This is a genomic window from Ruegeria sp. YTSC004, assembly GCF_059609805.1.
The window spans coordinates 1-225,143 of the sequence record NZ_JBXWMJ010000004.1; the positions used below are offsets into that span (position 1 = coordinate 1).

The following is a 225,143-nucleotide window of genomic DNA, read 5'->3' on the forward strand; positions in this document are numbered from 1 at the left end:
TGTCTCGTCCGGGCAAACCAAGCTGGGCACTGACCAAATAGACCAATAGCGCTGAACCAAAGACTGCTTTGCCGCGCATGAGTGTTATGCCCAAGGCATTAAGCAGCTTGCTCATTCGGCACATGTTTGCATCGCGGTTCGGGAAGCTGGCCCATAGTGTTGGAAACTCCCCGGTCGACCGTGAGTTGTTTCCGATTTTCTTTCCAACGGGGAAGGCGGCGCATTGGGAATGCCAGCAACTGACGGAGATTGGGCAACCCTTGGATTTGAATGGCCGCCTAAAGAGCGATTTTGTCTAAAGCATCGCGACGACCTACGAGGCCGCCGCCATCTCCATAAACAGGACGATGATACTTGTGTCCAAGGATGTCGGCGCGTATCCGGTCGTCTACGCCTGCGTGTAAAAGCGCATCTTCAACGTAGTGTCTTAAACTATAAGCAGTGTGGCGCGGCGTTTCCTTCAAGCCATTGTTCCCCATGTATTTGTTGACTAACGCTGACCAACCCGAAGCTTTGCGGACGTATTTCTGGATGCCGCCACGCGCTACTAATCGTCGCGCGGCCTCTAGGGACGCGCCCAGTAGCGGAATTTCGCGCCGTGTATGTGCAACTTTCAACTCGCGCCCATTGGGGGCAATTCTGATAAAAGGTATGTTTTCTTGAATACAGAAGTCCTCAAGGGGTGCGTCCGTGACCTCGGAGGGCCTTAGGCCAGTGTTGATCATGACCAGCAGGATATCGGCTGCCTCTGAATTTAAACCGTCAAACGCTCCTTTCGCCAATAGTCGGTCCTGAAGCCATTCTCGGCTGAAAGATGGGCGTTGTATCTCCTTTGCGCCGTCCAGAGCCAACTTGGAAAACGGGTTTTCAAGATGGGTCGCGGTTAGCTCACACCAGGTTCCCCAAATCTCTGCCAAGTGCCCAAAGTCCTTGTTAGCAGTTTGTGCTGCCAGGCCATCAGTCTCGATGCGTTTCGACCACCAATTCCGAAACTTCAACGCATCTGAGCGTGTGATTTGATCAATCGGCGGTGAATGGGATGGGAACACGACCGAGACGAAGTTCCTGACTGCCCGCTCTTTGGACAATTTCCAACGGCGCTTTTGCGCGTCTGATTTACTCAAGTGACGGGTTTTAGTTAGGTCGATGTACTCATTGAGGACACTCTCGAGATCAGGGCGAGTGACCGGCACAGTCCCAAGAACGGCTCGGACTACTTCGGGTGTTTCAAGCTTTTTAGGTGTGCCAAGGGAATTTAGTCGACCAACGATTTCTTCAATTGGCGAACTAAGTAGGGTGTTCAGTGCGCGATATTGAAAACCTCGCACTCCAGCAAGTTTCTTTGCCGACTCGTAGTGCGCGCGGGCCGTGCCGCTATCACCAGCGGCCAGAGCTTCCCATTCCGCCATTCGTGCGACCTCAATTTGGGCAGCTTTAGCCAATGCCTCAGCTTTGCTGTCTGTATGAAGGGCTTGTCGCACCTGGGTGATCGGTTGTCCATCTTGGCCGCGAACAAGTCCTTTGAAACGCTTGGGAACGCGCTTCACCCAATAGTAACGCCCTCGGGCATTGACGATCCCCATTGCAATCCTCTCGCGCGCTCCGTTAAACGGTTCGATTTAGTCTCTGTTGCGGGATTTCTGACGACAGTCAATTGAATTTTTGAGTAACTAACTGGAAAAAATAAGTAAATTTTTCGAGCGAGCTTTGTTTCGGTCCGATTTTGGAGGCGAGTACCGGAATCGAACCGGTGTACACGGATTTGCAATCCAGAAAAAGAGACAGCGAAAACAACAGGTTAAGGGTGCAAAACACCCCCTGACAAAAAGTGAACAAAAAGCGAAAGTTTCAAAGCCAATTTCGCCGGTTCAAAACGAAAAAGGCCCCGTCACAGCGGCAACTGTGAACCGGGGCCAAATAGAAAAAGCCTGTCAGCTTTCAAAGCATATTAGCATGAGCCAGTGCTGCACCGCAAACGCTCAGTCCGCTATTTCATGGCCTCTAACTGGCGAGGTGGTTCAATGAGCTGGCGCATCGCAAATGAATGCGCCGAGCGCCGCTTTGGCAGCGCCGCGCGCAAGCAGATCATCATGTTCCTGGCCGACAAGGCGAGCGATGATGGCTCGGGCATCTGGTGTTCCAAGGGGACGATCCAGCGCCACACAGAGCTTAGCGAAAGCACGGTGAAGCGCACCATCATCGACTTCCTGCGCGAAGGCATTCTGATCGAGACGGGGCGGCGGCACTGCAAGAACGGCTACACCGTCATTTACCGCATTGTTCTGGAGCGCGTGGCCGCGCTCGAACCCACGGCTGAGCCCGATATTGAGACGGGGGTCACTGTGAACCCCGTCCAGCCTGAACCCGGTACGGGGTCCACGGTGAACGGGGTACGGGGTTCACGGTGGACCCCAAACCATCCTAAAACCATCCATAAACCACCTACGCGCAGGCGCGAGGCGGCGGTGGAGGTTGAAGATCTTGAATCTGAGAAGATCTTGGCGGCCTATCCCGAAGACAGGATCCGAGACCGGCGGACCAGTCTGCGTTTGATCGCAGCAGCCGTGAAGGCCGGGGTGAAGCCCGAGGATCTGAAGCAGGCGGTCAAAGCCTATGCCAAGGAAAGCGAGGGCTACACGCGCAGCAAGGTCTGTTTCTCAGACAACTGGTTCAAGATGCGCCGGTGGGAGAAGGGACTGGCCCAGATCCAGGCCGACCGCGAGAAGGCTCGAGAGGCCGAAGCCAAAGTCCGTGCGAGCCTTGCCGAGTGGATTCACGAGCGTCATCCTCTGTGCCGCCACATCACCAACCGGCAGATCGAGGATTTGATCGTGTCAAAACTGGTGACGCCCGAACAGGTCCGCGCTGCGGGGCTGCAGGCATGATCCTACGACCATTTCTCGCCGCCCATAAAATCAGTTTTGCGACTGTATCTCCGATTTCCTCACGGATGGGGGCGGCTTCAATTATCTCTTTCTTATGCCTGGCGACATTCAGTTGCGAGGTGGAAAATCGATCAACGAAAAGGAAAAAGATATGGCAAACCCACGCCCTACGAATGGCCCGTCTACCACCGGAAACAAATCTGGTTCTGGCCGCGGAAACAATCCTCCTAAGGGAAAGTAAGGAACCTGTAGTCAGCTGTGCGCAGCATGCCGAAAGGCTGCAGCAAAAGGCATAGCCACGACAGCTAGTGAATAACTGATTGGGATGGTGGTTGTACTGCCATCCCGTTATCGAGGTGCAAAGTGTATTATTCAAAAGACAAAGAGTTGAACAAAGTGATTGCAGAGGAAGTGAAGTCCGGGGCGCGATATGTCGCCGGAAAGAAGCATGCTAAGCTTTTCTTGGCCGGTGGTGGGTTGCTGGTATTCTCCCGAACGCCGAGTGATCGACGGGCGTTTCGGAACGTGAAGGCTGAACTATCCAGGCTACATCGCCAACGAGCCGAGGTGTGACCGTGTCCGACACTCAGCCGATAGCTCAACTCCCGACGTCACACTCCGCACTCCTCTACGCTGTGTCATTGTTTTGCGCGCCCGATTGGCAGCACTCAGAACGCCGCCGCTACGCACGCTCGGAGATGCGTTTGGAGGGAGGGACGGACCGAACGCTTGAGTTATTTGACCTGCTTCGTCAGTCTTGGGGGCTCGAAGCTTCATCACGCCTTTGGGGCGATGCATTTGAACAGGTCTACAAGCAGATGGAGTGTCTGGATGCGCTCGAACTTCACACGCGGACATATTCGGCAACTCCGCAGCAGGCGCTTTGGGTGCTTCTTGCGTTTGACCTTATGCCCGCCCTTGGAAGAACGTGGGGTTTTTGGTGTCAGGATGAGCCGCTCTTGCCTCAGATGCCCGAAGACGACCTTTGGTTTTTGCCGCATCAAGATCCTGCAAACCCAAATCGTTTAATTTTGCCGGTCGAGGCAACGCTGTCGTGGTGGTTAGATAAAATTGAAGGCCCTTTGGTTAAGGTTTTTTCCAAGGAGGTTGATGAAGCTGGAAGCGAAAACAGCGACAATGCTGCAGGTGATGAAGCGAGTGCAAAACCTGACAGATGGATACGCAATGTGAGGAACTGGAAGTCAGGCCGGACGACACCAGCTATTTCTAAGATCATGGAATGGTTCGGTGACGATTATCAATTTTCATACAAGAACTCTGACGAAGTTCATTTGTCGACATCGCAGCTTCGCTCATTGTTGCTTTGGGCGCGTGCGATCGAGCAAAGCTACAAAGATCTTGTTGGTTTTTTGACGCCTGGTGTTGAGCCGAATGACGCGGATCCTATGCGCAACAAGGCGTTGCAATTGATCGAGCTCTTCAGGTGGAGCCACGAGGCCACTTTGGAAAGCCACGACCCTTCGGTAGAGCGAGAGAGAAGGAGTTTCTCTGAATCTTTCCCAAAATGGGCAAAGAATAGTGTGTTCTCCGCTATCACAAATGACAACAAAGGAAATTTGCCCGCGCCAGAAACTGTGGCGAAATTTTTATCCCTGCTTTTCAACAGTCTACCGGATGGCAATTTGTCGCCCGACATTTTTGACGACTTGAATGCCAGAACACACAAAATGTGGCAGCCCGACACAGAGGGGATGCAAGAGCGAAAGATCATTCAAGACATAATCGATGAGGTTATGGAAGACTGGGACTCCGACTGCTCGGATCGACAGTTCCTTGTGGCACGAGGAATTGCAAATTTACGAAACCAATCGCGTATTGCCGAATTTGAATCGGACCTCCTCTATCTATGTGCCCTTAACGCAATCTCGTCTGGCAATTTCGACGAAGCGCGCGAACATGCAAAAGCGGCCCTGGACCTGTGCATGACGCGATCTATCGGACCGCTAAAGCTGGAAATTGCAAAGCTCAACTTCTCACTCTCTGTTGCTCAGGATTCTTTCAACAGAAAAAGCGCAGAGCGCAGTTTCCGACTTCTTTGCAAGTCAGTCGAGCCTGAAGTAGTTGCTCGCTGGAAACTTGGTGAAGGCCCGATCGATTATTCAATGCGGTTGGCTGCCGCCGATCATGCCGCCTGGTTCTGGGGCTACATTGTTCGCCCATATGAAGGGGTGGAAGTCGAAGCGCCGCTTCAACAAGAATCCGAGATCATTCGCGCATACTCAGAGTTGCTTTGGTCGGGCGCTTCAGAGGATGAGGTGCGCGGGTTCATCAAGCAGTTTCGCGGCGAGCTCAAGCGCAAGTTGCGAGATGTGCGCGGCGACACGTTCTTCACTGTGACATCAAAGATGGTGCCGGATCTTGTGCGGAGGATGCGGCAAATGCCGACCTATTCCGGGATCCCCAAAGAACCCTCTGAACTGGCCAACTCGATGGCCGCAACGCATTTGAAGCTGGTCAGATTGCTACCCACAGACGTTTTGGATGCGCGAGACTATTTGAAACAGACTGCGCTGATGCTGGCGGCCGAGCGAAAAGATGTGGAGATGATCAAAGCACTCGTTGACCGTCATGTAGACATCGATGCGCAAGACGCGCTTGGTCGGACGGCATTGCATTCAGCAGCCAAGGTTGGAGCTGATCGATGTTTTGAAATTCTCCTTGCTGCGGGCGCGAACCCGACGCTCCAGACTTTCTCTGGAAAGACACCGGCCATTTTTGCCGCAGAATTTGGGCGGGCTACGATCTTTGAGATGAGATTGGCATGTACGGGATATCAAATGGGCAGTAGCGAGCTTGAGGAAGCGCACAAGCTGGCGCAGGAATCTGCGGAGGATTTCAAGGCAAAGCGCAAGGCATATGCCATTCAGGGATACGAGATCGCTGGACGGAAGGGCTTTCAGAGAATTGCTGCTTTGGCATTTGAGATGCTGGATGAGTGAGCTCCGCCTGTGTTTGTTTGGGGTATGGGGATTTTTTCCAAGTCATCCATTGGCAGATTTAGGGTTTGGTCACATCAAAGCTGGTGACGCCGGAGCAAGTGCCCGTTGCGGGGCGGCATACGTGAGTGTTGCTCAAGTATTACGCTACGGCGTAAATTGAGCATATTTACGTTGTAGCGTAATTATTTTTGATTTACGCTACGCCGTAAAAGGAGCCGCATCATGGACCTCACAGCACGAACGGCCGAGCAGATCGGCGAGGCACTCCGCCGGACGCGCAAAGCGCGCGGCTGGACCCAAAGCGATATCAGCGCGCGCACGAATTTGCGCGTCGCGACGATTTCGTCGCTCGAGAATGGCGACGCGGGAACCAAGCTCGCCACGGTGCTCGCTGTCATGGCGGCTCTTGGGCTTGAGTTCCGATTGGTGGAGCGCGGTGGCTCGCTTGAGATTGAGGATATCTTCTGATGGCCAAACGCGGGCGTAGCGGCACGATGCAGGTGCTTCTGAATGGAAGGCTGGTGGGGGCTTTGCGTCTCGCAGGCTCGGGCGCAATTAACTTCACCTATGATCCGGACTGGCTGTCGTGGGAACACGCCATGCCCATTTCGCTTTCGCTGCCTTTGCGTGAAGAGGCGCACCAAGGTGGCCCTGTTATCGCCTACTTGGAAAACCTGTTGCCCGACAATCAGGCGATACGAGAGCGCGTAGCCGCTCGGGTGCGTGCAGGCGGTACGGACGCCTGGCACATGCTGGAGAAAATCGGGCGCGATTGCGTAGGGGCCTTGCAGTTCGTCTCTGGTGAGGTCCCAGAGGACGGCACACTCGAGGGGGAGCCCGTGTCTGAGGCGCAGATTGCCGATATGCTGCGCAATCTCGCGAGCGCTCCGCTCGGCTTGGACGAGGAAGACGACTTCCGCATTTCTATCGCAGGGGCGCAGGAGAAAACGGCGCTGCTGCGCCACGAAGGCGCGTGGATCCGTCCATCGGGGCTCACCCCAACGACACATATCCTCAAGACGCAGCTTGGCGTTCTGCCCGCAGGGATTGATCTATCCGACAGCGTCGAAAACGAGTATTTCTGCATGAACTTTTGCCGCGCCATGGGCATGGATGTGGCGGAGGTCGAGATTGCCGACTTCGAAGACGTGCGAAGCCTTGTCGTGACGCGGTTCGATCGGCGCTGGACTAAGGATGGCCGATTGATCCGCCTGCCGCAGGAAGATTTTTGCCAAGCGCTGACTGTCCCACCCAGCCAGAAGTATCAAATGGACGGCGGGCCAGGGATCACCGAAGGGATCGGATTACTGACTGGAAGTGATGCCCCCGAGGCAGATCAACGCGCGTTCTTTCGCGCGCAGGTGCTGTTCTGGCTCTTGGGCGCGACGGACGGGCATGCGAAGAATTTCAGCATCGCATTGCTCCCTGGTGGTTTCCTTATGACCCCGCTTTATGACGTGCTGAGCGCGCAAAAAGCCGTGGATGACGGTCAAACCCGCCAGAACCGGATGCGCCTCGCGATGGCGGTCGACGGGCACTATCGGATCAATGAGGTGGTGCCTCGCCATTTCCTACAGGCTGCGAAGGCGGCAGGCTTTGGTGTGGCGCTGGCGGAAGAGGTCTTGTCGGACGTCGCGATAGGGCTTGAATCCGTCTTGGACAAAACACTAGCCGACCTGCCGGATGGGTTTCCACTGCCATTGGCGGAAGCCATTGTTGCTGGAGTACGGCGTCGGGCGGCTGCCTTCGATGCCGTATGATCCGCAGATCATATTTCCGCTTTATGATCTGTGGGTCATATTGAATGCAGAGCAATCTGCAAGCCCAGTACAGTAGTTGCAGCGTTCCAGGCCAGCTTTGACGGGCCAGCCCAGAGATTGATGACCAAACTCAATTCCTCAGTGCCGTGTTTCCGACTGCTGAACATAAGCGGGCAGCCGTGCTGGACGCGGTTCAAGCCCCGCTTCAACAAGAAAATTCCCCTGCGCCCGCGCATTCCTCGCGAGGCAAGTTTCTCGCTGACAGCCCCTTGGTGCCAGCTTTGGTCATGTTCATCGAAACACTCAAAGTGAGGATCAAAAAATGGCTACTCAAACTCTGAAACTGAACGTCAAATCCGGCGAAAAAGACGGCAAGAACTTCTGGGACCGCTGCGGCGCGCTCTTCGTCAACACGGACGACAGCGGCAACATCACGTCGATCAACGTCAAACACAGCATGTTTCCCTTGCCTTCAAGCATTTCCGCGATGTCATCAACAAGATCCCACTCATCGGAAGGTGGCAAGACCAAGGGTTGGTCCCCCCGCAAGAACTGCCCTGATGCGAGACGCTTTAGATCATCGATTTCCAAGGGCTCGAATTCCTTGGCCAAGTAAGCCAGCTTTTCGGCCATCGGTGTGTCGGCGGCAACATCCAGATAGCCGCTTGGCAAACCAAGGCTATGGGCAATGTCATCCAAGTCATAGCCCAAGACCTGCATCCCCTCGATGCTAAGGGCCGTCGCCGGACAACAGTCGTAAGGGAACCGCGCATGGCATTCCAGAAGCAACGTTCCGAGCTTTGCGAGATGTTCTGCGCAGGCAGACACCACGTCTTTTCCGACGAGTTCGCGGGGTACTGATACCGAGTTCCCGGCGAAACGGTGGGTCCACCCGTGCAAGGCAGAACCACCAACAACCGAAACGGGACCCTCCTTTTGCGAGATGTTCCTGAGTTCGAGAAAAAATCCCATCGCCGCATCCGACCTCATCGTCGACTGTTGTCCTTCGTACCACTCGGGGAAACCCCGAACGCGCTTCATGCTCTTCTGCAGCACGAAGGTGACGCTACGACCTGCGCTCAAGAATGCGTTGAGATGGAATTGAAACTCCGAACCGTCCTTGGTCGAAAGCTGTGCGAGGAAATACTCGGCCTCCTGGAGCCTTAGGAGCGGGTACCTAAGGGAAGTGAATTCATGGGGCATACCTAGCGCGCCTTTCACAATTACTGGACGGCCATCGTGTTGTGATTGGATTACCGGCAACCAGCGGAAATTGATCGATATCATATCGATGGCCGCGACCACCAATTACGCTCCGACACAATCCATGTAAGTGGTTTACAATTCGAACCTCTAAACCCTAGGGTTGCAAGAAAGAATTTTCATCTCTCGCGACGCCGACCAAGAAACGAGGCGCGCTTTTCGCAAAGATCACGAATGGAAGACCAAGAATACAATTCCGTAAATAGTGCTTTAAATGACTTTTTCCTCCAGGGGCGTTTCGAAATGCTCCCGGTCTACCTCGATCTCGAGGGCGATGCCGAGGAGCTGGTCGCCGAGGCCTTGGGCGTTGATGCGGACGAGCTTTGCGATTTCATTGGCCTGACCGCCGCACGATCCCTGAGGTTTGACAAGCGCGACCCTTACGTCGACCAGGCGAGGTGGTTGTTGGAATGGAGCCTTGAAGGCCGTCGAGACCCACCACCGTTCACGGCGCTGCTCTGCGCGCTTTCGATCGCGGCGGAGAGAATGGGAACCGACGAGAATTTTTCACCGAACAACTACTCGGAACGATTGTTCGAACTTCTCGGGGTCAAGGACGCGACATTCCAGCAAAAGCTTCGGCAATATGCCAAGTCCACGCGCCAGTTTTGGCGTGCCTTGAACATGTGGCTTGCGGAGAACGACTTCCAGCTCGGCAGGCCGACCGCGCGCGCGGTCATCGGCCATTGGAAATACGCGAGTTTCGGCCTGTCGCAAGCGCTCGTTCGGGACGCGGACAGGAAACGCCTCTCAGGGCTGTTCGAGAAATACGACCTCGAGCCGGGCGAACCGGTGCCGGATGCAGAAATGGCGTTGCTCGTGCACGATTGGATGTCTTCGCACGGGGCCACCGGCCCAACTCCTTGGCTTCGCAAGCTTTGGCAATCCAGCGACCTGAGGCCACGGGTTGTTTCCGCCGCACTAGATGCCTTCGAGACCTGGGAAAGGACGGCGGGCGTAACTGGAGCCGGTCCCCGCAAGGCGCGCCTGCAGTGGCAGGTTGGTTTCACCGGGTTCCCCAAGAAACGTGCAAGACTGTCCTTGGCCGTGTTCAGGGGTGGTGAGGCCGAGGCTCTGGAAGAAACCGGCGCTGGCACGGAGACAGGGGATCAACTCTTCCTTGAGGATGGATTGGAGCAGGGAACACGGTTCTTAGGGCCGGTTGGGTCTATCAACCTCGACATGCTCTTGTTGAAATCCCGGTCGTTCACGGGTGTTACTAGCGGCGTCAACTACGGCTACATCGCCAAGCCCATCGTGGCCCTTGCCCGGGCCCCGGACGGTCCCGTATACCGGGAGGTATCCCGGGTCAGCCTTTTCGAGGAACACGCGATCCTGTGCCACGAGGCCTGGCTGGACAAGGTAGAAGGACACCTATCCAAGTGCGCAAGACCGGGGCATTCAGTTCTTCGAACAAATGACATGGCCGGCATTCCGGAGGGTTGGTGCATCCTGCGCGGTGTCGAGGTCGTCCGGGCGGTCGACAATGCCCATGACAATTTCCACGCATTGAGTCCCATTGCCAGCGCCGCGGCAATTGCCTGCGTGGATGGCTTGAAGCTTGGGCATGGGACCTGGCACGTTGCCGCCCCACCCCACGTGGAGGCAACATCGGAAAAACTAGGATCGACGATCGAGGTCATTCGCGAACAATTCGGTAAGAAAGACGAGGTGATAGCGAAGGAAGGCGCCGTTGGTGACTTCATGGAAGCAAGCCTTGACGCTTCTTGCGTTGAAGCTGGAACGAACCTTCGGGCGGTCGTCAAACACAAGTCGACGGAACTTGCGGAGACGTCCTTTTCCCTTCGGTCCGCCGATATTCCACGACCGCTTGGGAGCAAGCGGCTTTACCACGCGCATCTTGGCAACGGGTTTGCATTGGATCCCGCGATCGAATTCGAAAGGGCGCCGGAAAACCTCGAGGGCTGTGTTCTGAACGGCGCGCTGGATGATGTTCCCGTTGGGGTCATCCATCACGGGGTAGGGACCGCTGGTGAAGTTCCCGAGGGAACATTGGAAGAGGCAAGCGACCTGGAATGGTGCCACTCGAGCGATGCGGCCGTGGTGGCAAGCGAAAGCTGCGTCATCCGGGGATACCATTACTGGGTCTACGAGGCTTTTGAGAAAGGGGACGACCGCTACGACGCCAAGATGGCAGAGTGCAAGGATTGCCAGGTTAAGGCGCTTTCGCGTACCCGGGAAGTTGCGAAGGGCAATGCCAAGAAAATGGCGCAGCACCAGGTTTTCGCCCCGGCGCGTCGCTCGGCGAAACGCGGGGAAGACACCGCGCAAGTCTCCGAAACGGGTCACGAGGGAGTTTCGGCGGACGCGGTACTCGATGGGCTTTGCTACCTGGGTCACGGCTCTTGGCCTGCGTTCCAACGACTCGCGACGGCGATATCGCCGGAACCGTGGTTTGCCCATTCCCTTGCAAGCGATCTTTTTTCCCTTGGGCATGTCGAGATGCGAGGACGCCTAAACGCGACAGGTGGCGATTGGTCAGTGGCGCCACCCGCCCTGGTCATAGGCATGGATGGCAATGGTTACCTTGCCGGGTTCCAGTCGGGCAATCTCGTTGAAGCGATGAGTTCTGCATTGTCGTCCGGGGGGGCGGTTCATGCACCTTGTAAGGACCCAAACCAGGTGACGGTGCACCGTTGGACGGGCCTTGGAGGGATGGACCTTGAGGCCTTGCTGGAGACCGTGGAAGACGCCCACGGGCGCAAGGTCGGAGTCGCACGCAACCTTGCCGCGTCGATCGCCCGAGGACTACCGTCGTTCATGGACGTGTTCGAACAAGCAACCCCGGTCCACGTTGAGCAAGCCGATGGGCTTGCCAAGTACGACACGGTGAAGGCTCGCTGGCGCAGGGTCGAACAACTGGACGGGCAGGGGGCCTACAGGATTGGGCTGCACGGAACGCGTTACGTTTTCCGGGACCGGGATGGAATGACAAGGCAAGTTGGCCATCAGGTCGCCAAGACATTCGCGGCGCGAGAAGAGGGGCGCTGGTTGCACGGGTACGACATGTCCACGGGCAGGTTCACAGCGGCCCTCGGAGTTGAACCCCCATGGCTATTCGCGCGGGCGCTCGTCGTTTCGGGCGGGTCCCTGCCGAGAAGGGACGGTGGGCGGGTTGTCTACGAGCGCGTCGACCCGCGGGTTGGCGCAGCCATCTTGGACAAGATGTATGGAAAGGACGATAGCATTGGGTAAAGCAACGCCGGGAGAGGTTCTCGACTACATCCAGGAAGCCTACCACAAGTATTACGACAGCGCGTTCTGGCTGCGTGACGAGTACCTCATGCGTGAACGGCGCGACTTGCTCGACGAACCCGGTTTGACCGCGCAGGAGATCCTGCTGGAAGCGGTGTTGGCCTACCCGTCCGAGGTGCCGGTTGCCGAGGCCTGCGCTGCAGCGGGCCTGTCGCCGGCGGTCGCGGAGCACCTAGGCAAGATCGTCTTTGGCGCCAACTACGATTTGCGCAAGCACCAGGCGCAGTCACTCGAAACATCGCTGGCCTCGAACTCGGCCACCAAGCGGAACGTTGTCGTGACCTCGGGCACGGGTTCGGGCAAGACCGAGAGCTTCCTGGTTCCCGTGATCGCGCGGCTTCTCAGGGAACGGTTGAGTGGCGTTGGCCAGGGCGGGTTGCACGAATGGTGGAACGAGAACTGGGGCAGCACGAGCACGTGGCGGGGAAGTCGATCGAGGATCAAGAACGGTCCCCAACCGGCACTTCGCGCGCTGTTACTTTACCCAACGAATGCCCTCGTGGAAGACCAGGTCTCCCGCTTGCGACGGGCGGCGACGCGTGCGCGGGACATTCACGGGGCGCCCATGTTCTTCTTTGGGCGATACACGGGCGCGACGCCGGGCGGTACGTTTGACCCGGGTGGACACCTGGACGCCAAAGGTCGCCGCATCGTCAAGGAAGTTGCCCGCGACATCAAGCAAATCGAGACCGAGGCAGCACGGCTTGCAGATCGAGACGAGGAGATTCGCGGCCAGTTTCAAGACCCTTCCTGCGGGGAGATGCTGACCCGGTGGGACATGATCGATGCGCCGCCCGACATCATGATCACCAACGTCTCGATGTTGAACGTGATGCTGATGCGCGAGCACGAGGCACGCTTGTTCCAACAGACCCGTGACTGGCTCGCGGCGTCGGCGGACAACCATTTCTCCCTGGTGGTCGACGAGTTGCACGGTTACCGGGGCACCGCGGGAACGGAAGTTGCACTCGTCATCCGCAACTTGTTGATGCGACTTGGGCTGGAACCGGGATCGCCACAGTTGCGCTGCCTTGGTACGAGCGCGTCGCTTGATGGCGAGGAGGGCAAGGAATACCTCGAGCAATTCTTCGGCGTGGACCGAAATACGTTCGAGGTTTTTCCCGGCGAGCCGCGCATTCCGGAAGCGACATTGCCGATCGACTCGAGTAAAATTGCTCCCCTGGCCGATGAGGCGATCGCGGGAGACGAGGACGCGCTCGACGAGATCATCGGCATTGCCTCGCCCCGGCAGGCGCTCGGGGCCGCGTGTCGCGCAGCCGGCAGACGGGAAGAAGACGACGCGATCGTGCCGGCGAGGCTTGGCGCGATTAAGCAAAGCCTGCTCGGTGAACATGGAAACGATACCGTCTTCCAGGCCGTCCTTCACGCGGCCGCGCGAGAAGACTCCCCGTCGTTCAAGGAGCCACATCCCTCGTTTCGTTCCCACATGTTCTTGCGTCAAATTCAGGGAATGTGGGCTTGTTCGAACCCCGACTGCGACCAGGTCGAAGACGCTTTCCGTGACCCGGAGCGCAAGATTGGCAAACTGTTCAAGCACCCGGCCATCAAGTGCGGCTGCGGCGGGCAAGTCCTTGAACTGCTGTATTGCTACGACTGCGGTGAAGCATATCTCGGTGGCTACGTGACGCCTCGGGCGGAGGGAGCCGAGGACGGGCAAGTCTTCTTGGAATCCGGTCCGACGGATCTTTCGAGCACCGTACCCGGGTTGGTCAACGAGCGGCCGCATTTCAAGTTCCGATGGTACTGGCCGGGCAAACAGGTGGATGCCGGGGTCACCCCAACCTGGCAGCACTCGGAGCCTAGCACGAAGAAACAAAAAACTTTTGGATACGCCGCCGCCAATTACGATCCGCTCTACGGGCTCCTGGAGAAAGCCCAGCGCGGAGACACGCCGACAGGTACCTTGTTTACCTGCCCGGGGGACGTGAACGCGCCCGCCCTTCCGGAGAAGTGCCCGGCCTGCGAGTCCAAGAAAAGTCAGCAAAGGATCCTCAAGGCCTTTTTCTCAGGGAGCCGTGTGAACAGCCCTATAAGAGGCCTTCGAACGGGTTTGAACGTCACGACCCAGGTAATTGCCGACCGTGCGTCAACCAAGCTTGGCACGCCCGAACGTACCGCACAGATGATCGCGTTCACGGACAGCCGAGACGATGCCGCGGATGTTGCCGCGGGGCTCGAACTCAACCACTTCCGGTCACTCTTAAGGCAACTTGTCTTCCGGGCCCTGAAACCGGGTGCCAACTTCACCGTCGACGACGCGAGATCAACAGCCGCGAAGATCCAAAAAGGTGAAGTCCTCGACAAGCGGGGGGGGGAAATAGCAACGGCAATCAAGGCGCAGGGGCCTGAGCTTCAGACCGCTTTGCTCATGCAATCGATGTCCATGTCGAACGCGGACCAGGACGCGCTCGTCAGAACCTTCGAGGAAAACGTCGTCAATGCCCGGGGTATATCTTGGAGTGCTCTTGTTTCCGGGGTCATGAACGATCTCCTGGCACTTGGCGAGAACCCCGCGGGCACCGACGCCTCCAAGCAAGAGATCGGTAACGAGCCATGGTGGCGTTACTTTGATCAAACCCGACCGGCTCCCGTGACCCGGCTTGACCCTTCTGTGGAAAACGAGGGCAGGCAGCAAATCAGGGAAACCTTGTCCTCGCTCATTGCCGCGGCCCTTTTCGATGCCGGTGGACGCGACCTGGAATCCCTTGGACTCGCCTTTGCCTGCCCGGTAGGAGACCACTCGACGAGGCTGGGAATGGCGGCCAACGATGCCAGGGACTTGCTGGCAAACGTGATCCGCTTGCTAGGCCAAGCGAGGCTCTACCAGGGTGGTGGCAGCAGCCAATCTTCGACCAACATCCCAACAGGGGTTCGGCGTTACGTCGAAAAGGTTGCCCCCTCCCTTAACCGTGACGCGTCCGATCTTGGCGAGATCATCGGAGCGTTGTTGCGCGACGAGGGTATCGTGAACGAGAACTGGGTCATCCAGGTCGGTCGCTACTCGAGCCTGAAACTGGAGCTTGTGCCCATTCTCGACGGCTTGCACCGGTGCAACAGGTGCTCACGGGTTTCGGCCAACGTCGCGCTCAAGGCGTGTACCTCGGTGAACTGCACGACCACGGGGTTCGAGCCAATCTCGGGGCCCGAAGACGACTACTACCGTTGGCTGTCGGAAGAACCAGCGCACCGGCTCAACGTCGAGGAGTTGACGGGCCAGACGAAACCGCTTTCCGTGCAGCGACGACGCCAACGCCTTTTCAAGAAGGCCTTCCTTGAAGACGAGATTGAACCCGTGCACGGGATCGACACCTTGAGCGTCACGACGACGATGGAGGTCGGCGTCGACATCGGTTCCTTGGAGCTGGTGATGATGGCCAACATGCCGCCGCAGAGGTTTAATTACCAGCAAAGGGTTGGTCGGGCCGGGCGCATGGGACAGAGTTTTTCCTACGCGCTCACCATTTGTCGTGGTGGCTCGCACGACGACTTCTACTACGGCAACCCGGAACGGATCACGGGCGATACCCCGCCGCAGCCTTACCTTGACCTTTCGAGGCCGGAGATCGTGAAGCGCGTCGCGGCAGCAGAGTGTCTTCGACGCGCGTTCTCGTCACTGGATGAACCGCCCGTTGGCTCGGCCAGCACGCATGGCGCCTTTGGCAAGGCCGCGGAATGGGAAACGGTCTACAAGGCGGATATCTCTGCATGGCTTACGGTCGACCACGGCGTCGACGAGGTGGTGGAGGCACTCTGTTACCTCGCGCCACTCGCGGAAGACCAACCTGCCAAGATAGAGAGCTATTGCCGGGCTGAGTTGGCGGATCACGTCTCCAGCGTTGTTTCCGACGGCCGTTACATCCAGGTTGAACTTAGCGAGCGCCTCGCGACGGCTGGGGTGCTTCCAATGTTTGGGTTCCCGACGCAAAGCCGGAACCTTTTCAAGTACAAGCGCGACGCACGTCTTGACGACATGGTGTTGAGTGACCGGGCACTGGACCATGCGGTTTGGGCCTTCTCACCCGGTTCCGAGATACCCAAGGACAAGCAAATCCACACGGCCTGTGGGTTCGAGTTGCTTCGGGAAATCCGTGGCCGGGTGGAAAGCGACCCCGATCCGCTTGGTCCGAGCCTCGAGTTTTCGAAGTGCAGCGATCCCGATTGCGGCCACATCATGCAAGGCGTCGAGGAGACCTGCGAGGTTTGCGGTCAGTTCGCGATGAAATTCGACCTCTACCAGCCGAAAGGTTTCATAACGACCCCGGGGCAGCCGCGTGACTACGATGGCCAGCGCCAACGTGGTCCCTCGCTCTCACCCCCGGTACTTGCCTTCAAGCCGAAGTACGATGACGGTTTCTCCCTTGGCCCGGCCCGCGTGGCGCTTGCATCGGACGAACCGATCGCACTGGTCAATGACAACGGTGGAGAATTCTACAAGTTCCGCCGGAAGTACAACGCGATGATCGTGAACGACGAGCACCTCTACCGCGATCGCCAACCTTATCCCGAGCTCGACGGTGATCCGGAAGCGGAAGGTGCCATTGGCGCCGTGTTCAAGACGGACGTCATGACGATGCTTCTCGAGAACTTGCCGGGCGTGGGCTACAATGGCGTTTTGGACGTCGAGGGCCAAAAAGCGGCCGGCGCGGCCATTACGTCTTTCGGTGAATTCCTGAAGGTCGCAGCGGCCCGGGAACTCGACGTGGACCCTGCAGAGCTTAGGGTTGGTACGCAGAAATGGCGCATGGATAGCTGCGTCACGCGGCAGCTCTACGTTGCAGATGCCCTTGAAAACGGGGCCGGTTACAGCCGGCACATTTGTGATCCAAACCGGCTTCGCGGGTTAATCGCGACCCACTACGAGGATGTTAAGAAAAACTGGCACGACCCTTCGCACGCCGATTGTGATCGCTCGTGCCCTGATTGTCTTCGTAACTACAATAACCGCTTTCTTCATGCTTCGCTTGATTGGCGTTTAGCGTTGGACGTGGCCGAGCTGGTCTTGGGCGGGCCCCTGGACACGACGCGTTGGCTCGAGGACGCCCGGGGCATCGGTCAAAGGTTTGCCGACTTGTGCAACCACCACGAGGGCAGCGTGCAAGTTGAGCAAGCCGATGGTCTCGTCGCGGTTACGGGCGGCAACAAGCTGTCGCTCGTGCTATCGCACCCGCTGTGGCACATGCGGGAGGGGTTGGCGCAAGATATCCAGAAGAACGCGAAACTCTTACTGGAAGCCAACCATGGCATGGGCCTCAAGGTCGAGTTCGTGGATATTCGAGACTTTGCACACCACCCGCAGACCTACATCGTCAAGATGCTGGAGGCCCAATGATCACGATCACCGGCGCTGAGGGGTCAAGCGAGTACCAGGCCGCGATCCTGGTAAAGAATGCGCTAGAGGCGTCTTGGCCGGGCGTGACGACGACGCCCAGGGAGGTTGACGACATCCGGATCGCGGTCAGCACGAAGCTCTCGGGCTACCAGGTACAAGACATCGATGTTGTCTTGGCTGGTCGGTTATCCAAGCCGCGCATGTTTAAGCCCCTGCGCGTTATCCGGGGATCCTCGGGGAACAAGCTAAACGCGCGCCCGATCATGGTCGAAAGCTTCGTGGTCGCGATCGAGGTCAAGGATCATGACGATCGTGGTGTTCGCATCATGGATGACCAGGTCGAGGTTAGGTACTCGCGTGGCGGTCCATTGCAATGGAAGAGCGCGACAGACCAAAACGTTAAGCAAATGCACGCCCTTAAGACATACCTTTCGGACATGCATGTCGATGTCTTCGCGCGCCGTTGCATGGTTTTCCCCAGTCTCGGCTCGATATCTGCGCCAAGCGCTGTCGCGGGTGCTTTCAATGGTCACCAGCTGATGAGTGCGATCGCGGCGTCCTCACCGCTCCTGGAACGCCGAGGACAGGGGCTTCTTTCGGCAGGTGACAAGGAAACGATCGAGAAAGCTCTAGCGGCGCCGATATTCAAGAAAGCGATCCCAACGCGCCTTGACCGCGAACGCATGGATCGCTTGGCGGCGAAGAACCCCGCGATCGACGGCATCATCGATACCCTGGGAGACGGTACGGTGTTCCTGCGTGGCTTCGCGGGAACCGGGAAGACGGCTCTGCTTCTCCAGGCGGCATGGAAACTCTTTCGCGCGGAAGGCAAGCGGACGTTGGTCTTGACCTACAACCACGCTCTGGCCGCGGACATGCGTCGCCTGATGTCCCTGGCAAGCATCCCGTCATCGGTGGAAGCGGGTGGCATTCGCGTCGGTACCGTGATGTCTTTCCTCTACACCTGGTTTTCGAAGCTTGGATTGCTCGGCGATGGACCCTTGGATTTCTCGCGGTACCCCGGGCTTTGCGCAGAGGCGCTCGATCTCATCAAGGCAGGGGCCGTTACACGGGAGGACATCGAGGCAATCATCTACGAAGATCCCGATTTCTTCGATTTCGATCAGGTGTTCGTTGACGAGGGGCAAGATTGGCCAAGCGGGGAAACCGCCTTGTTGAAAGCCCTTTACAACCCGACCCGGCTATGCGTTGCCGATGGCGTGGACCAGCTTGTCAGGGGCGCACGTGCTAACTGGCGTGCGGGTCTGCCCCGCGACAAGAGAAGCACCTTGCCATTGGGAAAGTGCTTGCGCCTCAAGCGTAACTTGTCGCTCTTCGTATCCGAGATCGCACGGGAAACGGGAAGCGCCTGGGAGGCAGAGCCTAACCCGGCCGCCGGTGGTGGTCGGATTATCATCCTGTCCAAGCCCTACGCGCAGGCAGCCGAGTTACACGAGAGACTCGTCGAGGACCTAAGGTCCGACGGCAATGACTGTGTCGATATGCTGGTCTGCGTTCCACCGGATGGTGTCATCGATGAAGGCCTTAGACAGATGAGCCTGGTCGGTCGCATAATGGAAACCCGGGGCCAGGAAATCTGGGATGGTGTTGATCCAACGGCAAGGTCGGATTTTCCTCGCGGCCCAGGCCAAGTGAGGATCGTTCAATACGCTTCTTGCCGAGGCTTGGAAGGGTGGACCGTTGTTCTCGACGGGTTTGATCGATTCCTCGAAGAGATGTTTGAAGCCAAGATCTCATCTGGTCTCGATGCATCCGAGGAGGAGGGATTCGTTGACCTGGAAAAGGCAGCGCACGGCGAGGCGTGGCGTTGGGGATTAATCGCACTGACACGTCCCATCGATACGTTAGTGATCCAGCTCGACGACCCCGGCGGACGGTTCGGCACCCAAGTCCTTGAAGCGGCGAGAAAGTTCCCAGATTTCGTTGAAATCTTGGGCGACTAGGCCAGCTTACGCGCGGTAAAGCAGGTGACGAAACGCCCGAATTGCCCCCAACATGTAGTAACTGCCTGGACAGCCCACTCCAGATATGCTAGCTATTTTCGAAAACCATGAAACTTGGCCGGACGATAGATGCTTCAGGAAACCCTTGCGAGAGACGTAAACGAAAACCCTACCCAGGCGGGAGTCCCCCGAGGTGAGGCGGCGCTTCGCCAGTACAACATGATCGATCTCTTCGCCGGTTGCGGCGGCCTGTCGCTTGGATTCGAAAACGCGGGGTTCACACCGGTATTCGTCAACGAGCTAAACGAGGATGCCCAGGCCACTTACCTCATGAACCGCCACCATTCACTTGGTGGGATGAAATTCTCGGATAACGACGCTCTACACTGCAACGACGCGCACGAGTTGCAGGGAAAGCGGCTGGAACAGTTGGTCAGCGACCTATCCCAGATTCCCGATGTTGAATTGGCTTTCGATACCGCGTCAAAGAAGAGCGGGGGCGGTAGCAATCTCGATGTCTTGACCGGCGGCCCGCCTTGCCAAGGCTATTCCGGCATTGGCATCCGCCGTTCGTATTCCGTTGACAAGAAGGACCTGCCGTCGAACCAGCTTTATCAGCGGATGGCCAGCGTAATTCGCCGGATGCGGCCCCGTGTTTTTCTTTTCGAGAACGTGCGCGGCCTGCTGACCTCCAAGTGGACTCGGGATGGCGACGAGCGCATTTTCCCGGATGTCCGGGACGAGTTTCGGGCCATTCCTGGCTACGAAGTGCGCTGGTCTTTGGTCTATGCCAAGGACTACGGCGTGCCCCAGAACCGGCCGCGGGTCTTGCTTGTTGGCGTGCGTCGCGACGTGTTGGAAGCCTGCGACTTTCTCGATCCCAAAGCCGATCCGGAAGACGCGGTCGCCTGCGGGTTCCTGCCGGCGGGAAGCCCGGGCGAGTTTCCCGACCTGAAAGACCTTCTCGGCGATCTCGTAGATGACACGGTGGCCGAGGTTCTGCGCAGTCGAAACTTCGAGCGCGGCACCTTTGAAACAACGGCTTATCCGCGACCCGCGCGCACCGCGATCCAGAAGTCCCTACGCACCGCGCCTTCTTGGTACGAGGGCCGGGGCATTCGCTTGACCGAGCAGGAGTATTCAAAGCACAAGCCGTCCGTGGTCGAGAAGTTTGACCACATGATCAGGAACGCGGGCGAAATTCCCGAAGAGTGGCGCACCAAGAAGTTTTCCCAACGCCTATTGAAACCGAGCTGGGGAAACCTGGAGCCAAATATCACGGCCACGTCTCTACCCGATGATTACGTTCATTACTCGCAGCCGCGTATCTTGACCGTGAGGGAGTGGGCACGCCTACAACTCTTCCCGGATTGGTACCGTTTCGCTGGTAAGCGGACCACCGGTGGAATTCGACGTGCGGGCAATCCGCGCGAGGGTATATTCGACCGCGAGGTCCCCAAGTACACCCAGATCGGCAATGCCGTGCCGGTTGGTCTGGCGGAACGCGTGGGGTCTCATTTTAAGAGAATCTTGGACGAAGCTATAGGGTAATGCTCGAAAAATCGGACACGAGCGTTGGAGAAGTATTAACCCTCTTCAACGAAACCGGCTTGGACGTGGGCCTGCTTGTCCCGACGCCGACTGGCTTGAAAAAATCGATCATGGATGCCACAGCAACGTTTCGGGATTTCCTGCTCGATGCAAAGATCCACGACTTTTCGACCCAAGCCCAAGGTCAAGAACACAAGGTCGTTGTCCCGGCGAGGATGGTTTTCGCCAAGGGATCGAAGCCGACGAAAGTGTCCCTTTACCGGCCCACCACTAAGAAGGGCGACCCACGTATCTGCGTTTACGGCCTCAAGGCGCACGCGGTTCCTTTCAACTTGCTAGCTCTGTTTAGCTGGGACGGCTTGTTGCACGTCGTAAATTGCAGCGATCCGGAAATTCTACGATCGATAAAGGACCCGGGTTCGCCGCTTGGGTCAATCGCGCAAGCCGCGCGACCGGGACTATCAGCCGAGGCAGGAGAATTGCTCGACCTGCTACGAGAAATTGGCGCCCGCGGTTGGATTCCGACCATGCGACCTGGCGATACGGGTATCGGGATGACGCTGGAGACTCTGTTGGGGATCGAGGCCAATTCGAGCAAGCTTCCCGATTTTAAAGGAATCGAGATCAAGGCAAAGAGGGCAGGCCGCAAGCGCAAGAACCGCGTGAACTTGTTTAGCCAAGTACCTAACTGGAAGCTTTCTCCGCTTGGGTCGAACAAGGCCCTGCTTGACGCCCATGGCTACGAGGTCGATGGCCGCAGGCAACTATACTGCACGATCTCTGGGAAGATGGCGAACCCAAATGGGTTCGTGTTGTCGATCGACGGCGAAAAGGATTGGTTGCGGCAGAACCACGTGGTGGCCGAGAGGATCACGCGCATGGCGGTTTGGGAGCTTGCCAAGCTAAGGGATAGGTTGACATCCAAGCATCGCCAAACGTTCTGGGTTTCCGCAGAGACGAGGGGTAAGGGGGCCAGCGAGGAGTTTCACTACGTTCAAGTCGAACACACCCGCGCACCCCGGGTGCGTAATTTCGAAGCCCTAGTGGAGGCTGGCGTGATAACCTTGGACTACACGTTATACCAAAGGGAAAAGGGTGGATCGGTTGGCGACCATGGTTACCTGTTTAAGGTGAACCCGAAGGACTTCAATGCGTTGTTCCCACCCTCTGAATACCATGGGCTCGTTGCCTGACATTCCAACCCGGGGTGAAAAGCGGAAGATTACGAACCTTGGCCGCTTCTTACGCGCGTGGTTCAAGGACAACGCTCGGGAATTTCCGTGGCGTGAGCCAGGTACGGGAACCTATGAAAGGATTTGCGTCGAGGTTTTGCTTCAGCGCACGAGGGCCCAGACGGTAGCCGCCGTCTATGATGAATTCTTTGCACGATTTTCTGACTGGGAAGAAATCTCCCTAGCTGACGAAAGTGCGCTAGGTGAATTTTTGAAGCCACTTGGGCTTTGGCGCAGGCGCACAAGTAGCTTAAAGCAACTGGCCAGTTACGCTGCCGATCGGGGCGGGGCTTTTCCTGATGCCACGGAGGAACTCTTCAGCATCCCTGCAGTTGGTCAATATGTGGCCAATGCCATACTTCTCTTCCAGCATGGTCAGAGGAAACCGCTCTTGGACGTCAACATGGCCCGGCTGCTGGAGCGGTACGTTCGCCCGCGCAAGCTAGTGGACATCCGGCATGATCCATGGCTGCAAGCCGCGGCCCACTGGCTTGTACGGGAGGGAAATGCAGTTGAAACAAATTGGGCCTGTTTAGATTATGCCGCGCAAATTTGTTCACCTGCTCGACCGCATTGTCTTGAATGTCACATCAAGCATCGTTGCCCTTACGATTGACTGTTTCTAGGTCAAGTACAGAAGCATTCATCATGTACGGTTGAGTTTGCTTCCTAGTGTTTCGGGTGCTTTTTGTGATATGTTGAATCGCGGCTGAACGAGCCAACGGCGCATTCAACCGCGATTGAGGCATCCTTCTTGGTTTGGTCCGCCCAACATCCCTGACCGTGGCGGTCAACCTTAGTCCATCCCCAAAATCAGCCACCAATTTCCCCTGTCTCGCATGCGAGCCATTCCTCGCGGGGCAAATTGGCGTCTGATTTTGGCGCAGACATTTTCTTCGCAAATGTGGCCGATTGACAGCCCCGTTCAGGGCCGTGGGTCGGGCTTTGCCCTCTCCCACTCTGTTCCGCCGAATACATGCGTATTCGGTCAGATCAGGTGGCCGAGGCGCAGCCCATCGGCGGAAGGGGGCGCGATGCCTCACCCGCGTCACTTTGATTGAGGAGGCCACAAATGGCACCGAAGTTTGATGTTTATGCCCATGTCACCGACAGCATTATTGCAGAGATCGAGGCGGGCACGACGCCTTGGCGCAAGCCGTGGACAGGGAGCGCGTCGGGCATTGCCCTGCCAACCCGACACAATGGCGAGGAGTATCGCGGGATTAATATCCTGATGCTCTGGGTCATGGCAGCAAAGCATGGCTATGTGTCCAGCCGCTGGATGACCTACAAGCAGGCGCAAGAGCTGGGCGGCCAAGTCCGCAAAGGCGAAACGTCGTCGACCGTGGTCAAATACGGGACGTTCACCCGAGAGAACGAACAGGGCATTGGGGAAGAACTGCCCTATGCGCGCGCATACCGCGTCTTCAATGCCGATCAGATCGAAGGTTTGCCGGAGGACTACTACATCCGACCCGAGGCCCCGCGCGATCTTGGCACGGCCGAAGATCCTGAGCTTGAGGCGTTTTTCAGCCGAACAGGGGCAGCGATCCTCACCAGCGACGACCCGCGCGCCTACTACAGCCCCGCCAAAGATCACATCCACATGCCGCCGATTGCCACGTTTCACGATGCGGCAGGCTATTATGGGACATTGGCCCATGAGCTTATCCATTGGACCGGCAGCGAAAAGCGGCTTGAGCGGATCAAGAAATTTGCGAACCGCGAAGCCTATGCCTTTGAAGAGCTGGTGGCGGAAGTCGGCGCTTGTTTCCTTGGGGCCCAGATTGGTGTCGCGCCGGAATTCGACCAAAGCGCCGCTTATGTTGAAGGGTGGTTGAAAGCTCTCAAAGAGGACAAGCGGGCGATTTTTCGCGCGGCGTCCGAGGCACAGAAGGCAGCCGATTTTATTTTAGCAGCCGCAGGTCAATCGAAAGCGGCCGCAGCGTGAGCGGCCCCGCAATCCTGCCCCCTATGGCGTGCCGCAAATGCGGTGCGTCAAACCCAGTGATCTTTCTCGCGCCGGTCATCGTCAAAGGCAGTTGCACCTGTATTTGTTTGGATTGCGCCGAGGCCCGTTCGTGGCTGGACCCGGACGGCAACTTGAAGCCTGGTGTTGAGTTTTGAGCACCTGCGCCCCGCCAGGAGTGGCGGGGCGCAGGCCTTGGGGGATGAGATGAGAAATTGTGGCCCGTGCTGCTGCGCACGGGCCGCCCTGAGAAACGGACTGTGCGGAGGATCGACCGGCTTTCAGCCCGCTCACCTCCTTCAGGCTTCTTTCAATTTGATTGGTCCGCCCAACATCCCTGTCGCGTCCCGTCAATGGGCAAGCGCCGCGCGTGCGCGTCGTCAAATCCTGCACCCGTGTCCTCGCGCGGGGCGCGCTGCGGGCCGCACCAGTTGCTGGCTTTGACCCATTGACTGGCCGCTCCTGGGTCGTGGGTCGGGCTGTGCCCCCACCCACTCTGTTCCACCGAATACATGCGTATTCGGTCAGATCAGATTGGCCGGAGTGCAGCCCATCGGCGGAGTGGGGAGGGAACCGGAAAGGCTCCGGGGGAGCGTTTCCCCGAGCCACGAGCCAAGCCCCTACCGCAGCACCCAAGAGGAGGCCACAAATGGCTCACAAATATCAGCCCCCGAAATTCTGGACCTGCGACTGTGATCGCACGACCGGCGGTCACATCATCGACGGGCTCTATAGCACCTGCGTCTATTGCGGGAAGCATCGGCACGAGCTGAAAGAGATCGTTGTTCCGTCGGGTTTGGGCGGCGTGTTCTGTGTCGAGATCCTCAGCGTTGAGGATGATTGCGCCAAGGTGAAGGTGGTCAAAAGATTGAACGGCTTTGACGCGCTGCCGCCCTTCACTGTGCCGCTCCAAGACATCGCCCCGCGTTGGAAGCAAAAAGCGGGAGAAATCCGATGACCCCAGACTATCACAGCGATGATTTCGCGACCGCGCGTCTAGAGGATACCGTCAGTTTGCGAAGCGCCGCCCGAGAGGCGCGCGCCACGCTTTACGCGGTGTTGAACCGGCTGGAGCTGAACGATCTGGACGGCGAAGAACAGCCCTATATCGACGATTGCCTTGGGGCTCTCGCAATCCTTGAGGAGGCGTTGCGATGACGTTGGAAGGCATCAAGGCAGCAGTGGACGCGGGCAACCGCGTTCACTGGGTCAACAGGGGGTATGCGGTGACGCGTGATGACCTCGGGCAATACCTCATCACTTTCACGCGAAACGGGTCGGCTATCGGCTTGACCGGTCGGGATGGCACCCGCCTGAACGGCGAGCCTGACGAATTTTTCATCGAGGAAAATGCCGAGGATCGCCATGAAGTATTCTGACATCAGGCAAGCGGCCCGGGAGGGCCGCGCCAGCGTGCATCTGCATGGGTTCTGCAATCTGCCCGATGGCGGGCAGGAGTATTGTGATGATCCCGCGCTGATCGATGGCTGGGCGATCTACGTGCGAGTTGAGACCCCGGACGACCCGCAACAGCCCTTTGATCTACACGAGTTGCCGGATCATCAAACCTATGCCAGCGCCGAAGACGCGGCCCGCGCAATAGCGCTGCAATTGCTTGGCGATGCTGAGGCGTGGAACCACGACTAGTGGTGCCATGCCTTGCGCATGTGGCCGGGCTTTGCCCGGCGGTCGCAGCCTATGGCTGCTCCAAACGGAATACAGGCAGTTGATTCAATATTATAATATTGAATCAATTATGGCGAAATGCCATAACAGGGCTGCCTGTATGATGTTGGCAAGAAATAGGGGTGATTACTTCACATGGGCCGACCGCGCGCATCACGGCACAAGCGACTGACGCAAAACCAGCGATTTGCCATCGTGCGCAAGCGTGCTGAGGGGGTGGCGATTGAGGACCTGGCCCGCGAATTCGGCGTCACGACCCGCAGCATCTTCTACACATTAAAGGCCGATCAAAGCCGCAAGCTTGATGCGCGCGTGCGCTCCGAGTTGGTGAATGTCAGGCTCACGCCCAAGGAGCTGGCGGGCTTTGATGCGGTCTTGACGCGGCATGATATCGCCAGCCGCGCGGAGGGGTTGCGGCGGTTGATCCATGCCTCAAACGATCTCTTCGTTCCCGACGATGAACTGGCGAACCAAATGCAGGGGCTGTCGGCCTCGCTCAATCGCACCGGCAACAATATCAATCAAATTGCGCAGCGCCTGAACGATGCAAAGCGCCAGGGTAAGACGCCGCCCTATGGCAATTCTGCCCATGGCCAAGTCCGTGCCTTGGCCGGGCTGATCTTCGACATCGCTGACCAGGTGCAGGACATGGCGCAGCGCCGACGAAGCGCGCTGTCCGGCGAGGTTGCCCGCGTTCTGGGAGGTTTTGCCGATGGCCCGGAATAGCGCCGTTGCCGCCGCGCAGGAGGCTTTCTTTGATCGCGACTGGAGCCGCATTCGCGGCAGCGTCCCGCGCGCCCGTGCCAAGCAGATGGCCCGCGCGGCCATGGGACATTCACCCGCAATCTTCAAAGCCATTCGCGACGGCGGCACACACACAAAACCGCAGCTGCGCAACCAGCTGGAATACCTGACCACCAAGTCGAGCTTCATCATCGATAGCCGTGGCACCTATGACGGCCAAAGCGTTCTGTCAGCCAAAGAGATTGAACAAGTCACGCGCCGGTTTTCCGCGCAGTGGAATGAGGGGTTCCACCCGAAGCTGGGACATACCTCACATCTCTTGATGGCCTTTCCGATTGGCACGCGTGGCGAGGATGTCGCGGAGATCACCCGCGAGATTTGCGAAAGGTTCTTTCAGGGTGAAGGCAGCCACTTTGATTACATCGCCGCCGTGCATGAGGACCGGGACCACCCACACGCCCATATCGTCCTGAACCGGCGCAGCAAGGACGGTGAATTCTTCTTTCTGAAAGAAGGGCACCATTTCAACTACGACAGTTTTCGCGAGGCGATGGTCGATGTGTCGGAACGGTATGGGCTGCGCCTTGAGGCGACCCGAAAGCTCGAGCGTGGGATCACGACGAAGAGGCCAAGCGATGTTGACCAGCGTCGCGCAGAAGTCACGGGGCAGAAGCTGATCGAGCGTGAGCGCGTGGGGCCGGAGCTTGACCGTGCCTTGGCTGACGTGGCGCAGAACGCGCGGCTTTATCGCGGATTGGCGGCCGAAGCCTCGCGCGAGAACCAGCATGACATTGCAGCAGCCTTGGGCAAGGCCGCGACGCTCTTGGCGCAGGGTAAACCGATTGAAGCAGATGGAAAGGTATATGGTATGGCCGAAGAACAGCACTCGTTTGATGAGGTCGTGGATGCCTTTCACGACAAGATCAACCAAGCTGAACGCATCGTAGCGAACGCCCCGGCGGAGCGGCGCGCGGCGCTCGAGTATGAGCTGAACGACATCTATCGCTCTTTGTCACATCTGAGCCCATTGGGAACGCAGTCCCACACATTGCTCGAAGACGCGTCCCAAAGTGGGATCTATTCGGCTGCGAATATACGGGCCCAGGCCCAAGGCGCTTTGCAGGATTCGGCGCTTGCCGAACGCCTCGAACAGGCTTTGAAAGGCACCGGCATTGACGCGCGGGAGGTGACACGTCGTGTCGAAATCGGCGCGGGTAATGCCGCGCTCGAGCGGCAATGGCTTGGACAGGATCTGAATGCGATTGCCCAGAAGGACGGCTTTGATCTGTCACGCGCTGATGAACTCGAGAAAGCGATCGACCGCCTTGACCAGGTGCACAGTGATCTGGGCCGCTTGTTGGCCGACGCTGAGGTTCTCAAAGACAGCGGGATGGTGGAGATTAACCGGCAGGAAAGCATGGTCGACAGGTTGCCGCCGACCACTGCTGATATCCTGAGCCGAATGAGGGGCGACCCAACTGCAGATCCTTTCCGCAGCGATCTGGAACGCGAGACCTTGCGCTCCGAGATGGAGGAACTGGTCGGTGAAGAAAGCACCCCGGACTTGGCGATTGGCGATGAGACAACGCTGGAGGAGCATATCGAAGATCGCCTGGACCGGCTCTATGCGGCCAAGGCCTATCTTCAGAGCGATGCCGCTCTGGCGAACAGTGTGGCGATGGAGCATGTCCTAGACGAAATCGCCAATGAAGAAATTGATGGTCAACGCGAGCGGGACGTCGATGCCGATAGCGAAAAGGGCATGACACATGGGTAAGACGCGGATCGCTATTGGCGTCATGAGCTTTGCTCTTCTGGGAGCGGTGTTGGGCTATGTCCTGGCGTCGGCCTTTCTGACATTCCGCTGGTTCGGGGTCGGGGCGGACATCGATTTTCTGATGTTGGCACGCAGCTATGGGGTTCTCCGAACGACCCATCCGACCGATATGCAGATTGTTCACCTGATCGTGGGGATCAGCACCGGTGCCGGTGTTTTGCTCAGTGCGGTCTTGATGAACGATGCGCTGACCAAATTTGGGGAAACCCACTGGCAGCAAATGTCCGAGATGAAGCGCAGCGGTTTCTTCGGCAAGCCTGGCCGCGGCTTTGTTCTCGGTAAAGTGGGTAAACCCAGGAGCCGCAAACCCTTCGTGATGTCCAAGGTGTTCCCCCATGCCCTGATCGTCGCCCCGACCGGACGCGGCAAAACGACGGGTTTCGTCATCCCGAACCTTCTGACCTACCAGGGCAGTGCCGTGGTGCTGGACGTGAAGGGCGAAAATTTCGAAGCCACCGCGCGCCACAGGGCCACGCAGGGCGACAAAGTGTTCCGGTTCGCGCCCACTGATTGGAAAGACGGCCGCTCGCACCGCTACAATCCTTTGCTGCGCATATCGGCGCTCGAAAATGTCGACCGCCAGCAGATGGAGCTGCAACTCCTGGCCTCGCTGTTCCTTCAGGCTGATAACGACCGGGTTCAAGGACTTCTTGATGGGGGCATTGATCTATTCGTGGCGGCGGGCCTTTTGGCGTTCGAGCGTAAGCGGCCGACCTTGGGCGAAATCTACCGCATCACCGCGTCTGGCGGGGACAAGCAGAAGGAATATCGCCGCCGTGCAGATGAGGTGGTCAATCCAGCTGCCAAGCTGATCTTCATGCGCATGGCCTCGACCAACAACGACACGCTGACGTCTTACCTTTCGCTCTTGATGACATCTGGCCTCAAACAATGGTCCAACCCCGCCATCGATCGCGCAACCGCGACCTCAAACTTCGATTTCCGCGATATCCGCAAGACGCCGTTTTCGGTCTATCTTGTGGTCGAACCGCTGATGGTGAAACCCCTCGCACCGCTGATCCGCCTGTTCTTCTCGGACTTGCTGGCATCGCTACAAGACCATGAACCTGGCAAGGATGAGCCTTGGCCGGTGATGATTATGCTCGATGAGTTCAACCGCCTCGGCAAAATGCCGATCGTTCTGGACAGCATTGAAACACTGCGATCTTACCGGGCGAATCTCGCGATCGTCACACAGACGATCCCAGCTTTGGATGAGATCTACGGCGAAAATGCCCGGCGTGCCCTGCAGGGCAACGCGGGCATCAAGCTCTATCTCACGCCCTCAGATGAGAAGACCATTGAAGAGCTCAGCAAAGCCGTCGGCAAAACCACCAAACGGGTTGTGACCCGCTCGCGCTCGGTCGGCCGCAACCCATTTACCGGGCGCAGCATGTCTGAACGAACGGAAGAAACCGCGTTGCTGCCAGAGGATGAGGCGCGGCGCATGGATCTTGATGATATCGTTCTGGTGGTCGACGCGCAGATGCCCGTGCGAGCCAAGCGGATCAAATACTATGAGGATCGGTTTTTTAAGCAGATCTTCGACAAGCAGACCGGCGATCTGCCGTACCCGTCCGCCGGGGACCAAATGCGTGGTCTGCAAGGGCAAATTAAAGCGCTGGAGGAGAAGATTGGGGCGCTTGAGGTGCCGAAGGTGATGCCTGCTGAGGGATCTGAAAGTAGCGGGAAGCGACGTGAAGAGATCGATGATTTGGCCAGAGAAGAGCGGGAGGTGACGTCAGGCAACAAGCCTAGTCGGGGCGAATATCAGGCGGGAACAGATCGGGTGGAGAGGTTCATTGCGGGGGCGGCTGACCGATGAGTGTAGGCGGCAGAAGCATCCTCTCTTGGTGCATATTCCAATCAGAATTCGCCGTAATAGATGCACATCGCGCAGGCCCTAAAGCGGCATCTTAGGCTTTTTCTTAAGGTTCAGGTTAACAGAGTTGCATGAACACCGAAGCCCTTCTGGTGCAGTGCCTTTGGGAGTAATATACAGCCATGATCCGCAGTCATCGCATTGTGCGCATGCCAGCAGATCCTTGAACGCCTTAACAATAGGCATAAAGTCGTTGGGACTAAAGTTGGCCCACTCGTTGAAATGTACGGCCTTATTGACGGTCCAGTCTTCCTCGCCCTTGTGAGTATTGGCTGCCTTGAGACGTTGCTTGCGAGCCTGCGCTTTGGACTTTTGGTCCTCGTTGCCCCAGGATTGCGCCGAGTCGACGGCTTTTCCTAGGAGATCTGACAGTCTAGAAAAAGCGCTCGGTAATAGCCCCCCTAGATCGTAGCTGTTGTCTGCTCTGAAGACCGTTTGCGCCCCCAGTTGATCCGCAAGGAGTCGGGCTACAAACTCCATGTGACGCCGCAAAATCGGAGCGGCAACTTCGACCTTACCCTTAGCCAAAGCTGTATCGATTTCCGCCCAAATTTCTGGGTTCGATTCCACCAACGGACCGGTGTCCACAGACCAACTATCAAAGGCCATAGATGTTTTTCGGGTCACCAGCTTTGCCGAACGCATCTGCTCTGCCCAAACTTTGTCATGGGTGGCAATCACGAATTGCGTGTTTGCGAATTCTGCCATCAAAAGTTTGCAAAATTGGTAACGATGGTCTGCATCGACAGACATCACAACATCATCGAGCAGCGCGACGGTAAAACGGTCACCCAAGAGCCGCTTCATCAATGCAAGGTATAGGCATACACCCATGCCATCTTGGTGACCTTCGCTATGAAAAGCACCTGGTGGGAAAAGTCCCCGCTCGTAGAAATTCACATCAAAATCGAGACGCCCTTCAGTTGCTTTAAAGCGTGCGACAAATTTTTGCTCATCGCCGTCATTTAAGAGGCGATAAAACTTGCTGAAATCATCTTCGACGGCCTCGTATAGCTCGTCGAGTTCCGACTCCATCGCTGCGCACCAAGCGTCATATGCGACTTTGCTGGCGTCTCGTGCCTTTTTGGAAGCTGTCTCGGTGAGACGTGCTGCTTTGTAGTCCTTGAACCGCTGTTCAGCATTGATCAGAAAACTCTGTGCGGCCAACGAAGCAGATTGATCAGGCTTCGCGCGAATAGTGCTCATAAAGTCCGCCAGTTTGGCCCCAAAGCCTTCCGGAATGGCTGGCCATCCACTGGACAAACGATCCTTCAACTCCAAGATTGTTGCGAAAGACTTTAGTTGTTCCTGAAAAAACGCCAAGTCTTTGCCCCATGCGACGACGCTGGACAGCATTTCAACTGCGCTCTCAATCTTGGCAATACGGTGAGTTTCGAGCAGCAGCGCTTTCAAGTTTCCCACTTCCGTCGAAAGTGATGATGCATGCTCAATGAGCTTTTGCTTCAGCTCTCCTGCCGCTTGCGATTTCTGTTGCTTGGCATGTAGGTGCGAAAGAAGATGTGCTTCATCGGGCCATTCATGATCGCACATCGGACATGACGGGCCGTCCACCAGCTTCAAGCCACTCTCCACCAACTCCCGTTGTTGCAACGAAACGAGGAGCCGTGCGTCTTTTTCGAGTTGCTCGATCTGATCGATAAGAGCTTCAGCATTCGGAGACGGAGATTGCCCAAGCTCGACGATCTTCTTGTTAAGCTTGTCCAGTTCGATCAGTGCTGCGGATTTATTGAGCGATTGTTCACCGGTAGGTTCCGCCAAGCCCTGGTCGATGATTGTATCAGCCGTCATTGCGTCGTGGATTTCCAGTCCTAGCAGCTTGCGCTTTGCATTGACCGCTTCCAGCATTTCAGCTGCAGACAAAGACGTGATGCCTAGGTGCTGCAACAGCGTATCTCTTTTGTCCTGCGTATCCTTTTCCGCTGCAATCGCTGCCCGGTTGAGCTTGCCGTATGCTGTGTTCAGTGCCGAACGGGTCTGACCCAACTCATCGATCTTTAGAATCTCTTGAATCTGTGCCGATCGCTTCGTTGGTTCAACCAAGATGAATTTCAGAATTTCTCTTCTCGCCAAAGTGATTTCGGGATGCTGAGAAACTTCGTCCAAAATTTCCACGATGTCCGGATCGTTCGGTTCGATACTTGGCTTCTTGGGGGCAGAAACCTTGCGAGTGAGCTTGGCTTTTTTGCCAAGTGTCGGGAAGGATACCTCCAGCTCTACAAATGCAGCATCTGGGAATTTGATATGGTCTACATGAGGACCATGATCTGCTAGTGACAGCCCTTTGGTTCCGGTTCCGGTCAATCTGCCAATCTGACCAGTTAGCGCAAATTCGATGGCGTCAATGACCCCACTTTTTCCCGAGCCGTTCGGGCCGGATATCGCGAAGGTCTTCTCAGCCAAGTTGATGTCCAACTTACGAATTCCACGAAATTCTTCGATGTGTGCTGAAACGATCTTGATCACAGAACTTCCCCTCCGTCTGGAAGAGTGAAAATCGCGGCCAGATCGTCGGCCTTAATTTTTCGACCTTCTTTCAGGAGCGCTTCAAGCTTCGTTGTTTTGGATGAGTCAAAATTTTCATCATTTGAAAGTGTTTCGAGAAATTTGTTTGCAACTGAATCCTGAAGCGACGCCATTTTACACCAAGCTTGTTTAACCTGATTTACTATAGGTTGAGTGCCAGTTTCTCGTAAGGGGTCTTGTTTGGAAAAGTTTGAAATCTGACACCATCCGAAAGCTTTGACTGATGCATGGCGCTTATTGCAAGACGCTGTCTTGGCAGGCTTTCTAGCAATAACTTTCTAACTTGAAGCAGCTTGAAAAGGACCAATTCACTCCAGCCGCTTCGCCCGTTCTGCTACCCGCTGAACCATCGAAACGGTCGCACCACCTGCCTGACGTATTCCAGCCCCAGCGATCTCAGCATTTGACCTGGTCCCAAACCGTGCCCGCGCCCGTGACCCTTTGGTGCCAATTAAGCCCTTTGCGAACCCGCCGGGACCGGGAATGCTCGGCGGTCCAGCCATCATAAAATTGCCTGAGATTGAGCGCACGATCAGTGGGGTAGCGATTATCATGCCGCCTGCGAGGAACATCATCATGAAGAAGGGCACCAGCGCGCCAATGTTGCTTGCGCCGGAGGGGTCTCCGAGTTCGGTCATGAGTGAGCGCGACATCCCGACGACGGTGGAAAACACCCCTGCAATCACGAGTGGGTAGAGCGCATAGGATACCGTGCTGGACAGCCAGCGATGGAAATAGTCCTTGCTGACGTCGAAAAGCGAAAGCGCGATCATGATTGGGGCGATGCCAATCATGAAGGCCAGCATGATCTTCGCGAAGATCAAGACAAGGCCGCAGAGCGCGCCGATGACACCCAGAAGGAATGCACCAATTGCGCCGATCAGGGCTCCGGCCATCCAATGCATGTTGTCACCGGCCGCGTTCAGGTAGTCGCCAAATTCCTCGATGAGTTCGTCGAAGGCCTCAGCAAAGTAAGATGCGCCTGCACCGCCACCGCCAAGCCCGGCCACCATGCCGCCTGCGAGCTGGTCGAGCCCGTTAATGAGAGCGCTGGCGACCGCGTTGAATTGGACCCAGTTCATCGCAAAGAGGGAGATCAGCATGAGCTTGAGGGCGAACCAGAAGGCGGTCCGCCCATCCATGGATTTGTACTGAAACACCATATTGAGGAAGACGCCGATCACGGCGAGCGTTGAGGCTACGGCAATGACGCCGCCTAGCTGACCGGCGACGTTGCCAAATGTGGTTTGGGCCGCATCGTCCAGAAAGTTGTCGGTTGTCTCTACCATCCAGGTGACGACGCCCATCGTGTCCTCCTCGGGTTGGCTTTAGGCGCTCGCGCCCGTGCGCCGCTTCAGGAAGGCCTTCAGTATGTGTTCGCCGTCAAAATCCGGCACGACCGAGACCAACTCCTAGCCATCCTGACCAAGGGCGCTCAGCTGCGCTTCGATCTTCGGGGGCTTAGTTTTGGCGGTGTTGATCAGTTCAATCTTGTATTCAAACATGGGCTGTTTCCTTTGAATGAGCCGGATCAATCGGCAGGTAGAATTCCGTGATGCCGCGCGCGCCTTCATGGCGACCGGCCTGGATAATCACATCGATCGAGCGGGTTATGTAATCGTTCATATCCTGGTAGGTCATGGGTACGTCGGTTTTCAGGGCGGCGATGGCGAGGCGTTGAACCGTCAGTTGCGGTGTTTCAGCGTGCAGCGTGGTAAGAGAGCCACCATGGCCGGTATTGATCGCTTCAAGAAATGTCATGGCCTCTTTGCCGCGCACTTCGCCCAAGACGATGCGGTCCGGCCGCATGCGCAGGGTGGAAGTCAGCAGGACATCAGCGCTGCGCGTGGCTTCATCGCGATCAGACATTAGCGTGACGGTATTGGGTTGCGTCGGACGCAACTCAGCGGCCTCTTCGATGGTAACGATGCGCTCGTCGGCAGGCACGAAGGAGAGGATCTTGCGCGCCGTGACGGTCTTGCCGGTCGAGGTCCCGCCGGAAACGATCATGTTGAGCTTGTGAGTGACGCAGAACTTGATCGCGGCGTCGATGTCGCCGGTGGCCACGACATCTCGCAGCTCGGCATTGCGTTGTCGCCTTGCGCTCTCATTGCTGCGCTCTTTTCCGAACAGGTAGGACAGCTTGATCTGATCCAATGGCAGGTCCGCAAAGAACCGCAGCGAAATCGCGTAACCGCCATCGACAGCGGGGGGCTGGATGACTTGCGCGCGGATCGGGCGGTCGCGATAGGTGATGCTGACCGAGACGATAGGCTTGGTCCGGCTGAGCGTGGTGTTCGCGGCGGACGCAATCTGATTACCCAAGTCCTTGATCTCGTTCTGCGAGAGCTGTCGACTGACGCGCCGCATAAAGTGATCCCCCTGAAACTCGGCCCAAAGCGTGCCGTCAGGGTTGATACAAAGCTCGATCAGCTTTGGATCGCGCGATTCGAGGATCTTGTCCATCGAGCTTTGCAGATAGCTGGCCGCCATGGTCAGAAAATCTCCAAATCGCGGTCGACCATCACGGTGACGCGGGCACCCTGATCCACATAGATCACGGGCGAGACGGAGAGATATTCGCCAATCACGCTTTGAGCGCTGTCTTGCAGGTCTTCGCCAATACCCTCTAGCACATCTGAGGTGATCTCATCTTCGGTGTTCTGGGCTGCCACGGCGGGCAAGGCTCCGATCAGCGATATTAGGGCGGCTGACCCGAACCGCGTGCCAAAGCGGCTGTCGACGAAACCAGTTGTGCCGGAGCGCCCCAGTTCGTCGCCACCAAAAGCACTGATTTCAACGGTCTGGTTGCTGGGCAGAATGATCCGGTCCCAGGCGATGTTCACACGTTGCTGGGCGATATCGAGACCGGATTGATACCGCCCGATCAGACGTGCGCCGCGTGGGATCAGGATCCGCGAGCCGTCATAGGCGTGGACATCTTCCGATACCATCGCGCGGACCTGACCGGCGAGCGAGCTGTCGATTGCGGTTTCAAGCACCGCCTGGATCATCGTGCCCTGAACTACTGTGTTTGACGGATTCACGATCAACCGGGCTTGCGTCACCTCGGCGGGTTCAGCGCCATTGCGGACAAAGTCTGTGTCGCCATCAAGGCGCCGCTGCTGCGCGGCGGTTTCATTGTTGCCGCCTCCGGTGCCGCCAAAGGCGATGATTGGGCTGGCGATACGGGCTTGCAGTTCCTCTAGTTCGGCTTGTCGCCGCCGCTCGAGCTCTTGAAGGCGCAGCTCTTCGGCCGTAGGGCCGGTTGGTACGGGCGTGCGCGGGGTTTCCAGGCGCGCAAGTTCCAGATCGTTCTGCAGTCGCTGGATTTGCCGCGCGCGCTCCTCCAACTCTTCGCGCATGGCGGCTTGCGTGGCTGCTGCCTCGCTGCGCAGGGCATCGATTTCTGCGCTCAGGCCATCGAGCGCTTCTGTGTCGATGGAAGGAGCCTCAGGTGCAGGTGCGTTTCGCAGGGCTTCGAGCTCAGACCGCATGGCGTCCAATTGCGCGCGCAGCTCTTCTGTTTCGTTGGCTGGCTCTGACACCGCTGGCGGCGGAGAAGTGTCAATTGGCGCAGGGGTTGGCTCGAGCGTACCAAACCCCGGACCCGCCGCTTGGAATTCATCCGGCGAGGCCGTTTCCAGGCTGTCGGGTACAGAACCGCCAGAGAACAACAGCAAGAGGCCGCCAAGAGCGGCGATTGCCGAGATGCCCAACGCAACAGCGACAAATGACGGTCGTGCCTTTGAGTTTTGTGGTTTGCCTTCAAGCGCTTCGAGGCGCTTCTTAAGCTCAGCTGTTTCACTCATCGTGGTTTGCCTCGCTCATCTCTTGGACGCAGATCTCGTCCTCGCCGAGCCTGAGAACCCATCGATTGCTGACACCTGACACGCGGATCACGCCATCTGGCCGCGCCAGCGCATTTACGCTGCGCTCATTGCCAGCCGACCAGCGAAAGATTGCGGGTAATGGCGCGTTCGCGGCAAAGCGGAAATAGGTGAACGTGCCGTCGTCCCAGATTTCTCGTGGGGTGATCTCGGATCGTTCGCTGACGCCATAGGCGTGGTTTGCAGGCTGGCTTGCGGCCACGCGGGATTGCCGAGGGGCCGCATCGGGATAGGTGAAGCGGATGACATAGAATGTCGGTGAACTCGCCTCGGTCACGTTGAAATAGTAACTGCGTCGGTTGGTGTAGACGGTGATGTTGGTATGCGCTCCGCGCGTGACGGGCTTGATCGCAAAAACTTGGCCACCTGGCACGCCGTCCAGAAGGAAGCCCTCGGTATCGCCAGCAATGATTGAGCGGATGGTCTCGCCTTGGCCAAACTCGATGCTGGTGACATGGGTCAGGCTGGTGCGGATGCGGTAGACCTGCCCATCCTGATATGTGGCGAGCCGGACACGGGCATCATAGGGGCCTTGGCGCGGCTGGGTTTCTGCATAGGCGATGCCAGCAAACGGAACAAAGAAGACGAGGATCAGGAACAGGCGACGCATTGGTTACTCCAAACGATCCGAGCGGATCGCATATTCAGTGACGGTGAAGCCGAAAGGGTTCTGCCAGACATCGTCGATCGACCGGCTATTCTCGGGTTGAAACTCAAACATCAGCGTTGCGGTGAAGAGCCCGTTTTGACTGCCACGCGGCGAGTTGAGCCGCTTGCGCAGGCGCACCTGAGCGCGGTTGGCGCTGATATGGGTGATCGACAGAACCTCGACATCCAGACGGGCATCTGTGCCATAGCTGTCGGGGGGATAGGCGTCGTGGCCGCTGGTCCAAAGCGCGCGCAGTCCTGCGGCCGCAGCTCCGTCCGACTGGTCCAGGACCCGCCGCACGCGCACGTCATTGTCGAGCTGATTGTATGTCTCGCGGTCAATGACATAGCGGTAGACCTGTGCCTCAATGATAGCAGGGCGTTCCGTGAGTGAGACCGCTTTAACCACGGCATTGGGGAGGGCCATGCCGGTTTCGCTATCAAAGGGCACGATCATGGGCGGCGGGTCCACGTCGAACAGGGCAACGAGGGCAGCGGCGAGGCAGCCTGCCATGCCAAACGCCATGCCTGTCAGCCCCAGTTTCTGCCACATGAGCTCGCGTCGTCGTGCGCCATAGACGAGCTCTTCTTCGATGATTTCTGCCTCGCTGTTCATGGGATCAGTCCGCGCGCAGGTCTGGAAGGGTAAAGTCCATGTAGCGGCGTTCTTCGGCTAGCGTCGCGGCATCCACCACACCGGACTGGCCCGCGCCGACGGTTTGAATGGCTTCGAGTTCCCACATGCGCGTCATGGCTATCGCCAGCTCTGCCGTGACGCGAGTGTTGTGATCGACGGCTTCCTTGAGCGTTTCCATGTCCGGGATCAGCGAGACCAGCTGTTCGACCCGTTCCAGGGACTGCGCGGCCTCTTCATAGCTGTTCTCGGCTGCCGCTGACATAACGGCCCCAGTACCCGCCTGACTGGCAATGCGCTCCGCCCCTGGATTGCCGCTGCTGGCCATGTCGGACAGGCTGTCTTGGTCAAAGCCTGCATCCTCCAGTGCTTGTGTCATGCGTCCTTCCATTTGAGGGGCGGCATTGCCGATCAGGCCGCTGAAATCGCCGCTCTGGATTTGCCTGATGGTGCCCAGAAGATCGCCGAACTCCTGATCGAGAAGCCCGTCGAGATCACCGCCCATGGCCATCTCGATGATATCCGTCGCGCCGGTCAGGGCTGCGTAGGTCTCGTTAAGCGTGTCGAGTTGCTGCTGCACCAGGTCGAGCTGTTCGAGAAGCGTGTCGAGCTGGTCGGTCTGGATCCCGAAATCCTCCAGCATCTGCTGCAGTTGACGAATTTCCTGCGTGATGTTGCGTGTGTCGACCGTCGGCACGCCTTGGGCAGACAGGGGTGAGGAAGCCAGCAACGCGCATGTGACAACAGTAGAAAGAAAGCGGATCATCGGAGGGCCTCCAGATCGAATTGCATGAAGTCTTGTTCGCGGGCCTGCGCGGTCGCCATGGCCAGCTCTGCGGCGCTGAGCGGGCGAGTATGGGCGGCCTTGAGGCGCGTGCGGATCGCGATCAGGCGAGCGAGTTCGGCCCGCGCATAGGTGTTGAGCGACATTGCCGCGTGAATGTCATCTGTCTCGCCAATGCGGGTGATGATGTCCTGCACGCGCAGCGCGGCCGCTTGCACCGAGACCAAGGAGTAGTCGCCATAGACGCCTGCGCCGAACGAGGTCAGGCTCATCGTGGAGTTGGCGAGCAAAACTGGATCAATGGTGCCAAGCGCGTCGACGCCGCCCACGCGGGCAAGGTAGAGATTATAACGCTCAGGTATCACCTGAACGTAGTGCTGGGTTTCGGCAAAGGGCGGCACGCCGCCGTAGCGCTGCACATTGCCGGGACCTGCATTGTAGGCGGCCAGCCCGTGAATGATGTTGCCATCAAACATGGCCAGCATCTGCGCCAGATAGCGCGCGCCGCCCGTGACCTGGATATAGGGATTTTCGTAATAGGCCGGGTAAATCCCCAGATCCTGCGCCGTGCCGGGCATGATCTGGGTCAGGCCAAACGCACCAGCCGGTGAACGCGCGCCGATGGTGAAGCGGCTTTCTTGCCAGATCAGCGCCTGCAACAGACAGCGCCACTGTTTGGGCGATAGACCCGCTGCGCGCACGCCAGACATGTGGTGCGTTTCCCGAGCCGCGCGAATGATCAGCTCTTCAATCGATCCTGAGGCTTCGCCGAACATCTGGCCCGCGCCGGGGTTCGGGTCGACCGAACCATAGAGCGTGTCTGCGGCGCTTTCAGGCGATGAACCCGCTTCCAAGCTTGCGACCAGTGCGCCTGAGTTCCCGCTGGCCAACGTCGTGGCATTGAGGATGTCTTCCAGCGCCTGGAGTTGTTCTTGCTCAAGCTCTTCAAGCTCTTCCTCTTTGGTTAACCGATCCCGTTGCAGCGCCAGATCTTGTTCGCTTTGCTGCAACACGCGCTCGCGCTGCAGGAACATGCCCGCATCAAAGGTCGGCACGCCTTGGGCATAGGCCATTGGCGCGGCGAACCACACCAAGCCCGCAAAGATATGCAGGCGGTGCCTACTCACCGAGACCACCAATCGGCCCAAGCAGTTCAAAATTGCAGTTGCTGCGGCTGACCTCGGCAAAGGAGCTGAAGCATTCGGCTTCAGACGGCCGATATTCCGCGCAGGCTGTCAGGGTCAAAAGGGTGAGGGTCAGCACGCAAAGTCTACGCATCAATCTGTCTCCAAAAATCGAGGTTCTGGCGGTAATCCGCGCCCACCAGCGCTTCGCCTTTTTCCATGCCGCCAAGGATCGTGAGGTAGGGGCCGAGCGCGCTGAGATCAGCGTCGATCACCACCGATCCTTGATCATCACGCACCAGCGCCAGACGGGAATTGCTGCCTGTGCTGAGCAGAACGCTGAGCTCTTTTTCAGTGAGGCCCAGCATAGTGTAATCGCTGGCCGAGGCGCGGATGTTGGGTAGCAGAAGCTGCGTCGGCACAGCCTCGACGATCGTTTTGCCGGTGCGGGTTTTCTCAAGCTGGCTTGCGTATTGGGTCATCATCACGACAACCGCGTTCTGTTTGCGCGCCGTGACCAGCCAGTTGCTGAGCCGATCTGCGAAATACGGGTTGTCGAGCGCTTTCCAGGCCTCATCGATGATGATCAATGTCGGCTTGCGGTCCTCGATGACGCGTTCCACCCGCCGAAACAGGTAGGACAGGACAGCCATGCGTTCCTTTTCGCTTTCGCTGTCGAGAATGCCGGTAAGGTCGAAGCCCACGACATCACCATCGAGCGAGAAGGTATCCTCAGCACTTTGCCCGAAGATCCAGCCATATCGACCGTCTGCGGTCCATTCCTGTATCCGCTCAAACAGGTCCCCTTCATCTGCCCCCGCCACAAAGAGGGAGGCCAGATCCTGCCAGTTGCGCAGGGCGGCATCGCTCGCCCCGGCGTTCTGGCGCACTACTTCTTGGATGCGATTGATCTGAACAGGGCTCAGGGGCTTGTCAGCGCGATGTAGCAGCGTGGCCAGCCAATCAGAAAGCCAGGCTTGCCCACGCCCATCGATTTCAGTGCGCAGCGGGTTGAGACCGGTTGCTTCACCCGCCTTAATGGCGCTGTAGCGCCCGCCATTGGCCCGCACGGCCATTTCCATACCCGCGCGATAGTCGAAGACGAAGACGCGCGCGTCGCAGCGACGCGCTTGGGTCATGAGGAAGGCCGACAGCACTGACTTGCCAGAGCCAGGTCGGCCGAGGATCAAGGTATGCCCGCCGGTCGGTTCTTTGTCCGGCTGACCCGTCTCATGATAGTTGAACAGGAAGCCTGAGCGTTCAGGCGTCGGGAAGAGAGTAATCGGCTTGCCCCAAGGCACTTGGTGGCCAGGTTTGCCCAGTTGACCGCGATGCAGCGCGGCGAGATCGGCAAAGTTCGTGTTCGTGATGGCGGCCTTGCGGCTGCGCATCTGTCCGTTGCCCGGATGCTGCGCGAAATAATGGGTCCGAGCCGCAAAGCTCTCATTCACCAGATTGACGCCTTCACTGGCCGCGATGTTGCGCACCTCGGCAGCGATGGCTTCCAGCTTTTCTTCGGTCTCGGCGAAAACCGTGACCGTCATGTGATGATCGCCGAAGCTGAGACGCTTGGATTCCAAATCATCCAGCGCGTCGACCAGTTCTTCGGCGAGGGAAATCGCGCCATCATCGCTGGCCTTCATCAGGCGCTGTTGGCGCTTGATCCGACTGGCCATGATATTGCTGTTGATCGGCGTGAAAGAATGCGTGACCACCATGTCGACGGGCAGGTTCAGCTCATCGAACATGCTGCAGTTGGTTTTGGCCGGATAGGTCTTGATGGCAAAGCTCGTTCCAAACCGCTTGCCCGCCGTCCCATCGTCGAGCGTGAAGCCTCGCCCCTGAAACGTGACGCGGGTGTTTGCCACATCCTCGGCAATGATGCCAAAGCGGGATTTTGCGCAAAGCGTCCGTTCCTGGCCAATATTGAGCGCGCCTAGGAAACCCAGCAGTTCGCCACTTTCAGCTCCAAGCAAGCGCGGGTTCATCTCCGCAAAGGAGGATCGTAGAAACCCAACGACCTCCTCGAGCTTGCGCAGCTGCTTGGCTGTTTGGTCTTTCAGCTGTGCGATTGAATCTGCACGTTTTAGGCGCAGCCGTGCACCGAGAGGAGGACGTTTTAGCACCGTGAGCGTGAGCGTTTTGTCCCGCAGGCCCGCCCGCGCCATGGCCGTTTGCCAGCGGATGTCCAGCGCTTGTGCAAACCCTTCCTCGGGCACCGGTGGCAAGGCGGTCTCGATCTCTTTTGAAACCTTGTGAACGTAGAAACTGTACTCCGGCCCTATCTGCGCGATGATCGCCGCGAAGAGCGCGCGGACCTTCTCCAAATGCGGGTCATCGCTTGTCATGCTGTTGACGCCACCAAGGCGGATGCACTGGAACGAAGCATTGCCGCGCGTGCGGATCGTCACATCATTTACCAGGCTTACATAGGGCAGCATGCTGGCCATAGGCCGCTCTTTGTGCGCCCAGTCCGGCAGTACGGCAAGATCATCCGAAGGGTCATGGAGCATAGCTGTCCCCCGAATGGATCTTGCGGTTCGGGGTGGGCGGCGTCTCCTGCAGCGCTGTGACCATCACCTCGAGAAAGGCCGGATCCCAATCGGCCGCTTTCCACAGCGCAGGGTAGGCCAGAGCGGCGATGATGATCACCGGCCAGCTCTGCACCCAGAGAAACAGCAACACAAACCCGAAGAGCCAGACCATGGCGTACATAATCGGCAAGCCGATGAGCTTTGGCGGCCGGATCAGACCGAGGAAGAGGCGGGTTTGCGTTGCCATGTCGATTTTACGCGCCCCAGATGGCGGTCACGATGGTCGGTGCAGCTGCGATGCCTGCAATCGCAACAAGCACCCAAAGAGCTTGGCGGAAATCCAGAATGCCAAACAGCCAGGAGAGAAACACGCCGATCAAAGCCAAGGTGCCGATGACTATGCCCAAAGGGCCGGTGATCGTGTCGACGATACCTTGCAACAGGTTCTGCACCGGCGAGAGGTCGATGCTCTGCGCCAAGGCGGGATTGGCAATCATCAAACTGGCCAGAGCCAGCGACAGGATCGTGCGGAATTGAATGTGCATCAAGAGGCTCCAGTCAGTCGGTCACGCACGGCCATGACGCGGCGCACGTGATTTTGGGTTTCTCGGTAGGGAGGAATGCCGCCATAGCGCGCGACCGCGTCGGGCCCCGCGTTATAGGCGGCAAGCGCGAGTTCGGGCGTGCCGAACTGCGCCAACATCATCAGAAGGTAGCGGGCAGAGCCATCGAGGTTTGCCTGCCAGTCATGCGGATCCACGCCGAGCTGCGCGGCCGTCGCTGGCATCAACTGTCCGAGGCCGATCGCACCTGCCGAACTGCGCGCAGTCGGGCGATAGGCGCTTTCAATCTCAATATTGGCTTGAAAGAGCGCCTGCCACTCCGTCACCGAGAGACCGGCGCGGCGCAGTGCAGGGTGCCCGCCATAACGATGCGCGGTGCTTTCAAGTGCGGCGAGAATTTCGGGGCGGGGAACAGCGCGGGCGGGTGCAGATGAAGTCGCTTCAGGTTCAGGCGCTGTGAAAACGATCAGCTCTGGTGGGGTTGCGCCAATCCCGTCGACATAGCTCTGTGCAAAACCTGATTGGGGTGCTTTGGTTTCCAGCTGGCCATCGGCCCGCATGGAAAGAACGAAGCCTTCAGAATAGGCGGGTGCAGCAAGGAATGCCGCCAAGACGGCAAGTGGCTTAGCCCGCGTCGTCCAGCTTGTGTGAGGCAACCTTTCCTTCGAGCATCGGGATCGAGACGATCGAAACACCAAGCCCGGCGAGGAAGCTGGATAAGCCGTTGATTGTTTTGAACTCTCGGGCAGCCATGTTGTTACGCGCAGTGACGAGCAGGCGACGCGTCTCGCCATCTGGCGAGACGCAATGCACGGTCCAAACTCCGGACCACTGAGCACCTGTACGTTTGGGCGTAACCCGGCACACAACATCCGCCGAATGGCCCTCGGCAAGCAGCGTGCGCAGCCCGTCTTCACTGACAACATTTGGGGCGTCTTGCATCAAATTCATAGGATCGAGCCTTGCAGAATTGTGCATTAGCCCGGCAGTCCCTCATGGACTACCGAACCGATACAATATTATAATCTTGCAATCAATAGGTGCAATTTGAGTTGTTGCGCCCTTCATGCGTTGAAACAAATTTACTGCAACGGAGTGGCTGAGCCAAGAGAATATGGCGCTTTTGAAACAAACGTAAGAGGCGGCTGCGGCCCACCGTGTTTTCAGCTTGACGGTTTGAAGTTCCACGGGAGCAGGTCGTCGATCTGGTTTTTGGGGTGCCCGGCTGCGATGGCTTCGAGTGTGGCCTTGAGATAGGCGAAGGGTTCGACGCCGTTGATTTTGGCGGTTTCGATCAGTGAGGCGATGCGCCCCCAGGCTTTGCCACCTTCGTCGTGGCCTGCGAACAGTGCGTTTTTCCGATTCAGGGCAATCGGGCGGATTAGATTTTCGACCTGGTTGCTGTCGATCTCGACGCGTCCGTCGTTGAGGAAGGTTTGCAAGCCGCCCCAATGGCGGTGGATATATGCCAGTTTTTCTCCGAGGCGGGACTTGGCCGAGACACGGGCGCGCTGAGCTTTCAACCAGTCGCCAAAGGCTGCGACCAATGGCGCGGATCGGGTTTTGCGGGCCGATAGGCGCTGGCCGGGGGATGTGCCTCGGATATCCTTTTCGATGGCATAGATTTCGGCGATCTGGCGCAGGCCCTCTGCCGCGATCTCGGATTTGTCGCGGTCGTGGATTTCCTTGAGCTTGCGGCGGGCGTGCGCCCAGCAATGGGCAACGACAATGGGCTCGCCGCCCGTTCGCGTGGCGCGGGTCAGGCGATTGTATCCGGGGTAGCCGTCGATCTGGAGGATGCCATCGAAGCCGGTGAGGAACTTTTCCGCATTCTCGCCTCGTCGGTCGGGGGCATAGAAGAACACGACGCCCGGCGGGTCATCGCCGCCCCAATTCCGGTCATCGCGCGCCAGTGCCCAGAGGTATCCGGTTTTGGTCTTCTTGCGGCCGGGATCGAGGACCGGCGCGGTTGTCTCATCCATGAAAAGCTTCGTGGATGTCTTCAGGTGTTCGGCCAACCGGTCCACGACCGGGCCCAGATGGAAGGCCGCTTTGCCGACCCAATCCGCCAAAGTGGATCGGTGAATGTCGATGCCTGCACGAGCCAGGATTTGGGATTGCCTGTAAAGCGGGCAGTGATCCGCATACTTCGAGACCAGCACATGCGCGATGGTGCCCTCTGTTGGCAGTGCCCTTTCGATCAGGCGCGCTGGCACCGGGGCCTGGGTCACGCCATCAGTGCACTGGCGGCAGGCGTATTTTGGGCGCACGGTGATGATTACGCGCAGCTTGGCTGGCACGATGTCCAGACGTTCGGATCGGTCCTCGCCGATCCTGTGCATCTCCCCGCACCCGCAGGGGCAAATCAAGCTGCCGGGCTCGACAACCTGTTCGATGCGCTCCAGATGCTCGGGCAGATTGCCCAGATTGCGTCGCGCCACCTGTTTGCGTTTTGGCCCATCTTCGCTGGGGACTTGTGTATCCTTGCGTTCCTGCACCTCGGCGACAGCAACTTCGAGTTCTTCGAACAAGAGCTGGCGTTCGCCCTCATCCAGCTTCTCGGACTTCTTGCCATGCACCGCATGGTTCAGTTCCGCCACCAGATGTTCGAGCCGTTTGTTGATCTCTTCAAGCTCGGCTGCCCGTGCGGCCTGAACCTGCAACGCTTCAAAAGCCGCACGATAGGCAGGCGGCAGCAGGCTCAAATCAAGGTCGTTAGCAGCGTCGGACATGGTCGCCGCATAGCACGAAAGCCCAGGTTTGACGCGGCACAATTGAGCCCCTGATTCATTCGGCCGCAGCCGGAGGGCGGCTTTCCAAAGCCTTCACCTTGCGCCAGTCCAGCCCCGCAAAAAGCGCCTCGAACTGGGCGTGGTTCAGCGTCATCGCACCGTCCCGAATGGCGGGCCAGGTGAAGCGCGTGTCTTCCAGCCGCTTGTACGCCATCACGAGGCCGGTCCCATCCCAGTAAAGCAGCTTGAGCCGGTCAGCGCGTTTGGAACGGAACACAAAGACCGTCCCTGTGAAGGGATCCTTGCGCAAAACCGATTGCACCAGGGCTGACAGCCCGTCGTGGCCTTTCCGAAAATCCACCGGATTGGTCGCCACCAGGATCCGCACCCGGTTCGAGGGGAAGATCATGACCCAACGCCAAGGGCCCGGACAATCTCAGCCACCCGCGCCGCCGGAGTGGCCCCATCCAGCTTGATCAGGATGTCTCCAGCCGCAATCTCGATGGGCTGCGTAGAAAGCGCGACATCCGGGACCGGTGGCGAAGGTGGATCTTCAAAAACCACCAGCGGCGCAAACGCGGCTTCCTCCTCCAAAACCGGAAGAACAAGATCACCATCCTTGGCCATCCGCCGCCACGACGAGACATGGTTCGGCTTCAAGCCATATTTGGCGGCAACATCATTCACTGTCGCACCCGGCAGCAGCGTCTCCGCCACAATCCGCGCCTTCAAATCATCCGGCCAACGCCGCCTCCCATCGGGTGAGAAAATAACGCCAAGCCCGATGAGAAACTCTCTTGTACTCTCCATGGAGAAACTCACCTCGAAAATCACTCCAAGGTGGAATCTCAGATCAGGCACAGGGCTGGAAGGTGACCTTCACGCAACGCTTGCAAACAAACATGGGCGGTTATGGCCGTTCTGAGTTGGGGGTCCGCCGCGATCGCAGGCAGTTGCCTACTGCCTGCGCCGCCTTGGATGCCGACCAAGGCCCACTACGTGCGGGCCTATGCGGACCTGTTGAGGCGCGATGAGGATGAGTATTTTTCCGACGTTGAGCGGTACTTCCGTTGTCTGGATGAGAAGCGTCGTGAGGTCTTCGAGCAAGCGCGCGTCGCCAGCGAAGACTACGCGCGCGTTTTGGAAGTTCTGGAAGGTGTGAGGAAATGACGCCCGTCATTAGCCAGAGATAGCTGTTATCTAACAGTGGGGTCCCACCGCAGAGCAATGCTGCCACAGGATGCGGCTATAGCAATGACCGCTCCCAGTGTAACTTGGCAAACAGGAAAAGACTTCAGAGGGTTTAAGTAACTCATACTACATTTTTCTTCCGAAAAAACGAGCTCCGACATCGTAAATTGACGCTAAACCTGTCGCAACTGGGAACCCCCCAAATAACGCTGCATCCACGGCATAAGTCCCTATCGCCTTGCTGGTTATGATGCCTATGTCTTTATTTCTCGCTTCTAGATCACGGGATGCTGCGATAATGCCGGTAATGTGTTCTATTCTATCTTTCTGATCCAGATAGAAGGCCACTTGAGAGATATCTACTGGCTCAGGGCATGAAAAGATAGATTTTGAAATCTCAATTGCATCCTGAATGGAATATTTCTCACGCTCTTCTGGTTGCTCGGTTGCTGTTAAAATGCGTCTTTTGCGTTCATAGTATGTGTAATTGTGAGTTGAGACATTGTCGCGAAAATTTGGGTGGCTAATGAATGGCTCAACATTTTCCTCTTGGGCAGCCGCCAAGATTAATCCTAAGCCATGGCCTATGCCATAGGGCTCCAATCGCCAAGCGTATTCAGGGCCAAGTGTTTTCCTGCCTGTACGCCCTAGGTATTCTTCGGTTCGCTCCTTGCCCGCTCGAATGTCATACTCGGCTGGGGCTCCAAGCATAATCGCTTCAGAGAGACCGCCAATCCTATGTTCGCGTTCTAAGCTGATGGCTAGTTCGTCGTATCGATATAGATCCTTGGGGACAACCATTCCCTTGCTGAGTGCCCAGCGAAGGATTTTCGGGCCCGTCATATAAAAATTGGGGTCCAACTTTTCGTTGGCCGTAGGTACTTCTAGAGGGTCTGCTTTAAATTTTCCCGACAGATCTGGGAGAAGTGCAAATTTGCTTTCCGTGCCAAACCCGGTAAGAAAATCTTTCTCTTTGATATGATCATATCGTTGGGAAACCCAAACCTCTGAATGCCTGATATCGACGGATGCCAAAACCGCAATCAACCTTGCAGGATCAAAAATAGTTGCTGCATCAATAATTATCGGATTCATACTTGGTATCTTCTTCATAAATTCGCGAAGGGCGTCACAACTATTCATGCAATGGCATGTAAACGCTCATATAAATTAGCTTTTCGACCAAGTCTTGGAAGGTCAAATGTAAGGGGCACGGAAGTGCGGGCGATGGTTCAGGCAGAACTAGCGAAGTCATGGCTGCGATGCAAATGCGTATCGCTTGATGAAGCTTTTTGCCGTTCACGCCTCGTGCAGGACTGAACTAAGCGGCTCCACTCAGGCAGCTAGCCGTGTTTCGCGCTAGCATCCGGTTCTGCGGAGTTCATTGTTGAGAGGGCGCTCTTATCGAACAACGCGGCCTGCGTCTCGCCGTTGTCCCACTGGTACAGCAGGCCGATTTCTTTGCCTGTTTTGATGCACGTAATGCGACCGATCGCTTCGGCCGTCGTGCGAGCACTTTCAAGTTTGGGCAAAACTAGCCCCTCTCGTTAAACAATTCCTTGGGATCGACCTCGAGGGCATCCGCGATCCGCTCCAGAACATCGATTGATGCTGAATTTTTGGCGAGTTCAATCTCGCTGATATAGCTGCGATCGATGTTCGCGGCCAAAGCTAGCTGTTCTTGGCTCAATCCTCTGGAACTTCTTAGATTCCGGACATTTAACCCTACTCGTTCCCGTAATTTCATGGCCCCTATTCGGCCAGATCACAAGAACCGCTCTACGGAATATATTCCACAAAACGCGCGCGAACATCATAAACGCTATGCTCGCATATGGTGTGAAGGTCGGGGTTGGATGTAGTGTATCAATAATGCAGTAATGTTATCATGAGGCATTTATTGATATGTGGTTCAGACTTATCAGAAATTGGGCCGCTGGAGCTGTAGTGGCTCTGCTTTCAACCGTGGCCCCGCAGGCGGCAAAGGCCTATCAGGTTGACTGCGCAATTCTGCTTTGCCTAGCTGGTGGGTGGCCCGCGTCAGCAGAATGTGCCCATGCCCGCGCCGTGTTTATCCGCCGGATCACGCCCTGGCCGATTGAGCCGCCGTTGCAAATCTGGCGTTGCCCTATGGGCGTTTCTGTGCGCGCGCCTTTGCAAAGCACGGTCCCGAAGATCTGGGAGGCCAGCAATCACAATGGTCAGGCACTCGCCCAAGTTATTCAGGCTCAGGTAGCTGAAGGCGGTGCAGATATCGACATCAGCGGTCTGGAATTCGATTTTGTCCGCTCGATCCGCGTCTGGGATATGCGGTACTACAGCCATCGCGAGCGCGGTCGCGACGATGATTGCTCTGAGAGCTACAATATGCGCCTCGGGACCTACGGTACGCAGGGCGAGTTCAGCTGGCAACGCACGACACCAGCCGCCGCCCCACAATGGGTCCTACCGTCACGGCGCTGTTCGTCATCAAATTGGCGGCGCGGGGTCGGTGTCGAATGGGAAGATCACGAAGGCAACCATGGATTTGAGTGGGTGGCCTACTAGTGCCCAGTGCCCCTTTTTCCGATCCCGTTTTGCCGTTTGGTGACTTGTGCTGTTGTTCGACAACGAGGGAAGGAAGAGCACCCAAGGAACGGTTTGTCGTCTGGCCCCATTCGGAGAACCATGGTGCCTTGATTGCATGTTGGACATTTCGCCCCTTCAGCTATGGGGTCTTTTAGTCGAATGGATTTCGCCGCAGAAGCGCCGCCTCTACCAACCGAAAGTAGTCGCTTGGTATAATCACATTCTGGATGCGCGCTGCACGCTTCAAACGGTCCAAATCGTCCGGTCTTTTGGCTGAGTGTGCCAGCCCCGCATTTTGGGCAGACCTTCAAAGTAGCCTTTTCGCTTTTGATCTCGGTGTGCCCGTCTTTGGCGAGCTCGACGACAAACCGCGAAGGCTTGTCCTGCAATGTATAGATACGCGTTTGTCGGCGGGCGCGTGTCAGGGCAACATAGAAAAGGCGGCGCTCCTCAGCCAGTGGGAAGTCATCAGGCTCTGGCATCGCGAGCTGCAATGCAGGGTCGTCAACTATTTGGCTTGGAAAACCCATCAAGCCCTCGGTGACATTGAGAAGCATCACATAGTCAGCCTCGAGGCCTTTTGCGGCATGGGCAGTAGAATAACGGAGCTCAAGTTGATCGCCATAGGCGCGCTTCCAGCTGTTGAAGCTGGCGGGCTTATCCTTGTGATAACGGCCCAAGAGCATGATGGTGATTTTGTTGCCGTCGGGCACGTCAAGCTGGCCATTTTTGGCGGCACCATGCAGCTGCCTAAGATCTTTCTCAATGCGCTCAAGAGCGCCACTCATCGTCTCAGCTGCAAATGTATGAAGTCCGGCTCTTTCATAAGTGTTGGTGGTTTCAACGGTCTTTTTTATTTGGATCGGATTCTTCTGGATGAAGTCGCTGGATGCTTCGCACAAAACCTTAGGGCATCGGAACGTTTTGCTTAGTGTGAGCTGCGTGGCGTTCGGGAATGTTCGGTCGAAACCGGTCATGACAGAAATATCGGCACCAGCGAAACGGTTGATCCCTTGCCAGTCGTCGCCAACAACGCACAAGCTTGCGGAAGCCCCTGCGCTTTCCTTTAGGGCTTTGAGTAAACGTAACTTCGCCTGAGAAACATCCTGAAACTCGTCCGCAAGAACCATGTTGAAGGGGCTTTGATATGTCCCTTCATTCAGGTGCTTGATCGCATCGAGCAACATGTCATCGAAATCGATGCAGTTTTCGACAGAAAGACGCCGCTGCCATTCCTCTGCGATTCTTTCGTAGAGTTTAACGAAACGCGTTAGCCGGTTACGGTGGCCACGCTCATGATCAGCAATCTTCTGGTGCAAGTCCCTCGGGCTCAGTCCATTGCTTTTGACATGCTGCTGGAAAGCACGGATCGTCGAGGCTAGTTGCTTGGTTGGAATTGGCTCTTGGCCGGTGGATTTGCGGTTTTCGTCGAACTCCAGAACTTCGCCGTGTTTCTCCAGTTCGGATTTCAGCCGATCTAGGTCGTTACCGTTTCGCAAGCCATGCGAGGTGGTTTCGAATAGCTGGGTTCCTTTTTCGTCGTGTAACTCCCTTTTCCAGAGGACACCCGAAACATAACCGCCGGAAAAATGGGCCGGTGCCTTGCCATCCTCGTCTAGCGCAAAATGCTCGTGGTAGAGGTGCAAGCGGGGGTAATAAAAGTCAGGATGGTATTGGGAGTGCTCTTCTGTGGCAGTGTCGTGTTCGTATGCTCGTTCGTACTCATATGGCACGCCGTGGTAGAAGAGAAAATCGCAGATCATGCGCTCTTCTTGGCTCTTAACTAGTTTCCCGTCTGCGGTTGGAACGCTGCCTTTACCTATCACATCGGTTTGCGGTTGTTTGATGCTATCCCACTCATCGATGCCGCGACCGTAGACCGTTCTGAACAAGTCCCAGTCAAGCCGGAAGCGGGGATCGCGTTGGCGAAGGTCTTCTACAATTTCTGAGATGGCCTGGACGTCTTTGCCAGGTTCAACCCAGTCAGCCAACCTCGGCTTTCGCCCGGTGCTCTTTCCGATTACCTCCAGGCCGAATGCATTGAATGTCTTTACATTAATGCGTTGGACGTTGGGAAAATCACCAAGGCGTTCTTTGATGCGAGTTTCCAGTTCGTCCTTTACGGATCGGTTGAACGCCAAAATCAAAATCTCCTCAGGTGGGACTAGGCCTTCTTTTAGCGCATACCCGACACGTGCAACGATAGTTGATGTTTTACCGGATCCTGCAGCGGCAACGATTTGAAGCGCGTTGTCCATGCAGATACAGCAATCCATTTGCTCATCGGTGAGCGGGTTCCGCTCGATTGACGAAAAAAAATCGCTCAACCGTTCTTTCTGTTTTTTGCCAAAAGCGGAGTTGGCCGCATCAAACTCCTTTGCAAGAGCCTTCTGAAAATGCGGATACTGCGAAGTGGGTTCAGCTTCTTCGCTCCCGTTCTTAAATGGTGGAAAGCGTCGGACAATGTTCTCGGCTTCACCTTTGGGTATCCATCTGTTCGGTTCAATGGATGTTGACCAAGCGCTGCGCCAATCTGAATACTCTGAACTGGGCCCAATTGCTGGGACTCTCTTTGGAACGACCCTCGTTGAAGGGGGGGATCGCTCCACTTCTTGGTCGCCACCGCCCCAGCCATTGATTTTGTTGAACCAGCTACCCAACGCCACTGTGATAGCAAGAACATGCGGCATAGCCGCGATCAAACAAATTGGATTGAGGCAAAAGCCGAAGAATAGAAGTTGATTGAGGACCATCACAACTATGAAGGTCCAAGTATATGTTGAGGCAACGTGTTTCGTGCGCTGCCAAAGTGTTTTGGACATTTTTCTCTCGGCAGATTCTAGAGGTTAAACGTTCAATTCGCTAACCATTGCCGCCTTTCTGATTGCTCTGATTAATCGCCTCCATCCGAGCGGTAATGTCGCTCGCGATGCTCTCGTACAGCGCCGCTTGGCGCTCTCTCGCTGATCCCGGTTTAGGCGTTCTGCGTCGTATTCTTTTGGCAAGCCAGAAAAGAAGCCTTGCAGCAGGATCGGTGACGTTTTCCGGTACAGGGGCCGGATAGTTTTCTTCGAGGAGGGCAACGACCTCAGCATTCATGCTGCGATGGTTAGCCTCAGCCGCGAGGCGTATTCGATCGCGCAGGCCGTCTGGCAAACGCACGATGAATTTATCCTGATTTTGAGAGCTTTGTTCTGGCATAGTGGCACTGTGCCATAAAAGGCAATTGACGCAATAGTGGCTAAGTGCCACTAACAGGTTGTGGTTTCAACCTGGAGGCGTTTCATGAAAAGTCGTAAACCAATGCAGCTTCGGCTTCCGCAAGAGCTCAAAGAGTGGATCAAGGCGGAGTCAGATCGCAATGGAAACTCCCAAAATTCAGAAGTGATCCGCGCCATTCGCGCGGCGAAAGACAGGCGGTCCACACTCGGATCAGTTGGAAATATCAATATGGATCAGGGTGATAGTGCGCGTTGTTAACGATTAAGAGAGGTGTCGATCAGATGACCAAAGCAAGTGTGCAGACAAAGGCGAGACAGGCTGCCTCGGCCTTCATCCGCGAGGCGCGGGAGGCAGGTTGGCAGCGGGCAAAATTTGAGATCAAGCCTGATGGCAGTGTCATCGTCGATGCCAACATGGTCGCGCCAGAGGCGGCAGACGACTTTCTCAACAGTGACCTGAGAATGGGCGAATGACTCGCAAGAGCTTGCCCAAATACGTCTACAATGACCGGGGGTATCTCCGGTTCATCCGGCGTTCGCGCGGTATCTCGGTCATGATGCACGAGGAAGCGGGCACGCCGGAATTTTGGGATCATTACAATCGCCTGCTGAAAGGAAAACCAGCGCCTGCGCCGGTCAAACGCAATTTTGAGGCGTTGATCCTTAGCTACTACGAGAGCGACGCCTACAAGAAGCTGAAGCCCCGGACGAGATCCGACTATCGGCGGTACATCAGCCACATTCGTGAGATCTGGGCCGACAAAGACCCGGCCAGGATCGAAACCCATCACATTTATGAATTGCACCGGGCCAATGCGGATCATTGGCGGCAAGCCAACTATCTTGTCCAGGTCATGGTCGTCCTGATGAATCACGCCCGGTTGATCGGCTTCATCAAGAAAGAGCACGGCAATCCGGCGAAGGGTATTCCGCTTTTCAAGCAGCAGAGCGACGGCTGGGAGCCTTGGCCAGATGATGTTCGGGCCGAGTTCGAAGCGCTGGCTTCAAAGAGGGCGCGGCTGGTTTACGAGCTTTGCGTTGGAACAGGCCAGCGTATTGGCGATGTCGTGAAGATGAAATGGGAGCACTTCTCCGATGAAGGATTCGATTTCACGCAGGGCAAAACCGACAAGCCTCTTTGGATCCCGCTCACCGACCGCCTGAAAGCCCATCTCGACGGGCTCGCACGAACGGACGGCACTGTTGTGACCGACGCGAAAGGTCGACCAGTGAGCTACCGTATCGTTGCCGAGGAAATGCGTGCCATCAAAAAGAAGATGAAGCACGAGAAGGCGAGCTACTACAAAACGCACGGGCTCAGGAAAAATGCGACGATTGAGCTGTATCTGGCTGGATGTGATGACGAGATGGTCAAAGCCGTCACCGGTCACTCAGGCGTTGAGATGCTGAAAAAGTACGGTGGGCCAATCCGGCAAAGAGAGCTCGCGAAGCGCGCTCAAGAGGCAAGAAATCAAATGGAACGAAGCAAGACCGAAACGTGAAAGTTTCAACGGTTGTTTCAAAAATGGCGGTGAAGGAGAAGAAGGATGACGCAAGTCATTGATTTTATTGGAGGCGAGTACCGGAATCGAACCGGTGTACACGGATTTGCAATCCGCTGCGTCACCACTCCGCCAACTCGCCTTTTCAAGTAAAATCAAATACTTGCCGTGGTGTGACCGGCGTTTTAGCAGCTTTCGACAGGAGCGTCCAGAGGGGGGAGCGCAAATTTCAGGGTCGGGTGCAAACTTAGTCTTCCGTTGCGACGTTGTATCTTGTGAAGATTGGAAAGTTTCCGTGTCTGGGCCGTTGCTGGTTTTTCAAGGATGTGGCAGAACTCAATCACCCAAGGGAACAAGATGAGCGATCCAATGACAGATTTCGCAGCCCGCCGCCGAACGATGGTCGATACCCAGATACGTCCTTCTGATGTTACGAAGTTTCCCATCATAGACGCGATGCTTACCGTCAAGCGCGAGAATTTCGTGCCGGATGCACAGCGCGAGGCCGCCTATGTCGAGGGATTGATCGAGCTGGGTGACGGGCGCTGCATGCTGGAGCCGCGGACCCTGGCTAAGATGCTGGACATATTGAACATTTCCACCGACGAGTCGGTTTTGGATATTGCTCCGGCCTTGGGGTATTCGACCGCTGTGGCTGCGCGCATGGCACAGCTGGTTGTCGCCGTAGAGGAAGACGAGAGCCTTGCGGCCGAATCCCAGTCCATTCTGATGGAGGCGGAGGCAGACAATGCGATTGTCCATGTCGGTCCGCTTGGGCTGGGTGCCCCTGAACATGGACCCTATGACGTGATCATGATCCAAGGCGGCGTTGAACAGGTTCCCGATGCTTTGATCGCACAGCTTAAGGATCATGGGCGAATTGCCTGCCTTTTTGTCCAGGGTGCGCTGGGGGTCGTCCGTATCGGCCATAAATCAGGGGGTCGTGTGACCTGGCGGGATGCGTTTAACGCCAATGCACCGATTTTGCAGACATTTTCCAAAAATCGTGTATTTTCGCTATAGTTTGACAGCTGATTTTTCTGCCGCCTTGATTAGTTTAACGCAAACGCGCAAACTATAGGCAGAGCAGGGTAAATTCGATTTGAGAGGATTTCGTTATGGGTTCTATGGCGGGAGGGAAGCTGGTCAAAGCGCTGGCGCTGACTGCAGGGGTCGCACTTAGCTTTGTGCCGGGACGGGCCGTTTGGGCCGACAATATAACTGACGCATTCATTGGCGCTTACAATACCAGCGGTTTGTTGGAACAAAACCGCGCCTTGTTGCGTGCAGCAGACGAAGACGTGGCAATCGCGTTGTCGGCGCTTCGACCGATCATCAACTGGACGGTTGCAATTAGCCACGACTACACGCGTCGCGAAGTCAACAATGTGGTGACAAGACCCGACCCGAACAACTTCTTCACGGGGCTGACCCTCAGCCAGTTGCTCTACGATGGTGGGGCTGCTGTTCTGGGCAAGCAATCGGCGCAAGAAACGGTGCTGTCCACTAGGCAGACCCTTATTGATATCGAACAACAGGTTCTGTTCCGCGGAGCCAATGCTTATCTCGAAGTTCTTTTGCAGGAAGAAACCGTACAGATTCGCCTGAACAACGTCGACGTATCGGCCGAAGAACTGCGCGCATCGCAGGACCGGTTCGATGTAGGCGAGGTCACGCGTACGGACGTTGCGCTGTCACAAGCCCAGCTTGCAAGCTCGCAAGCTGATCTGGCTGTTGCGCGCGGTAACCTCGATACGGCACAGGCGGAATATGTGAATGCCGTTGGCAAATCGCCCGGACGCACGGCCGGTCAACCGAGCCTGCCAAACCTGCCAAACTCGGAACCGCAGGCCGTCAGCCTTGCGCAGCGTAATCACCCGGCCATTCTTTCGGCTCAGCACCAGGTGCGTGCCTTCGATCTGATCGTGGCGCAGCAGCGCGCCAACCTGGGTCCGAATGTCAGCCTGAATGCCGATGCCGGTATCACCGAGAGCTATGACAACGACGACAACACCAGAGACGGCACGGTTTCGTTGAATTTCAACCAGCCGATTTATGCTGGTGGCCGTTTGGCCGCAAGCGTGCGCCGCGCCATGGCCACACGGGATGCATCGCGTGCCAACCTGTTGAATGTGCAAAAAGATATCACTCAGGGTGTGACCGAAGCCTATGCCCGTTTCCAGGCGGCATCTGCAAGCCTGCGGGCATCAAGCGAACGGGTGCGCGCATCGAAGGTGGCGTTTGACGGTATTCGCGAAGAGGCCACTTTGGGTGCACGGACCACGCTGGATGTTTTGAACGCCCAGCAGGATCTGCTGGATGCGCAGCTGGCCGAAGTCGCGTCGCGGATCGAGCGTTCGCGCGCCGCCTACCAGCTGTTGCAGGCACAGGGTCTGCTGACTGCAGAACGTCTGGGGCTGGCGGTGCAGATCTATGATCCGACGCTGTATTATAACCTGGTCAAGAAAGCGCCGGCTCAGGTCAGCAGACAAAGCAAGGACCTGGATCGCGTTCTCAAAGCACTGCGCCGCGACTAAGAGCCAATACTATCTGTTGTGACGCCCGGCTTGTTTGGCTACACTCAATCCTGAGGATAGAGCGGTAGAGAACAATGACGGAAAAAGTCGTGAACGGCAGAGTAGAGGACGTGCTGTCCTCGATCAAACGGCTGGTCGGTGAAAGAGGTGAGCAAACCTCTGAACCCACGCCTTCAATCGCCCGCAAGCCCGGGCGATTGGTGCTTACCGATGCATTGCGAGTCGGCGGAACGTCCAGCATTCAAGACAGCCCGGAGATTGAAGCCGAAGCCAAAGCAGGCTACACGGCCGACGCGTCGGTCAAGCCGATGCTTTTGCGCGCGTGCGACATCGTAAATCGTGAAGATCCCGCCAACAAAGAACAAGCCGCGCCAGAGCCGCCCAAAAACCCGACCAACAGCCTGAGCGCAAAGATCGAAGCCCTAGAGGCGGCGATTGCACGCACTGAGGACCAGTGGGAGCCGGACGGCGACAGCGAAGACGAGTACTCCGGTACTCCGGCGAAAGCCCTTGAATTCAGCGCACGCAAAGAATTTTCGGATACCGGGGGAAAGAAAGCCGAACCCACTCAGGCAAAGGCTAAAGAAGCTGTGGCAACGACCAAGGCAACTTTCATTCGCGACCCCGAGGTGATCACCGCACCACCTGCTCACCCTGTCGAAGCAGCAGCGGAAGATTCTGCGATAGCTGGCATAAGCGAAGACGCATTGCGCAAAATGATCGCCGAAGTTGTTCGTGAAGAATTGCAGGGTGTTTTGGGCGAACGCATCACCCGCAACGTCCGCAAGATGGTTCGGCGCGAAATCTACAAGGCCCTGGCCGAGCAGGACCTCTAGTAGCGCTCAGGCCCTTTGGGGCGCTTCTGCAAGCGCCAGCAGGCGGTCCAGATCCATATTCCGTTCAAGGTGATCCGCCAGCGCGTCCAGCGTCTCTTCGACTCCGTCTTCATAGGCCAAGTCCGAGGTCACGCCCAACTGCGACAGGTAAGACGCGCGGAATGCATCCGAGCTGAAGATTCCATGCAGGTAACTGCCACGGATACGACCAGAGGCGTTTGCGGCACCTTCTGGCCGCCCCTCGACCTCCAGCCAAGCGCGGGCGCAATCAGGGCCTTCGGTACGGCCCATGTGGATTTCGTAGCCTGAAACCGGTTCTCCTCCGTCTAGGGCGAGGGCTGATGTGAGTGTTACCTGTTTCTTCCCTGCCATCACGGTCTCAACATCCAGCAGGCCCAACCCTTCGACAGCCCCCGGTTGCCCGTCGACGCCATCCGGATCAGCGATCGTCTTGCCCAGCATTTGATAGCCGCCGCACAGGCCCAGAACATGGCCGCCCCGGCGGACATGGGCATATAGGTCGATGTCCCAGCCCTGCGCCCGGAAGTAAGCCAGATCACCGATGGTGGACTTGCTGCCGGGCAGCAGTACCAAATCGGCATCACCGGGAAGGGGGCGTCCTGCTGGCACGATTTCGACCGAGACACCGGGTTCGGCCGACAGCGGATCGAGGTCGTCAAAATTGGCCATGCGTTCCAACTGCGGAACAACGACCTTGCAGGCCCCGCCAGAGTGGGACCGGATATCCATCATATCCTCGGCCGGTAGTTTCCACGCATCATGGAACCAGGAAACGACGCCGAGACAGGGCCATCCGGTACGTGCTGCGATTTCATCGCGACCTTCGTCGAAAAGGGATACGTCGCCCTTGAACCGATTGACGGCAAAACCCCGGATCATCTCAAGATCGCCTGCATCCAATACCGCCTGGGTGCCCACGATCTGGGCAATGACCCCCCCGCGGTGAATATCACCTACCAGAATAACCGGTACGCCTGCAGCGCGCGCAAATCCCATATTGGCGATGTCACCCTTGCGCAGGTTGGTTTCGGCCGGGCTGCCCGCACCTTCGATCAGGACAAGATCCGCGTCACTGCACAAGCGGTCAAAGCTTTCAAGTGCCGCGCCCAGCAGTTTGGATTTATCCTTGCGGTAATCGCCCGCTTTCATCGTGCCCGCGCGTTGGCCTTGTACGATGATCTGAGCGCCAGTGTCGGTTTCCGGTTTCAGCAGAATCGGGTTCATGTCCGTATGCGTCGCACGCCGCGCCGCCAACGCTTGCAAAGCCTGTGCGCGCCCGATCTCTCCGCCATTTTCGGTGACGGCGGCATTGTTCGACATGTTCTGCGGTTTGAACGGTGCAACGCGCAACCCGCGCCGGGTAAAAGCCCGCGCCAGACCGGCCACTAGAACCGATTTCCCAACATTGCTGCCGGTGCCCTGAATCATGATGGACCGAACCATGGCCTGTCTCCTATGTTGACGCGCAGATGACCTGATTTGCAGGCAAAGGAAAAGCCAAAGTTGAATACGCCAGCGCATCTTTTGATCGGAGCTGCCGCCTTTGCCCGCCCCGCCCACGGACGAATCCTGTGGGCAGCGCTGCTTGGATCGTTATTGCCGGATCTTTCCCTTTATGTGATGGCGGGCACGTCCCTCTTCCTGCTTGGGATACCGCCAAATGTGGTCTTCGATCAGCTTTACTTTTCCGACGGCTGGCAGACCGTGTTTGCGATCGACAATTCATTTGTCCTTTGGGGGTCTGCTTTGATTGTTGGGGTCTGGGCACATCGGGCGGCCTTGACCGTCGGCGCATCTGCCGGACTGTTGCATCTTGCGATGGATTTTCTGCTGCATGCAGGGGACGGGCGGCCTCAGTTCTGGCCGTTCAGCGATTGGGTGTTTCACAGCCCGGTCAGTTATTGGGACAGTTCACATCACGCCGTGTGGGTCGCTCCCCTTTCCGCCGTGCTTTGTGTCGCGTGTTATACCGTTTTGTGGCGTCGCGGTATGTCAGTCTGGGCGAAAATATTCTTCGCGGTGCTGTTAGTGGCCGAGCTATGGGTTGCACGGCAGTGGTTGTTATTCTTTTGACAGTTGGCATAAGAAAAGCGCGCTCCCAAGTTGGGAGCGCGCTTTTTCATGCGATAGTCGCCCTGGATCAGGCGGCTTCTGCTTGCTGGGCGGCGTTGCGGCGCTCGCTTTCTTCACGCGACAGTGCAACCGAAGTGCGCACACCGCGTCCAACGAACTCCATCAGTCCGCCAACAACGCGCTCATTCGGGTCGATGCCCGCGCACGACAGTACTTCGCGACCATCGCGAGAACGTGCCCAACGGGCGATTTGTTCCGGGCCATTGCCATACTTCTTGTCGTCGGCAATAGCGTCATCCAGCGCAGCCAGTACGACGGCCGCGAAAAGTTTGCGTGCACGATTGCCTTGCTCGTTGTTAAAGGCAGTGCCGTCAACGAAATCTCTCATCTCGTCTTCCTTGTTGTTCTTGCTCTTGCATTTTCGGCGTGACGGTTCTTATGACCGATTAAGTGCGATTCGGATACACTTAAAATGCATAGTTGCGTTGCGTCATTTGCATAGCTTGCTGCAAGTGCAGCACTAGGTCTCGTCATCTTGTCAGGTGTGTTCCCGCCAGATATAGGAGCGGGAACTGACGCATCAACCGTTTGTGAAGGATTTAAGTCATGCCCAAGATAAATGGGAACGAAATTCGCCCCGGAAATGTGCTTGAGCATAACGGCGGGCTGTGGGCCGCAGTCAAAGTTGACCACGTAAAGCCCGGTAAAGGCGGCGCTTTTGCGCAGGTCGAACTGCGCAATCTGCGCAATGGCTCGAAGTTGAACGAGCGGTTCCGCTCGGCGGACAAAGTGGAACGCGTGCGTCTTGAACAGAAAGATCAGCAGTTCCTGTACGAATCTGACGGCATGCTGGTCTTCATGGATTCCGAGACCTACGAGCAGATCGAACTGCCCGCGGAACTGCTGGGTGAACGCCGCCCGTTTCTGCAGGACGGCATGACAATTGTCGTCGAATTTTATGAAAGCGAGGCTCTGAACGCCACGGTGCCTCAGAAAGTGACCTGCAAGATCGTAGAGACCGAGCCTGTGGTCAAAGGTCAGACCGCCGCGAATTCGTTCAAGCCAGCCATTCTGGACAACGGTGTCAAAGTCATGGTGCCGCCATTTGTTGGTCAGGATGAGATGATCGTGGTGAACACCGAAACCATGGAATACTCCGAACGCGCGTAACCACGCGTTTACCAGAGTAAAGAAAAACCGCGTGGACTGGTGCCACGCGGTTTTTCTTTATCAACTGCCCCGTCTGATTTGGCGATACCGTTCGGGGTTGGGGCCAAACAGTTCAAGCATCAGTTCATACTTGATGCGATTGGCGCTGACCTGCCGGTAAAAGGCGATCAGGAATGCTGTGGGCCCCTGAATGCGGCTGAGGCCGCTTGTGGCGGCGACAACAGTGCCGACATCCGTTTTCCCGTTCAGAACCAAATAGCCACCCAGCATCAGCACGCCAACGGTTCCCGCTCCATTTATGACGCTCAGTAGAAACTTGGCAGAAAGCTTCCAGATGAACATCCTGCGCCGCGTTTCGTAGATATCGTCGAACTGCGCCTCAACCTCGCGCGCGACTTCGTTGATCCGCTCGACATTCAGCTTATCGTTGGCTCCGCGTAGTATCCGGACACGTTCGGCGACAAACACGTTCACCTTGCGTTGGGATACCAGCACGATGATGATCTGCGGCACGATCATCGAAAAGGCGATCATGCCCAGCCCCGGTTGCGTTGACGAGATATAGCCGATCACACTGATCAACGTGCCGATCTGAACGACCGGGTCCGAGAAAGCGCCGCCCGCGAATTTCCCCAGCTCTTCTGCCTCGGCTGAAATCGCCGTGGTCATCGTGCCCTTGCGCATCGTTTCGCCCGAGACATTGATATCTGAGGCGCGCAGTAGCAGCCTTTGGCGGATCATGCGGATCAGGTCTTCGCCCAACGTTCCTGCGCGATAGCTCAAAAGCCACTTTAGGGCGAGGCTGAGTAAGATGACCGACATCATTCCGGCACCCAGGTAGATCAGCTTGTCCGTAGTTACGTCGGCTGAGGTCAGGTGGTTGATGATGTCGCGCTGAAACTCCAGCGGAACTGCAGCCAGACCCGCGATCGCGATGGACAGAACGATGAGGATGATCTGCCGTCCGGCGCTGGCGCGCCAGATTGCCCTGTATAGCTGGAACATACGTGCATCCGGATTGCTGAATTCAAACCAGTGTGACAGCGCACTTGGCTATGTTCAAACCACGCCAATTCAGTCAGCTGGTCAGCCGTGCCGGTTCGGCAACACGTTAAGTGTCCAACTGTATGGTGGCGTCACCAGCCTGCATGTCGTCACCTACGCGGTCCAATCGCAAATAGGCGATCCCGCGGCCATTGGATTGGGTGAACAATGTACCGGCCGGTTTTCCGCCAGAAGTAATTGCAGTTCCAACTGGTGCTGAACCACTGACGCTGACGCCACGCAAGCCTTTGCGCAGCTCGGTCTTGTGTTTCATCCTCGCGGTGACTTCTTGCCCGACATAGCAGCCTTTCTTGAAGTCCACGCCGTTTAGCGTCTCGAACCCGGCCTCAAGGATATAGCTGTCGGGGGTCAGTTCGATGCCGGTTTCCGGAATGCAGTGTCGCACGCGAATTGCATCCCAATCTGTATCGTCGTCGTTTTCCGCACCCGCAGTATAGGCCCGCCACCCCATGTCTGGATGGCGCGGGTCGGGTAGGGCACCTTCGGGGGCAGGGCCAGTACCGCGCTGCAGGTTCAGGCCACTGTCTTCGATGCTGACATCTGCACGCAGTTTGTACATGCCCAACCGTTTGGCAAATCCATCGGCAAGGATTTCGGCAACATCCAGTAAAACCGCGTCGCCCTCGCGCTTCAGGAAGAAGTCCGCCAAGTATTTGCCTTGTGGGGTCAGCAGAGCGGCGTAGACCAGCCCATTGTCTAATCCTGCGATGTCGTTGGTGATCAACCCTTGAAGAAAGCTGTCGGTGTCCGAGCCGCTCAGGCGCAATATACGGCGGTTGGGCATCTGGGTTGTCCTCGTCTTTTCCTCGGACCTCGTGATATAGGGGTTTCCGCTGCCATGACCAGAGGGTTTCCGCCGTGCCTGCGCCGATTAGCATCGTTATCCCGACCCTGAATTCGGAAGGAACCCTTCCCGCGACCCTTGCGGCCTTGATGGAAGGCCTGCATGCGGGGCTGATCCGCGAATTGATCGTCTCGGACGGTGGGTCGACTGATCTGACTTTAAAGATTGCGGATGAGGCCGGTGCTGAGATCGTGACCGGGCCACCTTCGCGCGGGGGGCAATTGGCCAGAGGATGCGCAGCAACCAAAGGGGACTGGCTGCTTGTTTTGCATGCCGACACAGTTTTGCAAGCAGGGTGGGTTAAGGTTGTAGTCGACCATCTTTTCACCGGAACCCCGGCTGCTTTTCGCTTGGCGTTTCGGGCGTCAGGCTTTGCGCCGGCATGGGTGGCGGGTTGGGCCAATCTGCGCAGTCGCCTGTTTGGCCTGCCATATGGCGATCAGGGCCTGTTGGTCCCGAGTGAGATGTATCGAAAGGCGGGGGGCTTTCCCGATCAACCCTTGATGGAGGACGTCGCTTTGGTCCGCAGCTTGCGCGGCATCACCTTGCTGCCCAGCCGGGCAGTTACGAGCGCGGATCGCTATGAGCGTGCGGGCTGGTTGCGTCGGGGAGGGCGGAACCTGTGGACTCTGACGCGGTATTTTCTGGGGGCAGATCCTGCGAAGCTGGCGCAGGACTATCGGCGCTGAGCGACGCGCGCAGCTCGACCACGGACTTGCCCAGCCGGAACGGCGCTGCGAAACTGACCAGACATAACGCGATGATCTGCAGCACAAGTATGTGCGCATTGTCTTGCAGGTATTCCCATTCGTCCTTCAACTTGCCGACCTGTTCCACCAGATCATCATAGCTTTGCGCCAGGATCAGATAGTCACCGGCAATCGCGGGAACCTTGCGGCGCATGTTGTCGATCGCGGCCTGTGTTATGTCGTCCAGAGTGGTAAAGACTAGGAACTGATCGATGTTGAACGCATCAGCCTTGTCGGCCATTGCGCGCATTTCGTCCTGTTCGTCTTTTGCCTGACTGCCAAACAAAAAATGCAGCCCCTGCAGTGGCGCGACCTCATTTGTGACTGCGATGAACAATGGCAGGTCGGCATTGCTGGCGGTTGAGGCCGACAGGAATTCAACCTTTTCGCACAGAATAGCAGTATCCGGGTCAAAGGCCGGGTCGCAGAACCGCAGGCGGAACCGCGCGGCATCGCGGTCAAAGGCCAGCCCGGCGGCGTAAGCCACGTCTATCTGGCGGTCCAGTCGCGAGCTATCCGAAGTGTAAAGCCCGGCCAAAACCGCGACCAGCGCGCCAACGCCACCCAGTACAACCCAGACGAGGTCCGCGAGTTTCCAGGCGCGATGCCCGGCGGGTTTACGGAAAAGAAAGGCGGTGCCAATCAATCCAATCAGAAAGAACAGGATCAAAAGCGGTAGTTGGTTTTGGGTCACGAAACTCATGCCTTCAAAGTGACGGCCTGCTATGCGGCTGGCAACACTCCTCACGCTCAGTTGTTCCGTTTGGGTGGTAAAAAGCCGTTATGAGCCCGAGCTTTGGCCGAATTTCCGGAACAGTTTGGTGCGGTCAAAGGCCTGTTCCAGCTCATCTGTGCGCTCTTTAACCGAATCCCACAGCCTTTCCTGTACTTCGGCGATGACGCATTCCATCAAAACCAGAATGGCTGCCATTGAATCCCACGCCGACGGCACGGCAATACGCGCCGCAAAGGTGTGTTTGGCCAGCCGATGAATGGGTGAGCGCCACTGATCGGTGAACAGAACAATTTCAGCCTCGCGTTCATGGCACAGCTGGCCGATCAGTAGGGACGCGTTTTCATATCGGCGAACATCCAGTGCGACCAGCACATCGTCTTTGCGTACGTCCAGCAAATCGTGTGTCCACGATGCCGCAACGGGAAGCAGCCGCACGTCGGGGCGGATCATCTGCAGGTGCAGGTACAGGTATTGGGCCAACGTGCCGGTAATGCGTCCACCGGTGATAAAGATGCGCCGGTTGGGGTCACATAACAAGTTGCAGAAACTGTCGAATTCGTCTGGATCAACCTCATCAATCGTGCGTTTTTGATTGGCGAGTGTCTGTTGGGAATACCGGTTCAGGATATGCTCTTCAGGCAGATCGTTTTGCCACAAGTCACGTTTGGCGACCGGCCCCGAGATCATTTCTTTCACTTCGCCCCGCAGGGCGGCCTGAAACTGCGGGTAACCTTGAAACCCGGTCTTTTGCAGCATCCGCGCGACTGTCGTGGTGGACACCGAGGCCGCGCTGGCCAGTTCGGTGATGCTGCCGAGACCGGCCATAGGGTAGTCGTCCAGCAATACACTTACCAGTTGACGCTCGGATGGGGTCATCTTGTCTTTGTGGGCCAGCAGCCTGTCCGTCACCCGCACGCGGCGTTCCTCCTGCATCTTTTCGATCTTAGTGTGAATAATTTTTCAGCAATATCAAGAGTGGTGAAATTTATACAGGAAAAATATTGACAGGTTAAGGTCTCTTGTGGAAATTTTTCCACACGCATCTTAATTGGAATCGCAAGGCGGTATTTTGGACTTCGGAACAGTCGTTCACACGGACACAGTGGATGGTCCCCTTTCGGTAATGCTGGTCTGCGAACACGCGTCCAGCCGCATTCCCGCGTTTTTGGGGGATATGGGTTTGCCTGTGGGCGCGCTGCAAAGCCACATCGCGTGGGATCCCGGGGCATTGGCTGTGGCCAAGCTGATGGCGGCACGCCTGTCGGCACCTCTGGTGTATGGCGGGGTGTCCCGGCTGGTCTATGACTGCAATCGCCCGCCTGAAGCCGCAGGGGCCATGCCGGCGCGCAGCGAGGACTATCAAATCCCAGCGAATGTCGATCTGTCCGAGGAAGAGCGTGAAGGCAGGATTGAGAGCATCTACCAGCCCTTCAGCAAGGCACTGTCTGACCTGATCTCCCAAAATGGGGATACGCTTGAACTTATGGTGACGGTCCACAGCTTTACACCAGTCTACCATGGTCAGACGCGTGAGGTGGAACTGGGCATATTACACGGGGTGGATGACCGGTTCGCCCGGGCAATGATGACGACAGCACCCGCCGACCAAACCTATGAGACTCGCTTGAATGAGCCGTATTCGGCGGCGGACGGGGTTGCCCATACACTTGACGCGCAGGCGCTGCCGAACGGGCTATTGAACGTCATGATCGAGATCCGCAATGACCTGATACAAACGCCCGAGCAGCAGGAGGCTATGGCCGATTGCCTGGTTTCCTGGATCGCGCGGACCCTTGCAGATTTTCAGAAAGGGGGCGCGGCGTGATCAAAGCGATGGCGTCATATGTGCGGGTCGTCGATGCGGTGAATTACCGGATCGGGCGGGTCATGATGTGGGGCCTGTTTGTCATGATGGGCATCCTGCTGTGGTCCTCGATCTCAAAAACGTTTTTCGTGCCATCGCATTGGACGCTGGAAATGGCGCAGTTTGCGATGGTGACCTATTACATTATGGGCGGACCGTATTCGATCCAGCTGGGATCGAACGTCCGAATGGACCTGTTTTATCACAACTGGAGCCCGCACCGGAAAGCCTGGTTCGATGCCTTCACCGTTCTGCTGCTGATCTTCTACCTGGGGGTATTGTTTTATGGCGGGCTTGGGTCGACGGCCTACAGCCTTGGCTATTGGGGCGATGAACCGGTCTCCTACTTTTTTGGACTGTTGACAGGCAGTGAGGAAATTGGCCGGCTTGAACGCTCATCAACAGCGTGGCGGCCGTATATCTGGCCAGTAAAAACCATCATGGTGTTCGGCTTCTTCCTGATGCTGCTGCAGGCGATATCGGAATTCTTCAAAGACATAGCCCGGATCAACGGGCAGGAAATCGGGGTCGTGCGGGCATGAGCCAGGAATATATCGCCATCTTCATGTTCGCATTGATGATGCTGATGCTGTTCACAGGTCAGCGGGTCTTTGGCGCGATTGGCGCGGTGGCTACCATTGCCGCGCTGGCGCTTTGGGGCACAGGCGGGCAGGACATCACGTTCTCGGCCGCGATGAAGCTGATGAAATGGTATCCGCTGCTGACACTGCCGATGTTCATTTTCATGGGCTATGTGCTCAGCGAAAGCCGGCTGGCGGATGACCTGTACAAGATGTTCCACGTCTGGATGGGGCCCATCAATGGTGGTCTGGCCATCGGCACTATCGGGTTGATGGTGCTGGTCTCGGCCATGAACGGCCTCAGCGTTGCGGGTATGGCCATTGGTGCGACCATTGCGCTGCCGGAACTGCTTCGGCGCGGCTACGACAAGACGATGGTGACCGGGGTCATTCAGGCGGGTTCTAGTCTTGGTATTCTGGTTCCACCCTCGGTGGTTCTGGTCCTCTATGCGATGATCGCGCGGCAACCTGTCGGGCAACTGTGGCTGGCGGGGATTATCCCGGGTCTTCTGATGGCCGCGATGTTCATTCTGTACATCTGGATTCGCTGCCGCATTCAGCCCGAGCTGGGACCCGCAATGGAAGACGCGCATGAGGTGCCATGGGCCGAAAAAATCAGGCTGTTGGGAGCAGGGGCGCTGCCGCTGATAATCTTCGCGGCGATGATGGTACCGTTTGTGAATGGTTGGACCTCGCTGGTGGAAAGCTCGGCGATCGGAGCGCTGACCGCTCTGGCTGTGTCCGTCATCAAGCGCCGCATGACTTGGAAGATTTTCGAAGACTGCACCAAGCAGACGTTGGCCATTTCCTGCATGTTCATGTGGATTATTCTGGCCGCGCTGGGCTTTGGGGCCGTATTTGACGGTCTCGGCGCGGTGAAAGCCATCGACAACCTATTCACAGACCAGCTGGGCCTGTCACCCTGGATGATCCTGATCCTGATGCAGCTAAGCTTTATCGTCATGGGCACGTTCCTGGACGATACAGCAATGCTGGTCATCGTGGCACCGCTGTATGTCCCGCTGGTCGGCGAGTTGGGCTTTGATCTGATCTGGTACGGGGTGCTTTATACGATCACGACGCAGATCGCTTATATGACGCCGCCCTTTGGCTATAACCTGTTCCTGATGCGCGCGATGGCCCCGCCAGAGATCACCCTGCGGGACATCTATGGTTCGATCTTTCCTTTTGTCGCGGTGATGGTGCTGGCGCTGACAATCATCATGATTTTCCCGGAAATCGCTCTGTGGTTGCCCGGGTATGTCTATGGAAACTAATAAGAATGCTCGGTGAACGGGCACAGAAACTTTAACGGAGAGGAATTGACATGACGACAAGACGTAAGTTTCTGAAAACCGCTGGGGTTGGCGTTGCTGCCGCACCACTGGCGACGCCTGCCTTGGCGCAGAACACGATCACATGGCGGATGCAGACCTATGCAGGTCCTGCGCTGGCTGAGCATGTGATTGATCCTGCGATCAAGATGTTCAACCAGATCGCCGGTGACCGGATGCAGATCGAGCTGTTCTATGCTGATCAGCTGGTTCCCACGGGAGAGCTGTTCCGGGCGATGCAGAAAGGCACCATCGACGCGGTTCAGTCGGACGATGACTCGATGGCATCACCTACCGAAGTAACTGTGTTCGGTGGCTATTTCCCGTTCGCTTCGCGCTATTCTCTGGACGTGCCTGTGCTGTTCAACCAGTGGGGCCTGAACGAGATCTGGGACGAGGAATACTCCAAGGTCGGCGTCAAACACATCAGCGCTGGCGCATGGGACCCGTGCCACTTTGCGACCAAGGACCCGATCAACTCCCTGGCGGATATGAAGGGCAAACGCATCTTCACCTTCCCGACGGCGGGGCGCTTCCTGTCTCAGTTCGGCGTCGTGCCGGTAACCCTGCCGTGGGAAGACATCGAGGTTGCGGTTCAAACGGGCGAACTGGACGGTATCGCTTGGTCGGGCATCACCGAAGACTACACCGTCGGCTGGGCCGATGTGACCAACTATTTCCTGACCAACAACGTGTCGGGCGCATGGGCGGGTCACTTCTTTGCCAACATGGACCGCTGGAACGAACTACCCGAAGATCTGCAGACCCTGTTCAAGGTTTGCTGTGATCAGTCACATTACTACCGTCAGTGGTGGTATTGGGGTGGTGAGGCCAACCTGCGCGTCAACGGCACCAAGATGCAATTGACCTCTATCCCGGACGAAGAATGGGTAACCGTTGAGGAAGCCGCCGTGAAGTTCTGGGACGAAGTGGCAGCCGAGTCCGAGACCAAAGCGAAAGTTGTCGACATCTTCAAGCGTTACAACGCCGAGATGCTAAAGGCTGGTCGGCCCTATCGTTACACCTAAGAAACCCTTCTTCCCGACGCGTGGGGCACCCCGTGCGTCGGGATTGGACATCAATAAGCGACATCATTTATGCTCTCGTCTGTTCCAAGAATAGAAAAACAAAACCGGAAGCACATTTGTGCGCACCGGTCAGACGAGGTGTGAACATATGGCTATCGCGAGCTTTTTGATTGAGATTTTTGCCGCAACCATGTTGCTGCTATTCGCCGTACGCTTGGTTCGTACCGGTATCGAACGGCGCTTTGGTGCGCTGTTTCAGTCGATCCTGACACGCCACTCCAACAGCTTCGTTGCAGGGGGGGCTGGCATGGTTCTGGCCACGATCCTGCAAAGCTCGGCCGCCGTTACGGTTTTGCTGACCGGTTTCGCTGCGGCGGGGATGGTGACGTTTGGGATGGCGCTGGCGGGTGTTCTGGGCGCGGATTTGGGCGCCGCTTTAGTCATTCAGGTTCTGTCCTATGATCTGGGCTGGCTTCAACCCGCATTGTTGGCGTTGGGCGGTTGGCTGTACCTGAAATCCGAACGGTCGAATGTACGGCTTATGGGCCGGATCGTTCTGGGCGTCGCCTTTATCCTGATCTCGCTTCAATTCCTGCGCGAAGCAGTTGAGCCGATCCGCGAAAGCGCGTTTTTGCCCGCAATCGCAGGGTATCTTGAGACCGATTATTTCAGCGCCTTTATCGTTGGTGCGGTGCTGGCCTTTGTCATGCACAGCTCGGTCGCGACGATCCTGATGTGCGTGGCCTTGGTTCAGATCGGTGCAATTCCCTTTGCCGCCGGTTTGTCGCTGGTGCTGGGAGCAAATCTGGGTTCGGCCTTTATTCCAATGTGGCTGACGCGCGATATGACCGTCTCAGCCCGGCGTATCCCTCTGGCCAACCTCTTATTGCGGGGAAGCGCGGCGCTGGTAATGCTGATCGTCGTGAATGTTGGCGGTTTGCACGAGGCGCTATTGGTGACGAGCCCGGCGCAGTCTCTGATTTTTGCACATATCGGATTCAATTTGGCTGTATTCCTTCTGGCCACGGGTTTCGTGAACCAGTTGGAACAGCCGATGGCCGTTCTGGTGGCGGAGCCCAAAGCCGAGGCCAATGCGCTGGATCAGTTTTCGGATGCGCTGACACCGCTGGGGGACCCCAGCGGCGAAAGGGCCAGCGTTGCGATGTCCTCGGTGCGTCACGAACTGTTGCAGATGATCACGCAGGTCGAGCGTATGTTCCGCCCCGTTTTGGATATCTACGAACAGGATGACAGCGACGCGATTTCCGCGCTTTGGCAGCAGGATGAGCGGGTCAATACGCAACTGACCGAGATCCGCCGTTTCGTTGCGCGCATGCCGCGGCAGAATATGAGCAAAGGGCAGATCAAAGCCGCACGAGGGTTGGTCGAATATGCCATCCGTCTTGAAGCTGCGGGCGATGTCGTCTCCAACCGGATGACCCGGACGGCGCAGATCAAGCATACTGAACGTTCGGAGTTCTCGGCGCAGGGCTGGAAAGAGCTGAAGGATTTGCACGCGGCCATTCTGGAAAGCTTCTCGCTGGCGCGTCACGTGCTGTTGGTGGACGACATGGATTGTGCCCGCCGGCTGGTGTTGGACAAGGCCGAGGTCAAGCGGATGTCCCGCAATAGCCGCAAGGCGCACCTGAAACGGTTGGAGCGCGGTCAGACCGAGAGTTTTCAGTCCAGCGACCTGCATTTGGAAACCCTGCGGTCCATGCGCGACTTGCACGGGCACATCGCCGCCGTCGCCTATCCGATCCTCTACAAAAGCGGTCAGGTTCTGGAAACGCGCCTGGTGATGGAAATGGAAAAAGAAGCCAACGATGACTGAAGGCAGGTAATCGAAACCGAGGTCTTTCTGAGTGACAAAGGAAACCAATGATGGGCAATGAAGCGATTTTGGCCGATCTGAAAGCCAAATTCGAAACGGGCGAGGTCGACACCGTACTGGTTTGCATGGTGGACATGCAGGGCCGGCTGATGGGCAAGCGGTTTCACGCAGGTCATTTCGTAGCAGGTGCGTGGGAAGAAACCCATTGTTGCAATTATCTGCTGGCCACGGATCTGGAGATGGGCACGCCGGACGGCTATGCCTCGACCAGTTGGGAGCGGGGTTATGGCGATTATGTCATGAAGCCGGACTTGAGCACGCTGCGCCCGGTGCCGTGGCTGGAAGGCACGGCGATGGTGATGTGCGATGTGCTGGATCACCACACGCATGAGGAAGTGCCGCATGCGCCGCGCTCGATCCTGAAGAAACAGGTCAATCGCCTCAAAGCCATGGGTTATGACGCGATGTGCGCCACCGAACTGGAGTTTTTCCTGTTCGAAAAAAGCTTTGACCAGATCCGCAAGGAAGGCTTCCGCGATCTGGAGCCGATCTCGGGCTATAACGAAGATTATCACATCCTGCAGACCACCAAGGAAGAGCATGTGATGCGCCCAATCCGCAACCATTTGTGGAACGCGGGGATACCGGTTGAGAACTCGAAGGGTGAGGCCGAGACCGGGCAGGAAGAGCTGAACATCAAATACGCCCCGGCGATGGACACGGCCGAATACCACTCGATCGCCAAGAACGCGGTGAAAGAGATCGCCTGGCAACACGGGCACGCGGCGACATTCCTGCCGAAGTGGCACCATGACAAGGTGGGCAGCTCGTCCCACGTGCATCAGTCGCTTTGGGCGGATGGCAAGCCAGCGTTTTATGATGCGGATGACGCGTTGGGTATGTCGGCGCTGATGAAAAGCTATATGGCGGGCCTGCTGAAATATGCCGCTGACTATACCTATTTCATGGCCCCCTACATCAACAGCTACAAGCGGTTCATGAAGGGTACCTTTGCGCCGACACGGATTATCTGGTCGGTAGACAACCGTACGGCTGGCTTCCGTCTGTGCGGCGATGGGACGAAAGCCGTGCGGGTTGAGTGTCGTATTCCGGGATCAGATATGAACCCGTATCTGGCGATGGCTGGCATGTTGGCCGCCGGGATCGCCGGTATTGAAGAAGGCCTGGAACTGCAATCGCCCACCACCGGTGATGTCTATCAGGGTGACACCGGCATGATCCCCGGCAATCTGCGCGCAGCACGGGATGCTTTGCACGGGTCATCGATGCTGCGGGCTGCCATGGGCGAAGAGGTGGTCGATCACTATACCCGCGCGGCGGAAGTCGAGATCGAGGAATTCGAGCGAGTTGTGACGGATTGGGAAATTGCCCGGGGGTTTGAGCGGGCTTGAGATTGGGTCCGGCTGGGGGCTTTGCCCGCCGCCATTGGCGCTCGAACCAATGGCGTATCAATGGCAGCCCCCAGGAAATTTGTGGCTAGATGAAGCAGGGATCCTGTTTTTTTGGAAATGGAGTTGTTATGGGGCAGATGTTGAAATGTGTCTCGCCGATTGATGGATCGGTTTTTGCTGAACGTGAGGTGTTGTCACGGGATGCGGCGTTTGAAGCGGCAGCGCGATCGCGGGCGGCACAGGCAGAATGGGCGGCGCGACCGTTGCAGGAACGTATTGATCTTGTCATGGCCGGTGTGGCTGCGGTTGGGGCAGTGAATGACGAGATTGTGCCCGAGTTGGCGCATATGATGGGGCGTCCGGTACGTTATGGCGGTGAGTTCGGCGGCTTTAACGAACGTGCGAGCCATATGGCTCAGATTGCCGAGGCGTCTCTGGCTGATATCGCAGTGGGCGAGGACGAAGCCTTCAAACGCTATATCAAGCGCATTCCGCATGGCGTGGTCTTTGTGGTGGCGCCCTGGAACTATCCCTACATGACCGCAATCAACACTGTGGCCCCGGCGCTGATCGCGGGGAACACTGTGATCCTGAAACATGCCACGCAGACGCTGCTGGTGGGCGAGCGCATGGCGCAAGCGTTTCATTCCGTGGGTATACCCGAAGATGTGTTTCAGAATGTCTTCCTGAGCCATGACGTGACTAATGACCTGATCGCAGGCAATGCGTTCGACTTTGTGAACTTCACCGGGTCAGTCGGTGGTGGCCAAGCGATGGAGCGCGCGGCTGCTGGGACATTCACCGGTGTTGGCACCGAGCTGGGTGGCAAGGATCCGGGCTATGTCATGGATGACGCTGATCTGGATGCAGCGGTCGAAACGCTGATCGACGGTGCCATGTTCAACTCGGGCCAGTGCTGTTGTGGGATTGAGCGGATTTACGTTCACGAAAGCCTTTATGACGACTTCGTCGCCAAGGCAGTCGATGTAGTGAAAGGCTATAAGCTGGGCAATCCTCTGGACAGCGATACAACGATTGGTCCGATGGCCAATGTGCGCTTTGCCAAAGAGGTGCGCGCGCAGATCGCCGAGGCTGTTGCGGCCGGGGCGGTGGCTCATATCGACACGTTCCCCGAGGACGATGGTGGAGCCTATCTGACACCGCAGATCCTGACCAACGTCACCCATGACATGCGGGTGATGCAGGACGAGAGTTTCGGCCCCGTGGTCGGCATTATGAAAGTGTCCTCGGACGACGAAGCCATCGCTTTGATGAATGACAGTGAATTTGGTCTGACCGCCAGCCTGTGGACCCGCGATGTAGACCGGGCCGAACGCGTGGGCGATGCGATCGAAACCGGAACCGTGTTCATGAACCGCGCCGATTATCTGGATCCGGGTCTTTGTTGGACTGGCTGCAAGAATACCGGCCGCGGCGGCGGTTTGTCCGTCATTGGCTATCACAACCTGACACGTCCTAAATCCTACCACCTGAAAAAGGTCACGGGCTAAGGGCATCGGCCTGGCCGGTACTGACCCCCCTCGGCCGGGCAGGTCTCAAATCACAAAGGAAACCTGACATGTCACTTGTTGGAAACTGGTCGTATCCGACCGCTATCAAATTCGGCGCAGGCCGCATCAAGGAACTGCCCGAGGCATGTGCTGCCGCTGGTATGAAAAGGCCGTTGTTGGTCACCGACAAAGGGTTGGCCGATCTGCCGATCACCGCGGCAACGCTGGATATCATGGAGGCCGCAGAGCTGGGGCGCGGGCTATTCAGCGACGTGGATCCTAACCCGAACGAAAAAAATCTTGAGGCAGGGGTCGCGGCCTACAATGCGGGCGGCCATGATGGTGTGATCGCTTTTGGCGGCGGTTCCGGGTTGGATCTGGGCAAGATGGTTGCCTTTATGGCAGGGCAGACGCGCCCGGTTTGGGATTTCGAGGATATCGGCGATTGGTGGACACGCGCGGATTCGGATGTCATTGCACCGATTATCGCTGTGCCGACCACAGCCGGGACCGGGTCCGAGGTCGGGCGCGCCAGTGTCATCACGAATTCCGAAACCCATGCGAAAAAGATCATATTCCATCCCAAGGTTCTGCCGACCGTGGTGATCTGCGACCCCGAGCTAACAGTTGGCATGCCCAAATTCATCACGGCGGGCACCGGTCTTGATGCATTTGCGCATTGTGTCGAGGCGTATTCCAGCCCGCATTATCATCCGATGAGCCACGGCATTGCGCTGGAAGGTATGCGGCTGGTCAAGGAGTACCTGCCACGCGCCTATGCAGATGGCACGGATATTGAGGCCCGCGCGCAGATGATGAGCGCGGCAGCGATGGGGGCGACCGCCTTCCAGAAAGGCCTAGGCGCGATCCACGCCATGAGCCACCCGATTGGCGCTGTTTTCAACACTCACCACGGCACCACCAACGCGGTTTGCATGCCCACAGTGCTGGAATTCAATGCCCCAGCTATCGCTGACCGGTTTCAGTCAGCGGCGGCCTATCTGGGAATTGATGGCGGCTTTGACGGCGTCCGCGGCTTTGTGCAGGAGTTCAACGACGCGCTGGGTATCCCAACCAGACTGTCCGAACTGGGTGTGACCGAAGCTGCAATCCCGAAACTGGTGCAAGGCGCGATCATCGATCCGTCTTGTGGTGGTAACCCAATCGAATTGACAGAGGACAATCTGACCGCTCTGTTTAAGGCTGCATTGTGATCGGTCTTGCTCTGTGCAAGTAACGAAACCGGCCCGTTTCTTGGGCCGGTTCTCTCTGCGCGAAAGGTTCGGACGTGACTCTGTTTGTCATCGCCATCATTTTGACGGCTGCGTTGCTGCATGCGGTGTGGAACGCCATCGTCAAAACAGCCGCCGACCGAACGACTACATTGGGCCTTGTCGCATTTGGGCATGTTATCCCTGCAACGGCCATGGTCCTGCTGCTGCCTTTGCCCAGCGCTGAGAGCTTTCCCTATATCCTGATCTCGACCGTCGTGCATTTTGGGTACTACTACATGCTCGGCAAAGCCTATCAGCATGGGGATCTGAGCGTCGTCTATCCGATCGCCCGCGGTATCGTGCCTGCGTTGGTCTCGCTCTGGGCGATGATCCTGGTGGGCGAGGTTCTTCCGCTGCAGGCATGGGGCGGGATTGCGCTGATCGCACTTGGTATTCAGCTCAGCAGTTGGAGTGCCTTGCGGTCCGGCGTCGGGCGCTGGGCGCTGTGGTTTGCACTGGGTACCGGGTTTTGCATCTCGATTTATTCGGTCGTGGACGGCATCGGCGTGCGGTTGTCGGGCAATACGCTTAGCTACTGGGCCTGGGGCGCGTTCCTGCACCTGTTCATTGCCGGGTTTGTTGGCATCAAAAAGCGGGATACGTTGGCACAGCTTCCGATCAAGGTCTGGATGATCGGAATCCTGGGCGGGCTGGTGTCGATGACGGCCTATGGTCTGGTGCTTTACGCCAAGAATTTCGCACCACTGGGTGCGGTTTCAGCACTGCGCGAGACTTCGGTGATCTTCGCTGCGTTGATCGGGTTTATCTTCCTGCATGAGGGCAACTGGATGCGTCGCCTTGGTGCGGCCTTACTGATGGCCGTTGGCGTAGCCCTGATCGGTATGTCGGTCTGATCCCGGCGGCCTTGCCGCGCGCGCCTGTCGTCTCGCATAGTGGGGGCAAGTGACGAGAGGGCGTTTTGATGACCAAAGAGATTGTTCTGATCCACGGGGCCTTTGCCGGACCTTGGTGCATGGCGGACTACGCGGGTTTCTTCCGCGCGCGCGGCTGGACGGTGCACACCCCTGCACTGCGCTTTCATGGCGGGGACCCCAAGGCCGAACCTGACCCCGGGCTTACGGATACCAGTGTCGCGGATTATACCAATGATATTGCCGAGTTCGTACAGGGCTTGGACAGCAAGCCTGTCATCCTCGGCCATGCCATCGCGGGCGTGGTGGCGCAGCAGGTGGCCGAGCGTGGGTTGGCCAGTGCCATTGTCTTGATCAACCCGAACGCGCCGTGGGGCACCTTGCCCGAAACCGACGATGAGCGCGCCATCCCGCGCGCGCTGATGGAGGGCGGGGCGTTCTGGAAACAGCCCATGCATGTCGAGTTCGACCTGATGGCCCCTTTTGCGCTGAACAAGATGCCCGAGGCGCAGCAGCGTGAAGTGTTCGACCAGCTGGGTGCAGAAAGCGGGCGGGTGATGTTCGAGATGTTCTTTTGGATGTTCGACGATCACCACGCGATGAAGGTCGATATCGACAAGGTCGATTGCCCGGTGCTGATCGTCTCGGGAACCGAGGACCGCGCCGTCAACCCCGACACCTGCCGTGCTCTGGCCAATCTGTACGGGGATCGCGCGACGTTTATGCCAGTGGAAAACCACGCGCATTTCCTGTTCATGGAACCCGGCTGGGAACACCCCGCCGGCCAGATCGCGGACTGGCTGGAGGGGAAGGTGGGCTAGAAGGCCCGACCTTTCAATTCAGCGATTGATCTGAATACCGCTCTCTGGTTTCCACTTCATGACGCCGTCGCCGCCTTTGATACAACGCAGAAGGTGTTCTTCGCGCGCACTGGACGTTTCGGTCACGGTGTTGTTGCCAGAGATCACAACATAGGCGTCCACCGAATAAGCGAGGCCGTTGTAATAGCAGAACCGTAACTCTGCCCCGACCGGAATAGGTGATGCGCCGATCAGCGACTGCTGCGCGCCTGCCTGACTGGCCAGCAAAGCACAGGCCAGCCCGAGGGTTAGTGATTTCATGTCGTCCTCCCGTTCGAAAATTTGTTCGTTCAAATTGGGTCTTGGACGCTCGGATCCTCAGAATTTGTTCTTGGATGACAATTGCGCGCAAGTGTGAACGGGATCAACGGGTTAGGCAAGGGGGGTGATTAGGGTGCATATGTGGGGGCGCCTCGCGTTATCCATCCAATACTTGATGCGAGGCATCAACAATGCGTCCGACCTGCGCTCAAGGGCGGGCGCGTTCCGAACCGACCTAAGGGCCGGGCACGAGGGTTGTATGGGGCTAGAATGGGCAAAATGGCCTAACTTGTTAGAGCATGGTCAAAAAAACGTCTTAGACGGCTTAACGGCAGAAAATGAAACTGATCCTTGGAAGCCTCGGTAACGATACCCGCCATGAAAAACTTTAAATGTAAGTCAGACAAATGTACACCAAAAACAGGGCTTCCGCTCATTCCCTTAGGTTCGTACTCAAGTGAGTTTATTGGTTTGAAGCTGAGCCTATCACCGATACATGGCAGAGTCTCTGTGCCAATGACCTCATTTGGACCGATAGAAAACTGGAAGCTGCCGTAGTCAATCTCGTTGCGGCAACCAGGGTAGCCAATTGCGAATACTGCAATGGCCGACCTAGTACTCGCAAATGACAGATCGTATTCTGCATCGTACCAACCATTCCGAGATAGGTTACCCTTCAATACCGGATCGGTGAATTCGCAAAGCACACAGTCGATGCAGTCGGCGCTTTCATTTGATTGAATAGGAAACACGGCTTTTTGCGCCGTTACCATTGTATTTGTCACGTAATTGAAAAGACTAATTTGCTCCAAGTCGAACTGACCTTTCTTGACTTGATGCAAAGACAATAGGGCGAAATATCTATCGCCAATTTTCACTTTGGCCATGCTGCCGCCAAGGCCCATGTTGTATTCGCCACAATCATCTGCAGCAAATACAGCTGGTTCCGAGTAGGATTTCAAATGCTCGCTTAGGCTGTTTGCAGGAATAAAAAGTCCATTGATGTCAGCGCTTGTAGCAATCCTTGAACCGAGGATTGTCTTCAGCGAACTCAAACATCCAACTCCTCCACAAACCGCGCGTTTTCCTGAATGTATTGGAACCGCAGTTCGGGTTTTTTGCCCATCAGGCGCTCGACCAGATCGCCGGTTTCGCCGGGTTCATCCTCGTCGATGGTGACCCGGATCAATTTCCGGGACGCGGGGTCCATCGTGGTCTCTTTCAGGTCCTTGGCGTCCATCTCACCCAGACCTTTGAAGCGGGAAACGTCGATCTTGCCCTTGCCGCCCAGACCTTTCTCAAGCCACTCATCCCGCTCGGCCTCGTCCAGACAGTAGACGCGTTTAGCGCCTTGGGTCAGGCGATACAGGGGCGGACAGGCCAGATACAGGTGGCCCGTGTCGATCATCGGCCGCATCTGGGTAAAGAAGAACGTCATCAGCAGCGCCGCGATATGCGCCCCGTCCACATCCGCGTCGGTCATGATGATGATTTTGTCATAACGCAGGTCGTCGACGTTGAACTTGGTGCCAAGTCCCACACCCAGCGCTTGGGTCAGATCGTTGATCTCGGCATTGGTGCCCAGTTTCGAACTGGCCGCGCCCAGCACGTTCAGGATCTTGCCGCGCAGGGGCAAAAGGGCCTGCGTTTTGCGGTTTCGGCCCATTTTTGCAGAACCGCCCGCAGAATCTCCTTCGACGATGAATAATTCTGTTCCGTCGCGTGTTGAACTAGAACAGTCCACCAACTTGCCGGGAAGACGAAGTTTTTTAGTGGCGGACTTACGTTGTGTTTCTTTCTCGGCGCGTCGGCGCAGACGTTCTTCGGACCTCAGAATGAGGAAATCGAGAATAGCACCGGCGGATTTCGTGTCCGCGGCCAGCCAGTTATCGAAATGGTCGCGGACCGAATTTTCCACCAGCCGTTGTGCCTCGACCGTGGCCAGACGGTCTTTGGTCTGGCCCACGAATTCCGGTTCACTGATGAAGCAAGACACCAGCGCGCAGCCGCCGGTGATCAGGTCGTCGCGGGTGATCTGGGCGGCCTTCTTGTTGTTGATCAGCTCGCCGTAAGCCTTGATCCCTTTCAGGACCGCAGCCCAGAAACCTGCCACATGGGTACCGCCTTCGGGGGTGGGGACAGTGTTACAGTAGGACTGGATGAACCCGTCGCGCGAGGGCGTCCAGTTGATCGCCCATTCGACCTTGCCGGGGGTGCCGAACTTTTCCCGAAAGTCCACGGTGCCTGCAAAAGGTTGCTCGGCATAGGTGGACGAGCCGTTCATCGTTTCCTTCAGGTAGTCCGATAGACCGCCGGGAAAGTGGAAGCTGGCCTCGGTTGGCGTTTCGCCGTCGTCGATATGGGATTTCCAGCGAATTTCGACGCCCGAGAACAGGTAGGCCTTGGAGCGGATGGATTTGAACAGCCGCGCCGGTTTGAACTTGTGGTGGCCAAAGATCTCTTCATCTGCGTGGAATGTCACAGTGGTGCCGCGCCGGTTGGGCGCCGCGCCGACTTTTTCGACAGGGCCCAAAGGGATGCCGCGTGAAAAGCGCTGTTCGAACAGCTGTTTGTCACGCGCCACCTGAACGACCATAGAATCCGACAAGGCGTTCACAACCGACGCACCCACACCGTGCAGACCGCCCGAGGTCTGATAGGCCTTGCCCGAGAACTTACCACCCGCGTGTAGGGTGCAGAGGATCACCTCTAGCGCTGATTTGTCGGGAAATTTCGGATGCGGATCGATCGGAATGCCGCGCCCGTTGTCGCGCACGGTCAGGGCGTAATCTGCGTGCAGCTCAACCTCGATCCGGTTGGCGTGGCCCGCGACCGCTTCGTCCATCGAGTTGTCGAGGATTTCGGCCACCATATGGTGCAAAGCACGTTCATCGGTGCCGCCAATATACATGCCGGGGCGTTTGCGGACCGGTTCCAGACCTTCAAGCACCTCGATTGAGGAGGCGTCATAGGTATTGGTCGCTTCTGGCGTCAACAGATCGTCGGGCATGGGTGCTGCTCTTGTTTTTGGGTTTGGTCCCATTATGGCAGGTGATGTGGTCCGGGGGAAGGGGCGCGCGAAGTGTTGTGTGCGGTTTGTCGGCTGTGGTGCGCCGTGATTGGGAGCTGAGGTTGAAACGCTACATGTTTGACCAAGCTGGAACCATGGTCACAACGCCAGCCAGAGAGCCCCATTCCGATAGCCACCCTGCACAAGCTCTTTGGCCTGCAGCACATCCGGATAATCGTCAACCCAATCGCGAAAACGGTCATTTGTGACAATGGTAGCCCCTAGGTCGCGAGCGACCTGTAGAACAAGCGGGTCGGCTGGCGTTCCCTTGGGTGCGACCATAACGCGGTCTACGGACAACCCAAGCAGTGAGGCAAGGGTTTTGTCGTTCATGTAGCGATCCGAGATTTTGTAGCCGACATTTGCATCGAACACGACGCCGGGAGTCAGGCCCGAGGCGATCAAAGCGTCGACAACTTCGCGCACGGTGGCAATATCCGGAATGCCCTCTCGCCAGTGCAAAATATTTGATCCATCAACTACGGCCCAGTTCTTCGGGGCTTTCGATCTGCGCAACCATTTTCCAAGCAGCAATATCGCGCTTGCGATGGTGCAAGGCCCCGCGACCATTGCCCAATCAGAAAGAGCAGGGTGGAACAGTGCCGCAAACAGGCCGCAGATTGACAGGACAAACAAGAACAGAGGAAGGCGCATCGCTGAAAAATCAAAATTGTGAAACGGGGGGTCGGCAGTTCTTTATCAGGTGGCGGTGGAGAATGCCCAGAGCGATCTCATTGCAGTCAGGTGAAATGTTCCAGGTAGACGTTGCCGCCAAGGCCTCGCACTTTTCCTGCATTCTGTTTAGGTTTGGCTGCAAAAGCAAATGGATACCGGAGGCAAAGAGATGAGCTGGATCAGAACCATCCCTTTTGATGAAGCAACAGGAAAACTCAGGAAACTGTACGACCGTGTTACGGGCCCCGGCAACAACGTCGACAACATCATGATGGTGCATTCCTTGCGGCCACATTCGATGGAAGGTCACATGGCCATGTACAAGAACGTGCTGCACCATTCGGCCAACACGATCCCGAAGTGGTTTCTTGAGGTGCTGGGCGTGTGGGTCAGCGCGTTGAACAAATGCAGTTATTGTGTTGAGCACCATTACAGCGGTCTGCAGCGCTTGTTGGGCGATCCGGAGCGTAGTCAGGCAATTCGTGCGGCGATTGAGGCTGGCACGCCAGAGGAGGCCCCGTTGGATGCGGCCCAAATTGAGGCCATGCGTTACGCGCGCAAACTGACCGAGACCCCGGCGGAGTTAAAACGGCAAGACGTGGAAGCCCTGCGCACGGCCGGATGGGACGATGGCGAGATCCTCGAAATCAATCAGGTCTGCGCGTATTTCTCTTATGCGAACCGGACCGTTTTGGGGCTGGGGTGTTCCACAGATGGTGACATATTGGGCCTGTCACCCAACAACTCGGATGACCCGGCGGATTGGGGGCACCGGTAAACGAATTTAGCGCGCCATCCAGCCCATGATTGCCTGTGCCACAGCTTCGGGCTGTTGGTGATGCAGCCAGTGATCAGCGTTCGGAATGTCGATGCGCGTCAAGTCGGGCGCGTAGTCTTCCAGACCCTCAGTGGATTCTGGCAGCAACGCCTTGTCTTCACGCCCCCACAGCAACAGGTGGGGGCAGCGAACCATCAACCGGTCCTTCGGCAGCTCTGGCAGATCCGTGCGCGGTTCGCCGGGTTTCGCAACCACCAGCGGTGACGCCCGATACCAGTTCAACATGGCTTCCAGCCGCCTGGGCCGCGCCCATTCCGAACGATAGACCTGCATTTGCTGGTCCGTCAGCCAGTTTGTGCCCATCCCGAAACGAAAGAACTGTTCGAGCTTGGAGAAATTGTCCGCCGACAAACGCTCTGCCGCGTCAGGTGCGCGCAGGGCATTGATGTATTGCGAAGCCTCGGATTGCGCGCCTCCTGCTGCCATGGCCCGTTGGAAGGGCGCCGGGTGAACGCCGTTGGCGATGATCAACCGGTCCACCAGATCAGGGCGGAACATGGCCAAACCATAGGCCACGGACGCTCCCCAATCGTGGCCAAGAACACAAATCGGACGGTCGAACCCCTTAATCAGCGTCACCATGTCCGAGACCAGTCGCGACAGGGCATAATGGCCGACGCCCTCCGGTGCCCAGCTTTGCCCGTAACCGCGTTGATCGGGGGCGATGCAATGAAAGTCGGAGGACAAATGCGGGGCCAGGTCTTGCCACGCGCCGCTATATTCGGGAAACCCGTGAAGCATCAACAGGGGCGGAAGGTCGGGGTCCCCCCAGCTGCGCAGTAGGAACCTCTGGCCGTTAAGATCAATGAACTTGTTTTCCATAGCCGAAGCCCTTTGTTGTACCTGAAGCACACGCCCAGAAAGATGTAGAAATTTGACACCAATCAAAGCGTGTTTTTCACCCGACTGCTAGGCGTTTTCCCGGACAGTGAGACAAGGAGAACCTGAATGGAAGTAGTGACGCAGATCGAGAATGTGCAAAACCCTGCCAACCTGTCGGCGATAGCCAAAACCTCACCGACCGAGCCTAGCCCAGAGAAAATTCGTCAGGCCTTTGAAAGCGGCAAATATCCTTACGATCGCAAGATGGCGCGCAAAGCCTATGAGGCGGAGAAGGCGCAACTGCAGGCAGAATTGCTAAAAGTACAACATTGGGCACAGGAAACCGGCCAGCGGTTTGTGTTGTTGTTTGAGGGCAGGGATGCCGCAGGCAAAGGTGGAACGATCAAACGATTCATGGAGCACCTGAACCCACGCCAAGCGCGTGTAGTTGCGCTGAATAAACCCACCTGGGAAGAGAAGGGACAGTGGTACTATCAGCGCTATGTTCAGGAATTGCCCACGGTCGGCGAAATGGTTTTCTACGACCGGTCCTGGTACAACCGCGCCGGGGTTGAACGGGTCATGGGTTTTTGTTCGCCCAACGAGTATCTCGAGTTCATGCGTCAAACACCCGAACTGGAGCGGATGCTGGTGCGCTCGGGTATCCAGCTCTACAAATACTGGTTCTCGGTTACGCAGCCTGAACAGCAACGCCGGTTTAAAAGCCGCGAAACCGATCCTCTGAAACAGTGGAAACTGTCACCGATCGACAAGGCCAGCCTTGATAAATGGGACGATTATACCGAGGCCAAGGAGGCGATGTTCTTCTATACCGATACCGCCGACGCCCCGTGGACCATCGTGAAATCGAACGACAAAAAGCGCGCGCGCCTGAATTGCATGCGCCACTTCCTGTCTACGCTGGACTATCCGGACAAGAACCATGAAATCGTCGACAGCCCCGATCCTTTGATCGTCGGCCAGGCGCATCACGTGATTCAGCACTCGGAACATATTCTGGGTAATTCACTGCATCCTGAAACCGTGTGACAGGAGTCCTCTCAGGTAACATTTGAACCTGCGGGTGTAGTCTCAAGGTGAAATTTCGTCCTTCGCCTCTTGTCCCGGCCTCGGGCCGGGCATAAGGCTGTTCGGATGAGTAAGGTGATGACATATCGTGGCCACTTCCGGGCCATTTCTGTGCTGGGCCTGCCGCTGATCGGCGGGCACTTGGCCCAATTTGCTATTGGGCTGACGGATACGGTCATGCTGGGTTGGTACGGTGTCGAGGCGCTGGCCGCCGTGACCTTGGCCAGCAGCTATTTCTTTGTGCTGTTCCTGTTTGGGGCCGGATTCGGTTTGGCCGTCATGCCGATGGTGGCGACAGCTGCGGCCGAAGAAGACGAAACAAGTATTCGCCGTACAACGCGCATGGGGTTGTGGTTGTCGCTTATCTATGCGGCCGTCATGATGCCAATGCTGTGGTGGTCTTACCCTATTTTCCTTGCGTTGAAGCAGGACCCGCAAGTCGCTGAAACTGCGTCCCAGTACCTCAGGGTTGCTGGGTGGGGCCTAATTCCGGCGCTTTTGGTGATGGTGCTGAAATCCTATCTGGCCGCGTTGGAGCGCACCCAGATCGTTTTGTGGATCACCGTGGCCGCGGCAGTGGTCAATGCGATTACCAACTATGCCCTGATCTTCGGCAATTGGGGAGCCCCTGAGCTGGGTGTGATGGGTGCCGCCATCGCGTCGGTTGTCACTCAGATCGTATCGTTGGTCTGCGTGGTGATCTACGCCATGCGCGTTTTGCCCGAACATAGCCTGTTCCAAAGGTTCTGGCGCCCGGATTGGGAGATGTTTCTAAGCGTTCTCCGCCTTGGCGTGCCGATTGGCCTGACGACCCTGTCCGAAGTCAGCCTGTTCGCAATGTCGGCGATCATGATGGGCTGGCTGGGTCAGGTTCCGCTGGCGGCACATGGCATTGCACTTAATTTGGCATCCGCGACGTTCATGGTGCATCTGGGGCTGTCAAACGCTGCGACGATCCGGGCAGGGAATGCGTTGGGCCGGAAAGATAGGCCACATCTGGAACGCGGCGCGATTGCGGTGACGGGGATGTCTTTGGTGATCTCGGTCGTGACTGTTATCCTGTTCCTTGCCTATGCTGAGCCTTTGATTTCCCTGTTCATGGAACCGGATGACCCGCAGCGTCCGGAAATTCTGATGATCGGTACAGGCCTGCTGGCCATGGCGGCTTTGTTCCAATTGGTGGACGGGGCACAGGTCATTGCGCTTGGCCTCCTGCGTGGGTTGCAGGATGCAAAGGTCCCGATGGTCATGGCCGCACTCAGCTATTGGGGCGTGGGGATCACGTCGTCGTATTACTTCGGCTTCGTCTTGGGCATGGATGGAATCGGAGTCTGGCTGGGCCTTGTTCTGGGCCTGGCCTGCGCAGCGGTTATGCTGATGGCGCGGTTCTGGATGCGGTCCGTCCGCGAGGTCGGTGTGCCCGCCGAGTAAGATTCGGCGGGTCAGTCTTTGCTGAAGCGGTCTGCCTTTTTTCGCACCAGGACAGAACGTAGATCGTGCATGGCCAGCAGCAACCGGTCGGTTACATCCTCAAGCTGCTCTGGTGTCGCCTTGGATTGCGCCCATTGCGTGGTGAGGTTCAGGTAATCAACCGCGCGGTGAATGTCGTCGATGTCGCGCTGGGCGAGCAATGCTTTGCGCGCCTCCATCCAACGGGCAATCTCGGCCTTGTCGGCGTCGGACAACGTGCGTTGGCCTTGCGGTTTCACCTCGCCATTGCGGATGTTGATGACCGCGATCTGATCCATCTCGATCCGGCGCTGGCGGTTTTCAGTGTCGACCCTGAAAACCGCCGCACCATTCTCGCGAACGCGGAAATAATATTCGGGCAGTTCCGACGTCATTTGCGCTTACTCAAATCAATGATGCGCAAAAGCGCTGGATGCGGGTGCAGGCTTCGGTCAGCGCCTCGTCCGAGGTCGCATAGCTGACGCGAAAGTTTGGCGACAGGCCAAAGGCCGCACCGAACACGACGGCCACGTCCACCTCTTCCAGCAAAGCGGTGGCAAACGCCTCATCCGAGTCGATCACAGTGCCTGCAGGGGTGGTTTTGCCAATCAACCCGGCAATGGACGGATAGACATAGAACGCGCCTTCGGGTGTCGGGCAGCTGATGCCGTCGATATCGTTCAACATGCGCACAACAAGATCACGGCGGCGTTTGAACGTTTCGTTGTTGGGGGCCAGGAAGGACTGAGTGCCGTTCAGTGCCTCCACCGCCGCCCATTGGCTGACCGAGCAGGGGTTCGAGGTCGATTGCGATTGAATCTTGCGCATGGCGGCGATGACCTCGACCGGTCCTGCCGCGTAACCTATGCGCCACCCAGTCATGGCGTAGGCCTTGGAGACACCGTTGCAGGTCAGCGTCCGGTCATAAAGGCGGGGCTCGACTTCGGCCGGGGTGCAAAATTCGAACCCGTCATAGGCCAGATGTTCATACATGTCGTCGGACATGACCCAGACATGCGGATGACGCATCAGAACATCGGTCAGTTCTTTCAGCTCTTCACGGCTATAGCCTGCACCAGTGGGGTTCGACGGTGAGTTGAAGATAAGCCATTTGGTCTTTGGCGTGATCGCAGCCTCAAGCTGATCTGCAGTGAGTTTGAAGTTGGTCTGGATCGAAGTTTCCGCGATTACCGGAGTGCCCCCGGCCAAAAGCACCATGTCGGGATAGCTAACCCAATAGGGTGCAGGGATCACAACTTCATCGCCCTCATTCATCGTAGCCATCAGGGCATTGTACAAAGTTTGCTTGCCGCCGGTGCCGACCGAAATCTGCGCGGGCGTGTAATCCAACCCGTGGTCACGCTTCATCTTGGCGCAGGCGGCTTGCTTCAATTCTGGGATGCCGTCAGGCGCAGTATATTTGGTTTTACCGGCCGCGATGGCCGCAACTGCTGCGTCCTTGATGTTCTGCGGAGTGTCGAAATCGGGCTCGCCCGCGCTTAGGCCGATGACATCGCGCCCGGCAGCTTTCAACTCGGCCGCTTTAGCGGTTATCGCAATGGTGGGCGATGGCTTCACGCGTGACAGTGTCGCAGAAAGGAAACTCATGGTCGGCCTCGATTTGTATGTTCAGCTTGACTGTCATAGGGTGCGCCGGAATGACGATCAAGCGATATGAATTATGGAATTGGAGAGCCCGATGAACGACGAGAATGACTGGTACGGACCGGACTCTGCGACATTCGGGGACAGGCTGGCAGGGGCACGCGAAGCGGCTGGTATGACCCAGGCCCAGATGGCCCGCAGGCTTGGCGTGAAAAAGACAACAATTGCAGCTTGGGAAAACGATCTGTCCGAACCGCGGGCGAACCGTCTTTCCATGATGGCAGGCATGGTCAACGTGTCGATCATGTGGTTGCTGACCGGTGAAGGCGAAGGCATGGATGCCCCCGTCGAAGCGGAAGAGGGCGCACCCGAGCTTGCGGATGTCGTGGCTGAGCTGCGTTCCATTCGCGGCGAGATGCGCGCCAGTGCCGAGCGGGCAGCGAAACTGGAAAAACGGCTGCGTCTGATGCTGGAGCAAGGTCGGTGAACGAACCTCGGGACGTTAGAATTAAGCGGCTGAAGATGCGATCCATGCGACGTGGGATCAAGGAAATGGATCTGATCCTGTCGGCCTATGCTGACCGAAACCTGACGGCCATGGAGCCGTCGGATCTGGATAACTATGATGCGTTGCTGCACGAAAACGACCAGGATCTTTATCAGTGGGTCACAGGGCAGGTGCAGCCGCCCGAAACCTATTCCGAATTGATATCGGACATCGCTCAGACCTTTCAAAAATAAAAGAAAACCCGGCTTAACCGATTTTTCGGGATTTCCATTCATCCTGCCTGAAACAGCGCGACTGAATCGGAGGATCGGATGAGTATGGAAATGCAGGTCTCCGCGCCGGGAACCAAAGGGTTCATGACCAGCTATCTTGAGGCACTTGCCTTGGTGGAACGGCTGCACCGGTTGCTATTGGACGTCATCAAGGACGAGTTTGAGCGTGTTGGCGTATTGGAGATCAACGCTGTGCAGGCCTTGCTTTTGTTCAATATCGGCGACCATGAAGTCACCGCGGGTGAACTGAAAAGTCGCGGGTATTATCAGGGCAGCAACGTCAGCTACAACCTGAAGAAACTGGTCGAAATGGGGTACATGCACCATCAAAGATGCGAGATCGACCGCCGATCCGTAAGGGTTCGATTGACCCCACGCGGTCGTGAGATACGCGATGTCGTATCTGAGCTGTTTTCGCGCCACGCTGAGGGGCTGCAAAATCGCGGCGTGTTGGGGCTGGAAGGCATCGATGATATCACCACATCCCTGCGGCGGGTCGAGCGGTATTGGACGGACCAAATCCGGTACATCTATTGATCAGGGGCGCAGGGTATCTGTGGCATCGGACAGGGTGAGCCCATCTAGCTCGCGTATCAGTTTTCGGGTCATTGCGTCCTCATAGGCCTCAAAGCCCAAAGCGACTTCGACGAATGCTCCGGGCCCCAGTATAACCCATGTGTTGTAATAGGCGGAAAGCTCACCGACTTGGACATAGCGTTTGTCGCCATGACTGGGATCGTCGGCTCCGATCACCAGCCCATTGATCGTGATGCCGGTGTTTTCCAGTTCGGCTTTCACGCTGCGTGGATGAGGGCCCAGATTGTGCTTGCCGTCCCCTGACAGATCCAATGTGCGTTTCCAGCAATTCGGTTGCTGCGACAGTAGATTGGCTCCGAACCGCATTGCTGACCCAACAGCCGTGCCCTGTGGTGCGTTACCCCGCGCGACGGTCTTCAATTGGTCGCTGATCAGTGCAAGATCTTGTGCCGTGCGGATCTCAGTCCAGTTTACCAACATGCGTTGATGGCGGGTCTCGCTCCATTCGTAGATAGCCAATCGCACAGGCGCGCCGATGTCGGACAGTATCAGTTGAACAACTTCAGGGCGTTGCAAGGCTGCCGCCAGACCTCCGGTTTGCATCCTATACTCGGTGCTGTCGACCGAACCGGACACGTCCAGCCCCAACGCCAGTGCTTGCCTGCATTCCGACGCGGCGGCGCTGGCGAACATGGCAAATATCGCGGCCAGGAGGCGGATCATTGATGTGCACCCTCCTTCAACGCACCGATCTGCAATCCTTTCAGCTCACGTTCCAGCTTGCGACGCATCGCGCGTTCAAAATCCTCGAATCCTTGTGCGATTTCAAGAAACGCGCCAGGACCATGCAGAACGTTGTTTTCGAAAAACGGGATGAGGAACAGCTCTCCTTCAAAATCAGCAGCGTTGATCACCAGTCCGTTGACCACGACGTTTTGAAAAGGAAAGTGCCGGTATGCCGAGTCCGGCCCATAGCCGTCATTGTTTGAGCCATCGCCGGACAAATCGATGGTGTTAAAAAGGCAGGGTGGCGCTTGCTGCATCAAAGTCGCGCCAAACGCCAAGGCATAACCCATTGCCGTGGCCGAGGCGCTGTCCGAGCGAACCGATTGCTGCACCGTTGAGGCGGCAACCAGCAGGTCGGCTTCGGTGTTGATCATGGTCCAGTTCAGAACAACGCGTTGTGTGGTGCGACCACTCCACTCATACACGGCCAGCGCCACGGGTGCGGGCGAGGAAAAAAACGCCTCGACCACTTCTGGTGCGATCAATGCAGCCGCAAGACCCTGCCGTTGCAAAACGTCTTCGTTCTCGTCCACGGAAGTCGAGATATCCATGGCGAGCGCCAGCGCAAGGCGACAGGTCTCGGCCCGAACGGGGCTGGCCAGAACGGCCAGACCCAATGCTATCAGCCAGCGGATCACCAGTGACCGGCACTTTCCATGCTGGCCCAGGGCTCGGCCGGTTCCAGCGCGTCACCATTTTGCAGCAGCTCGACCGAGATATTGTCGGGTGAGCGCACAAACGCCATACGCCCGTCACGCGGTGGGCGATTGATCACGACGCCGTTGTCCTTCAGGTGCTGGCAAACCTCATAGATGTTGTCGACCCCATAAGCGAGATGCCCGAAATGACGGCTGTCGCTGGGCAGGGTGTCATCCCCATCCCAGTTATGCGTCAGCTCGATCGGCCGATCCTCTTGTCCCGGGGGGGCCATGAAGATCAGTGAAAATCGGCCCGCTTCGCTGTCATAACGGCGGGTTTCCTTCAGGCCCAGCAGTTCATAGAACGCCATCGACTTCTCCAGATCCTTCACGCGGACCATGGTGTGAAGATATGTCAGCCCCATTGTGGCTTCCTTTCTATTCAGGTGATGGGCTGCAGCTTAGCGCGCGGGCCAAGCGTGTCGAGGGGCAGGGTGGACACAATTTGGAAATTGCGACGCTTGGTGCACATGTCGCGGTTCCTGTCTGTGAATTGCCGATATATAGTGGTGAGCGACTCATTGCTGGAAAGGAACATTCATGCCGCTGTCCTCTGACCAACTGGCCGAGATCGAAGCGCAACGGGCGCAATCGCATCCAACACGCCGCGTTGTGGCTGAGGGGATGGAAGACCACCTCTATACCGCGCATCAAGTACTGGACCACGGATTTGTGCGCGTCATTGACTACATGGGGGATGACGCAGCAATTTGTCAGGCGGCACGTGTATCTTACGGCAAGGGCACCAAATCGGTGCAGAACGATGAGGGTCTGATCCGCTATCTGATGCGGCACTGGCACTCGACCCCGTTCGAGATGTGCGAAATCAAGCTGCACGTCAAACTGCCGGTCTTTGTGGCCCGTCAGTGGATTCGTCACCGCACCGCCAACGTGAACGAATACTCAGCCCGCTATTCGATTCTGGACCGCGAGTTCTATATCCCCGCACCGGACCACGTGGCCGCGCAGTCCGAAGTGAACAATCAGGGCCGCGGCGACGCCCTGCAAGGCGAAGAGGCAGCCCGCGTTCTGGAAATGCTCAAGGCCGACAGCGCGCGGTGCTATGACAATTACGAAGCCATGATCAACCAGGATGGTCAGCAGGGGCTGGCGCGAGAATTGGCGCGCATGAACCTGCCTGCGAATATCTACACGCAGTGGTACTGGAAGGTGGATCTGCACAACCTGTTCCATTTCCTGCGCCTGCGGGCCGATCCACATGCTCAGTACGAAATCCGAGTTTACGCCGACATGATGTGCAAGATCGTCGCCGACTGGGTGCCCTTCGCGTATAGAGCGTTCGAAGATTACCGTTTGGGTGCGGTCAACCTTTCGGCGCAGATGGTTGATAGCCTGCGACGCATGTTGGCCGGTGAAACTGTGACGCAGGAAAACTCGGGCATGACGGCACGGGAATGGCGCGAGTTCGAGGCTGTCATTCGCGAGGGTTAAAGCCGACAGAACTCTTTCTTCTGATGTCATGACGCCTTTTCGAGTGGTTCATGACATCAGTCATCAGTGTGATGTGAGAACGCTCGGAAATCGTGGTGTTCGGCTAAAACGAAAGCACTCATGCCGATACCAAACCGACGCGAGGGTAAGGTTTCAAACCCTTGAGAATGGACAACGGCCGGAAATTGGCCGTTGGCCTGCTTTTAGTACCCGCAGATGACGGGGTGTTTTATAACGGCTTCAAATCAGAGGCCATTTGTCGGCCGTCGCGTCCGTCTTCCAACTCATACGAGACTTTCTGATTGTCAGCGAGTCCGGTCAGACCGGACCGTTCTACGGCCGAGATATGAACAAAAACGTCCTTGCCACCTTCGTCAGGGGCAATAAACCCATAGCCTTTCGTGGTATTAAACCATTTCACGGTGCCAGTTGGCATTTCCCGTGTCTCCTTCTACTTACACGTTGTCCCACAAATTGGTGGGGGCAGTGGTTGACGCAACCACAACGCATCACCGCTTCGCCCACACGACGCAGCCCGAATTGTGTGTTTCGTCTTTTTCAACATTGCACGGTGAAGTAAAAAATCAAGAATAACTGGATGTAGCAGGCAAAAATGCCAAAAATTCATACAAGTACAGGAACGGTCCCAAAATGCGTCTTTATGGCCTGAAAAACTGTGATACTTGCCGTAAGGCACTGAAAGAAATTGAAAATATTGAATTTGTAGACGTTCGCGCGCAAGGAGTTCCCGATTCTGTCCTGACAGAGGCGTTTGATACCTTCGGCGAAGCTTTGCTCAATACCCGGTCGACAACTTGGCGTGGATTGGACGCGGAACAACGCACGCGACCACCGCTGGAGTTGCTGAAGGAACACCCGACTTTGATGAAGCGCCCCTTGATCGAAGATGACGGTACGTTGTTGTTGGGCTGGACCGCGAAAACCAAAGCAAGCCTTGGCGTTGCCTGATCGGGCGCTTATGTGTCTGACGTAAATATGAGGGTTTAAATGCGCAACGCATCAATGATTTTGGGCGTCATTGCCGGTTTGATCGGAATGATTGTTGGCTTTTTTGGCTATGGCTATATCGAATTCATAAACCACTACGGCGAGATCGAAGGCCTTGCTGAGCAAGTGGACAACGTACAGTTCATCCAGACCGCTTCCATTATTGCGCCTTTGCTGGCCATCGCGGGGGGCGCAATGGCCCATGCGCGGGCTCTGATCGGTGGAATATTGCTGCTGATCTCAGCCGTCGGGATGTATTTCGCGTTTGGATTCAACGTCTTTACGATGTTCCCGGTGGCCTTTGCCGCCGTGGCGGGCATCCTTGGGCTGGCCGCGGGAAAGCCGGACGAGCCCAAGGCACATTTCTAGTTCACTTAATGCGCAGGATTCGGTCGGCCGAGAGCGGACCTGCGCCATTAATGACGATGACGAGGAACAGGAAAGTCCACATCATGCGTTGGTCTATCAATGAGATCGCATTGTCGAACAGGCTGCCAAGTTTCACTCCGTGCCCGGTAACGTCAGTGGCGGTCTGAACCCAGATAAAACCGATCATGCCCAATGCTGCCAGGCGTGTAAGTAGGCCAACCAGCAGCAGCGCGGGCAGAACGAACTCTGCAACGGTACCTAGGAAAATCACGATACGCTGGACAATGGTCAGCTGAGAAATATCGTACAAGGCGGCTTCGGCCGCTTTTGGAAAGATCTGACCAAACGCGCCTGCAGACGGCGAGAATATCGAACCGTCGATTTTTGTCATTGCTGAATTCCAGAAATAGAACAGCAGAACCGCGATGAACACGACCCGCGCCAGGGTCGGCGTCAACCAGCCAGAGGTCAATTCCAACCTTCCCAGGGTATTGTTGTGCAATGAGATCAGGGCAGTCATGTTGCCAGCCTTTCGATAGTCACAGAGGTTATTGCGCCGCCCTGCAAAAGCAGCGCCAGAGTGGCCCCAAGGTCAAATTCGGGGAATTCGGCAGAGGTTTGTTCAAATGCCTCGCCAATGGTAAGTCCGGCCTGAACGTGCGCGATCCAGTCCGCTCCGCCTTTGGGCAGAAAATGCGGGGCCGGGTCGAATTCGGGCCGGGTGATCAGGATATCTTCGGATCCGGGGGCAGGTTTTGGTGCACCGTCTTCTGAATTGAAGCGCCAGATCGAAAACAGCGGCCAATCTGACCGAAGAACCTTCATGGATGGCGCAAATTCCAGCTTTGCCAGAACGATCTCTTCCGGTGGGATGGCCAGCGCATCAGGCGGTGCAGGTTGGCTGTCAGCAGAGTGGTAGGACCGGCGCAGCGCCAGTTCCAGACGCGCGACGTCGGCAAGGTAGCCAAGGTGTGACAGCTGCTCCATCCCGGCAAGGAACTCCGGAAATTCCTCACCGTAGAACATCATCAGCGGTGAAGACGGGGGATGTTTGCGCAGGAAAAGCCCGGCAAGCCCATCCATGTTCTGAGATCCCAACAGCCGTGAGATCACCGGAAAGGCCTGATGCATCGCTTCGGTCAGCGAAACAGCCACGTTGTTGCGGTAAACGCTGAACCGTCGCCCGGCGGGGCGTTCTGCGGCATCCCACAAACCGTCCGGAACGGCCGCCGACGGGTCAAGCAGGGCTGCGCGGAACGTGGTTTGCGAAACGCTCATGCTGGGATGCGGTCCAGTGCCGCCTGCGCCCGATCTGCTTCAGCCCGAAGAACGGACCAGTCGGGTACGTCCGTATCCCATTCGATCAGTACGGGTTTCGGGCCGGAACGGTCCAACACGTAATCCAGCAACGTCCACACGGGATCAACGACTTCGCGACCGTGGCTGTCGATCAGCAAGGGACGACCATGGTCGTCTTCGTCTTCGTCATGACCGCCAAGGTGGATCTCGTGGACGTTGTCCAGCGGGTAGGCGTCGATGTAGCTCTGCGGCGAGAAGTCCAGATTGGTGGCCGACACAAAGACGTTGTTCACGTCCAGTAAAAGACCACATCCTGTCCGACGTGCGATTTCCCGCAGGAAGTCAGGCTCGGACCATGTACTTTCTTCAAAAGCCAAATAGCTGGATGGGTTTTCCAACAGCATTTGCCGCCCCACGGTTTCCTGAACCTGATCTATATGGGCACAGATACGCTCCAGCGTTTCGTCCGTGTAGGGCAGGGGCAGAAGATCGTTCAGGAAATGACTGTCATGGGTCGACCAGGCCAGATGCTCGGAAAAGCTGGCCGGATTCAGCCACCCCACCAAGTGTTTCAGGCGCGCCAGGTGATCGGGGTCCAAGGGGCCTTCTCCACCGATCGAGAGGCCGACGCCGTGGACGGAAATGGGGAATTTTTTAGAGAGGTGGCGCAATTGAGCCAGCGGCCTGCCGCCATCACCCATGTAGTTTTCGGCATGGATCTCAAGCCAGCTGACCGGATGCGCATGGTCCAGAATCTGGTCGTAATGCTGGGGTTTATACCCGACGCCCGGTGCCGCGGGCAGTCTGTTCGATCGAAGTGAACTATCCAGCATGTGCAAATCCTCCGGTCACGAAAAGAGGCGGGCGATAGGGCCCGCCCCTCCGATTCTCAGATGCTTGGGCTTATGCCGGCAGGTCGCGCTCCAGCGGTTCCAGCGAACCTTCGCGCGCTGCACCATCTGCCGACTTGGGCAGTTCGATATCGGCGCAGGTTCCAGCGTCGACCAAGGTCCAGGCATTGCCCTGATAGTCAACGGTCGAGGTGCCCGCGCAGGTGGTGCCGGGGCCAGCGGCACAGTCGTTCTGACCGGCCAGCGAAACGCCATAGCATTTTTCTTTGGCTTGTGCGGAGGCGGTTGTGGCGACGCCAGATACGGCTGCTGCAACTGCGCTTGCGATAACCAGGGTTTTTGCGGTGTTCGACATCTCGGTAATCCCTTTTGATGACTGCGTATGTCTTCTTGTGACAATGACAAAGGTAGTAGCTAAATCGGGGCAGGTGAATTCACGAGCCCGTGTCTCACAACCCCGTCAAAGAGCGTAATGCCCTCTTGAAGGTTAACAAACTGTTTTTGAAATGAAAAATTGAAAATGTTTCAATCCAGCCTCTAATTCGAGGCCGGATTTCGTGCAAATTATCGCCGAATGTTACAGAAGGTCGGGCGGGGTAGCCGCCAAAGACAACTCTTTTGTTACAGCCTCAAGCGATTGAACCTGTGTCTGTTTTTCGCCAAGGCGGCGCACACTTACCGTACGCTCGTCAACTTCGCGGTGACCGACGGCCAGAATGATCGGCACCTTGCCGACCGAGTGCTCCCGGACCTTGTAGTTGATCTTTTCGTTGCGAATATCCGCCTCGGCACGCACGCCCGCGGCCTTCAGCGTTTCGACAACTTCCAATACATAGTCATCCGCCTCTGACGTAATCGAGGCGACCACGACCTGTCGCGGGGCCAACCAGAACGGCAACTTGCCAGCGTGCTCTTCGATCAGGATTCCTATGAAGCGTTCGAACGAGCCCAGTGTCGCCCGGTGCAGCATGAACGGACGATGCTTTGCGCCATCGGCTCCGATAAAGTTTGCATCCAGACGTTCGGGCAAGTTGGGATCAACTTGCAGGGTGCCGCACTGCCATGTCCGGCCGATCGCGTCGGTCAGAGTGAATTCCAGCTTGGGGCCATAAAACGCGCCTTCGCCTTCCAGAACCTCATAGTCATAGCCCGCTGCCTTACAGGCATCCCCCAGCGCCTTTTCGACCAGATCCCAGCTTTCGTCCGATCCGATCCGTTTTTCCGGTCGAGTCGACAGTTTAATAGTCCAGTCATGGAACCCGAGGTCAGCATAGACCTTGGACAGGAACGCGATGAACTTGGCGGTCTCAGATTCGATCTGTTCCTCGGCGCAGAAGATATGGCCATCGTCCTGCGTGAAACCACGGACCCGCATGATCCCATGCAAAGCGCCCGAGGGTTCGTACCGGGCGCACGATCCAAACTCCGCCATACGCAGGGGCAGGTCGCGATAGGACTTCAGGCCTTGATTGAACACTTGCACGTGGCACGGGCAGTTCATCGGTTTCAGCGCATTGATCGCCTTTTCGCGGGCATGCTCTTCGTCCACTTCGACGATGAACATGTTCTCCTGATACTTGTCCCAGTGGCCAGACGCTTCCCACAGTTTGCGGTCTACGACCTGCGGCGTGTTCACCTCGACGTAACCGTCGCGTTCCTGCATCCGGCGCATATAGTCCTGCAGAGTGGTATAGATTTTCCAGCCATTCGGGTGCCAGAAAATCTGACCCGGTGCCTCTTCCTGCATGTGGAACAGGTTCATCTCGCGGCCCAGCTTGCGGTGGTCACGTTTGGCGGCCTCTTCCAGCATGTGCAGGTGCGCTTTCAGCTTTTCCTTGCCGGTGAAGGCCACGCCATAAATACGCTGCAGCATCGCACGCGAACTGTCGCCACGCCAATAGGCGCCAGCAATGCTCATCAGCTTGAAGGCGTCGCCCGGCAGTTGGCCGGTGTGCTGCAAGTGCGGGCCACGGCAGAGGTCCTGCCAGTGGCCGTGCCAGTACATGCGAAGCGGTTCGTCACCCGGAATGGCTTCGATCAGCTCGACTTTATAAGGCTCGTTATTGGCCTTGTAGAATTCGATTGCGCGCTGACGGTCCCAGATTTCGGTGGTGACGGGATCGCGCTTATTGATGATCTCCTTCATCTTTTTCTCGATGAGGCCGAGATCTTCGGGCGTGAACGGTTCTTCCCGGTCGAAATCATAGTACCAACCGTTGTCAATCACGGGGCCGATGGTGACCTTGGTTGCAGGCCAGATTTCCTGCACTGCACGCGCCATCACGTGCGCCAGATCGTGACGGATCAGCTCGTTGGCCTGTTCCTCATCTTTCATGGTGTGGATGGCGATCTGCGCGTCAGATTTGATGGGCCACTGCAGGTCCCAGTGCTGGCCGTTCACGGTGGCCGAGATGGCCTTTTTGGCCAATGAGTTCGAGATATCAGCAGCGACCTGAGCTGGCGTGACGCCTGCGTCATAGGATCGTGCATTGCCATCGGGAAAAGTAAGGGAGACTGGCTGTGAGTCTAGGGCCATATCGGCTCTCCTCGTCGGTTTGGCGCCCACTGAACGCCCGGTTGCGGGTTATGTGTGTTCGATCCATTTGGCAGTTGCAGCATGACCTGTCAAGCACCCAACCGCGCTGTGGTTGACGCGGCGGGAGGTTCGAATTCGGGAATTGCAGCCACCGGGCAGCCGTGCATGATGAACCCCAAAAGGAAAGAGGGCGACATGGCAGCGACGGATTTTCTGGAAACGGCGCAAGGGCGGCGGCTGGCTTATCGCAAAAGCGATGGGGCAGGGCCGACGGTTGTGTTTTTGGGCGGGCTGAAGTCTGACATGGAGGGCACCAAGGCGGTGCATCTTGAGGCTTGGGCCAAGGCGCGCGGTCAGGCATTCCTGCGGTTTGATTATTCTGGTCACGGTGAAAGTTCGGACAAGTTTGAGGACGGCTGTATCGGGGACTGGCACGATGACACTCTGGCCGCCGTGACTGAGCTGACAGTTGGGCCTTTGATTATTGTTGGGTCGTCAATGGGCGGCTGGCAGGCGCTTTTACTGGCCAAAGCGATACCGGACCGGATTGCCGGTATGGTCACAATTGCCGCGGCCCCGGATTTTACCGAGGACGGGTATTGGGCATCGTTTTCTGACACGCAAAAACAGGTGTTGGAGACCGAAGGGTATGTCGAACTGCCCTCGGACTATATGGAGCCCTACATCATCACGAAGCGTATGATCGAAGATGGAAGACAACGGCTGGTTTTGCGGGATGGAATGAACCTTCCTTTTCCGGTTCGTTTTCTGCAGGGGACTGCAGATACGGCGGTTTCCAGTGCAACCGCAATGCGTCTATTGGACCACGCCACGGGACCTGACATGCGTCTGCTGTTGGTCAAGGACGCTGACCACAGATTCTCGGACGGGCCATGCCTTGAGATCATCGAAAACGCCGTGCTTGAAGTGATGGGCGTGCAATGATCCGGGCATTCGGCAAAATTATAGGTCGTTTTCTTCTAGTGCTGGTTGCGGCTGGCGCTTTGATCTATTGGTTCGGCCCCCGCGAAGAGGTGAACCTGAATCCGACATTTGAACCCCGCAAGTTTGGCGAAGGGGTGCAGGTCTATTTCGAAAGCGTCGAGTCCACTTTCGATGACATTACTCCGGGTGTTGAGAAACGGGTTATCTGGCGAGACGGGTTCAAAGAACAGCGCACGCCGGTTTCCATCCTGTATGTGCACGGGTTTTCCGCCTCGTCCGAAGAAATTCGCCCGGTCCCCGATATGGTCGCAGAGGCTTTGGGGGCCAATCTGGTCTACACCCGCTTGCAGGGCCACGGGCGCGGTGGGGATGCAATGGCCGAAGGCACCGCCTCGGGCTGGATGCAGGATATGGCCGAAGGGTTGGCTGCCGCTCGGGCGGTGGGCGATCAGGTTGTCGTGATTTCGACCTCGACCGGCGGAACGCTGGCTGCGGCTACGGCATTGGACGACGCGCTTATAGAAAACGTAGCCGGTTTGGTCTTTGTCTCTCCGAATTTCGGAGTGAACACGCCCGGTGCCTGGATACCCGGCCTTCCATGGGCGCGCAGCTGGCTGCCATTGATCATGGGGGAAGAACGGGACGTCTCTGGCCCGGACCCGGAAAAGAACAAGTACTGGTCGTCGGTTTATCCGTGGGAGGCAGTTGTGCCTATGACCGCCTTGGTTGAGACTGTTTATGCATTGGACTTCTCGCAGGCGCGTGTCCCAGCGCTGTTCTGGTTCTCTGACGATGATCAGGTTGTGCGTCCGGACTTGACCCACAAGGTGGCCGATGCCTGGGGCGGGCCTGCAAGTGTTCAGACGGTAACGATGGGGCCGGGTGATGACCCGTCATCCCATGTGATCGCCGGACGCTTGATGTCTCCGGGGCAGACGGATGCCGCGGTCGCTGGTATTCTGGCATGGCTGAAAGAGCAGGGGATCGAATGATGGAACAGCGCGTCAGCTTAATAACGGTTGGGGTCGAGGACCCGGAAGCCGCGGCCGTGTTCTATGAAAAGATTGGCTGGAAACGTGTCGACAGCCCGGATGGTGTGATTGCCTTTGATCTGATCGGGCAGACGCTGGGGCTGTATCCTCTGCCGGCATTGGCCGATGAGATTGGTGTTGACGTGGGCACCTTGGGCCGTGGGGCGCTGACGCTTAGCTATAACTGCCGGTCAAAGGAAGATGTCGCGCAGGTTTTAAGCAAGGTTCAGGCCGCTGGCGCCGAGGTTCTTAAACCGGCCTCGGATGTGTTCTGGGGCGGGCATCACGGTTACTTCCGCGCGCCCGAGGGGACGATATGGGAGGTCGCTTTCAACCCGTTCTCACCTCTGGCCCCTGATGGGGCGTTTCGTTGGAACGGGTACGGGTAATGCGCAAGCCGGGCAGCATGTGGAGCCTTGAAACTCTTGGCCGCGTGCGCCTGTCCCGGCATTTTTTCATGCGGGATTTCCTGTATTCAGAGATTGGAAATTTCCATGAAAAACAGAACCTTCCCGACAACCCTGATCTTGCCATCGAAACTGGTCGGGCCTTTTGCCAGACGTTGCTCGACCCGTTAGAGGAAACGTTCGGACGTGTTGCCGTGCGCTCGGGCTACCGGTCGCCGTCTCTAAACCAATTTGGCAATGAAAACCGGCTGAACTGTGCCCGAAATGATAATCCGCTGGAGTGCCATATCTGGGATTGGGGCACCGGCGATTATCGGGTTGCTGGGGCGTCGATTGTCATTCCGTGGTTCGCGGATCGTTATGCGGAAGGCCGGGATTGGCGCGATCTTGCGTGGTGGATGCACGACCATCTGGAGTATTCCGAGATTTGGTTCTTTCCAAAACTTTGTGCCTTCAATCTGGTGTGGCGACCAATTCCCCTCAAGCGTATCGACAGCTACATCGCCCCGCGCGGCTGCCTGTTGCGTGCGGGCGAAAATCCGGGCGAAGACCTGAAGACTCGTCAAAGGCGCTACGCGGATTTTCCCACGTTTCGCGGTATTGCCTATCCGTGAAGTTTGACTTGCTCAGACTTATAAAACCTCTCATCTTGTTAAAAAACAAAGCCGCTCAAGAGGCTGAGACGAAGGAGGCCGCGATTGATCGAGCCGTTGGTTCTATTGCCCGGATTGATGTGCGATTCTAGGGTGTTCGCCCCTCAGATCGCCCACTTTTCTCGTCAACGCGCGGTCACGGTTGCACCAGTTTCGTTGGGCGAGCGGATTGAAGAGATCGCATCGGGCCTTTTGGATCAACTGCCCCATCGTTTCGCGCTGGCCGGGTTGAACATGGGCGGCGCCGTGGCCTTGGAACTTGTTCGCCGTGCACCCGACCGAATCTCGCGCCTGTGTCTGATGGCGACGGATGCGCAGGCCGACACGCCCCAGATCGCAGCAACGCGAGAAGAGCATATGGTCGGCGCGAAGGCCGGACGGCTTGAAGAGGTGATGCGAAAAATCATTGGGTCAGACACACTGGCCCCAGGGCCAAGACGCGTTCCTATCCAAAATGACGTGATAACAATGGCTCTGGACCAGGGGCCGGATGTCTTTGACCGGCAGATGCGCGCTTTGCAGCGGCGCGCTGATCAGCAAGGGGCGCTGAGGACGATCAAGTGCCCCACGCTGGTGCTGTGTGGGGCGCGTGACCTGCTGTCACCTGTGCGCAAACACGCCTTTATGGCGGAATTGATCCCGGATGCCGAACTGAAAGTGGTTGAGGACGCGGGACATTTGCCAACCCTCGAGACCCCTCAGGTCGTCAATGAAGCGCTTGAGAACTGGTTAAGCACACCTGCGCGAACCACCTACGGATAAAGGGCTGCGCGTTCGGATTTGCTGAGGATCACAGGCTCGGCAACCGGGTCAAAAGTGCCTGGGTCGAAGAAGGGTGTGTTCTTCCAACTGCCTGACACCCGCGATTTCGCGACACGGGTCACTAGCCCATATACGGCTGACCCAATCTTTTCATGGGTCTGTTTGCCGTGTCCTGTGGGGATAAACCCGCGCGTGGTGATCGGCCCCAACCCACTTGGGTCGGGGATACGTTTGACGATAAAACCCGCGAATGGGAACTTCGGCGTTGTTGGTGTGGTCGCCAGTGGCGCATTGCAGCAACTGGCATACCAGCGCATCATCCCTTTGGGGCTTAGTTGCATCAGCGCGAGATGCTCTGCGCCACCGTCGAAATGGATCTCTTCCGGAAGCATCTGCAGGATTTCAACAGGACCGGGGGCAGGATCGGGTTGCCCAAAGTACAATTGCGCCGCGCGGCAATCGTGACAGTAGCACACGACATGTGTGCCGTGTTTCACGCCTGCGGCGCTGATCCGTCCATGTAGGGAACCGCAAGAGCAGGAAAACGGGGTATCTTTCACCGTCTTCCTGCTCATCGTTTTCAGGCCACTTTGTTTTTGTTTGCCGCGCGACGCTGTGGTTTGCGCGTGTTGGCGTTCATGAAGTCGATCACAAGCGGCCGGATATTGTCGCGCCAGCTGCGCCCCGCGAAGATGCCGTAATGGCCGGCGCCGGGTTCGACATGACTTGCCTTTTTGTTGGCCGGCAAGCCGGTGCACAACTCAAGAGCGGCGATACACTGACCTGGGGCCGAGATGTCATCGTTTGCGCCTTCGACCGATTTGACCGCAACATCAGTGATTTTGCCGATATCGACTTTGTGCCCCGCAACAATGAACTCGTTGCGCGCGATTTCGCGGTTTTTGAAAACGCGCTCGACTGTGGACAGGTAAAACTCGGCTGGCATATCCATAACGGCCAGATATTCATCGTAGAACCTGTTATGGGCATCGTGATCCGATGCTTCACCCCGCATCACGCGCTGGATCTGATCTGTAAACGCCTTGGAGTGGCGGTCTGCATTCATTGACATGAAAGAGGCAAGCTGCAGTAGTCCGGGATAGACCATGCGCCCAACGCCTTTATATTTGAAGCCCACGCGTTGGATCATGGTTTCTTCCAACTGTCCCATGGTGACGCGGCGGCCGAAATCTGTCACGTCGGTCGGAGTGGCGTCAGGGTCAACCGGCCCACCGATCAGGGTCAGTGTGCTTGGCTGGGCTTTGGGTTCAACCTCGGCCAGATATGCGGTCGCGGCCAGGGTCAGCGGAGCGGGTTGGCAAACGGCGACGACATGTGTGTCCGGGCCCAGTTCCTTCATAAAATCGACAAGGTAGAGCGTGTAATCCTCGACATCGAACTTGCCTTCGGAAACGGGAATATCACGCGCATTATGCCAATCAGTTACGTAAACCTCGCAATTGACCAGCAGGCTCTTGACTGTCGAGCGCAACAAAGTCGCGTAGTGCCCCGACATAGGTGCAACCAACAGTACCTTACGGGGTTGTTCTTCCCGTCCGTTGACGCGAATATGGATCAGGTCGCCAAATGGGCGCTCCATTACGGGAACAATATCAACAAGGTGGTCTTTGCCATCCTCACACGTGAACGTTCGAATACCCCAGTCCGGCTTTGCGATCATGCGCTGAAACGTGCGCTCGGTCACTTCGCCCCATGCGGCCATCATGCTGAACGCTGGGTTGGGGATCATGGAGAACAGTGGGTAAGACGCCATAGCACTGGCCGTTGCCCCCATCCATTGGTTCGTGTTGCGCATGGTTTCCATAAGGTCGTAGGTCATCATGTAGCGCATATAGGGGGCCTCCTGGCTGCCGGTGTGAGTGTCGGACCATTCGTCGCTTTGTTCCCCAAGCCCACGACGATTATTCTGCATAGCAGCGAGGTTAAGGGGGAATTGTTAAAATGACAACAAGTGAACACCAGACACAGGAGCTATCCCCGGAACACCTTGAGAGGCTTAAAGAAAATATGGACAAGGTGGAGGAGCTTTCGAAGCGGCTTGTTGATGCGATGTCGGGAAAGAAGGGTCATAACCCTGCGTTAGACGGTCCGAATCAAGAGCTTTATGCAAAGGCAGCATCGGCGTATTGGGCTGAGGCGATGCAGAACCCGGCCAAGCTGTTGGAGCAGCAGATCGAGTTCTGGGGCCAGTCTGTTCTGAACTTTGCCGAGGCGCAGCAGGCGCTGGTGAGCGGCGAGGAGGCGGAAGAGGCCGCCTCCGCCCCCCGGGACAAGCGGTTTTCCAACCCTCTGTGGGAGACAAACCCGTATTTCAAATTCATCCGCCAGCAATATCAGACCAATGCCGAAGCCATCGCGCAAGCAGTGGCTTCGGTCGAGGATCTGGATGTGCAGGACAAGCAGCGGCTGGCGTTCTTCTCGCAGCAGATCATCGACATGATGTCTCCGACGAACTTTCTGGCGACCAACCCGGATGCGCTGGAAAAGGCGGTTGAGACGGAAGGCCAGTCACTGATCCAGGGGCTGGAAAACCTCGTGGCCGATCTCGAGGCTAATGACGGTGAGATGGTGGTGAAGCTGGCCGATGACAGCGCCTTTGAGGTTGGCGGCAATATCGCGACAACGCCCGGCGATGTGATCTATCGCAACCGGCTGATGGAGCTGATCCAGTACAAACCGGCGACCGAGACGGTGCACGAAACACCGCTGGTGCTGTTCCCGCCCTGGATCAACAAGTTCTACATTCTGGACCTCAAGGCGCAGAACAGCCTGATCAAATGGGTGACCGAGCAGGGCTATACCCTGTTTGTGGTCAGCTGGGTGAACGCCAATGAATCCCACGCCGATATTGGCATGGAGGATTATATCCAGGAGGGATTCCTGACCGCGATCGAAGAGGTCAAATCGATCTGCAAGGTCAAACAGGTCAACGCTGTCGGTTACTGCATCGCGGGCACCACGCTCAGCCTGACGCTGTCGCTGCTCAAGCAACGCGGCGACAAGTCGATTAAGTCGGCCACGTTCTTCACGGCCCTGACCGACTTTGGAGACCAGGGAGAGTTCACGCCCTTCCTGCAGAACGACTTTGTGGACGGGATCGAGGATCAGATCTCGGAGGACGGTGTACTAAAAGCGTGGATCATCGGGCGCACGATGTCATTTCTGCGCTCAAAGGACCTGATCTATGGGCCTGCGATCCGCAGTTATATGATGGGTGAGACACCGCCCGCGTTTGATCTGCTGTTCTGGAACGGGGACGGGGCCAATCTGCCCGGCCGCATGGCGGTTCAGTACCTGCGCGGCCTATGTCAGCGCAATGACTTCGTCACCGACGGGTTCGAATTGCTGGGGCACAAGCTGCATGTTCGCGACGTGGACGTGCCGCTGATGGCGATCACCTGCGAGACCGATCACATCGCGGCGTGGAAGGCGTGTTATCGCGGAGTGCAGCAGATGGGGTCGCAGTCAAAGACCTTCATCGTCTCGGAATCGGGGCATATCGCCGGAATCGTGAACCCGCCCAGCAAGAAGAAATACGGGCATTACACCAACACCGATTTGAAGGCAGACCCCGAAACCTGGCTAAAAGAGGCCACGTATCACGAAGGGTCCTGGTGGCCCCGGTGGGAGGCTTGGTTGAAGAAGCGGTCAGGCAAACAGGTGCCAGCGCCCACGCCCGGCGATTCGGGCCACCCCAGCTTGGCGCCGGCGCCGGGGACCTATGTACGGGTCAAGGCAAGCGGTTGATTTTAAATTATTTCGTGGAAAAATTCTGCAATGCAGCAAGAAAAATCTTGCAATGCTGCGGTGCGGCATCCATATTGTCCTCAAGCTGATGAAAACCGGGGTGGGCCCGGTTCGGCAAAAGGATTTAGGACAATGGCAAAGACGCAAGATTTCACCGCGACCCTGAAAGACGTTATGGGCGCGTTCCCCGTTGACACCACCGCTCTGGAAGGAGCTTTCAAATCGACCGCGACGCTGAACGAAAAGCTGTCGGGTGTTGCACTGGAAGCGGCTGAAAAGTCGGCTGAGATCTCGAACAAATGGACCAAGGACACCCTGGCCAAGCTGACCGAGATGTCGAAAGCCAAGGCAGAGCCTGCAGACTACGCCAAAGCGGCCACCGACTTCGCCAGCGCATCGGCTGAAGTTGCAGCTGAAAACATGGCAGCCTTCGCAGAGATCGCGAAAAAAGTTCAGTCCGAAACCGTTGAGCTGCTGATGGCAGCTGGCAAAGACGTAGCCGAAGACACAACCGCGGCTGTCAAAAAAGCCACCAACGACGTGACCGCAGCTGCCAAGAAAGCAACTGCTGCCAAGTAAGCAAACGCCGCGAGGCGCACCCACTCCTCCCAATCGGTGCTATCGCGCAGGGCAGGTCGAAAGACCTGCCCTTTCTTTTTGTGCTGCGCTCGCATAATCTCTGCTGCAATGCATCATCCTTGGGGAGGGTAAACGGTGTCGGAACAAGAAAAACCACTGTTGATCAAACGTTACGCCAGCCGTCGGCTGTATAACACCGAGACCAGCGACTACGTCACGCTTGAAGACATTGCGTCGTTTATTCGGGACGGGCGCGAAGTACAGATCATAGACCTGAAGTCAGGTGATGATCTGACGCGGCAATATCTGCTGCAAATCATTGCTGAACACGAAAGCCGCGGCGAAAATGTGCTGCCGGTCAATGTGCTGAACGATCTTGTGCGCAGCTACATGCTGCCGGGTGGCGGTGTGATGCCGCAATTCCTACAAAGCTCATTCGAGATGCTGCGGGAAAACCAGAGCAAGATGATGGAAAACATGAGCGCGATGAATCCGATGTCTCAGATGCCGGGATTCGATGCAATTCAGGCGCAGCAGCAAGCATTCCTGAAAGCCATGACAGGTGGTCTGTCCGGCGGATGGTCCGGTCCGGACAAAGACGATGACGCCAAATCCGAGCCCAAGGAAGATTTGGACGACATCAAAAAACAGTTGGCGGAACTGCAGCAAAAGCTGTCCAAGCTTAACTGACGTGGCCCAAGATGCGCTGGTTGATCCTGAGTATCACGCTACTTTGGATGCAACCCGCGTCGTCGCAAGGTGTTTTCTCGGACCAGTGGACCCAAGTTTGTACATTGGGGACACGGGCCGAAGCCGGATGTGATGCGATTCGTGCACGCGAAATTCTTGCGGCCGATCAGCCCCCGTGGCGGGCGATTGGACGTGTTAATTTTGCCAGTCGGGATCAGAAGTCTCACTGCACCGGTGTTCTTGTTTCGGACAATCTTGTCCTGACCGCCGCGCATTGCCTGTACAACACACCGCGTCAGCGGTGGATTCCACCCTCAAGCATCCGTTTCGCCGCCGGTTATCAGCGCGGAGAAGCTGCTGCGGTTTCAGGCGTGAAAGGGTATCGGCTCCATCCCGAACAGGGCGTTGAAGGTCGGTTTGATGACAGAGCAGACCTGGATTGGGCGGTTCTGGAACTCAGCGCGCCGATTGGGCAGCAAGTCGGCTATCTGCCGCTGGGGGATGATAGCGCCACTAGCACGTTTGTTGCGGGGTATCCCGGTATCCGGCCCCATGTGCTGAGCAAAACAAAAACCTGCCAACCGCACCGCCATTCAAGCGGGGTTTTGCTGGCGACATGTCCGGTCATGATGGGCGATTCTGGTGCGCCTTTGTTGGTTAGGACGGAAACCGAATTGCAGGTTGTCGGAATCCTATCCCGCGTGGCTGAAACCCCCAAGGGGATCACAGCACTGTTTTTGCCGGTCGATCTGTTTGACCTTGGACCTTAGTCGTCGTCAGGTTCCGTAGACAGGAACCGGGCCTGTAACCTCGCCCACAGACGCCAGCAGGATATCCGAAATCACGTCCAGCTCTTCGCGCGTCAGGCGGACAGGCAGCCGTACGTCGCAGGCTTTCATAAGCATTGTGCGGGTTTGCGGTAGCTCGAACTTTTCCGGCAGGAATTTCCAGTTCCAGAATGCGCGTGCGTTGTCCTGGCTCAGGCCAAAGACCTGAACTTTGACGCCCCGCGCCTCAGCTGCCGCAGCAAAGGCGCGGATTTCGTTGTCGTCCATGTCCACAAGGTTGAACTGAATAGAATCCGGTGCCCGGCGTTCAGGCGCTAGTGGGGCGGGGACATCGATATGGGGCGATGTATTCAGCCGGTCTGCTACATAGTCGTGGTTGGACAGGCCATCACGCACACGACGCGCAAGTTCCGGGATTTGGGGCCGGATCACCGCAGCGCTCAGATTGCTCATCCGCAAATTATAGAGCGGCAATTGGTTCTGCCAGCGAGCAAATGCCTGCTCCAACTCGGGCGAGTTGTCGCCTTGCGGTCCCTTATGCTTCTTCCAGTTATGTTCATACGCGCCCGACATGATCACGGCTTGCGCCACCAGATCGGCGTCGTCGGTGATCAGAATACCGCCTTCGCCCGCGTTGATCATCTTGTAGGACTGAAATGAGAAGCAGCCGATCTTGCCAATCGTTCCGATATTGCGCCCATGCCAGGTTGTGCCCAGCGAGTGCGCCGCGTCCTCGATCACAGGGATGCCGCGCGCGTCACACAGCGCCATGATGGCGTCCATGTCTGAAGTGTGGCCGCGCATGTGGCTGATGATCACGGCCTGAACTCCGTCCAGCTTGGCCTCGAAATCCGACATGTCGATGCGGTAATTCTCACCCACTTCGCACAGCACAGGAATGCAGTCCGCATGCACGACCGAGGACGGAACGGCGGCGAAGGTGAAACCGGGGATCAAAACCCGCGCATCCCGCGGGAGGCCGAGCGCCTTGAGCGACAGGAACAGGGCAGCCGAGCAGGACGAAACGGCCAGCGCGTATTTACTGCCCAGCAGCTTGGCAAACTCGGCCTCAAGCAAGGCAACCGGCGCGTCCTGCGGTGCGGTATAGCGAAACAGATCGCCTGACTGCATCAGGGCGTCGATGGCTTCTTTTGCTGCTGGGGGGATTGGTTCGGCGGCATGAACGTTTGGCGGAAGCGTCATATTTGATTTTCCCAAATTCTATCTTTGGGAAAGTTAAAGCTAAACGAAATGCAAGCCAAGCCCTCATTCGCCCCTAAGGCGAAATTTCACCGATATGCCAAAATTCCTAAAGGTCAGAAACCCAACCGGTCCCGCAGCGCGAACCATGTCATCGCCAGCACCAGCAGAGGGCTGCGCAGGGCAGGGCCTCCTGGAAAGGGCATGGCGGGGACGCGGGCCATCGTGTCGAACCCTTCGGCTTGCCCCCGGATGGCCAGTGCCATCAGTTGGCCCGCATGCGTGGCCGTGCCGACCCCGTGCCCGGAATAACCCGACGCGGAAAGGATATTGGGCGCGATCCGCGTCAGATACGGCATCCGACGCATTGTGATGGCCAGAGTGCCGCCCCAAGCGTAGTCGATCTTTACATCCCTCAAGTGCGGGAAAATCTCGGTCATCGGTTTGCGCACTGTTGCCGTGATGTCACTGGGAAAACGGTAGCCGTAGCTTTCGCCGCCGCCGAACAGCAGGCGGCCATCGGCGCTAAGGCGGAAGTAATTCACCACGAACTTGGTGTCGGCGACAGCTACGTCTTTTGTCAGAACGCGGGCGGCATCCGCGCCCAAAGGCTCGGTCGCGGCGATGAAGTTGTTGATGGGCATGACCTTGGTGGCCACCTTGCGGTTCAGATCGCCGAGATATCCGTTGCAGGCCAGAATGACGTGGTCTGCCGTCACATTGCCCTGCGCGGATTTCACAACGGCTGGGGTGGTTTCTTCGACGCCAAGAACCTCGGTGCTTTCATAGATGCGTACGCCTGCTTTTGCCGCTGCCTGAGCCAGCCCCAACGCAAAATTCAGCGGATGCAGATGCGCCGCGCCCATATCCAGATAGCCGCCCCGATAAGAGGGCGAAGGACACAATGCCTGACCTGCGCCTTCGTCCAGAACCTCCATCTGGTCATAACCATAGCGGTCGGACAGATGTGCCGCGTGATCGTGAAGCTCTTGCTGTTCACCATTGCTGAGGCCCAGAACGGCTACGCCGGGTTTCAGATCACAGTCGATCTGGTGCTTCGCGATCAGGGACTTGACCAGATCTTTTGCGTCTTCGGCTAGGTCCCACAGCTTGGCGGCGTCATCATCGCCGACCAGCCGCTCGAGGTCTTCCTGATCCATCCGCTGTGCGCTGCCCAATTGCCCGCCATTGCGGCCCGAGGCCCCAAAGCCAACGCGGTGCGCCTCAAGCAGAACAACATCGAACCCTGCTTCGGCCAGATGCAATGCGGCGGACAGGCCGGTATACCCGCCGCCGACAATGCAAACATCAGCCTTCACATCGCCGGACAGCGCGGGGAAGCGATCCACCGGATTGGCCGTCGCAGCGTACCAGCTGGCCGGGTACTCGGCCTTGCGGTCATTGGAATAAAGCAGGTTCATCGGGTGCCTCAGACATTCATCAGCAGATGCTCGCGCTCCCACGGAGAGATGACCTGCAGGAATTCCTCGTATTCGGCCCGTTTGACGATGCCATAGACGCGGGCGAACTCAGGGCCCAGAACTTCGTGCAAGGCAGTGGCCTCATCAAACAGGTCCAAAGCGTTGCCCATAACCTGCGGGATATCACCTTCGCCCTCATAGGCGTCACCATAGAATTGGCGGCGCGGGCGCTCTTGCTGGGTCAGGCCCAGATAACCACAGGCCAGAGACAACGCGATGCCCAGATAGGGGTTGCAATCCATGCCGGCGATCCGGTTTTCCACGCGGCGGGCCTCGGGGCCGGACAGGGGTACGCGAATGCCGGTGGTACGGTTGTCGCGCGCCCATTCCAGATTGATCGGCGCGGCGTGGTCTTTCACATAACGGCGGTAGGAATTCACGTATGGGGCCATCACGGCCAGACCAGCTGGCAGGTGGTTCTGCAACCCGGCAATGAAGTTGTAGAACGCATCCGTTTCACCGCCTTGAGGACCGGAAAAGATGTTCTGGCCTGTTTCCATGTCGATAATCGAGTGGTGGATGTGCATGGCCGAGCCCGGCTCATCCTCGATCGGTTTCGCCATGAAGGTAGCAAAGCAGTTGTGGCGCAGCGCGGCCTCGCGGATCAGACGTTTGAAGTAGAACACTTCGTCAGCCAGCTTGACCGGGTCGCCATGGCGCAGGTTAATCTCCAACTGACCCGCGCCGCCTTCCTGCGTGATGCCGTCAATCTCGAACCCTTGATGTTCAGCAAAATCATAGATGTCGTCGATCACAGGTCCGAACTCGTCCACCGCGGTCATCGAATAGGCCTGCCGCGCGGCTGCCGGACGACCCGAACGGCCCATCATCGGTTTGATGCCCTGTGCCGGGTCGACATTGGGGGCGACCAGAAAGAACTCCATTTCCGGTGCTACGACCGGTTTCCATCCCTTGTCATGATACAGCTGCACGACGCGTTTCAGAACATTTCGCGGGCTGAAAGGGATCGGCTTATCGTCCCGATCGTAGGCGTCGTGAATAACCTGCAATGTCCAGTCACCCGTCCACGGCGCGGCAGATACGGTCGAGAAATCAGGTTTCAAGATCATGTCCCGCTCGATAAAGCCGTCTTCACCCGCTGCTTCGCCCCAATCGCCGGTGATGGTTTGATAAAAGATGCTGTCGGGCAGGTGGAAATAAGTCTGCCGCGCGAACTTGCTGGCAGGTACGGCCTTGCCGCGCGCAATGCCCGGCAAGTCCGAGATGATGCATTCGACCTCATCCAGCCGGTGGCCGGAGATATAGGTTCTTGCTGCTTCTGGCAGCTGGTCTGTCCAGTCGGCCATCAGGCCCTCTCTTTCTTCAGAAATTCTGCCATGTGCCGTCCGATGGTCGCGTTGTCGTCGGGGCCGGGCAGCCGGTTAGCGGCAGCTTCCATCAACGGGTCGGGAACCACACCCTTGCCGCGCGTTTCCATCAGGCCCTGGATAAAGGCATCGCCGTATTCCGGGTGGGCCTGCACGGTCCAGATGTTGTCGCCATAACTTACCATCGCATTGCGGCAAAAGTCGTTGGTGCCGATCACACGCGCGCCTTCGGGCAGCTCAACCACCTGATCCTGATGCCAGGCATTCAGGGTGACGGATTGGCCTTCCAAGTCATATTCGGTGCGCCCCACGGCCCAGCCGCCGGTGAACTTTTCGACTTTGCCGCCAAGCGCCTGCGCGATGATCTGGTGGCCAAAGCACACACCGATCAGCGGACGACCGCTGCGTTGAATGGCGCGGATCAGATCCTCAAGCGGTGGTATCCACGCATGATCTTCATACGCGCCATGGCGCGAGCCGGTGATAATCCAGCCATCAGCCTGAAACGCGTCCTTGGGGAATTGGCCGTCTACAACGGCGAAGGTTTCGTAGGTAAAACCATTGCCGTCCAACAGCGCGGCAAACATCGCGTCATATTCGCTGAATTTGTCCTGCAGTTCATCAGGTGGATGGCCGGTCAGTAGGATGCCGATTTTCATGGGTCACCAAATTTGATCAAATTTATTCTAGCCCAGCGGATGCGGGCGGGCAAGGGGGCTCATACGGCTTCGACATAACTCAGCCAATGGTTTTCGGATGGACGCTCGGCGAACCGCTTGATTTCCTGTCGCTTGGTCATGGCGAAATAGCGGATCAGGTCGGCCGGAAAGATGCGCGCGACATTGGGGTCTGTTTCGAATGCTGCAATGGCTTGGGTCCAGTCGGCAGCCAATTGCGGCAGCCCGTCGATCTCATAGGCATTGCCCGAAATCGGGGCAGGCGGTTCCGACTGATCTTCGATGCCGTTCATAGCGGCCCCCAGAACAGCGGCCAACATCAGATAGGGGTTGATGTCCCCACCGGCGACGCGGTGTTCGATCCGCCGCGCAGCTGATGCACCACCGGGAATGCGCACAGCGGCAGTGCGGTTTTCATAGGCCCAGCACGCACCGGTCGGGGCGTGCGCGCCCGGGACCAGGCGCGTGTATGAATTCCCGTGCGGCGCAAAGACAAGCGTACATCCGGGCATCGCGGTCAGGCATCCCGCCACGGCCCAACGCAGTAGATCGGTGCCTTCGGGGCCGCCATTATCGAAAACGTTTCGGCCGTGTTGGTCCACGACCGAGAAATGGACATGCATCCCGTTACCAGCGTCATCGGCGTAGGGTTTCGCCATGAAGGTTGCGGTGAACCCGTGTTTGCGGGCAAGGCCACGCGCCAAGGCCTTGAAAAGCCATGTATCATCGGCACAGCGCATGGCGTTTTGGTGATTCAGGTTGATTTCGAACTGGCCGATACCGCTTTCCGAGATGGCGGTTTGCGCGGGAATATCCATCGCAGCGCACCCGTCATAAAGGTCGGTGAAGAACGCATCGAAGGCATCCATTTCGGCCATCGACAGGACTGCTTCATCCTTCAGTCGTCGCTGGGTCACAGGATTGACCGGCGGCTGCGGGTGCGCACCCGAGGCGTCGAGCAAGGTGAACTCCAGCTCTGTCGCCGCAATGACCGACCAACCGCGCTGTGCATAGCGATCAAGAACAGAGGCAAGTGCATGCCTGGGGTCGCCAGCAAACGGGGTGCCATCGTCGTCATACAGGCACATGGGGACAAGAGCGGTTTCCGTTTCCAGCCAAGGCACAGGCACAGGACCGCGCTCGGTCGGAAGCAAGACACCATCTGCGTCACCGGATTCGAATACCAGCGGGCTGCCGTCGATATCCGCGCCCCACAGGTCGACATTCAACGCTGAAAACGGCATGCGCAGCGTGCCTTTGTCCAGCTTGTCGGCGTAAGAGGGCGGCACACGCTTGCCTCGCATCTGACCATTCAGGTCACATGCGGCAACGCGAAAACTGTGCAGGGCGCTCAGATCCATCACTGACTCCATTACTTGGCTACCCGAGGTGTAATAGAGGAGTGACCTGTTGTCACGAAATTTGATCAAATTTTCTTTGGCTGAGAAAAACCCCGCGCACGTCCAGTGGGACAGGCGCGGGGTTGGCCGTCAGACGAAGCTGACGCCGTTTTCCACCATCGGCAGAGTGGTGACTTTCACGCCGGATAGCGCCCGGATCGCATTGGCCAGCGCGGGGGCCGAAGGCGGTGTGCCGGGTTCTCCAACACCAGTGGGGGCTTCGGCGGAAGGCACGATATGAACGTCAATCTCGGCAATATCGCCGATGCGCAGCGGTTCATAATCAGGGAAGTTGTACTGATCCACCGCGCCTTGGGTCAGCGTGATCTGATCACGCATGACGTGGCCGATACCATATCCGATACCGCCTTCCATCTGCGCGCGCACCACGTCGGGGTTCACAGCAATCCCGCAATCCACGGCGCATGTGACCTTCTCGATCTTGATGCCGTTTTCCGGATCACCGGACAGCTCAACAACCTGTGCGGCATAGGACCCAAAGGACTTATGCACCGCGATACCTTGTGCGCGACCCGCAGAAGCATTGCCCCAACCGGCCTTCTCAACAGCCAGCTTCAGAACTTCTGCTTTGCGTTGCTGATCCGCGTTGTTGGTGTCCGACAGATGGGACAGACGGAACTCTACCGGGTCACGACCTGCGGCCTCGGCAACGGTATCCATCATCGTCTCCATGACATATCCGGTGTGCGTGTGCCCCACCGAGCGCCACCATAGAACCGTTGTTGCCTTGGGGGTGTCGGTTAGGCCCAACGCCATTCCGGGGATGTCATACGGGCTGTCTGCAATGCCCTCGACAGAGCTGTGATCGACGCCGTCATGTACCGCGACGGCCTCAAACGGTGTGCCCTTGATGACCGACTGACCGGCGACCTGATGCTGCCAGCCGACGATTTTGCCATCGGCGTCCAGGCCAACGCGCACCCTGTGGCCGAAGGCGGGGCGGTAGTAACCGCTGCGGATATCATCTTCGCGGGTCCACACCAGTTTGACCGGGCGCGAGCGGTCGGTGACCACAAAGGCCAGCGCAGCCTCAACCTGATAATCCGCATCTGGCGTCGCCCGTCGTCCAAAGGATCCACCGGCCAGCATTGTCTTGATGTGAATCTTTTCTGGTGGCAGTTGGAAGATCTGCTGATAGGCCATATGCGGGCCGGTCGGCATCTGTGCACCATCGTGCAGGACAATGTCACCTTCGGCAGTTTGCTCGATGGTGCAGTTCAACGGTTCCATCGGGGCATGTGCCAGCAGCGGGAAATAGAAGGTCTTTTCAACAACCTTGTCCGCGCCATCAATGGCCGCCGACACCGCTGCGACATCCGCTTTGTTCACGTTATACGTCGCTTCGGCGTCCAGAGCGGCCATGATTTCGGCCTTGATCTGGTCCGAGTCGCGGGTCTCAGATCCGGACATGTCCCAGTCTACCTCAAGCGCGTCGCGCGCCTGAATGGCGGCCCAGGTGTTTTCGGCATAAACCGCGACGCCTGCCTGATTTGGAAGAACCGCCGCGCTGATAAATCCTTTGACCTCTTTTGACGCGCTGTCGTCAAATCCGTTGGCAATACCGCCTTTCGATTCAGGGCGCTTGATCATGGCGACCATCTGGTTCGGCAGATGGACGTCCATCGCGTACATTGCCTGACCGTTGCCCTTGATGGCCGAATCCTTGCGGCGCACCGTTTCGTTTCCGATCAGACGGAACTCTGACGGGTCTTTCAGGCGCGGCTCGGCCGGGGCCTCCAGTTGAGAGGCCGCGGCCACGAATTCAGCGATTGGGGCCGATTTGTCGCCTGCCTTGACGATACCTTCCTCAATGGTGATGCCGGATGCGTCCAGGCCCCAGCTTTGCGCGGCGGCATTGATCAGCATCTCACGCGCCGCCGCACCTGCCTGACGGTATTGCATCCACGAATTCGCCATTGCGGTTGATCCGCCAGTGCCCTGGAAGGGACCGAACAGCAGGTTGTTATAGACCTGCGGGTTGGATGGCGCGAATTCGTATTCGATCTGGTCCATGGTCAGGCCGATTTCCTCTGCGATCAGCGTCGGCAGCCCGGTTGCCGGACCTTGGCCCTTTTCAAAGTGTTTTACGATGGCTGTAACAGTGCCGTCGGCATCGATCTTCACGAATGGGTTGAATTGAGCGGCCTCTGACGAAGCAGCCGCCAGCGCCCCATCAGGGTGAGCGCCAACCAGCAGTACGGCACCGGCAGCAGCGGCACCTTTCAGAAATCCACGGCGGGAGGTGTTGATGGTCATGGATCAGGCCTCCAGAATTTCAGATGCGCGCTGGATGCCGGCGCGAATGCGTTGATAGGTGGCGCAACGGCAGGCGTTGCCATGCATGTAATCGTCAATCTCTTCGACGCTGGGTTTGGGGTTTTCGGACAATAGTCCAACCGCCGACATCACCTGACCCGACTGGCAATAGCCGCACTGGACCACGTCCAGCTCGACCCAAGCTTGTTGAATGGCCGCGCCGATTTTTTCGTCTCCAACCGCCTCGATTGTAGTGATCTCGGCATCTTCGACATCTTCGATATAAGTCTGGCACGAGCGCACAGGCTCGCCGTTCAGGTGCACGGTGCACGCTCCGCAAGATGCGACACCGCAGCCGAATTTGGTTCCGGTCAGCTTAAGCTCGTCCCGGATCACCCATAGCAGGGGCGTGCCGGGTTCGGCGTCGACCGAGTGGGTTTCGCCGTTCAGTTTTAATGTCAGTGCCATGAGGGGGCTCTCCGTGTTGGGCTGGTTACCTGAGTCGGTAAACTGGCGGGTTTACACTAGGCCAGAAATCCGCGCGTGTAAACTGGAGAGTTTACGTAGTGTTTGACCTTGATCTGTCAATGGGTCTATAGCTTTAAAATATGAACGAATGCACAGCGCCGAATGCGTCCAAACATGCCCAGATCATCGAAGCGGCCGTAGCGGAATTCCAAGAAAAGGGGTTCGCCGCTGCCAGCATGGATCGCATTTCTGCGCAGGCCGAAGTGTCCAAGCGCACGCTGTACAAGTACTTTGAAAGCAAGGAAAACCTGTTTAGATCCATCGTGTTGGAACTGTCTAACCGGTTCGCGGCCGTTCGGGACATCCGCTATGAAAAAGGGCGCGACATTCGTAAACAGCTGACCGATCTGGCCTGGGCCGAGGGGCGCATTCTGATGCTGCCCGAAGTGATGGCGATGGCGCGGATGGTGATCAGCGAAACCCTGCGCAACCCTGATCTTGCTGCCGCTGCGCAAGGCAAACTGGACAAAACAGCGATCTTTATCGAGATGCTGAGGGATGCAGCCGAAGACGGGCAGTTGCGGATCGAAAACCCCGAACAGGCGGGACAGGAATTCATCGGCCTGATTAAGTCCAGAGCTTTCTGGCCCATGGTTTTCACTGGTAATGTTCTGAATGAAGCCGAGATGACCGCGACCATAGAAAGCAGCGTCGCCATGATCCTCAGTCGCTATGGCGTCTAGGTTCAATGCAACGACGGGGCGCGCATCTAAGTCTAAAGAAAATGCCCGCCACAGTATTGTTCTTAAGCCGTCATGGCCTGCGGTAGAATGAACGGAACTTGAGCCTTAGGAAGGGTGCTGACCGGCAAGTCGATACCATAAACCTGCTGCATAGTCTGGTCGTTCAGGATCGCAGTTGGTGTGCCTGAGCCCCAAACAGATCCTTCCGATATGACGTACACATAGTCGGCAAACAGCGCCGTCAGGTTCAGGTCGTGCATAACCACAACAACGCCGCCGCCTTGTGTGGCGAAGTTTCTTGCGACGCCCAGCACAGTGAACTGATGCGCAATGTCCAGGCTTGCAACGGGTTCGTCCAGCAACAGCCATCTGGGTTGATCGTGGTATGTCGCGTCCCAGACTTGGGTCAGAACGCGGGCAAGCTGAACCCGTTGCTGCTCACCCCCCGAAAGGTTCTGATAAGACCGGTGCTCAAACCCAGCGAGGTCGACATAGGCCAGGGCCTGCGCTGGCAGACTGTCATCCGCCGCTGCTAGCCCGTTTGCTAGGCCCAGCCGGACGATCTCGAGCACGGTGAAGGGAAATGCAACGGTTGACGATTGCGGGAGAACCCCGCGCATTGCAGCCAATTGCCAAGGCTTCAGCTCGGACATGCTGTGCCCGTTCAGAGAAATCGCTCCATAAGATTCAAGTTCGCCTGATAAGGCTTTGAGTAACGTAGATTTTCCCGAGCCATTCGGGCCGATGATGGCTGTAACTTTTCCGGGTTCTGCGTCAAAGTCCACGCCGTGGAGAATCTCCTTACGGCCGAGTTTGACGTGTATGTTTTCGCCCTTCATCACTTACATTCCCATTGTTCCGTGACGCCGCAGCAGAATCCACAGGAAGACCGGTGCGCCTAAGATTGCAGTTACGATGCCAATCGGCAGTTCGGCCGGTGCCACGATCAGGCGACTGATCATGTCTGCACACAGCAGTAAGCTAGCCCCTAACAGGGCCGAGTTCATCAACAGGCGGTGGTGGTCCGGTCCGGTCGCCGACCGCAGCAGATGCGGCACAACGATACCGATGAAGCTAATGCCTCCGGAGACTGCGACGGCGGCTCCGGTCGCGCCGGCCACGGCCAGAATGGCGATGTTTTTGCTGCGCTGAACCGGGATTCCCATGTGGTGCGCCACGGCTTCGCCCATCGCCATGCCGTTCAGCGCACGGGCAAGGAACTGGGCCGTGAACACGGAAATCAAGATGATCGGAGCGGCCGTGGCTGCTTTGGTCCATGTTGCGCCGGCCAGCGAGCCCATGCCCCAGAACGTCAGGTCGCGCAGCTGTTGGTCATCGGCCATGTAGACCAGAACCCCGGACACAGCGCCCGACAGCGCACCCAACGCGATCCCTGCCAACAGCATGGTTGCAACCGATGTTTGCCCGCCTCGTGTTGAAACGCGATAGAGCAGCAAGACGGACGTCCACCCGCCCAGAAATGCCGCCACGGCGACCAAGCTATTACCGACCCAGGCCAGAATGGAGGCGGGCAGGTACGCACCGAGGATGATCGCGGAAATCGCGCCCAGACCGGCACCTGCGCTGACGCCCACAATTCCGGGGTCAGCCAAAGGGTTGCGAAACAGGCCCTGCATCACCACGCCGGAAACCGCCAAAGCGGCGCCGACAAGAACTCCCATCGCCAGCCGGGGCAGTCGGATATCCCACAGGACGATCCGGTCGAGGTCCGACATGTCCCGCCCTGCAATCAGGTCCGTGAATGCTGCGCGAACGGATGCGTCCGACGCGCCGACCGAGATGCTGCAGATGCTGGTGAAGACCAACAGCGCCATAAGGGCCAGAGTGACTCGGCGCGCCGTCACCCGCCGGTCGCGCCCGGCCACGTTCAGGCCATCGTGATCCATTGCAAGGGTCATGAGCCGCTTTTTCTCTGCAATTCCGCCGACAGATCAGCAATCGCCTCGGCCGTTCGGGGGCCAAAGCCCAGCAGATAGGCCCCCTGCATGCGGATTAGACGTTTTTTCTGTCCAGCGGGCGTTAGCTTGATGGCTGGCATGGCAAACAGGTCTTCATTGGCGGTGATGTGGTTGCCTTGTCGATCCATCATCAGAATCACGTCCGGCGCGGTTGTGGCGATCGCTTCGGGTGTCATGGGTTTAAAACCCGATACGTTCCCAGCCGCGTTCACGCCGCCAGCCAGACGGATGATACTGTCCGCCTGTGTGTCCGCGCCGCCAACCATGATGCGATTATCCCGAGCCGACAGGATAAACAGAACCCGGAGTGTGCCGCCCACCGAAGCATCAACTGCATTCGAATGGGCCCCGTCAATCTTGGCACCGGTCTGAGTGGCAAGTTCTTCGGCGGCATCTTCGACACCCAGGGCGGCCCCGACAGCCCGGATTTTTTCCACCACGCCGTCGCGTGAATAGTCCTCACTGATCGAAACGAACGGCACGCCAGCCTCTTTCAGAACCTCTACCGCTTCGGGCGGACCGGATCCTTCCAGCGCCACGATCAGATCGGGTTTCACCGACAAGACCCCTTCGGGGGACAGCGCACGAATATAGCCGACATCGGGCAGGTCCAACACATCAACCGGGTAGGTCGAGGTCCGGTCCCGCCCAACAAGGCGGTCCTGCTGACCCAGGGCATAGACGATCTCTGTCACGGAACTGCCGATGGCGATGATGCGGTTGGGTTCTGGCTCATCTGCTGCGATGGCTGATGTTCCGATCAGCGCGCCGGCTAGCGCGACGACCGACGAAAACCTGCAAAGGGGGCTCATCACGCCACCTCGGTTTCTTTTTTGGATTGCAGGCCTGCCACCAGTTGGTCCCAGGCCGGGCGGTGATCGTTTTCGCCTGAACGGCGACCAAATATCTGCAGAATAAGACCACCTTCGGCATCGAACGCCTCAACTGACACGGCGGGACCGCGTTGGGTGGGTTTGGTCACGGCCCAAACCTCGGCAATATGGTCTGAGCGCAGGTGCAAATTGAAGCGCGGATCAAGCACGTTGAACCACGGACCCATCTGTTTAAGCGTCTCAACCGACCCACCGTGAATTTCGATGCACCCCCGGTTGCCGACGAAGACCATAACCTCAAGCCCTTGGTCTCGGACTTGTTCGAACATTTGGGAAACCGTTGCCGGTTCTAGCGCGCGAACCAGCGGTTCACCAGCGACGCGGTAGGCGCCCAATCGGTTCATCTTGAGCTTTGAGGTCAGACGCAGGAACTGGTGTGTATCCGTCATCTTGGCCCATTCCGATCGCAGAAGTTCGACCTTGTCGGTGTTCACTTTGGCGGCCCCGGTTGGCTTTCGCGGCTCGACACTCAGAGTCTGGGACTGGTCATTCGCCTTCAATTTGCTGACAAGTTCGTCCCAGTGGTTCAGGTCAGAGCCATCGCGCAGAAAGATCTTGTGCACCGCATCTCCGGCGGCATCAAAAACCTGAAGGGATCGCTTTGTCCCTTTGTCCGTTTCACGTTCGATGGCAAAGGCGTGGACCCATTGGCCGGGGAACATGCGCAGGTCAATCTCTTCGGTCAGAACCATCGAAGCATGCGCACCGGAGTGGTAGTTGTCGTATTGCCCGACCTTTTCAATGACGCAAGAGAGGTTGCGCGTCAGCGCCATGACCTCACCCAGCCCGTTGAGCATCGGGAAGATGTCATCAAGGCTTGCCGAAAGCCGCGTTACGTCGATACCCGCAAACGCCGCAACGAGTTGACCTTCGGTTATTCCAAGTGATTCCGCCAAATCGCGGTCACGTTTTCCGGTGTTTTTAGCATAGGCTGCACGAATTTGATCCGGGGCCAGAAGCACCTGTTCCGTCATGGGTTTTTCCATCTTCGATTGTCATGGGTGTCGGGCTGGCACGGCCACCGTTGAACGCGGTGTACTGCTGGCGGCGGTCGTACGGACGACTAGGAATTTATGTTGACTGTTTTAGTCAGCTTTATTAACGAGCACAAGTCGCCAAAAAAGGCGATTCCAAAAATCATAAAAGACTGACCAAGCCAGCGCGGAGCAAGCATTTCCGGTCCTCTTAAAATTTCGAAGGGACAGAAATGCGTTCGCGTATTCAAAAGATGGGGTTGCTTGGTACGGTGTCGTGCCTGAGCATGGTAGCGGCTGGTGCTTCGGCGCAGGAACAGGATGAAGGCTTCCTGGGCACGCTGGAACTGGGTGAAAGCAAACGGGAAATCCAAACGGATACCGCCGTGCCGGTCACCAATATCGATCAGGAAGAGATCAACGACCGTCAGGCCAACACCGTCGCAGAACTGATTGACACGGTGCCCGGTGTGACGCTGGTCAATGGCTCGACACCGCAAGGGTCGGGGATCAATATCCGTGGGTTCGGTGCCAACGGCACCTTTGGGACCGACCAGAAAGTGCTGATCCTTGTCGATGGGGCAACAACCGGCGCGGAAGAGCTGTATCGGATCGGCAATCAGTTGTTCACTGATCCGCAGCTATACAAAAGCGTTTCAGTCATTCGCGGCACTGTGGGGTCGTTCGAATACGGTTCGGGTGTCGTAGGCGGCGTGGTTCAGTTGGAAACCAAAGACGCGTCAGATTTCACCGGTGGTGAGCCGGGCTTCCGGTTCCGTCAAACGCTGGAAGGGTATTCCAATGGGAATGGCTTTGCCTCGTCGTCCATCCTGGCCTGGCAGCCAAACCGCCAGACGGAATTCCTGTTCAACTATACCTATCGTGATCAGAACGATCAGGAGGACGGTAATGGCGATACGATCGGTAACAGTGCCTTTACGCTACCGTCGCTTCTGGCAAAGGGTAAATACAGCTTTGGTGACGACCTCGAACACTCGATCACCGCGTCCTATAATCAGTCGACGTCGGAAGAACGCGATGTTCCGTATGACTCGTTCGGCACGACATCGGATTCATTTGGCAACGTAGACCGCGATATCGAAACGAAAATCGGCATTCTGCGGTATCAATACCGCCCGGCTGGCAATGACCTGATCGATCTGGACGTAAACCTTAGCTACTCGGAGCAAGAGATTGACAGCTCTTACGTGCCCGGGTCCTCAAGCCTGGAAGGAACGCCATTCTTCCCAAGCATTCGTGGGCTGGCTGACGCGACGCACAACTATGAAACCACGAAGCTGACGATCAAGAATACGTCGTACTTCCAAACCGGCGTCGCCTCGCACGACCTGCGCGCCGGGATCGAATTCATCAATCGCGAGCGTCTGGACGCGCCCTCGGCCCCCGGTGGTACCGATCGTCGTGTCGCAATGTTTGCCGTGGACGATATTCAGATCGGCGATCAGCTGACCATCACTCCGGCGATCCGGTACGAGACGCAGGACATCAAAGGCGACGGTGATGCACCGGCTCCGCGCAATGAAAGCTATGACAACAACGCGCTGATGGGCGGTTTGTCTGCAAGGTACGAATTTGCCAGCGGCTTTGCCGTGTTCGGCAGCGGTGCATACACGGAAAACCTGCCAATCATCGACGATCTTGGCACACCAGCATACATGACGCAGCCTGAAAAGTCGCGCACATGGGAAGCGGGCTTCTCGTATAACCGTGGCGATGTTTTTGCTGCGGGTGATGTGGTACGTGCCAAGGTCAATTTCTATAAGACAGATCTTTGGGACATCACGTCTTACGTATCTGGCCGGCCTTCGCGCCCGCTGCAGGAAGTTGAAACCAAAGGCGTTGAAATCGAGGCGTCGTATGCCAGCGCGGCTGGGTACTATGTCGACTTCAATGCAAACATCGTCAAAGGGACTGAAACCAGCTCGCTTGGCGTGGACTCACCATGGCGGAACGAGCCGACAGACTCAGCGCGGGTAACAGTCGGCAAACGCTTTGGCGAAACTCTGGACGTCAGCTGGGAGCTGTTCGGCGCCAAATCCGGCACCGACTCCAGTGGAGATCCGGTTGCTGGCTACGGCGTGAACACCCTGCGCGCGACCTATCTGCCGCAGGAAGGCGCATTTCAAGGTTTCGAAGTTCGCGCAGGCGTCGAGAACATCTTTGACAAGAACTATCTGCCGAACCTTTCGACCCGCAACTCACCGGGTAGGAACTTCAAGCTTACCTTGGCTAAAACCTTCTGATCCATACGAAAGGACCAGTCATGCAGACAACAATCAAAAGAAATGCTCGGGTGGTCCTGCTGACCCTGCTCCCAATTTTGGGGGCAGGGATTGCCAGCGCAGAGGAAACGCAAAAGCCCGACGGCGTATCAATCGAACTCAGCAGCGCCGAGGTAAAGGGCGAAAGCTGTTTGCTGAGTTTTGTCGCTGAAAACACCCATGACATCGATATCGACGGCGCAGTTTACGAGACCGTTCTTTTCGATGCTGAAGGTCAGGTGGCCCTGCTGACACTGTTGGACTTCGCCAAGCTGCCTTCGGGCAAGCCCCGTGTGCGGCAGTTTCAGTTCAACGACATGGCTTGCGATCAGATCAGCCGAATACTGATCAACGGTGCACAGGAATGTGTGACACAATCTGACATGGCCGATGCCTGCATGTCCGGGCTCACGCTCACCAGCCGCCTTAAAACGGAAGTGATTGGGTGAGGTTATGGGCGCAGTTATAAGTAAAATAATGGAAATTCTGGAATTGGGCGGGCCGGTTGTTGCCATCCTGATCGTGACCTCAATCGCAACACTTTCGTTGGTTCTGTACAAGCTGTGGCAGTTTCGCGTCGCAGGTGTCGGTCGTCATATTGAGCTTTCGCGGGCCATTCAGGCATGGGATCGTCAGGACCTTCCTGAGACAAGGGCGCATCTGGGCAAAAGTCGCAGCTACCTTGCCCCGATAATCGCGATGGCCTTGTCTGGTGGGGATCGCACCCTGTCCGAACGTACCGACGCCGAGGCCGAAGCGCGGTTTGCCCAACTTGAGCAAGGGTTCAAAGTCTTGGATATGGTCGCCCAACTTGCGCCGCTTCTGGGGCTTTTCGGGACCGTATTGGGCATGATCGAGGCGTTCCAAACCCTACAGGGCGCGGGCAATTCTGTTGATCCATCGCTGCTTGCCGGTGGCATTTGGGTGGCCTTGTTGACGACCGCCGCCGGCCTTGCGGTCGCTATGCCGACTTCGATGGTCCTGACGTGGTTCGAGGCACGCATGAACCGAGAGCGTACCTTTGCCAACCGCGCTTTGAGAACCGTGTTTGCACCGGGCTATGCTGAGGACGCGCCGGTGGCTGATCAAACCCCGCAACAGGTTTTCGCCCATGGCACTTAACGTCCGCAGAAGACGGCGCAGGCGCTTGTCGATGACGTCCTTGATTGACGTCATCTTTCTGCTGTTGCTGTTCTTCATGCTGACGTCGACGTTCTCCAAATATGGCGAAATCGAATTTGCCACTGCCGCTGCCGGAGGAGCGGAAACTGACCGGGTAATCCGCTTTGTCAAACTTGAGGCCGACCGTATGTTGGTTGATGGCACGCTTGCCGCGTTCGAAGACATGGCCATGGTGATGGCGACCGATAAGCCTCAGACCGCGTTGATCAGTCTTGGACAGAACGCGACTTCGCAACAGCTGATTGATTTGCTTTCGGTGCTGAAAGGCATCGACCATTTGCGCGCACAGGTGATCGGATGATTCAACTCAAACGCAAGGCAAAACAGGGTCGAGAGCCAACGATCGCACTGATCAATGTCGTCTTTCTGATACTCATCTTTTTCATGATTGCAGGCACGCTTGCACCGCCGCTGAGTAAATCGGTGAAGCTGGTGGAAACCAGTGATCTGGACGGTCGCGAGCCACCCGATGCTTTGGTCATTCGTAGCGATGGTTCACTGGAATACCGGGGCGCCGAACTGACTGGAGTTGAGGCGTATGTGGAACGCGCGTCGATCAACCTGCCGCTGGATGATGTTCGCGTCGTGCCGGACCGGGCTTTGCCTGCTGTTCGGCTGAAAGAGGTCAGTGATGCCTTGCGCGCGCTGGGTGCAAAAAGGGTGTACGTGGTCACAGAAAGGGGTTTGCAATGATACCCAGATCGCGTGGCATAGCTGTTGCCGCTTTGGCGCTGGCCGCAGCCACCCATGTTTTTGCCCTGCATGACTTTTCTGCAGGTGAACAGGTGCTTGTCGAAGGTGGCGGGTCGGGCGAAGTTGCTGCGCTGGGGGATGCTTTCAAGGACTATGTGACCGGGGCCACCGCCTCGGCACCCGCTACTGCACATCAACCGACCGTCGCACCGACACAGCGACAAACTGCGGTCAGCCCAACCTCTCAGGCCCGGGCGTCAGTTCCCGGGGCGATAAAGCATACTGTCGCCGACACCAAAGCCGCCGTCGCGGTGACCCATCGACAAGCATCCGCTGAAGCGCAAGAAGCAGCGCCGTCAGAGACGGAAGCCGTCGCGAAAACCCCAGCCGTGAAACCGGCGGACCCGACCAAACAAAAGGTCGATCAGGTTGCGTCGCAGGCAGGAAATTCTGAAAAGAGCGCCAGAAAAGGCAATGCATCGGGAAAAACCAGCAAAGGCGCTGCGACGGCCAAAAAGACAAGTTCCATAGCGGCCGGGCAGGGTAACGCTGAGGTCAGCAATTACAGAGGGCACGTAATGCGCAAGATCACCCGTGCCCGTCGTAAGAACGTCAATATTCGTGGTGCGGTGTTGGTGAGTTTTCGGATTGGCGACAATGGGGCGCTTGTAAGTGTCACCGTCAAGCGCAGCTCGGGGTCGAAACGACTGGATCTGGTGGCACTTGCGCAGGTACGCGCGGCAGCGCCGTTTCAGCCACCACCTGCCGCAGCCCGTCGTGATTACATGATTGAGATCGTTGGAAAGTAAGAACGAACTGCGCTGCCCGATCAGAGTTTTGAATCGGACAGAAGGCGGCGCTTTTCGGCCATTGCCTCACGGCGGCGTCTTTCAATGCCAAGCTTGAAGGACTCTTCAACAAAGTCGATATGGTCATACGCAGCTTTTTCCGCGCGTGCTTCGTCGCCTGCGATGACCGCCATTCCCAGTTCGCGATGCTGCTCCATCAACAGCTTGCCCGTGCCGTCGATGGTCTTCAGAAAATCACGATTGTAGAATACACCTTGCCGTGTGAGCTCGTAGATTGACGCCATCATGTGGATGAGCGTCGCGTTTTGGCTGGCGTCCACAATTGCGGCGTGCAGCGCAAAATCAGCTTCGCGTGAGGCCAATGCATCCTTCTCGTGCCAGGCGCGTTCATCCTCGGCCAGGATATCCGTGATCCGTTCCTTATCCGCTTTGGTCGCCCGTCGCGCGGCGAGTTTGGCGGCAAAGCCTTCCTGTTCGCGGCGGTACTCGAGATAATCAAAAAACGCTGGCTCATGGCGTTCATACAGCGCCAACAGGGCAGGGAGCATGGCGCTGCCCGTCAGTGCGGCTACAAATGTGCCTTCACCATGCTGTGTCGTCACCAGGCCGCGTTCTTCCAGAACGGCCAGCGCCTCACGCAGTTTGGGGCGGGAGACGCGAAGGGTTTCCGCCAGATCGCGTTCCGATGGCAGCTTGCGACCCTGCTTGAGAATGCCCGAAGCAATCAGATCTTCAATCTGAGACACCACTGCATCCGAAAGTGATTCGTGCCCGATCGGTTCGAAAATCGCTGTCGTGTTCATCGTGGTTTACCCTTCTGAAAAAGATTCAGAACCCCTTTGGTAAATAAAAGTAACCTTTGAGTGTATGTTTTTCAATGCCTGATTTAGCGGAGAAATCTCTCGGATTGTTTGAATTGCAACTGGTTACCAGTAAACAAAAAAAGCCGCAACACGCGCCCAGACTCCGTCGGCGGCGGCTTTCTTAAGTCTAGGCGGTCTGGGTCGTCTTCAGGCAATTAACAATCGAACCATTGGTAAATAAAGTTGTTGACTGAAATGTTTGGTCAACTTTATTTACCAGTGTGGCGGGGAAAGATCTCGCGTCAAAATTCATCGGACGCCAAGTCCGACCGACCCTGGAGGAGATTTCATGAAAAAGACCCTGACGAGCCTTGCCGTGGCTGCCAGCCTGATGGCGGCCCCTGCGGTTGCTGCTGACAAACTGCTGCTGAAAACCCCGATTGCTTTCTCGACCGAGCTTCCAGGGCTGGGTTCCCCGATCCCTCGTGTTGCCGAGCAGCTTGACCTGATGTCTGGCGGCACACTGAAGATGAAGGTTTACGAGCCGGGCAAACTGGTCCCTCCGTTCGAAATTCTGGATGCCGTGTCGACCGGCAAGATTAACTCGGGCTACACCACTGCTGGTTACTGGGCAGGTAAAATCCCGGCTGCGCCGCTGTTCTCGGCGGTTCCGTTTGGCCCTGAGGCGGGCGAATACATGGCGTGGCTGTATTACGGCAACGGAATGTCGCTGTATCAAGAGATGTATGATCAGGCGGGATACAACGTCCACGTCATCCCCTGCGCGGTTATTGCTCCGGAAACCTCGGGCTGGTTCGCAACCGAGATCAACTCTCCTGACGATCTGAACGGCCTGAAGATGCGCTTCTTCGGACTGGGCGGCAAAGTCATGCAGAAACTGGGCGTGGCGACCTCGCTGCTGCCGGGTGGTGAAATCTTCCCCGCGCTGGAAAAAGGCGCCATTGATGCGACTGAATTCTCGATGCCTGCCATCGACGCGCGTCTTGGCTTTCACAAACTGGTCAAGTTCAACTATTTCCCCGGTTGGCACCAGCAGGCGACCGTGTTCGAGTTGATGATCAACAAGGACGTCTGGAACGAAACCAGCGAGCAGCACAAGGCGATCATCGAAAACGCCTGTAAGGCATCGATGGCTGACAGCTTTGCCGAAGGTGAGGCCATTCAGCACGCAGCCCTGATCGACAACGTTGAAAACAACGGCGTCACCATCAAGCAGTGGTCGCCCGAGATGCTGGATACTTTCCAAGCGACCTGGGAAGACGTTGCTGCCGAAGAGGCCGCCAACGATGCCTTCTTTGCCAAGGTTCTGGCCGATCTGAACGAATTCCGCGACGGTTACGACCTGTGGAAAACCAATGCGTTCCTCCCCCGTCAGTAATCTGACTTACTGACGCGTCCGGGGCGGCGGGCTCCTCCGCCTCGGACATTATCAGGATTTCAAACCTGCATTCCCTTGACCGCGCTCGCGCCGGTCAACTGAGCGAGGATTACCCATGGCCACGCAAAAGACCCTAAGTGATCCAGTCGAAGCCTATGAAGGCATCCTGGAACATCCCGACACCGACCGTCAGAAGATCGCCGTTGTTATTGATACAGGTGTCAAAGCCGTCGGGCACGTAGTGATGTGGGCCAATGTCCTGTTGATGGCCGCGATCTTCAGTCAGGTCTCGCTGCGCTATCTGTTCAGCCAGAACTATCCCAAACTGGACGAGATCCAGTGGCACTTTTACGGCGTCGTCACGATGATCGGCATATCCTATGCCTTGATCACAGACAGCCATGTGCGCGTTGACGTTTTGCACATGCAACTGTCCCGTCGCGCGCAGCGAGTGATAGAAGTGACCGGCATCCTGACCCTGCTGACTCCGTTCATCTATCTGATGATCGATCAGGGGTACGACTATTTTTACGAAAGCTTCCGCGTTAGCGAGCGCTCGGACAGCCCCACTGGTCTGCCTGCGCGCTGGGCCTTCAAGGCGGTCATTCCGATCAGTTTTGTTCTGCTGGGCTTGGCTGCGATGGCGCGGCTGATCCATGATGGGCACGCATTGATGTACGGACCGGCATCAGAGCGCGATGGCGCATCGCTGCGTCGCATTCTGCTGGTCCTTGCTGTATTCGCAGCTGTCTGCGTTGGCCTGACTTTTCTGGTCGAAACGACCGAGGAAAAACTGGTCATCGCAATGTTCCTGACATTCATTGCGCTGCTATTTACAGGATATCCTGTGGCCTGGGTGTTGGCCGGAGTCGGCGTTGCATATTGCGGGCTGGCCTATCTTTTTGACAACGACCTGATGCTGTGGACGGGGCTTGAGAGCACCTTTACCGGACTCGACTATCTGACTCTTGGCGCGGTGGTGAACCGTGTCTATGCGACCATGTCCAACGCAGTTCTGGTGGCCCTGCCGATGTTCATCTTCATGGGCCTGATGCTGGACGAAAGCGGCGTAGCCGAACGTCTGATGTCTTCGATGCAGCGCCTGTTTGGCACCGTGCGTGGCGGTCTGGCGATCACGGTCACGCTAATCGGGATCATTCTGGCAGCCTCTACGGGCATCATCGGTGCTTCCGTTGTGCTGCTGGGCGTTCTGTCACTGCCGTCAATGATGCAGCAGAAGTATCAGCCCACCTTGGCCGCTGGGGTGGTTTCAGCCTCTGGCACGCTGGGCATCCTGATCCCGCCGTCAATCATGCTGGTGATCATGGCAGACCAGATGGCTTTGTCTGTGGGCGATCTGTTCATGGCTGCGGTCTTCCCAGGCGTCATCATCGGTGGCCTGTACCTGACTTACATCTTCATCCTGGCATTGGTGAACCGCGATGCGGCTCCTGTGCCCGAGGGCGCAACGGCCCCAGACTGGGCCGCCGTGAAGGACGTTCTGATCGCAGTCATACCGACGCTATTGCTGATCCTTGCGGTTCTGGGTTCAATCTTTGCCGGTATGACCACACCTACCGAAGCCTCGGGGATCGGTGCGCTGGGCGCGACGCTGTTGGCGCTGGGGTATCGAAAATTGACGTTCTCCAAGCTTTGGAACGTACTGGTATCGACTTTCAACACCACCGCCTACATCTTTGCGATCTTCCTGGGAGCGACCGTATTCTCTTATGTCCTGCGGGAACTCGGTGGGGATGAGTTGATTGAACATGTCGTGCAGTCCACCGGTTTTGGGGCCAATGGCACGATCCTTTTCATCCTGTTCATCGTCTTCCTGCTGGGCTTTGTACTGGACTGGATCGAGATCACGCTGATCGTGCTGCCCCTGATGCGCCCCATCGTAAATGGGCTGGGCATCGACATCCCAGGTTTCGGTGTTCTGGATGAACCAGCCTTGGTGTGGTTCGTCATTCTGGTGGCAGTGACGCTGCAGACCAGCTTCCTGACGCCGCCTGTGGGTTTCGCGTTGTTCTATCTCAATGGCGTCTGCCCGCCCGAGATAAAGCTGACCCATATCTACAAGGGCATCATTCCGTTTGTCTTACTGCAATTGACCGGGCTGGCGCTTGTCTTCCTGTGGCCCACGCTTGCCACCTGGCTGCCATCAGTCGCCTACTAAGGAGCCTCAGCGATGCGACTGAGCCATTGTCACAACTTCCACGACTTCCGGCGGCTGGCCAAACAGCGCCTGCCGGGGCCGATCTTCAACTATATCGACGGTGGCGCGGATGATGAGGTGACGTATCGCGAAAACACTCGCGCCTTTGACCGCTGCGATCTGCTGCCCTCGGTCCTGCGCGGGGTGAAGGACGTGGATATGTCCGTCACCGTTATGGGGCAAAAGTTGGACATGCCGGTCTATTGCTCACCCACCGCGTTGCAGCGCCTGTTCCACCATCAGGGGGAGCGTGCTGTGGCAGCGGCGGCCGAAAAATACGGGACCATGTTCGGTGTGTCGTCGCTGGGCACTGTTTCGCTAGAAGAATTGCGCCAGAAGCATAAGAACCCACAGGTCTATCAATTCTACTTCCACAAGGATCGCGGCCTGAACTCTGCCATGATGCAGCGCGCCAAAGAGGCGGGCGTCGAGGTGATGATGCTGACCGTCGACAGCATTACCGGCGGCAATCGTGAACGTGACTTGCGAACGGGATTCTCGATCCCATTCCGCCTGACTCTGGGTGGGATGATCCAATTCGCAGTCAAACCGATGTGGGGCATCAATTATGTCACGCATGAAAAGTTCCGCCTGCCGCAACTGGATGAACATGTGGATATGGGTGGCGGTGCCAGCTCGATCGGTGGCTACTTCACTGACATGTTGGACCCGTCGATGGACTGGGATGATGTGGCCAAGATGGTGCGAGAGTGGGATGGCCAGTTCTGCCTTAAAGGTATCATGACAGTCGAGGACGCACGCCGTGCGGCTGAGATCGGGTGTACCGGCATCATCCTGTCGAACCACGGCGGTCGCCAGTTGGACGGCTCGCGTACGCCGTTTGATCAGTTGGCCGAGATTGTGGATGCCGTCGGCGACAAGCTGGACGTGATGATGGACAGCGGAATTCAGCGCGGAACCCATGTGCTCAAGGCGTTATCGCTTGGGGCCAAGGCGGTCGGGGTAGGGCGGCACTATCTGTATCCATTGGCTGCCGCTGGTCAGCCGGGCGTCGAACGGGCGCTGGGATTGATGCGGGCTGAGATCGAGCGCGACATGAAGCTGATGGGCGTAACGCGGATCGACCAACTGTCGCGCACCAACCTGTGCTTCCGGGACACAGCGACCAGTCCTGGCGATGCGCATCGGAACGCGGCATGATCAACGAAGCCCTCATAACCAAATTTCGCGCCATCGTTGGCCCGCGCTATGTCTCAACAGACGCAGGCGCGACCGAACCGTTCCGCCAAGGATTCACAACGGTTGAGGGTTAGGCGCTGAGCATTGTTCTACCCGGTACCCTGCTGGAGCAGTGGAATGTACTGCAGGCCTGTGTCGCCACCGAACAACGGGTGCCAAATCGTCAGCCTCCAGGATGATACGTTGTTTGTATTGGGAAAGCTGGCTGATCCAGTGGGAAACATACCACAGTCTGTGATGATGCTCGTGGGTTGGGGATTGCAACAATTTTTGGTTGCTCGTTGGTTGATCTTATGCCGGCTTGTACCTCCGTTCAGCTATACCCGTCCGGTGATCTCAAACTTACGCATTTGGTACAGCCGGTCTTTTTGCCAGCGGCGATTGGTTCCGGGGGCCGTTGTGGCCATTTTCTGAAGATCATCTGGTGAGATATCAGCTAGGGTCCTTGCTCTCTAAGCGGCTGGAGAAAGGCCGATTTATGTGGCCCGTAGCGAAGGATGGCAAGATCAGCGTGACGCTTGCGCACTTGTCGATGTTGCTGGAGGGCATCGACCGGCGGCTGCCGCAATAGACCTGACCGCGGCTCAACACGGAATAGATCAATAAACATGGGTCTTTTGTCCCTTTCAGGATCCACCTGGCTTCGTCGATCCAATACAAGATCAGCGATGCCGAACGACCTAGACATTGGATCCGATGACCCTGCCGAACCAAAGTGCTGCTGGCGGCCAAGGTCAACTCTCAGGCGTTGGCGATAGAGAAGCTCCAGCAACAACTGACTGGCCATAACCGGCATCGCTACGGGTCAATTTGGAGAATCTGATTCAGCGATAACTGTCGTTCGAAGAAGATAAACGGATTTCAACGTGAGCCAAGGTACAGGCTGATCTCACGCCTACTGTTGAAGAAAGCAAGCCCACCCGGCAACACAGCCGCAAACCGTTTCCTGAGCATCTAGATCGGCAGCAGTAGATCCTTTCGCTAGGGAAGGAATGCACGCATTGTGGCCGAATACTGAAGTCTCTGGGCGAAGATGTGACCGAAGAACTGGAATATGTTTCGGGCCGGTTTGTCGTGAACTGTAGCGTCTGGCCCGGCAAGGCTTGTCTGGATTGTGAGGCTTTTATTCAATCCGCACCTCACTCGCACCCGATAGAACGCTAGCGATCAGGGCCAGGCTTGTCGGCCCATATACTGGCCTCAAAGTATGCGGACTACCTTCCACTCTACCCAGAATTAATACCACGATGGTATCGATCTGGAACGCTCGATCCTGACCGACTGGGTGGGCCAGTCCATTGCCGTGCTGGAACCACTGGCAGATGCCATACGAGCCTATAGTGTCACAGGGTGAGGCTGTTTTTGCTGATGATATGGTGGTGAAGACGCGGGCGCTTGGTCAGAAAAAGACCAGAACCGCGCTAGTCTAAACCTAGGTTCGGGATGAACGACCGTAGCTGGGCCTGTGCGCCAAAGGTGCACAATTTGACCACCTGTCCAGCTTTGCTAGACGGGCTCCACCATGTTCTTGGTATCAGTTTGCTGTCGACTGGAAGGGGGAGAATTCCATTAGTCATCTATCCGGATACAAGGGTTGGATTCACTCCAAGTCTATTCGGGCTTCAATGGGTTGTTCGAAGAAAATACTGCCCGCGAGGTGACCTGATTGGCGCACGTCCGGCACAAGTTCATCGGATTTATGCTGCACAGGGTTCGGCAATTGCCAGGAAAGCCATCCGCCGTATTGCGAAGCACTACGTCATGAAAAAAGAGGCGCGGGTCGGATCGCTTAAGTAACCATTCGGTGTTTGTTTGTGCATCATTGCAGCCTGTTTTGCTTTCAAAGCATACGCGTTGTCCTTGCGGCATGGATACATCCTATGCTCAAACCATGATGATCATAGAGATAACCGCACCCAGATCGGCCGCGTTGTGGCCAACAATCGCAGTTTCGTTCCCAACGAAATCCATTTGGGCGGATCAGGCGAACAAGAGGTGAACTCCACAATGACAATGGTCGGTCCGTACCATCTCCGTAAAACATCAATGTGAGCCAGATCGCTCGACGCTATTTCGATTGAGGCTGAGGGTGCTGAAATTAAGAAAACGCAACACGCATCTTGGACCAGGAGAACTTGGCCCTGCGTACTCTGACTGAACCCGGCTTGTGTTGGGAATACCATTTTTAGGGTGAAATTAACTTTGGTGTTACCACGGATGGCTTCAACCCGGTTCCTCATCTCAATTCATTCTTTAGGATCATAAGCAGGACGACAGGCAAACCAACCTCCTCAAATTCGTCATGAGGTGGCTAGCGCCCAACCGAAAAACCAGGTGTTGCCGTAGTCCCGTGTGCCGCGTTCCTAAAATGTAATAGAACGGTTGGGCTCACAGGGCGGACACGTTTAGCCGGCGTCGGTGACCTATGTGCAGGTTAATGTAAGCGGTTGATTTTAAGGTCTTTCGTGGAAGAATTCCGCAATGCAGCAAGAAAAATCTTGCAATGCTGCGGTGCGGCATCCATATTGTCCTCAAGCTGATGAAAACCGGGGTGGGCCTGGTTCGGCAAAAGGATTTTAGACATGGCAAAGACGCAAGATTTCACCGCGACCCTGAAAGACGTTATGGGCGCGTTCCCCGTTGACACCACCGCTCTTGAAGGTGCTTTCAAATCGACCGCGACGCTGAACGAAAAGCTGTCGGGTGTTGCACTGGAAGCGGCTGAAAAGTCGGCCGAGATCTCGAACAAATGGACCAAGGACACCCTGGCCAAGTTGACCGAGATCTCAAAAGCCAAGGCAGAGCCTGCAGATTACGCCAAAGCGGCCACCGACTTCGCCAGCGCATCGGCTGAAGTTGCAGCTGAAAACATGGCAGCCTTCGCAGAGATCGCGAAAAAAGTTCAGTCCGAAACCGTTGAGCTGCTGATGGCAGCTGGCAAAGACGTCGCCGAAGACACAACCGCGGCCGTCAAAAAAGCCACCAACGACGTGACTGCAGCTGCCAAGAAAGCCGCTGCTGCCAAGTAAGCAAACGCCGCGAGGCGCACCCACTCCTCCCAATCGGTGCAATCGCGCAGGGCAGGTCGAAAGACCTGCCCTTTCTTTTTGTGCTGGAGTGCCTTTTAGGTACGCGTCTTGACCACAGCGCCCTTGGTTGCGAAACGCCGTCCGGTACAGTAAGCCACCTATTCAGTGTACACCGAGACCCAACCATGACCGCATCGTCACACCCTGTTTCACAGCGCCAACCGGCTTCAAATGTCCTTGTCGCCAAGGCGGCGAGATTGTCGGTCGCACCAATGATGGATTGGACAGACCGGCATTGCCGATTTGTGCACCGACTGCTCAGTCAGCAGACACTTCTTTACACGGAAATGGTAACCGCCCCGGCGTTGGTGCGAGGTGGCGCATTGCATTTGTTGGACTTCAGTTCGCAGGAACACCCCGTCGCGCTGCAATTGGGCGGTTCAGACCCAGAGGAAGTGTCGCAGGCGGCCCGGTTGGGCGCGCAAGCGGGGTATGATGAGATCAACCTGAATTGTGGTTGCCCCTCGGATCGGGTGCAATCGGGCACTTTCGGGGCCGTGTTGATGAAGGACCCCGTCCGTGTTGCCGACTGCGTTGCCGCGATGCGCGATGCGGTTGATGTTGAAGTCACTGTCAAATGCCGTATTGGGGTTGATGATCAGGATCAGGAACAGGCCCTGCCTGAGTTTCTGCAGGCCATTCATGCGGCCGGATGCCAACGTGTGACAATCCACGCGCGCAAGGCTTGGCTGCAAGGGCTTAGCCCTAAGGAAAATAGGGATATCCCGCCCTTGGACTATGATCTTGTGCACCGGATGAAGGGGGCGTTCCCGGACCTGCATATCTCAATCAATGGCGGTATCACGTCTTTGAATCAGGCGAAGGCGCAACTGGATGCCGGATTGGACGGGGTTATGATCGGCCGCGCGGCCTATCATCAACCCACGGATATTCTGGCCGAGGCGGATGCCTTGATTTTTGGCGGCGGTCAGGTGGCTGATCCGATTGATGTCGTTCACAAAATGGTGCCCTATGTCGAAAACCACCTTGCCGGGGGCGGGCGTTTGCACCAGATCACGCGTCACATGCTGGGCCTGTTTGCCGGACGTCCCGGCGCGCGCGCGTGGCGTCGAGCCCTTTCCGAGGGCGCGGTCCACGACGGGGCAGGCCCCGAAGTGATGCTGCAAGCTCTGGACAGTATCGCGCCTTTGGCAGAGGTTTGACGAGAACGGAATACGGCCAAATGGCCGGTTTGGGGGGATGATGCCCGAGACGATGTTACTGGCCCAGATGTTGGGCCTTTTGCTTGTAATCGGGGCGCTGGCCGGTGTCTTGGCTGGCTTGCTGGGTGTCGGCGGCGGCATCGTTTTGGTGCCCGCGTTTTTCTATGCGTTCCAAACACTTGGATATGGCGGCCCACAGTTGATGCAGCTGTGTCTTGCGACCTCGCTGGCAACCATCATCGTCACATCACTACGATCCGTCCTGGCGCATAACAAGAAAGGCGCGGTGGACTGGGATATCCTGCGCGGTTGGGGGCCGGGAATTGCAGTGGGTGCCATTGTCGGTGTGCTGGTCGCTTCGGCACTGCGAACCGAGGCGTTGCAGGCGTTGTTCGGCGTGTTGGGTATGGTCATTGGCGCATATCTGGGTTTGGGCAAATCAGAATGGCGGCTTGGCGATGCGATGCCAAAAGGCGTAAAGCGGGCCGTTTTGTCGCCCTCGGTCGGGTTTTTATCCGTTCTTATGGGCATCGGCGGCGGCAGCTTTGGCGTACCGTTGATGAGCCTGTTCAACACGCCCATTCATCGGGCGGTTGCAACGGCGGCCGGGTTTGGCGTGATCATCGCGGTGCCTTCGGTTTTGGGCTTCCTGTTCCTGGACATCGCGCCTGAACACCGCCCTCCGTACACAATCGGCGCGGTCAACCTGATCGCTTTTGCAATTGTTGTAGCCATGACGATGATCACTGCGCCCTGGGGCGTAAAGCTGGCGCATGCGATGGATCCCAAGCCGTTGAAGCGTGTGTTCGCGGTTTTTCTGACGCTGGTCGCCCTGAATATGCTGCGTAAGGCGCTGGGGCTGTGACCGATTTTTGGAACAAAGGTTGGATCAGGTTTCCGCACGACCCGACGCTGGCCCAATGGGTTGAACATGCTTTGCCGCGGGCGCGGGCCTCGATTACCGATCCGGCCTTTGCGGAATGGTTGGATTGCGAAGGCACGTGGTTCATCGGCGTGGACGCACTGGACAACGATCCAGAGGGCAGGGTGGCGCGATCGGACGTTTTGTCGGGTCAGGCCATGGACTTTATCTCTGAACACTATGGGCGGTTGCCGCTGCACAAGGGGCAGGTCTCGGTCGTTTATCCCGGTTATCCCCGTCCGCGTCGCGGCGAAGGTGAAGCGGCTACCAGATACCGGCGGAACCGTGATGCGGCGCATGTGGACGGATTGCGCCCCATGGGGCCGGATCGTCGACGCCGGGTAGATGAACCGCACGCATGGATTCTTGGCATCCCGCTGACCGAGGCCAGCGCGGATGCCGCGCCGATGGTTCTGTGGGAAGGCAGCCACAAGATGCTGGGGGCTGCATTCGCACAAGCGATGAAAGGCCAACCCAAGGACAGCCTACACTTGATCGACGTAACCGAAATATATCAGGCGGCCCGTCGCGAGGTGTTTGAGACCTGCCCCCGGATCGAGCTGCCAGCAAAACCGGGTGAGGCCTATCTGCTGCATCGCCACTGCCTGCACGGCGTTGCGCCTTGGGCCGAGGCGGCAACCGCTGGCCCGGATGGACGGATGATCGCCTATTTTCGCCCCGAATGCGCCGGGGGAGTAGCCGAGTGGATCGAATCCCCCTAACCTGTTGCCATTATTCAGGTTTGGAGATTTTCGATGATTACGGTTCACACGGATTCTGATGGGGCCCAGATCGAGGTCGAGCTGTCCGGCGAAGTGACAAGCAAAGACTACAGCGAGACATTGGTCCCCGCGATCGAAGCGGCGCTTGAGGCGCATGATGCGGTGCGTCTGCTGGCAATCGTGCAGCCAGAGTTCAAAGGCTATGATCTTGGGGCCGCGTGGTCCGATACCAAGCTGGGTCTCAGCCACTGGCGCGGGTTTGACCGTATCGCAGTTGCGGCTGATCAGGGCTGGGTACAGACAAGCATCCGTCTGGCCGCGCCGATCCTGCCATGCCCCGTTCATGTGTTTGAACTTTCGGAACTTGAGGCCGCGCGCCGTTGGATGCGCGAGTCTCTGGGGGCCATCCATGTGACCGATTTGGGCGGACCCTGCGTGCAGATCAGCCTGATGGGCAAACTGGACCCCGAAGAATACCAACAGGCTGAGCGTGATCTGGATACCTTGCTGAGTTCAAAGAACGGGTTCCGTCTGTTGATCGACCTGCGCGAGTTTGACGGCTGGCAGGGGCTGACCGCACTGGCCGCACATTTCCGCTTGGCCCGAGGGCATGTGGGAATGCTGGATCGCGCCGCCATAGTGGGGGACAAAGCGTGGCAACATATGGCGCAGCGTGTCGCCAGTCACGTTCTGGGTGCCCGCACGCAGTTCTTCCCTTCTGAGGATTTCGAAAACGCAAAATCCTGGCTTGCAGCGGGGTAGGGCGATGCTGATCACGGCGCCAGTTCTCGCCTGACTTTACCATTACGTAAGGTTAATTTACCGACCGTTCAATTTTTCTTGATCGGTCGGTCAAAAAACGCTTAAACCTGAATTGTTCTTCCGCCCGACCACTTCGGAAGACCATTTTGCTGAAAGGCGCTGCTGTGGGTTGCCACTCACTTACGCATGTCTTCGAACTTGATCCCCCCTCGGAGTTCAGACCAACCCGCAGCAGCGCGAATTCAGCTTAAAAGCCAGAAGTGGATATCAGGATTTGTTCACGCGCGCCGCGCGTCCGCCGCGCCGTTTGGCGAGGCGTGGCTTGCGCGCGGGCAGATCTTCCATGATCTCAGCACGTTCATCGCTGCCCATTTTCGACCAGCGTGTGATCTCATCAATGGTGCGATAGCAACCAGTACAGATGCGCTCGGTCGGGTGCACGACGCATATCTGGATGCAAGGGCTTTCGACCTCGTTCCTTTTCCAGACCATGTTTGTCATCGGTGTACCCCGTCGCCCTTAAAGAAAGCGCAGCCTATCCAGCGCTCCTTGCAGAATATAGCCCGCCGCGACGTGATCGATAACCTGTCCGCGACGTTTTCGTGTCGTATCCGCCTCAAGCAGTGCCTTTTCTGCCGCTACCGTGCTGAGCCGTTCATCCCAGAATCCGATCGAAACTTCGGTCAGACGTGACAGATTTCGGGCAAAAGCGCGGGTCGATTGGCACCGGGGGCCTTCGGTTCCGTCCATGTTTTTGGGCAGGCCAAGCACAACACCACCAATCTCGCGATCCGCGATGATTTCCAGCAATCGGGCCGAATCCAGGGTAAATTTCTTGCGCCGTACGGTCTCAAGCGGGCTGGCCACGCCGCGCATCCGGTCGGACACAGCCACGCCGATGGTTTTTTCGCCCAGATCCAACCCCATCAGGGCAGTCATGGGTGACAATGCAGCGGCGAAGTCTTCGAATTCGTCATAAATCATTGTGCGATACCTGCTTGAAGCGCAGCGGCGTCGATGATTGCAAGGGCATCGGCATTGTCGGCAAAGACTGCCATGGCTTCGTTCCTGATGTCGATGGCGCGCTGTCCTTCGCCCAGAACGCCCAGTGCTGCGATCAGACGGGCCCAATCCTCGGGCGCTCCTCCTTCGGTGGCCAGCCGGTCTGAAAGCTGGTTGACCATGCCTCGGATCATCTCTTGTCGTTCGTCCGGGGTCAGCGCAGCGGCAGCCTCGACGTCATCCTGGCTTGGGCCGGGTCCGGTAGGGGCCGTAACTTCGGGCGCGTTGAACACGCCGGCGCGGAAAGCCAATTCTTCCAGTTGCGCCAGAATTGCGTCGACCCACGGCGCGCCGGCCGGTGCGTTGCGCAAGGCGTCGGTCCAGATGCGATACCCGATGTCGGGGCGCCCGACCTGCACCATCATCTGGCCAAGGTAATACAGCGCCGGACCGTGTCGCGGATCACGTGTTAACGCTTCGCGCAATGCAGCTTCGGCCTCGGGGGATACATATCCACCCGCCGAGAGGATCATCATTTCTGCCAGATGCGAATAAGCATCTGCTGGGACAGCGTCACCGGACAAGTCGATCACGCGCTGCTGCGCCTTGTATGCGGCCGGAAAGTTGCCTGCGTTCGCCTCGTGTTGCGCCAATAGGATATGGCCTTGCAGGTCATCGGGGCGCGCTTCGACGGTTTCACGCAACTGCTCTAAAAGCGCCGCGTAGCTCTCTTCCAGCTGCGGCATGGGGGCTGGTGTTGTGGTGGCTTCGAATTCAGCCTGGCTGGGGCGTTCCGCGCGCAAGGTTTCCGCTCGATCAATGCGCAGCGACAGAGGTTGGTCCGGTAGCCCCGCCGCACCCATCCGGTCGTACATCCAGGCCGCACCGCCGACCAGGATAAGACCCACGGCTGCGATCGCGGTGGCCGAGGCCCAAAGTGGCGGTCCCGGTCGGGTCGACCGTGCCTGCATCTGGGCGTCTGCGGCCAGAATACGGCGCGAAATCTCGGTGCGAACACGCTCGGCATCGGCTTCGCCGATGACACCTCGGGCCAGATCCTTATCGACGCTCGCCAGCTGTTCGCGATAGACACGCAGATCATACGCCGCTGCGGGTTCGCGTGTGTCGCGCGTTCGCAGGATGGAATAGCCCAGGAGCACTGCAGTCACGGCAGCTGTTAAGATGATCAGGACCCAGAACGACATGGCTTCTCCGAAGTGGCTGCCCTGACTTAGACCTCTCGGCGGGCCGACAAAAGGGACAAATGGCCGCTGGCCGACTTCGTGTCGCAATAATGGGGCCTATGTCGCAATAGTGCGATATTACGGCGTTGAACGGCAGGGGCGCGCTGGTGTTACGCGGCATATCTTCGCGCAATCACCGAACCGGATGGATTCGCCTATGAAACACTATTCAGCCTTTGCTGTAGCGCGCGAAGCGCTGCGCTGTCACACCGGATGGGAACGCGCCTGGCGTTCGCCCGAACCCAAGAAGAAATACGACGTGATCATTGTCGGTGCGGGCGGTCATGGTCTGGCCACGGCCTATTATCTGGGTAAGAACTACGGCATCCAGAATGTCGCCGTGATCGAAAAAGGCTGGCTGGGCGGTGGTAACACCGGTCGTAACACGACTATCATCCGCTCGAACTACCTGCAGGACCCTTCGGCAGCGATCTACGAAAAAGCGCGTAGCCTGTACGAGGATCTGAGCCAGGAACTGAACTATAACGTTATGTTCAGCCCCCGTGGCGTTATGATGCTGGCCCAGACCCATCACGAAATTCGCGGATACCAGCGCACGGCTCATGCCAACGCGTTGCAAGGTGTTCAGACCGAGTGGATCACCCCTGAGCGCGTTAAGGAACTGGTACCGATCATCAATATCGACGGTCCGCGCTATCCGGTTCTGGGCGCATTGTGGCAGGAACGCGGAGGTACCGCGCGTCACGACGCCGTGGCGTGGGGCTATGCCCGCGCCTGTTCCGCGATGGGCATGGACATCATCCAGCAATGCGAGGTCAAAGGCGTTCGGTCCGAAAACGGCCGCGTTGTTGGCGTCGATACCACCAAAGGTTCGATCGACTGTGACAAGCTGGGCATGGTGGTTGCGGGCCATTCAGGACAGTTGGCCGAAATGGCGGGCTTCCGTCTGCCGCTGGAGGCGATCGCGCTGCAGGCATTGGTGTCCGAGCCGATCAAACCCTGCATGGACGTGGTGGTGATGGCCAACACCGTGCATGGCTATATGTCTCAGTCCGACAAGGGTGAGATGGTGATCGGCGGCGGCACTGATGCTTTCAACAACTACACCCAGCGCGGCAGCTTCCATCATATCGAGGAAACCGTTCGCGCACTTGTCGAGACCTTCCCGATGATCTCGCGCCTGAAGATGCTGCGCCAGTGGGGCGGGATCGTGGACATGACCGGCGACCGATCTCCGATTCTGTCAAAAACGCCACTGGGCGGCTGCTTTATCAACTGTGGCTGGGGCACGGGTGGCTTTAAGTCGATCCCGGGATCGGGATGGGGCATGGCGCAACTGATGGCCACAGGTCACTCACCGCTGACCGAAGCCTTTACGCTGGACCGCTTCAAAGAGGGCCGCTTCATCGACGAAAGCGTCGCCGCCGGGGTGGCGCACTGATGCGAGGACTAGTGTTCATCCCTGCACAAGATGGTTGCGTTGCGATGCCGTCGGGTCGCGCTTGTGGCTTCGTTCGTTTGGCGCAAGGAGCAAGCCTGTGAACCTGAACGACCTACCGACTTCCGTGCCGGGGCGACCCCGCAAATCCAAACTTGCCATGCGGGACTTCCTGCTTGCCTGTTTGGATGCACGGGCCGAGCACGTGCACGTTGTCCAGGTCGGTGCAAATGACGGTAAGCTGGAAGACCCGCTTTTTCGCTATTGGTCAAAAGACACTTGGTCAGGTGTGCTTATTGAACCGCATCCGGTGTACTTCCAGGAACTTGAGGGCTTGCATGGAAATAATCCAAACGTTGTCTTGGTGAACGCTGCGGTTTCTGAGACACCGGGCACGATGGCATTGTATCATATGGATGAACGCCTGAAGAGCAGCTGCCCGGGATGGTTGCGTGGATGTGCCTCCGTCGAAAAAGGTAGAATGGAAAGCGCTGTGCAACGTGCCAATCGCAAACAGGGATTAACCATTCCGGAAAGCGCGGTTGTCAGCACAGAAGTGCGTACCAGACGTTTGGATGATATTCTGACTGAGCATGGAACTCGCAAAGCTGATGTACTTGTGGTGGACGTTGAGGGACACGAAGTCACTGTCCTAAACAGCGTCGACTTTTCCAGCCTCGAAACCAAGGTTGCCTTGATCGAATGCAATGTTGGCAATCGTGAAGCCAAGGGATCGATCGTTTCCACATTGAATGCTGCTGGAATGATTGCGTATCAGATTGCGGATGACATTGTCGGAGTGCGCCCGAACGCCATCACTATCCCCATCGAAGCCATGTTCCACTTTGAAAACATGGTTCCATTGGCTGTCGAAGAACAGCCCGTACCTACTCAATGAAAATAGGTGTGATGAACAAATGCTGATCCTGAACTGCCCGTATTGCGGCGTCGACGCCGAAGAATCTGAACTGTCCGCCGGAGGCGAGGCGCATCTGAAACGCTTCGGTCCCGGCTCGTCGGATGGCGAATTCCACGACTACCTGTTCATGCGTGAGAACCCCAAAGGCGTTCATTTCGAACGCTGGCGCCACAGCAACGGCTGCGGTAAGTGGTTCCACGCCGCTCGCTGCACACAAACGCTCGAAGTGTTCGGGACTTATACCGCCCAGACCACCGAGCCGCCGAAAGAACTCAAGGACGCGATCACTGCAAAGCGCCCTGGCTGGACGTGGAGAGAGTACGAATGATCCGCGCCGCCATCCCTAATTCCGCCTGCGAAAGGTCCGCAACATGAGCACCCGTCTCGCAAAACAAGGCCGGCTGATTGACCGGTCGAAACAGGTCACATTCACCTTCAACGGCACTTCGATGCAGGGGTACGAAGGCGACACGCTTGCCTCGGCCCTGCTGGCCAATGATCAGATGATGATGGGCCGGTCGTTCAAATACCACCGCCCGCGTGGTGTTGTGGCCAGCGGCGCGGAAGAGCCGAACGCGCTGGTCGGCCTGGGGCAGGGTAACCGGTTCGAGCCGAACCAGCGCGCCACCACGACCGAGCTGTTCAACGGTCTGACCTCAATTTCACAGAACCACTGGCCGAACCTGGAATTCGACATCGGTGCCGTGAACACAGCGCTGGCGCGGTTCCTGCCAGCGGGCTTCTACTACAAGACGTTCATCCACCCCAAGCCATTCTGGAAACACGTCTATGAGCCGATCATCCGGCGGTCGGCCGGTCTGGGTAAAGCACCCGACAAAGACAACCGCGACGCAGACACCTACGAGCACTTCTACGCCTTCACCGACGTTCTGGTGATCGGTGGCGGTGTCGCCGGGTTGCAAGCGGCCAAGGCGGCGGCCGAGACCGGTGCGAAGGTTCTGCTGATCGAGCAAACCGCGCATTGGGGTGGGCGCGCTCCGGTCGATGGCGGGACCATCAATGATGAGCCTGTGGATAAGTTCGTGGAACAATTGGTTTCCAAATTGGAAACAATGGACAACGTTATCATGCGCAACCGCTGCATGGGCGCGGGTGTCTATGACCATGGTTATGTGCTGGGGTATGAGCGTCTGAACGATCATAAACCGGGCACACAAGGTCCCCGTCATCGCCTGTGGCGTATTCGGGCCAAGCAGGTCGTCACTGCGACAGGCGCCATCGAACGCCCGCTGTCATTTGCGGGCAACGATGTTCCGGGCGTCATGCTGGCTTCGGCCATGCGCGACTATGTGGTGAATTGGGGCGTCACCCCGGGCGAGCGTGTGATCGTCGCGACCAACAATGACGACGCATATCGCACAGCGATCATCCTCAAACAGGCAGGTGTCGATGTTCTGCGTGTTATTGATGCGCGCGCTGCAGCCGGACCGCTGGCCGAAGAGGCGCGACAGCTTGGCATCCGGGTCGACCCCGGCAAGGCCATTGCCAAAGTCAAAGGCGGCAAGCGCGTCAAAAAGGTCGAAATCTGCAATCAGGAAGGTATCGGTGGCGCTCGCGAAGAAGTTGAGTGCGACGCGGTTGCCATGTCTGGCGGCTGGTCCCCGGTTGTTCATATGTGGTCGCATTGCGGCGGCAAGCTGATTTGGGACGAGGCACACGCGCATTTCCGCCCCGATCCGGCACGGCCACCACTGGGCGCGAACGGCGAGGGATTTGTTGTGGCTGCTGGTGCGTCTAATGGCCCTCTGGCATTGGGCGATGTTCTGACGGACGCGCACGCTGCGGGCAAAGCGGCCGCCAAAGCTGCTGGCTTCAAGCCAAAGAACACCAAAGCTCCGGCTGGTGAGGCCACGCAAGAGGCCGCTATGCAAGCGGTCTGGCTGATGCCCGCCAATGCCGAAGTGCAGTTACGCATGAAATCCTGGCTGGACTTCCAGAACGACGTCAAAGTCTCTGACGTGCAACTGGCCGCGCGCGAGGGCTATGAAAGCGTCGAGCATACTAAGCGGTACACTACACTGGGTATGGCGACAGATCAGGGTAAGTTGAGCAATATCAACGGACTGGCGATTCTTGCTGATGCGCTGGAATCGGAAATTCCAAAGGTAGGCACCACCACGTTCCGTCCGCCATACACGCCCATTTCGATGGGTGCGATTGGCGGCGAAGCGCGGGGCGACGTGTTCCAACCGATCCGTCAAACGCCGATGCATGACTGGCACGACAAGAACGGCGCGGATTGGGAGCCGGTCGGCCACTGGCGCCGGACCTACGCTTATGTACGTCCTAGTGAATCTGTGCACGACGCAGTAAACCGCGAGGTCAAGAATACCCGCGAAAACCTTGGTCTGCTGGACGCGTCGACACTGGGTAAACTGATCGTCAAAGGCCCGGACGCCGGCAAGTTCCTCGACATGATGTACACCAACATGATGTCCACGCTGAAGGTCGGCAAATGCCGCTATGGCCTGATGTGCTCGGAAAACGGTTTCCTGATCGACGACGGTGTTGTTGCTCGTATCGACGAGAACACTTGGCTGTGCCACACAACCACCGGCGGAGCCGAACGCATCCATGCCCATATGGAAGAATGGCTGCAGACCGAGTGGTGGGACTGGAAAGTCTACGTCGCCAACGTGACCGAGCAATACGCTCAGGTCGCGGTTGTTGGCCCCAACGCCCGCAAGGTGTTGGAGAAATTGGGCGGTATGGATGTTTCGAAAGAAGCGCTGCCCTTCATGGAATGGCGTGATGGCAAGATCGGAGATTTCGATTGCCGGGCCTACCGCATCTCGTTCTCAGGTGAACTGTCGTATGAGATTGCAGTGCCCGCCAGCCAGGGTCAGGCATTCTGGGATGCATTGATGGACGCAGGTAAAGAGTTCGGCGTCATGCCATACGGCACTGAATGTCTGCACATCCTGCGGGCCGAGAAGGGCTTTATCATGATCGGGGACGAGACCGACGGCACCGTGATCCCGCAGGATCTGGGGCTGAACTGGGCGCTTTCGAAAAAGAAAGAGGACTACCTCGGAAAACGTGCCCATTCACGCAGCCACATGGCCGATCCGGACCGCTGGAAACTGGTTGGTCTAGAGACTGTGGATGGTTCGGTTATCCCTGACGGAGCTTACGCAGTCGGCGAGGGCGTCAACGCCAACGGGCAGCGCAATATGATCGGACGGGTGACCTCGACCTATTACTCGGCCAATCTGGGCAAGGGCATCGCTATGGGTCTGATCAAGCACGGTCCCGACCGCATGGGCGAGATCGTCGAGTTCCCGGGTACCGATGGCAAAACCTACAAAGCTAAGATCGTGGACCCGATCTTCTTCGATAAGGACGGGGAGAAGCAGAATGTCTGAACCCATCAGCGCACTGAACCATGCAAGGTATGATGGCATCGCCAAGGTCCGGGAATGTGGCCTGCAGGGTATGATTACCTTGCGCGGCGACCTGTCCGACAAGGTGTTGGCCAAGGCCGTCAAGGACGCAACGGGTCAGAAGATGCCCGATCAGCGCGAAGCCTTGGTCGACGGTGAGTCCGGCGTCTGCTGGATGTCCACCGATGAATTGTTGGTGCTTGTTCCTTACGCCGAGGTTGAGGCCAAACTGGCGGCGTTGACCAACGCGCTGAGCGGTACACACGCGTTGGCGGTCAACGTCTCGGACGCCCGCGCGGTTTTCCGTATCTCGGGCAGCAATGCGCGTGAGGTGCTGGGCAAACTTGCCCCGGTCGAGCTGTCGGCTGAGGTATTTCAACCGGGTCAGATCCGCCGCTCGCGCTTGGCGCAGGTGGCAGGGGCGTTCTGGATGGATGACGCCGATACCTTCCGTGTTGTCTGTTTCCGGTCGGCCGCAGACTACGTGTTCAAGCTGCTTAAAGTTGCGGCGCAGCCCGGCAGCGAAGTCGGGGTTTACTGAACCGAAGTGAAGTGAAAAGCCCCGGCCACACCGAGGCTTTCTTTACCCGGTGGTTACGCTGCAAACTCCCGAACCATATGGTTTGTTGGCAGCGCTTGTATGCGCAAAACTGGCGCGATTCAGCCATGGCCGTCCGACTTCGTGATTTCACATTTGTATTCGACAGTATCCGCCAGAACTGATTGTGCGGAAAAGATCGTCTCAGCAATCCCCGTAGGCGATGCTGTCATTTTGCTTTCTCAAAAACTCTTCCGTGGGTGCTATTCAACGAGCACCCGCCAGATTGGTAAGTGAGGAAACAACTACTTAGACAGGGCTAGCGGCCGCATTACTAGATAGAAAAAAGTACCGTGCGGTACCGCGTTATTTCCGTTGGGCTGAGCGCTTTTTGCACATCCAGCGGGCTTCCGGTTTCGTCGCTTACTTCAGAATAAAAGGAGAGGCTTTCCAGCAGGTCCGATGTCCGCTGGTACCTGTCTTCTTCGGGCAAAAGCGGTGAGTGGAGTGAGAGGTACAGAGTAGGTCGCGTCCGTTTCAACCAGGGCAGGATCGTTGGCAGCACAAAAAACTCAGCCCCCTCAATATCCATCTTGACCAGAGATACACCCGACAGGTCATTCGCGGCCTCGAACTGGTCCCATGCGATCGTCAAGGCGTCGTTGCCGTGTGTTCCGTCATGCAAAAGTGAGCTGGTGGAATCGCCCGGCTCGCCGCGTACCGACGCCATGCGTGCCACTCCGAACTGATCCGACAACGCCACGCCAAAGGCCGAAACATTGCGGATGTCGTTCAGGTCGAGGTTCCAGGCCAAATGCCGAAAAGCCGTCGGATCCGGTTCGAAACACCAGACGTGCCGCGCTTGGCGGGCACCGTACAGAACCGTGGGGCCAATCCACGCACCGATGTCCAGATAATCCCGATCTGCCGACAGATACTTGTCGAGCACCGCGAAAGTTTCAGGCTCCCACTTGCCATCAGACGCCTTGCGCCAAAATTTCGAATGATAAGGGTCCAGACGAAACGGCTCGCCATTCAGCTGGCCCGCATAGTATCCGCGGGCGCGGTAAAACATCTTGCGCGCCTGTGTAAGCATCGCCTGCCTCCGGGTTTTCTTGTCTCGGCTCTTGACCTGCGGCGGCTGCCAAAGCATTTAACCTTGGGAACCGCAACTTACATTTTTAACAGGGGGCCGATATGGCTTTTGAACTTCCTGATCTTCCTTATGCACATGACGCGCTGGCAGCCAAGGGTATGTCCGCGGAAACACTGGAATATCACCACGACCTGCACCACAAGGCCTATGTCGACAACGGCAACAAGCTGATCGCTGGTACCGAGTGGGACGGCAAGTCGCTGGAAGAGATCATCGTTGGCACCTACGACGCAAACGCCGTCGCGCAAAACGGCATCTTCAACAACATCAGCCAGCTGTGGAACCACAACCAGTTCTGGGAAATGATGGGGCCCGGCGGCAACGCAATGCCCGGTGAGCTTGAAAAAGCACTGACTGAAAGCTTTGGCTCGGTTGACGAGTTCAAGTCGCAGTTCAGCGCTGCTGGTGCCGGTCAGTTCGGCTCGGGCTGGGCGTGGCTGGTCAAGAACGCAGACGGTTCGTTGGCTGTGACCAAGACTGAAAACGGCGTGAACCCGCTGTGCTTTGGTCAAACCGCGTTGCTGGGTTGCGACGTGTGGGAGCACTCCTACTACATCGATTTCCGCAACAAGCGTCCGGCTTACCTGTCGAACTTCCTCGACAATCTGGTGAACTGGGAAAACGTTGCATCGCGGATGTGATTGTTAACCCAATAAGGGTTTTTCAAGGGCCTGTTGGCGGTGACGCTGGCAGGTCCTTTCTTGTTTAGATAGCTGTTTTTGATGGTGATGCTGCGTTTTGCAATCCGCATCGATTGACTGCTTCGAGCCCGAAGCAACTGATGCTTCAGGTCGTACGATTGTCGGCAATTAGAAAACCGTTTTTTTCGTTTGTCAGCGCCTCAGTTCTGCACGAGTAGGTTTTGCCTGATCGCCTCCACCTCCTTATCACTGATGCCAAGAATATCGCGGCGATAAGTGTCAAAAGAGCCATGAGCATCCTTGACCGCCTGAAGAGAGGCTGTGATTTGTTCCGGATGCGCACCGAAGGCCGGGCGCAGCGAGTGGGGGCCCTTGCCAACCAGTTGCTCGAGCTCGTCGTAGGTGAAGGCATTGGTGGTCAGGTAATCGCGCACGACATCCTCTTCGGAATAGCCTAACGTCAACATGGTGACGGCCGCCATGTATCCTGTGCGGTCCTTTCCGCCTGCGCAGTGAAATAGCATCGGAAAGTTGTTCGCATCGGTGAGCAGATGCAGGAACCGGGACACCTGCGGATCAAACTTGGTCGCAAAGTCCCGGTAGCGGTCAATCCTGATCTGGCGCAGGTCGACATCGTGATCCGCAAGCATCTGGTCGATCTCATCGAACTTGCCGTCAAACCACATTGGGCGGATTTGAGACGCGATCTCGATGGGCATGATCTTGGCGATGTCGGCTGGATCCGAGCCAATGGGCAGATTGGCGTTGAAATCCACCGAAGGAATCTGCGCGTTTGGGTGCGTTTCCAGTTCTTCCGGGGTACGCAAATCAACGATGGTCTCGATAGCGAGGCCATTCAGCTCGGCAATGGCGGCATCGGAAAGGCCATCCAACTGATCCGAGCGAAAGAGCACACCGGGCCTGATCCCCGCATCAGGAGTTGTGAGTTCGCGAAAATTCTCAAGCCCATGGACCGGATGGGTAACTTTCACGTCTTCGCACTCCGATGGCAGATCAATGTCCAAAGCAGTATTGCAGGCTGTTGTTTGCGCGGTCGCTGCTCCGCCAGTGAATGTGCACGCAATTACCGCTGCCAAGCTCAATGGGGAGTGCGCTTTCATACCGTTTGTCCTCAATGCAAAAAATCTCTTGATCAGATGCTCTTTAATCAGAGGAAGGATAGATATAGAAAGTTAAAGTCCATAGGATTTTTAGATGGAGTTACGAATGCCCGAAATCGAGCAGTTACGCGCTTTTGTCACTGCTGTTGAGTGTGGTTCGTTCTCGGCCGCTGCGCGAAAGCTGGGCAAAGCTCAATCTGCCATTAGCGCGACGATCTCCAATCTGGAAATCGATCTGGATCTGTCGTTATTCCACAGAGATGGTTATCGCCCCGTGTTAACGGAAGCCGGTGAGTCACTGCTAAAGCACGCAAGGTCGGTATTGAGCAGCATGGACATGCTTCGGGGGCAAGCCGAGGCGTTAAGCGGATCTGTTGAGCCAAGGTTTTCCTTCTTTGTCGAAGATGGGTTGTTGGTGGATCGTGTTCGAAGTTTGTTAACAGGCACAGCCGATAGGTTCCCAAGCCTGGAACTCCGGGTGGAGCAGCTTTCGAGGCCTTCTGTTCTAAAGGCAGTTCAATCAGGTGATGCAGACGCTGCTTTCGTATGTGAGGCGCCCAAGGAGGCGCAAAGCTACAGATGCCTGGGCGTCGGGTTTCAGAGGGTGGTGCCCGTGTGTCACGCTGACCACCCGCTGGCTAAACTGGCGACCGTGGGGCGGAAAGACCTGTCCCAATACCGTCAAGCGGTGGAACCGAGTTCAGAAGCCTCAGTCGCTGGAGACCGCATATTCAGCCCGGACGTTTGGATCTCAAGTACTTCGATCACCAGAAAGGCGCTTGTGATAGGTGGCTTGGGCTGGGCAGAGTTGCCGGTCGTTTCGGTGGAGCGAGAAATCTTAGGCGGCGAGTTGAGGGTTCTGGAGTACGAATTCGCGCAGAACGCGATCCTGAGGACGGTGGATTTCCTCACAACAAACGCGACCAACCAAGGGCCTGTGATGAGGTGGCTGACGAGTGAAATCACAACTTGGGATCAGCGCGCCTGGATTGGCGATCATCAGGTTGGCAGGCGATAGCAATGCCGACATTCAAGCAAATTCAGCGAATTCACTGTTTGTCTGCAAAGCTGAATTGAATCGGCAGAAAACCTGCCATTTCAACTTTCTGTACTGCCGCAAGTCCGGTCTGAGCCTAATTTGCACAATGCTGCGCTAAACACCTATGACTGCTTTGCGCGGCGAATGAGCTTCGCAGGGGCTAGTGCTTCCTTTCAAAAGGCCAACTACAATTGCATTTCGTTTAAAGGTTTTCAGCACTCGGCAGCGCATCAAGGCAAAACCTTAAGGGAGTGCTTTTGGGCAGCGCACAGTAACCTTTTGACGGCAAGATGTCCGAAGGTGAGCTTCCGCCTCCGATCAATATAAGGAGGAAATCCTCCAAAGGCGGCAAAAGCTCACGTGAGTTTGCTGCCGTCTGCTCCAATGACAGTGATTGAAAAGCGCTAAAAAGCGGAATTTCGATAGTGCCGTCAGTACCCTCGGGATATTCGTGCAGGTATTGTCGCGCACCCCAGACAGGCTCAGTAAAAAAATCGCGATAGTAAGCCCGGTCCAACCGACTGAACTGAATCCCCAAACCTTCTTGTTCAATTTTCCCGCTGCGGACACTCTGGTAAATGTCCGTTATTCTCTCATAGACTTCGGGCCACTTCACGGCCTCAACTGTGGCGCTTAGCGAGATAATCGCCTTTTTCTTACCCATGACAACGAAGTCTGAGCGTGGATCGTAAGCCGCGCGCAATTCCTGGCGGATAATACGAAACATCTCGGATCCTTGACTGGCACCGATGTAATCCACCAAGACATTTGTCCCAACCTGGTCAATCTCATCTTCAAACTCTTCAGCTTTGACAAAAAGGATCAGCATCTCGGTAGAGTCAGGATCGGCAAAGTGAATGACACCCGTCGGAAGGCTGAAATCTTCCTCATTCGTGCCAATCAACGCTTCAGCCCATTTTGCGAAAGGCAAATTCCACTTTCCCTTCAGGCGCGGAAGCTTGCTGACCAATCGAAGAGTGCGGCGTTCTACTTCTTGGTCTCCGGATTATAGGATTGCCTGAATGGGTTGACCAAAACGAAATTCGCCACCCCCAACCTCAGCATCTGCGTCGCCAGGTTCGTACTCCAGGAAATGCGCCACTTCCTTCAGAACATCTTCTGGCCTCCTGGTTCTGGTAGACTTGGTAGAGTTGGAATACTGCAGCTCTCTTGCATACCAGTCGTCCGAGTATTCCGCCTCAAGCAAGAGGTTTTCGAGGTGAACGATGGTCTCTGGAAAGACTTCGTTTGGCGCCGAGACCGTGAGCATCAGACTACGGCGACTTGTTTCGACGTAATGCTTGATCCCTTTCAACTGCTTGTACTCAGCAATTTTGTAGGAAGAACGGCTTGATGTTCCTCCAGAAATTACACTTGAGAGACCTGCACGCAATGCGGCCACCCGGTCTATCGTCGGTCGATCTATCGGCCAAACCAAGGTGAGCTCAGAAATGCCGTTTTCCAGAGGCATCAGATAGGCAAAATTTGCATCACCGGTCGTTGCGATCAGCTCCGCACGGACCTGCTGCGCTGACAGCAGGCTGAGAACCAATAAGAGAGAGGAAATGAACCGGCTTTTTAATGTCTGCATGTTACTCTGCTTTTTCGGCCAACACGACCGAAGTGGCTGATGGCTTGATGACCTTTTCGGCAAAATCAATAACGTCCTGATCTGTCGTATCGTTCAAGATGTCGACAAATACAGTCGGTGTGAGAGGGGGGAAACCATCAGAAGCCACATTCGACAGGAATGATAGAAACTCTGTGGGCCGGCGCGCGGCATTTCTGGATCCAACGACCTGCATCCGGCGCGCTTGATTGATTTCATCCCTTGTGATCGGTTCGTTCAACAAATTGGCCAGAGTTTCTGTCAGATGGTTATGCGCCGCGTCCAAGCTGAAGCCGGGCATTAGGTGCAAATCTATGGTAAGTTCCAGATCAGCATTTTTGGCAAAAAACCAGTCAGCGTCGACGCTGAAAACGCGCTCGTCTTGATAGTACAGGGCCTTGTAAAGCCTTTCGTTCAAAACATCGGTGGCGATAAAAAATGCGCCCTGCATATCGATGCTGGTTGATCGATCTTCGAAGTCCACGCATTTCGCAAACTGGATTGTGTCATGCGCCAACTTGTCCGACCGAATGCGTTCAACAAACCGAACCTCAGGGTCTGGTTTGTCGTCTAACCAGCGTTTTTGAGGGGCCTCAGAAGGTTCGGTGTCCTCAAATATACGAGCAACGAGTTCTTCAGCTTTACTAGGTTCAATTTGTCCCGACACGATTAACGTCACATTGGACGGCGTATAGTGAGTTTTGTGAAACTGATAGGCCTTCTCAAGGTTCAATTGCGGAAGATCTTCAATGGTGTTGTCTGCACGGCCGCGCAAAGTGCCGTAGAGGTTTTGAAGTGCAATTCTTCTGAGCCAACGAAGCGGAGACTGCCTTTCACGAAGAAATGTTTCACGCTGCACGATATCAATTTCGCTTTCCGCAAATCCTTCTGGCAGCGATGGCGTGTCAAGGACTGCCCGAGACAGCTGCAGCAACATTTCTATGTCAGAAGGTACGCCGGAATTCGTGTACACCGTTGATACGTTATGCGTTGTCGCGTAGATATCGCGCCCTCGGGGCTTTCTAAGTATTGTGGCGTCCGCTGAAAACGCGGCCAGATGCTCAGCTAGATGAGCTGTACCGGATGGTTCTGGATCATCATACGCCCCCGATAGAACAATTAGCTGCACGTCCACACGGTCGAAGTCATCCCTCGGAACCACATAGGCTGCGTATAATCCGCCTTTCTCAGAAAGAGGGGTGACGCCTTGAGCATGAGCAGTTCCAGCAAACACCAAGAGGACAAGCGAAAAAAACAATACGACTGTGCGCATCATAATCCTTTAAATTATGTCACTTAGTCCAAAAAAAAATCCGTCATCAGGCGTTTAACGAATGCGACAGTGATTTACTAAATGCTTGTGGGATACGAGCTGCTATTTCAAGCCGCCAATTGAAAACTTGCCGAAATGTGTTCGACACGAGACTAAATACGCGCGGAACTCGCACCTCAGCTCTCTATGGAGAGATCACCCAAAAGTAATACATCGTAGAGCAGCAGCGAGTGACAGTTATCCTCCAGAGATCAAGAGGGAAGCGTCTGCTTTGCCCGGCGATCCAGCTCTCAGTAGGTTCTGTACAGCATCACGCGTGCATCTAGGAGCGGCAGAAGCGCACGCGCGAGATCTGGATGCCTCGATCAATGGTATGACCCGTTCGTCGAAAGACCCCTGATCAACATGCGACGGCAATTGCTGGCCGAAGACCCTGAACAAGCCGCGGACTTCGTTGGTCAAATCGATGCATTTCCTTTGAACAGCCGTGCGGCTTCTCAGTAGTGTTCTTAGCGCGTGTGCCTTGCGGCTCTTGATGAAAAATTTACAGAATCAATTAGATCGCAACACCTGTGCAATCCCTCGCGCATCCGTTTTGTCGGTCTTGTTACGTATCGCCGAACGAGTCGCGTTCACTTGCCGTGCTTCCATCCAGACCACATCAAGACCAGCGGCCCGAAGCCCATGACACAGGTGCCGGCTCATTGAAGCAAAACCAAATTCAATCCGACACTGACTGGCAGACCCATCAATTTGGTTAGCCCAAATACCCATGCTTCGTCCCGCAAGCTGACATTAGCCAAAAAGCTATTCGACAGTGCCGGCGTGACCCTGCAACTCCGCCGCAGGAGAAAACCTGCCTATACGTCAACTTTCGAATTGAGACCTATTGTACGCCGCCCCGCAATACCTAGCTAAAGTATGCGGAGGGAGAGAGCTGCAAACCACTAAGAAAACGGTCAGGCACCGCGCTGAATGACTTTGGCGCGTCTCGGGTAAGCTGTGCCTGACGCATGAGGGATGGCCAAAAAAACGCCATTACAGGAGAACACAATGGTCGAACTTGCACAGGGAACATGGGTTGTCATCGCCGACGGGGAAAAGGCGCTGTTCATGGAGAATATCACCGACGCTGAAGATCCCAATCTGGTTGTCGTATCCGTAGAAGAAAGCGACGGACCAAGGACCAAGCCCTCGGACCGGGCCGGTCGTCGTTTTGACACGGCGCCACATCAGAAATCGGCCGTGGAAGAGAGCAAATGGAAAACCCATGCGAAATCCCTGTTCGTGCAGGATGTCGCCAACCTGTTAAACCGTAAGGGTTTAAAAGGGGCCTATAAACGATTGGTCCTGGTAGCCAGCCCGCATGTTCTGGGGTTGTTGCGTCGGCGGTTGCACAGCGAAGTGCTGGGTAAAGTGGTTGCCGAGGTCGATAAAACTCTGACCAATCATCCGATGCATAAGGTCGAACAGGTGCTGCGACAGCGCCTTGCTCCGGCGACTTGAATTTGGCGATGGCAAACGGGCGGTTCTGGCCGCCCGTACATCTGTCAGCCTAAGTCAGAACTTTCCTGAGCGTTGACATTGCAGCCTTCGGGCCATCGACCCAAGTGATGAAATCCGACAGCGATGCGTCTGCAAAGCCTTGGCCGATGACCTGTTGCAACAGCTCGTGCAGCGTATCCCAATAGCCATCCACATTCATGACCAGAATGGGCTTTTCGTGCAGGCCCAGCTGCCGCCAGGTGAGCGCCTCGAACAACTCATCCAGCGACCCCGGGCCGCCGGGCAGGACAATAACCGCATCGGCGTTCATGATCATGACCTTCTTGCGCTCGTGCATCGTCTCGGTGACCACGAAACGGGTCAGGTCCGTCTTGCCGACTTCGCGTTGCAGAAGGTGCACGGGGATGACGCCGAACGTGTCACCACCAGCGGCTTGCGCAGCTCGCGCGACCTCGCCCATTAGCCCCACATCCCCGGCCCCGTAGACCAGCCGCCAGCCTTCTTTGGCCAAAAGGGTTCCAAAGTGTTGCGCCGCGTCGGAATAGGCCGGATTCGCGCCATTTCGTGACCCGCAATACACACAGACAGATTTCTGAGACATGGGTTGGCTTCTCCGGGCTTGTATATGGTGTTTTGACCCGTGATAGCGGGATTGATAGATTGGCTCAACCGTTAGGCAGAATGTGTTTTGCTCAAAGCACTTGCGCTGCGGAGCGAAAGGAAAAGAATGAACTCCAAGTCGGGAAGCGAAAGCTCCGGTACTTTCATCTGGGGGGTGATAGCCGGCATCGTTGCATTAGTCGGGGCGGGCGGGTTGTACCTGTCCGGCGTCTTCGGGACGGGTCCTCAGGAAGCTTCACCGCAGCAAGACACCTCTGTCCAAACCACGGAAGAGGCCAGTTCGGTTTCCACACCGTCCGAGGATCAGAGCACAGCAATTGAGGAACCGGAAACCGCTGATCCGTCTGAATCCGCGACCGCACCGGCGACGGAAACGGCTGAGGCTGACCCGGGTGTCGCGCCACCGACTCTGGACCAGATCTTTGTTGAGCCGGACGGCAATACCGTTCTTTCTGGCAATGCAGAGCCAGGCACGGATGTTCGTGTCCTGCTGGATGGTGAGCAAGTGCACAGCTTTACCGTCGATAACACCGGTCAGTTTGCCGAGTTCCTTTCGATTCCATTTTCAGACGATGCGCGCGGGCTTACGTTGGAAACTGCGGGCCAGGATCAACCCGTTCGTTCGGACGACTATTTGATTGCAGCCTTGCCTGAACCTGAACCTGAACCTGAACCGACGACCGAGCAGGTCGCCGCTGCCGAAACGGGTGACGCTGCGCCCTCCGGCGACGAAACAGCAGGGGCACAAGACACACCCTCGTCAGAGCCAACAGATGAAACGACGACCGGGGATGTCGAAACGGCGGATGCGCCCGCAGAACCGTCTGCGGATCAACCCCAGGAGACGGCACAAGAAACCGCTGAAGAAGGCGATGAAAATCAACAAGTTGCCATTCTGCGTTCCGGCGAGGACGGGGTTGAGTTGGTTCAGTCTCCAACCGCCGAACCCGACGCCTCGGACGAGGTGGCTTTGGACACGATCGGCTATTCCGACGTTGGCGACGTAGAGCTTACCGGCCGGGTCCCGGACGGGTCTGCGGTGCGACTGTATCTGGATAACCAGCTTGTTGATGATCTGTCGCCGGTTGATGATGGTAAATGGCGCAGCGAACTCGAGGGAATTGATCCCGGTATATATACATTGCGCGTCGATGAAATCGCCTCGGATGGTACAGTGGTCAGCCGCCTGGAAACCCCGTTCAAGCGCGAACCGCTAGAGGTGCTGCGCGCGGCAGAGGCCAGTGATGAGCCCGAGGGCGAACCAGATACGCCCCCGATCCGCGCGGTCACCGTGCAGGAAGGCGACACGCTTTGGGCCATTTCGCGCGACCGGTTCGGTGATGGTATCCTGTACGTGAAACTGTTCGAGGCCAACCGCGGCGCGATCCGCGATCCTGACCTGATTTATCCCGGTCAGATATTCACCATCCCGGAATAAACTATTGCCGCTGGCCCTCGGTGGGCCGGCGGTCTATCTCTGACCGCAGATCAGGTACGTGATGAGACGAGCAGCGCCAATGACATCAGCCGATACGCCCACGTCCGACGAACGCAGCTCTGGCTGGCGCACGATCCGGAAAGTTGCGCCCTATATGTGGCCCGAGGACGAGCCTTGGGTAAAACGACGCGTCGTTCTGGCCATGGGCATGCTTGTTTTGGCCAAGCTTATCGCGGTCTATACTCCGATCCTTTACAAGGGCGCAGTTGATAGTTTGGCGGGTGAGGGCGTACCGCCGCTTGCGTTGGGTGCTATTGGTCTGACGGTGGCTTATGGCGTCGCGCGGATGATGACCGTCGGCTTCCAGCAGCTTCGCGATGCGGCCTTTGCTCCGGTGGGGCAGCGGGCCTTGCGCGCGCTGGCGTTGGAGACGTTCCAGCATATCCACCAACTATCCATGCGTTACCACGTGACGCGTCGCACCGGAGGGCTTAGCCGGATTATCGAGCGTGGTGTGAAAGGCGTGGAATTCCTGTTGCGCTTTTTGCTGTTTTCGATTGGTCCGCTGATCCTGGAACTGCTGTTGGTCGCGATCATCCTGATGTGGCTGTTCGACGTCTGGTATCTGGTTGTCGTTGCTGTCACCATCGCGCTGTACATCTGGTTCACCTTTGCGGTGACGGAATGGCGCGTGAAGTTGCGCCGCGAAATGAACGATCAGGATACTGAGGCCAATCAACGTGCCATCGACAGCCTGCTGAACTTTGAAACCGTCAAGTATTTCAATGCTGAATCGCGCGAGGCGGCACGGTATGATGTGTCGATGAAGGCCTATGCCGGGGCTGCGCTTAAAACGGCGTATTCGCTGGCCTTCCTGAATTTCGGTCAGTCCCTTCTGATCACTTGCGGGCTGATCGGCGTGATGGTTCTGGCGGCCATGGGGGTGCAACAGGGAACGCTGACCGTCGGCGATTTCGTCATGGTCAACGCCTATATGATCCAGATCACCGTGCCGCTGAACTTTCTGGGCACTGTCTACCGGGAAATCCGCCAATCGCTGGTGGATATGGGGCAGATGTTCGACTTGCTGGAACAACCGACCGAGGTGCAGGACAAGCCCGGCGCGCCAGATCTGGTGGTCAGTGGTGGTGAGGTGGCATTGGACAATGTGCGCTTTGGTTATGATGCGGACCGCGAGATCCTCAAAGGTGTGTCGCTGACGGTACCTGCTGGCCAGACTGTTGCAATTGTCGGTGCCACAGGTTCGGGTAAGTCGACGATAGGCCGCTTGCTGTTCCGGTTCTACGATGTCACCGGGGGCGCGTTGAAGATCGACGGGCAGGACGTGCGCGACGTGACCCTGAACAGCCTGCACGCAGCCATCGGCGTCGTGCCGCAGGACACAGTGCTGTTTAATGATACCATCCGCTACAACATCGCTTATGGCCGGGACGGGGCCACTCAGGAAGATGTCGAAGCTGCTGCCAAAGCTGCGCAGATCCACGACTTTATCGTGACCTTGCCAGAAGGCTATGACACCAAGGTTGGAGAGCGGGGTCTGAAGCTGTCGGGTGGCGAGAAACAACGGGTGGGCATTGCGCGTACCCTGCTGAAGAACCCGCCGATCCTGCTGTTGGATGAGGCGACCTCGGCGCTGGACACAGATACCGAACAGGACATCAAGGACGCATTGGCGCGGGCTGGTGAGGGACGGACCGTGCTGACGATCGCGCACCGCCTGAGCACCATTGCCGAAGCGGACCGCATTGTTGTTCTGGAACGCGGAGAAATCCTTGAACAAGGCACCCATGACCAGCTTTTGCAGCGCGAGGGCCGTTACGCGCAGCTCTGGAGTCGCCAGCAAGCGGACGCGGCCTGATCCGGTCACAGGGGTATTTCAGGAGACCAGGCAGAACAGCGCAGCAAAAATGCGTTCATTCCTCCAAGTTTAATTTGACGTTCATTTTCCTTGGTGACAAATCACCTAAAGACACGGTGCCAGGTTCTTTGGCCGGACCTTAACTAAAGGAATATCTAATGAAAATGCGTGCAGCAGCAGCCTTGGCCGCAACTGTTCTTACGGCGACTTCGGCATTTGCCGAGGATCTTGAATTTCTGGTTGTGAATGAATCCAGCGCGGATCTGGTCGAGTTCAATGTCTCGCCTGGGTCTTCCGGCAGCTGGGAGGGAAACCTGCTGAGCGGTGGCTATGTCGCGCCCGATTATGAAATCGATGTTGTCATCGCGGATGGCCTGACCACATGTGTCTACGATATTCGGGGGGCGTTCGACGATGGGTCGTCGGCTGAAGACTTCGGTCTAAACCTGTGTGATTTGGGTGAATATGTATTCACCGACTAAGTCTTAGAGACTAAGTCCTGGCGAAGAAAAATGGCGAACCTTGCGGTTCGCCATTTGCATTACTCGGCCGCCTTTAGGGGTGACGTTGGCGGGTGATCGGGACGCTCATCCTTGTCTGCATCCGGTGCGGGCGCGGTCGGCGTCTCATCCCCCCAGACAACCTCGGTGGCCTGTACCTGACGGGCAGCATGACCAACCGCCATATCCTGAGCGATTTGGCTGGAACGACCTGCAGTGGCCCGTGCCAGCGCCTTGGCCAGCCATACCGCATAGGTGGTGACCCACACCCGCAGCGCCAGGAACGATGGCGTCACGATCAGGGTCAGCACCGTTGCAATACCCAGCCCGAACACAACCGCCGTAGCCAGCTGTTTCCACCACAGCGCAGTTGGGCTGTCGATGGAGTAGCCGCCATTGATGAAGTCCAGCGACAATCCGAACATCATCGGCGTCAAACCGGCCATCGTGGTCAGGGTGGTCAGCAGAACCGGGCGGATACGCGCCTCTGCCGTGCGGATGATCGCTTCGATCCGGGGCATATACCGGCTGTATTCCTGATAGGTATCGATCAGAACAATGTTGTTGTTCACCACGATCCCCGCCAAGGCCACAATCCCTGTCCCGGTCATGATGATCGAGAAAGGCTGCTGCATGACCATCATCCCGATCAAAACGCCGGTGGTCGAAAGCACAACGGCCAGCAGAACCAGCACCGAGTTGTAGAATGAGTTGAACTGCGCCAGCAGGATCACAAACATCAGGCCTAAAGCAGCCAAGAAAGCGCTGGACAGGAAAGCCTGGCTTTCTGCCTGATCTTCCTGATCGCCGGTCCATTCCCAACTGACGGTGCTGCCGAAGGGATTGGTTTCAAGCCACTCGGTCAGCACTGCAATGCGTTCGTTGGCATTGATCAGGCTAATCCGGGCGTTTCCAGATTCCAGATCGGCGCGCACTGCATCGACATCTCCCGCACCCGTCAACATGACAAGCTCGAAATTGTTGCCGGTCGGTCCAGTGATGATCGCGCCTGTGGGTTCTGTACCTTCCACGACGCCGCTCACAACTGCCAGCCGCTGTTCCGTGCCGTCCGCATTATCTATCACAACTTTGCTCAGACCCGGCTCAACGTCGGCCTTCACATCGTAATAGCGCTGCTGGTTGATCCGGTTGATCTCGGCCAGTTTGGCCACTGGCTTGCGGGTGACAAAGTTCGACAAAGGCACTAGCCCATCAGGCGTTCGCACTTTGAGCGTATCCAGTGTCGACAAAACCCGATCTTCGTCGGGCAGGCGAACGCGGATTTCGATTTCCTCGTCCACGCTGTCGGGGCGCATTTCGCCCAGCAGCAGCCCGCGCGTGACCAGTTGCACCATCGCGCCGACGGTTGCCACATCCGCGCCGAAACGACCCGCTTTGGCAACATCCACGTCGATCTGCCAGTCGATGCCGGGCAAGGGCAGGGTGTCTTCGATCTTGATCAGGCCGGGTGTTTCATCGAACATCTTTCGGGCCGCAACAGTGGCTGAGTTCAGTTCTTCCCAGCCGTCCGCCTTGATGCGCAGATGAACGGGCTTGGCCGAGGCCGGGCCTTGTTCCAGCGGTAGGATTTCGACGATGAAGCCCGGAATCTTTGCAAGTTCGGCGTTCAACTGATCGAGCACGAAGTCACCGTCATATTCCGGGGCAACCGTTTCACGGTCGATCAACCCGCCGAAGATCGGTTCGGACACGTTGGGCCGGTCTTCCCACGGGATGATTTCGAACTGGACGCGACCGACAGTGTCTGCCGGTGCTTGCGCACCTCCATTGTTTTGGTTGAGCCCGCCTTCTCCGGCAAAGGAAAACACGTTCACGACTGCGGGGTGCGCGCTGATAATTTCTTCGGCCGCCAGTACCATCTGGTCCTTTTCGATCAGCGATATGTTGCCACGTGCACGAACATAGGCCGTGGCTTGCTCGGGTTCGCTTTCGACGAAGAACTCTACGCCCCGGTTATTGTTCCCAAATGCGGTCATGACTGACATCACAGCGAAGCCAATGACGACAATCGAAACAATCGGCATGATCGGGTTGCCGACCAGGAACTTGATGACATAGCCAAAGGGTGTGTGTTCGCGCGCCGTATGCACATGCTGATCGGGCGCGCGTTCGATTTTCGCGGCACTCAACGTAACAGAACCAGCAAATGCTCCGAAAATAAACAGGAAGGCACCAAGCAGAACTGCTCCGAATGCGCCTTCGGGCAACAGATAGGTCGGATTCAGCAGTTGCATCGCACCAAGGAAGATCAGGTACAGCGATGGCGGCACCATAACCGCACGAACCCACCACCGGGTGCGTGCGCGCAGCCAGTCGGATGTGCGGTCAAAGACGCGGCTCAGGCGGCCTGAAACACCACCCATGACAGGCAGATAGATCAGTGCAACGATCAACGAAGCGGACAGAACGAAGATCAGCGTGACAGGCAGCATGCCCATGAATTCACCCGGGACACCCGGCCAAAACAGCATGGGCAGGAAGGCACATAGGGTTGTGGCCGTGGATGACACGATAGGCCAGAACATACGCTGCGCAGCCTCGACATAGGCGTGCATCGGGCCAACGCCCTCTTTAATGCGCCGGTCAGCGTATTCCACGACAACAATGGCCCCGTCGACGAGCATACCCACTGCAAGGATCAGGCCGAACATCACGATGTTCGAGATGCTGATGCCCATGACTGCCAGGAAGGCGAAACACAGCAGGAATGAGGTCGGGATCGCAAAACCCACCAGCAATGCCGCGCGTGTGCCCAAAGAGGCCAGAACAACGATCATCACCAGTGCGATGGCCGTCAGAACCGAGCCTTCGAGCTGGCTGACCATCGAACCGACGATGCGGCTTTGGTCGTTCGAGGTGCCCAGCTGGATTGCGGCCTGCATCTCGGGCGGCCATTTGGCCTGCGCAGCGGCAATGGTTTGTTTCACACCCTCGACTGTGTCGATCAGGTTGTAGCCCTTGCGCTTGACCACCTGCAACGCGACGGTTTGTTCGCCGTTGAAACGGGCAGTGCCTTCGCGGTCCTCAAAGGTATAGTTGATCTGCGCCAATTCCCCCAGGGTGACGACCCGGTCGCCATTCACTTTGACCGGCAGGCCATAAACATCCTGCGCGGTTTTGAAGGAAGAGGGGATCTTGACCGAGAATGTGCCCTGTGCGGTTTCGACCTCACCGGCAGCGATCAGCTGATTGTTGTTACGCACAACGTCGATAAGCTCGGCGGCGGTGACGTTGTATGCCTCAAGCCGAAGAGGGTCGATAATGACCTCAAGCAATTCGTCGCGGTTGCCCGCGATACCGGCTTCGAGCACCGAATCCATCGCCTCAAGGTCGTCCTGCAACGCCTTGGCGACTCGCGCCATAGTGCGCTCGGGGACTGCACCCGTCAGGTTGACGATAACGATTGGGAACTCTGAGAAATTGATCTCGGTCAGCGAGTATTGCTCGGCTCCGTCGGGGAATTCGGCCTGCGCGCTGTTCATCGCGTCGCGCACATCAGCCATGATCGCGGTCTTGTCCCAGCCGAAATCGAACTCCAGCGCCACGCCCGCATACCCTTCGGCGGCGGTCGAGGTCATCTCTTTCAGCCCATCTAGGTCAGCAAGTTCGGTCTCCATTGGTTTGACCAACAGATTTTCCGAGTCCTCGGCTGAGATGCCCGGAAACTGAACCGAGACAAACAGGGCAGGGATTTCAATGTCGGGCTCGCCTTCTTTCGGCAGGCTGACATAGGCAAAGCCGCCAACCACCAATGAGATGGCGATGAAGGCCAGAACCATTCTGGCCCGGCCGGCGGCCCAACTGACGATTCCAGTCATTTCGAAGCTTCCCGATATGTGGGTTCAACTGTGACGCCGCGGGTCACGAACTCTTGCCCGATGACGATCACGTCCAATGTTTCGGGCAGGCCGCCGACCCAAACGCCTTCGGCTGAATCACGCAGAAGAACGACGGGCTGGAAATCGACCACGTTGCTCTGGCCAATGGTGCGGACACCGAGTTGACCGTTATTGCTCAGGGTCAGTGCCGATTGCGGCAGGAAATGCGCCTTGGCCCCGGCGGCCGAAATGCGGATGTCGGCGGTTTGGCCGTCCCGAATGGCCAGTTCCGGGTTCGGAACAGTGATTTCGACCTCGAACGTGCGGGTTGTTTCATCGGCCGAGCGGCTCAGGAATGTCACACGACCAGAAACCTGCAGGCCAGTGACCAACTGCGCCGTGGCTTCGGTTCCGACGATGATGCGGTTAACCTCGGTTTCTGGCACAAAACCCACCAGCTTGATCGGGTCCAGTTGGATAACGGTCGCGCATAGCGCACCGGGCTGCATCAAGCTGCCCAATTCTGCGGTATCGCTTTCCAACAATCCCTTGAAGGGTGCTGTGATCGTCTGGCGATCGATTTCGCGTTCCGCGGCTTTGACCTCGGCAGTTGCGGCTTCGATCCCGGCGCGGGTGGCCTCAAGACCGGCTTCGGCGGTCTTGATACCGGCCTCGGCGGTTCTCATCGCCGCCTCGCTTGAGATTCTGCGTGTCTCAGATCCAAACCCGGAGTCGGACAGTTTATTCGCAGCCGTCAGGTTGATCTCGGCCTCGGCGACACGCGCATGTGCCTCTTCCAGGCGGGCTTCGGCTTCTGGAATGCGGCTTTCCGCCTCTAACTTGGCAGCCTTCGCTTCGGCCAAACTGGCGGGGCGGGTGCCTGGGTCAAGCTCGCACAGAAGATCGCCGGCTTCGACAAACGTGCCTTTGCGCTTGGGTTCTGAGATGACCGTCGATGTGGTTTCGGCCAGAACTTCGACCTGGCGATTGGCCTTGGTCTGGCCCCGCAACAACACGGCGCTGTCAATTTCACGTGCAGTTGACCTAACGGCAACGACGCCAATCGTCGCCTGATCCACGTCCACGACTTCGCCAGATTCGCTGGCAACCTCAGGGCTGGCCTCGGCTTCCGCGCGCCCGGCGAAAGAGAACAGGCTGTCCCGTTCGAAAACCAAAAAAAACAAAACAACAATAACCAAAGCGGCGTTTGCTAATGAAATCAATCGCATGCAGGACTACTCCCAGAATTCTGCGCCACATTTTTTTTGCGGTCATGCTAGAAAGTGGGGACGATTATGTATCGTTTCCACACTAAACTGAATAGTTCGGTTTATTTTTTTCTACAAGAGGGCAGGCCACGGGTTGGATTGTAAAAAATCGGGCTCTTGGCTTGGCGATTGCGCCGGGGTATGACATGGCGCCATACACCAAGGATGCAGCCCCGGAGGGCAGGGATGAGCGACGTCGACAGTTTTATTGATGAGGTGACCGAAGAGGTACGCCGGGACCGCCTGTTCTTGCTATTGCGCAGATGGGGTTGGGTCGGTGTGCTTGTGGTTGTCCTGATCGTGGGCGGTGCTGCGTTCAATGAAGTCCGCAAGTCGCGCGCAACCAGTCAGGCGCAGGATTTGGGTGATTCAATCCTGGCGGCGCTGGCACAGAATCAGTCGGATGACCGTGCAGCCAGTCTTGCCGCTGTCGAAACGCAATCGCCGGGTGGGGATGCGGTTCTTAACATGCTGTTGTCGGCTTCTCAGATTGAGGCCGGATCGGAGCAGGATGCGGTTGCCAGCCTGAATGCCATTACGTCCCAAGGGGATCTGCCGGAAATCTACCGCGCGATCGCGGCTTTTAAGGCGCTGCTGCTGCAGAGCGACACTTTGCCCGCAGCCGATCGTCGTCTTCAGTTCGAAGCGCTGGCCGCGCCGGGCGCTCCGCTGCGGTTGCTTGCCGAAGAACAATTGGCCCTGATTGATGTGTCCGAGGGCAATGTTGACGCGGCCATCACGCGGCTTCAAGCTTTGCGTCAGGACGCTGAGGTTGGCGTGGATTTGCAACAGCGTGCGGCTCAGTTGATTGTAGCACTGGGTGGCGAACCAGAGCCGCTGATCGCCCAACAGGGCTGATCTGGTGGCGGCAGGAAAACTTACAGGCGAGTTCGGAATATCATGGTAGCAAGTCTATTCTCCCGTATTGGATTGCCGATGGCAGCCCTTTCATTGACCTTGGTCGCCGCCTGTCGGGAACCCGAGGTTATCTTGCCGGGACCGCGGGAAGATATCCGACCTGCTGCCGATACCGAAACGGTGGAAACCCGCGGCTCAAAACCGATCAGCCTTCCGGCGCAAAGAGCCAACGCGAGTTGGCCGCAAAGCCCGGGCACGGCCGCGTTCCGGACGACCAATGCACAGTTGCGCGCAACACCGCAGCGCATTTGGTCCGCTTCAATCGGACAGGGTGACTCGCGCAAGCAGCGGATCACGGCTGATCCCGTTGTTGCGGGCGGGTTGATCTATACGCTTGATGCCGGCGCAACGGTGTCTGCCGTGTCGCCGCAAGGGCAGGTCGTTTGGAACACCGATCTTATTCCGCCAAGTGATGGCGACTCGGATGCCACGGGTGGCGGCATGGCCTATGACAACGGTGTGCTTTATGTGTCTTCCGGATACGGCCGCCTGACAGCGCTGGATGCCAAAACCGGTGCAGTTCGTTGGCAGAAAAGGTTGAACGCGACCGGCAGCGGCGCGCCTTTGGTCAGCAACGGTCTGCTGTATCTGGTGGCTGGTGACGAAACTGGCTGGGCGGTCAACACCAAGGACGGCCGCATTGCCTGGCAAATTCAGGGCACCCCAAGCGTTGGAAACGTTCTGGGTGCGCCGGCGCCAGTGATAGCATCAGATTTTTCCGTGTTCGCCTTTGGCTCGGGTGATGTCGCAGCGACCTTCCGTCGTGGGGGTATTCGCCGCTGGAACGCATCAGTGGCCGGGGGACGTCGCGGACGTGCGGCGGCGCAGATCGTTGATGTGACCGGCGGACCGATGGTGGTGGGTGATAAAATCTATATCGGCAACCATTCCGGGCGCACGGTCGCGTTTGACGCCAATTCGGGCGAACGGATGTGGACCGCGGACGAAGGGGCCGTCGATACGGTCTGGGCCGCTGGCAACAGCATTTTCCTGATCAGTGATCGCAGCCAACTGGTCCGATTAGACGCCGCGACCGGAGCGATTGTTTGGGCGCAGGACCTGCCGGGTTTTGTCAAGGATAAGCCGGGACGCCGGGGGGCGGTCTACGCGCATTATGGTCCGATCATGGCGGGTGGGCGCATCGTCATCGCCTCGAACGATGGCTATGTTCGGTTCTTCAGCCCTGTTGACGGAGCACTGGTGAACCGTGTCGAAGTGCCAGGTGGCGCGACCACGGCACCGGTTGTGGCGGGCCAAACACTGTACGTCGTGTCGACCAAAGGTGATTTGCACGCTTTCCGTTGACCACAAGATGCGCTAAAGGGCGCGTCTGAGTCTTGAAAGTTGAGTATCATGTCGCTGACCCTCGCCATCGTGGGGCGCCCGAATGTGGGCAAATCCACCCTGTTCAATCGCCTTGTGGGCAAACGTCTGGCTTTGGTCGACGACCAGCCCGGCGTGACGCGCGACCTGCGCGAAGGCCAAGGGCGTCTGGGGGATCTGCGCTTTACCGTGATCGACACTGCGGGGCTTGAGGACGCGACCGACGACAGCCTTGAGGGCCGCATGCGCCGCCTGACCGAGCGTGCGGTGGACATGGCAGATGTCTGTCTGTTCATGATTGACGCGCGCGTTGGGGTCACGCCGACCGACGAACTGTTTGCCGAGATTCTGCGCAAACGTTCCAAACACGTGATCCTCGCGGCCAACAAGGCCGAAGGAAACGCAGCGGATGCGGGTGTGCTTGAAGCCTATAACCTTGGCCTGGGTGAGCCGGTGCGCCTGTCGGGCGAGCATGGCGAGGGAATGACCGATCTTTATTCCCAGCTTATGCCATTGGCCGATGCCGCTGAGGAAAAGGCGGTCGAGGATGCACCGGAAACCGATATCGAACTGGATGAGGACGGCGAGGGCGAGACGCCCCTGATCAGCGCTGAAAAGCCGTTGCAGGTGGCAGTTGTTGGCCGCCCGAATGCCGGTAAATCCACATTGATCAACAAGATCATTGGCGAAGACCGCCTACTGACCGGGCCAGAGGCCGGTATTACGCGCGATGCCATCAGTCTGCGGATCGATTGGGCCGACCCGGACGGAGACAGCACACCGATGCGTATCTTTGATACCGCCGGTATGCGCAAAAAAGCCAAGGTGCAGGAAAAGCTTGAAAAGCTTTCAGTCTCGGATGGTCTGCGTGCCGTGAAATTTGCCGAAGTGGTGGTGGTTCTGCTGGATGCGGCCATTCCCTTCGAACAGCAGGACCTGCGTATTGCCGATCTGGCCGAGCGCGAGGGTCGTGCCGTTGTTGTCGCCATCAACAAATGGGACATCGAAGAAGATAAACAGGAAAAGCTGCGGGATCTGAAAGAGTCGTTCGAGCGCTTGCTGCCTCAATTGCGTGGCGCACCGCTGGTGACGGTCTCGGCAAAAACGGGCCGGGGGCTAGAGCGCCTGCGCGCCGCGATTCTGCGGGCCCATGACATTTGGAACCGCCGTGTGCCGACGGCCGCGCTGAACCGCTGGCTGACGGCCATGTTGGAACAGCACCCGCCGCCAGCCCCGCAAGGTCGCCGGATCAAGCTGCGTTACATGACACAGGCCAAAACCCGTCCGCCGGGCTTTGTTGTCATGTGTTCGCATCCTGACAAAATGCCAGCCAGTTACACCCGGTATCTGGTCAACGGTCTGCGCGAATCTTTTGACATGCCCGGTACTCCGATCCGCCTGACTTTGCGCGGACAGGGGGACAAGAACCCGTACAAGGGACGCCGTAAGAAAAACGCGGGTGCCTTGGCCAAACATCTCAAGGGTCGCGCGTAACTGCGCCAATTTTCAGCATTTTCGGCTGAGGGGCGTGACAGCCCCAATTCCCCACGCTAGCATTCACTGGCGTGCATCTGTTTTGTGCGCGCGTAATTTCACGCGGAGCTTCCGCACCAGTTTTTGACAACCATTGGACCTGACCAACGTGAGGAGCGGCTGGATGGATCTGAGGGAATACACTCGGCAATACGCGGTTCAGGACAACAGATTGGCCGCGCTGAGCTATTTTGGAACCTTCGCGATGTATTTCACATCGCTAGCGCTGGCGATTGCCTTTGTGGATCGCTGGTATGTCATGATCCCGGCCGGGGTCGTCTTTGCCTTTTCGGCGGTGCGCCTGTACGTGCTTCAGCACGATTGCGGGCATCACTCGCTGTTTGAAACACGTCACCAAAACGAGTGGGCGGGGCACGGGCTTTCGCCGTTCACCTTTGCGCCTTTCGAGGTGATGAAACAGAATCACAACCTGCACCACGCCGGTATCGGCAATCTCGAGCACCGCGAGACGGGCGAAATCCACACAATGACCGTACGGGAATGGAACAAGGCGGATTGGAAAGGGCGCTTGTTTTACAGGCTCTACCGAAATCCCTTCATCCTGGTTCCGGCTGGGGCGCTGTTCACGTATTTCATCCGCTACCGGTGGCCCAAGAACACGGTTCGGTTTGGCGTGAAGGGCGTATTGCTACACAACTTGTCGATCATCGTATTTCTTGGCCTTCTGTATTTGATCGCCGGCACCATGGGTATTCTGGTGTGGTTGGTATTCTCTTTGTTGGGCGGGATGCTGGGTGTTTTTCTGGTCTATCTACAGCACAATTTCGAGGACACGTATTGGGATCGCCGTCCGGATCTGGACCCGCAACTGGCCGCGCTGCAGGGATCATCGGCGCTGGATTTCGGGTGGTGGTTCGACAATGCGGTTGCCTGCATCACGCTGCACGACATCCACCATTTCAATGCGCGTATTCCGTCATATCGGCTGCGTGCATGCCACTATAACCTACCGCCCGAATTCACGCCGCGCCGGATCAAATTCCCCGAGGCAGTCGCGGCTTTGAACCTGAAACTGTGGGACGAAGACGCCAAGCGGCTTGTTCCGTTTCCCGGAAAAGATCAATCCGGTAACCTTGCACACAGTAGCTGACACAAATGACCTGCAACTCTGAGCACTGGCTTGTGAGAGCGTGTTTCTGGTATACATAAGATAATGCAGGGAAAATCGGAAAGGACAAAGAATGACCGCAGTGACCGCAATAAAAGGCGTTGGAGAGGGGCTAGGAAAGTCACTTACCGCCAACGGTTTCAAAACCGCTGAAGCCGTTGCCAAGGCAACCCCCGCTGCACTGGTCAAAGTTCCTCGTATCGGCAAAGCCCGCGCAGCCGTTTTGATCGCCGCCGCGAAAGAGGCGATTGCGGCGAAACCGGCAGCCGCCAAGCCCGCCGCGGCCAAGCCTGCCGCCAAGCAACCTGCTGCTAAAAGAGGAACGCGCCGCGCACCTGCCAGAAAACCCGCAGTGCGCCGACCAGCGACCCGCAAGACCATTGCCGCCGCCGCTGCCGAGAAACGGGCGGAAGAGGCTGCGCGCAAAGCGGCTGAGGAAAAGGCCGCAGCCGAACTGGCAGAAGCCAAGGCAAAGAAGAAGGCCAAGGCCAAAGCCAAGGCTGAAAAGGCCGCTAAAAAGCTTCAGGAGATGGAAGCCGTCTTCTCGAAAGCCAAGGACAAGGTGAAGGCCAAGGCGAAGAAAGATAAAAAGAAAGACAAAAAGAAAAAGGCCGACAAGACGGACAAGAAGAAAGATAAGAAAAAAGACAAGAAGAAGGATAAGAAAAAGGCGAAGAAGTAACCCTTCTCCGACCTTAACCCTCTTGAACCGGCGCCCTGTTGGCCGCCGGTTTTTTTATGCCAGCGTGCCGTCCAGTTGCAGCGTCAGCTTGCCGCCCAGATAGGGGGCCAGAACCTTGGGCAGGGTGACGGTACCGTCTGCGTTCTGGCCGTTTTCCAGCACTGCGATCAGGCATCGGCCAACGGCAAGGCCCGATCCGTTCAGCGTGTGAACATATTCCGGTTTGCCGCCACCTTCGGGCCGGAAGCGCGCATTCATCCGACGTGCCTGAAAATCACCACAGGTCGAGACCGAGCTGATCTCACGGTACGTATCCTGACCCGGGAGCCAGGCCTCGATGTCAAAGGTTCGGCGCGCACCAAAGCCCATATCGCCTGTGCACAAGATCACTGTGCGATAGGGGATGCCCAGCTGTTCCAGAATACCCTCGGCACAGCGCAGCATGCGTTTCTGCTCATCATCTGACTTGTCAGGATGGGTGACCGAGACCATTTCGACCTTTTCGAACTGGTGCTGGCGCAACATGCCGCGCGTGTCTTTGCCGGCCGATCCGGCCTCAGACCGGAAGCACAGGGAATGCGCGGTGTAGCGGCGGGGCAGATAGCTTTCTTCGATCATCGTGTCGTTGACGATATTGGTCAGCGACACCTCGGACGTCGGGATCAGCCACCAGCCTTCACGGGTCTGATAGCTGTCTTCGCCAAACTTCGGCAATTGGCCTGTGCCCTGCATCATCTCGGACAGAACCAGAACCGGGCCGTTCACCTCGGTCAGTTCGTTTTCGTTGATGTGCGTGTCCAGCATGAACTGCGCCAGCGCACGGTGAATGCGGGCAACACCACCGGACAACAGGACAAAGCGCGAGCCGGACAGCTTTGCCGCCGTTTCAAAATCCATGCCGTTCTGAACGGCTTCGATTTCAAAGTGCTCTTTCGGTGCAAAATCCAACTCACGCGGAGTGCCCCAGCGGTTGACCTCGACATTGTCGTTCTCGTCCGCACCTTCTGGCGCGTCCTCGGCGGGCAGGTTCGGGATGCGGATCAGTTGATCAGTCAGCAGTGCGTCCAGATCCTTGGCCTCGGTCTGCATCTGGGCGATTTCGGCCTTTTTTTCCGCGACCAGCGCGCGCAGGCGTTGAAATTCAGCCTCGTCGCCGCGCCCCTTGGCGGCACCGACTTCTTTGCTGGCCTTGTTCTGTTCGGCTTGTGCCGTTTCTGCGGCCTGAATCTTGGCCCGGCGGCTTTCGTCCAACCTTAGCAAATCTGACGACACCGGCGCGTCCCCACGGCGCGCAAGTGCGGCGTCGAAGGCGGCGGGGTTTTCGCGAATGGCGCGGATGTCGTGCATGGTTCAGATCCTTAAATGCGTGAATCACTGAAACCGCTTATGCACCATCTGAAAGGCAGGGTGTAGCGCCGGTTACGACTTATCGGCATCCGCGTGTGTTTCATGCGCCAGATGGCCATCCCAATGCTCGGTCGGGATCTTGGGATCAGGTGGATCAGCCATGTAAGAGGGCGTCATGATCTGCACACCGTTTTCATTGAACACGGCTACGATATTGCGATGCAGGTCTGACCGGATTTTCGGAATGATGCTGCCACGGGTCGTATAGCCGTTGATCTGATAGTTGATCGCGTAATCCGCCAATGCGGTCCACAAAACAAAGGGTTCAGGCTTGGCCTTGATGCCTTTGGTTCGGTTGGCGGCCTCAATCAGCATCGCCTCGACCTTCTCGGGCGGCTCTTCATAGCCGATGCCAACCGTGGTGTGCAGCAGCAGACCGCTGCCGTCCGTTTTCTTCGAGAAGTTCACCACATCCGAATTCATCAGTTGCGCGTTTGGGATCGAGATCAGTTCGTTCTTGATAGATTTCAGATGCGTCTCCATCAGTTTGATCTGAACCACATCGCCGATGTGGTCGCCGATCTGAATCCGGTCCCCGATCGAGGTCGAGCGACGATAGATCACGAACAGGCCGGCTAGCATGTTTGAGACGACAGAGTTTGCACCCAGCGACAGCATGGCGCCCACCAGGATCGTCAATCCCTGGAACGCCGCCGAGTCGGACCCGGGGATGTAGGGAACGGCAAAGACCAGGGCGATCATGATCACCACAACACGGGCAATGTTGAAGGTTGGGCTGACCCAGTGCTTTTCGAAATCGCCCATGTCGAAGGAACCCGCTTCGACCGCGTCGAAGAACACCCGCATCCCCTTAATGATGTACAGCGCCACCCAAGAAATCAGGCCCAACATGATTAAATTGGGGATGTAACTGATAATGCCTTTGAAGATCAGCAGTACCGGCTCGGTCAGATAGGTCAGCAATAGCTGCGCAAAATAGCGGGTTTCGGCGAAAGCCAGCAGAACAAACGAGAGGTAGTAATAAAAGCCGAGAAAGAAGATGATAAGCAGAACGAAGTTCAGCCCATATCGTACCAGCGCAGCGATCGCTTCGGCCTGAACGCTTTTGGCTGTGGCAGTTTCCACGTCCTTGAGGTGAAGTGAGACAAACTTTAATGTCTTCCGTCGAATCCGACGGTGCACCCACAGGATTGCCACCACAAACGCCACAAAACCAATGGTCCATGCCACTGCCTCAATTGCACCGGACACGCGCGCCCGATCGGTGCGGTTGGCGCGGTAGTCTTCGATGGATTGTTTGATCGCGTTCCCGTGCAAAACGCTTAGAACGCTAAGCTCCATCTGATCCAACTCGGCATCGGCTTCGGTGACGATCGAAACTCTCTCGCCATCGGCCAGAGTCCAAATGCCGAACTCGGTCTCTTCGTATGTCACCTCAACCGTCAGTGAATCCGAGGCTTCGGCGATTTCGATGATCTTGTCCTGAACGTCTTCCGCCCGCTCTGGCGCGGGCAGGGCACTGGATCCCCGGACCTGGAACAATACGTCCCCGTCCACGATGACCGGCGCCACGAAACTGTCCGAGTCCGCCCCGTCAGAAGCAAGGGGCTCCGTCGGTGTTTCCTGTGCCAGTACGACGTCTGAAAACCAAAGGCTGGACGCCAGGGCCGTCAGAAAATAAACCAGCAAAAGGAAGGGCTTGAATTGCCTTGCCATATGTCCCCCTTAACCCGAACTATACCCAGTTTCAGCGAGGTGCCTAGGACATATCTGCAACGCCTGGCTTGTTCTTTGTGCACTGTGGCCGGGTCAGGGCGGTGTACAGCGTTGCCTTCGCTTGCAAAGGCGCAATTCAGAGCATAGGTTCCCGCCAAATTTGCGGAGCATTTCCGCAGCACCAAAACAAAGGAATATCCCATGGAAGGTGGCGCAATCGCCCAGTTTCTCCCGCTGATCCTGATCTTCGCGATCATGTATTTTCTGCTGATCCGTCCGCAGCAAAAAAAGATGAAGCAACATCAGGCCATGGTCGAAGCCGTGCGTCGCGGCGATCAGGTTGTCACCCAGGGTGGAATGATCGGCAAGGTGTCCAAGGTCAAGGAAGGCGACAACGAGATCGAAGTTGAAATCGCCGAGGGTGTGAAGGTTCGTGTGGTCAAGTCGACCATTGCGCAGGTTCTGAACAAGACTGAGCCCGCGAAGTAACTTCGCGCCACAATTCCTTGAAAAGGCAGGGTAATGCTGCAAATTGATACCTGGAAGCGGGTTCTGATCTGGCTGGTCTGCGTGATCGGTCTGATCCTTGCCCTGCCGAATGCGTTTTATACGCGCGTCGAGCAATCCAACGATGCCAAGGCCGCAATTGAGCTTGGTATCGACACTCCCGAAATGCAGGCCGAGGCGGCGCAATGGCCGAACTGGCTGCCGTCGTCGCTGGTCAATCTGGGCCTCGATCTGCGCGGTGGTGCGCATCTGTTGGCCGAAGTTCAGGTCGGCGATGTGTACGAATCCCGGATGGAGGCCATGTGGCCCGAAATTCGCGATGCACTGCGGGATGAGCGCGCCACGGTTGGCACCATCCGCAAACAAGAGTCGGCCCCGGACGAGATTCGGGTGCGCATCAGCCAGCCCGAGGGCATGTCCCGCGCGCTTGAAGTTGTGCGCGGCCTGGCCCGTCAGGTGCAAACCCTGACCGGTGTAGGTGCAACCGATATCGAGGCACGGGCTGAGGGCGACACAATCGTCGTTCAACTGTCAGAGGCGGAAAAACTTGCCACAGACGACCGCACTGTGCGCCAGTCGCTTGAGATTGTGCGCCGCCGTATTGACGAGGTTGGAACGCGTGAACCCACGATCCAACGTCAGGGTGCGGATCGTATCCTTATTCAGGTGCCGGGTATCGGCAGTGCTGGTGAACTGAAAGAGATCATCGGCACCACCGCTCAGCTGACATTCAATCCCGTAGTGGGGCGGGGTACCAACCCGGACGCAGTGCCGGGGATTGGCGAACAGGTCCTCCCCTCCATCGACGAAACCGGTTTGTTTTACACAGTCGAGGCGGCCCCAGTCGTCACCGGCGAAGAGCTGGTGGACGCGCAGCCAGCCTTCGACCAGAACGGTCGCCCAGCGGTCAGCTTCCGGTTCAACACATCTGGGGCGCGCAAGTTCGGCGACTATACGCTGGAAAATATCGGCCAGCCGTTCGCAATCATTCTTGATGATGAGGTCATCTCGGCCCCTGTTATTCAAAGCCACATTCCCGGCGGTTCGGGCATCATCACCGGCAACTTCACCGTTGAAGAAAGCACCAATCTGGCTGTTCTGTTGCGCGCAGGTGCTTTGCCAGCGGGGCTGGAGTTCCTCGAGGAACGGACCATTGGTCCGGAATTGGGTCAGGACAGCATTGATGCCGGTAAGGTCGCGACGATCGTAGCCTTTGCCGCAGTGCTGGTTTTCATGGCGCTCAGCTACGGCCTGTTTGGTATCTTTGCCAACATCGCTCTGATCATCAACGTGGGCCTGCTGTTTGGCCTGCTGTCCTTGATCGGAGCGACCCTGACACTGCCTGGTATCGCTGGTATCGTACTGACGGTTGGTATGGCGGTGGATGCCAACGTGCTGATCTTTGAACGTATCCGCGAAGAACTGAAATCCGCCAGAGGCCCGGCGCGCGCGATCGAACTGGGTTATGAAAAGGCGTTGTCGGCCATTCTGGACGCAAACGTGACCACTTTCATCACCGCTGTAATCCTGTTTGCCATGGGCAGCGGTCCGGTGCGCGGTTTTGCCATCACGTTGGGTCTGGGCATTCTGACCTCGGTCTTCACCGCGATCTTCGTGACGCGTCTGATGATCGTCATCTGGTTTGAACGCCGCCGCCCGAAAATGATCGAGGTTTGACATGAGACTGAAACTCGTACCCCAGAATACCTCGTTCGATTTCTTCAGCCGCTGGAAAATCTGGCTGGGTATCTCGGCCTTGATGATGATCGTGGCGTTCACGTCCTTCATGCTTCAGGGGCTGAACTTCGGCATCGACTTCCGCGGTGGCACGACGATCCGGACGCAAAGCACCCAAGAGATTGATGTTGGAGTTTATCGTGACGCCCTTGCCCCGTTGGAATTGGGGGATGTGACAATCACAGAGATCTTCGATCCAAACTTTGGACCGGATGAGAATGTCGCGATGATCCGTATCCAAGCGCAAGAAGACGCCGAGGCAGTTACATCGGACGTGATCACTCAGGTCGGCGAGGTGCTTGCCGCTGCTGATCCAGGCCTCAAATTACCATTTGAAAGCGTTGAATCCGTCGGCCCCAAAGTCTCCGGTGAGCTGATCCAAACTGCGGTTATCGCGGTGGTGTTGGCGATCGGGGCGGTGCTGGTATATATCTGGCTGCGTTTCGAATGGCAGTTCGCCTTGGGCGCGGTGGCCGCATTGGTTCACGACGTAATCCTCACCATCGGCATCTTCTCGGAACTGCAAATCCGGTTCGATCTGGCCATCATCGCGGCATTGCTGACCATCGTGGGGTATTCGCTGAACGACACCGTGGTCGTCTTTGACCGTGTTCGCGAGAACCTGCGGAAATACAAGAAAAAGGACCTGAAAGAGGTTCTGAACATCTCGATCAACGAAACGCTCAGCCGGACGGTGATGACCTCGGTTACCACCCTGTTAGCGCTGATCTCGCTTTATGTGCTGGGCGGGGACGTGATCCGCGGCTTTGTTTTCGCGATGATCTGGGGCGTGATCGTAGGGACGTATTCCTCGGTCTTTGTGGCCTCGACCATCCTGCTGTGGCTGGGCGTCAAGCGCGACTGGTCGAAGCCGTCCAACAACGCGGGCAACCAGTTCGCAAATGTGGATGCCTGATCTTCTCGGCCAGTCCCCCACGGGGCTGGCCGTTATACTTTTTGCAGCGACACTGGGTGGCATCGTTCGCGGGTTTTCCGGCTTTGGCACCGCGCTGATTTTTTTACCTCTGGCCACACCGTTCCTCGGCCCGTTTGGGGCGCTGATCGGACTGACGATCATGGATATCTTCGGGCCACTCCCCAACCTGCGACGGACGTGGCGCGTCGTGGACCGCGGCGACCTGGCACGGTTACTGCTGGGCTGCGCCCTGGTCCTGCCCGTTGGCCTGTGGGTCCTTACGCAGGTCGAACCTGAGGTTTTTCGATACGCGGTCAGCTTTCTGGCCTTATTCATGCTTGCAATCCTGATCCTCGGATTACGCTATCAAGGCCGCGTGCGGCGCGCGATGGTGACCGCAATCGGTGGCGCTGCGGGCTTTCTCGGTGGCGTCGCTGGGTTGCCTGGACCGGTGGTGATCTTGTTCTACATGTCTCGCCCACTTCCTGTAGAGGTTATCCGGGCCACAATCCTGCTGTTCCTTTTTGGATTCGATTTTCTCATCTTTGGCTTCCTGTCCGGCATGGGGCGTGTGACCCTCGACAGTGTCGTTTTGGGTTTGGCTCTGTCCGCCCCGAACCTTCTGGGCAATTGGCTGGGCGGATGGCTATTCAATCCGGAAAGGGCAAAGCTCTACCGTGCCGCGGCTTATGTGGTCATCGCCCTTGCTGCCTTGTCGGGCCTGCCGCTTTGGGGCATAGAAGATATCCATGCGGTTGAATGAGATCACATATAACAACGCAACACCGGTTGATGGCTACGGGCCCGGCTTTTTCCGTATTGGTGGCCAGGTTCACCAAGGGGCGGTTCTAACCGGTCCATCGGGCACCACTGGTTGGGGCGGATACGACGATCAATCCTCTTTGCTTGCATTGGCTGGGCATGTGGATGTCCTGTTGATCGGAACGGGCGCTGATCTGGCCCACATCCCCTCTGACCTTCGAGCGGCGCTCGAGCAGGCCGGCATGGGCGTTGAGATCATGAACTCACCTGCAGCCTGCCGGACTTATAATGTACTGCTCTCCGAAGGCCGTCGCATCGCGCTGGCTTTGCTTCCCACCTGACGGGATCCGTTTCATCTGGCCAAAAATATCCCAGGAGCGCGAAGGGCTGCCCCCTCATTTTCATGCTTATCCGACAGCGGCTCGGGCATTGCCCTGCGGCAAATCCCGCCTTTTGCCCCTATGCGCAATAAGATAAGCGGGAACGTATGACACTGACCGTAACCGATCTTGCCATCACCCGCGGGGGTATCCCCGTGCTCGAGGGGCTCAACTTCTCGCTTCAATCCGGGCAAGCACTGATCCTGCGTGGGCCAAACGGGATCGGCAAAACAACTTTGTTGCGTACACTTGCGGGGTTGCAGCCGGCGTTGAGCGGAACCATTGTCGGGGCCGAGGATCAAATTGCCTACGCCTCGCATTCCGACGGGTTGAAGCCAACGTTGACGGTTGTGGAAAACCTGACCTTCTGGGCCTCGGTCTTTGGGACAGATGACATCCAACCGGCATTGGATGCCTTTGCTTTGAACGAGCTGTCGGACCGCCATGCGGGAAACCTGTCCGCCGGGCAGAAACGTCGCCTTGGACTGGCCCGGATGCTGGTCACCGGGCGGCCGATCTGGATGCTGGACGAACCGACGGTGTCACTGGACAAAAGCGCCGTCCAGATGTTCGCCGATACCGTTCGTGCCCATCTGGGGCAGGGCGGTTCCGCCCTGATCGCCACCCATATCGACCTTGGTCTGGACGGTGCGGTTCTGGATGTGGGTCCCAACAAAGCCAAACCAAAACCCATCGACGACTTTGACGGAGGCTTCCTGTGATCGCCCTGCTGCTGCGCGACCTGAAACTGGCGTTCCGCGCGGGCGGGGGTTTTGGCCTTGGCCTTGCATTCTTTCTGATTGTGACCGTTCTGGTGCCGTTCTCAGTCGGCCCGCAATCTTCGCTGCTGTCGACCATTGCCCCGGGTGTGCTTTGGCTGGGCGCGCTGTTGGCTTGCCTGTTGTCGCTTGATCGTCTGCTTGCGCTGGATTGGGAAGACGGATCGCTTGACCTCCTAGCAACGGCGCCCTTGCCGCTTGAGGCGGTTGTGACGATCAAGGCGCTGGCCCACTGGTTAACGACGGGTTTGCCCCTGGTTCTGGCCGCGCCGTTTCTGGGTGTGCTGTTGAACCTGCCGGTGCCGGGATTTTTCTGGTTGGTGATCTCACTTTTGGTCGGCACCCCGGCCATGAGTGTAATCGGGACCTTTGGCGCAGCTCTGACAGTCGGCCTAAAGCGTGGTGGTCTATTGTTGTCATTGCTTGTTCTGCCGCTTTATGTTCCCACACTGATCTTCGGGGCCGAGGTCGCGCGCCGTGGTGCCACGGGGATGGAAACTCAGACGCCGCTTTTGATGCTGGCGGGGATCACCGCCGCCACGATTGCGCTGTTGCCTTTTGCCAGCGCAGCAGTATTGCGGATCAACCTTCGGTGACGCTGTCGCAGTTTGACTGATGTCAATTGAGAACAAACACGAGTCGGACTAAATAGAGCCCATGTCTATCGCAGCCAAAGCCAATACCCTCTGGGAATACGCCAACCCGCGCAAATTCCTCGCGACCAGCGAGCGGATCCTGCCGTTCTTCTGGATGACTTCTTTTGTGTGTCTGTTCGTTGGGCTGGTTTGGGGTTTTTTCTTCACACCGGATGACTACAAACAGGGCTCGACGGTCAAGATCATCTATCTGCATGTGCCTGCGGCGCTGATGGCGATTAATTGTTGGCTGATGATGCTGGCGACCTCGCTGATCTGGCTTGTACGGCGTCACCATGTCAGCGCGCTGGCAGCCCGGGCGGCTGCGCCGGTCGGTATCGTGATGACAATGGTCGCCTTGGCAACCGGCGCGATCTGGGGGCAACCGATGTGGGGCACGTGGTGGGCCTGGGATCCTCGCCTGACCGCGTTCCTGATCCTGTTCCTGTTCTATTTGGGCTACGTTGCGCTATGGGAAGCGATCGAAGATGCCGACACAGCCGCCGATCTGACCTCGGTCCTGTGTCTGGTGGGGTCGGTTTTTGCCTTGCTCAGCCGCTATGCGGTGAACTTCTGGAACCAAGGCCTGCACCAAGGAGCCTCTGTGATGCGCGCTGCAGCCGTCACGGGCTCGGATACCGAGGAAAAGGTCAGCAACATCTATTTCTACCCGCTGCTGCTGTGCATCATCGGATTTGTGCTGCTGTTCATCGCGTTGGTTCTGTATCGCACAGGAACAGAAATCCGGGCGCGGCGGATCAAGGCTCTGCTGGCGCGAGAAAGGCTAAACGGATGATCCCTGATCTTGGAAAATATGCCGACGCGGTCCTGTGGTCCTATGCTGCCTCGCTGGGGTTGCTGATTGCACTGGTCGTTCTCAGCGTAATGCGCGGGCGCAAAGTCCGGGCGGAAATGGAAAAGGTCGAACACAGGATGTCGCGCAATGGCTAAAATCTCACCCCTGATGATTGCGCCGCCGTTGATCTTCGGCGCTTTTGCCGTTCTGGCAGGCATTGGAATGTTCCGCGACGACCCTGATGCTTTGCCATCTGCACGCGAAGGGCAGCCCGCGCCACCTGTCGTTCTGACAGAGTTTCCGGGCAAAACGTTGTTCGACGATGACACCCTGCGTGATGGTGAGGTCAAGCTGGTCAACTATTGGGCCAGCTGGTGTGCGCCCTGCCGGGCTGAGCACCCCAACCTTGAGGCGCTGTCCGAAGAGGGCATCCCGGTCTATGGCGTCAACTACAAGGATCAGTTGGCCAATGCCGAAGGTTTTCTGACCGAACTGGGCGACCCTTACGAAGCCATCGGACGGGATGAGCAAGGACGCATGGCGCTGGACTGGGGTCTCTACGGTGTTCCGGAAACTTATGTAATCGACGGAGAGGGCACGATCATTCTGCGCTTTGCCGGTCCGATCACGCAGCGCGTCATCGAAAGCAGGATCCGCCCGGCATTGGAAAAAGCCAGCCAGTGATCTGATCCGTTGCCATCCGGAGCGTGCCTGCGGCACGCGCTCTATTTCTTATTGGTGCTGGTGGCGCTGGCACTCAAGAAAAAGCCCCGGCGCATTGGCCGGGGCTTTGTTGCTTTAAGCTTCCTTGGCAAGGTTCCGCAGCACATATTGCAGCACGCCGCCGTTTTCGATGTATTCGATCTCGGGCGCGGTATCGATCCGGCATTTCAGCGTGATTGTTTTCTCGGTTCCGTCGCCGAAAATGATGGTGCAGGGCACCTCTTGCAGCGGCTCGACCGAATCCAAGCCGTGGATTGATACGGTTTCATCGCCTGTCAGGCCCAATGTCTTGCGGGTGTCGCCGCCGGTGAACTCGAACGGGATTACGCCCATACCAACCAGGTTGGACCGGTGGATACGCTCAAAGCTTTCGGCGATCACGGCTTTGACGCCCAGCAGGGCCGTGCCTTTGGCAGCCCAGTCCCGGGATGAACCGGCGCCGTATTGCTCGCCACCAAAGACGACCAGCGGAAGGCCTAGTTCCTGGTAGGCCATCGAAGCGTCGTAGATCGAAGCCTGCTCGCCGTCAGGACCTTTGGTATAGCCACCTTCGACGCCGTCCAGCATTTCATTCTTAATGCGGATGTTGGCGAAGGTACCACGCATCATGACCTCATGGTTGCCGCGGCGGGAACCGTAGGAGTTGAACTCACGCGGTTGGACCTGACGTTCGATCAGGTACTGACCGGCAGGCGAGGTGCTTGCAAAAGACCCTGCGGGTGAGATGTGGTCGGTCGTGACCATGTCCCCAAGAACCGCCAATACCTTGGCCCCTTCGATATTTGTGATCGTGCCCGGCTCGGCACCCATCCCCTGAAAATAGGGAGGGTTCTGGATATAGGTCGAAGTCGGCGGCCAGTCATAGGTTTCCTGTTGCGGAACCTCGACGCTCTGCCATTTCTCATCGCCTTTGAAGACGTCCGCATATTTCGACTGGAACGCTTCGCGGGTGACAGTTTCTTGCACCAGCTCGGCAATTTCGCTTTGGGTTGGCCAGATGTCCTTCATGAAGACGTCATTGCCGTCCTTGTCCTGGCCGATCGGCTCGGATGTCAGGTCGATATCCATGGTGCCAGCCAGTGCGTAGACCACGACCAGTGGCGGCGAGGCCAGATAGTTGGCCCTCACGTCCGGCGAAATCCGGCCTTCAAAGTTGCGGTTGCCAGACAGAACGGATGTGGCGACCAAATCGCCCTCGGCAATTGCTTCACTGATTTCCCGCTGGATCGGGCCAGAGTTGCCGATGCAGGTGGTGCAGCCATAACCAACCAGGTTGAACCCGATGGCATCCAGATGCTGCTGCAGGCCTGCTGCCTCAAGGTATTCAGACACAACCTGCGAACCGGGGGCCAGCGATGTTTTGACCCACGGTTGACGGTTCAAGCCCAGTTCATGTGCCTTTTTTGCGACCAGACCGGCACCGATCATCACATAAGGGTTCGAAGTGTTGGTACAGGAGGTGATCGAGGCGATCACAACCTTGCCCGATTCCATGCCGTAGTTTTCGCCCTTGACCACGACCTGCTTGCCCATCGGGCGCTTGAAGGTTTCGGCCATTTCCTTGGTAAAGGCAGCTTTGGCGTCGGTCAGCGCAACATAGTCCTGTGGACGTTTTGGCCCCGAGATTGCGGGAACGATCGTGCCCATGTCCAGCGTCAGAGTGTCGGTGTAGATGGGCGCGTAGTTCTCATCACGCCAAAGGCCGTTTTCCTTGGCATAAGCTTCGACAAGTGCCAGACGATTCTCATCCCGGCCGGTGTTACGCATATAGCGCAGGGTCTCGCCGTCAATTGGGAAGAAACCGCAGGTCGCGCCATACTCGGGGGCCATGTTGGCAATCGTTGCGCGGTCAGCCAGCGGCAGACGATCCAGACCGCTCCCGTAGAACTCGACGAATTTGCCCACCACGCCCTTCGCGCGCAGCATCTCGACGACTTTCAGAACAAGGTCAGTGCCAGTGGTGCCTTCGAGCATCGCGCCGGTCAGCTCAAAACCTACAACCTCAGGGATCAGCATCGAGATCGGCTGGCCCAGCATCGCGGCCTCGGCCTCAATCCCGCCGACACCCCAGCCCAGAACGGCCATGCCGTTGACCATCGTGGTGTGGCTGTCGGTACCAACTAGCGTGTCGGGGTAGGCGACTTCGTCGCCGTTCTGGTCGGTGTCGGTCCAGACGGTCTGGGCCAGATATTCAAGGTTCACCTGATGGCAGATACCGGTTCCGGGGGGAACAACGCGGAAGTTGTTAAATGCCGATTGCCCCCATTTAAGGAACTGGTAACGCTCCATGTTGCGCTCATATTCACGGTCCACATTCATCTGGAACGCGCGCGGGTTGCCGAATTCATCAATCATGACCGAGTGGTCGATGACCAGATCAACAGGGTTCAGTGGATTGATCTTCTGCGCATCGCCGCCCAGCCCTTTGATGCCATCGCGCATCGCGGCCAGATCAACAACAGCCGGAACGCCGGTAAAGTCCTGCATCAACACGCGGGCAGGGCGATACGCAATCTCGCGCGGGTTCTTGCCGCCATTACGTGCCCATTCGCCAAAGGCTTTGATATCGTCGACCGCGACGGAAAAGCCATCGTCCTCGAACCGCAGCATGTTTTCCAGAACCACTTTCAGCGCGGCGGGAAGCTTGGAAAAATCACCCAGACCAGCCTCTTGCGCGGCAGGGATCGAGTAATATGAAATGGATTTGCCATTCACGCTAAGGTTGCGGCGTGTTTTGGCGGTATCTTGTCCGACTTTGATGGGCATCTGTGGCCTCCCTCTGAAATGACTTAGATCCCGGGATTCGCTAATAGTTATCTGCATCACCAAAGCCTTTGGTTCAAGGACCAAGGTGATGAGCTTGTTGAGTTATGTATACCATTGCACACAAAATTTAAGGGTAACGATGGTCGCATGTCTCAAGAAACGTTGATTGGAGGTTGAACGGGCTTGCGTTTAAACCGGTCGGTACATCCAGCCAAAGGCCCGAGACCCGTAATGTTCAGATCCATCCGCGCAACAGCGCTAGTTTCCTTGTTTCTCTCCACAGCAGCCCTGGCCGAGGGCGACCCGGTTGTGGTTGAGTTGTTCACATCTCAGGGCTGTTCGTCCTGTCCGCCTGCCGACCGGATCATGCATGATTTGGCCAAACGCGACGATGTGATCGGCCTGGCACTACATGTGGATTACTGGGACTACATCGGCTGGAAGGATGAATATGCAGACCCGGATCACACTCTGCGCCAGCGCACTTATGCGCGAGAAGGTGGGCGGTCGATGATCTATACGCCTCAGATGGTGGTGAATGGCCAGCAGGATGTGGTCGGGGTGCAATCCCGGGAACTGGATCGCCTGATCAATGCGCATCTCAAGGCCGCCCCGCAAGCATCCGTGACGGCCGTGCGCTCGGGCGAAGACGTATCGGTGGATGTGACGCCGGTCGAACTGCCGGCCGGAGAAACCTATGACATCCGGGTCATTCAGTATTCACCTATGCGCCATGCCTCGATCCGACGCGGAGAGCTGGCTGGCCACGATCTGGACTATGCCAATGTTGTCGAGGCCTGGCATATGGCAGGTCAATGGGACGGTGTCGCGCCTCAGGCGTTTTCGGTAACCGTCGACACAGATTTTCCGGCAGTTGTGCTGGTGCAAAGGGCAGGGCACGGCCCGATTGTGGCAGCAGCGCGGGTCAAGTAATCAGGGCATATCCTCGGGCTGAACGCCCAAACCGTTCCAGGCTTTCCAGCGCCGGTGGATCCAGAACCACTGACCCATATGCTGTCTTACCATAGCCTCAAGATCGTCATTGGTGAACTGGGTCATGGTTCTGGGGTCTGTGTGCGGCACCGGTTCGTGCAGCACGATTTCGAAATCCACGCCGTTTGGTTGCCGCACCGCGTAACACGGGATCAGGACGGCGTTGTATTTCATTGCCAGTTCTGCATTCAGGACTGAGGTCACGGCGGGCTTACCAAAGAATGTCAACTCTTCACCGCCATGTGCGTGCAGATCGGATACGATCGCGATGATCTCATTTTTCTTGAGCGAACGCACCATCTCGACCATTCCGCGGCGGCCCTGTTCGAACATCGGCGAGCCGGTCTTATGGAACGCCTCGACATACATGTCGTTGAAATAAGGGTTCGCCATGCGGCGATAGAGGCACCCAATCGGTTGACCGCTGCGTTCCTGCAGGGCGATGCGTGCTGCAAGATAGTGACCAAAATGCGCGGTGATCATCATGATCGGTCGCCCTTCGGCGACGGCAGTGTCAAATGCGGCAACACCCGAACCGCTTACCTTTGCCGTGCGCTGGCGTTCGGTGAACCCTTCGGGCGAAAAATGCTCCATAATCGCGCGACCGGCATTGTCCGGAACGGCACTGCAAATTCTGTTGACCTCGGCCTCTGACAGGTCAGGGCGGGTCAATTTCAAGTTGCTGCGCACGCGTTTGGTAAAGCCGATCAACGGTGAAAGTCCACGTGCGATTACGCCCATGGTGGCCAGGCGAGCTTCATAGGGCAGCAACCGCAAGGTCCCGATGACGCCCTTCATGAACAATCCAGTGATGTAGTATTTTCTAAGCTCTGTGCGGCTTAGTTCCGACTTTTCGACGGGCATGAATAGGTCTCACCGGCTGTTGCGATTTGCCGGGCAAGACATACAAGGCGGAAACCGCAACCACAAGCGTTGCAAACCAAAGCCATGCTTTGACTTGCCGGATCGGACTTGCCGGTCACTCTTCGCTATCCTCTTCGATCAACGCTAGTGCGCCTTCATCCACCAGTGTTCGAATTGCAACAACGACTAGGGTCATCGCGTCTTCGGCTTCGGACAGTTTCACCTTGCCGCGTTCGGTGATTTCTTCGCGCAGGTTATCCGCCATACGCGTGGACATGTTGGACAGCAGAAACTCGACCGCTGATTTGTCATCTTCGCCCTGGGCTCCGGCCAGGGCGGTAACAAGGTCTGCCTGTTCCACGCCACGCAGAATCGCAGGCACGTCCCGGGGCAGGATGCGGGCCGGGATATGGGCGAAGGTGAATATCGATTGGCGCACCAAAGCTGCAAAGTCGGTGTCTTCCTCGTCCAGGGCCGTCAAAAGCCCGTCGCGCGTCGCTGCGGCTGATTGGTTCAGAATCGCACCGACCCGCGCTCCGGGGCCATCCGAAAAGGCCGTGGGCGGGCGTCGATCAAGTTGCGCCGCCAGCGACCAGCCAATCCGTTCAACCGCCTCGGGTGTGATGTTGGCCGTTTTGGACACGGCATAGGTGATGCGCCGCGCGACCGGGCCGGGCAGGTGACCCAGAAGTTGCGCGGCATTCGCAGTTTCCAGCTTGGACAACATGACCGCTGCAATTTCAGTGCTTTCGGCCAGAGCGATGGTGGCCAAATCCACTGTCGGGATTTCGCGCAGCCGTTGCCACGGATCGCCGATCTGGCGCACCCCGGCTTCCTTCCGCAACCTGGCCGCTGTTGCCGGCGTAATCTTGTCGCTGACCGCATCCAGAGCACCGGCCAGCCCATGCGGAAAGGACAGGCCGACACTGTCCAGAGCTTCGGCAAACTCTTGTGCGACGGATGCCAGCGTGATGCGATCCACAAGGCCCATCTGACCCAGCTGGTGCGTCAGCTTTTCCTGCAAATCGTCGGGAAGCTCTTCCAGGGGGATATCTGCGCCCTCATTCAACAAAAGACGCACCACGACGGCGGCTTTTTGTCGGTTGCTCAACGCCTTGGGGACGACGCGGGGCGCGTCGTTCTGGGCGTCGGCTGCGGGTGTTGATGTTCCCGGTGCCAGTTGAACCAAAGAGTTTGTGTCCTGCATCTGCCTGTGGTGCCAAGTTTCTGTTCCACAGGCAGATTACGGAGAGTCGGGTAAAGAAAGGCTGAAGTTTAGTAGTTGTAAGTCAGCCCGGTGCGGATCGCCTCGCGCAAGGATGCCTCGGCCCAGGTGCCTTCACCGCCGCGCGCCTTGATCTCGCGCCACTGTGCGATGGCAAGATCGGTTTTGCCTTCGGTGACAAAGCCCTGACCCATATAGCTGCGCGCCAGTATGTTGTCGGGATTCGCCTCAATGGCGTTCGAATAGAAGGCATTCGCCAGATCAAGCTCACCCATTTTGCGGTAGGTGAAACCCCAGTAGGTCAACACGCGATCATCATCCTGATCCATGATGCGCAGGATGTCTTGTGCATTTTCGAACTGTCCGTCATAGGCCAGTTCGCGCACGGCGTCATACAGCTCTTCTTCGGTAAAGTTGGTCTTGTCCGGCTTCACGCACCGTCCGGCGTCTTTGTCATAGACGCGACCGAAGAAACACTTCTTGGTCGTGTTGGTCGGTTTTGGCGGGCTGCTGTCACCGCCAGCGGCAAGCGCGACCGGCGCGAATGCAAAGGCCTGAAGGGCGATGGCTGAAGCGAGTACTAGGCGCATATTCCTACTCCGTTGTCTGGGCTACTTACAGAAAGCATAGTGCGTTCTTCTCAAAAGCTAACAACCGAAGGCTCGCGTTTATTCACAAATGGGAAAAAATTTTCTCAGCTGTTCGTAATTTTGGCGCAGGTTTGAGTTTCAGCATCCCAAACCGAACCTGGTGCGCAGGACTGGGTTTGCTTGGAATGGCCACTACAAGCCAAGGCAACGGAGGCTGAACAACTAAGGGCCACAGCGCAAATCAAAGTGCGGATCATCGTGTTTCTCCTGTCCGGATTTACACCCACATCATAGCTTGTTTTGACCCGTCTGGCAAAACACCAAGGCCCGGAACGCGTCCTGCGATCCGGGCCCTGCGAACCAACTGATCAGATTGGGTTATTCGCCGAACACGCGGGCGAAGATCGTATCAACGTGTTTGGTATGATAGCCGAGATCGAATTTCTCTTCGATTTCTTCCGGACTCAGCGCGGCGGTGACGTCCGCGTCTGCCAGCAGTTCTTCTTTGAAATCGGTGCGGTGTTCCCAGACTTTCAGCGCGTTGCGCTGAACCATGGCATAGGCATCTTCGCGGCTGACACCTGCTTGTGTCAGCGCCAGCAGAACCCTCTGGCTCATCACAAGACCGGGGAACTTGTTCATGTTTTCGATCATGTTCTCGGGGAAGATCAACATCTTGTCGATCACGCCTGTCAGTCGCGCCAGTGCAAAATCCAGCGTGATTGTGGCATCCGGGCCGATCATGCGTTCGACCGAGGAATGCGAGATGTCACGTTCATGCCAGAGCGCCACGTTTTCCATCGCAGGGATCACTGCCGCGCGCACCATGCGCGCCAGACCAGTCAGGTTTTCGGTCAGCACCGGGTTTTTCTTGTGTGGCATAGCTGAGGAGCCTTTCTGACCCATCGAGAAGAACTCGGCCCCCTCCAGCACCTCGGTGCGCTGCATGTGGCGGATTTCGATGGCGACGTTCTCGATGCTGCTGGCAATAACCCCCAGCGTCGCAAAGAACGCAGCATGACGGTCGCGCGGGATGACCTGAGTGCTAATCGGCTCGGGCACCAGACCCAGCTGGTCGCAGACATGCTCTTCCACACGCGGGTCAACATTGGCGAAGGTGCCAACCGCGCCGCTGATCGCGCCAGTGGCGATTTCAGCGCGGGCGTCGCGCATGCGGGACAGGTTGCGGTCCATCTCGGCGTAAAAACGCGCGAAAGTCAGGCCCATGGTGGTTGGCTCTGCGTGGATACCGTGGCTGCGGCCGATGCGGACCGTGTCTTTGTGTTCGATTGCGCGGCGTTTCATTGCAGCCAGTAGACCTTCGAGATCTGCGATCAGCAGGTCGGCGGCGCGCGTCAGTTGCACGTTGAAACAAGTGTCCAAAACGTCAGAGCTGGTCATGCCCTGATGGACAAAACGCGCCTCTTCACTGCCGACATGTTCGGACAAATGGGTCAGGAAGGCGATGACGTCGTGCTTGGTAACCGCTTCGATTTCGTCGATGCGTGCCACGTCGAATTCCACGTCTTTGGCTTTCCAGACGGCCTCAGCATTTTCGCGCGGGATCACGCCCAGATCAGCCATGGCGTCGCAGGCATGTGCCTCGATCTCGTACCAGATGCGGAACTTGGATTCGGGCGACCAGATGGCGACCATATCGGGGCGGGAATAGCGTGGAATCATTGGCAGCGGCACCTTATTGTGATTTGGCAGGAGGCGTTGCGGCGGGGTTTAAACCCGCGCAGACAAAGGAACAAGGCGCGAGTGCGAATATGAGACGGTTTGCCCTGATTTTGGCCCTTTGGCCCGGTTTTCTGGCGGCTGAGGAGTTCAGAACGCTGACGGGGGATGAAATTCTGTCGGTATTGACCGGACAGAAGCTCGATTACGGGGAAGGTATCTGGCAGACCTTCGATGACACGATGCTGACGCAGTATTTCTCGGGCGGGCCCAGCGCAGGGCGGTGGGCAGTGCGCGAGGATCGTTATTGCTCGATCTGGCCGCCTTCGGATTTTTGGGCCTGCTATGATGTCGAGCAAAGTGGCAATGTGATCCGGTTCGTGGATGATAACGGTGCCACGACCGACGGGACAATTGCCGAATGAGCCTGCCGCGCAGACTGTCGGATTTCGAAGGCCATTGGAGCCTGACCCGGACCATTCTGGATACGCAGGCGGGGCAGGTGGTGCAGGCCGATGGTCACACGGTCCTGAGCCCGACCGAGGACGGCTTGACATACGACGAAGAGGTCACGCTGCGTGTGCCGGGGCAAGCCGAGATGAAAGGCACGCGCAGGTACCTGTGGCAAGCAGCGGGTGCGACGATTGCCATACATTTTGACGACGGCCGCTATTTTCACCGGCTGGCCTTGGGGCAGGCACATGCGTCTGACCACCACGATTGCCCGCCCGACAGCTACGATGCTGTCTACGATTTTTCGGCCTGGCCGGTCTGGTCAGTGCGCTGGATCGTCTCGGGACCTAGAAAATCTTATGAAATGAGCACCGAATATCGGTTAAGATAGCGTAATCATGTTGCAGTCAAAGCTCTGAGCGGGCATTTCTGCAGTTGAAAATAGGTGGAGACATAAGAATGAATGCGAATGTACTGGCCAATGCGATTGGCCCGCGCGAAGGCACCGCGCTGCGCGTCAAACAGGTTGTGCTGGTCGCTCTGGGTATTCTGGCGCTTGCAATTGCCGCAAAGATCAAGGTCCCGATGTGGCCCGTCCCGATCACGATGGGCACCTTTGCCGTGCTGACCATTGGCACCGCATATGGCACGCGTCTGGGTCTGGCCACCATGCTGGGCTACCTGCTGATCGGCGCGCTGGGCTTTGATGTGTTCGCAGGTTCCTCGGCTGAGAAATTCGGTCTGACTTACATGATGGGCGGTACCGGCGGTTATCTGGTCGGTTACCTTCTGGCAACCGTTCTGCTGGGCGCACTGGCCGCGCGAGGCTGGGACCGTTCGTTCGGCAAGATGGCGTTGGCTCTGGTTCTGGCAAATGTCGCGATCTACGTGCCCGGTCTGTTGTGGCTGGGTCAGCTGTACGGATGGGACCAGCCGATCCTGCAGTGGGGTCTGACACCCTTCTTGGTGGGCGACGCGATCAAGCTGGTGCTGGCTGCACTGCTGATCCCTGGCCTGTGGAAACTGGTGGGCGACGCTCGTTCGTAATTTCCAACCAATCCAAATCTGACGAAGCCGCGCCCGGAGATATCCCGGCGCGGTTTTTTGTGCCCGCACATTGGAATGCTGGACAAAAGGGGCCACTGCAGGTCAATCTGCATTCAATGAAATCATTAGGTTATTGAGATATGCGTATTCAATTAGCTTCGGCACTCGCGGTTTGTGCTTCGCTTATGCTGAGCGGCGGGACGGCATCCGCCGACACTCCGGTTACCTATACGGACAATGGACGCGCGCTATTCGGCTTTTCCGTGCCCGACTTCTGGGCGCTGCGCACCGGTGGCCCGCGCGAAATTGAAGATACCGAGCTGGGCGATGCACGTGCCGTGGCTCGGGTCATGGGGATGCGGCCAGTCACGGACGATAATGTCTGGATGGGCTTTGTGTCGCCTGCCGGCGTGGCCTCGATCGAGGGCGGTCTGCGGTATCTTGAAGACATAGACAGGTTTCTGGTCAAGGATCCGACCGTATCCGAAACCACCACGACGCGTATCGGCGGATTGCCCGCACGGGTTATTCGCGGGACCGGCAATCGCGAAGGACGTGGTGTTAACTTTACGGTTTCAGTGATCGACTTGCCGAGGGGGCGCGTAGCCATTGCCGTGGCGATCCTGCGCGACGGCGCCGATCCAGCTTATGTGAACGACCTGAACGCCGTGTTCGCGTCGTTCCGGTCCCTTCAGTGAGGAGGCGCACATGACACGCAAATTGATCAAACGTGCAACCCTTGCCCTTGGATTGGGTGCTGCCACACTGACGCTTTCGGCCTGTGATGGCGTCACCGTTGGCGTGGGATACGGGTATGACCCCTTCTACGACTCGATGTTGTGGAACGACTACTATCACGACGTGGATGTAGATATAGACATCGACCGACCGGATCGACCCAGACCGCCGGATGGACGTCCACCTGCGCGTCCTGTTCCGCCAATCGCCAAGCCACCGAACAGACCGCCGGTGTCCCGACCACCGAACCGTCCAAGACCACCAGTCGCACGGCCTCCGGCGGCTCGGCCACCCATTCACCGCCCCGCAGGGCGGCGCTGAGCTAGCGGGTCAGTCCAGTAATTCCGTCGTGATCTGGGCTGACCCTTCCAAGGTTCTGTGGACCGGGCATTTGTCCGCGATTTCCAGCAGTCGCGCGCGTTGCTCGGCCGTCAGCGGACCTTCAAGGCGGATCTTGCGGCGGAACTGATCGACTTTTCCTTCGTTGGCCAGCCCGGCATCTTGTGCGTGGACCTTGTTGTGGCACACATCGACTAAAACGGTTTTCAGCGGCCACCGCTTGCGCCGCGCATACATGCGGATGGTCATCGATGTGCAAGCCCCAAGACCAGACGACACGAATCCATAGGGAGACATGCCTCGGTCGGTGCCGCCGTATGAGGCGGGCTCGTCCGCGACGGCGTGGTGGCGTGGGCCGGACTGAATGTCCTGCAGGAACCCTTCCGGATCAGCTTCGGTCACTCGAACGACACCTTCGGGCGCCCCCGGTGGCGGGGCAGGCGGGCAGAGCTTGACGTATCGCGTCACCCACGCGGTGATCACGTCCGCCGCGTATTCTGCATCGGATGCGCGGGTAATCAGGTGATCGGCATCGTCGAGGGTCACAAAGCTCTTGGGGTGTTTGGCGGCCAGAAAGATTGTGCTGGCATTGTCGATGCTTACGGTCTCGTCCCGAGGGGCGTGCAAGATCAGCAAAGCGGCCTTCAGATCTGCGATAGCGGGCATCAGGGCTGCTTCGGAAATATCATCCACAAAAGCTTTGCCAATGCGGAAGGGACGCCCGCCCAACATCACGTCCGCCGATCCAGCCTGCTTGATCTCCGGCAGCGCATCTTCGAAGTGATGCGCTACATGGCCCGGATCTGCGGGTGCACCCAAAGTGACCACGGCCTTGACGCTGGGAATTCCGGCGCGGGCGCGCAACACAGCCGCACCACCCAGCGAATGGCCGATGAGCAATGCCGGAGCCATGTTGCGGCCCGCCAGATAATGTGAGGCGGCGATCAGGTCTTCGACATTGGAGGTAAAGGTTGTGTTGGCAAATTCCCCACCGGAATGACCCAGCCCGGTGAAATCAAATCGCAGCACGGCGATGCCCATTGCCGCCAGTCGGGCCGCGATCCTGCGCGCGGCAGGGATGTCTTTGGAACAGGTGAAACAATGCGCAAATAGCGCCGTGGCCAGAACCGGTCCGTCCGGCAAATCCAGGCGCGCGGCCAATTGGTTGCCGTCGTGACCGGCAAAGGTAATGCGTTCGGTGGGCATGGCAGTTCCTTGTTCGTCGGGATGACTAATAGTGTGTGCTTCCGTCTGGCCGCTCAACCCCATTGTAAGAAGCGTCACGGGAAGGTGAGTGAAGCGAACGGATTGCGCGCATTCCTTTGTCTTTGCTGTGAACCTAAAGCATCAAGTTTCGTGAAGTATAATGCAAAAAGTATTTGTTTTACTAATTCATATCACACCCCCATCTTACGACCATCGCACACGTGCAGCCCAGGAGGTTCAAATGGCACATACTGCAATGGATCAAAGGGGCGTGGTTCTACGCCCGGATATACTGGCCGTGATTGCCCTGACCGGCGTGATCGGATTTGCGCTTGGTCAAACTCTGCCGCCGGTGACATCCACTGAGGCCCAGGTTTTTGATCCCGTGTCCGAAGACTGGCACGGAAATGTCAGACGGTCACATTGGTCGAACTGAAACGTCAGCTCAGCCCCATGAGCTGCGGATCAAAGGGATAAGTGGTCAGGTTCTCATACCCGTCCTCGGTGATTAGAACCTGATCCTCCAGCTTGATAGAGAAATCTCCGCCAACCTCTCCAACGGCAGCCTCAACACACAGGACCATGCCGGGTTCGAGCGCGTAGTCGTAAGAGCCCGCCACTGCCTTGTCCGGATAAGCAACCAGAGGCCACTCATCGCACAAGCCGACGCCGTGCATCAGGCAGCCGTATTTCTGCGCCTGGAACTTGTCGTCCAGCTTATGCGCATTGGCCGTCAGTTCGGGGATCATCACGCCGGGCTTCAGCATCTCCATATTGGTCATGATATGCTCATGCGCGTGCTGCATGGCATAGACCATGTCGGGCCGGGGTTTTTCGTCGCCGATCCACCATGTGCGCGAGATATCAATACAGATGCCATATGAACCGATGAGGTCGGTGTCAAAAGCGATGATCTCGTTCTGTTGCGTGATCCGGGGGCCGCATTCCTGAAACCACGGGTTTGTTCGCTGGCCCGAGGCCAGCAGGCGGGTTTCGATCCATTCGCCGCCGCGCCGGATGTTTTCGCCGTGCAGAACTGCCCAAATGTCGTCTTCCGAGGTTTTGCCGTCTCCCACATTGGCGCGCGCGAATTTCTCCATTTCCGCCACAGCGGTTTCGCAGGCGTGATTGGCACAGCGCATGGCAAGGATTTCGTCCGGGCCTTTGATGGCGCGGGTCTTTTCCGTCGCCTCTTCGCCTTCCATGATTTCGAAGCCTTGCGCCTCAAGCGCACGCAAGCCGTGCAGCATGATCTTGTCCACGCCGAGGCGTTTGTTGCCGCCACCATGTTCGTCGATCAGAACGCGCACCTCGTTTGAGAACACGTCCGCGGCCACGTCGACCTTGTCACCGCGGTCAAAGTAGAACAGATCAGCTCCGGATCGTTGCTCGCGCACCAGTGGATTGAACGTGGAAAGAAACGGAGAGTTCTTATAGTCCCAAATCACCATGTAGCCGTCGGCGCACAACAAGACGGCGCGGAATGGGTTATGCGTGTTCCACAACTGCATGTTGGTGCTGTCGGTGGCATAACGGATGTTCAGCGGGTCGAACATCAACAGCCCGCCATAGCCGCGATCGACAATGGCCTGCGTCAACCGTTTCCACCGGTGTTCGCGCATCCGGGCCAGATCAGGCAGGGCAAGGCCAGCCTTTTCCCATTCTGAAAACGCAAGCTGCGTCGGGCCGATCTCGATCCGGTCGTTTTCATTCGGGGTGCCATCACCAAGGGTCGCACCTTTGGTCGGGTCGATCTTGCGAGTGTCGCGGTAGTGTCGGTTCATGGTGGGTCTCCCTGCCTGTTCTTTGAGCGTGAAGAATCAATCTCCGGACGTCTTGAAGGTTTGCGACCGTGCGTTCGTCGCTTTTTGACCGACAAGCGGAAATTCTGATGATACGTCAAATTCATGACGACCATTCTTCAGACTTCAATTCCGTATGACCCGTTGGACAAACGCCCATTGCCAGGCATTCAGCCAGCAAGCATGGACAGCTGGTTGCACCACGATGATGCGTTCGCCGCCCAGATGCAAAGACGCGAGGACCTTTTGGTCAGTCATCGTTCGGATGTTCTGGCGATGGATGCAGGTGCTAAACCCGCTGCGCAGGAGTTGTTGGATCTTGTCCTGAACCAAGTCTATCCCGAGTGCACAGATCACGTCGCTCGCCCGGACGGGACAGGTGTTTCGATCGATCAGGATCAGCCATTGGATACGCTGTGCCGATTGGCGCAGGAAGATTTCTGCATCCTGCAAAAGCAGGGGGATGAACACGTGCTCACTGGAGCCATCCTGTGTTTTCCTGCCAGTTGGCGTTTATCCGAAAAATTCATGCGGCCCCTGATCGACATCCATCTGCCTGTTGACAGCTACAACGCCGACATCGCCCGGCGGGTTCAGCGTTTGTTTGACGGGATACAACCGGGGCGCCCTCTGTGGCGGTTCAATGCGCTGTGGTATGAGGACGCCGAGCTGCATCAACCCCGCAGCGCAAACGACCGGCGGGCCCCGCAGAAACCAGGACACGCGCGGTTCCTGCGAAGTGAGCGGCAGACGCTGTTGCGACTGCCTGAGACACAGGCCGTGGTTTTCTCAATCCATACATATGTTCTGGCGGCAGAGCAGGTGTCAAAAATGGAAAACCCCGCCTGATGGCGGGGCCTCCAAGGAGGGTCATTTCATACCAGGCTACATGCCCAGCGCGCTGGCAGCGCCCGCAAGTGCCCCGCTTGTGCTGAGAGCGGAGATCGCGACCGAATATACCAGCACCTGAGTGTTCAGGCGGAAGTCTTCGCCCCTTATCAGGTTCACAGCGGCCAAAGAGGCCGCAATCGGGACGGACACGCTTGCCACGGCACCCGTCAATCCCCAACTGGTCAGTCGGAGGATATCGCTGGGTTGCTCGTGGACGAGGGGGGGCGTGTCGTCCCGATCGGTAGGCTGCTCGATAGGTTCTGTCCGAAAAGCGATGCTGAGCAACTGCTCATCCGACAGCTGGATTGGCCGGGCTACTGGGGTCAGCGCCTTTTTTTCTGGCTCATCCAGGTCTTCTGCGTCAGTGACATTCAGTCCGGCAAACGGGCCTGTCACTGCCTCGAAAATCTGCTTTCTGTCACGCGGCCTGCTTGGGGCCAGCGTGTCAAATGCGCTCATGAATTGTTCGATAGTCAAAACGGTGTTGGGCGACAGCCATTCGACCCGCTGGGTCGCGCAGACGTCAACCATTCTGTAAAGGATTACGACCAGCATCAACTCGGTAACTTCGCTGTCATCCAATAGGGGGGAAACTGGAGTCACTGTGATCGTCAGCCGGTTATTCGGCAGGGTGACAATAGGTCTCTGGATTGTCTTCAGACCTGCAGCGCGGTTAAGGCGATCGAACCGGTCTTCGGTTTCGGCGACCTTGGTATCCAGCGTCAGGCGCACCAAATACTGGCTGGACACAATGCTTGCTTCGGTGTCGTTCTGCAGAGACTTACGCTCGACCAGGTGACCATAGTCCGCAAGGGTCTTGGCAACGATGTCGCTGAACCGCTCGACCGCGTTTTCGGCCTTACCGTTGAATTGCAGACCACCGTGATAGCTGTGCTTCGGAGTCACTGCGCTGTCCTTTGTCGCATCCTGTGTTTGGAAACAATCTAGCAAGCGATCTGGGGCAGATTTGGGCAAAAATGGAAAAAAATGAGAAATCGCGGGGATTGATTACGCTATGGAAACCTAGGCATTTTAAGGGCTTTTTGACGTCTGTGGCGACAATGTGGCCGAAATCGGGTGTAACTGCCGGAATCCCGAGCCTGCTTCAACCGTCGATTCGGGCAGCCATTATTGCAATGGATTGTTGGTAAACCGAGGCGGCATTCCACTGTTGAATGACAGCAAAGTTTGGCTGACCCTGTTGATAGCCGCGACCGGGTTTCCAGCCCTTCTTACGTAGAAAATTAGCGGTTGAGGCCAGAGCATCCGTCATATTGTAAAAGTCGACCTGACCGTCGCCGGTGGCATCAACCCCGTATTGCATGGCATTGCCCGGCAGGAACTGGGTGTGCCCAAGTTCGCCATGTTTTGCCCCTTTTGTCGCCGTCGTAATGCTGCCTTGATCGACCAGCTTCAGCGCTCCGATTGCGTGAGGAGTGAAAAAGTCGGACCTGCGGCAGTCGTAGGCCAGTGTTGTGATTGCGGAAACAACCTGACTGTCGCCCATGAAGTTTCCGAACCCGGTTTCCATACCGTGAATGGCGATCAGTACCCCGGCCGGTACGCCGTATTGGCGTTCTAGCGCTGCATAGAATTGCGGGTTGCGTGCTTTACGTTTGCGCCCCTGCGCCACGATGGTGTCTGCCCCGCGTACGCGCATGAACTTGTCCAAGGAATATTTAAAGCTTTTCTGATTGCGGTCCGCAGCGATCGTGCGCGTGGCGTACTGCGTTTGTGCCAGCGCCTGCAGCCCCTTCTTTTTGACGCCAGCACGCTTGGCCTGTTTCGCAAAGTCCTTTTTCCATGCTTCGAAGCCGTTACTGGTGTTTCCGCAAGGAGCGGCGGCTGCAACTGTGGGAAGGGACAGGGCAAGTATAAGAGCAAATCGCAGCATCAGTGAAATCCAGGCAAGTGAAATGTTATGGATAGGGTACGTGGCATTCGCTAATCCGAAAAGAGGTTAGTACAGGTCCAACTCTCCGGTACCTTTCAAGCTTTCAAACCACTCTTCAGGCGTTTTGTCTATCTTGGCGTGTTTGACCATCATCGCGTTCATGTTCGGTAACTCAGACGAATCCGGCCATTCCTCCGGCCGCCACAGGTTCGCGCGGATCACACATTTGGGGCAGTGTGCGAACACTGTCTCGACATGGATGACCAAGGCCAGTTTCGGCGAGCGGTTGTTTATCGCCATGCTATCCAGCAAGTCGCGATCTTTGCATAGACGGGCAGTGCCACGAAGGCGCAGAGTTTCCATCTTGCCCGGCACGAAGAATATCAGGCTGACGCGTGGGTCCAGCAAAATATTGTGGAACGTATCCACGCGCTTGTTGCCGGGTCGGTCAGGGATTGCGATCAGGGTGTCGGATAACACATTTACGAACCCTTCTGGATCACCTCGGGGCGAGATGTCCAGATGACCACCTGGATTGGCCGACGCAATCAGGCAGAATGTGGACTTGGCAATAAAGTCGCGGCACATCTGGTCCAGCCCGGACAGCTCTTTGGCGATGATCTGGGGCAGGGGCGCGCCAGTTATGCGCTCCAGTTCATCGCTCGAAGTCACGAAATCTGTGAATTGAGAAAAGGGGGCGTCTGATGACATGCGATCTCTCCTAACCGGGTGGGTCGAGTGTGAGAGATCGTACCAAACGAAACAAGGGCGCCCAAATGGACGCCCTTGAGTATTCTACCCTGAACCCGATCAGCAGCTGTAGTACATGCCGTATTCAACGGGGTGTGGGGTATGCTCGTAGGTTTCGACTTCTTCCATCTTCAAAGCGATGTAGCCGTCGATCTGGTCTTTGGTGAACACGTCACCCTGCAGCAGGAAGTCGTGATCCGACGCCAGCGCTTCCAGCGCCTCGCGCAGCGAACCGCAGACGGTCGGGATGTCGGCCAGTTCTTCGGCAGGCAGATCGTACAGGTTCTTGTCCATGGCTTCGCCCGGATCGATCTTGTTCTTGATGCCGTCCAGACCAGCCATCAGCAGAGCGGCAAATGCCAGGTAGGGGTTCGCCGCTGGATCGGGGAAACGAGCTTCAACGCGCTTGGCTTTCGGGCTTTCGGTCCACGGAATACGAACGCAACCCGAACGGTTACGAGCCGAGTAGGCGCGCAGAACTGGGGCCTCAAAGCCCGGGATCAGACGCTTGTAGCTGTTGGTCGCCGGGTTGGTGAAGGCGTTCAGCGTTTTGGCGTGCTTCAGGATGCCGCCGATGAAGTACAGTGCCTCATCCGACAGGTCGGCGTATTTGTCGCCTGCAAACAGCGGCTTGCCGTCTTTCCAGATCGACATGTTCACGTGCATGCCGGTGCCGTTGTCACCTGCGATGGGCTTCGGCATGAACGTGGCCGATTTGCCGTATGCGTGCGCGACGTTGTGGATGATGTATTTGTACTTCTGCAGCTCGTCCGCCTGTTTGGTCAGGCTGTCGAAGATCAAGCCCAGCTCGTGCTGGCACGAAGCAACCTCGTGGTGGTGCTTGTCGACCTTCATGCCCAGACGCTTCATGGTCGACAGCATTTCCGAGCGCAGGTCCTGCGCTTCGTCGATGGGGTTGACCGGGAAGTAGCCGCCCTTGACGCCCGGACGATGGCCCATGTTGCCCATCTCGTACTCGGTGTCGGTGTTCCACGACGCGTCAGTTGCATCAACTTCGTATGATACTTTGTTGATGCTGTTCGAGAAACGGACGTCATCGAACAGGAAGAATTCGGCCTCGGGCCCCATGTAAGCAACGTCGCCGATACCGGACGCCTTCAGGTACGCTTCGGCTTTCTGGGCGGTGCCGCGCGGGTCACGCTCATAGGCTTCGCCGGTGTCGGGTTCGACAACCGAGCAGTGCACGCAGATCGTCTTTTCCGCGTAGAACGGATCGACATAGGCGCTGTTGGTGTCGACCATCAGTTTCATGTCGGATGCTTCGATCGATTTCCAGCCCGCGATGGACGAACCGTCGAACATGAAGCCTTCTTCCAGGAAGTCTTCGTCAACCTGGTCGGCCATCAGCGTGACGTGCTGAAGCTTGCCGCGGGGATCAGTGAAGCGAACGTCGACGTACTCGGCGTCCTCGTCTTTGATCAGCTGAAGAACTGCGTCCTTGCTCATAACTTAATATTCCTCTGCTTTGAGTTTGTTACAGTGCTTCCGGGCCGGTCTCACCGGTCCGAATGCGAATGGCTTGTTCAACAGGCGAGACAAAGATCTTGCCGTCGCCGATCTTGTCGGTTTTGGCTGCCGCGACGATGGCGTCGATGGCCGCATCAACCTGATCGTCGTCCAGAACGACTTCGACCTTCACCTTGGGCAGGAAATCGACGACGTATTCCGCGCCGCGATACAATTCGGTGTGGCCCTTTTGACGGCCAAAGCCCTTAACCTCGATCACGCTAAGACCCTGGACGCCGACATCCTGCAGCGCCTCTTTAACCTCATCGAGTTTGAACGGCTTGATGATCGCTTCGATCTTCTTCATTCCGGGCTCCTGTTAACTCTTGTCAGATTGGCACTGACCACGTCTAAATTCGGGCGGCAATGTGATAGCGATATCGGCCCGAGCCGGGCGCTGAGAAAATGGGCGTCGGGTCAATTTTTGATCAACTTGCACAAAAAGTAAGCGAAACTGAATCGCCAGAGGATTTGAAATGACGGAATTGCTAACAGCGGCGCAGATGCGAGCAATTGAAACCGCGGCGATTGAGTTCGGTGAGGTGACCGGTCTGGAACTGATGGAACGCGCCGGTCGCGGTGTTGTCGACGCGATTTTCGAGGAGTGGCCTGAACTGTCAAGAACGTCTGGCACTGCCGTGGTTTTGTGCGGTCCCGGCAACAATGGCGGTGATGGGTTCGTCGTTGCGCGGCTGTTGAAAGAGTGGGGTTGGGAGATCGAGGTTTTTCTGTTTGGCGATCCGGAAAAGTTGCCGCCGGATGCGAAGGCGAACTGTGAACGGTGGAGCAAAATTGGAGATATCGAAGGCAGTAATCCAGTAGCGGGCGAATTGCTGAAAGCCGACTTTGACCTTGTTATTGACGCCGTGTTCGGAACAGGGTTGTCGCGACCGCTTTCTGGAGACGCCAAGGCGTTTTGCCGTGAGATGTTCAAGGTTGGCATTGATGTGGCTATCGATGTTCCCTCTGGATATTGTTCCGATAGCGGGAAGTTTCTGGACGAGGAAACACAGTTCTACGATGGACCCGAGGTCGTCGGTCTCATTGTAACGTTCGAACGCAAGCGGCTTGGCCATAAAATTGGCCTTTTGGCGGATCAGGCGGAAACGTTGAAGGTCAAGGAAATTGGAATTGCCGATTTTGTTCCGTCTTTTCGACGGAACTCTTCCATTCAATACGAGACCGGGAATTCCCGCTGGCAAGTGTCAGAAAAGTACCCTTCCAATCTCCGAACGAACAAAGCGATGCACAAGTACTCTCATGGTCACGCCCTGATTATTTCTGGTGACTCCGGAAAGACTGGCGCGGCGCGATTGGCAGCGCGCGGTGCTTTGCGGATTGGGGCCGGGTTGGTAACGTTGGGTGTCCCGCCGGCCGCGCAGATGGAAGTTGCGGCGCAGGTCACGGCCATCATGTTGCAACGGGTTGAGGGTGGTGAGGGGTTGTCCGATGTTCTCAACGACGAGCGGTTGAATGCGCTTTGTCTTGGCCCTGGTCTGGGATTGGAGCGTGCGCGGGCTTTGGTTCCGGTTGCTCTGGCTGCAAATCGGGCGACAGTTTTGGATGCGGACGCTTTGACCGCGTTTGCGGACGACCCTGCGGTTCTGTTTGACCAATTGCACGATAATTGCGTTCTCACACCGCATGGTGGAGAGTTCGCCCGGCTTTTCCCGGATGTTGCTGAGAAGTTGACTGCGGTTCCCACCAAAGGCCCAGCCTATTCCAAGGTCGACGCAACGCGTGAGGCGGCCACGCGGGCAGGATGTGTGGTTCTGTTCAAGGGGCCGGACACGGTGATTGCCGCGCCGGATGGGCGCTGTGCGATCAATTCGGCCCATTATGAGCGTTCGGCACCGTGGTTGGCGACGGCTGGCTCTGGCGATGTGCTCGCCGGGTTTATCACCGGGTTGCTGGCGCGAGGGTTCGCCCCAATGCAGGCAGCGGAAACGGCAGCCTGGCTGCATGTTGAATGCGCGCGCCAATTTGGCCCCGGGCTGATTGCCGAGGACTTACCCGAGCAATTACCTGCGGTTTTTCAAAGTTTGGCTAAATGACGCATGGGCGGAAATTAGCTGCTTTTTTCAGCGCTCGGCAAGAAATGGCCGCACGTATACGCATCAGTGCATGTCATTCCTTTTGAAAGACTTCGGACAGAGTGGCAGACTTGTACGTGGATTTTCCTACCAACGAAATCTTGGTGGCCAAATCTTTGATATGATTAAAATTTACTTTCTGCCGATTTGAGCCGTAAGGCAGAAACTCTAAACGCGACTAACTCGGTTCCTTGCGGAGTGGCCCGTCACATCGGTTTTTCTTTTGGCGGTTGCCACAAACGAAACGTTCAAGGTGAATAAAATGACAGTGAATTTGAAACTCCCCTCGGTTGCCGCTGTTCTGGCGATGACCACGGCGATCCCTGCTTCTGCTGAACTAAAGTACGAAAACAACAGCGGCGGTTATGTGGTGCTGTACGGTCAGCTCGATCCGGTGATCGTATCGGTCGATGACGGCCAGGAGACCGAGACCCGGTTGTTGGACAATGACCTGTCCAACAGCCGCGTAGGTTTGCGCGTCATGCAACCCTATGGCAGCAATGAGTTCATGTTCCGGTTTGAAACCGGTCTGGGTCTGCCAAGTACCGGGACAGCCAACCAGGATGGTACCAACACCAACGGTTGGAGCCGGGAAGATATCCGCCACGTCGATTTCTCACTCAAGGGTGGATACGGCAAGTTCTCTGCCGGTCAGGGCAGTATGGCCTCGGACGGAGCTGCCGAGACTGATTTGTCCTACGTCGGGACGGCTTTGTATTCTTTCACGAACGATGAAAACGGCGCTTTTTTCTACCGGGGAGCAGATGGTATCCTGAGTGGCATCACCGTTGGCGACTCGGCCAGCAACTTTGATGGCGCGCGTCGGGGCAGGGTCCGGTATGACACGCCCGATTTCAATGGCTTCTCAGCGGCGATTGCTTATGGTCAGAACATCCTGTCCAGCAGCGACGACGACGATTATTACGATCTTGCGGTCAAGTACCGGAACACTTTCACCAACGGTGTCGAGTTCGCAGCGAGCCTTGCCTACGCAGTAAGGGATTTCGACGGCCAACCCGGCGAGCGCAAGGATACCATCGGGTCCGCGTCGGTCCTGTTGCCCAGCGGGTTCAGCTTTACTGCAGCCCTCGGCACGCGGGACGATACCTCTACCGGCGCCAGCGACCCGGACTATTGGTACACTAAACTTGCTTATGAAGGGGATTGGGTGTCCTGGGGTAAAACCGGCGTTGGTATCGACTATTTCGACGGTTCTGATTTTGAAAATCAGGGGTCCAGCACCAAGTCCTGGGGTATTGCCGTTGTCCAGCGGATCGACGCGATCAACACAGACGCCTACCTGAAATACCGTAACCACGATTTCGACGACACGGTCGACTTTGACAAGAACGAAGCCTGGGTACTGGGTGCGCTCTGGAAGTTCTGACGACGTTTCCCCGTAAACTAACGGCGCCCCAGTCTGGCTGGGGCGTTTTTTTTGTTCAAATCGGCGGCAAAACAAGGCTGATCTGGCCATTGCCTCTTGCACGTAAGCGGCTGGGCAAATAGAAGGCGTCAAATTTGCCCGGCGCGCCGTTTTGCGCGCCCCGAATCCTATGGGGACTACCATAATGCAGGTTACCGAGACGCTGAACGAAGGTCTGAAACGCGGCTACAATATCATCGTATCCGCAGCCGAGCTGGACGACAAAGTTAACGAGAAACTGGTCGAAGCGCAGCCGGAAGTCGAAATGAAGGGTTTCCGCAAAGGCAAAGTGCCGATGGCATTGCTGAAAAAGCAGTTCGGTCAGCGCCTGTTGGGCGAAGCGATGCAGGAAAGCATCGATGGTGCGATGAACCAGCATTTTGAAGACAGCGGCGAGCGCCCTGCGCTTCAGCCTGAGGTCAAAATGACCAACGAAGACTGGAAAGAAGGCGACGACGTCGAGGTCGCAATGTCCTATGAGGCGCTGCCCGCGATCCCCGAAGTTGATCTGAAATCTGTCGAGCTGGAGAAGCTGGTCGTCAAAGCAGACGACGCAGCCATCGAAGAAGCCCTGAACAATCTGGCCGAAACCGCTCAGGATTTCAAAGCGCGCCGCAAGGGTTCCAAAGCCAAAGACGGCGATCAGGTTGTGATCGACTTCGTCGGCAAAGTTGACGGCGAAGAGTTCGAAGGCGGTTCGGCTGAAGACTATCCGCTGGTTCTGGGTTCCAACAGCTTCATCCCCGGCTTCGAAGAGCAGCTGGTTGGCGTGAAGGCCGAAGAAGTCAAAGACGTCAACGTTTCCTTCCCCGAAGAATACGGCGCAGAGCATCTGGCCGGTAAAGACGCCGTATTCACCTGCACCATCAAAGAGGTGAAGGAACCCGTTGCTGCAGAAGTAAACGACGAGCTGGCGACCAAGTTCGGCGCAGAAGATCTGGCCGCACTGAAAGGTCAAATCGCCGAGCGTCTGGAAGCGGAATATTCCGGTGCATCCCGCGCGGTTATGAAGCGTGGCCTGCTGGACGCGCTGGACGAGAAGGTCTCGTTCGACCTGCCTCCGTCGCTGGTTGAAGCCGAAGCCAAGCAGATCGCACATCAGCTGTGGCACGAGGAAAATCCGGAAGTGGAAGGTCACGACCACGCCGAGATCGAGCCCACAGACGAGCACAACAAGCTGGCCGAACGCCGCGTGCGTCTGGGCCTACTGTTGGCTGAACTGGGTCAGAAGGCCGAGGTTGAGGTCACCGACTCCGAGATGACCCAAGCGATCATGAACCAGGCACGTCAGTACCCTGGTCAGGAACGTCAGTTCTTTGAATTCGTGCAGCAGAACGCTCAGATGCAGCAACAGCTGCGCGCGCCGATCTTCGAAGACAAAGTCATCGACTATGTCTTTGAACTGGCTCAGGTCGCGGACAAAGAAGTCAGCAAAGACGATCTGCAGAAAGCCGTCGAGGCACTGGACGAGGAGTAATCCTCGTCCGCCCATCCCCATGGGCACAAAAAATACGGAGCCGTCTGGAAAAAGACGGCTCCGCTTGGGTGGCTTTAACCTATGAGGTGAGGGGGTCAGGCCTCATGAGCAAAAGCACGGGGGGTTCTTAGCAGAGCGGTCTTCTGCTCCGGCGTGAAGCGGTCCGAAAGCGCTTCGATCAGTTTCAGCACTGAATCAACTTCGGCTTTCGATGTTGCCGAACTCATCTGTTCGACAAAGTATTTTTCCAACTGCGTCAGAGGCTGGTGGTCATAATTCGCGGCACTTGGCTTGGCCTTTGCCCGTTCGACCAGTTCCAGAGCCTGTTCGTCGGTCAGGAAGACATCGTGTTCAATGTCGGCGTAATCCCGAATTCCAGCGATCCGTTCGTCCGAGCAATCCATCAACGCAGCCATGGCGACAACCTTACCCATCGGCTTGGCAGTTCCAAGATAATCGTAAGGCGCATTGCCGGATCGTTGCAGGACGCGGTTCATCACCGGGTCGATCACGGCGATAGAGTCCAGAACACCGGCCATCTTGGCATATTCGAACGAGCCGATCATTACCTCGCTGGTGACGTAAGAAACGGAGTTTTCTCCGCGTCCTCGCCCAAGCTTTTTGGTATCGACGCAAAACCGGGTTGCTTCCCAGACCTGCGCGCTGCGGATCGGCGGTTCGCCGTCCAGAATTGAATGAAAAACGTCGGACAGCATGTGTGGCCCGGTCGTTTGCAGTAGTCGCATGCACCCAACGACGTCCCCCTCGTCGTTGATGCTGACTACATGTGCTGGATGAAGGTCGTCAAAATGGTCGCGTTCGCGCCCATCGACAATGTTTACATCCCAACCAAGGCGGTCGCCGAAAACGCGCGCGCGCAGTTTGTACATCTCGTCCAAGACATGCTTAAACTTATTTTGGTTGATACCATCAATTACGATGATCATTTCCATCCCCCTACAGTCTGGTTACCGTAAGGATGACGTTAACTTAGATTTGAGCTAAGACTATTGGGGGTTTCCCGTATTTTTTAATCTTTTTTGATTATCCTGGGGCAATTAGGCCCAATCCAATAGCTCTTCCAATGGCTTGCGGTGTTGTCAACGCGCCCATTTTTTCGCGGCCAGACCGCATGTGAACTTCGACGGTTCGGTGTGAAATTGACAGGATATCACCGATGTCCTGCTGTGATTTTCCATCCGCAACCCACTGCAGGATCTCTTTCTCTCGCGTCGAAAGAGCTGGTAAATAGAGCGCTTTGGCCAACAGGCCAGACTGCATCACGGTATCATGCGCTGTAACTGCGGCCATCTGCAGGTCCCCCATCACATGTTTCTTCAGCTTTGCCCACTCGGAATCCGAGCAATTTCGGGTCACATTCAGCAGGCCACATTCCCCGTACGGGCCACGTACCGGAACGGTTAAGCCACGGGAAGTAATGCCAAAATCATGCGCATCCCGAAAAACCGAATGGAACTTTTCGTCGTGATTAAATCTGCCCCAGTCCACCGGAGCGATGCTGAGCGCAGATTGATACAAGGTCGGATCGAAATGGTGGAAACCTTGGCTGCCATAGTGAATCTTCCATTCGTCCGGGTAGTTGGCATATCCCTGAACATCACCCTTTACAGGGTTAAAAGTGGCGTAAGATGCGTAATCGAATCCCAATTCATCGCAGACAGCATTAATTATGTCGGCTGCCGACTTTTCCTCGTGGTCGATCGCGGCCAAGTCTATAAGTTTCACCTGTCCAACCTTTGCGGCGGCAAATCTTTCCCCAAAGAAATGCCAAGTCTGTCCATTTCACCGAATACGTTGCGTCAACTGTGGTGCCTGACGCAAGCTAATTATACATATCGCTTAAGCATAATGCGTGGTTATGGCAACAGAATACCTTAGCGATTGCATAAGTCATTATTGCAACCTTTACGCTAATGACAAGTTATATCCTTACCCAACGTCACTCTGACCTTAGGCCAGTTTCAACCAGCATCCCGGCGGCCTTCGCCTCGGGGTAGTAACCTTTGGCATAAAGGAAGATAGCCCGCTTCTGGTCGCCATCTGACAAGAGCCACGCCCCACGCAGGTATTTTCCGGCGAACTCCAGATTGGTGTCTGCATCCAACAAACCCTGTGCGTTGCCTTTGTACCCCATGGATCGCGCTGTCGCGGGTAGGATCTGCAGCAACCCGTAATAGGGGTTGTTGACCGCCCATGGCCGGTGCGTGCTTTCCCTTATGGCGAGCTTGTGCAACAGCTCGCGTGGCAATTCATAATGGTCAGCCCACTTGTTGATTGAGGCGCGCAATTCAGGGGTTTCGTTGGGGTATAGCGGCGGATCAAAAGGGGCATTGCGAGAGCTCTGCTTGCCATCCAGGCCACCGCAGGCAGCCAGGGCAGGTGCGCCGAGTAATGCAACAAGTAGAGCGCGTCGCGTGTAGTGGGGCATGTGTAGTCTCCGGATGGGGTTTGGGGCATGATAGTCCTGCCGAACGCAACCGCAAGCAGACAGCCAGCCCGCGTGCTGATTTATGCCGGGTCTCGCTGCGTCACAATCCGGTGCCAGAGTGTTCCTTATTGGTCAGCTCGGAAAGGCGGGTTGTCACATATCGACCTGGAACCACAAAATGATATCCGCAAACCAGATCTTGTTCACTGTCGCGCGAAACTGAACGGTGTTATTGATCCCCGGGTTCAGAACAGTTCCGGGGAAGGTCTCCCATAATCCACGAATGTCGCCGCCCGACATGGATGGGCCGTAGATAAAGGTATCGTTTATCTCGATCTGAAAGGCCCCTCCGGACGGCGTTGCCCAGGCTTTGAAGGCGAGGATCGGTTTCGCGCGGTTGGTTCCGATGATCAGGTTGGAAGGGATTGGGTCGCTGAAGGTCTGGCTTTCACCGGGGTTTACAGAAAAAGAGCCATCATTCACGACGATGTAGTTGCACAAGGATGCCATAGTGGTTTCTCCTGTCGGATCGCGATCCGCCCAGATGTGCGATCACGCAAATTGCTAATAAAATGAACTTCAAAAAAATGCGGCTGGGGCGGCAGGGGCCGCGTGACCGTAGGATAGCATAATTTCAATCCAAATTCCTGGTCGTGCCTGACGTCACTCTTTGTCACGGTCTGGGGTTCGAACACAAAAAAAGGCCGCGCCCTTCGGCGCGGCCAATCAATCTTTCAAAGGCAGCCGGATCAGGCTTTGGCTTCGTCTTCCTCAGCCAGGGCCTCTTCGGCAACCAAATCGTCATCGTCGGAAGCTGCGGAACCGATATCGTCGAACAGTTCGGCGATTTCGAATTCTGCGGCGGCCTCTTCTTCGGCAGCCAGTTCCTGGATCGACTTGCCCGAAGCCTGCAGTTCGGCTTCTTCTTGCGAACGGGCAACGTTCATTTGGATCTTGACTTCGACCTCGGGGTGCAGCTTGACCGCCAGCGAGTGCAGGCCAAGCTCTTTGATCGGAGCGATCAGAGCAATCTGCTTTTTGTCGACGGTGAAACCAGCTTCGGTTGCGGCATCTGCGGCGTCACGCGGGGTGACCGAACCGTACAGAGCACCAGCATCCGATGCCGAGCGGATCACGATGAACTGCTGACCGTCCAGCTTTTCAGCCAGAGATTCAGCTTCTTTCTTGGTTTCCAGGTTGCGCGCCTCAAGCTGCGCTTTTTGGGATTCGAACGACGCAATGTTGGCGTTCGAAGCGCTCAGCGCTTTGCCTTGGGGCAGCAGAAAGTTGCGGGCGTAGCCAGGCTTGACGTCAACGACGTCGCCCATCTGACCCAGTTTCGCAACGCGTTCCAGCAGGATAACTTGCATATCAGTCTCTCCTTACTTCACAGCGTAGGGCAGCAGGGCGAGGAAGCGGGCGCGCTTGATAGCACGGGCCAGCTCACGCTGCTTTTTCGCCGAAACGGCGGTGATGCGCGAGGGAACGATCTTGCCACGCTCAGAGATGTAGCGCTGCAGCAGACGGGTGTCTTTGTAATCGATCTTCGGCGCGTTGTCGCCCGAGAACGGGCAGACCTTGCGGCGGCGGAAAAATGGTTTTGCGGCCATGGTATATGTCCTTTCGTCAGGCGTTGATCAGCGGCGCTCGCGGCGGCCTTCGCGCTCGTCGCGCTTCTGCATCTGGACCGAAGGGCCCTCGTTGTGCTCGTCGACCTTGATGGTCAGAACGCGCATAACGTCGTCATGCAGGCGCATCAGGCGCTCCATTTCCTGAACGGCGCCAGCTGGGGCGTCGGTCTTCAGGAAGGAATAGTGACCCTTGCGGTTCTTGTTGATCTTGTAGGCCATCGTCTTGACGCCCCAGTACTCGCTTTCGACGACGTTGCCGCCGTTGTCAGCCAGAACGGTGCCGAAATGTTCGACGAGGCTTTCTGCCTGCGCGTTGGACAGGTCCTGACGCGCGATCATTACATGCTCATACAGTGGCATGTGCACTCCTGTTTCTATCAAGGCGCATTTCAAAGGCGGGGCCGGTTCGTCCTTCGCGACCCTGCCACGAGAGGCTGCGCGATTCATAACTCTTGCGAAGGATGGCCCCATATACACCATTCGCGTCGGGGGGCAAGGGCCGTCACACATGCCTTGGTGAAGTCGCGCTATTTCCTTTGCGCTGCCCAATTCCTGACTCTTTTCGGCTCAAAGTTGTTTTGCATACCGGGAACTAACCGGACAGACCGAACCAAAGACGGCAACGTGAACTAGGGTACAGAGAAATGACCGCGATGAACACGAATACCATCGAGAAGTCTGCGAACAGCACGACTTATGATCAATCGGTTCCAATTCTTATCGCATTTGCGCCGAATTGGAGGGCACGCACTATTCTGGCACGCGTCGCCGGGGCGTTTTTGATCATTGTGGCGTTTTCCATGTGGCTGATGTCGGGTGCGGTGATGGCAACCGAGGTTTGGCCGATCAAGCTGGCCGCGTCGCTGACATTCTTACTGATCGGCGTCAGCCTGCTGACCATTCAGGTGCTCGATGCGCGCCCCGATGCCTATTTTGATCCGATCCGCCGCGAAGTACGCGTGCTGCAAAAGAATGAAAACGGGCGTCCTCAGACAGTACTGCGCCGCAGCTATGACACCTTGGGTGGTGCACGGTTCGATGATGATCAGGTCGAACTCTATGATGTGGACGGCAGCCTGCTGATGAAGTTGCCGCTACAATCGGCGGATGTTGGCCGAGCGCTGAAGGGCCAATTGAGCGGAAGTGTAACGATCTTCGCCTGATTTTCACTTCTGTTCATTTAGGAACAGAAATTGTTAGAGAATAAGTCTTGTGTGCCGCCCAAGGGCGGCACATTTTTGTTGTTGAGCATTCCAACTGGTTTGCACTCACAACATTTTTGGAGATAGTCATGAAATCCACCCTTCTTGCTGCTGCACTGGCCGTATCGGCGACCTCGGCGTTTGCAAGCGCCGAGAAATACGTTTTGGACCCCAGCCACAGCCAGGTTGTCTTCAACTATAACCACCTTGGTTTTTCCACCACGACTGGCATGTTCTCGGGCTTTGAGGGCGAGATCATGTTCGATCAGGAAAACCCGGCAGATTCCAGCGTGAGCGTGTCGATGCCAGTGGTCGAAATGATCACCGGCTGGAAGCCGCGCGAAGATCACTTCATGACCGAAGACTTTTTTGGCGTCGCCGAGGGTGACCTGATTTCGTTCACCTCGACCGGTATCGAAGTCACCGGTGAAAACACCGCGAACATCACCGGCGATCTGACCATGAATGGCGTGACCAAGTCGGTCGTTCTGGACGCGAAGCTGAACCAGGTTGGCGAGCATCCGATGGCGGGCAAGCCCTGGGCCGGATTTGATGCCACCACCACACTGGTCCGCAGCGAGTTCGATCTGGGACAGTTCGCACCGTTTGTTAGCGATGAGGTTGAGGTTCGTATTTCGGTAGAGGCGCAAAAGGCCGAGTAAGCCTGCCTTACGTGCAAAAAGAAACCGCCGGGACCCGTCAGGTCTCGGCGGTTTTTTTCTGTTCGACTATCTTTATTCAGCCTGAATGGCCGTCAGTTCGACGGTGACTTTGACTGCAAAAGCCAGCGAGTCTTCGGTCGGTTGTGACGTCCCGACATCATAGTCTAATCGGTTCAACTCCAACTCACCCTGCATCTTCGCGGTCCCATCTTGCAAGTCCAGCTCGAACGGAAGGGTAACATCCATGGTTTTGTCCCGGATGGTCAATGTGCCGCGCGCCTCATAGGCCAAATCTGTTTTGAACAGATCCGCTTTAAAACTCGCGGTTGAAAACTGAGCGCTGTCAAAGAAATCCGCAGCAAGGGCTTGCTGTGTTACGGTGCCGATGGTCAATGAGCCGATGGCGATTGTCACATCGGCAGATCCCGCTGGTCCGGGTTCCGCCGGTTCGTCAAAAGTGATTGCCGCAGTCCAATCGGAAAACGCGCCGCTGACGGGGCTGCCCAACTGGGTGATCGTGATTGCCAAAGTGCCTTCCTGCACCTGCCAGTCGGATTGGACGGCCTCCAGTTCGGCAGATGCATTATCACCGGTCGGATGTGCCGAGTAGGCTCCGTCGAACCACCCGATGCTAAGAGCAACAGCCCAGATCACGACTGCTGCTACGACGGGGGCAGGTGAGTGCCATTGCGTTGGTGGTTCCGGCAATTCCACCTGTCCGGGCAGCATGCGGCGCAATGTGCTGTCTTTGTCGATTACATGGTGCTTGAGCGCGCCAACGATATGCAAAACCAGCGCACCCACCAGCACAAGCATCAGGACGAAGTGTAACCCGCCGCTTGCTTCGGCCAATGCGGGGGATTTCGGCACAAAAGGCAGGTTCTGCCCGAACGGCCAGAGGATCGGCGCAAACCCTTCGGTGGCCGCATGGTGAATCCAGCCTGTCAGAGGAACCAGAACCAGCGAGCCATACAACAGCCAGTGGACGGTTTCCGCAGCAAATGCCTCGGGCTTGTTTTCAGCATTGAGCAATCCTGGCTTGGGTTGGCTGATCGCCCACAAGATACGGGCAAGGGCCACGAAAAAGACCGTTACACCGATAGTCTTGTGCAGTGAAAACAGCTGCGCCGCCTGTTGCAGGTCTTCCGGTGTCGTTGGAATGGTCGGGTCTTCGATTGCGTGTGCCAGTTGGTTTGCAAACCACCCAATCGGCAGCGCCGTCAGAATGAGCAAGGCTGTCAGCCAGTGGAAGGTTTTCGAAACGCCTCCATAGCTTTGGGTGGTGTTGGCAAGGGGCATTGGTTTGCGACTCCGATCTGTTTGCTGTGGCCACCCTAAATGCAGCCGGGGCCGACACAATAGGCTTTGACGCACAGTTTACGTGTCAGGATGCAGAGCTTGTGCCGCTCGTTCACTCGGTTTACACCCCATCGCAACCTAACGTCATCCAAGAGGTTGTAATGACACGCGCGTTCGTTTTTCCGGGGCAGGGCGCCCAGACCATAGGTATGGGCAAGGCACTGGCCGAGGCCTACCCGGCTGCACAGGCTGTTTTCGAAGAGGTCGATGAAGCGCTTGGTGAAAAGCTGAGCACCTTAATTTGGGAAGGTGATATTGCAGACCTGACCCTGACGCAGAACGCACAGCCGGCGCTGATGGCAACCTCGATGGCGGCGATGCGCGCGTTGGAGGCCGAAGGTGTTGCCGTCACGGACGCTGCATTTGTGGCTGGGCATTCGTTGGGGGAATATTCAGCGCTTGCGGCAGCTGGCGCGCTGTCGATTGCGGATACGGCGCGTTTGTTACGGACGCGTGGCCAGGCAATGCAAAGCGCGGTTCCCGTTGGTGAAGGCGCAATGGCCGCCATTCTGGGGCTGGACCTTGAGGCGGTTCGTGCTGTCGCAGAAGAGGCTGGGCAGGGCGAGGTCTGTCAGGCGGCGAATGACAACGACCCTACACAGGTGGTTGTGTCGGGTGCGAAGGCCGCGGTGGAACGTGCTGCCGAGATTGCCAAAGAAAAAGGTGCCAAACGCGCCGTGATGTTGCCCGTAAGCGCCCCGTTCCATTGTGCGTTGATGCAACCCGCCGCAGATGTGATGGCCGAGGCGCTGGCTGCAGTTGAAATCAAGGCCCCGGCAGTTCCGCTAATTGCGAACGTGCGCGCCGAGGCTGTTGGCGATCCGGACCTGATCCGTCAGTTGCTGGTCGAGCAGGTCACCGGTTCCGTGCGTTGGCGCGAGAGCGTGCAGTACATGGTGGCACAGGGCGTGACCGAGACGTGGGAGATCGGCGCAGGCAAGGCGCTTTCAGGGATGATCCGCAAGATCGACCGCGCGATTGCTGGCAAGGCTGTTGGTACGCCGGATGACGTGCAGAATGTGGTTAAGAGCGAATCATAAGAACAACGTGCGACGCAAGTTGCGCTGCAAAGGGAAGATCGAATGTTTGATTTGACAGGTAAGAATGCGTTGATCACCGGAGCGTCCGGCGGGATTGGCGGCGAGATTGCGCGCGTGCTGCACGGTGCGGGGGCCACGGTTGCGTTGTCGGGCACTCGTGTCGAACCGCTCGAGGCATTGGCCGCCGAACTGGTCGAGCGGGCGCATGTCCTGCCATGTAACCTGAGCGACGGCGAAGCTGTTTCCGCGCTGCCGAAGCAAGCTGCCGAGGCGATGGGGTCGGTTGATATTCTGGTCAACAACGCCGGGATTACCCGGGACAACCTGTTCATGCGTATGTCGGATGACGAATGGCAGAGCGTGATCGACGTGAACATGACCTCGACCGCCAAGCTGTGCAAAGGGGTCCTGCGGGGCATGATGAAAGCCCGTTGGGGTCGGATCATCAACATCTCGTCCGTGGTTGGCGCCACCGGCAACCCCGGTCAAGCGAACTATGCCGCATCCAAGGCGGGTATGGTCGGTATGACGAAGTCGTTGGCCTATGAAGTTGCCAGTCGTGGGATCACGGCTAACGCGGTTGCGCCCGGCTTCATCACCACAGCCATGACCGACAAGCTGACCGACGATCAGAAATCGGGCATTTTGGGGCAGGTTCCCGCCGGTCGCATGGGCGATGCGTCGGAAATTGCGGCGGCTGTACTGTATCTTGCCAGCCCCGAAGCCGGATATGTTACCGGAACCACCTTGCATGTTAACGGCGGTATGGCCATGTTGTGAGCGCGGACAGGGGCAGGTGCGAAAGCGTTTGCCTCGCGCGTTGTCTATGCTATAGGCGGCGCATAAATGCTGGGGTCGACCAAATGGTCGGCCTTCTACTTTCCCGGTCATCCGGGACCCAACCGCCCGCACCGGGCAAATCAAAGCCAGCCTGAGCGGGCAAGGGCAGAACCGGGCACTAGGCCCTGAAAACGGAATGAGGAATAGACATGAGCGACGTCGCAGATCGCGTTAAAAAGATCGTTGTTGAGCACCTGGGTGTTGAAGAAGACAAAGTGACCGAAAACGCGTCCTTCATCGACGATCTGGGCGCAGACAGCCTGGACACTGTTGAGCTGGTTATGGCCTTCGAAGAAGAGTTCGGCATCGAAATCCCCGATGACGCAGCCGAGACCATCCAGACATTTGGCGACGCCGTCAAATTCATCTCTGAAGCCTCCTAAGAGCTTCGACATTATTAAAAAGCGGCGCTTCCGGGCAACGGAGGCGCCGTTTTTTTTGTGCCGTGCCCAATTCTGGCTTGCAAGGTGCCGTATTCGTTCGCAACCTTTTACCCGAGGCACATAATTCAGAGCGGGAAGGGCATGATAAGATCCACCCCGATGATCAATACGGCCCGTTTGACGCTGAGCGGCATGCGGCCAGAGGATTTCAACCGGTTCGCCGAGATTTGGCGCAACCCATGCATCGTGCGACATATCGGCGGCAAGCCGCGGTCGCGCGGAGAGGCGTGGGATTCATTCCTTCGAAATGCCGGGCACTGGCAAATGGCCGGTTTCGGGCAGTGGGCCGTGGTTCAGCAGTCGAATCGGCAGATGATCGGGCAGGCGGGGTTCTTCTACGGTAACCGCTCGATCGGCGAAGATTTTGACAGTTTCCCCGAGGCAGGCTGGATTTTGGTCCCCGAGTCACAAGGGCAGGGCTTGGGGTTAGAGGCCGCGCAGGCCGCGCATGATTGGTTTGACCGGATCATGCCTGGGCCATTGGTTGCTATGGTGAATTCTGGGAATTCTGCCTCGAAAAAGCTGGCGAACAAGCTGGGGTATGCCCCGATGCGTGAATGCGCGTACAATGGCAGCGACGTTACGCTACTGCGCCGAAATGGTCCGCCGCCACGCCACTGACAATTTGAGACTTCCTGAATGCCGCAAACCGAACTTGGTTTGCCGATCCTGGTAAAACGGGCCGATCTTCCGCGTGTATGGTACTCTGGATTTGCAGAGCGATTGAGCGGAGGAGCAAGCTCATGAGGATTTACCCCACGATGGAATTGCAGAACGGCCGGTGTGTCACACTGGACAAGGGCCGTCTGGACGACGCGATGATCTGGCATGTGAATCCGGCGGACACGGCGCGTAGCTGGTCTGCGGCCGGTGCCACGTGGATGCACCTGACGGATTTCGATGCAATCGAAGGCCGCGACACCAACGCCGAATTGGTCGAGGAAATCATCCGCACGTCTGAGATGTCAGTGCAACTGGCCGGCGGTATGCGGACGCGAGAACAGGTCGAGTATTGGATCGACAAAGGCGCGGGACGGATCGTGATTGGCACGCTGGCGGCCTGGGACCCGAATCTGGTCAAGGAGCTGGCCAAGCTTTACCCGGACCAAATCGTTCTGGCTGTGGATGTCTGGCAAGGACAGGTCATGACCGAAGGCTGGCGCAGCCAGAGTGCGTTTACGCCGGAAGCATTTATTGAGGCGTTCGAAGGTACGCCCTTTGCGGCAATTCTGGTGACCGATATCGACAGCGACATCGAAGACGTCGACGCGCAGCTGGGTCTGATCTCGGGTCTGGCGCAACTTTCGCGCACACCGGTAATCGCCAGCGGTGTCGTTCGGACATCAGATGACATCTCGCGCCTGGCCTATGTGCACAACATCTCGGGCGCGTTGGTTGGACGGGCATTGTTCCGCAAGACGGTTGACTTAGCGGATGCGCTTGATGTGGCCGAACAGGCTCACGAGCCGGTCGCTGAGTTCCAGTAAGTTTATCCCACAAGATATTGCCCCGGCTCTTTCAAATCTGCGAAAGGGTCGGGGCAAATTGTTTCGGCACAACCCGCACCGACGGACGGCCCGGCGAAATGGCGCCGGGATGGAATGTGCCGTTGCTCTTGCCCCCGGACCCCGGGCCGGGGTATGAGCGGTTCTCAAATAGGAAGCAGGCAAGAGGCATTTCATGCGCAGAGTCGTTGTAACCGGTCTGGGATTGGTCACTCCTTTGGCCAGCGGGGTCGAGGAATCTTGGTCACGGTTGTTGGATGGGGAATCCGGCGCAGGCCCGATCACCCAGTTTGATGCCGTAGAGAGCGGTGTCACCACGACCTATGCCTGCGAAGTTCCGCGCGGCGATGGAACCGAAGGGACGTTTAACCCCGACGATTGGTTGCCGCCAAAAGAGCAACGCAAGATCGAAGACTTCATTCTGTATTCGATCGCAGCCGCCGACATGGCCTGCCAAGATGCCAACTGGCTGCCTGAGGATGAAGAAGACCGCCTGCGTACAGGCGTTCTGATCGGTTCCGGTATCGGCGGTTTGGGCTCTATTGCTGAAACGGCAAACCTGATCCGCGACAAAGGTCCGCGTCGTGTGTCGCCGTTCTTTATTCCCGGTGCGCTGATCAACCTGGCATCCGGTCAGGTGTCTATCCGCCACGGGTTCAAGGGGCCCAACCATTCGGTCGTGACAGCTTGTTCGACCGGTGCGCATGCCATTGGCGATGCCAGCCGCATCATTCGTGCAGGTGACGCTGACGTCATGGTTGCCGGTGGCGGTGAAGGCTGCATCTGCGAGATCGGTATCGCTGGTTTCAATGCGTGCAAGGCGCTGTCGACCAAGTACGCAGACGACCCAAAGAAAGCCAGTCGGCCGTATGACGTGGACCGTGATGGCTTTGTCATGGGTGAGGGCGCAGGCATCGTGGTTCTGGAAGAGTACGAGCACGCCAAGGCGCGCGGTGCAAAGATCTATGCCGAAGTGCTGGGCTATGGCATGTCCGGCGACGCTTATCACATCACCGCACCGTCCGAGGATGGTGATGGCGCTGAGCGTTCCATGAAAGCCGCATTGCGCAGCGCGGGCCTTGAGCCTTCGGATCTGGACTATATCAATGCGCATGGCACATCGACTATGGCGGATACGATCGAACTGGGCGCGGTAGAGCGCCTGTTGGGGGATCACGCCAGCAAGGCCACCATGACCTCAACCAAATCGGCCACTGGTCACCTTTTGGGTGCGGCTGGCGCGATTGAGGCGATCTTTTCGATCCTGGCGATCCGGGATCAAGTGGCTCCGCCGACGATCAATCTGGATAACCCCGCCGTTGAAACTCCGATCGATCTGGCGCCCAACGCCAAGCGTGAGCGTGAGATCAATGTGGCGTTGTCGAATTCGTTCGGCTTTGGCGGCACCAATGCCAGCGTGATCTTCGGAAAGGTCAGCTAAATGTTCCGGGCTCTTGCTTCGAATGCGCTGACCTTGCTGATCGTTGCCTTGTTCCTGATGGGCGGGCTGGTTGTGTGGGGGCAGTCGCAATACAAGGCCGAGGGTCCGCTAGAATCCGCCATGTGCCTGCAGGTCAGAAGCGGGTCGAATATGACCCGTGTCAGCCAAGAGCTTGAAGATGACGGAGCCATCAGCAGCGCCATGATCTTTCGCATGGCGGCGGACTACACGGATAAATCGCAGCAGCTGAAAGCCGGTAGCTTTCTGGTGCGCGAAGGCGCGTCGATGGAGCAGATCATCGACGAGATTACCAGCAGCGGGGCCAGCACCTGTGGGTCCGAGATTGAATACCGTATCGGTGTCACCCGCATCCAAACCCGGGTACGCGAGTTGGACCCGGCAACGCTGGAATTTGTCGAGATCGCATCGTTTGATGTGACCGACGAGGACATCCCTGCCGAATACGGTCAAAAGCGTGAAGAAGCCGACACCCGGTACCGTGTGTCTGTTGCTGAGGGCGTGACCTCTTGGCAGGTAGCGCAAGGCTTGCAGGCGATTGAACCGCTGACAGGTGAGATTGCCGAGATCCCGGCCGAAGGGATGTTGGCACCTGACAGCTATGATTTGGCACCGGGCGATGACCGGACGGCTGTTCTGCAGGCGATGCAAGACAAGCAACAATTGCGCATCAATGCAGTGTGGGAGAGCCGCCAAGGCGACCTTCCCATCAGCAGCCCAGAGGAAATGCTGATCCTCGCGTCGATCATCGAAAAGGAAACCGGTGTTCCCAATGAACGCGGGCAGGTTGCGAGCGTCTTTGTGAACCGGCTTGAGCAGGGCATGAAACTGCAGACAGACCCGACGGTCATCTATGGCGTCACCAAGGGTCAAGGCACGCTGGGGCGCGGGCTTCGTCGCAGTGAGCTGCGCCGTGCAACACCTTGGAATACTTATGTGATAGACGGTTTGCCACCGACACCCATTGCCAACCCAGGGTTGGCCAGCCTTGAGGCTGCTGTCGCACCGGAAGAGACCAACTTTGTCTTCTTTGTTGCGGATGGCACCGGGGGGCACGCGTTTGCGGAAACCTTGCAGGAGCACAATCGGAACGTCGCCAAGTGGCGAGAGATTGAGGCTGAAAGAAACAGCTCAAGCAACTAAGAAAAAAAGGCCGCGTCGAAAACGCGGCCTTTTCTTTTTTTATGCAGCGGGACGTCCGCGTGGGCGACGACGTTTCGAAGACGCGGGCTTCGATGTCGAATTTGCCCCTTGCGGTCTACGCCCCCGGAAGCCTCCGCGATTGCGGGCTTTCTTGGGCTCGGAAAATTCTGGCATGGTGCCGCTGGCGACCGGAATTTCAATCTTCATCAGTTTCTGAATCTGGCGCAGCTGGTCCACCTCGTCCGGTGAGCAGAAGGCGATAGCCTCACCTTCGCGACCAGCACGGGCTGTGCGCCCGATGCGGTGGACATAGTTGTCGGGCACTTCGGGCAGGTCATAGTTGATCACATAGGCAACACCGGGAATGTCGATGCCACGCGCGGCCACGTCGGTCGCGACTAATACGTTGATCTCTCCGGCCCGGAACGCCTTGATCGCGCGGTCGCGCTGTCCCTGGCTTTTGTTACCGTGAATCGAGGCCGCGTTGAATCCATCGGCCACAAGGCCTCTCATCAGTTTCTCGGCACCGTGTTTGGTACGGGAAAATACCAAGGTCAGAGCGTCCATGTCAGCGGACAGAATTTCGCGCAATTTCCGCGGTTTGCCGGCCCTGTCGACGAAATGCACAGACTGCGTGATCTTGTCCGCCGCTTTACCTGGAGGCGAGACCTGCACTCGCTGCGGGTTGGTCAGATAGGATTGGCTAAGCTCTTCCATCTGTTTTGGCATAGTGGCCGAGAACAGCATGGTTTGGCGCGGCGTGCCCAGCTTGGGTGCGATTTTGCGTAGGGCGTGGATAAAGCCCATGTCCAGCATCTGGTCGGCCTCGTCCAGTACAAGATGTCGCACCGAGCCAAGGTCAACAGCACCGCGTTCCATCAGGTCGATCAAACGCCCGGGTGTGGCGACCAGAATGTCGGTGCCGCGCGACAGGAACGAAATCTGTCTGCCGATCGACTGACCACCGACCACGGTGGCCACGCGCAGTTTGGTCTTGTCGGTCAGGTTGCGCAGGCTATCCGCGATCTGGTTGACCAGCTCGCGGGTTGGGGCAAGGATCAGCGCTTTGGCGGTTTTGGGCGCGGGTTTGCCGGGCTGCGCCAGCAAGTGGTCGATCAGCGGCAGGCCGAAGGCTAGCGTCTTACCGGTGCCGGTCTGCGCCAGGCCCAGGATGTCGTGACCGTTCAGCGCCAGCGGGATGGCCTGGTTCTGAATAGGGGTCGGTTGTGAGAAATTGGCACGTTTCAGTGCATCGTTGAGGGCTGGTGCAAGGCCCAGCATGTCGAAGTCGAACAAATAACTATCCTTTGTAACCCGCAAGGCAATAGCCGTGCGGACAAGACGTGTCTGGCCACGCAGCGCGTGACCGGCAGGGTTTCCGCTAAACCTCGGGACGTGCAGGCGAACCCTGCGCCATCTGGCGTCGCGTCAAGAACCCTGCGTGAATGGGAACTAGGAGAAGTAGTGATGCGCTGTGGGGTCTGCTGCGACCGTCAATGCTCACGCGTCAGCGCTGTCTTAAGGTGGCACATGCTAGTTTTGTTAGCATTTGTCAAGCCATGAATTGCGAAGTGGGAACACGTACTTGCCGCGGCCGCCAGGGAACGGATTGTTCAAATAGAAGAACCTTGTCCAGCTGGGCTTTGAAAATCCCGAAGTGCTTCTTGGCTTTCATAACATCGGAAAATACCCGATCCTTAGGGGAGATGACTTTTTGTGTATGACCAAAAAAGGAATCCAGAAATGTGCGCTAAAATACTTGTAGCTACCACTCTGACCGTGGTTCTAGCCGCGTCTTCAGCAATCGCATGCTCTCGGATCGTCTATGAAACGGCAGACGGATCCTTCCTCACGGGGAGGACGCTTGACTGGTTCGAAGATACTTCAACAGACATTTGGGCCTTCCCGCGGGGCATGGACCGTGATGGTGGTGCCGGAGAGAATTCGGTCAAATGGACGTCCAAATACGGCTCTGTCGTGGCAACGATCTATGACGGAGCAACTGTTGACGGCATGAATGATGGCGGGCTGGTCGGCAACGCTCTCTATCTTGCCGAAGCGGATTACGGGACGGAAAATGCCGGAGACAAACCTCTCATTTCTGTCGGAGGGTGGTTGCAGTATTTTCTGGATAACTTTGCAACAGTTGAAGAAGCCGTTGCAGCTATGGAGCAAGAGCCATTCGTGATTGTAGCGCCGATGTTGCCTAGCGGACATGAGGCAGGGGGGCATATTGCGCTATCCGATGCGTCTGGTGACAGTGCAATATTCGAGTATCTCGATGGCGAGTTGGCTATCCACCACGGCCGCGAATTTACTGTCATGACGAACTCTCCTACTTTTGACGAACAACTCGCAATCACCACTTATTGGGGTGAAGTTAATGGTCTTTCATTTTTGCCCGGAACCCATCGGTCTTCCGACCGATTTGCGCGGTTGAGCTGGAATCTGAATGCCGTTCCCTCGTTTGACGACAAAAACGATGCGACGGCGGCGGTGTTCTCTCTCGTGCGATCAATTTCCGTACCATTTGGTGTGACGGACCCAGAGCGCCCAAACATCGCATCAACAACCTGGCGTACGGTCGCTGATCATGAGCTGGGTCGGTACTACTATGAGAGCGTGTTCAGCCCTACATTGTTTTGGGTGGATATCGAGAACCTTGATCTCTCCGATGGGGCTTCTACCCTGAAATTGGAACTTGGCGAAAAGCCCATCCTTGCGGGCGAGGTTTCGGCCAGCTTTGAACCTTCCGAGCCATTTCTTTTTCTCGGCGATACGTAACGTTGTAGTCACGGGGCTCAACCACTGACGACCGTCTGCCACATAGTCCTATCAGTAAAGGTCTCTTAACTATCAGCGCACGCTACCCGTTGCGCCGTTGTTGCGCAACACATTGACTTTGCGGACTTTCTTGCGTATAAGTTGTGTCATGCTAGAAGAGGTGGACGACGGCCCCGGGGCGACCCGGTGGCCGTTTTTCGTTTCTCTCGTGCGGAGATCACTCACGCATGAGGTCACAGGCACACATGACTTTGATTACCCCGGAAGAGCGGATGTCCCAGACGGCTGATTTGTTGCAGTCGCTTGAGAGATCCATTCGCGATCTGCGCCAAGCAGCGGAAGAACTGCGCAAACAGATCGGTGCCGGGGAGGATGCAGATCTTGCTGGTTCAGCCAAGCAACTCGGGCAGTTAGAGGGGCTGATCCGAAGTTGTCAGAAAGTGGAGACAAGCTTTGTCGAACAACATCACAGACAAGCCGGAATTGCCCAAGGGGGGTATGCGCTCGACCTTGAGCGCGCTCGATTTGAGATTGGGTGCAGGCTGGCTCGCCTCCGCGCCTGCTGCGGTTCGGGACAGATTTCTGAGTGAGATCGGGGAGGGGGGGCTGTGCGCCCTCCCTTTCCTGTTCGAGTTCTGGGCACTGCCGCATCAGTTGCCGCCCGAAGGCGACTGGCGGTCCTGGGTTATCATGGGCGGGCGCGGTGCTGGTAAGACGCGGGCCGGGTCAGAATGGGTGCGACAGGTGGTCGAGGGGGCTTTGCCGCTGGATCGCGGCGAGGCGCGTCGTGTGGCCTTGGTCGGTGAGACTTTCGATCAGGTGCGCGATGTGATGATCTTTGGCGATAGCGGGATTTTGCAGTGTTCGCCGCCGGATCGGCGACCTGTCTGGAAGGCGTCCGAACGGAAACTGATCTGGCCAAACGGAGCTGAGGCGCAGGCGTTTTCGGCGCATGATCCTGAGGGGTTGCGCGGGCCGCAGTTCGATGCGGCCTGGGTGGATGAGTTGGCCAAGTGGAAGAAGGCTGGCGAGACCTGGGATATGCTGCAATTTGCCTTGCGGTTGGGGGAGCGACCTCGGGTCTGTGTGACGACCACACCGCGCAATGTGAAGGTTTTGAAGGAATTGCTGGCGTCTCCGTCCACCGTGCAGACCCATGCGCCGACCGAGGCGAACCGGGCCAATCTGGCGGATTCGTTTCTGGACGAAGTGCGCGCGCGTTATGCGGGTACGCGGCTGGGGCGGCAGGAGTTGGACGGCGTGCTGCTGTCGGATGCCGAGGGGGCGTTGTGGACCGGGGCGATGCTGGACGCGGCGCGAGTTGAGAATGTACCAGAGTTGGACCGTATTGTGGTCGCGCTGGACCCAGCGGTGACGGCGGGCTCGGATGCGGATGCCTGCGGGATCGTGGTGGTCGGCGCGCAAGTGCAAGGGCCGCCCGAGGACTGGCGGGCCTATGTACTGGCCGACCGGACGGTGCAGGGCGTTGGCCCGGCGGGCTGGGCGCAGGCGGCGATTGACGCGATGGATGAATTCAGGGCCGAAAGACTGGTGGCCGAGGTCAATCAGGGCGGGCAACTGGTGGAAGAGGTCGTGCGGCAGGTGGACCCTCTGGTGCCTTATCGCGCGGTGCGGGCCTCACGCGGGAAGGTCGCGCGTGCCGAGCCTGTTGCGGCATTGTACGAACAGGGGCGGGTGGCGCATGTCGCGGGGCTGGACGCGCTGGAGGAGCAGATGTGCCAGATGACCGCGCGGGGGTTCGAGGGGCAGGGCTCCCCCGACCGGGTCGACGCGCTGGTCTGGGCGCTGCATGAGTTGGTGGTGGGGCCTGCGGGGGCGTATCGGCGGCCTCGCGTGCGGACTTTGTAGATGCAATCAATGAATATGTTTTTCCTTTGTATTGCGATACATCACAGCTTGACGTTCTCATATGGATAGCCCAGCTTTTGCGTGACTATTATCTAAGGTTGCGCACTCGATGGGCGATGTAACTCACCTAGATCACTCTAGTTCGGTGTTTCGAATAATGCCGCCAACGACTAATGTATTGGGCCGAACTTTCCTTTTTCGATCTTCACAGTTAGGAACCGCTGTTTCAGTCCAGTATAAAGGCAATCATTATTTTATCACGGCCAACCATTTAGTTGATGACAGGCTAGAAAAACCGATTGCAATAAAGAGTCGATCTGGCTGGGAGTACCTCAGTTCTGCTGTTTTGCTAACTAAGTCAGTCGATCTTGATATCGCTGTATTCAGTAACCCTCTATACCCTGTCGATTTTCTTGATAAGCTGTCGCTTCCGCTAGATATGGATGGCCTTGTTTGCGGGCAGCACGTACACTTCCTAGGTTTCCCTCTGTCGCTTGAGGAATACGTTGACTTCTCGGGTTTGGAGGGGCGCCCTTTCCCATTTCAGAGAGGGGGCTATTGTATCAGCTATTACCGGAAACCGTATGATATTGGACGGGTTCAATACGATAGGTTTCTCTGGTGGACCGGTTGTTCATTATAGAGATGGCTTACATAGAGTTTGCGGTGTCGTTACTGGCTACAAGGAAGAAATCAGACCAGTCGAAATGCCAGATTCCGATTGGCAGTCAGAACTAGATGCCGTTTACAAGCAAAACACTGGAATCACCTACGCAACATGCGCCAGCTCGATTAGAAATCTAATAGACGAAATCGGTTAAGAGCCTGTAAGTGTTTCTCTTTCCATGAATGGTAAGCGCGATTTGCCGTTGCCCAACCTCCGCACGCTCCATTCCCGAGGCTTAAACCTCTTTCCCTCATAACTCTTTTCAACAAGCCGGGCAGAGCGGCGGCAGAAAGGAGCACAGATGGTATTCGATTTCTTGCGTCGTGGAACGGCCGGGGAAGCGCCCGAAGCAAAGGCGAGCGCGGCGGGGCCTGTGGTGGCGTGGCAGACGGGTGGGCGCGTGGCGTGGAGCCCCAGGGACGCGGTGTCGCTGACGCGGACGGGGTTTTCGGGGAACCCGGTGGGGTTCCGCTCGGTCAAGTTGATCGCCGAGGCGGCGGCGGCACTGCCTCTGGTGCTGCAGGATCAGGCGCAGCGCTATGACGTGCATCCGATCATATCTCTGATGCGCCGCCCGAATGCGGCGCAGGGGCGGGCGGAATTGATGGAGGCTTTGTTTGGGCAGTTGTTGCTGTCAGGAAACGCCTATGTCGAGGCGGCACAGGCCGAGGATGGATTGCCGGTTGAACTGCACGTCCTGCGCTCGGACCGAATGAGCGTGGTGCCGGGGGCGGATGGATGGCCCAAGGCGTATGACTATACGGCGGGCGGCAAGACGCATCGTTTCCCGGCTGATGCGATCTGTCATATCAAGTCATTCCACCCCCAAGACGACCACTACGGGTTCTCGCCGATGCAAGCTGCGGCGATGGCGATTGATGTGCATAACAGCGCGTCGCGGTGGTCGAAATCATTGCTGGACAATGCTGCGCGGCCTTCGGGCGCGTTGGTGTGGAAAGGCGGCGATGGACATGGGGTGATGGCCGAGGATCAATTCCGCCGCTTGTCCGATGAGATTGAGCAAAACTATCGCGGGGCGCGCAATGCAGGCCGTCCGATGGTTCTGGAAGGGGGGCTCGATTGGAAGCCGATGGGTTTTTCACCCTCTGACATGGAGTTTCAAAAGACCAAGGAAGCCGCCGCCCGCGAGATCGCACTGGCCTTTGGGGTCCCGCCGATGTTGCTGGGAATTCAAGGCGACGCGACCTATTCGAACTATCAGGAGGCCAACCGGGCGTTTTACCGCCTGACCGTTCTGCCCTTGGTGACGCGGGTGGCGGCGGCGGTGTCGGAATGGTTGGCGGGCTTTACAGGCGAAGAACTGGTGTTGAAACCCGACCTGGATCAGGTGCCGGCGCTGTCGGCGGAGCGGGATGCGCAATGGGCGCGAATCAACGGCGCCGAGTTCCTGACAGACGCTGAGAAACGCGTGATGCTGGGGCTACCGGAGCGTGCAGATGGCTGAGGGGTATCCGCCGTTTGATTGTGCGCCGGGCCTGCGCTTGGCTGCGCATGAACGGGTGGCCGAGATCCAGCACGCGCATTTATGCAGGCGGCTGGATCAGATCGAAGAGATGATGGAGCGGCTGGAGAAACGGCTGTGGCTGACGGTCTATGGAGTCGTTGCGGTGATCCTGGCGCAAGCGTTTCAGTCAATTCTGGTGGTGTCGCCATGAATTCAGAGGCTTATGAGGAGGTGTTCATGGATTTAGAACACAAGTTTGCGCGGTTTAGCGATGGATTGTCGGTGACCGAGGACGCGGTGATCGAGGGCTATGCCAGCCTGTTTGGGCAGGTCGATCAAGGGAGCGATGTAGTGCAGAAAGGCGCATATCGCAGGTCGTTGGCTGGGCTAACGGCGGCAGGTCAGCGGGTCAAAATGCTGTGGCAGCACGACCCGGCGCAACCCATCGGTGTCTGGGACGACGTGCGCGAAGATGAACGCGGGCTTTGGGTCAAGGGACGTATGTTGGAAACCACGCAGAAAGGCCGTGAAGCTGCGGAATTGATCCGGGCCGGGGCCATTGACGGGCTGTCGATCGGCTATCGCATCAAACGGGCCATAAAAAATGAAAAGGGCCATCGGGTCCTGACCGAACTGGAGCTGTGGGAGGTGTCGCTTGTGACTTTTCCGATGCTGCCCAGTGCGCGGGTGGCGGCAAAGGGGACGATCCCGGACGCCGAGGACACCCTGCGCAATATTGCCGAGGTGTTTGATCACGCCCGGCAGGAGCTGGCGCGAACCTAGCGCGCCTCAATCCCACCCAAACAAGGAAGTTCTGATGAGCAAGACCGAGACCCCGGCCTTGACCGGAGAGGGTGTGCCCCTGGTTCAGGAGGTGAAGCAGGCGATGACTGGCTTCGTGAGCGAATTCAAGGGCCTGAAGGCTGAAGTTAAAACCAAACTGCAACAGACAGAAGAGCGACTGACCATGCTGGATCGTAAATCAATCACCGCGGCGCGCCCGCATCTTGCGGCTTCAATCGAGGACGGTGCGCCGCATCAGAAGGCTTTCGACGCCTATGTGCGATGCGGTGACGATGACGGCCTGCGCGGCCTTGATATGGAAGCCAAATCGCTGTCCAGCGCCGTTAACAGCGATGGCGGATATCTGGTCGATCCGCAAACCGCCGAGATGATCAAGTCGGTGCTGAAATCCACGGCCTCGATCCGTTCGATCGCTTCGGTGGTGAATGTCGAGGCGAACTCGTTCGACGTGTT

221 protein-coding genes, 1 tRNA gene and 1 pseudogene (1 of these 223 running past the window's edge) are annotated in these 225,143 nt (G+C 57.2%); 127 read left to right on the top strand and 96 right to left on the bottom strand.

The features are described from left to right. Nucleotides 1-278: 278 nt before the first annotated feature. Entirely contained in the window at nt 279-1,583 is a 1,305-nt protein-coding gene (locus AC2FFP_RS08790) for a tyrosine-type recombinase/integrase (RefSeq protein WP_496766861.1), read from the bottom strand. A 438-nt stretch (nt 1,584-2,021) separates the two neighbouring features. Here AC2FFP_RS08790 and AC2FFP_RS08795 point away from each other — a divergent pair, with 438 nt between their 5' ends. The 4 genes from AC2FFP_RS08795 (at nt 2,022) to AC2FFP_RS08810 (ending at nt 7,605) form a co-directional block, all read left to right on the top strand. Further along, entirely contained in the window at nt 2,022-2,885 is an 864-nt protein-coding gene (locus AC2FFP_RS08795; RefSeq protein WP_496880921.1) for a hypothetical protein, read from the top strand. A 575-nt stretch (nt 2,886-3,460) separates the two neighbouring features. After that, nucleotides 3,461-5,845 carry an ankyrin repeat domain-containing protein gene (locus AC2FFP_RS08800; protein ID WP_496880922.1) on the top strand — a complete coding sequence of 795 codons (2,385 nt, stop codon included), beginning with the start codon at nt 3,461-3,463 and terminating at the stop codon, nt 5,843-5,845. Between the two features lie 222 nt (nt 5,846-6,067). After that, entirely contained in the window at nt 6,068-6,313 is a 246-nt protein-coding gene (locus AC2FFP_RS08805) for a helix-turn-helix domain-containing protein (protein ID WP_036560649.1), read from the top strand. After that, nucleotides 6,313-7,605, top strand: coding sequence for a type II toxin-antitoxin system HipA family toxin (locus tag AC2FFP_RS08810; RefSeq protein ID WP_496880923.1), 1,293 nt, complete (start codon nt 6,313-6,315; stop codon nt 7,603-7,605). Before AC2FFP_RS08805 ends, AC2FFP_RS08810 begins: the two co-directional genes overlap by 1 nt. Nucleotides 7,606-7,935: 330 nt before the next feature. Here AC2FFP_RS08810 and AC2FFP_RS08815 read toward each other — a convergent pair whose 3' ends face one another. Then, the gene (locus AC2FFP_RS08815) at nt 7,936-8,910 is read right to left on the bottom strand and encodes an Ea47 family protein (protein WP_496880924.1); all 975 of its coding nucleotides are present in this window, start codon (nt 8,908-8,910) and stop codon (nt 7,936-7,938) included. A gap of 201 nt (nt 8,911-9,111) precedes the next feature. Between AC2FFP_RS08815 and AC2FFP_RS08820 the strand changes: the two genes are divergently transcribed. The 15 genes from AC2FFP_RS08820 (at nt 9,112) to AC2FFP_RS08890 (ending at nt 30,302) form a co-directional block, all read left to right on the top strand. Further along, nucleotides 9,112-12,084: a hypothetical protein gene (locus AC2FFP_RS08820; RefSeq protein WP_496880925.1), complete on the top strand. Its 2,973-nt coding sequence runs from the start codon at nt 9,112-9,114 to the stop codon at nt 12,082-12,084. Next, nucleotides 12,077-17,494, top strand: coding sequence for a DEAD/DEAH box helicase (locus AC2FFP_RS08825; protein ID WP_496880926.1), 5,418 nt, complete (start codon nt 12,077-12,079; stop codon nt 17,492-17,494). The genes AC2FFP_RS08820 and AC2FFP_RS08825 overlap by 8 nt, the downstream gene beginning before the upstream one ends. Continuing rightward, nucleotides 17,491-19,458 (top strand): DEAD/DEAH box helicase, encoded by a 1,968-nt coding sequence (locus AC2FFP_RS08830; RefSeq protein WP_496880927.1) that lies wholly within the window; start codon nt 17,491-17,493, stop codon nt 19,456-19,458. Before AC2FFP_RS08825 ends, AC2FFP_RS08830 begins: the two co-directional genes overlap by 4 nt. Nucleotides 19,459-19,587: 129 nt before the next feature. Continuing rightward, nucleotides 19,588-21,009: a DNA cytosine methyltransferase gene (locus AC2FFP_RS08835; RefSeq protein WP_496880928.1), complete on the top strand. Its 1,422-nt coding sequence runs from the start codon at nt 19,588-19,590 to the stop codon at nt 21,007-21,009. Beyond that, nucleotides 21,009-22,202, top strand: coding sequence for an MvaI/BcnI family restriction endonuclease (locus AC2FFP_RS08840; RefSeq protein ID WP_496880929.1), 1,194 nt, complete (start codon nt 21,009-21,011; stop codon nt 22,200-22,202). Before AC2FFP_RS08835 ends, AC2FFP_RS08840 begins: the two co-directional genes overlap by 1 nt. Continuing rightward, nucleotides 22,186-22,857 (top strand): endonuclease III domain-containing protein, encoded by a 672-nt coding sequence (locus tag AC2FFP_RS08845; protein ID WP_496880930.1) that lies wholly within the window; start codon nt 22,186-22,188, stop codon nt 22,855-22,857. The genes AC2FFP_RS08840 and AC2FFP_RS08845 overlap by 17 nt, the downstream gene beginning before the upstream one ends. A gap of 456 nt (nt 22,858-23,313) precedes the next feature. Further along, nucleotides 23,314-24,192 carry an ArdC family protein gene (locus AC2FFP_RS08850; protein ID WP_496880931.1) on the top strand — a complete coding sequence of 293 codons (879 nt, stop codon included), beginning with the start codon at nt 23,314-23,316 and terminating at the stop codon, nt 24,190-24,192. Next, complete coding sequence (locus AC2FFP_RS08855; protein WP_496880932.1) at nt 24,189-24,368, top strand: hypothetical protein; 180 nt, start codon at nt 24,189-24,191, stop codon at nt 24,366-24,368. The genes AC2FFP_RS08850 and AC2FFP_RS08855 overlap by 4 nt, the downstream gene beginning before the upstream one ends. A 491-nt stretch (nt 24,369-24,859) precedes the next feature. Continuing rightward, nucleotides 24,860-25,168 carry a hypothetical protein gene (locus tag AC2FFP_RS08860; RefSeq protein ID WP_496880933.1) on the top strand — a complete coding sequence of 103 codons (309 nt, stop codon included), beginning with the start codon at nt 24,860-24,862 and terminating at the stop codon, nt 25,166-25,168. Further along, the gene (locus AC2FFP_RS08865) at nt 25,165-25,368 is read left to right on the top strand and encodes a hypothetical protein (RefSeq protein WP_014880597.1); all 204 of its coding nucleotides are present in this window, start codon (nt 25,165-25,167) and stop codon (nt 25,366-25,368) included. Before AC2FFP_RS08860 ends, AC2FFP_RS08865 begins: the two co-directional genes overlap by 4 nt. Continuing rightward, nucleotides 25,365-25,589, top strand: coding sequence for a hypothetical protein (locus tag AC2FFP_RS08870; RefSeq protein ID WP_496880934.1), 225 nt, complete (start codon nt 25,365-25,367; stop codon nt 25,587-25,589). Before AC2FFP_RS08865 ends, AC2FFP_RS08870 begins: the two co-directional genes overlap by 4 nt. Next, nucleotides 25,576-25,857, top strand: coding sequence for a hypothetical protein (locus AC2FFP_RS08875; protein WP_496880935.1), 282 nt, complete (start codon nt 25,576-25,578; stop codon nt 25,855-25,857). The genes AC2FFP_RS08870 and AC2FFP_RS08875 overlap by 14 nt, the downstream gene beginning before the upstream one ends. Before the next feature lie 255 nt (nt 25,858-26,112). Continuing rightward, nucleotides 26,113-26,622, top strand: coding sequence for a hypothetical protein (locus tag AC2FFP_RS08880; RefSeq protein WP_496880936.1), 510 nt, complete (start codon nt 26,113-26,115; stop codon nt 26,620-26,622). Further along, entirely contained in the window at nt 26,609-28,417 is a 1,809-nt protein-coding gene (locus tag AC2FFP_RS08885; protein WP_496880937.1) for a relaxase/mobilization nuclease domain-containing protein, read from the top strand. The genes AC2FFP_RS08880 and AC2FFP_RS08885 overlap by 14 nt, the downstream gene beginning before the upstream one ends. Next, nucleotides 28,410-30,302 carry a type IV secretory system conjugative DNA transfer family protein gene (locus AC2FFP_RS08890; protein ID WP_496880938.1) on the top strand — a complete coding sequence of 631 codons (1,893 nt, stop codon included), beginning with the start codon at nt 28,410-28,412 and terminating at the stop codon, nt 30,300-30,302. Before AC2FFP_RS08885 ends, AC2FFP_RS08890 begins: the two co-directional genes overlap by 8 nt. Nucleotides 30,303-30,380: 78 nt before the next feature. On the opposite strand, the gene AC2FFP_RS08895 is transcribed toward AC2FFP_RS08890, so the two are convergent. The 17 genes from AC2FFP_RS08895 to tnpA all read right to left on the bottom strand — a co-directional run bounded on the left by AC2FFP_RS08895 (nt 30,381) and on the right by tnpA (nt 46,622). Next, nucleotides 30,381-32,843 carry an AAA family ATPase gene (locus AC2FFP_RS08895; RefSeq protein WP_496880939.1) on the bottom strand — a complete coding sequence of 821 codons (2,463 nt, stop codon included), beginning with the start codon at nt 32,841-32,843 and terminating at the stop codon, nt 30,381-30,383. Next, the gene (locus tag AC2FFP_RS08900) at nt 32,840-33,016 is read right to left on the bottom strand and encodes a hypothetical protein (protein ID WP_211299419.1); all 177 of its coding nucleotides are present in this window, start codon (nt 33,014-33,016) and stop codon (nt 32,840-32,842) included. Before AC2FFP_RS08900 ends, AC2FFP_RS08895 begins: the two co-directional genes overlap by 4 nt. A 195-nt stretch (nt 33,017-33,211) precedes the next feature. After that, nucleotides 33,212-34,210 carry a TrbL/VirB6 family protein gene (locus AC2FFP_RS08905; protein WP_496880940.1) on the bottom strand — a complete coding sequence of 333 codons (999 nt, stop codon included), beginning with the start codon at nt 34,208-34,210 and terminating at the stop codon, nt 33,212-33,214. Nucleotides 34,211-34,400: 190 nt separating this feature from the next. Next, nucleotides 34,401-35,396: an ATPase, T2SS/T4P/T4SS family gene (locus AC2FFP_RS08910; protein ID WP_496880941.1), complete on the bottom strand. Its 996-nt coding sequence runs from the start codon at nt 35,394-35,396 to the stop codon at nt 34,401-34,403. Between the two features lie 2 nt (nt 35,397-35,398). After that, entirely contained in the window at nt 35,399-36,715 is a 1,317-nt protein-coding gene (locus AC2FFP_RS08915; protein ID WP_496880942.1) for a TraB/TrbI/VirB10 family type IV secretion system protein, read from the bottom strand. Further along, complete coding sequence (locus AC2FFP_RS08920; protein ID WP_496880943.1) at nt 36,708-37,403, bottom strand: TrbG/VirB9 family P-type conjugative transfer protein; 696 nt, start codon at nt 37,401-37,403, stop codon at nt 36,708-36,710. The genes AC2FFP_RS08915 and AC2FFP_RS08920 overlap by 8 nt, the downstream gene beginning before the upstream one ends. Before the next feature lie 3 nt (nt 37,404-37,406). Next, on the bottom strand, nt 37,407-38,057 hold the full coding sequence (locus tag AC2FFP_RS08925; protein ID WP_496880944.1) for a VirB8 family type IV secretion system protein: 651 nt from the start codon (nt 38,055-38,057) through the stop codon (nt 37,407-37,409). A 4-nt stretch (nt 38,058-38,061) separates the two neighbouring features. Then, nucleotides 38,062-38,841 (bottom strand): type IV secretion system protein, encoded by a 780-nt coding sequence (locus tag AC2FFP_RS08930; protein ID WP_496880945.1) that lies wholly within the window; start codon nt 38,839-38,841, stop codon nt 38,062-38,064. After that, nucleotides 38,838-39,932, bottom strand: coding sequence for a lytic transglycosylase domain-containing protein (locus tag AC2FFP_RS08935; RefSeq protein WP_496881008.1), 1,095 nt, complete (start codon nt 39,930-39,932; stop codon nt 38,838-38,840). Before AC2FFP_RS08935 ends, AC2FFP_RS08930 begins: the two co-directional genes overlap by 4 nt. Before the next feature lie 197 nt (nt 39,933-40,129). Beyond that, nucleotides 40,130-42,496 carry a VirB4 family type IV secretion/conjugal transfer ATPase gene (locus AC2FFP_RS08940; RefSeq protein ID WP_496880946.1) on the bottom strand — a complete coding sequence of 789 codons (2,367 nt, stop codon included), beginning with the start codon at nt 42,494-42,496 and terminating at the stop codon, nt 40,130-40,132. Then, nucleotides 42,486-42,764 (bottom strand): VirB3 family type IV secretion system protein, encoded by a 279-nt coding sequence (locus AC2FFP_RS08945; protein WP_024096577.1) that lies wholly within the window; start codon nt 42,762-42,764, stop codon nt 42,486-42,488. The genes AC2FFP_RS08940 and AC2FFP_RS08945 overlap by 11 nt, the downstream gene beginning before the upstream one ends. A gap of 7 nt (nt 42,765-42,771) precedes the next feature. Then, complete coding sequence (locus tag AC2FFP_RS08950) at nt 42,772-43,062, bottom strand: TrbC/VirB2 family type IV secretion system protein (RefSeq protein ID WP_114885057.1); 291 nt, start codon at nt 43,060-43,062, stop codon at nt 42,772-42,774. Continuing rightward, entirely contained in the window at nt 43,062-43,640 is a 579-nt protein-coding gene (locus tag AC2FFP_RS08955; RefSeq protein ID WP_496881009.1) for a lytic transglycosylase domain-containing protein, read from the bottom strand. The genes AC2FFP_RS08950 and AC2FFP_RS08955 overlap by 1 nt, the downstream gene beginning before the upstream one ends. Nucleotides 43,641-43,704: 64 nt before the next feature. Continuing rightward, a complete protein-coding gene (locus AC2FFP_RS08960; RefSeq protein ID WP_253282779.1) occupies nt 43,705-44,022 on the bottom strand; it encodes a hypothetical protein in 318 nt (105 codons plus the stop codon). A gap of 221 nt (nt 44,023-44,243) precedes the next feature. Further along, nucleotides 44,244-45,812 carry an IS66 family transposase gene (gene tnpC, locus AC2FFP_RS08965; RefSeq protein ID WP_496880947.1) on the bottom strand — a complete coding sequence of 523 codons (1,569 nt, stop codon included), beginning with the start codon at nt 45,810-45,812 and terminating at the stop codon, nt 44,244-44,246. 55 nt (nt 45,813-45,867) lie between these two features. Next, nucleotides 45,868-46,221, bottom strand: a complete 354-nt coding sequence (gene tnpB / locus AC2FFP_RS08970) for an IS66 family insertion sequence element accessory protein TnpB (RefSeq protein WP_496677303.1) — start codon at nt 46,219-46,221, stop codon at nt 45,868-45,870. Next, on the bottom strand, nt 46,218-46,622 hold the full coding sequence (gene tnpA, locus AC2FFP_RS08975; protein ID WP_496880948.1) for an IS66-like element accessory protein TnpA: 405 nt from the start codon (nt 46,620-46,622) through the stop codon (nt 46,218-46,220). Before tnpA ends, tnpB begins: the two co-directional genes overlap by 4 nt. Before the next feature lie 102 nt (nt 46,623-46,724). On the opposite strand from tnpA, the gene AC2FFP_RS08980 reads away from it, so the two are divergent. After that, nucleotides 46,725-46,982 carry a hypothetical protein gene (locus tag AC2FFP_RS08980; protein WP_496880949.1) on the top strand — a complete coding sequence of 86 codons (258 nt, stop codon included), beginning with the start codon at nt 46,725-46,727 and terminating at the stop codon, nt 46,980-46,982. A 147-nt stretch (nt 46,983-47,129) separates the two neighbouring features. On the opposite strand, the gene AC2FFP_RS08985 is transcribed toward AC2FFP_RS08980, so the two are convergent. The 3 genes from AC2FFP_RS08985 to AC2FFP_RS08995 all read right to left on the bottom strand — a co-directional run bounded on the left by AC2FFP_RS08985 (nt 47,130) and on the right by AC2FFP_RS08995 (nt 48,750). After that, nucleotides 47,130-48,116: a hypothetical protein gene (locus tag AC2FFP_RS08985; RefSeq protein ID WP_496880950.1), complete on the bottom strand. Its 987-nt coding sequence runs from the start codon at nt 48,114-48,116 to the stop codon at nt 47,130-47,132. Nucleotides 48,117-48,346: 230 nt separating this feature from the next. Beyond that, nucleotides 48,347-48,535: a hypothetical protein gene (locus AC2FFP_RS08990; RefSeq protein ID WP_496880951.1), complete on the bottom strand. Its 189-nt coding sequence runs from the start codon at nt 48,533-48,535 to the stop codon at nt 48,347-48,349. A gap of 2 nt (nt 48,536-48,537) precedes the next feature. Beyond that, the gene (locus tag AC2FFP_RS08995) at nt 48,538-48,750 is read right to left on the bottom strand and encodes a helix-turn-helix domain-containing protein (protein WP_058239030.1); all 213 of its coding nucleotides are present in this window, start codon (nt 48,748-48,750) and stop codon (nt 48,538-48,540) included. A 158-nt stretch (nt 48,751-48,908) separates the two neighbouring features. On the opposite strand from AC2FFP_RS08995, the gene AC2FFP_RS09000 reads away from it, so the two are divergent. Further along, nucleotides 48,909-49,550, top strand: coding sequence for a hypothetical protein (locus AC2FFP_RS09000; RefSeq protein WP_496880952.1), 642 nt, complete (start codon nt 48,909-48,911; stop codon nt 49,548-49,550). On the opposite strand, the gene AC2FFP_RS09005 is transcribed toward AC2FFP_RS09000, so the two are convergent. Both AC2FFP_RS09005 and AC2FFP_RS09010 read right to left on the bottom strand, forming a co-directional pair. Continuing rightward, a complete protein-coding gene (locus AC2FFP_RS09005) occupies nt 49,547-52,393 on the bottom strand; it encodes a UvrD-helicase domain-containing protein (protein WP_496880953.1) in 2,847 nt (948 codons plus the stop codon). The genes AC2FFP_RS09000 and AC2FFP_RS09005 overlap by 4 nt on opposite strands. Before the next feature lie 40 nt (nt 52,394-52,433). Then, on the bottom strand, nt 52,434-52,772 hold the full coding sequence (locus tag AC2FFP_RS09010; protein WP_297756399.1) for an Arc family DNA-binding protein: 339 nt from the start codon (nt 52,770-52,772) through the stop codon (nt 52,434-52,436). 102 nt (nt 52,773-52,874) lie between these two features. Between AC2FFP_RS09010 and AC2FFP_RS09015 the strand changes: the two genes are divergently transcribed. The 3 genes from AC2FFP_RS09015 to AC2FFP_RS09025 all read left to right on the top strand — a co-directional run bounded on the left by AC2FFP_RS09015 (nt 52,875) and on the right by AC2FFP_RS09025 (nt 54,294). After that, nucleotides 52,875-53,051, top strand: a complete 177-nt coding sequence (locus AC2FFP_RS09015) for an Arc family DNA-binding protein (RefSeq protein WP_394410439.1) — start codon at nt 52,875-52,877, stop codon at nt 53,049-53,051. A 23-nt stretch (nt 53,052-53,074) separates the two neighbouring features. After that, nucleotides 53,075-53,266, top strand: a complete 192-nt coding sequence (locus AC2FFP_RS09020; protein ID WP_027259529.1) for a hypothetical protein — start codon at nt 53,075-53,077, stop codon at nt 53,264-53,266. An 80-nt stretch (nt 53,267-53,346) separates the two neighbouring features. After that, on the top strand, nt 53,347-54,294 hold the full coding sequence (locus tag AC2FFP_RS09025) for a site-specific integrase (RefSeq protein ID WP_496880954.1): 948 nt from the start codon (nt 53,347-53,349) through the stop codon (nt 54,292-54,294). A gap of 68 nt (nt 54,295-54,362) precedes the next feature. Here AC2FFP_RS09025 and AC2FFP_RS09030 read toward each other — a convergent pair. After that, nucleotides 54,363-54,436 (bottom strand) — tRNA-Cys (locus AC2FFP_RS09030). A 227-nt stretch (nt 54,437-54,663) separates the two neighbouring features. Between AC2FFP_RS09030 and AC2FFP_RS09035 the strand changes: the two genes are divergently transcribed. The 3 genes from AC2FFP_RS09035 to AC2FFP_RS09045 all read left to right on the top strand — a co-directional run bounded on the left by AC2FFP_RS09035 (nt 54,664) and on the right by AC2FFP_RS09045 (nt 57,667). Then, complete coding sequence (locus AC2FFP_RS09035) at nt 54,664-55,317, top strand: protein-L-isoaspartate O-methyltransferase family protein (protein ID WP_496766862.1); 654 nt, start codon at nt 54,664-54,666, stop codon at nt 55,315-55,317. A gap of 95 nt (nt 55,318-55,412) precedes the next feature. Next, a complete protein-coding gene (locus tag AC2FFP_RS09040) occupies nt 55,413-56,831 on the top strand; it encodes a TolC family outer membrane protein (protein ID WP_496766863.1) in 1,419 nt (472 codons plus the stop codon). 74 nt (nt 56,832-56,905) lie between these two features. Next, nucleotides 56,906-57,667, top strand: coding sequence for a hypothetical protein (locus AC2FFP_RS09045; protein WP_496844087.1), 762 nt, complete (start codon nt 56,906-56,908; stop codon nt 57,665-57,667). A 6-nt stretch (nt 57,668-57,673) separates the two neighbouring features. Here the strand turns inward: AC2FFP_RS09045 and AC2FFP_RS09050 are convergent, their stop codons facing one another. Beyond that, nucleotides 57,674-59,131, bottom strand: coding sequence for a cobyric acid synthase (locus AC2FFP_RS09050; RefSeq protein WP_496880955.1), 1,458 nt, complete (start codon nt 59,129-59,131; stop codon nt 57,674-57,676). Nucleotides 59,132-59,191: 60 nt separating this feature from the next. Between AC2FFP_RS09050 and AC2FFP_RS09055 the strand changes: the two genes are divergently transcribed. Next, on the top strand, nt 59,192-59,761 hold the full coding sequence (locus AC2FFP_RS09055; protein ID WP_496844089.1) for a cobalamin biosynthesis protein CobQ: 570 nt from the start codon (nt 59,192-59,194) through the stop codon (nt 59,759-59,761). 67 nt (nt 59,762-59,828) lie between these two features. On the opposite strand, the gene AC2FFP_RS09060 is transcribed toward AC2FFP_RS09055, so the two are convergent. Beyond that, a complete protein-coding gene (locus AC2FFP_RS09060) occupies nt 59,829-60,149 on the bottom strand; it encodes a DUF6280 family protein (protein WP_008757056.1) in 321 nt (106 codons plus the stop codon). Nucleotides 60,150-60,367: 218 nt separating this feature from the next. Here AC2FFP_RS09060 and efp point away from each other — a divergent pair, with 218 nt between their 5' ends. Continuing rightward, a complete protein-coding gene (gene efp, locus AC2FFP_RS09065) occupies nt 60,368-60,931 on the top strand; it encodes an elongation factor P (protein ID WP_496723679.1) in 564 nt (187 codons plus the stop codon). A 60-nt stretch (nt 60,932-60,991) separates the two neighbouring features. Here the strand turns inward: efp and AC2FFP_RS09070 are convergent, their stop codons facing one another. After that, on the bottom strand, nt 60,992-61,936 hold the full coding sequence (locus tag AC2FFP_RS09070) for an ABC transporter transmembrane domain-containing protein (RefSeq protein ID WP_496844091.1): 945 nt from the start codon (nt 61,934-61,936) through the stop codon (nt 60,992-60,994). Nucleotides 61,937-62,042: 106 nt separating this feature from the next. Beyond that, nucleotides 62,043-62,780 carry a CAF17-like 4Fe-4S cluster assembly/insertion protein YgfZ gene (gene ygfZ / locus AC2FFP_RS09075; RefSeq protein ID WP_496766868.1) on the bottom strand — a complete coding sequence of 246 codons (738 nt, stop codon included), beginning with the start codon at nt 62,778-62,780 and terminating at the stop codon, nt 62,043-62,045. Between the two features lie 74 nt (nt 62,781-62,854). Here ygfZ and AC2FFP_RS09080 point away from each other — a divergent pair, with 74 nt between their 5' ends. Next, entirely contained in the window at nt 62,855-63,529 is a 675-nt protein-coding gene (locus AC2FFP_RS09080; RefSeq protein ID WP_496766869.1) for a TIGR04283 family arsenosugar biosynthesis glycosyltransferase, read from the top strand. Between the two features lie 7 nt (nt 63,530-63,536). On the opposite strand, the pseudogene AC2FFP_RS09085 reads toward AC2FFP_RS09080, so the two are convergent. Further along, a pseudogene (locus AC2FFP_RS09085) lies at nt 63,537-64,292 on the bottom strand (hypothetical protein); the annotation flags it as partial. 78 nt (nt 64,293-64,370) lie between these two features. After that, nucleotides 64,371-65,258 carry a MurR/RpiR family transcriptional regulator gene (locus tag AC2FFP_RS09090; protein ID WP_058274161.1) on the bottom strand — a complete coding sequence of 296 codons (888 nt, stop codon included), beginning with the start codon at nt 65,256-65,258 and terminating at the stop codon, nt 64,371-64,373. 115 nt (nt 65,259-65,373) lie between these two features. Between AC2FFP_RS09090 and AC2FFP_RS09095 the strand changes: the two genes are divergently transcribed. The 10 genes from AC2FFP_RS09095 to AC2FFP_RS09140 all read left to right on the top strand — a co-directional run bounded on the left by AC2FFP_RS09095 (nt 65,374) and on the right by AC2FFP_RS09140 (nt 76,856). Continuing rightward, nucleotides 65,374-66,150 carry an N-formylglutamate amidohydrolase gene (locus tag AC2FFP_RS09095; protein WP_496844092.1) on the top strand — a complete coding sequence of 259 codons (777 nt, stop codon included), beginning with the start codon at nt 65,374-65,376 and terminating at the stop codon, nt 66,148-66,150. Next, a complete protein-coding gene (locus AC2FFP_RS09100) occupies nt 66,147-66,731 on the top strand; it encodes a TRAP transporter small permease subunit (RefSeq protein WP_496766871.1) in 585 nt (194 codons plus the stop codon). The genes AC2FFP_RS09095 and AC2FFP_RS09100 overlap by 4 nt, the downstream gene beginning before the upstream one ends. Further along, entirely contained in the window at nt 66,728-68,047 is a 1,320-nt protein-coding gene (locus tag AC2FFP_RS09105; RefSeq protein WP_113790362.1) for a TRAP transporter large permease, read from the top strand. The genes AC2FFP_RS09100 and AC2FFP_RS09105 overlap by 4 nt, the downstream gene beginning before the upstream one ends. A 50-nt stretch (nt 68,048-68,097) precedes the next feature. Next, nucleotides 68,098-69,132: a TRAP transporter substrate-binding protein gene (locus AC2FFP_RS09110; protein WP_058274157.1), complete on the top strand. Its 1,035-nt coding sequence runs from the start codon at nt 68,098-68,100 to the stop codon at nt 69,130-69,132. Between the two features lie 148 nt (nt 69,133-69,280). Further along, complete coding sequence (locus tag AC2FFP_RS09115) at nt 69,281-70,966, top strand: Na/Pi cotransporter family protein (protein ID WP_496880956.1); 1,686 nt, start codon at nt 69,281-69,283, stop codon at nt 70,964-70,966. A 50-nt stretch (nt 70,967-71,016) separates the two neighbouring features. Continuing rightward, the gene (locus tag AC2FFP_RS09120) at nt 71,017-72,378 is read left to right on the top strand and encodes a glutamine synthetase family protein (protein ID WP_496880957.1); all 1,362 of its coding nucleotides are present in this window, start codon (nt 71,017-71,019) and stop codon (nt 72,376-72,378) included. A gap of 128 nt (nt 72,379-72,506) precedes the next feature. Then, nucleotides 72,507-73,889, top strand: coding sequence for an aldehyde dehydrogenase family protein (locus AC2FFP_RS09125; protein ID WP_496739635.1), 1,383 nt, complete (start codon nt 72,507-72,509; stop codon nt 73,887-73,889). 68 nt (nt 73,890-73,957) lie between these two features. After that, nucleotides 73,958-75,103 (top strand): iron-containing alcohol dehydrogenase, encoded by a 1,146-nt coding sequence (locus tag AC2FFP_RS09130; RefSeq protein ID WP_496766875.1) that lies wholly within the window; start codon nt 73,958-73,960, stop codon nt 75,101-75,103. 74 nt (nt 75,104-75,177) lie between these two features. Beyond that, the gene (locus AC2FFP_RS09135; protein WP_496880958.1) at nt 75,178-76,017 is read left to right on the top strand and encodes an EamA family transporter; all 840 of its coding nucleotides are present in this window, start codon (nt 75,178-75,180) and stop codon (nt 76,015-76,017) included. Nucleotides 76,018-76,085: 68 nt separating this feature from the next. After that, nucleotides 76,086-76,856 carry an alpha/beta hydrolase gene (locus AC2FFP_RS09140; protein ID WP_496723656.1) on the top strand — a complete coding sequence of 257 codons (771 nt, stop codon included), beginning with the start codon at nt 76,086-76,088 and terminating at the stop codon, nt 76,854-76,856. Nucleotides 76,857-76,874: 18 nt separating this feature from the next. On the opposite strand, the gene AC2FFP_RS09145 is transcribed toward AC2FFP_RS09140, so the two are convergent. The 4 genes from AC2FFP_RS09145 to AC2FFP_RS09160 form a co-directional block, all read right to left on the bottom strand. Then, the gene (locus AC2FFP_RS09145; RefSeq protein WP_496723654.1) at nt 76,875-77,156 is read right to left on the bottom strand and encodes a hypothetical protein; all 282 of its coding nucleotides are present in this window, start codon (nt 77,154-77,156) and stop codon (nt 76,875-76,877) included. Nucleotides 77,157-77,440: 284 nt separating this feature from the next. Beyond that, complete coding sequence (locus tag AC2FFP_RS09150; protein ID WP_496880959.1) at nt 77,441-78,211, bottom strand: hypothetical protein; 771 nt, start codon at nt 78,209-78,211, stop codon at nt 77,441-77,443. Continuing rightward, nucleotides 78,208-80,166: a DNA topoisomerase IV subunit B gene (parE, locus tag AC2FFP_RS09155; RefSeq protein WP_496723650.1), complete on the bottom strand. Its 1,959-nt coding sequence runs from the start codon at nt 80,164-80,166 to the stop codon at nt 78,208-78,210. Before parE ends, AC2FFP_RS09150 begins: the two co-directional genes overlap by 4 nt. 159 nt (nt 80,167-80,325) lie before the next feature. Then, nucleotides 80,326-80,880: an NYN domain-containing protein gene (locus AC2FFP_RS09160; RefSeq protein ID WP_496880960.1), complete on the bottom strand. Its 555-nt coding sequence runs from the start codon at nt 80,878-80,880 to the stop codon at nt 80,326-80,328. A 190-nt stretch (nt 80,881-81,070) separates the two neighbouring features. Between AC2FFP_RS09160 and AC2FFP_RS09165 the strand changes: the two genes are divergently transcribed. Then, nucleotides 81,071-81,679: a carboxymuconolactone decarboxylase family protein gene (locus tag AC2FFP_RS09165; protein WP_496880961.1), complete on the top strand. Its 609-nt coding sequence runs from the start codon at nt 81,071-81,073 to the stop codon at nt 81,677-81,679. Between the two features lie 6 nt (nt 81,680-81,685). Here AC2FFP_RS09165 and AC2FFP_RS09170 read toward each other — a convergent pair whose 3' ends face one another. Next, complete coding sequence (locus AC2FFP_RS09170; RefSeq protein ID WP_496880962.1) at nt 81,686-82,561, bottom strand: alpha/beta fold hydrolase; 876 nt, start codon at nt 82,559-82,561, stop codon at nt 81,686-81,688. Between the two features lie 126 nt (nt 82,562-82,687). Here AC2FFP_RS09170 and ppk2 point away from each other — a divergent pair, with 126 nt between their 5' ends. Further along, nucleotides 82,688-83,611 carry a polyphosphate kinase 2 gene (ppk2, locus tag AC2FFP_RS09175; RefSeq protein WP_282119883.1) on the top strand — a complete coding sequence of 308 codons (924 nt, stop codon included), beginning with the start codon at nt 82,688-82,690 and terminating at the stop codon, nt 83,609-83,611. Nucleotides 83,612-83,728: 117 nt separating this feature from the next. Next, nucleotides 83,729-85,081: an MATE family efflux transporter gene (locus AC2FFP_RS09180; RefSeq protein ID WP_496741048.1), complete on the top strand. Its 1,353-nt coding sequence runs from the start codon at nt 83,729-83,731 to the stop codon at nt 85,079-85,081. 11 nt (nt 85,082-85,092) lie between these two features. Here the strand turns inward: AC2FFP_RS09180 and AC2FFP_RS09185 are convergent, their stop codons facing one another. After that, entirely contained in the window at nt 85,093-85,494 is a 402-nt protein-coding gene (locus AC2FFP_RS09185; RefSeq protein ID WP_496880963.1) for a hypothetical protein, read from the bottom strand. Nucleotides 85,495-85,504: 10 nt separating this feature from the next. Further along, nucleotides 85,505-86,707, bottom strand: coding sequence for a pyridoxal phosphate-dependent aminotransferase (locus AC2FFP_RS09190; protein ID WP_496880964.1), 1,203 nt, complete (start codon nt 86,705-86,707; stop codon nt 85,505-85,507). Nucleotides 86,708-86,798: 91 nt separating this feature from the next. Between AC2FFP_RS09190 and AC2FFP_RS09195 the strand changes: the two genes are divergently transcribed. The 3 genes from AC2FFP_RS09195 (at nt 86,799) to AC2FFP_RS09205 (ending at nt 88,021) form a co-directional block, all read left to right on the top strand. Beyond that, a complete protein-coding gene (locus AC2FFP_RS09195; RefSeq protein ID WP_496766884.1) occupies nt 86,799-87,191 on the top strand; it encodes a helix-turn-helix domain-containing protein in 393 nt (130 codons plus the stop codon). A gap of 44 nt (nt 87,192-87,235) precedes the next feature. Next, nucleotides 87,236-87,445 (top strand): FAD assembly factor SdhE, encoded by a 210-nt coding sequence (locus tag AC2FFP_RS09200; protein WP_496777586.1) that lies wholly within the window; start codon nt 87,236-87,238, stop codon nt 87,443-87,445. A gap of 78 nt (nt 87,446-87,523) precedes the next feature. Beyond that, nucleotides 87,524-88,021, top strand: a complete 498-nt coding sequence (locus tag AC2FFP_RS09205) for a MarR family winged helix-turn-helix transcriptional regulator (RefSeq protein WP_282169244.1) — start codon at nt 87,524-87,526, stop codon at nt 88,019-88,021. On the opposite strand, the gene AC2FFP_RS09210 is transcribed toward AC2FFP_RS09205, so the two are convergent. Genes AC2FFP_RS09210 through AC2FFP_RS09220 form a run of 3 tightly spaced genes read right to left on the bottom strand, consistent with a single transcriptional unit; the run spans nt 88,022 to nt 89,870 of the window. Then, on the bottom strand, nt 88,022-88,744 hold the full coding sequence (locus AC2FFP_RS09210) for a DUF1194 domain-containing protein (protein WP_496766886.1): 723 nt from the start codon (nt 88,742-88,744) through the stop codon (nt 88,022-88,024). Then, nucleotides 88,741-89,445, bottom strand: a complete 705-nt coding sequence (locus AC2FFP_RS09215; protein ID WP_496880965.1) for a DUF1194 domain-containing protein — start codon at nt 89,443-89,445, stop codon at nt 88,741-88,743. The genes AC2FFP_RS09210 and AC2FFP_RS09215 overlap by 4 nt, the downstream gene beginning before the upstream one ends. Next, on the bottom strand, nt 89,442-89,870 hold the full coding sequence (locus AC2FFP_RS09220) for a VOC family protein (RefSeq protein WP_282153690.1): 429 nt from the start codon (nt 89,868-89,870) through the stop codon (nt 89,442-89,444). Before AC2FFP_RS09220 ends, AC2FFP_RS09215 begins: the two co-directional genes overlap by 4 nt. 175 nt (nt 89,871-90,045) lie before the next feature. Here AC2FFP_RS09220 and thyX point away from each other — a divergent pair, with 175 nt between their 5' ends. After that, nucleotides 90,046-90,957, top strand: a complete 912-nt coding sequence (thyX, locus tag AC2FFP_RS09225) for an FAD-dependent thymidylate synthase (protein ID WP_058274136.1) — start codon at nt 90,046-90,048, stop codon at nt 90,955-90,957. A 229-nt stretch (nt 90,958-91,186) separates the two neighbouring features. On the opposite strand, the gene AC2FFP_RS09230 is transcribed toward thyX, so the two are convergent. Further along, nucleotides 91,187-91,393 carry a cold-shock protein gene (locus tag AC2FFP_RS09230; protein ID WP_010439113.1) on the bottom strand — a complete coding sequence of 69 codons (207 nt, stop codon included), beginning with the start codon at nt 91,391-91,393 and terminating at the stop codon, nt 91,187-91,189. Between the two features lie 215 nt (nt 91,394-91,608). On the opposite strand from AC2FFP_RS09230, the gene AC2FFP_RS09235 reads away from it, so the two are divergent. Both AC2FFP_RS09235 and AC2FFP_RS09240 read left to right on the top strand, forming a co-directional pair. After that, entirely contained in the window at nt 91,609-91,926 is a 318-nt protein-coding gene (locus AC2FFP_RS09235; protein WP_472724089.1) for an ArsC/Spx/MgsR family protein, read from the top strand. A 39-nt stretch (nt 91,927-91,965) separates the two neighbouring features. After that, nucleotides 91,966-92,334 (top strand): hypothetical protein, encoded by a 369-nt coding sequence (locus tag AC2FFP_RS09240; RefSeq protein ID WP_058275883.1) that lies wholly within the window; start codon nt 91,966-91,968, stop codon nt 92,332-92,334. Between the two features lies 1 nt (nt 92,335). Here AC2FFP_RS09240 and AC2FFP_RS09245 read toward each other — a convergent pair whose 3' ends face one another. The 5 genes from AC2FFP_RS09245 to thrS form a co-directional block, all read right to left on the bottom strand. Further along, nucleotides 92,336-92,854: a DoxX family membrane protein gene (locus AC2FFP_RS09245; protein WP_282169248.1), complete on the bottom strand. Its 519-nt coding sequence runs from the start codon at nt 92,852-92,854 to the stop codon at nt 92,336-92,338. After that, entirely contained in the window at nt 92,851-93,612 is a 762-nt protein-coding gene (locus tag AC2FFP_RS09250) for an HvfC/BufC family peptide modification chaperone (RefSeq protein WP_496766889.1), read from the bottom strand. The genes AC2FFP_RS09245 and AC2FFP_RS09250 overlap by 4 nt, the downstream gene beginning before the upstream one ends. Next, complete coding sequence (gene bufB, locus AC2FFP_RS09255; protein ID WP_496766890.1) at nt 93,609-94,466, bottom strand: MNIO family bufferin maturase; 858 nt, start codon at nt 94,464-94,466, stop codon at nt 93,609-93,611. The genes AC2FFP_RS09250 and bufB overlap by 4 nt, the downstream gene beginning before the upstream one ends. A 70-nt stretch (nt 94,467-94,536) precedes the next feature. Beyond that, nucleotides 94,537-94,839 carry a BufA1 family periplasmic bufferin-type metallophore gene (locus AC2FFP_RS09260; RefSeq protein WP_058275886.1) on the bottom strand — a complete coding sequence of 101 codons (303 nt, stop codon included), beginning with the start codon at nt 94,837-94,839 and terminating at the stop codon, nt 94,537-94,539. A 222-nt stretch (nt 94,840-95,061) separates the two neighbouring features. Continuing rightward, nucleotides 95,062-97,020: a threonine--tRNA ligase gene (thrS, locus tag AC2FFP_RS09265; RefSeq protein WP_496844106.1), complete on the bottom strand. Its 1,959-nt coding sequence runs from the start codon at nt 97,018-97,020 to the stop codon at nt 95,062-95,064. Nucleotides 97,021-97,215: 195 nt separating this feature from the next. Here thrS and AC2FFP_RS09270 point away from each other — a divergent pair, with 195 nt between their 5' ends. From AC2FFP_RS09270 to AC2FFP_RS09290, 5 genes are all read left to right on the top strand, one after another. Next, nucleotides 97,216-97,965, top strand: a complete 750-nt coding sequence (locus AC2FFP_RS09270) for an alpha/beta fold hydrolase (protein ID WP_496782564.1) — start codon at nt 97,216-97,218, stop codon at nt 97,963-97,965. Then, complete coding sequence (locus AC2FFP_RS09275) at nt 97,962-98,957, top strand: alpha/beta hydrolase (protein ID WP_496777600.1); 996 nt, start codon at nt 97,962-97,964, stop codon at nt 98,955-98,957. Before AC2FFP_RS09270 ends, AC2FFP_RS09275 begins: the two co-directional genes overlap by 4 nt. After that, nucleotides 98,957-99,385, top strand: a complete 429-nt coding sequence (locus AC2FFP_RS09280) for a VOC family protein (RefSeq protein WP_496777798.1) — start codon at nt 98,957-98,959, stop codon at nt 99,383-99,385. Before AC2FFP_RS09275 ends, AC2FFP_RS09280 begins: the two co-directional genes overlap by 1 nt. 17 nt (nt 99,386-99,402) lie before the next feature. Then, nucleotides 99,403-100,017 carry a hypothetical protein gene (locus AC2FFP_RS09285; RefSeq protein WP_496766895.1) on the top strand — a complete coding sequence of 205 codons (615 nt, stop codon included), beginning with the start codon at nt 99,403-99,405 and terminating at the stop codon, nt 100,015-100,017. A gap of 84 nt (nt 100,018-100,101) precedes the next feature. After that, nucleotides 100,102-100,818 (top strand): alpha/beta fold hydrolase, encoded by a 717-nt coding sequence (locus AC2FFP_RS09290; protein WP_496844109.1) that lies wholly within the window; start codon nt 100,102-100,104, stop codon nt 100,816-100,818. Here AC2FFP_RS09290 and AC2FFP_RS09295 read toward each other — a convergent pair. Both AC2FFP_RS09295 and phaZ read right to left on the bottom strand, forming a co-directional pair. Beyond that, nucleotides 100,809-101,393, bottom strand: coding sequence for a DUF6151 family protein (locus AC2FFP_RS09295; protein ID WP_496741113.1), 585 nt, complete (start codon nt 101,391-101,393; stop codon nt 100,809-100,811). The genes AC2FFP_RS09290 and AC2FFP_RS09295 overlap by 10 nt on opposite strands. 5 nt (nt 101,394-101,398) lie before the next feature. Next, nucleotides 101,399-102,670, bottom strand: a complete 1,272-nt coding sequence (gene phaZ / locus AC2FFP_RS09300; RefSeq protein WP_496723867.1) for a polyhydroxyalkanoate depolymerase — start codon at nt 102,668-102,670, stop codon at nt 101,399-101,401. Nucleotides 102,671-102,780: 110 nt separating this feature from the next. Here phaZ and AC2FFP_RS09305 point away from each other — a divergent pair, with 110 nt between their 5' ends. From AC2FFP_RS09305 to AC2FFP_RS09320, 4 genes are all read left to right on the top strand, one after another. Continuing rightward, a complete protein-coding gene (locus AC2FFP_RS09305; RefSeq protein ID WP_496766897.1) occupies nt 102,781-104,586 on the top strand; it encodes a PHA/PHB synthase family protein in 1,806 nt (601 codons plus the stop codon). Between the two features lie 132 nt (nt 104,587-104,718). Next, nucleotides 104,719-105,165 (top strand): phasin family protein, encoded by a 447-nt coding sequence (locus AC2FFP_RS09310; RefSeq protein ID WP_058274073.1) that lies wholly within the window; start codon nt 104,719-104,721, stop codon nt 105,163-105,165. 135 nt (nt 105,166-105,300) lie between these two features. Next, nucleotides 105,301-105,855, top strand: a complete 555-nt coding sequence (gene phaR / locus AC2FFP_RS09315; RefSeq protein ID WP_496723607.1) for a polyhydroxyalkanoate synthesis repressor PhaR — start codon at nt 105,301-105,303, stop codon at nt 105,853-105,855. 11 nt (nt 105,856-105,866) lie between these two features. After that, nucleotides 105,867-106,625 (top strand): trypsin-like serine peptidase, encoded by a 759-nt coding sequence (locus AC2FFP_RS09320; protein ID WP_496766898.1) that lies wholly within the window; start codon nt 105,867-105,869, stop codon nt 106,623-106,625. A gap of 6 nt (nt 106,626-106,631) precedes the next feature. On the opposite strand, the gene AC2FFP_RS09325 is transcribed toward AC2FFP_RS09320, so the two are convergent. The 7 genes from AC2FFP_RS09325 to AC2FFP_RS09355 all read right to left on the bottom strand — a co-directional run bounded on the left by AC2FFP_RS09325 (nt 106,632) and on the right by AC2FFP_RS09355 (nt 115,474). Next, entirely contained in the window at nt 106,632-107,846 is a 1,215-nt protein-coding gene (locus AC2FFP_RS09325) for a DegT/DnrJ/EryC1/StrS family aminotransferase (protein ID WP_496766899.1), read from the bottom strand. A gap of 113 nt (nt 107,847-107,959) precedes the next feature. Next, entirely contained in the window at nt 107,960-109,264 is a 1,305-nt protein-coding gene (locus AC2FFP_RS09330) for an NAD(P)/FAD-dependent oxidoreductase (protein WP_496844114.1), read from the bottom strand. An 8-nt stretch (nt 109,265-109,272) separates the two neighbouring features. Further along, complete coding sequence (locus tag AC2FFP_RS09335; RefSeq protein ID WP_496766901.1) at nt 109,273-110,631, bottom strand: glutamine synthetase family protein; 1,359 nt, start codon at nt 110,629-110,631, stop codon at nt 109,273-109,275. After that, nucleotides 110,631-111,311, bottom strand: coding sequence for a type 1 glutamine amidotransferase (locus AC2FFP_RS09340; RefSeq protein ID WP_496766902.1), 681 nt, complete (start codon nt 111,309-111,311; stop codon nt 110,631-110,633). The genes AC2FFP_RS09335 and AC2FFP_RS09340 overlap by 1 nt, the downstream gene beginning before the upstream one ends. Nucleotides 111,312-111,370: 59 nt before the next feature. Next, nucleotides 111,371-112,690 carry a glutamine synthetase family protein gene (locus tag AC2FFP_RS09345; protein ID WP_496766903.1) on the bottom strand — a complete coding sequence of 440 codons (1,320 nt, stop codon included), beginning with the start codon at nt 112,688-112,690 and terminating at the stop codon, nt 111,371-111,373. A gap of 129 nt (nt 112,691-112,819) precedes the next feature. After that, nucleotides 112,820-115,006 carry a xanthine dehydrogenase family protein molybdopterin-binding subunit gene (locus AC2FFP_RS09350; RefSeq protein ID WP_496880966.1) on the bottom strand — a complete coding sequence of 729 codons (2,187 nt, stop codon included), beginning with the start codon at nt 115,004-115,006 and terminating at the stop codon, nt 112,820-112,822. Nucleotides 115,007-115,009: 3 nt separating this feature from the next. Next, nucleotides 115,010-115,474, bottom strand: a complete 465-nt coding sequence (locus AC2FFP_RS09355) for a (2Fe-2S)-binding protein (protein ID WP_496777622.1) — start codon at nt 115,472-115,474, stop codon at nt 115,010-115,012. Nucleotides 115,475-115,614: 140 nt separating this feature from the next. Here AC2FFP_RS09355 and AC2FFP_RS09360 point away from each other — a divergent pair, with 140 nt between their 5' ends. After that, nucleotides 115,615-116,217, top strand: coding sequence for a TetR/AcrR family transcriptional regulator (locus AC2FFP_RS09360; RefSeq protein ID WP_496737727.1), 603 nt, complete (start codon nt 115,615-115,617; stop codon nt 116,215-116,217). 62 nt (nt 116,218-116,279) lie between these two features. Here the strand turns inward: AC2FFP_RS09360 and AC2FFP_RS09365 are convergent, their stop codons facing one another. The 4 genes from AC2FFP_RS09365 to AC2FFP_RS09380 are packed head-to-tail and all read right to left on the bottom strand — an operon-like array spanning nt 116,280 to nt 120,063. Then, nucleotides 116,280-117,056, bottom strand: coding sequence for a heme ABC transporter ATP-binding protein (locus AC2FFP_RS09365; RefSeq protein WP_496766906.1), 777 nt, complete (start codon nt 117,054-117,056; stop codon nt 116,280-116,282). A 3-nt stretch (nt 117,057-117,059) separates the two neighbouring features. Continuing rightward, nucleotides 117,060-118,136, bottom strand: coding sequence for a FecCD family ABC transporter permease (locus tag AC2FFP_RS09370; RefSeq protein ID WP_496880967.1), 1,077 nt, complete (start codon nt 118,134-118,136; stop codon nt 117,060-117,062). Further along, entirely contained in the window at nt 118,133-119,008 is an 876-nt protein-coding gene (locus tag AC2FFP_RS09375) for a heme/hemin ABC transporter substrate-binding protein (protein WP_496766908.1), read from the bottom strand. The genes AC2FFP_RS09370 and AC2FFP_RS09375 overlap by 4 nt, the downstream gene beginning before the upstream one ends. Beyond that, nucleotides 119,008-120,063 (bottom strand): hemin-degrading factor, encoded by a 1,056-nt coding sequence (locus tag AC2FFP_RS09380; RefSeq protein ID WP_496766909.1) that lies wholly within the window; start codon nt 120,061-120,063, stop codon nt 119,008-119,010. The genes AC2FFP_RS09375 and AC2FFP_RS09380 overlap by 1 nt, the downstream gene beginning before the upstream one ends. Nucleotides 120,064-120,296: 233 nt before the next feature. On the opposite strand from AC2FFP_RS09380, the gene AC2FFP_RS09385 reads away from it, so the two are divergent. Genes AC2FFP_RS09385 through AC2FFP_RS09410 form a run of 6 tightly spaced genes read left to right on the top strand, consistent with a single transcriptional unit; the run spans nt 120,297 to nt 125,029 of the window. Next, nucleotides 120,297-122,327, top strand: coding sequence for a TonB-dependent receptor domain-containing protein (locus AC2FFP_RS09385; protein ID WP_496880968.1), 2,031 nt, complete (start codon nt 120,297-120,299; stop codon nt 122,325-122,327). A gap of 20 nt (nt 122,328-122,347) precedes the next feature. Next, a complete protein-coding gene (locus AC2FFP_RS09390) occupies nt 122,348-122,794 on the top strand; it encodes a hypothetical protein (RefSeq protein ID WP_496766911.1) in 447 nt (148 codons plus the stop codon). 28 nt (nt 122,795-122,822) lie between these two features. Next, nucleotides 122,823-123,467 carry a MotA/TolQ/ExbB proton channel family protein gene (locus AC2FFP_RS09395; protein WP_496766912.1) on the top strand — a complete coding sequence of 215 codons (645 nt, stop codon included), beginning with the start codon at nt 122,823-122,825 and terminating at the stop codon, nt 123,465-123,467. 31 nt (nt 123,468-123,498) lie between these two features. After that, entirely contained in the window at nt 123,499-123,828 is a 330-nt protein-coding gene (locus tag AC2FFP_RS09400) for a biopolymer transporter ExbD (protein ID WP_496880969.1), read from the top strand. Continuing rightward, nucleotides 123,825-124,220 carry an ExbD/TolR family protein gene (locus tag AC2FFP_RS09405; protein ID WP_496766913.1) on the top strand — a complete coding sequence of 132 codons (396 nt, stop codon included), beginning with the start codon at nt 123,825-123,827 and terminating at the stop codon, nt 124,218-124,220. The genes AC2FFP_RS09400 and AC2FFP_RS09405 overlap by 4 nt, the downstream gene beginning before the upstream one ends. Next, on the top strand, nt 124,217-125,029 hold the full coding sequence (locus AC2FFP_RS09410; RefSeq protein ID WP_496844132.1) for an energy transducer TonB: 813 nt from the start codon (nt 124,217-124,219) through the stop codon (nt 125,027-125,029). The genes AC2FFP_RS09405 and AC2FFP_RS09410 overlap by 4 nt, the downstream gene beginning before the upstream one ends. Nucleotides 125,030-125,049: 20 nt before the next feature. Here the strand turns inward: AC2FFP_RS09410 and AC2FFP_RS09415 are convergent, their stop codons facing one another. Continuing rightward, complete coding sequence (locus AC2FFP_RS09415; RefSeq protein WP_496844133.1) at nt 125,050-125,832, bottom strand: FadR/GntR family transcriptional regulator; 783 nt, start codon at nt 125,830-125,832, stop codon at nt 125,050-125,052. Between the two features lie 349 nt (nt 125,833-126,181). Between AC2FFP_RS09415 and AC2FFP_RS09420 the strand changes: the two genes are divergently transcribed. The 10 genes from AC2FFP_RS09420 (at nt 126,182) to AC2FFP_RS09465 (ending at nt 137,307) form a co-directional block, all read left to right on the top strand. Next, nucleotides 126,182-127,231 carry a TRAP transporter substrate-binding protein gene (locus tag AC2FFP_RS09420; protein WP_496844134.1) on the top strand — a complete coding sequence of 350 codons (1,050 nt, stop codon included), beginning with the start codon at nt 126,182-126,184 and terminating at the stop codon, nt 127,229-127,231. Between the two features lie 115 nt (nt 127,232-127,346). Beyond that, nucleotides 127,347-129,410, top strand: coding sequence for a TRAP transporter large permease subunit (locus AC2FFP_RS09425; RefSeq protein ID WP_496880970.1), 2,064 nt, complete (start codon nt 127,347-127,349; stop codon nt 129,408-129,410). 12 nt (nt 129,411-129,422) lie between these two features. Next, the gene (locus AC2FFP_RS09430; RefSeq protein WP_496844136.1) at nt 129,423-130,610 is read left to right on the top strand and encodes an alpha-hydroxy acid oxidase; all 1,188 of its coding nucleotides are present in this window, start codon (nt 129,423-129,425) and stop codon (nt 130,608-130,610) included. Between the two features lie 517 nt (nt 130,611-131,127). After that, nucleotides 131,128-131,220 (top strand): hypothetical protein, encoded by a 93-nt coding sequence (locus AC2FFP_RS09435; RefSeq protein ID WP_496844256.1) that lies wholly within the window; start codon nt 131,128-131,130, stop codon nt 131,218-131,220. 401 nt (nt 131,221-131,621) lie between these two features. Continuing rightward, entirely contained in the window at nt 131,622-131,813 is a 192-nt protein-coding gene (locus tag AC2FFP_RS09440; RefSeq protein WP_496844257.1) for an IS66 family transposase zinc-finger binding domain-containing protein, read from the top strand. 1,418 nt (nt 131,814-133,231) lie between these two features. Continuing rightward, the gene (locus AC2FFP_RS09445) at nt 133,232-133,678 is read left to right on the top strand and encodes a phasin family protein (protein WP_496766919.1); all 447 of its coding nucleotides are present in this window, start codon (nt 133,232-133,234) and stop codon (nt 133,676-133,678) included. A gap of 185 nt (nt 133,679-133,863) precedes the next feature. Further along, on the top strand, nt 133,864-134,901 hold the full coding sequence (dusA, locus tag AC2FFP_RS09450; protein ID WP_496766920.1) for a tRNA dihydrouridine(20/20a) synthase DusA: 1,038 nt from the start codon (nt 133,864-133,866) through the stop codon (nt 134,899-134,901). A 40-nt stretch (nt 134,902-134,941) separates the two neighbouring features. Next, nucleotides 134,942-135,766, top strand: a complete 825-nt coding sequence (locus AC2FFP_RS09455) for a sulfite exporter TauE/SafE family protein (protein ID WP_496766921.1) — start codon at nt 134,942-134,944, stop codon at nt 135,764-135,766. Continuing rightward, entirely contained in the window at nt 135,763-136,545 is a 783-nt protein-coding gene (locus AC2FFP_RS09460) for a hypothetical protein (RefSeq protein ID WP_496880971.1), read from the top strand. The genes AC2FFP_RS09455 and AC2FFP_RS09460 overlap by 4 nt, the downstream gene beginning before the upstream one ends. A 33-nt stretch (nt 136,546-136,578) precedes the next feature. Beyond that, a complete protein-coding gene (locus AC2FFP_RS09465; RefSeq protein ID WP_496782593.1) occupies nt 136,579-137,307 on the top strand; it encodes a SpoIIAA family protein in 729 nt (242 codons plus the stop codon). A gap of 267 nt (nt 137,308-137,574) precedes the next feature. On the opposite strand, the gene AC2FFP_RS09470 is transcribed toward AC2FFP_RS09465, so the two are convergent. Genes AC2FFP_RS09470 through ccmI form a run of 3 tightly spaced genes read right to left on the bottom strand, consistent with a single transcriptional unit; the run spans nt 137,575 to nt 139,514 of the window. Next, entirely contained in the window at nt 137,575-137,808 is a 234-nt protein-coding gene (locus AC2FFP_RS09470) for a DUF1289 domain-containing protein (protein ID WP_496844138.1), read from the bottom strand. Nucleotides 137,809-137,826: 18 nt separating this feature from the next. Continuing rightward, complete coding sequence (gene ruvX, locus AC2FFP_RS09475; RefSeq protein ID WP_496777644.1) at nt 137,827-138,291, bottom strand: Holliday junction resolvase RuvX; 465 nt, start codon at nt 138,289-138,291, stop codon at nt 137,827-137,829. Continuing rightward, complete coding sequence (gene ccmI, locus AC2FFP_RS09480) at nt 138,288-139,514, bottom strand: c-type cytochrome biogenesis protein CcmI (RefSeq protein ID WP_496844139.1); 1,227 nt, start codon at nt 139,512-139,514, stop codon at nt 138,288-138,290. The genes ruvX and ccmI overlap by 4 nt, the downstream gene beginning before the upstream one ends. A gap of 196 nt (nt 139,515-139,710) precedes the next feature. Between ccmI and AC2FFP_RS09485 the strand changes: the two genes are divergently transcribed. The 5 genes from AC2FFP_RS09485 (at nt 139,711) to AC2FFP_RS09505 (ending at nt 145,816) form a co-directional block, all read left to right on the top strand. Further along, nucleotides 139,711-140,955 carry a sarcosine oxidase subunit beta family protein gene (locus tag AC2FFP_RS09485; RefSeq protein ID WP_496844140.1) on the top strand — a complete coding sequence of 415 codons (1,245 nt, stop codon included), beginning with the start codon at nt 139,711-139,713 and terminating at the stop codon, nt 140,953-140,955. Between the two features lie 97 nt (nt 140,956-141,052). Beyond that, on the top strand, nt 141,053-141,850 hold the full coding sequence (locus AC2FFP_RS09490) for an FkbM family methyltransferase (protein ID WP_496880972.1): 798 nt from the start codon (nt 141,053-141,055) through the stop codon (nt 141,848-141,850). A gap of 19 nt (nt 141,851-141,869) precedes the next feature. Beyond that, nucleotides 141,870-142,199, top strand: coding sequence for a sarcosine oxidase subunit delta (locus AC2FFP_RS09495; protein ID WP_282120397.1), 330 nt, complete (start codon nt 141,870-141,872; stop codon nt 142,197-142,199). Nucleotides 142,200-142,242: 43 nt separating this feature from the next. After that, nucleotides 142,243-145,257: a sarcosine oxidase subunit alpha family protein gene (locus tag AC2FFP_RS09500; protein ID WP_496766928.1), complete on the top strand. Its 3,015-nt coding sequence runs from the start codon at nt 142,243-142,245 to the stop codon at nt 145,255-145,257. Next, entirely contained in the window at nt 145,250-145,816 is a 567-nt protein-coding gene (locus AC2FFP_RS09505; RefSeq protein ID WP_496766929.1) for a sarcosine oxidase subunit gamma, read from the top strand. Before AC2FFP_RS09500 ends, AC2FFP_RS09505 begins: the two co-directional genes overlap by 8 nt. Before the next feature lie 331 nt (nt 145,817-146,147). Here AC2FFP_RS09505 and AC2FFP_RS09510 read toward each other — a convergent pair whose 3' ends face one another. After that, nucleotides 146,148-146,909, bottom strand: coding sequence for an FkbM family methyltransferase (locus AC2FFP_RS09510; RefSeq protein ID WP_496766930.1), 762 nt, complete (start codon nt 146,907-146,909; stop codon nt 146,148-146,150). 101 nt (nt 146,910-147,010) lie between these two features. On the opposite strand from AC2FFP_RS09510, the gene AC2FFP_RS09515 reads away from it, so the two are divergent. Beyond that, nucleotides 147,011-147,610 (top strand): superoxide dismutase, encoded by a 600-nt coding sequence (locus AC2FFP_RS09515; protein ID WP_113789565.1) that lies wholly within the window; start codon nt 147,011-147,013, stop codon nt 147,608-147,610. Nucleotides 147,611-147,810: 200 nt separating this feature from the next. Here the strand turns inward: AC2FFP_RS09515 and AC2FFP_RS09520 are convergent, their stop codons facing one another. Continuing rightward, nucleotides 147,811-148,635, bottom strand: a complete 825-nt coding sequence (locus tag AC2FFP_RS09520) for a tyrosine-protein phosphatase (protein WP_496880973.1) — start codon at nt 148,633-148,635, stop codon at nt 147,811-147,813. Nucleotides 148,636-148,837: 202 nt separating this feature from the next. Between AC2FFP_RS09520 and AC2FFP_RS09525 the strand changes: the two genes are divergently transcribed. Then, nucleotides 148,838-149,749 (top strand): LysR family transcriptional regulator, encoded by a 912-nt coding sequence (locus AC2FFP_RS09525; RefSeq protein ID WP_496766932.1) that lies wholly within the window; start codon nt 148,838-148,840, stop codon nt 149,747-149,749. Between the two features lie 223 nt (nt 149,750-149,972). Here AC2FFP_RS09525 and AC2FFP_RS09530 read toward each other — a convergent pair whose 3' ends face one another. The 4 genes from AC2FFP_RS09530 to AC2FFP_RS09545 all read right to left on the bottom strand — a co-directional run bounded on the left by AC2FFP_RS09530 (nt 149,973) and on the right by AC2FFP_RS09545 (nt 153,426). Beyond that, the gene (locus AC2FFP_RS09530; RefSeq protein ID WP_496880974.1) at nt 149,973-150,701 is read right to left on the bottom strand and encodes a hypothetical protein; all 729 of its coding nucleotides are present in this window, start codon (nt 150,699-150,701) and stop codon (nt 149,973-149,975) included. A gap of 75 nt (nt 150,702-150,776) precedes the next feature. Further along, nucleotides 150,777-151,361 (bottom strand): hypothetical protein, encoded by a 585-nt coding sequence (locus tag AC2FFP_RS09535; protein ID WP_496880975.1) that lies wholly within the window; start codon nt 151,359-151,361, stop codon nt 150,777-150,779. 1 nt (nt 151,362) lies between these two features. Continuing rightward, on the bottom strand, nt 151,363-152,655 hold the full coding sequence (locus AC2FFP_RS09540; RefSeq protein WP_496880976.1) for a M16 family metallopeptidase: 1,293 nt from the start codon (nt 152,653-152,655) through the stop codon (nt 151,363-151,365). Nucleotides 152,656-153,204: 549 nt separating this feature from the next. Then, nucleotides 153,205-153,426 (bottom strand): IS110 family transposase, encoded by a 222-nt coding sequence (locus AC2FFP_RS09545; protein ID WP_496844146.1) that lies wholly within the window; start codon nt 153,424-153,426, stop codon nt 153,205-153,207. Between the two features lie 279 nt (nt 153,427-153,705). Between AC2FFP_RS09545 and AC2FFP_RS09550 the strand changes: the two genes are divergently transcribed. Continuing rightward, entirely contained in the window at nt 153,706-154,158 is a 453-nt protein-coding gene (locus AC2FFP_RS09550) for a baeRF12 domain-containing protein (RefSeq protein ID WP_496844148.1), read from the top strand. A 49-nt stretch (nt 154,159-154,207) separates the two neighbouring features. On the opposite strand, the gene AC2FFP_RS09555 is transcribed toward AC2FFP_RS09550, so the two are convergent. Beyond that, nucleotides 154,208-154,759 (bottom strand): LOG family protein, encoded by a 552-nt coding sequence (locus tag AC2FFP_RS09555; protein WP_496844149.1) that lies wholly within the window; start codon nt 154,757-154,759, stop codon nt 154,208-154,210. Between the two features lie 126 nt (nt 154,760-154,885). Between AC2FFP_RS09555 and AC2FFP_RS09560 the strand changes: the two genes are divergently transcribed. The 3 genes from AC2FFP_RS09560 to AC2FFP_RS09570 all read left to right on the top strand — a co-directional run bounded on the left by AC2FFP_RS09560 (nt 154,886) and on the right by AC2FFP_RS09570 (nt 158,578). Continuing rightward, nucleotides 154,886-156,217 carry a LysM peptidoglycan-binding domain-containing protein gene (locus tag AC2FFP_RS09560; protein ID WP_496880977.1) on the top strand — a complete coding sequence of 444 codons (1,332 nt, stop codon included), beginning with the start codon at nt 154,886-154,888 and terminating at the stop codon, nt 156,215-156,217. A 79-nt stretch (nt 156,218-156,296) separates the two neighbouring features. Then, entirely contained in the window at nt 156,297-158,096 is a 1,800-nt protein-coding gene (locus AC2FFP_RS09565; protein WP_496766937.1) for an ABCB family ABC transporter ATP-binding protein/permease, read from the top strand. A gap of 158 nt (nt 158,097-158,254) precedes the next feature. Continuing rightward, entirely contained in the window at nt 158,255-158,578 is a 324-nt protein-coding gene (locus AC2FFP_RS09570) for a hypothetical protein (RefSeq protein WP_496740465.1), read from the top strand. A 59-nt stretch (nt 158,579-158,637) separates the two neighbouring features. Here AC2FFP_RS09570 and AC2FFP_RS09575 read toward each other — a convergent pair whose 3' ends face one another. Further along, complete coding sequence (locus tag AC2FFP_RS09575; protein WP_496766938.1) at nt 158,638-162,435, bottom strand: efflux RND transporter permease subunit; 3,798 nt, start codon at nt 162,433-162,435, stop codon at nt 158,638-158,640. Further along, nucleotides 162,432-163,664, bottom strand: coding sequence for an efflux RND transporter periplasmic adaptor subunit (locus tag AC2FFP_RS09580; protein WP_496844154.1), 1,233 nt, complete (start codon nt 163,662-163,664; stop codon nt 162,432-162,434). Before AC2FFP_RS09580 ends, AC2FFP_RS09575 begins: the two co-directional genes overlap by 4 nt. Before the next feature lie 225 nt (nt 163,665-163,889). Between AC2FFP_RS09580 and AC2FFP_RS09585 the strand changes: the two genes are divergently transcribed. From AC2FFP_RS09585 to AC2FFP_RS09605, 5 genes are all read left to right on the top strand, one after another. Then, nucleotides 163,890-164,561 carry a hypothetical protein gene (locus AC2FFP_RS09585; protein WP_496782609.1) on the top strand — a complete coding sequence of 224 codons (672 nt, stop codon included), beginning with the start codon at nt 163,890-163,892 and terminating at the stop codon, nt 164,559-164,561. Between the two features lie 42 nt (nt 164,562-164,603). Next, a complete protein-coding gene (locus AC2FFP_RS09590) occupies nt 164,604-165,926 on the top strand; it encodes a PQQ-like beta-propeller repeat protein (protein ID WP_496782611.1) in 1,323 nt (440 codons plus the stop codon). Nucleotides 165,927-165,974: 48 nt separating this feature from the next. Next, nucleotides 165,975-167,438: a ribosome biogenesis GTPase Der gene (gene der / locus AC2FFP_RS09595; protein WP_496740460.1), complete on the top strand. Its 1,464-nt coding sequence runs from the start codon at nt 165,975-165,977 to the stop codon at nt 167,436-167,438. Between the two features lie 163 nt (nt 167,439-167,601). After that, nucleotides 167,602-168,588, top strand: coding sequence for a fatty acid desaturase (locus AC2FFP_RS09600; RefSeq protein WP_496766942.1), 987 nt, complete (start codon nt 167,602-167,604; stop codon nt 168,586-168,588). 91 nt (nt 168,589-168,679) lie between these two features. Further along, nucleotides 168,680-169,288 (top strand): helix-hairpin-helix domain-containing protein, encoded by a 609-nt coding sequence (locus AC2FFP_RS09605; RefSeq protein WP_496766943.1) that lies wholly within the window; start codon nt 168,680-168,682, stop codon nt 169,286-169,288. A 54-nt stretch (nt 169,289-169,342) separates the two neighbouring features. Here the strand turns inward: AC2FFP_RS09605 and serS are convergent, their stop codons facing one another. Together serS and AC2FFP_RS09615 are read right to left on the bottom strand one after the other, a co-directional pair. Then, nucleotides 169,343-170,635 carry a serine--tRNA ligase gene (serS, locus tag AC2FFP_RS09610; protein WP_496766944.1) on the bottom strand — a complete coding sequence of 431 codons (1,293 nt, stop codon included), beginning with the start codon at nt 170,633-170,635 and terminating at the stop codon, nt 169,343-169,345. A 72-nt stretch (nt 170,636-170,707) separates the two neighbouring features. Further along, the gene (locus tag AC2FFP_RS09615) at nt 170,708-172,372 is read right to left on the bottom strand and encodes a mechanosensitive ion channel family protein (protein WP_496880978.1); all 1,665 of its coding nucleotides are present in this window, start codon (nt 172,370-172,372) and stop codon (nt 170,708-170,710) included. A gap of 201 nt (nt 172,373-172,573) precedes the next feature. Here AC2FFP_RS09615 and yajC point away from each other — a divergent pair, with 201 nt between their 5' ends. The 10 genes from yajC to AC2FFP_RS09665 all read left to right on the top strand — a co-directional run bounded on the left by yajC (nt 172,574) and on the right by AC2FFP_RS09665 (nt 179,568). Beyond that, the gene (yajC, locus tag AC2FFP_RS09620) at nt 172,574-172,861 is read left to right on the top strand and encodes a preprotein translocase subunit YajC (protein WP_058274044.1); all 288 of its coding nucleotides are present in this window, start codon (nt 172,574-172,576) and stop codon (nt 172,859-172,861) included. 33 nt (nt 172,862-172,894) lie between these two features. Further along, nucleotides 172,895-174,556, top strand: coding sequence for a protein translocase subunit SecD (gene secD, locus AC2FFP_RS09625; protein ID WP_496766946.1), 1,662 nt, complete (start codon nt 172,895-172,897; stop codon nt 174,554-174,556). A gap of 1 nt (nt 174,557) precedes the next feature. Further along, nucleotides 174,558-175,532, top strand: coding sequence for a protein translocase subunit SecF (gene secF, locus AC2FFP_RS09630; RefSeq protein ID WP_058277475.1), 975 nt, complete (start codon nt 174,558-174,560; stop codon nt 175,530-175,532). Continuing rightward, nucleotides 175,525-176,295, top strand: coding sequence for a sulfite exporter TauE/SafE family protein (locus AC2FFP_RS09635; RefSeq protein WP_496880979.1), 771 nt, complete (start codon nt 175,525-175,527; stop codon nt 176,293-176,295). Before secF ends, AC2FFP_RS09635 begins: the two co-directional genes overlap by 8 nt. Then, the gene (locus AC2FFP_RS09640; protein WP_496723503.1) at nt 176,282-176,635 is read left to right on the top strand and encodes an Mth938-like domain-containing protein; all 354 of its coding nucleotides are present in this window, start codon (nt 176,282-176,284) and stop codon (nt 176,633-176,635) included. The genes AC2FFP_RS09635 and AC2FFP_RS09640 overlap by 14 nt, the downstream gene beginning before the upstream one ends. A 146-nt stretch (nt 176,636-176,781) precedes the next feature. Further along, nucleotides 176,782-177,396: a heme ABC exporter ATP-binding protein CcmA gene (gene ccmA / locus AC2FFP_RS09645; protein ID WP_282169318.1), complete on the top strand. Its 615-nt coding sequence runs from the start codon at nt 176,782-176,784 to the stop codon at nt 177,394-177,396. Next, entirely contained in the window at nt 177,393-178,049 is a 657-nt protein-coding gene (gene ccmB / locus AC2FFP_RS09650; protein WP_496723499.1) for a heme exporter protein CcmB, read from the top strand. Before ccmA ends, ccmB begins: the two co-directional genes overlap by 4 nt. 61 nt (nt 178,050-178,110) lie before the next feature. Beyond that, a complete protein-coding gene (locus AC2FFP_RS09655; RefSeq protein ID WP_496766948.1) occupies nt 178,111-178,884 on the top strand; it encodes a heme ABC transporter permease in 774 nt (257 codons plus the stop codon). Next, the gene (gene ccmD / locus AC2FFP_RS09660) at nt 178,881-179,039 is read left to right on the top strand and encodes a heme exporter protein CcmD (RefSeq protein ID WP_496723495.1); all 159 of its coding nucleotides are present in this window, start codon (nt 178,881-178,883) and stop codon (nt 179,037-179,039) included. Before AC2FFP_RS09655 ends, ccmD begins: the two co-directional genes overlap by 4 nt. Beyond that, the gene (locus AC2FFP_RS09665; RefSeq protein WP_496723493.1) at nt 179,032-179,568 is read left to right on the top strand and encodes a DsbE family thiol:disulfide interchange protein; all 537 of its coding nucleotides are present in this window, start codon (nt 179,032-179,034) and stop codon (nt 179,566-179,568) included. The genes ccmD and AC2FFP_RS09665 overlap by 8 nt, the downstream gene beginning before the upstream one ends. A 114-nt stretch (nt 179,569-179,682) precedes the next feature. Here the strand turns inward: AC2FFP_RS09665 and acnA are convergent, their stop codons facing one another. Continuing rightward, a complete protein-coding gene (gene acnA / locus AC2FFP_RS09670; RefSeq protein WP_496777699.1) occupies nt 179,683-182,373 on the bottom strand; it encodes an aconitate hydratase AcnA in 2,691 nt (896 codons plus the stop codon). A gap of 231 nt (nt 182,374-182,604) precedes the next feature. Here acnA and AC2FFP_RS09675 point away from each other — a divergent pair, with 231 nt between their 5' ends. After that, a complete protein-coding gene (locus AC2FFP_RS09675) occupies nt 182,605-183,306 on the top strand; it encodes a DUF1223 domain-containing protein (protein ID WP_496766950.1) in 702 nt (233 codons plus the stop codon). Here AC2FFP_RS09675 and AC2FFP_RS09680 read toward each other — a convergent pair whose 3' ends face one another. The 4 genes from AC2FFP_RS09680 to purB form a co-directional block, all read right to left on the bottom strand. Next, complete coding sequence (locus tag AC2FFP_RS09680; protein WP_496766951.1) at nt 183,307-184,230, bottom strand: lysophospholipid acyltransferase family protein; 924 nt, start codon at nt 184,228-184,230, stop codon at nt 183,307-183,309. 115 nt (nt 184,231-184,345) lie between these two features. Further along, the gene (locus AC2FFP_RS09685; RefSeq protein ID WP_496880980.1) at nt 184,346-185,437 is read right to left on the bottom strand and encodes a flagellar motor switch protein FliG; all 1,092 of its coding nucleotides are present in this window, start codon (nt 185,435-185,437) and stop codon (nt 184,346-184,348) included. Between the two features lie 68 nt (nt 185,438-185,505). Further along, nucleotides 185,506-186,045 carry a tetratricopeptide repeat protein gene (locus AC2FFP_RS09690; protein ID WP_108860321.1) on the bottom strand — a complete coding sequence of 180 codons (540 nt, stop codon included), beginning with the start codon at nt 186,043-186,045 and terminating at the stop codon, nt 185,506-185,508. Nucleotides 186,046-186,423: 378 nt separating this feature from the next. Then, complete coding sequence (gene purB, locus AC2FFP_RS09695) at nt 186,424-187,728, bottom strand: adenylosuccinate lyase (RefSeq protein ID WP_496766953.1); 1,305 nt, start codon at nt 187,726-187,728, stop codon at nt 186,424-186,426. 89 nt (nt 187,729-187,817) lie between these two features. Here purB and AC2FFP_RS09700 point away from each other — a divergent pair, with 89 nt between their 5' ends. The 5 genes from AC2FFP_RS09700 (at nt 187,818) to AC2FFP_RS09720 (ending at nt 190,284) form a co-directional block, all read left to right on the top strand. Further along, nucleotides 187,818-188,150, top strand: a complete 333-nt coding sequence (locus AC2FFP_RS09700) for a hypothetical protein (RefSeq protein ID WP_496766954.1) — start codon at nt 187,818-187,820, stop codon at nt 188,148-188,150. Further along, nucleotides 188,147-188,569: a DUF6314 family protein gene (locus AC2FFP_RS09705; protein WP_496723478.1), complete on the top strand. Its 423-nt coding sequence runs from the start codon at nt 188,147-188,149 to the stop codon at nt 188,567-188,569. Before AC2FFP_RS09700 ends, AC2FFP_RS09705 begins: the two co-directional genes overlap by 4 nt. 68 nt (nt 188,570-188,637) lie before the next feature. Then, nucleotides 188,638-189,225 (top strand): biotin transporter BioY, encoded by a 588-nt coding sequence (locus AC2FFP_RS09710; RefSeq protein WP_496723476.1) that lies wholly within the window; start codon nt 188,638-188,640, stop codon nt 189,223-189,225. A 140-nt stretch (nt 189,226-189,365) separates the two neighbouring features. Continuing rightward, complete coding sequence (locus tag AC2FFP_RS09715; protein WP_496723474.1) at nt 189,366-189,923, top strand: hypothetical protein; 558 nt, start codon at nt 189,366-189,368, stop codon at nt 189,921-189,923. A 10-nt stretch (nt 189,924-189,933) separates the two neighbouring features. Then, on the top strand, nt 189,934-190,284 hold the full coding sequence (locus AC2FFP_RS09720) for a hypothetical protein (protein ID WP_082649311.1): 351 nt from the start codon (nt 189,934-189,936) through the stop codon (nt 190,282-190,284). Nucleotides 190,285-190,293: 9 nt separating this feature from the next. Here AC2FFP_RS09720 and AC2FFP_RS09725 read toward each other — a convergent pair whose 3' ends face one another. Continuing rightward, nucleotides 190,294-191,508, bottom strand: coding sequence for a bifunctional alpha/beta hydrolase/OsmC family protein (locus AC2FFP_RS09725; RefSeq protein WP_496766957.1), 1,215 nt, complete (start codon nt 191,506-191,508; stop codon nt 190,294-190,296). Between the two features lie 241 nt (nt 191,509-191,749). Here AC2FFP_RS09725 and AC2FFP_RS09730 point away from each other — a divergent pair, with 241 nt between their 5' ends. After that, nucleotides 191,750-191,944, top strand: a complete 195-nt coding sequence (locus AC2FFP_RS09730; RefSeq protein WP_496723470.1) for a hypothetical protein — start codon at nt 191,750-191,752, stop codon at nt 191,942-191,944. 4 nt (nt 191,945-191,948) lie between these two features. Here AC2FFP_RS09730 and dddP read toward each other — a convergent pair whose 3' ends face one another. Continuing rightward, on the bottom strand, nt 191,949-193,292 hold the full coding sequence (dddP, locus tag AC2FFP_RS09735; RefSeq protein WP_496844158.1) for a dimethylsulfonioproprionate lyase DddP: 1,344 nt from the start codon (nt 193,290-193,292) through the stop codon (nt 191,949-191,951). Between the two features lie 123 nt (nt 193,293-193,415). Between dddP and AC2FFP_RS09740 the strand changes: the two genes are divergently transcribed. After that, nucleotides 193,416-194,159, top strand: coding sequence for a heme-dependent oxidative N-demethylase family protein (locus tag AC2FFP_RS09740; RefSeq protein WP_496777720.1), 744 nt, complete (start codon nt 193,416-193,418; stop codon nt 194,157-194,159). A gap of 36 nt (nt 194,160-194,195) precedes the next feature. Here AC2FFP_RS09740 and AC2FFP_RS09745 read toward each other — a convergent pair whose 3' ends face one another. The 5 genes from AC2FFP_RS09745 to AC2FFP_RS09765 all read right to left on the bottom strand — a co-directional run bounded on the left by AC2FFP_RS09745 (nt 194,196) and on the right by AC2FFP_RS09765 (nt 198,679). Continuing rightward, nucleotides 194,196-195,107, bottom strand: coding sequence for a hypothetical protein (locus AC2FFP_RS09745; RefSeq protein WP_496723464.1), 912 nt, complete (start codon nt 195,105-195,107; stop codon nt 194,196-194,198). 199 nt (nt 195,108-195,306) lie between these two features. Continuing rightward, entirely contained in the window at nt 195,307-196,095 is a 789-nt protein-coding gene (locus tag AC2FFP_RS09750) for a lytic murein transglycosylase (protein ID WP_496766959.1), read from the bottom strand. A gap of 66 nt (nt 196,096-196,161) precedes the next feature. Continuing rightward, complete coding sequence (locus tag AC2FFP_RS09755) at nt 196,162-196,806, bottom strand: MSMEG_1061 family FMN-dependent PPOX-type flavoprotein (RefSeq protein WP_496723461.1); 645 nt, start codon at nt 196,804-196,806, stop codon at nt 196,162-196,164. Between the two features lie 99 nt (nt 196,807-196,905). Then, a complete protein-coding gene (glnA, locus tag AC2FFP_RS09760) occupies nt 196,906-198,312 on the bottom strand; it encodes a type I glutamate--ammonia ligase (RefSeq protein WP_058277498.1) in 1,407 nt (468 codons plus the stop codon). Between the two features lie 28 nt (nt 198,313-198,340). After that, nucleotides 198,341-198,679 carry a P-II family nitrogen regulator gene (locus tag AC2FFP_RS09765; RefSeq protein WP_058274017.1) on the bottom strand — a complete coding sequence of 113 codons (339 nt, stop codon included), beginning with the start codon at nt 198,677-198,679 and terminating at the stop codon, nt 198,341-198,343. Nucleotides 198,680-198,848: 169 nt separating this feature from the next. Between AC2FFP_RS09765 and AC2FFP_RS09770 the strand changes: the two genes are divergently transcribed. The 3 genes from AC2FFP_RS09770 to tig all read left to right on the top strand — a co-directional run bounded on the left by AC2FFP_RS09770 (nt 198,849) and on the right by tig (nt 203,368). Continuing rightward, nucleotides 198,849-200,426, top strand: a complete 1,578-nt coding sequence (locus AC2FFP_RS09770; protein ID WP_496766961.1) for an NAD(P)H-hydrate dehydratase — start codon at nt 198,849-198,851, stop codon at nt 200,424-200,426. 301 nt (nt 200,427-200,727) lie between these two features. After that, nucleotides 200,728-201,852, top strand: coding sequence for a porin (locus tag AC2FFP_RS09775; protein ID WP_496766962.1), 1,125 nt, complete (start codon nt 200,728-200,730; stop codon nt 201,850-201,852). Nucleotides 201,853-202,036: 184 nt separating this feature from the next. Continuing rightward, a complete protein-coding gene (tig, locus tag AC2FFP_RS09780) occupies nt 202,037-203,368 on the top strand; it encodes a trigger factor (protein ID WP_496740435.1) in 1,332 nt (443 codons plus the stop codon). A gap of 95 nt (nt 203,369-203,463) precedes the next feature. Here the strand turns inward: tig and AC2FFP_RS09785 are convergent, their stop codons facing one another. The 7 genes from AC2FFP_RS09785 to rpsF form a co-directional block, all read right to left on the bottom strand. After that, the gene (locus AC2FFP_RS09785) at nt 203,464-204,315 is read right to left on the bottom strand and encodes an acyl-homoserine-lactone synthase (RefSeq protein WP_496766963.1); all 852 of its coding nucleotides are present in this window, start codon (nt 204,313-204,315) and stop codon (nt 203,464-203,466) included. A gap of 97 nt (nt 204,316-204,412) precedes the next feature. Beyond that, the gene (locus tag AC2FFP_RS09790; RefSeq protein WP_058274014.1) at nt 204,413-205,114 is read right to left on the bottom strand and encodes a LuxR family transcriptional regulator; all 702 of its coding nucleotides are present in this window, start codon (nt 205,112-205,114) and stop codon (nt 204,413-204,415) included. A gap of 214 nt (nt 205,115-205,328) precedes the next feature. Beyond that, nucleotides 205,329-205,817 (bottom strand): transglycosylase SLT domain-containing protein, encoded by a 489-nt coding sequence (locus AC2FFP_RS09795; RefSeq protein ID WP_496766964.1) that lies wholly within the window; start codon nt 205,815-205,817, stop codon nt 205,329-205,331. 153 nt (nt 205,818-205,970) lie between these two features. Continuing rightward, nucleotides 205,971-206,327 (bottom strand): hypothetical protein, encoded by a 357-nt coding sequence (locus tag AC2FFP_RS09800; protein ID WP_496766965.1) that lies wholly within the window; start codon nt 206,325-206,327, stop codon nt 205,971-205,973. A gap of 239 nt (nt 206,328-206,566) precedes the next feature. Continuing rightward, nucleotides 206,567-207,187, bottom strand: a complete 621-nt coding sequence (gene rplI / locus AC2FFP_RS09805) for a 50S ribosomal protein L9 (RefSeq protein ID WP_496766966.1) — start codon at nt 207,185-207,187, stop codon at nt 206,567-206,569. 12 nt (nt 207,188-207,199) lie between these two features. Then, nucleotides 207,200-207,427, bottom strand: a complete 228-nt coding sequence (gene rpsR / locus AC2FFP_RS09810; protein ID WP_005982441.1) for a 30S ribosomal protein S18 — start codon at nt 207,425-207,427, stop codon at nt 207,200-207,202. Nucleotides 207,428-207,454: 27 nt separating this feature from the next. After that, nucleotides 207,455-207,808, bottom strand: a complete 354-nt coding sequence (gene rpsF, locus AC2FFP_RS09815) for a 30S ribosomal protein S6 (protein WP_082637099.1) — start codon at nt 207,806-207,808, stop codon at nt 207,455-207,457. Between the two features lie 284 nt (nt 207,809-208,092). On the opposite strand from rpsF, the gene AC2FFP_RS09820 reads away from it, so the two are divergent. Together AC2FFP_RS09820 and AC2FFP_RS09825 are read left to right on the top strand one after the other, a co-directional pair. Next, nucleotides 208,093-208,611, top strand: coding sequence for a hypothetical protein (locus tag AC2FFP_RS09820; RefSeq protein WP_496723447.1), 519 nt, complete (start codon nt 208,093-208,095; stop codon nt 208,609-208,611). Between the two features lie 128 nt (nt 208,612-208,739). Next, nucleotides 208,740-209,312, top strand: a complete 573-nt coding sequence (locus AC2FFP_RS09825) for a YceI family protein (RefSeq protein WP_109311412.1) — start codon at nt 208,740-208,742, stop codon at nt 209,310-209,312. Nucleotides 209,313-209,384: 72 nt separating this feature from the next. On the opposite strand, the gene AC2FFP_RS09830 is transcribed toward AC2FFP_RS09825, so the two are convergent. Beyond that, nucleotides 209,385-210,611 (bottom strand): cytochrome b/b6 domain-containing protein, encoded by a 1,227-nt coding sequence (locus tag AC2FFP_RS09830; RefSeq protein WP_496880981.1) that lies wholly within the window; start codon nt 210,609-210,611, stop codon nt 209,385-209,387. 161 nt (nt 210,612-210,772) lie between these two features. On the opposite strand from AC2FFP_RS09830, the gene fabD reads away from it, so the two are divergent. From fabD to mltG, 7 genes are all read left to right on the top strand, one after another. After that, entirely contained in the window at nt 210,773-211,711 is a 939-nt protein-coding gene (gene fabD / locus AC2FFP_RS09835; RefSeq protein ID WP_496881010.1) for an ACP S-malonyltransferase, read from the top strand. 42 nt (nt 211,712-211,753) lie between these two features. Then, the gene (gene fabG, locus AC2FFP_RS09840) at nt 211,754-212,491 is read left to right on the top strand and encodes a 3-oxoacyl-[acyl-carrier-protein] reductase (protein ID WP_496766969.1); all 738 of its coding nucleotides are present in this window, start codon (nt 211,754-211,756) and stop codon (nt 212,489-212,491) included. A gap of 209 nt (nt 212,492-212,700) precedes the next feature. After that, nucleotides 212,701-212,934, top strand: a complete 234-nt coding sequence (locus tag AC2FFP_RS09845) for an acyl carrier protein (protein WP_005982462.1) — start codon at nt 212,701-212,703, stop codon at nt 212,932-212,934. A 141-nt stretch (nt 212,935-213,075) separates the two neighbouring features. Next, nucleotides 213,076-213,615 (top strand): GNAT family N-acetyltransferase, encoded by a 540-nt coding sequence (locus AC2FFP_RS09850; protein WP_496766970.1) that lies wholly within the window; start codon nt 213,076-213,078, stop codon nt 213,613-213,615. A 122-nt stretch (nt 213,616-213,737) separates the two neighbouring features. After that, complete coding sequence (locus AC2FFP_RS09855; RefSeq protein WP_496740430.1) at nt 213,738-214,481, top strand: 1-(5-phosphoribosyl)-5-[(5-phosphoribosylamino)methylideneamino]imidazole-4-carboxamide isomerase; 744 nt, start codon at nt 213,738-213,740, stop codon at nt 214,479-214,481. 193 nt (nt 214,482-214,674) lie between these two features. Then, the gene (gene fabF, locus AC2FFP_RS09860; protein WP_496766971.1) at nt 214,675-215,940 is read left to right on the top strand and encodes a beta-ketoacyl-ACP synthase II; all 1,266 of its coding nucleotides are present in this window, start codon (nt 214,675-214,677) and stop codon (nt 215,938-215,940) included. Continuing rightward, on the top strand, nt 215,941-217,101 hold the full coding sequence (mltG, locus tag AC2FFP_RS09865) for an endolytic transglycosylase MltG (protein WP_496880982.1): 1,161 nt from the start codon (nt 215,941-215,943) through the stop codon (nt 217,099-217,101). A 39-nt stretch (nt 217,102-217,140) separates the two neighbouring features. Here the strand turns inward: mltG and AC2FFP_RS09870 are convergent, their stop codons facing one another. After that, nucleotides 217,141-218,397, bottom strand: a complete 1,257-nt coding sequence (locus tag AC2FFP_RS09870; protein WP_496880983.1) for a DEAD/DEAH box helicase — start codon at nt 218,395-218,397, stop codon at nt 217,141-217,143. Nucleotides 218,398-218,817: 420 nt separating this feature from the next. Here AC2FFP_RS09870 and AC2FFP_RS09875 point away from each other — a divergent pair, with 420 nt between their 5' ends. The 6 genes from AC2FFP_RS09875 to AC2FFP_RS09900 form a co-directional block, all read left to right on the top strand. Further along, on the top strand, nt 218,818-219,885 hold the full coding sequence (locus AC2FFP_RS09875; RefSeq protein WP_496844166.1) for a linear amide C-N hydrolase: 1,068 nt from the start codon (nt 218,818-218,820) through the stop codon (nt 219,883-219,885). Nucleotides 219,886-220,383: 498 nt separating this feature from the next. Next, the gene (locus AC2FFP_RS09880; RefSeq protein WP_496844258.1) at nt 220,384-221,754 is read left to right on the top strand and encodes a DNA-packaging protein; all 1,371 of its coding nucleotides are present in this window, start codon (nt 220,384-220,386) and stop codon (nt 221,752-221,754) included. 968 nt (nt 221,755-222,722) lie between these two features. Next, entirely contained in the window at nt 222,723-223,886 is a 1,164-nt protein-coding gene (locus tag AC2FFP_RS09885; RefSeq protein WP_496880984.1) for a phage portal protein, read from the top strand. Further along, nucleotides 223,879-224,097, top strand: coding sequence for a GTA head formation protein, RCAP_rcc01685 family (locus tag AC2FFP_RS09890; RefSeq protein WP_108860356.1), 219 nt, complete (start codon nt 223,879-223,881; stop codon nt 224,095-224,097). The genes AC2FFP_RS09885 and AC2FFP_RS09890 overlap by 8 nt, the downstream gene beginning before the upstream one ends. A gap of 26 nt (nt 224,098-224,123) precedes the next feature. After that, entirely contained in the window at nt 224,124-224,669 is a 546-nt protein-coding gene (locus AC2FFP_RS09895) for an HK97 family phage prohead protease (RefSeq protein ID WP_496844168.1), read from the top strand. A 34-nt stretch (nt 224,670-224,703) separates the two neighbouring features. Then, nucleotides 224,704-225,143, top strand: the start of a protein-coding gene (locus AC2FFP_RS09900) for a phage major capsid protein (protein ID WP_282169346.1). The gene runs 739 nt beyond the window's last position; only the first 440 of its 1,179 coding nucleotides appear in the window; its start codon is at nt 224,704-224,706; the stop codon falls past the right edge of the window.

Excerpts from the sequence above, each read along its gene's own strand:
- AC2FFP_RS08790 (WP_496766861.1), bottom strand. The coding sequence starts at position 1,583 with ATGGGGATCGTCAATGCCCGAGGGCGTTACTATTGGGTGAAGCGCGTT.
- AC2FFP_RS08795 (WP_496880921.1), top strand. The coding sequence starts at position 2,022 with ATGAGCTGGCGCATCGCAAATGAATGCGCCGAGCGCCGCTTTGGCAGC.
- AC2FFP_RS08805 (WP_036560649.1), top strand. The coding sequence starts at position 6,068 with ATGGACCTCACAGCACGAACGGCCGAGCAGATCGGCGAGGCACTCCGC.
- AC2FFP_RS08810 (WP_496880923.1), top strand. The coding sequence starts at position 6,313 with ATGGCCAAACGCGGGCGTAGCGGCACGATGCAGGTGCTTCTGAATGGA.
- AC2FFP_RS08820 (WP_496880925.1), top strand. The coding sequence starts at position 9,112 with ATGCTCCCGGTCTACCTCGATCTCGAGGGCGATGCCGAGGAGCTGGTC.
- AC2FFP_RS08830 (WP_496880927.1), top strand. The coding sequence starts at position 17,491 with ATGATCACGATCACCGGCGCTGAGGGGTCAAGCGAGTACCAGGCCGCG.
- AC2FFP_RS08835 (WP_496880928.1), top strand. The coding sequence starts at position 19,588 with ATGCTTCAGGAAACCCTTGCGAGAGACGTAAACGAAAACCCTACCCAG.
- AC2FFP_RS08840 (WP_496880929.1), top strand. The coding sequence starts at position 21,009 with ATGCTCGAAAAATCGGACACGAGCGTTGGAGAAGTATTAACCCTCTTC.
- AC2FFP_RS08845 (WP_496880930.1), top strand. The coding sequence starts at position 22,186 with ATGGGCTCGTTGCCTGACATTCCAACCCGGGGTGAAAAGCGGAAGATT.
- AC2FFP_RS08850 (WP_496880931.1), top strand. The coding sequence starts at position 23,314 with ATGGCACCGAAGTTTGATGTTTATGCCCATGTCACCGACAGCATTATT.
- AC2FFP_RS08860 (WP_496880933.1), top strand. The coding sequence starts at position 24,860 with ATGGCTCACAAATATCAGCCCCCGAAATTCTGGACCTGCGACTGTGAT.
- AC2FFP_RS08865 (WP_014880597.1), top strand. The coding sequence starts at position 25,165 with ATGACCCCAGACTATCACAGCGATGATTTCGCGACCGCGCGTCTAGAG.
- AC2FFP_RS08870 (WP_496880934.1), top strand. The coding sequence starts at position 25,365 with ATGACGTTGGAAGGCATCAAGGCAGCAGTGGACGCGGGCAACCGCGTT.
- AC2FFP_RS08875 (WP_496880935.1), top strand. The coding sequence starts at position 25,576 with ATGAAGTATTCTGACATCAGGCAAGCGGCCCGGGAGGGCCGCGCCAGC.
- AC2FFP_RS08885 (WP_496880937.1), top strand. The coding sequence starts at position 26,609 with ATGGCCCGGAATAGCGCCGTTGCCGCCGCGCAGGAGGCTTTCTTTGAT.
- AC2FFP_RS08890 (WP_496880938.1), top strand. The coding sequence starts at position 28,410 with ATGGGTAAGACGCGGATCGCTATTGGCGTCATGAGCTTTGCTCTTCTG.
- AC2FFP_RS08900 (WP_211299419.1), bottom strand. The coding sequence starts at position 33,016 with ATGGCGTCGCTTCAGGATTCAGTTGCAAACAAATTTCTCGAAACACTT.
- AC2FFP_RS08905 (WP_496880940.1), bottom strand. The coding sequence starts at position 34,210 with ATGGGCGTCGTCACCTGGATGGTAGAGACAACCGACAACTTTCTGGAC.
- AC2FFP_RS08910 (WP_496880941.1), bottom strand. The coding sequence starts at position 35,396 with ATGGCGGCCAGCTATCTGCAAAGCTCGATGGACAAGATCCTCGAATCG.
- AC2FFP_RS08915 (WP_496880942.1), bottom strand. The coding sequence starts at position 36,715 with ATGAGTGAAACAGCTGAGCTTAAGAAGCGCCTCGAAGCGCTTGAAGGC.
- AC2FFP_RS08920 (WP_496880943.1), bottom strand. The coding sequence starts at position 37,403 with ATGCGTCGCCTGTTCCTGATCCTCGTCTTCTTTGTTCCGTTTGCTGGC.
- AC2FFP_RS08925 (WP_496880944.1), bottom strand. The coding sequence starts at position 38,057 with ATGAACAGCGAGGCAGAAATCATCGAAGAAGAGCTCGTCTATGGCGCA.
- AC2FFP_RS08930 (WP_496880945.1), bottom strand. The coding sequence starts at position 38,841 with ATGATCCGCTTTCTTTCTACTGTTGTCACATGCGCGTTGCTGGCTTCC.
- AC2FFP_RS08935 (WP_496881008.1), bottom strand. The coding sequence starts at position 39,932 with ATGGCCTATGCCCAAGGCGTGCCGACCTTTGATGCGGGCATGTTCCTG.
- AC2FFP_RS08940 (WP_496880946.1), bottom strand. The coding sequence starts at position 42,496 with ATGCTCCATGACCCTTCGGATGATCTTGCCGTACTGCCGGACTGGGCG.
- AC2FFP_RS08945 (WP_024096577.1), bottom strand. The coding sequence starts at position 42,764 with ATGGCAACGCAAACCCGCCTCTTCCTCGGTCTGATCCGGCCGCCAAAG.
- AC2FFP_RS08950 (WP_114885057.1), bottom strand. The coding sequence starts at position 43,062 with ATGCACATTCAATTCCGCACGATCCTGTCGCTGGCTCTGGCCAGTTTG.
- AC2FFP_RS08955 (WP_496881009.1), bottom strand. The coding sequence starts at position 43,640 with ATGCGGGCCGATGGCCAGCTGGAAACCAAAGCACCCCAATCAGGTTTT.
- AC2FFP_RS08960 (WP_253282779.1), bottom strand. The coding sequence starts at position 44,022 with ATGCAAGACGCCCCAAATGTTGTCAGTGAAGACGGGCTGCGCACGCTG.
- tnpC (WP_496880947.1), bottom strand. The coding sequence starts at position 45,812 with ATGTCCGACGCTGCTAACGACCTTGATTTGAGCCTGCTGCCGCCTGCC.
- tnpB (WP_496677303.1), bottom strand. The coding sequence starts at position 46,221 with ATGATCTTCCCCTCGAACCGGGTGCGGATCCTGGTGGCGACCAATCCG.
- tnpA (WP_496880948.1), bottom strand. The coding sequence starts at position 46,622 with ATGGAGAGTACAAGAGAGTTTCTCATCGGGCTTGGCGTTATTTTCTCA.
- AC2FFP_RS08980 (WP_496880949.1), top strand. The coding sequence starts at position 46,725 with ATGGCCGTTCTGAGTTGGGGGTCCGCCGCGATCGCAGGCAGTTGCCTA.
- AC2FFP_RS08985 (WP_496880950.1), bottom strand. The coding sequence starts at position 48,116 with ATGAAGAAGATACCAAGTATGAATCCGATAATTATTGATGCAGCAACT.
- AC2FFP_RS08995 (WP_058239030.1), bottom strand. The coding sequence starts at position 48,750 with ATGAAATTACGGGAACGAGTAGGGTTAAATGTCCGGAATCTAAGAAGT.
- AC2FFP_RS09000 (WP_496880952.1), top strand. The coding sequence starts at position 48,909 with ATGTGGTTCAGACTTATCAGAAATTGGGCCGCTGGAGCTGTAGTGGCT.
- AC2FFP_RS09005 (WP_496880953.1), bottom strand. The coding sequence starts at position 52,393 with ATGTCCAAAACACTTTGGCAGCGCACGAAACACGTTGCCTCAACATAT.
- AC2FFP_RS09010 (WP_297756399.1), bottom strand. The coding sequence starts at position 52,772 with ATGCCAGAACAAAGCTCTCAAAATCAGGATAAATTCATCGTGCGTTTG.
- AC2FFP_RS09015 (WP_394410439.1), top strand. The coding sequence starts at position 52,875 with ATGCAGCTTCGGCTTCCGCAAGAGCTCAAAGAGTGGATCAAGGCGGAG.
- AC2FFP_RS09020 (WP_027259529.1), top strand. The coding sequence starts at position 53,075 with ATGACCAAAGCAAGTGTGCAGACAAAGGCGAGACAGGCTGCCTCGGCC.
- AC2FFP_RS09025 (WP_496880954.1), top strand. The coding sequence starts at position 53,347 with ATGATGCACGAGGAAGCGGGCACGCCGGAATTTTGGGATCATTACAAT.
- AC2FFP_RS09035 (WP_496766862.1), top strand. The coding sequence starts at position 54,664 with ATGACAGATTTCGCAGCCCGCCGCCGAACGATGGTCGATACCCAGATA.
- AC2FFP_RS09040 (WP_496766863.1), top strand. The coding sequence starts at position 55,413 with ATGGGTTCTATGGCGGGAGGGAAGCTGGTCAAAGCGCTGGCGCTGACT.
- AC2FFP_RS09045 (WP_496844087.1), top strand. The coding sequence starts at position 56,906 with ATGACGGAAAAAGTCGTGAACGGCAGAGTAGAGGACGTGCTGTCCTCG.
- AC2FFP_RS09050 (WP_496880955.1), bottom strand. The coding sequence starts at position 59,131 with ATGGTTCGGTCCATCATGATTCAGGGCACCGGCAGCAATGTTGGGAAA.
- AC2FFP_RS09060 (WP_008757056.1), bottom strand. The coding sequence starts at position 60,149 with ATGAGAGATTTCGTTGACGGCACTGCCTTTAACAACGAGCAAGGCAAT.
- efp (WP_496723679.1), top strand. The coding sequence starts at position 60,368 with ATGCCCAAGATAAATGGGAACGAAATTCGCCCCGGAAATGTGCTTGAG.
- AC2FFP_RS09070 (WP_496844091.1), bottom strand. The coding sequence starts at position 61,936 with ATGTTCCAGCTATACAGGGCAATCTGGCGCGCCAGCGCCGGACGGCAG.
- ygfZ (WP_496766868.1), bottom strand. The coding sequence starts at position 62,780 with ATGCCCAACCGCCGTATATTGCGCCTGAGCGGCTCGGACACCGACAGC.
- AC2FFP_RS09090 (WP_058274161.1), bottom strand. The coding sequence starts at position 65,258 with ATGCAGGAGGAACGCCGCGTGCGGGTGACGGACAGGCTGCTGGCCCAC.
- AC2FFP_RS09105 (WP_113790362.1), top strand. The coding sequence starts at position 66,728 with ATGAGCCAGGAATATATCGCCATCTTCATGTTCGCATTGATGATGCTG.
- AC2FFP_RS09110 (WP_058274157.1), top strand. The coding sequence starts at position 68,098 with ATGACGACAAGACGTAAGTTTCTGAAAACCGCTGGGGTTGGCGTTGCT.
- AC2FFP_RS09115 (WP_496880956.1), top strand. The coding sequence starts at position 69,281 with ATGGCTATCGCGAGCTTTTTGATTGAGATTTTTGCCGCAACCATGTTG.
- AC2FFP_RS09120 (WP_496880957.1), top strand. The coding sequence starts at position 71,017 with ATGGGCAATGAAGCGATTTTGGCCGATCTGAAAGCCAAATTCGAAACG.
- AC2FFP_RS09125 (WP_496739635.1), top strand. The coding sequence starts at position 72,507 with ATGGGGCAGATGTTGAAATGTGTCTCGCCGATTGATGGATCGGTTTTT.
- AC2FFP_RS09130 (WP_496766875.1), top strand. The coding sequence starts at position 73,958 with ATGTCACTTGTTGGAAACTGGTCGTATCCGACCGCTATCAAATTCGGC.
- AC2FFP_RS09140 (WP_496723656.1), top strand. The coding sequence starts at position 76,086 with ATGACCAAAGAGATTGTTCTGATCCACGGGGCCTTTGCCGGACCTTGG.
- AC2FFP_RS09145 (WP_496723654.1), bottom strand. The coding sequence starts at position 77,156 with ATGAAATCACTAACCCTCGGGCTGGCCTGTGCTTTGCTGGCCAGTCAG.
- parE (WP_496723650.1), bottom strand. The coding sequence starts at position 80,166 with ATGCCCGACGATCTGTTGACGCCAGAAGCGACCAATACCTATGACGCC.
- AC2FFP_RS09160 (WP_496880960.1), bottom strand. The coding sequence starts at position 80,880 with ATGCGCCTTCCTCTGTTCTTGTTTGTCCTGTCAATCTGCGGCCTGTTT.
- AC2FFP_RS09165 (WP_496880961.1), top strand. The coding sequence starts at position 81,071 with ATGAGCTGGATCAGAACCATCCCTTTTGATGAAGCAACAGGAAAACTC.
- AC2FFP_RS09170 (WP_496880962.1), bottom strand. The coding sequence starts at position 82,561 with ATGGAAAACAAGTTCATTGATCTTAACGGCCAGAGGTTCCTACTGCGC.
- ppk2 (WP_282119883.1), top strand. The coding sequence starts at position 82,688 with ATGGAAGTAGTGACGCAGATCGAGAATGTGCAAAACCCTGCCAACCTG.
- AC2FFP_RS09180 (WP_496741048.1), top strand. The coding sequence starts at position 83,729 with ATGACATATCGTGGCCACTTCCGGGCCATTTCTGTGCTGGGCCTGCCG.
- AC2FFP_RS09185 (WP_496880963.1), bottom strand. The coding sequence starts at position 85,494 with ATGACGTCGGAACTGCCCGAATATTATTTCCGCGTTCGCGAGAATGGT.
- AC2FFP_RS09190 (WP_496880964.1), bottom strand. The coding sequence starts at position 86,707 with ATGAGTTTCCTTTCTGCGACACTGTCACGCGTGAAGCCATCGCCCACC.
- AC2FFP_RS09195 (WP_496766884.1), top strand. The coding sequence starts at position 86,799 with ATGAACGACGAGAATGACTGGTACGGACCGGACTCTGCGACATTCGGG.
- AC2FFP_RS09200 (WP_496777586.1), top strand. The coding sequence starts at position 87,236 with ATGCGACGTGGGATCAAGGAAATGGATCTGATCCTGTCGGCCTATGCT.
- AC2FFP_RS09205 (WP_282169244.1), top strand. The coding sequence starts at position 87,524 with ATGAGTATGGAAATGCAGGTCTCCGCGCCGGGAACCAAAGGGTTCATG.
- AC2FFP_RS09210 (WP_496766886.1), bottom strand. The coding sequence starts at position 88,744 with ATGATCCGCCTCCTGGCCGCGATATTTGCCATGTTCGCCAGCGCCGCC.
- AC2FFP_RS09220 (WP_282153690.1), bottom strand. The coding sequence starts at position 89,870 with ATGGGGCTGACATATCTTCACACCATGGTCCGCGTGAAGGATCTGGAG.
- thyX (WP_058274136.1), top strand. The coding sequence starts at position 90,046 with ATGCCGCTGTCCTCTGACCAACTGGCCGAGATCGAAGCGCAACGGGCG.
- AC2FFP_RS09230 (WP_010439113.1), bottom strand. The coding sequence starts at position 91,393 with ATGCCAACTGGCACCGTGAAATGGTTTAATACCACGAAAGGCTATGGG.
- AC2FFP_RS09235 (WP_472724089.1), top strand. The coding sequence starts at position 91,609 with ATGCGTCTTTATGGCCTGAAAAACTGTGATACTTGCCGTAAGGCACTG.
- AC2FFP_RS09240 (WP_058275883.1), top strand. The coding sequence starts at position 91,966 with ATGCGCAACGCATCAATGATTTTGGGCGTCATTGCCGGTTTGATCGGA.
- AC2FFP_RS09245 (WP_282169248.1), bottom strand. The coding sequence starts at position 92,854 with ATGACTGCCCTGATCTCATTGCACAACAATACCCTGGGAAGGTTGGAA.
- AC2FFP_RS09250 (WP_496766889.1), bottom strand. The coding sequence starts at position 93,612 with ATGAGCGTTTCGCAAACCACGTTCCGCGCAGCCCTGCTTGACCCGTCG.
- bufB (WP_496766890.1), bottom strand. The coding sequence starts at position 94,466 with ATGCTGGATAGTTCACTTCGATCGAACAGACTGCCCGCGGCACCGGGC.
- AC2FFP_RS09260 (WP_058275886.1), bottom strand. The coding sequence starts at position 94,839 with ATGTCGAACACCGCAAAAACCCTGGTTATCGCAAGCGCAGTTGCAGCA.
- thrS (WP_496844106.1), bottom strand. The coding sequence starts at position 97,020 with ATGGCCCTAGACTCACAGCCAGTCTCCCTTACTTTTCCCGATGGCAAT.
- AC2FFP_RS09270 (WP_496782564.1), top strand. The coding sequence starts at position 97,216 with ATGGCAGCGACGGATTTTCTGGAAACGGCGCAAGGGCGGCGGCTGGCT.
- AC2FFP_RS09275 (WP_496777600.1), top strand. The coding sequence starts at position 97,962 with ATGATCCGGGCATTCGGCAAAATTATAGGTCGTTTTCTTCTAGTGCTG.
- AC2FFP_RS09280 (WP_496777798.1), top strand. The coding sequence starts at position 98,957 with ATGGAACAGCGCGTCAGCTTAATAACGGTTGGGGTCGAGGACCCGGAA.
- AC2FFP_RS09285 (WP_496766895.1), top strand. The coding sequence starts at position 99,403 with ATGTGGAGCCTTGAAACTCTTGGCCGCGTGCGCCTGTCCCGGCATTTT.
- AC2FFP_RS09295 (WP_496741113.1), bottom strand. The coding sequence starts at position 101,393 with ATGAGCAGGAAGACGGTGAAAGATACCCCGTTTTCCTGCTCTTGCGGT.
- phaZ (WP_496723867.1), bottom strand. The coding sequence starts at position 102,670 with ATGCGCTACATGATGACCTACGACCTTATGGAAACCATGCGCAACACG.
- AC2FFP_RS09305 (WP_496766897.1), top strand. The coding sequence starts at position 102,781 with ATGACAACAAGTGAACACCAGACACAGGAGCTATCCCCGGAACACCTT.
- AC2FFP_RS09310 (WP_058274073.1), top strand. The coding sequence starts at position 104,719 with ATGGCAAAGACGCAAGATTTCACCGCGACCCTGAAAGACGTTATGGGC.
- AC2FFP_RS09320 (WP_496766898.1), top strand. The coding sequence starts at position 105,867 with ATGCGCTGGTTGATCCTGAGTATCACGCTACTTTGGATGCAACCCGCG.
- AC2FFP_RS09325 (WP_496766899.1), bottom strand. The coding sequence starts at position 107,846 with ATGACGCTTCCGCCAAACGTTCATGCCGCCGAACCAATCCCCCCAGCA.
- AC2FFP_RS09330 (WP_496844114.1), bottom strand. The coding sequence starts at position 109,264 with ATGAACCTGCTTTATTCCAATGACCGCAAGGCCGAGTACCCGGCCAGC.
- AC2FFP_RS09335 (WP_496766901.1), bottom strand. The coding sequence starts at position 110,631 with ATGGCCGACTGGACAGACCAGCTGCCAGAAGCAGCAAGAACCTATATC.
- AC2FFP_RS09340 (WP_496766902.1), bottom strand. The coding sequence starts at position 111,311 with ATGAAAATCGGCATCCTACTGACCGGCCATCCACCTGATGAACTGCAG.
- AC2FFP_RS09345 (WP_496766903.1), bottom strand. The coding sequence starts at position 112,690 with ATGGATCTGAGCGCCCTGCACAGTTTTCGCGTTGCCGCATGTGACCTG.
- AC2FFP_RS09350 (WP_496880966.1), bottom strand. The coding sequence starts at position 115,006 with ATGACCATCAACACCTCCCGCCGTGGATTTCTGAAAGGTGCCGCTGCT.
- AC2FFP_RS09355 (WP_496777622.1), bottom strand. The coding sequence starts at position 115,474 with ATGGCACTGACATTAAAACTGAACGGCGAAACCCACTCGGTCGACGCC.
- AC2FFP_RS09360 (WP_496737727.1), top strand. The coding sequence starts at position 115,615 with ATGAACGAATGCACAGCGCCGAATGCGTCCAAACATGCCCAGATCATC.
- AC2FFP_RS09365 (WP_496766906.1), bottom strand. The coding sequence starts at position 117,056 with ATGAAGGGCGAAAACATACACGTCAAACTCGGCCGTAAGGAGATTCTC.
- AC2FFP_RS09370 (WP_496880967.1), bottom strand. The coding sequence starts at position 118,136 with ATGACCCTTGCAATGGATCACGATGGCCTGAACGTGGCCGGGCGCGAC.
- AC2FFP_RS09375 (WP_496766908.1), bottom strand. The coding sequence starts at position 119,008 with ATGAGCCCCCTTTGCAGGTTTTCGTCGGTCGTCGCGCTAGCCGGCGCG.
- AC2FFP_RS09380 (WP_496766909.1), bottom strand. The coding sequence starts at position 120,063 with ATGACGGAACAGGTGCTTCTGGCCCCGGATCAAATTCGTGCAGCCTAT.
- AC2FFP_RS09385 (WP_496880968.1), top strand. The coding sequence starts at position 120,297 with ATGCGTTCGCGTATTCAAAAGATGGGGTTGCTTGGTACGGTGTCGTGC.
- AC2FFP_RS09390 (WP_496766911.1), top strand. The coding sequence starts at position 122,348 with ATGCAGACAACAATCAAAAGAAATGCTCGGGTGGTCCTGCTGACCCTG.
- AC2FFP_RS09395 (WP_496766912.1), top strand. The coding sequence starts at position 122,823 with ATGGAAATTCTGGAATTGGGCGGGCCGGTTGTTGCCATCCTGATCGTG.
- AC2FFP_RS09400 (WP_496880969.1), top strand. The coding sequence starts at position 123,499 with ATGACGTCCTTGATTGACGTCATCTTTCTGCTGTTGCTGTTCTTCATG.
- AC2FFP_RS09405 (WP_496766913.1), top strand. The coding sequence starts at position 123,825 with ATGATTCAACTCAAACGCAAGGCAAAACAGGGTCGAGAGCCAACGATC.
- AC2FFP_RS09410 (WP_496844132.1), top strand. The coding sequence starts at position 124,217 with ATGATACCCAGATCGCGTGGCATAGCTGTTGCCGCTTTGGCGCTGGCC.
- AC2FFP_RS09415 (WP_496844133.1), bottom strand. The coding sequence starts at position 125,832 with ATGAACACGACAGCGATTTTCGAACCGATCGGGCACGAATCACTTTCG.
- AC2FFP_RS09420 (WP_496844134.1), top strand. The coding sequence starts at position 126,182 with ATGAAAAAGACCCTGACGAGCCTTGCCGTGGCTGCCAGCCTGATGGCG.
- AC2FFP_RS09425 (WP_496880970.1), top strand. The coding sequence starts at position 127,347 with ATGGCCACGCAAAAGACCCTAAGTGATCCAGTCGAAGCCTATGAAGGC.
- AC2FFP_RS09430 (WP_496844136.1), top strand. The coding sequence starts at position 129,423 with ATGCGACTGAGCCATTGTCACAACTTCCACGACTTCCGGCGGCTGGCC.
- AC2FFP_RS09435 (WP_496844256.1), top strand. The coding sequence starts at position 131,128 with ATGTGGCCCGTAGCGAAGGATGGCAAGATCAGCGTGACGCTTGCGCAC.
- AC2FFP_RS09445 (WP_496766919.1), top strand. The coding sequence starts at position 133,232 with ATGGCAAAGACGCAAGATTTCACCGCGACCCTGAAAGACGTTATGGGC.
- dusA (WP_496766920.1), top strand. The coding sequence starts at position 133,864 with ATGACCGCATCGTCACACCCTGTTTCACAGCGCCAACCGGCTTCAAAT.
- AC2FFP_RS09455 (WP_496766921.1), top strand. The coding sequence starts at position 134,942 with ATGCCCGAGACGATGTTACTGGCCCAGATGTTGGGCCTTTTGCTTGTA.
- AC2FFP_RS09465 (WP_496782593.1), top strand. The coding sequence starts at position 136,579 with ATGATTACGGTTCACACGGATTCTGATGGGGCCCAGATCGAGGTCGAG.
- AC2FFP_RS09470 (WP_496844138.1), bottom strand. The coding sequence starts at position 137,808 with ATGACAAACATGGTCTGGAAAAGGAACGAGGTCGAAAGCCCTTGCATC.
- ruvX (WP_496777644.1), bottom strand. The coding sequence starts at position 138,291 with ATGATTTATGACGAATTCGAAGACTTCGCCGCTGCATTGTCACCCATG.
- ccmI (WP_496844139.1), bottom strand. The coding sequence starts at position 139,514 with ATGTCGTTCTGGGTCCTGATCATCTTAACAGCTGCCGTGACTGCAGTG.
- AC2FFP_RS09485 (WP_496844140.1), top strand. The coding sequence starts at position 139,711 with ATGAAACACTATTCAGCCTTTGCTGTAGCGCGCGAAGCGCTGCGCTGT.
- AC2FFP_RS09495 (WP_282120397.1), top strand. The coding sequence starts at position 141,870 with ATGCTGATCCTGAACTGCCCGTATTGCGGCGTCGACGCCGAAGAATCT.
- AC2FFP_RS09500 (WP_496766928.1), top strand. The coding sequence starts at position 142,243 with ATGAGCACCCGTCTCGCAAAACAAGGCCGGCTGATTGACCGGTCGAAA.
- AC2FFP_RS09505 (WP_496766929.1), top strand. The coding sequence starts at position 145,250 with ATGTCTGAACCCATCAGCGCACTGAACCATGCAAGGTATGATGGCATC.
- AC2FFP_RS09510 (WP_496766930.1), bottom strand. The coding sequence starts at position 146,909 with ATGCTTACACAGGCGCGCAAGATGTTTTACCGCGCCCGCGGATACTAT.
- AC2FFP_RS09515 (WP_113789565.1), top strand. The coding sequence starts at position 147,011 with ATGGCTTTTGAACTTCCTGATCTTCCTTATGCACATGACGCGCTGGCA.
- AC2FFP_RS09525 (WP_496766932.1), top strand. The coding sequence starts at position 148,838 with ATGCCCGAAATCGAGCAGTTACGCGCTTTTGTCACTGCTGTTGAGTGT.
- AC2FFP_RS09535 (WP_496880975.1), bottom strand. The coding sequence starts at position 151,361 with ATGCAGACATTAAAAAGCCGGTTCATTTCCTCTCTCTTATTGGTTCTC.
- AC2FFP_RS09540 (WP_496880976.1), bottom strand. The coding sequence starts at position 152,655 with ATGATGCGCACAGTCGTATTGTTTTTTTCGCTTGTCCTCTTGGTGTTT.
- AC2FFP_RS09545 (WP_496844146.1), bottom strand. The coding sequence starts at position 153,426 with ATGGGTATTTGGGCTAACCAAATTGATGGGTCTGCCAGTCAGTGTCGG.
- AC2FFP_RS09550 (WP_496844148.1), top strand. The coding sequence starts at position 153,706 with ATGGTCGAACTTGCACAGGGAACATGGGTTGTCATCGCCGACGGGGAA.
- AC2FFP_RS09555 (WP_496844149.1), bottom strand. The coding sequence starts at position 154,759 with ATGTCTCAGAAATCTGTCTGTGTGTATTGCGGGTCACGAAATGGCGCG.
- AC2FFP_RS09560 (WP_496880977.1), top strand. The coding sequence starts at position 154,886 with ATGAACTCCAAGTCGGGAAGCGAAAGCTCCGGTACTTTCATCTGGGGG.
- AC2FFP_RS09565 (WP_496766937.1), top strand. The coding sequence starts at position 156,297 with ATGACATCAGCCGATACGCCCACGTCCGACGAACGCAGCTCTGGCTGG.
- AC2FFP_RS09570 (WP_496740465.1), top strand. The coding sequence starts at position 158,255 with ATGAAAATGCGTGCAGCAGCAGCCTTGGCCGCAACTGTTCTTACGGCG.
- AC2FFP_RS09575 (WP_496766938.1), bottom strand. The coding sequence starts at position 162,435 with ATGACTGGAATCGTCAGTTGGGCCGCCGGCCGGGCCAGAATGGTTCTG.
- AC2FFP_RS09580 (WP_496844154.1), bottom strand. The coding sequence starts at position 163,664 with ATGCGATTGATTTCATTAGCAAACGCCGCTTTGGTTATTGTTGTTTTG.
- AC2FFP_RS09585 (WP_496782609.1), top strand. The coding sequence starts at position 163,890 with ATGAGCGACGTCGACAGTTTTATTGATGAGGTGACCGAAGAGGTACGC.
- AC2FFP_RS09590 (WP_496782611.1), top strand. The coding sequence starts at position 164,604 with ATGGTAGCAAGTCTATTCTCCCGTATTGGATTGCCGATGGCAGCCCTT.
- der (WP_496740460.1), top strand. The coding sequence starts at position 165,975 with ATGTCGCTGACCCTCGCCATCGTGGGGCGCCCGAATGTGGGCAAATCC.
- AC2FFP_RS09600 (WP_496766942.1), top strand. The coding sequence starts at position 167,602 with ATGGATCTGAGGGAATACACTCGGCAATACGCGGTTCAGGACAACAGA.
- AC2FFP_RS09605 (WP_496766943.1), top strand. The coding sequence starts at position 168,680 with ATGACCGCAGTGACCGCAATAAAAGGCGTTGGAGAGGGGCTAGGAAAG.
- serS (WP_496766944.1), bottom strand. The coding sequence starts at position 170,635 with ATGCACGACATCCGCGCCATTCGCGAAAACCCCGCCGCCTTCGACGCC.
- AC2FFP_RS09615 (WP_496880978.1), bottom strand. The coding sequence starts at position 172,372 with ATGGCAAGGCAATTCAAGCCCTTCCTTTTGCTGGTTTATTTTCTGACG.
- yajC (WP_058274044.1), top strand. The coding sequence starts at position 172,574 with ATGGAAGGTGGCGCAATCGCCCAGTTTCTCCCGCTGATCCTGATCTTC.
- secD (WP_496766946.1), top strand. The coding sequence starts at position 172,895 with ATGCTGCAAATTGATACCTGGAAGCGGGTTCTGATCTGGCTGGTCTGC.
- secF (WP_058277475.1), top strand. The coding sequence starts at position 174,558 with ATGAGACTGAAACTCGTACCCCAGAATACCTCGTTCGATTTCTTCAGC.
- AC2FFP_RS09635 (WP_496880979.1), top strand. The coding sequence starts at position 175,525 with ATGCCTGATCTTCTCGGCCAGTCCCCCACGGGGCTGGCCGTTATACTT.
- AC2FFP_RS09640 (WP_496723503.1), top strand. The coding sequence starts at position 176,282 with ATGCGGTTGAATGAGATCACATATAACAACGCAACACCGGTTGATGGC.
- ccmA (WP_282169318.1), top strand. The coding sequence starts at position 176,782 with ATGACACTGACCGTAACCGATCTTGCCATCACCCGCGGGGGTATCCCC.
- AC2FFP_RS09655 (WP_496766948.1), top strand. The coding sequence starts at position 178,111 with ATGTCTATCGCAGCCAAAGCCAATACCCTCTGGGAATACGCCAACCCG.
- ccmD (WP_496723495.1), top strand. The coding sequence starts at position 178,881 with ATGATCCCTGATCTTGGAAAATATGCCGACGCGGTCCTGTGGTCCTAT.
- AC2FFP_RS09665 (WP_496723493.1), top strand. The coding sequence starts at position 179,032 with ATGGCTAAAATCTCACCCCTGATGATTGCGCCGCCGTTGATCTTCGGC.
- acnA (WP_496777699.1), bottom strand. The coding sequence starts at position 182,373 with ATGCCCATCAAAGTCGGACAAGATACCGCCAAAACACGCCGCAACCTT.
- AC2FFP_RS09675 (WP_496766950.1), top strand. The coding sequence starts at position 182,605 with ATGTTCAGATCCATCCGCGCAACAGCGCTAGTTTCCTTGTTTCTCTCC.
- AC2FFP_RS09680 (WP_496766951.1), bottom strand. The coding sequence starts at position 184,230 with ATGCCCGTCGAAAAGTCGGAACTAAGCCGCACAGAGCTTAGAAAATAC.
- AC2FFP_RS09685 (WP_496880980.1), bottom strand. The coding sequence starts at position 185,437 with ATGCAGGACACAAACTCTTTGGTTCAACTGGCACCGGGAACATCAACA.
- AC2FFP_RS09690 (WP_108860321.1), bottom strand. The coding sequence starts at position 186,045 with ATGCGCCTAGTACTCGCTTCAGCCATCGCCCTTCAGGCCTTTGCATTC.
- purB (WP_496766953.1), bottom strand. The coding sequence starts at position 187,728 with ATGATTCCACGCTATTCCCGCCCCGATATGGTCGCCATCTGGTCGCCC.
- AC2FFP_RS09700 (WP_496766954.1), top strand. The coding sequence starts at position 187,818 with ATGAGACGGTTTGCCCTGATTTTGGCCCTTTGGCCCGGTTTTCTGGCG.
- AC2FFP_RS09705 (WP_496723478.1), top strand. The coding sequence starts at position 188,147 with ATGAGCCTGCCGCGCAGACTGTCGGATTTCGAAGGCCATTGGAGCCTG.
- AC2FFP_RS09710 (WP_496723476.1), top strand. The coding sequence starts at position 188,638 with ATGAATGCGAATGTACTGGCCAATGCGATTGGCCCGCGCGAAGGCACC.
- AC2FFP_RS09715 (WP_496723474.1), top strand. The coding sequence starts at position 189,366 with ATGCGTATTCAATTAGCTTCGGCACTCGCGGTTTGTGCTTCGCTTATG.
- AC2FFP_RS09720 (WP_082649311.1), top strand. The coding sequence starts at position 189,934 with ATGACACGCAAATTGATCAAACGTGCAACCCTTGCCCTTGGATTGGGT.
- AC2FFP_RS09725 (WP_496766957.1), bottom strand. The coding sequence starts at position 191,508 with ATGCCCACCGAACGCATTACCTTTGCCGGTCACGACGGCAACCAATTG.
- AC2FFP_RS09730 (WP_496723470.1), top strand. The coding sequence starts at position 191,750 with ATGGCACATACTGCAATGGATCAAAGGGGCGTGGTTCTACGCCCGGAT.
- dddP (WP_496844158.1), bottom strand. The coding sequence starts at position 193,292 with ATGAACCGACACTACCGCGACACTCGCAAGATCGACCCGACCAAAGGT.
- AC2FFP_RS09740 (WP_496777720.1), top strand. The coding sequence starts at position 193,416 with ATGACGACCATTCTTCAGACTTCAATTCCGTATGACCCGTTGGACAAA.
- AC2FFP_RS09750 (WP_496766959.1), bottom strand. The coding sequence starts at position 196,095 with ATGCTGCGATTTGCTCTTATACTTGCCCTGTCCCTTCCCACAGTTGCA.
- AC2FFP_RS09755 (WP_496723461.1), bottom strand. The coding sequence starts at position 196,806 with ATGTCATCAGACGCCCCCTTTTCTCAATTCACAGATTTCGTGACTTCG.
- glnA (WP_058277498.1), bottom strand. The coding sequence starts at position 198,312 with ATGAGCAAGGACGCAGTTCTTCAGCTGATCAAAGACGAGGACGCCGAG.
- AC2FFP_RS09765 (WP_058274017.1), bottom strand. The coding sequence starts at position 198,679 with ATGAAGAAGATCGAAGCGATCATCAAGCCGTTCAAACTCGATGAGGTT.
- AC2FFP_RS09770 (WP_496766961.1), top strand. The coding sequence starts at position 198,849 with ATGACGGAATTGCTAACAGCGGCGCAGATGCGAGCAATTGAAACCGCG.
- AC2FFP_RS09775 (WP_496766962.1), top strand. The coding sequence starts at position 200,728 with ATGACAGTGAATTTGAAACTCCCCTCGGTTGCCGCTGTTCTGGCGATG.
- tig (WP_496740435.1), top strand. The coding sequence starts at position 202,037 with ATGCAGGTTACCGAGACGCTGAACGAAGGTCTGAAACGCGGCTACAAT.
- AC2FFP_RS09785 (WP_496766963.1), bottom strand. The coding sequence starts at position 204,315 with ATGATCATCGTAATTGATGGTATCAACCAAAATAAGTTTAAGCATGTC.
- AC2FFP_RS09795 (WP_496766964.1), bottom strand. The coding sequence starts at position 205,817 with ATGCCCCACTACACGCGACGCGCTCTACTTGTTGCATTACTCGGCGCA.
- AC2FFP_RS09800 (WP_496766965.1), bottom strand. The coding sequence starts at position 206,327 with ATGGCATCCTTGTGCAACTACATCGTCGTGAATGATGGCTCTTTTTCT.
- rplI (WP_496766966.1), bottom strand. The coding sequence starts at position 207,187 with ATGCAAGTTATCCTGCTGGAACGCGTTGCGAAACTGGGTCAGATGGGC.
- rpsR (WP_005982441.1), bottom strand. The coding sequence starts at position 207,427 with ATGGCCGCAAAACCATTTTTCCGCCGCCGCAAGGTCTGCCCGTTCTCG.
- rpsF (WP_082637099.1), bottom strand. The coding sequence starts at position 207,808 with ATGCCACTGTATGAGCATGTAATGATCGCGCGTCAGGACCTGTCCAAC.
- AC2FFP_RS09820 (WP_496723447.1), top strand. The coding sequence starts at position 208,093 with ATGACCGCGATGAACACGAATACCATCGAGAAGTCTGCGAACAGCACG.
- AC2FFP_RS09825 (WP_109311412.1), top strand. The coding sequence starts at position 208,740 with ATGAAATCCACCCTTCTTGCTGCTGCACTGGCCGTATCGGCGACCTCG.
- AC2FFP_RS09830 (WP_496880981.1), bottom strand. The coding sequence starts at position 210,611 with ATGCCCCTTGCCAACACCACCCAAAGCTATGGAGGCGTTTCGAAAACC.
- fabD (WP_496881010.1), top strand. The coding sequence starts at position 210,773 with ATGACACGCGCGTTCGTTTTTCCGGGGCAGGGCGCCCAGACCATAGGT.
- fabG (WP_496766969.1), top strand. The coding sequence starts at position 211,754 with ATGTTTGATTTGACAGGTAAGAATGCGTTGATCACCGGAGCGTCCGGC.
- AC2FFP_RS09845 (WP_005982462.1), top strand. The coding sequence starts at position 212,701 with ATGAGCGACGTCGCAGATCGCGTTAAAAAGATCGTTGTTGAGCACCTG.
- AC2FFP_RS09850 (WP_496766970.1), top strand. The coding sequence starts at position 213,076 with ATGATAAGATCCACCCCGATGATCAATACGGCCCGTTTGACGCTGAGC.
- AC2FFP_RS09855 (WP_496740430.1), top strand. The coding sequence starts at position 213,738 with ATGAGGATTTACCCCACGATGGAATTGCAGAACGGCCGGTGTGTCACA.
- fabF (WP_496766971.1), top strand. The coding sequence starts at position 214,675 with ATGCGCAGAGTCGTTGTAACCGGTCTGGGATTGGTCACTCCTTTGGCC.
- mltG (WP_496880982.1), top strand. The coding sequence starts at position 215,941 with ATGTTCCGGGCTCTTGCTTCGAATGCGCTGACCTTGCTGATCGTTGCC.
- AC2FFP_RS09880 (WP_496844258.1), top strand. The coding sequence starts at position 220,384 with ATGCGCTCGACCTTGAGCGCGCTCGATTTGAGATTGGGTGCAGGCTGG.
- AC2FFP_RS09885 (WP_496880984.1), top strand. The coding sequence starts at position 222,723 with ATGGTATTCGATTTCTTGCGTCGTGGAACGGCCGGGGAAGCGCCCGAA.
- AC2FFP_RS09890 (WP_108860356.1), top strand. The coding sequence starts at position 223,879 with ATGGCTGAGGGGTATCCGCCGTTTGATTGTGCGCCGGGCCTGCGCTTG.
- AC2FFP_RS09895 (WP_496844168.1), top strand. The coding sequence starts at position 224,124 with ATGGATTTAGAACACAAGTTTGCGCGGTTTAGCGATGGATTGTCGGTG.